The organism is Patescibacteria group bacterium (genome assembly GCA_038064855.1).
Taxonomy (GTDB): domain Bacteria; phylum Patescibacteriota; class Minisyncoccia; order Ryanbacterales; family GWA2-47-10b; genus SICQ01.
The window spans coordinates 140,471-322,440 of record JBBTSE010000007.1 but is presented as its reverse complement, the minus strand read 5'-3'; the positions used below and the strand labels follow the sequence as shown (position 1 = coordinate 322,440).

Below are 181,970 nucleotides of genomic sequence, written 5' to 3'. Positions count from 1 at the left end.
TCCAGTTCCCCCCCCACCACCGCCTGTCGTTCTTCTTCCCGCGCCTGTACCACCACCTCCGCCCGAGACACACACATCCGGAGACGGTAGTTACCGTGGCGAGCGCGTACGTGTGCATGCACCAGGATCTACGGCAAAAGTGCGCGCGACACCCGCTGGTACTACGCTTGGTACCCAGCCGCACAGTGCTATCGGCACGATTGTTGATGGTGGCGTATACGGTGCCTCCACATGGGGTTATGGCTGGTGGAAGGTTAACTTTGATTCAGGTCTTGATGGTTGGGTGGCCGCTACCCACAATACTGGCAATACTGCTTTTTTTCTTCTCCAAAAGCTTGACGGGTCTTCCTTGAACCATCCTGCGGGCGCTACAGCAAGCGTACATTGTCCGTTTGGTATCGTCTCGCTCACAGGAGCTCTCGGTGACGAGTTTGGCAATAAGGGCTTACGGGGGCAACAGCTTGCGTACAAAGAATCACATTGTTATTCGATTCGTGTGACCGAGCCAAAAGATTTTCTGGTAGTTGGTACTGACAACGAGTTGGCGGTAGGTATCCGCGTGATCGGAGATATTGGGGCCGAACTGATAGCGCCCAATCCACAGGCTGTGGCAACTGATGGTGATGTCGGTAGTCAAAGCAGTTACGGCAATTTCAATGGTGGCGAGGTAGTGGTGAGAGCCACGGGCGGTGGTAAGGTACCTGCTGGTGAATATATTTTACGCATAGAGCGAACACCGGTAGCGGCATGGGTTGAAAATGGATGCGCCTCCGGCTTCCCAAACGCATTTTACTGCAGTGAAAAGCAAAAGTTCGGCGTATACTGGCGCCAAGAAGATCGCATCACTACGCCAGTCACCGTATGTCCTATGGGATATGAAGAGTTTAGTGGATTCGGAGGAACTGACAACAATTCGTTCTATGGTAAAGGTAAGAATATGAACGGAGATGGCGAAATAAAGTTGCCTTTTGGGCAGACACAAAAATATTGCGCTAAAAATGTTGAGTCGATAAACCTAGCCAGATTTCAGATGGGTTCATATGACAATTATCAATGTAACTCTATTTTACTAAAAGTCTCGCCTCCACGGGGGTCTGGTGTTGCACGAGTAATTGATATATCCACGCAGCCAACGGTTGCCATGCTTATTCCTGATAGAGCTCTATCTTTAGGTGTGTGGCTTGTAGAGATTGCGGCCACTACAGACACATTTCATGCGTCTCCAGATTGCATAGCTTCCTATGCGGCAGTTGTAGCGTTTTCAACTAGCACTAGGCAACCTGTGCCTCCACCTCCTCCTGCGCCAGTACCACCTCCACCACCCCCAGCGCCACAAGAATACACCATGCTACGCGTACGCAGAGTCGGCGCTGATGACACATTTGCATCTGCTCCTGTAGGTACCGCCGTCACTGTACGGCCCGTACCTACAGGTGCCGCATTGATTACGGACAATACAGCAAATCCCTTGATCTTGAAAAGTGATCTTGGCGTAAACGCTTTTGAAGTTCGCGTGCAGGGTCCCACAGGATACGATGTTGATATCGGCATTTGTCGTGGCAATTTTAGCGAGACAGGCAGAGAACCATGCGCGGTACCTGATGCCGAATTTGTCGATGCAACCTGTACTGCGGGTGTTTGCTCGGCGATCGTGAGCACTCAGCAGCAAAAGCATACCAAGGTGGTATTTAGATATACGCCCATCGGAGTACAGCCTCCGCCACCCCCACCACCAGCGTCATTAACATTGGGCATCGGCGCTCCCATCCGTATCAAGGCTCTTCCCGAATCGACTGCTGGCGCAAATTATCGTAATGACCCTCTACCCGATGGTTCGTGCGGCACCCCCAAAGGCGAAGAGCTGGTAGGCGCGCGCGGCACTGTTATCGGCGCGAGAAATGTTTGTACTACTGACGGTCGCCGACGCTGGAAGATTCGATTTACGAGTGGTGCCGAGGGTTGGGTGACGCAAAATCGTCTCGAAGTCGTCTCGCCCACATCATTTGCGCCGAGCGCCTCTGATCCCGCGATTGCCAATACTCTCGATGGTCTTCGTCGGTCAATTGAGAATCTACAAAACCTTATCAACCAACATTAGAAGACGATACTAGAAAGTTCAAAAATACCGCCAAGGGGCGGTATTCTTGGTCAGTAGCGCGCTGGAAAAGGGAGTGTATTTCTGCTACAATAAAGCGTACTCAATCACTACCAGCAAACGAAAAACCACCATATCATGCATAAGCAGATAACGATTCGCGATCCCCGCGAGGCCGACTTGCTCAAAGAGCTGGAAGGTAGAAAAGACATCAAGGCGGAGAGGATAAAAAGAATGCTCAAGCTGCCCGATCTCTCTAAAAAAGATTTTTCTCCCGTAAAAATTTTGTTTGATCAGATCATTAGCTTGCCGCGCTTTGATAGTTTTGATGTGGTTGATTTTCCCAAAATTGTATCGGTACAAGATAACTTTGATCTGCTCAATACACCAAAAGATCATCCGAGCAGGAGGGAGACCGATACCTACTACATAAATGAGCAGCAACTCTTACGGACGCAAACAACCGCCTTTTGGTCGTACTATTTGCGCGATCCCGATGTTTTACAGAGGCTCAAGACTGACGGTCAGGTAGCCGCGCTCTCGCCAGGAATCGTATTTCGCAAAGATGAAATTGATCGGCACCATTTTCCCGCTTTTCATCAGATTGATGGTCTTCTGATTTGTAAAAAAGAAAAGAAAGTCATTACTCAACAAGACCTCAAAGATGTGCAGGTAGATCTGGCGCGCGGGCTTTTTGGTAAAGAGATTGAATACAAATTTCTTGATGATAATTTCCCCTATACTATCGAGAGTCTCGAGATGGATATTATGTTCAACGGTGACTGGCTTGAGGTCAACGGCGCGGGGCTTGTCAATCCTATCGTTTTGAAAAATTTTGGATTAGATCCAGAAGTATATAATGGCTGGGCTTTCGGTTTTGGCGAACGGCTTGCTATGATAAAGATGGAAATCCCCGATATCAGGATTTTGTGGTTTAATGATTCGCGTATCACAAACCAGTTCAAAGATATCAATAGCAAATATAAGGCAGTCAGCAAATTTCCGCCTATCGCGCGAGACATATCATTTGTTATTGATACATCAGTAAGCTTAAATAATTATTACGAGATTGTCCGAGATTTTGCTGAAAACTTGATCGAAGAGGTGCAGCTTATTGACGAGTACGAAGATGCGGGTAAATTTGGAGCCGATAAAAAATCATATACCTTTCGCATTGTGTACCGCTCACTCGAGCGAACGCTCACGCACGACGAAGTGAGCATAATCCAAGATCAAATAATCAAAAAGACCCAAGATGCTCTGGGTGCTGTTATCAGGTAGATAGTTTATATATGGCAAAAAATAAATCAGAAAAAAAGACTGAATCCAACGGCGACTATAGCGCCAAGGACATTCATGTACTCGAAGGATTGGATCCGGTGCGTAAGCGTCCCGGTATGTATATTGGCTCGACGGGAGTCGATGGCCTTCATCACCTTATTTGGGAGGTAGTTGATAACTCGATTGACGAGGCGATGGCGGGATACGCAAAAAATATCTCCATCGTTCTTTTGCCAAAAAATCAGGTACGCGTGGTAGATGATGGCCGCGGTATTCCCGTAGACATTCACAAGCAAACCAAAAAATCAGCGCTCGAGACGGTGCTTACCACACTGCATGCGGGAGGTAAATTTGGCGGTGATGCGTATAAAGTCGCAGGTGGGCTCCACGGTGTAGGCGTGTCAGTGGTAAACGCACTCTCGATTTGGCTCAAAGCCGAGGTATGTAAAGAAGGCTTTTTGTATACGCAAGAATACGAGCGTGGCAAGCCAAAATATAATGTAAAAAAAGTGGGTAAGTGTGACGGATCAGGCACAGCGATTACTTTTGAGCCAGACGCGGAGATCTTCAAAGAGATTGAATATAATTGGGAAAAAATTCTTGAGCGTATCCGCCAACAGGCATATCTCAACCAAGGTATTTATGTTGTTATCCATGATGAGCGCAAAAAAGGAGAAGAGAAGGCGCATGCGTTTTATTTTGAAGGCGGTATCAAATCATATATCAAACATGTCAATCGCCGGTTTGCGCCAAAGCATGATGATATTTTTTATGTAAACAAAGAAGAAAACAGTGTGATGGTGGAGGCGGCATTGCAATATGCCGATGACCTCTCAACGCGTGAGCTCGGATTTGCCAACTGTATCCATACACCCGAGGGCGGCATGCATATTACTGGTTTTCGTACGGCGCTCACGCGCGTGCTTAACGATTACGGCAAGAAAAACAATTATTTTAACAAAGATGATGACAACTTGACCGGTGAAGATGTGCGCGAGGGTATGACGGCGATTATCTCGGTCAAGATACGGGAGACACAATTTGAAGGTCAGACCAAAGCAAAGCTGGGTAATCCCGAGGCGAGAGGGGCGGTAGAAAAAGTATTTGGTGAAGCATTTTCCTCATGGCTTGAAGAGCATCCGCAGGAAGCCCGCATTATCTTAGACAAAGTATTACTTGCGGCAAAAGCGCGTAGAGCTGCCAAAGCCGTCAAGGAAACCATCATGCGCAAAGGCGCCTTGGAGGGCATGACGCTCCCGGGTAAGCTTGCCGATTGCCAATCAAAAAACGCGGAAGATTCCGAGATCTTTATCGTAGAGGGTGACTCGGCAGGTGGTTCGGCAAAGCAGGCGCGTGACCGTAGAACACAGGCAATCTTGCCACTGCGAGGTAAGATTCTCAATGTCGAGCGCGCACGCCTGGATCGGATGTTGGGTTCCGAGCAGATTAAAAATCTTGTTATTGCCCTTGGTACCGCTATCGCTGATGAATTTGATATCGAACGCCTGCGCTATCACAAAGTAGTTATTATGACTGATGCTGATGTGGACGGTGCGCATATTCGCACGCTGTTACTCACACTTTTTTATCGTTATTTTCGTCCGCTCATTGATGCCGGCTTCATCTATATAGCCCAACCACCACTCTATCGGGTACAGCAGCGGCGCGAGGTTCGCTATGCATATTCGGATAGCGAGAAAGATCGCGTGGTAAAAGAATTCCAAAAGATAAAAGCAGAAAAAGCTAGCAAGGGCGCCAAAGAGGAACCTGAAGAAATAGAAGAGGTGATGGGGGTAGAATCAGATTCAGAGGCGCCGGTAGGAGATAATAAGCTCAAGGGCATCACCATACAGCGCTACAAAGGTTTGGGCGAGATGAACCCCGAACAGCTTTGGGAAACCACCATGGATCCCGCCAAACGCATCATGAAGCAGGTGACTATCGATGATGGTGAGGCGGCTGACGAAGTATTTGATATCCTCATGGGTGATGAAGTTGCCCCTCGTAAGCACTTCATCCAAACCCACGCCAAATCCGTTAAGAATTTGGATGTATAATTACAACTTGTTGAATCTTGTTCGTGTTCTATACTAAAGCCATGGACGATAAGCAAACTCAAAAGGTAACGCTTGATGACTTGGCTAGCATGATTGAGCGCAATATTGCACACAAAGAAGATATTGATCGGCTTGAGAATCATATGGTGGGCATGGATGGTAAGATGAATAAAATGGTTGAGATGATTGCGCAGTTGCCAACACGCGATGAAATGCGTGATCTATTGAGTATTCGTCAGCGTGTTGATGAGATTGCCCGCAATATTCGTGAGAAGCTTCATGTTGAGGTTTAGTTTTATGCGGTACGAATACTTTATCCAAACCCACGCCAAATCCGTCAAAAATTTGGATGTATGAGGCGTCTCACTCCAATATTCCTAAGGTCATGTGCAATTTTTTTATTAACACTTCTTGCATTTGTCGCGGCTCTTCATGTTGTGGTTTCCTTTGATGTAAGTCGGCATAGTGCAATAGTATCCATGCCCTTCTTTTTTCCAGCAGCCATATTCATTCTTGGAATGATATTCATTGGTAGAAAAGGCGAGCGATTAATAATCATTGCTACTAGTGTCTTACTTTTTCTCATTCTCAGTATCGTTTTAGCAATGTTCAACCCCGCGCGTGCATCAAGCTTCGATTCGCGCATCAAGGAGACGTCCGCGGGCATGGGCATTTCGGTGGTAAAATAGCCCCCTTGCGCTCTTTTGTGAGGCGTGATATATTAGGCATACAAATCGTTACTTAGATAGAGGCCTCCGGGCCTTTTAAAAATCTCAAAATACTATGTTTACCCGATTTTCGAACTATATAAAGGAAACTCGCCAAGAACTCTATAAGGTTAACTGGCCTACCCGCGCGCAGGCGATTCAGTCGACCTTGATTGTCATTTTCGTCTCGATTGGTGTCGCGCTCTTTTTAGGAGCATTTGATTATATCTTCGCAGCACTTTTGCGAACAATTATTTTTTAATCTTTTAGTTTACTATTATGCCAAAACAAACCTCAGAATTTGGCAGGAACTGGTACGCGGTACATACCTATTCAGGGTATGAAGACGCGGTAGCGCGCAATCTCCGCCAGCGCGTGGAAACCATGGGCATGGAAGACAAAATCTTTGCCGTCATTGTGCCGACCGAAAAGCGCATCATGATCAAGGGTGGCAAGCGCAAGACTATTGAGGAAAAAATTTACCCCGGGTATGTATTGATCGATATGATCGTGACTGACGACTCATGGTATGTCGTACGCAACACGCCTCGTGTGACTGGTTTCGTAGGTGCGGGCGTAGTACCATCACCACTCGATCAGTCAGAAGTTGATATGTTGCTCTCGCGCATGGGTGAGGCCGAACCTCGCCACAAGATCAACATTGTACGGGGCGACCATGTACGGATCACTGACGGGCCATTTAAAGAAATGGAGGGTCGCGTCGAAGAAGTTGATGAAGAACGAGGCAAGATAAAAGTGCTCATAGCGCTTTTTGGCCGCGAAACGCCCGTAGAGATCGACCCGTTGCAGACCAAGAAATTATAAGGTAGACTTGTCCCACAAACGACTATGGCAAAAGAAGTAAAAATAAAAATAAAGCTCCAGATTCCGGCAGCCAAGGCTACTCCAGCGCCACCGGTCGGAACCGCACTCGGGCCCCATGGTATCAACCTTGGTGATTTTGTCTCGCGTTTCAATTCAGGTACCGCTGACCGCGCAGGCGAGATTGTACCCGTTGAGGTGACTATTTTCACTGACCGTTCTTTTGAGATGGTGTTCAAAACTGCGCCCGCCTCCGACATGCTCCGCAAAGCGGCAGGCGTTGAGAAAGGTTCAGGCCAACCATTGCAAACAAAAGTAGGCACCGTATCAGACACGCAACTCACCGAAATCGCCCAGAAAAAAATGGAGGATCTCAACGCAAACGATGTAGACGCAGCAAAGAAAATTGTCGCCGGTACCGCTCGCTCAATGGGTATTGAGATTAAGAAATAATTTATTTATACCGGATTTTCCCTTGTAAAATAGTCTCGCGCGCGAGACTATTTTGCTATGGGTAAGCTGATTGTATTTGAAGGAGGTGAATTTGTTGGAAAATCTACCCAGGTGAAGCTGCTTGCCAAGCGGCTCGAAGTCCTTGGTAAACAGGTTATAGTTACCCGTGAGCCAGGGGGAACTCCAGAGGGTATGGCATTACGCAAAAAACTTCTTGCCGGAGGTCTTTTACCAAAAGAAGAGCTTAACTGTTTTCTTGAGGGGCGACGGTTGCATGTCAATCAAGTGATATTGCCAGAGCTTGCGCAAGATTCATATATATTGTGCGATAGATTTTCAGGGTCAACCTACGTATATCAACATATTGGGCGAGGATTACCTCTAGATGGAATTCGTACTCTTGATGCAGAGGCGCGCAAGGGCGTAATTCCCGACGTTGAGATACTGCTTGATATGGATCCTCAGGTGGCATTTGTAAGGCATGAAACGCGCAAAGAAGAGCTGACGACTTTTGAAAAAGAAAATTTAGACTTTCATAAGAAAATTCGCCAAGGATACTTAAATCTTTTTCCTTTTCCGTTCGTGCGAGAGATTATTCGTGCCGACCAAACTATTGAACAGGTTTCCAAAGATATCTGGACTGCGCTTGAAAAGCGAAATATTTTTACATAGGATGACAAAGAGTATGAGCATAAACCAGGGCGCCTTATCTTCACAAATGATTCATGATCTTATAACAAAAGGTCATATCGTGCATGCCAATATAAAAAACATTCAGCCAGCGAGTCTTGATTTAACTTTGAGCGAAGAAGTGTATCGAGTTGACGCACTTTTTCTTCCTAAGGATGATGAGAAAGTGCGCGAAGCGATGACAAAGGTAAACCCTATACGATTTGCACGCGATGGTGTGTATGAGGTCGGTGTACCATATCTTGCACGTCTTAATGAAACTCTAAATTTACCAAGCGAAATATATGCGTACGCAAACCCAAAAAGCACTACGGGTCGCAATGATGTCAAAGTATCTTTGATCGTAGATGGTATTTCACGATTTGATTCTGCCGGCAAGCGCGGTTTTGTAGGAGAGCTCTGGGCCTTTATCGAGCCCAAATCATTTCGCGTGCAATTGCCGGTAAATGAAACTCTTGTACAGATGCGCTTTTTTAGTAAGGATACTCGTATCAGTGAAGAAGAACTCCCTTCTTTTTACGATCAACACAAGATTTTATTTGATAGCAGTAGTCGATATATTCCATATGATGCGCTCAAAATTTCTGATCGAGATGGGGGAGTGATTCTGACAGTTAACTTAAAAAATGACATTGTGGGTTATGTATGCCACGGATCCCATTCCGTTTTGGATTTTGCAAAACGAAATCATTACGACCCGGCAGATTTTTTTGAGCCCATCGTCAGGCCTTCTAAGGGAATGTTGTTTTTGCGCAAAGGTAGTTTTTATATCTTGTATACTGATGAATACGTGCGCGTTCCTACAAATTTTGCTTGCGAAATGGCGCCTGTCGACATAAGAAATGGTGAATTTCGTTCACACTATGCAGGCTTTATTGACCCAGGATGGGGGTACGGTGAGCGCGGTGATGTGAAGGGCAAGCCCCTTGTTTTAGAAGTACGGCCTTTTGATGACAATATTATGATTTATCACGGTCAGCCGATTTGTAAGTTGGTATTTGAGCGTATGAGCGAAGTGCCTCATGTCATTTACGGCGCAGGATCCGGTTCTCATTATTTTTCCCAAGAAGGTCCGCGTTTGAGTAAACATTTTAAAATATCATGATTTCAGAGGATAAAATTTTTCAGCCGGACAAATATAAGGTGTATTTGGGAGAAGGGCGAACAGTAGGTTTTTGTACTATATGGAATGAGCCAGAAGCAACTATTGGGCGTAACGCAAAATTACTTGAAACTTCAGCTATTGTCGGCACACTTTATAGTCGCCAGGGCGTTAACGCCATCATGCGCAATTTGGCGCTCAATCCTCAAATAAGACGATTATATCTATGGGGTTACGGGACGCTCTCAAATACGCCGTTTGGTCTTGCCGGTAAAGAGATACTCGAAGCTCTTTGGCATGGAGGCATCGATGAAGATCATGTAGTTCGGGGAACTAAATTTAAACTCGATAGTGAGATTCCATGTGAAGTAGTCGAATCTATCCGCGAAAATGTAGAGTTGCTTGATGTAAGCTCTTTTACATTTGATGAGGCACTCAAACAGATTCGTGACGATACCAATGCAAAACCATATATGGATTCCCAAAAGTTTCCCGACCCTGTCTTAGAAGTCGTAGAAAGCTTTCCATCAGAACGGGTGGGTTGGCTTGTGCGTGCGCCAAAAATTATTCAAGCGTGGAGCCGTGTCGTCGAGCGTATTATGCGATATGGTACTATTAAGGGTACGCAGTATGGCATGCAGCAACGTGAGCTTATTGGTGTGACCTGGGTTATTTCTGGTGAGGATCCTTTTCATCCATTCATGGAGGTAGATTGGCCTGAAGATTTACGCAAAACGATTGGGCTTACCGAGGAAGCAATTGAAAAATATCATTCCGTATTTCTTTCCAAGGAGCTTCCTTCAGGTATCTACTATACATATGGTAATAGACTTATGAATTATACTGTTGAAGGGCATGAACCAATAGATCAAATTCGTGATGTGATTATTAAACAGCTTGCATCTTCTCCCGATTCTCGCCGTGCAGTTGCGACAACAATGATCCCAACTATTGATAAAGACAGTAAGGAACCTCCTTGTATCACACAGGTACAGGCGATCCAGAGCGGAGGGGCGCTTCACTTTTTGGTGACTATACGCAGTCATGATATTTTCAAGGCGGCAATCCCAAATGCATTTGGGCTTCGTATGTTACAGAAAACAGTTTCCGAAGAGCTCGGTTTTACTCTTGGTAATCTGCAGATTACATCACAATCAGCTCACATTTATGAAGCCGATTGGTCAGATGCCAAAAAGCTTGCGGCCTGTGAATGGTGGGAGCGTGCGCCTGATATGGTATTTAAGCCCGAGACGAACGCTGATCCTCGAGGCATGGTAGTGATTAGTGTTGACGGTGATGAAATTATAGCTGTCTGCAAAGGGCCAACAGGCGAAGATCTTCTGACGGTGAGTGGTAAGATAGCAAAAGAGGTGTCTCTTAAAATTGCTCACCTAGATCTTTTGGGTAGGATAGATCATGCCATGGATATTGCTATGGAGCTTCAGAAGGCAGAGATCGCGAAACGCAAAGGTGTGACCTATGTTCAAGATCGACCTCTCATATTATAGTACCCGCTTGCCGATCTCGGGCGCATAGGATATGATAGCGTCATTGTTTTCACTCTAGATCTTTCATGAAAGTAAGATTTCTTGCGCTCGGACTTTTGATAGTTGGCATGCTTGCCGGCTATTTTGTCTATCCACGCTGGGGTATTCCTGAGAGTCTCAATGTACCGTTTCGTCTCGGCCTTGATCTCAAGGGCGGTATTCATCTTATCTATCGTGCAGATCTTTCACAGATTGAATCGGGCCAAAGAGGCGAAGCGCTTGAAGGTCTTCGTGATGTCATCGAACGGCGCGTGAATTTTTTTGGCGTCTCTGAACCCGTGGTACGCACCGAGCGCGCGGTTGATGAAGATAGATTGAGTGTCCAGCTTGCCGGTGTTTTTGATGCGGCGACCGCCATTCAGCTTATCGGCGAGACACCCTATCTTGAATTTAAAAAAATAAATCCCAATGTCTCAACAAGTACGCTCGAGTCAAATCCACTTGCTGGTTGGACTTCTACTGAACTCACGGGACGCTATCTCAAGACTGCCGCGATGGAGTTTGATCCTTTGACGAGCATTCCTTCTATTTCTATTACTTTTGACGATGAGGGTGCAAAACTTTTTGAGAATATTACTGCTGACAATATTGGCAAGCCTATCGCTATTTTTCTCGATGGAGTGCCTATAAGTGCACCTACGGTACAAGCGAAGATTACGGGAGGCAAAGCGCAAATCAGCGGCAATTTTACGCGTGAGGAAGCTTTGATGCTCGCTCGTCGTCTCAATTCAGGCGCGTTGCCGGTGCCGATTACCCTTATCTCGCAAGAGCAGGTAGAGCCAGCTAGAGGCGCAGAATCTCTTTCTCGTAGCTTCTTTGCGGGGCTCATAGGGTTTGGTATTGTGGTACTTTTTATGATCTTTTGGTATCGCTTGCCGGGGTTACTTGCAGTGTTTGCACTCGGCATCTATATCTCACTCTCACTCGCTATTTTCAAACTTATCCCCGTAACCCTTACCAATGCTGGTATTGCAGGCGTTATCTTATCTATTGGTATGGCGGTGGATGCCAATGTGCTCATTTTTGAACGCCTCAAAGAAGAATTGCGTCGAGGCCGCACGCTAGCAACGGCAATCGAGGAAGGCTTTAATCGTGCGTGGACATCGGTACGCGACTCAAACATTTCAAGCCTAATTACTTCGCTTATTCTCTGGTATTTTGGTACTGACGCGGTCAAAGGATTTGCCCTCACGCTCGGACTTGGTATCATCGTCTCGATGTTTACGGCGATTGTGGTCACGCGCACATTCTTGCGTGCCACCCATGGTCGTAAGTATGAGGCAGGTCGTGTGCCGTTCTTATATGGTAGCGGGTTTCGCTTGCACTAAATATTTATGAAAATCATTGCAAACAGAAAAATCTTTTATATCTTCTCGATCATATTGGTCGCGGCATCATTGGGTGCGCTTGTAGCAAAAGGTCTTAATTTTGGTCCCGATTTTACAGGAGATGCGGTACTCGATGGTGTATACGCAAACAGCCGTCCGGCGCTCGACGATATTCGCAAAGGTTTTGATGAGGCGCAGATTGAAGTTATCGCATTTGAGGCGCGTGGGGACAATGGTATTTTCTTGCGTACACGGTTTCTTGACGAAGCAAATCACCAAGAAGTTCTCCGCGTTCTTAAATCAAAAGGTGAGTTTACTGAGCAGGGTTTTGTCTCGCACGGCCCTACCGTCGGCAAACAACTACGCAGAAACGCCATCACCGCCATCATCGTTACTTTGTTAGCTATTGTTTGTTTTATCGCATACGCGTTTCGCCAAGTGTCACGACCCGTATCGAGTTGGATTTACGGTCTTGTTGCCGTTGTAGCGCTCGGGCACGATCTCGCGGTTCCTACGGGTCTCTTTGCCTGGTTCGGTTATCAGATTGATTCACTCTACATCTCGGCGTTGCTTACCGTGCTTGGTTTTTCGGTGCACGATACGATTGTGGTGTTTGATCGTTTGCGCGAGAACTTGCGTAAGTCATCAGGCGGTTCGTTTGCCGACATTGCTGAGCGCAGTTTACGCGAAACTATCGTGCGCTCGATCAATACTTCGATGACCACCATTTTGGCCTTGAGCGCCGTCTATTTCTTCGGTGGAGAAACCACTCAACCCTTTGCTCTCGCACTCATCGTAGGTATTGCGGTCGGTACCTATTCATCGATTTTCATCGCAACCCCACTCCTCGTCACTATTGAGGGATGGAAGAATAAAAAGGGGGGTTGACAAGGTACAAAAGCCACCTATAATAAGGAATATCAAGGTAAAAGGGCTAGAGTTATCCACAGGGATGAGTTCATGATATGAGTGGATACTAAGTCCCGCTGATTATCCATTAAAAATCGTGGTTATCCACTTATAACGCGCGACACACAGGCGAAAAGCCCCAAAAAATGAGGGAAAGGGGTTTTTGTTGTCTTGTGCGCATTTTTAATAGCAAAAAGCTTATATGCATATGCAAAAAAAGTATTTTTCGCGCTACAAAGAGCCCCTAGCCCCCCTTCCGTATCTCGCGGAGGCTCAAGTCAAGTCGTATAAATGGTTTTTGGATAAAGGTTTGCGCGAACTACTCGATGAGTTCTCGCCACTTGAAGATACAACGGGCAAGCAGCTCAAAATAGAGTTTCTCGACTATACGCTTGAAGAGTCGGCGACTTCTGTTGAGCATGCCAAACGCAACAACCTCACCTACGAGGCACCATTTCGTGTCAAAGTGCGCCTGACCAACGGCAAGACCGGTGAGATCAAAACGCAAGAGATCTTCTTTGCGGATTTTCCGCTTATGACACCGCACGGTACCTTTATCATTAACGGTATTGAGCGTGTTATTGTTTCTCAACTTGCCCGATCATTCGGCGTGTATTTCACCGCGCAGTATTTCCGTGCAAAAAAACGCTTTGGCGCAAAAATTATCCCAGGCCGTGGTGTATGGCTCGAGTTCGAGACTGATGCTGATGGCGTGATGTGGGTAAAGATTGATAGAAAGCGCAAGATTGCCGCTACCTCTATCTTGCGTATTTTCGGTTTTGCGACCGATGACGAGATTCGCGACGCATTTAAAGATGTCGATACTGGCGAGATCTCATCGATCGAGGAAACTCTCAAAAAAGATACTACCAAAACTCCTGATGAGGCATATGTCGAAATCTACAAGCGCATTCGTCCAGGAGAGATGGCGGCTATTGATAATGCCAAGCAGCTTATCGTCTCGATGTTCGCGCCCGCCAGGTACGACCTCCATGTGGTGGGTCGCTACAAGATGAATTTGCGCTTTAAACAGATGGGCGGTGGCGATGAAGATTCGCGTGTGCTCACCAAAAAAGATATGACGCTCATTTTGCGCGAGGTTATCCGTAAAAATAACACGCCCGATGAGATGGAAGACGATATTGACCACCTTGGCCACCGCCGCGTACGCGGCATTGGTGAGATGCTACAAAATCGCCTTCGCATTGGTATGGCTCGTATGGAGCGCAACATTCATGATCGTATCTCGACGCTTGATACTGATATGGTAACGCCCGCGCAGATCATCAACGCGCGTCCGTTTATGTCCGTGCTCAAAGAATTTTTTACTACCAACCAGCTCTCACAGTTCATGGATCAGATCAATGTGCTCTCACAGCTCGAGCACAAACGACGCCTGTCCGCACTTGGGCCCGGAGGTTTGACTCGTGAGCGCGCCGGTTTTGAAGTGCGCGATGTGCATCCTTCACACTATGGCCGCATTTGCCCGATCCAGACGCCGGAAGGTCCAAACATCGGTCTTGTTAGTTATTTGGCGACCTATGCGCGCGTCAATGATTTTGGTTTGATTGAAACTCCGTACCGCAAGGTGACCAAGGGCAACATCTCATCTGAAGTTATTTATATGACTGCATTTGAAGAATCGCAGTATGTTATCGCGCCTGCAGACATCAACTATGAAAAAGATGGCGCGATTGTCGATGAAGAAGTAGAAGCTCGCGTCAAAGGCCAGCCAAAACGCGTGAACCGCGTAGACATCAATTATATTGATGTCATCCCAAATCAAGCATTTAGTATTGCGACGAGCTTGATTCCATTTTTGTCTCACGACGATGCAAACCGCGCCCTTATGGGTTCAAACATGCAGAGGCAAGCCGTACCGTGTATCAAGGCGCAAAATCCCTTGGTAGCAACGGGTATGGAGGCACGAGCAGCAGCTGACTCCGGTCTTTTGGTGCTCGCAGAGGAGGACGGCAAAGTGATCTATGTTGATGCTTCCCGCATTTCGGTACGCACGGGACATCATGACAAAGAGTACGAATTGGTAACTTTTGCTCGCTCAAACCAAGATACTTCTCTTCACCATATGCCGATCGTCAAAGTAGGGGATCGCGTCGTTAAGGGGCAGGTACTTGCTGATAACTCATCGACCAAAGGGGGTGAGCTTGCGTTAGGACAAAACCTTATCGTCGCGTTTCTGTCATGGGGTGGCGCAACTTTTGAAGACGCGATCATCATCTCGGAGCGCTTGGTAAAAGACGATCGTTTTACCTCGATTCATATTGAAGAGTTTACGATAGATGTTCGTGATACCAAACTTGGTGAAGAAATCACCACGCACGATATTCCCAATGTCGGTGAAGAAAAACTCAAAGATCTCGACGAAGACGGCGTGATTCGTGTCGGTGCGGAGGTTCGCACGGGCGATATCCTCGTCGGTAAAATTTCACCAAAAGGTGAATCGGATCTTACGCCAGAAGAGCGCTTGCTCCGTGCCATTTTCGGTGAGAAAGCAAAAGAAGTAAAAGACTCATCACTGCGCCTTCCACACGGCAAACGAGGCCGTATTGTCGGCATCAAAACTTTCTCGCGCGAGAAAGGCGATCGTCTCGAGACTGGTGTTATCAAACGCATTCTTATTGAAGTAGCACAATTACGCAAAATATCAGTGGGCGACAAGCTCGCGGGCCGTCACGGCAACAAAGGCGTTATCTCAAAAGTACTTCCCGAAGAAGACATGCCATACCTTGTCGATGGCCGTCCAGTAGACATTATCCTCAACCCGCTTGGTGTTGCATCTCGTATGAATCTCGGTCAGATTTTGGAGACACACTTGGGTCTTGCCGCACGCAAGCTTGGATATCAGGCAATCTGCCCACCATTTATTTGTCCTACCGAAGATGAAATTAAAGAAGAGCTTGAGAAGGCCGGCATCCCGCGTTCAGGCAAGGTGCCTCTCTTCGACGGTCGCACCGGTGAAAAATTTGAATCCGATGTAATGGTAGGTAATGTCTATGTCTTGAAGCTTAACCATATGGTAGAAGACAAGATCCACATGCGTTCAATCGGGCCTTACTCGCTTATCACCCAGCAACCGCTTGGTGGCAAAGCACAGGGCGGGGGTCAGCGCTTTGGCGAGATGGAAGTATGGGCACTCGAAGGATACGGCGCATCACATACTTTGCAAGAAATGATCACGATTAAATCCGATGATGTTATTGGACGCGCCGCCATGTATGACGCGATCGTGCGAGGCGAGAAGCTCAAAAATCCGCGCGTACCCGCATCATTCTATGTGTTGGTAAATGAAATGAAGGGTCTCGCGCTCAATGTCATCATTAACGAGCGAGAAGTTGCTCCCGAAGAAGATATGACCGCAGAAGATTCAGAAGAGCGCCCAGCGCGCAAAGGTCGGGAACGCACGGAGCGATACGCCTAATTCTATACATTATATATGAACACAATGGATAAAAACGAACGCAAGGGCAGTAATTTTGAGTCAATCGTACTCAAGCTTGCCTCTCCCCAAGACATACTTGGGTGGTCACATGGCGAAGTTACTAAGCCTGAAACTATCAACTATCGTACCCAGCGTCCCGAACGCGATGGCCTTTTCTGCGAAAAAATATTTGGCCCGACGAAAGATTACGAATGTTACTGCGGTAAATATCGCCGTATTCGTTATAAGGGTATTGTGTGCGATAAATGTGGCGTTGAAGTTACCAAAGCGCAGGTGCGCCGTGAGCGTATGGCTCATATCGAGCTTGCCGCCCCCGTAGCGCATATTTGGTTTGTGCGTTCGGTGCCATCACGCATCGGGCTGTTACTCAATCTCTCGGTAGTAGATCTCGAGCGTATTATTTATTTTGCGGGGTACATTATCACGACTGTCAATGAAACAGCGCGCGAGGAAGTGCTTCGTGACATTGATCGTGAGTTTAAACTCAAATCAAAAAATGCCCCAAACAAAGACGCGCTCAAGCAAGCAACTGACCGCGCGAAGGCAGAGCTTAAAAACTTGGGCGAGCATCTGGTACTCTCTGAGATTGATTATCACCGGTTGTCGCTCAAATATGCGAGCGTTTTTTCAGCAGGTACGGGCGCCGAAACTCTCCGCCAGATTTGCGAGAAGATTGATTTTGGTGAGTGGGTAGCTGAGCTTGAGCTCGAGCTAGTTTCTGCAAGTCCCCTTGCTAAAAAGAAACTTTTAGCGCGTTTGCGTATGATCAAGTCAATGGAACGCGCGCGCATTCGCCCCGAATGGATGTTTTTGACCACTCTTCCAGTTATCCCTCCTGACTTGCGCCCGATGGTGCCTCTCGATGGCGGTAGACATGCGAGCTCTGATGCAAATGATTTGTATCGTCGCGTGATCAACCGTAACAATCGCCTCAAGCGCCTTTTTGAACTTAAAGCTCCCGAAGTTATCACACGCAACGAAAAGCGCATGTTGCAAGAAGCCGTCGACGCGCTTATCGATAACTCGATCAAACGAGGCGTTACTCCCGTCGCATCCCAAGCTCAGCGTCGTCCACTTCGCTCGCTCGCTGACATGCTCAAGGGCAAGCAGGGTCGTTTTCGTCAGAACCTTTTGGGTAAGCGCGTCGACTACTCGGCTCGTTCAGTGATCGTGGTAGGTCCACAACTCAAACTTCACCAGTGCGGTCTTCCAAAGCACATGGCACTCGAGCTTTTTAAACCGTTTGTCATCAACAAAATTATCGAGCGCGAGCTCGCGCACAATATTCGCGGCGCATCTCGTTTGATTGATGAGGCGACGCCAGAAATCTGGGCGATCTTGGAAGAAGTCATTGATGGCAAGTATGTGCTCCTCAACCGTGCACCGACCTTGCACCGTCTCGGTATCCAGGCATTTCAGCCGTTACTCCTCGAAGGTAATGCTATTCAGCTTCACCCACTGGTATGCGCAGCATTCAACGCTGACTTCGACGGTGACCAGATGGCAGTGCATGTACCACTCACCGAAGACGCACAACGCGAAGCTCGTGAGATTATTTCCGCATCACGCAACTTACTCAAACCGGGCTCAGGTGACGCTATCGCTATTCCTACGCAAGATATGGTGCTTGGTTGCTATTGGCTGACGAGTATTAAAGACGGTGCGAAGGGCGAGGGCAAATTGTTCGCATCAAAGAACGAAGCAATTCTTGCCCATGATATGGACGATATTGATCTTCGTGCCAAGGTGCGCGTGTTCTCTCATATGGAGGCAGGAGCAGCACAATACTTGGAAACTTCAGTTGGGCGCATGATCTTCAATATCGCAATCCCGAACGACTTCGGTTTTATCAACGAAAAGCTTGGCAAAAAACAACTTGGTAAATTAATTGGTAAATTGCTCCGTAAATATGGTCAGGCCGCTCTCCCACCTATTCTCGATAAAATCAAAGACATTGGTTTTTCATCGATCACCAAATCCGGCATGAGTTGGGGTATGGACGATTTGCGAGTACCTCCCGAGAAGGACGCGATTGTTAAGGCTGCAAACAAAGAAGTTGAAGTGATCGCTGAACAATATGCTAATGGTCTTCTGACCGAAGAAGAACGCTACAAAAAGGTTATTGAAGTATGGTCGCGTGTGAAGCACGAGGTTTCGCAATTTATTCCACAGGCGGTTGAGCCCAACGGCTCGGTGTTCTCCATGGTTGACGCGGGCGCTCGTGGTTCGTGGGACTCAGTCAGTCAGATGGCCGGTATGAAGGGCCTTTTGCGAAACCCATCAGGGCGCATCATCGAGCTCCCCGTACTCTCAAACTATAAAGAAGGATTCTCTGCTCTCGAATACTTTATCTCTACTCACGGTGCGCGTAAGGGTACCGCCGATACCGCGCTTAAGACTGCGGTCGCAGGATATCTTACGCGTCGTCTCGTCGATGTATCGCAAGATATTATTATTGCCGAATCGGATTGTGGCACCGAAGAGGGTATTACGGTTATCAAAGAAGACCTCAAAGAAATTGGCGCATCGTTTGCCCAGCGCATTTTCGGCCGCACACTCACGGTTGATATTAAACATCCTGAAACCAAAAAAGCACTTTTCAAGAAAGGACATCTTATCACGGTTGAAGAGGCAGAAATGATCGAAGGTCTTGATGTACCATCAGCCACATTTCGCTCTCCAATTACCTGCAGCATATTGCGCGGCATGTGCCAGACTTGCTACGGCTATGATCTTGGTTTAAATACCCCCGTGCGTATGGGCGAGGCAGTCGGTATTGTGGCGGCCCAAGCTATCGGTGAGCCGGGTACCCAGCTGACTATGCGTACCTTCCACCTCGGTGGTGTGGCCGGCGCGTCAGGTGACATTACGCTGGGTCTTCCTCGTGTAGAAGAAGTTTTTGAATCGCGTATACCAAAACACAAGGCGATACTCTCAACTATTGAAGGAACCGTGATGGATATCGTCGAGGAAAACCGCGAGAAAATTATCACAGTTGCTGGTCATGATAAAAAAGGAAAAGAATCAGTCGAGACCTATACCGTACCATTTGGCCGTATTCTCACTGTCAAAAAGGGTTTTGAGGTAAAACCCGGTGATAACCTCTGCGACGGTCCGGCCGATATGCAGGAACTCTACGAGATCGCAGGCAAAGAGCGCATACAACACTATATCCTCAACGAAGTAAGTCGTGTCTACGCACTGCAGGGCGCGACCATCAACGGCAAGCATATCGAGGTTGTCATACGCCAAATGTTCAGCCGCGTGAAAGTCAAAGCCTCAGGATCTACTAATCTTGCGATTGGCGAGATCATCGAGCGTACACTTCTCGAAGAAGAAAATGCAAAAGCGCGTCGAGATGGTGGCGAAGAAGCAGAAGGCACGACGCTCCTCATGGGTATCACGCGTGTAGCACTTACGACCACAAGCTTCTTGTCAGCGGCATCATTTATGGAAACCAGTCGTGTACTCATTCGCGCAGCTCTCGAAGGCCGCGAAGACAAGCTCTTGGGTCTGAAAGAAAACGTCATCATCGGCCGCCTCATTCCAGCAGGTACCGGTTTCAAACAGAAAGAAGAGTTCTAGTAAGTTTTTCGTTGCCACACGGCAAAAAACCTCTATACTAGAGTGGTGGCAAAGAAAAAACCCCGTAAAGAAAACTCCAAGAAAGACCGTGAGCCGCTCCTAGCTCCCGAGACACGAGATAGCATTGTTGCGATCGTTGCCTTAGTTGCCGCCGTTCTCTCGATTATGGCGTGGATTGGGGTGGCAGGGCGTGTAGGTGAATGGGCCTATGCGCTCTTTTCGCTCTTGCTTGGTCGCGGATATTTTTTATTGCCGGTAGCACTTTCACTCATAGCGGCAGCGCTTTTATTCTCACTCAAGCAAAAATTTGTCAGCTTGCCGCTTATCGGCGCAGGTCTCTTTTTGGTATCAAGCTTGGCTTTGGCTGACATTGGATTTGGTGAGCGCACGGGGGGTCTGATAGGCGCGTATGCGGCCAAACCCATGCTTTATTTTTTTGATTCATTTGCGAGCGGTGTTATTTTTGTCTCGCTCATTCTGATATCTATGCTCATCACATTCAACGCGTCACTTAGGCGTATGCCAAGAATGTTGCAAGGAAATGAGGAAGATGAAGAAAACGCGCCGATCAAGATGATTGCCCCCATCCTTGCCACGCCCTCATTTACTGATGACGAGCCGATAATGGCTGCATCTGAGCCGGTCCGCGAGGTAAAAAAAGATGATCGTAAAAATGTCTCCCCCGAGATTATGAAAGAGCTCAAGCGCAAGGCGGCTGATTATGTATTGCCACCACTCAATCTTTTAGATAATGATCGTGGCAAGCCATCACCAGGTGACATTAAGGCAAATAGCAATATCATCGCGCGTACACTCCAAGATTTTGGTATTCCCGTTGAGATGGGTGAGGTGAGTGTTGGCCCATCAGTCACACAGTACACGCTCAAGCCTGCGCAGGGCATGAAACTTGCCCGCATCATAGGACTTCAAAACGATCTCGCACTCGCGCTTGCCGCACATCCCATTCGCATCGAGGCGCCGATACCGGGTAAATCATTTGTCGGTATTGAGATTCCGAACCGTACGATCTCATTGGTAGGTTTGCGAAGTCTTCTTGAAAGAGAAGAATATCAGCGTGGTGGTCCGCTGACCTTTTCGCTCGGTAAAAATGTAGCAGGCGAGGCGACCTATGCGGACTTAGCAAAGATGCCACACATGCTTATCGCGGGATCCACGGGATCCGGTAAGTCAGTTGCCATCCATTCGGTGCTCATGAGTCTTTTATATAAAAATACCCCACTCTCGCTTCGTCTTTTGATGATTGACCCAAAGCGCGTAGAGCTCGCGCACTATCAAGATTTGCCGCATCTCCTTACGCCTGTTATTACCGAATCAAAAGAATCAATATCCGCGCTTCGCTGGGCAGTACGCGAGATGGAGGAGCGCTATAAAATCCTACAGATGGCAAAGGCTCGCGATATTGTTTCATATAACTCAACGGGCTCGCATGAGTTCATGCCCTATATCGTCATTGTTATCGATGAGCTTGCGGATTTGATGGCGTCATTTGGTAGGGAAGTTGAGGCGTCAATCGTGCGTATCGCGCAGATGGCACGCGCGGTTGGCATTCATTTGATCATCGCCACCCAGCGTCCATCGGTCGAGGTTATCACAGGACTCATCAAGGCAAACATCACAAGCCGTATGGCGTTTCAGGTCGCCTCACAGATCGACTCGCGTACGATTATCGATATGGCGGGTGCTGAAAAACTTTTGGGTAATGGCGACATGCTCTTTCTGTCAGGGGACGCGGGCAAGCCAAAGCGCGTACAAGGAGCGTTTGTCTCTGATGGTGAGGTAAAGAAAGTGACGGCATTTATCCATACTCAAGAAAACGAGCCCGCGTACAATGAAGAAATCCTTAATGCAAAAGCACAGGCAAACGGTCGCAGCGGCGATGGTGACGACGAAGATGATCCACTCTACGAAGAAGCATACGCGGTAGTCATGGATACCGGCAAAGCATCGACGACGCTCTTACAACGCCACTTGCGTGTTGGTTACGCACGCGCCGCGCGCATCATTGATTTACTCGAAAAGCGCGGTGTCGTAGGGCCGGGTGATGGCGCCAAGGCGCGCGAGATTTTGGCTAGCAGAAATACTGAGGATGGGCGCTATGTCTCTTAATATTCGTCAGCCCGATTATCTTTTTCGGGATGGAGTATCACGCTATCCTTTACGCCACAAGAGCGCGGCAGTCATGATCGCTTTTTTTATAGGCATTTTAGGTGTCGGATATATTCTTTTTCACTCGTCAACATTTTTTTCAGTGCCAGATTTATATGTTTTAGAACCCGCTGATGGCGCTTTGGTACGCGCAGATTCGGTGGCGATAGCGGGCGAGACTGATCCAAAATCACGCATTGAGGTAAATGGGTATGAAGTTTTTAGTGATGATGTCGGCGATTTTCGGCTCGAATTGCCAGTACAGAAAGGGATTCATATCCTTGACATCCGTGTTAAAAATCGTATTGGTCGCGAGGCCAAGGTTGTGCGTCATATAGTCGTCGAGTAGTATGTGGGTATGGTAAAAAAACAAGCAAAACCCGAAGGAGACTCACGATCTGGCGTAGTAGATATGGCAGTTAAGGCGATACAGTCAAAATTTGGCGAAGGATCGCTCATGCGACTCGGCGATGTCACCAAAGTTGCTATTAAGGCAATCCCTACCGGCTCATTTTCTCTCGATTGGGCGCTTGGCGTAGGAGGTGTACCACGAGGGCGTGTCATTGAAATTTTTGGTCCTGAATCATCAGGCAAGACAACACTCTGTTTGCATATTATCCGTGAATCTCAAAAGCAAGGAGGCGTTGCAGCGTTTATTGATGCTGAGCATGCGCTTGATCCTGATTACGCAAAGAAGATCGGCGTCAATCTCAACGAGCTTCTTATCTCGCAACCTGACACCGGTGAACAGGCGCTTGATATTGTCGAAAGTCTAGTGCGTTCGGGCGGTATGAGCGTTATTGTCATTGATTCTGTCGCAGCACTCACACCTAGAGCGGAGATAGAGGGCGATATGGGTCAGCAACATATAGGCTTGCAGGCGCGACTGATGTCGCACGCGCTTCGTAAGCTCACGGCCATTGTTTCTAAAACTGATACTACTGTTATCTTTATCAACCAAATCCGCATGCAGATTGGTATGATGTTTGGTAACCCTGAGACGACGCCAGGTGGCAAAGCACTCAAATTTTACTCATCGGTACGCATTGATGTGCGGCGCATGGCGCAGATCAAAAAAGCTGAAGAAACAATCGGTAATCGTGTAAAGGTTAAGGTGGTAAAAAACAAAGTTGCCGCTCCTTTTCGCGCAGGCGAGTTTGATATCATGTTCAATGAAGGCATCTCATATGAGGCAGATTTGCTCAACCTCGGCGTAAAGCTCGGCGTGGTCAAAAAGAATGGTGCTTCACATACCTTCGGTGATCTTAAGCTCGGGCATGGGTATGACGCCGCGCGTCTGTTTCTAAAAGAAAACAAACAAGAACGCAAAAACCTCGAGAAAGCATTACGCGATAAATTAGAGGAAGAGTAACACAAAAGCCCCCTTGCGGGGGCTTTCCGGTCAGTATTCAATTTTAGTGTTTTCCTTTCCCGGTAGATTCAATCTACTTCATCGAGACTTCAGGCGACCAGCGCTCACGGAGCACTTGGACTTTGGTCTTCTTTAAACCAAACGACTTTGCCTTTTCATATTCCGGAAACCAGATGTCCATTCGGCTTGTGTAGCGCGAATTCATCCGATCCTTCACTACGAAGACTTTGTCTCCGTAAAGATCCGGAAAGCGGAGCTGTGTACCGAAGGGATAGGCGTTTGATGCCACCATGCCCCAGTGTACGGTGTGCCCCGATGCCGCGATAAATGGTGTATCGTCTGTCTCTTCTGGTCGAGACGAGTACCCAGTAACCTCGCAGTCATATTCTTTCTCGATTTGTGGTAGTTCTACTACTACAGCAGGAGGGGGAGGCGGTGGAGGGGGTACAGAGACCACTCCAACTTTCCCCAGGAACGACCCGATAAAGGCCGCAAGGATTGTCATATCCATAAAAGGTATTTATCGCCTTGTGGGCAACAAAAAATCCCTTTGCGAGGGACATAGGCACTCTAGCATATTTGGCAACATTTTGCAATACTATGGGTAATGATGCGTCAAATCGCCATTGATTACATTAAAAAAACACGAGTCTCAGGTTTTTCTGATGCCGTATTACGAAGAGAGCTTGAAAAGTCCGGTTGGCCCGCGAGCGAGATTGATCTTGCGTTTATTGAGTCGCGCGCGACCGATCAAAAGCCAGCAGTAGAGCCGCCACCCGCGCAATCTGCGTCTCGCGCCCAACCACAATGGGAAGAAAAAAATACACAGACAGTTGCGGGACAACCAAAACCAATCGATTTTACCAAATCAAGTTTTGCCCAGCCAGTTTCCCTCGGCGTTCCCACCGGTACGATTACAGCGCCACGCATCACCCAGGTACAAAAAATAACCATTACGCCAGGCAACGAACTTGCCGAACCTACGCATCTCAAAGAGCTGCCCCGTATGGGTACTCCTGATGTCGCAAAGACGATATCGCTTGATACAAAAATTTCTGAACTAAAAAAGCCAACGCCCGAACCACTCATCATGGGTGTATCCGAGTCACAGCTTATCAAGCCACTACCTCGTGCAGAAACAGCTAAGATAGAACAACCAAAGATTGTCACGCCTCAACCTGAAATAAAGCCAGAGTCCACTCTTCCGCCCCGCTTCAAACCAATGCAAGAGGAAGTCGTATCGAATCTTATTGAGGGCGGACTTGCGTCAGCTCGCGTTAGCTCATCGGTCGCTCATTCGCCCGTCTTAGAATCTATCGGTGTACCGCCGCGCACTCGCAGCCACCGTGTACTCGCTGGTGTTCTTGTCACGATCTTTTTCCTTTCCGCATCAGGTGCGGCCGCGGGTTTTTGGTACTATCAGACCGCCTTAAAACCCCAAGCGATCGTTAAGAGTGCCCTTCTTGAGGCGCAGGGCATGAAATCATATACCTATGATGCTGAATTGAAAATGAAAATACGAGAATCCGAGGCGACGCTTGGCAGAGCGGTGCGCCCTTTCATACCTCCGCTCGCGGGCTTTGCGTTGGGCGCTATGACAGCAGGGGATACTGTCTCTGATATTGATATGAACTACTCTTTTACTATGCGTGCCAAGGGGGCGGTTGATATGCATGATTTAGAAAAACCAAAAAGTGAGACAACCTTTACCCTCGGTACCAAAGATTTTATCACGCCCGGTTTTCCAAGCTCCAATACAGAGTTTGAATCAAAACTCGTCGACGATACCTATTATTTTCAGATAACCAAATTACCTTATTTTGATTCTGCTACGGTTGATCCATCTATCCCGCGATTTACCTCTGCCGATATCACCGGTAGATGGGTCTCGATCAATTTTGATACCTTTGAAACTGATTTTAATAATTATGTCAAAGAACTCTCCGAGCTTGAGCCGTCGTTTGTCGGATATCACCTTGATTTCAATGAACGGCAAGACTTGATAACCGAGAAACAAACCAAAGATATCGAAAAACTATGGGAAGAGACGCGGCTTGTTGTCTGGAGTGACGAAATTGTGCGCGAACAGGAAAATGGTACTGATCGATATCGCATCAAGGGGTCATTCGATGAAGATTCCTTCAAGCGTTTTGTCATGCAGGCGATGCGTATGACAGGTGGCCTTACCGGTCAGGAGAATGAGGAAAATCAAAAGAGTACCGAAGAGCTTTTCTCTCAAATCGGCAATGTCGAAGTGAACGCATGGGTTGATAAAAATTCGGGCAAGCTTGTCCGGTTTGTGGTTAGTGCCACAAGCTCCTTGCCCGAAGAAGTTGGTAAAGAGGGGGTCATTGAGTTTAATCTCACGACTGAACTTTCAGATATTGATAAGCCAATTAGTATCGCGGCGCCCGCTGATCATTATGATGTACGGAAATTGCTCGAGAATCTTTTTGCCTATGCGCGCCAAGGTTTCGCCAGCGACAATGCTGATGCCAGAGACGCGCGTCGTCTCTCTGATCTCTCACGCATGCGTACCGCGCTTGAACTTTATAAAAAACGCGAAGGATCGTATCCGGTAAAACTTTCCGAACTTGTTTCCGAATATATGGCGACATTACCTGCCGATCCGCTCACCAAAAAACAATACCGTTATACGCGAAGCGCCAAAGGATATCTTTTGTCTGCAGATATTGAAGACAAGAAAAATCCCATTCTCAAACGAGACGCCAATCCTGCAAATACGCTCTACGATATAGGCCCCGCACTCTAATGAAACGCATTGGTGTGCTGTTAGGTGGGCCGTCTGTCGAGCATGATGTCTCGGTACTCTCGGGGCTCAATGTGATTCGCGCGCTCGAAGGTGCGTATGAAGCAGTGCCTATTTTTATCACGCGCACGGGCGAGTGGCTCTTTGGGGGTCAGCGCCAATGGCTCAGTCCCATCGAAGCGCTCCTACGCGTCGATGGCGTATTCAATGCACTGCATGGTGAATATGGGGAAGATGGTCATGTTCAGCATATTCTCGAACGCGCGCATATACCGTATACGGGAGCGTGCGGGCTTGCGTCAGCTATAGCCATGAATAAAGCCATGGCGCATGATATTTTGGCAAAAGCAGGGCTTCGTATACCGAAAAGCATGGTGATGAGTAAAGACAGCCTTGATCCACGCGCGGTACTCGCGTTTGGTGCGCCACCATGGATCGTAAAGCCGCGATCGCGCGGGTCATCGGTAGGCGTGTCAAAAGTACAGACGCGCGACGGGTTACCCGAGGCATTTGCAAAGGCGCTTGCTGTCGATACGCATTTGATCGTACAAGAATTTATACCAGGTAGAGAGATTACTTGCGGCGTGCTTGAAAATTTTGGTGGAAAGGCGCATGCCGCGCTCGCACCAATCGAGATCATACCTCCGGCAGACGCTCCATTTTTTAACTATCAGGTAAAATACAATGGTAAGACACAAGAAATCTGCCCTGCAGAGTTTTACGGTGCGATGTTGAAAAAGATCCAAGAGACGGCGCTCGTAGCACATCATGCGCTTGGTCTTCGTCACTATTCGCGTACTGATATGATCATCAAAACGCCTGAGTATACGCGCCGCGCCCCCGAACTCTATGTACTCGAAGTAAACACCTTGCCCGGGCTTACCACAGAGTCGCTCTTCCCACGCGCGGCGCGTCATGCAGGACTCGAGTTTCCTGGTCTTGTTCATCATTTGGTAAAATTGAGCGGCGTGGTATAGTGGGTGTATTCCATGAATGAACTTTCTCAAAAAGTAGAATCGTGGGTCGAGCGGGGGGTCATCTCGCTCCGCACGGCTCGCCGCATTTTGCAGGCAGAGGGTATCAATGCCGAGGAGGCGTTGCAGGCGCGTGCAGGCAACCGCGTAGTGACGGTTATCGCTATTTTGGGCGCCGTACTTATCGGTCTCGGCGCGCTTTTGTTTTTTGCTTCAAACTGGCAGGAGATTCCAGTCGTAGGGAAGATAGCTATTATCCTTGCGTCCACGGCGTTTGCGTACGGTGTTGGCTATTGGCTCAAGTACATCAAAGACTACGCAAAGATTGGACAAGCAGTTATTCTTATCGGCGGCATTCTGTATGGCACAGGCCTCTTTTTGGTAGCGCAGCTCTTTCATACCAATGCCAATCCAGCAACTCTCTTTTTGATGTGGGCCGGGGGACTTTTGCCACTCGTACTTCTCCTTGCTGACGAATGGCTCATGGTGCTCTCAACGGTAGTATTTGCCATATGGTCGCTTTCACGCAGTTTCTTTGATGTAGGCTTTTTCAATAATACGCAGCCGATTCCCAATTATCTTTTCATACTTTTACTGGCTGTCATCGTTTTGCCAGTTATCGTGTATTTCCGTTTTCGTGTCGCATATGTATTTGCACTCCTCGCGTTTTTAGGGTGGTTCGGTGTTGCCAATGCCGCGTGGCATTGGAATATCGAAAATCTCAATGAGGCTGTCGTCGTACAGGTCATGCTCAATTATTTCTTTTTAGGCATCGTACTTATGCTCGCAGGGCGTCTTATGCGTGCGTTGCCAAACGGAGAAGATTTCAGTTTTACTACGCGCTTTTTGGGCGGTGCGGCGTTTGCGGTGCCAACCTATATCTTAAGTTGGAATACTATGCTCTTTTTGTGGGATAAACCCTTTGCTCTTACTGGCGTTGCGCTCTATGTTTTTTGGGGGCTGGTGGTGCTGACGGGGGTTTTGCTTGCGGCATTCTTTATGATGCATGGTACGCCAGAGGAGCGTCGTCTTACTCTTCGTGAGGGCGGGTTGCTCGCGGTTTTTGCTGTGTTTGGTTTGGTATTCGCTCTTTTCCCTATAGATGCTGGCCAGTCTGCTCGGCAGGCGCTCATGGGTGGGTTTGGATATGGTGACACTTACTTTCATCCCTATGTGTTGCCGTGGAATGCGGTGCTTCTCGCGTTCAATATTATGTTGATCATTCTCGGATATTTTGAGCGCCGCAGACTTTTTGTAAATCTCGGCCTTCTCTTTTTCTTGGTACATGTTATCTCGCGCTATATTGATTTCTTCGCGCTCGAGATCCCGACTTCTCTTGCCTTTATCGCGGGTGGCTTGCTCCTCTTGGTTCTGGCGGTAGCCCTTGAACGCTTTCGCAGATCACTTATCACAAAAATGAATAGCAGTCCTGCACTATGAGCAACAAAAAACTTTTACTCTTTATCGTCTTTGTCGCTTTGCAACTCGCAGTGATCGGTGGTTTTTTCGCCCAGCGACTCTACACGCTTTCTACCGGTACTCAGGTAGTGTTGCGTACCGTACCCGTTGACCCGCGTGATTTGATTCGCGGTGAATATGTAGCATTGCGCTATGAAATATCGACGATAAGTCAGTATCTTTCAGATGAAAAGTTTTCGGTAGGAGATACAGTCTATGTGACGCTTGAGAAAAATAGTTATGATGATGTTTGGCGCGCGACTGGTGTTTCAAAAAATCAGCCGACTGATTACAGCACGGCCATCAAGGGTAAGGTGACCAGTATCCCCAAGGACACACCGAGAAATGTTTGGGATAGGGGAGTCTCTGGTCTTGGCATTGAGTATGGTATCGAGCGGTACTTTGTGGAGGCAGGTCAAGGTAAAGAGCTCGAACGCCGAGGTCGCCTGAAAGTCTTTGTGAGGGTTGATAGATCTGGTGCGTCAGTTATCGAGCGCGCGGAGCCGACTGATTCGCGTAGCGTTGACGATTGGAGACTCGAAGATGATTTTGAAGACGATGAGACTACTCCTATGATGGATCTTGAATAAGCTTATTGCGTGGGTAGTGGATATAGTTTGCCGATAAGCCAATATATGATACTATCAAAACGCTCCCTCGGGGGCGTTTTTCAAATGGGCCTGTAGCATAGTGGCAGTGCACTCGGTTTGCATCCGAGGTGTCGGAGTTCGATTCTCCGCAGGTCCACAACCGAATCATCATGTTATTATCAAGGCCTCGCCTTGCTGTCGCCACAGAAATATTTTGTCCACAAGGGGCTTTCAAAGTTGCGTTGGGGGAGGTACACTAGATGCATATGAAAAAACTCATTTTTGGGGTTGTCATAAGCCTTTTCGCCATCGCCCCCGTAGCATCTGCAGCAGGGCTCACACAGCAGCAGATTGATGCAATACTTGGTTTACTCCGCTCATTCGGCGCAGATACCACGGTAGTCGCTAATGTCGAGTCAGCATTGACGGGCAAGACGGTACCTGCTGTTCCAGCGGCATGGTGTCATACATTTAACACAAATTTGAGGATCGGTGATCAAGGTGGTGACACGGAAGCGCTCCATAAAATTTTTAATCTAGAAAATATAATTGGGGCAAATCCAATTCATCCGGACAGCGATAATTTCAGAGACACGTTCGGAGAAGACACGGCTTCCGCAGTCGTCGGTTTTCAAGAAAAATACAAAAGCGAGATTCTTACGCCAGTGGGTCTCGCGCATGGCACGGGCTATGTGGGCCCCGCCACACGCAAGAAATTGAATCAGCTGTATGGGTGTGGTATTAAGGTCGTTACTCCACCTATCGCCTGCACACAAGAAGCAAAACTCTGCCCTGATGGTTCCTATGTAAGCCGCACGGGACCTAAGTGTGAGTTTGCCGCGTGTCCCGGTCAAGGTGGCAACCAGCCGCCAGTTATTGGCGAGATAAGCGGTCCGACCGGTCTCGGCGTTGGGGAGACTGGTACGTGGACCATAAAAGCAAGCGATTCCGAAAAGGGCAACCTCGCATATGATGTTTGCTGGGGAGATAACAGTTGCGGTATGCTAGGCGGATTCGGCCAAGCATACGACGGGAGAACACGAGCACAATCTGCTACTTTTCAGCATGCCTATCAAAGTGTTGGAACATATACAGCGACGTTTACTGTTACTGATGATAGTGCGCAAACCGTTCGTTCTTCAATTACAGTAAAAGTTGGTCAGCAAAACAGTTTGCCCTCTATCAAAGTTCTTTCACCGAATGGGGGAGAGCAATACATCCAAAACTCTTCTATAAATTTAGTTTGGTCTCAGAATTACTATGGTGAATATCTCGACGCAATGTTGTATAGTCCCGTAAGTGGCAATGTATATTCAATTAAGGTCAACGGAAGTGACGGGAAAAACAGTTTCTTACTGCCGTCAAATTGGACTAATATCTTACCCGGACAGTATAAAATTACTCTTTGCGACAATAGCAAAGATAGCCCAACTGTTCCCGGAAAGCCGTTATGTGATTCTAGCGACGCGTCGTTTAGTATTGTTGTGGCGCAATAATTAGGCTTGTTTTTCAAACGCTTTGATGATGGGGTCGAGGTCGCCGGCTAGAATCTTTTCTATATTGTGCCACTTTTTGTTGATGCGATGATCCCTGCCGACAGGCAGGGGCGATGCGATCTCGGGGATGTTATTATCAAGGCCTCGCCTTGCTGTCGCTATATAATACACACATCAGCACATGTGCTGCATTTGCCCCTCATGATACACTAAAAATATCATGGAGAGTTTTTATGTATACATCTTGATTGCAGGCTTCGGCGGCGGGGTTGTGCGTGGGCTTGTCGGTTTTATTAAATACCAATTTCAGTTTAAAGACACAAAGTTCAACCTCCCGTATTTTTTGGGAACCATGTTTCTTTCAGGTGTTGTTGGCGTACTCACTGCTATTGCTATACGCGAAGCAGGCATTCCTATACTTGGCGGCATGGTGACTCCTGGCATCGCGTTTATTGTGGGGTATGCTGGCGGCGATTTCATTGAAAATGTCTACAAGATTATTGTCGGCAAGCAGGTTCTCTTCTAGATGTTTTTTGTCTTTGATGTAGGAGGCACGCATACGCGCATTGGCTTTTCGCGCGACGACATGTCTCTTGAGGGCAGTCCTGTCATCACCCAAACACCTTTGCGCTACGAAGACGGTATTGCCCTGTTGGCTGATACCGCAAAAAAATATGCCGCATCAGGTCAGTTCAAAATTGCAGCAGGCGGACTTCCTGGCGTGATCGATCAAGTTCAAGGCGCTTTGGTACGCGCGCCGCATCTTGAAGGTTGGGTAGACAAACCGTTTGTCGCTGACCTTTCTGCGGCACTCGGCGTGAGAGTACTTGTTGAAAATGATGCCGCGCTTGCGGGTCTCGGTGAGGCTGTACGCGGTGCGGGCAAGGGGAATGGCATTGTGGCGTATCTAACCGTAAGTACTGGTGTTGGCGGTGTACGCATTGTAAACGGCAAGATTGATGCTCACCGTATTGGATTTGAACCGGGACATCAAATTATTGCTCATCATGACCAAAGTTATATCACGCTCGAATCGCTTGTATCGGGTTCGGGTATCGAACGGCGATTGGGTAAAAAACCTGAGATGATATCTGATAAAGCAGTGTGGCAAGAGGTTTCAGAAAAATTTGCAATCGGCGTCGCAAACACAATTCTTTTTTGGGCACCTGATATCGTGGTGGTAGGAGGAGCACTCAAAGATAGGTTGTCGCTGACGGTACTGGCTGAACGCTTAGGACAGATTATTTTAGTATTACCAACTCTTCCCAAGATTACTCTTGCATCGCTCGAATCTACAAGCGGACTTTATGGTGCGATCGAGATTGCCCGCACAGAGGCATCAAAAGAGATAAATTAAAAAATGAAAATCCGTATTCGCCGTATTGATAAAAGTTTACCGCTTCCCGTATACCACACGGGCGGGGCGGTTGCGTTTGATCTTGCCTCACGCGAGACGGTGACCATTGAATCACACTCACTCGGATTTGTGCCACTTAATGTAGCCATCCAAATACCCGAGGGTCATATGGTTCTGCTCGCGCCGCGGTCTTCGACTCCCAAGCGCGGTATTTTTTTTGCAAACAGCGTTGGTATTGTTGATCGGGATTTTTGTGGCAACAACGACGAGTATAAAGCTTTTGTCTATAACTATACGGATTTGCCGGTGACCATCGAGCGTGGTGAACGTATCGCACAGGGTATCGTGCTCAAAGCTGATGCTATAGAATTCGAAGAAGTTGATGATCTCGGTGCGCCCGACAGGGGCGGGTTCGGTACCACGGGACTCTAGTCCATTGACTTTTAGTAGGTTTCATCTAAAACTAAAAAGACTAGGAATCTAAAAACTATGAATAAATTTCTTATAGGAATTGTCATTGTAGTACTTATTGGTATTGGTGGTTTTGTCGTATTGACTGGTAACGCTCCCGAACAGTCAAAGACCGATGACAAAGTAGCTATGGAAGCAAAGAAAGAAGTGGAAGAAGAGACGGAAAAAGTAATGGTCAAAGAGACTGTCATCAAAATTACTAAAGACGGTTTTATGCCAAAGGATATAGTTATCGAGGCAGGTGAAGCTGTTCGCTTTCAAAACGAGAGTGGTGCGGCAAGCTGGCCTGCGTCAGCCATGCACCCGACCCATACGGTGTATCCAGGGTCTGATATCAAAAAATGTAACACTGTCGATGAACCAAAACTTTTTGACGCATGTCGTGATCTTGCCGATGGCGAGTCATGGTCATTTGTGTTCACCGAAAAGGGCGCATGGAAGTATCATGATCATGTGGTATCGGGCCGATTCGGTGGCATCGCGGTTGAATAGTATTATATAGCGGTTCCTCCAAAAACCCTCTGGCAAGCAGAGGGTTTTTGAGTATAATAAAGAAATGCTCGATATCAAGTTCATCCGTGAAAATCCAAGTCTTTTGCGAGATGCTGCTCGCAAAAAGCATATTCCGTTTGATGTCGAAAAGCTCCTTGAAGCTGATCGAGTCAGGCGCGAACGCCAAGTCGAGGTAGATGCGTTGCGCACCCAGCTCAATGCGACATCCGAGGAGATCGGTCGCATGCAAGACGCGGAGGCAAAAAAGCGTCTCATTGAGGCAATGCGTGAGCTCAAAAAAGAGTTAGGCGACAAAGAAAAGTTTTTTACTGATGCTACCGCTGAATTTGAATTTTTGATGTATCAGGCGCCCAATATTCCCGATCCATCGGTACCGGATGGTGCCTCTGATGCTGATAATCGTGAGATCAAGCGATGGGGTCAGGTGCCAGAGTTTTCTTTTGTGCCAAAAGATCATATTACTATTTTGCGTGATTTGGATCTCGCTGATTTTGACAACGGTATCAAGGTAGCGGGTTTCCGTGGGTACTTTCTCAAGCGTGAAGCGGTACTACTCGAAATCGCGCTCTGGCAGTTTGCGATGCGCGAACTCTCCGGCAAAGGATATGTGCCGATCAACGCGCCGTCACTTGTGCGCGAAGAAAATTTTATCGGCACTGGTTATTTTCCGCAAGGCAAAGAAGATGTATATCAAACACAAGACGGTACCTATCTGGTGGGCACGGCCGAGGTCTCTGTCATGGGCATGCTACAAAATGAAATTCTTACCGAAGATGAGTTGCCTAAAAAATTTGTAGCGCTCTCACCTTGTTTTCGTAGGGAGGCAGGAAGTCATGGCAAGGATACCAAGGGACTTTATCGTGTGCACGAGTTTCGTAAAGTAGAACAGGTGATTGTGTGCAAGGCTGACCACATGGAATCAGTGCGCCTCCACGAAGAGGTGCTCGCAAACTCTGAAGACCTTTTGCAAAAGCTCGGACTCCATTATCGGGTAGTGCTCAATTGCGGTGCCGATACTGGTTTGGGACAAGTGAAAAAATATGACATCGAGACATGGATACCATCACAGGAAAGATTTGGCGAGACACATTCAGCATCGTACTTCCATGATTTTCAAACACGCCGTCTCAATCTCAAATACCGTGACGCTGACGGTACTACTCGTTTTGCGCACTCACTCAACAATACAGCGGTAGCTACACCGCGCATTCTTATTAGCTTGCTCGAACAAAACCAACAAGCTGACGGATCGATCCGCATACCCGAAGTACTCCAACCGTATATTGGTACCGATGTCATCAGGCGCTGATGGCCACCATCAAAAAAAACTATATTGAATCGCAGAAAAAAAGGCGGCAGCGGGCGCGCACGCGTCGTCTTACTATCACCGTGATTACAAGCGCCGTGTGTCTGGTGGGTACGGGTGCGTATTTAGCCTCGAGCCGTTTCCATATCGTTGATATTTCTCTCGAAGGAGTTGTGCGCGCATCGCGCGAAGATGTAGATCTCTATCTTGCTGAATGGCTCACGCAAAAAAAATGGGGCATTTTGCCCGTCCGCTCGTATTGGATGTTATCGCGCGGAGATTTGGCATCGGGTCTCGCGTCTGCGTTTCCTACGATTGAACACGCCAATGTTACGACTAATTTTCCTCACGCGCTCAAAGTGAGTGTCAAAGAGTACGCTGGTTGGGGTGTGTTGTGCCGTACGAACGAGGAGGGATGTTTTTGGATTGACCGAGCGGGCGTTGCATTTGAACCCGCGCCTGCAGGGTTTTCAGGTGCTATCGTGCCCAAGATCACCGATGAGCGTGAGCGGACGGTAACCCTCCGAGAGCAGCAGCTATCAGGTGAGATGATGCGGCTTATCACTTTTTTCAATGAAAAAGCGCCTTCCGATACACGCATTCAAAGTGTTGAGTTCACTATAGCGCGTACCGATGAGACGATCAGAGTTAAGACACGCGCCGGGTGGGAGCTTTTGGTGCTTGGAAAAGCCGACCCCGAATATATATGGAAAAATTTGGAGACAGCACTCGCAGGCGAGATCAAAGGCGGCATCGGGCGCCTCGAATATATCGATCTTCGCTTCGGCAACAAGATTTTTTATAAGTATCGCGAATAGCGCTCTACGGCATTCGGTAGAGGAAGATTGAGGTGCCGGCACGATCGAAGGGTTTAAGGTCACGAAGCCATGGGTAAGCGTCTCGCGCCGGACCCGGATCAAAACCATCAGTTGGGCGCGCCCATTTGCCAGCGAGTTCGTTGATTGAGATAGCAAAAACGGATCCCGATGGCGGCGCGCCAAAGCTTGAATACCACGGCGCAAATTGATTGTCGAGCCAGTAGCGTTGCGCGGCATCACCCGCCGCCGAGCCACCAAAATAGTGGAGATGAATTTTTTCATCGGGATGTTGTCGCGCGAAATCGCGTAGCCGTTTGAGGTCTTGGCCCCAATCATAGTTTGAATCAGTAGCATAATACCAACCGTTTTGCGTGCCGCCCGCGAGTTCATTGTAGTATGACAAATAATGTGGCCACGAGCCTATCATTGCTCCGCCCATCCAGACGAGCATGAGTGTTACAAAGAGTATTTTTGGTAGCGGCTTTACTAATATCTGATAGATGAGCGAAAGTTTATTTTTTGCGATCACGGTACCCGGTACAATCCAGAGTGCTAATTGTCGCGCGGTGAGCATATAGATAAAAGGAAAAGTTGGCAGTACATGTCGCACGCCGATATTGAGCGGGTTGACGACCGATGAAGTCCAATAAAATACTATAAAAAAGATGCTCGCAAATACTGCGAAGTGTTTGTGTATCCACGCGCGCATGGCACCAAAAGACTTTGATCGCGCGCGTACGACGCGTATAATCGCGAGCACCAACGCCAAGAGCGAGAGTATATGGAGCGCCAATGTTTCTTTGAGAATGTAGACAGTAGGGAAGTACGACGCCCACCCAGCCGATGAAACATCGCCCCAAAAGTACGCGCTGTTGCCGCCCGCTGTTCGTTGGGTCACCATCATCACGCCCAACAGATACTGCCCGAGCGGCCGTGTCGGTCGGTGTTCGATCAGCCAATAATCAAGCTTGGCAAATGCTTGTGGTCGAAATCCACTCACTAACACCTGTGCGTCGCGCAGCTGGCGCTCTTGTGGGTAATCCCACACATGCCAAAGATAAATCGTCCAGACGACCACAGCTCCTATGGCAAACGCACATCCGATTTTGAAGTAGAGCGCAAGCGCATTTTTGAAAAAATCTTTAACACGCCCGCGATGCGTGACTACGAGCCATGCGCCCGCGAGGATGATATAGATCGGTATTAAAAGAAAAAGAGAAAACTTGAGTGATTGTGTGATACCGAACACGATACCGAGCGTGACGATACGCCATATCGTTGGCGTTTTGACAAACCATACAAATGCCGCAATACCTACAAGAAATCCAAAGCTTGCTGCAATATCAGTAGTCACATAGCGTGAGTGAGCGATGACGGTAGGTGAGAGCGTCCAGAAAAAAGTCGCAAGGAGTGCGGCGATACTACCAAACTGGCGTTCGGTCCACCAAAAAAGAAAGATGCCTGCGAGGAGCGCCAACACCATGATAGGAAAGCGCGCGGCGCGTAGTATCAAATCAGCATCATTGCCAAATGAAAAGATAAACTCGCCACCTTGGTCCCATTGGCCATTGACCATTTGTTCCCATGCGTCGGTGGTCAGTGGAAATTTGAGATCGAGAAAAGCGAGGGGGAGGCCCGCCAAGTCTTTGACGAGCGGGGGATGTTCAGGGTTGAGGCGCATGTCGCGTTGGGTTACATATGAATATCCCGCGCCGATATGTGCCGTCTCATCAAAGATAGCTGATTCATTCCACGAGGAAGTAAACGCTAAGATAAATCCGAGGGCGAGCAATATTCCTGCGATGATACGAGGTTGGGTTTTCATTTATTATTCAAATTGAGGGCGTGCCGGCTCGGCAACAAGTACCGATCCATAGCGCGTAGCGCGCAGAGTGGGGAATCGTGCTCGCGCGGCTTCCAGTACGCGCTCTTCGTTGCCGATAGGTATAATCATACAGTCACGCGTACAGTCAATTTTTTCTATGTCACGCAGCGTATAATAAAAAATATTTCGTGCGCCGGGTGGCTCGGGTAGATAGGTTTCTGATGCAAAAAGAATTGGTTGGAGTGTCATAGGTCGGCCTGTGCGATCGATGGTATCTACCTCATCGGTAATGACATATTTGGGGATATCATCGCGCGAGTTTTTTAGAAATACGCCGATATCATAGAGGTTTCCACCAAATGCCGCGCGCACCTCGGGGCGCGGCGCCCACTCGCGAAAATACATATTATAGGTACGGATACCGCCTAAGAGTAGTATGAGGATAGCGACGAGGCGCGCATAGTCAGGGTGTATCGTGCGTGCTGTCCATCGCCAGAGCGCGTCAAAGCCAATAGCGGCAAAGATGATCACAGGTGGAATCATGATGATGGCGCGAAGCGCGTGTGGCAACCCTTCTGATGAAATAGCGACTGGGAGTAGCATAACCAAAAACCACAAAAAGAGCGCCCAGTATTTTTTACGCCAACTTTCCCAAATACCCGCTGTAAACGCGATAGCGACTGGCCACCAGAGTGATGGAGCGCCTGCAAAATTGTGTCGCCAGTTAAAATCGCCCGCAAAGTACAGCATCTGTATGGTGATGCCCGTATTTTTTATAAATCCAAAGAGCGGATTTTCACTCGAGAATACTGATATTTGTGAGGTGCGGCCAAAGAAGTCTTGTGGCCGCTCCAAAAAATACCAGCCGAGCGGCGCGCCCGCTACAAAGGTAAAGAGTAAAAAAAGCGCGGGTACGCACAAGATACAGTGTGATCGCTCCTCACGCGCACTTTTTATAAAAAGCCACAACGGCGGTATGAGGAGTAGTACCGCGGCGCGATACGCGATATACGAATGAAATCCAAGGCCGAACAAAAGCCCGCCAAGAGCGGATGCGGCGAGCACCAAATCATGCCGTTTTGAATTGCGCTTGGCCCACACCTCATATAAAAGCCCTAACCCTATGGTGAGGAAAAAGGGCGCCATAATCGCGCGAAATCCGATACGCGAAAACATGAGATGCCAAAAGCTCGTAGCCATGAGCGCCCCGCCAATCAGTGCGATACGCGTATCACGCGTATACGCGCGGATAAAAAGATATACGGCGGCGATCGTGAGAATCCCAAAAAGGGCACTCATAAGCCGCAATGCAAAGAATGTGTGGCCAAAGATACTGACCGAGATTGCTTGGAGATTAATAAAAAGTCCCTCGCGCCCGTTGTTTTCAGGATAGAAAAGCTTAAAGTTTCCCGTACCAAGGGCTTCGTGCACATTGTTACCATTCATCGCCTCATCAGGAAAGAGGCCCGGCGGAAACTGCGAGAGTTGCGATAGGCGCAAAAACGCCCCTACCAATAGAATGCCCGCGAGGATTGCCCAACGCTGTTTGAAATTCACCTTTTTATTATACAACGCACCCCCGTGTGTATGCTATACTCAATAAATGGAAGGAGAGATAAAGTTTTCCACTCCCGAAGAAGAAATCCGCTATTTAGAGGGGCGTATTGCCGAGAAAAAGCGTGAGATGGGTCCGCATGACGCGGCCACAGAAGTGCTACGCGAGCATGCTACCTTCGCGCCCGCGCCGTCAACTCTTGTGCCACAGACTACGCCCGTAGCTCCACCCCAAGACGAACTGTCGCGGAGCGTGGCACTTTTAGTTGATCAGGCGATGTCAGGGGGCGTGCTCGACGCGATTGCCCGCGTGCGCGAGACGCATAACCCCTATCTTATCGACGCATTTCATGACGCGCTCGTAGAGCGATTTGCTTCGGGCAATTCATAGTATTATGGATCCGCTTCTCCTCGGTATTATTGCGGCAACAATAGGGCTGGTACTCATCACGGCTCTGCTTTTTTATTTTTTGGTAATGCGTCCACAGCGCGAAGCAGAGGTTTCAGGCGCGCTTGGTATGGTACTCTATGCGGTGCTCATCCCGCACGATGAAAATCCAGCCGCGGGCGAAGCAAAGAAAAAAGAACCCAAAGATATTATGATAGCGATGGAGCAGCTCTACGCCGCGCTCTCGTCGCTCAAGACGAGTGGTATCCATCATATGCGTTTTGGGAGCCCGTCGATTACTTTTGAGGCGGCTCTCCCGCACATTGGCTCTGAGGTCATTTTTTATGTGGCAGTGCCACGCTTTGCGTCACAGTTTTTTGCAAATCAGCTCAGTTCATTTTTCCCATCAGCAAAGGTATCAGAATCAAAAGATTATAATATCTTTCATCCGTCAGGCGTGAGCGCGGGGTCAGTGGCGGTTACCACCAAAAATATGTTACTGTCGCTTCGCACCTACAACGATCTTGGCTTTGATCCGCTCGAGATTATCACGGGCGCGTTTGCCAAACTCAAGACCGAGGGTGATGGCGCCGCTCTCCAAGTAGTCGTGCGCCCCGCGCGCATACCACTTTATCAAAAAGGCAATGAAGTCGCGCGCAAGGTGCGTAGCGGTGTTTCATTTAAAGATGCGCTCGGCGGTTTTGGTAAAGAACTGCAAGACGCGGTTACTAGCGCCGGCTCAAAGCCCAAAGACGAGAAAAAATCAGAGGAAAAACCAAAAGCCGTAGATGAAGATCTCGCAAAACAGATCGAGACCAAGGCCTCGCAATCCGCCTTTGATGTGGTGATTCGCATCATCGCGTCAGCTGCCACTCCCGCCGAGACTACCAATATCATGGCGGGACTTGAGGCGGCCTTTGAACAGTTTAATAATCCGCAGGGCAATCAGCTCGCGTTTCGGCGCATGGGTGCGAAGCCACTCGAAGATCTTTTATATCGTTTTTCATTTCGTCTTTTTGGCGAGTCAGAAAAAATCTATCTTTCATCATCCGAGCTCGCGAGCATCTTTCATTTGCCGTACGCGGGTTTTTCGCAACCCAATATAGCGTATCTCAAGTCGCGCGAGGCGCCGCCACCTCCCAACATGCCTGCTTCAGGTATGTTGCTCGGCGATAGTGTATTTCGAGGCGAGACCCGATCTGTGTATATGGCTGATGATGATCGCAGACGCCATATGTATGTCATCGGGCAGACCGGCACTGGCAAATCAACCTTTCTCAAAGAACTCGCGCGTCAAGATATTTTAGCAGGGCGCGGTGTTTGTTTTATTGATCCGCATGGTTCTGATATCGAGTCACTTCTTGAATCAATCCCGCCCGAGCGCGCTGAAGATGTGATCTACTTTAACCCGGGCGATATCGAGCGACCCATGGGGCTTAACTTTTTGGAGTATGATACGCGCTTCCCCGAGCAAAAATCTCTCATCGTCAACGAACTCTTAGATATTTTCAATAAACTCTATGATATGAAAACCGCGGGTGGTCCGATGTTTGAGCAGTATTTTCGCAACGCCACTATGCTCGTCATGGAAGACCCGCAGTCAGGCAACACGCTCATGGAGGTGAGCCGTGTGCTTGTCGACAAAGAGTTTCGTGATTATAAACTTTCGCGATCTTCAAATATGGTGGTCAATAGTTTTTGGCAAAAAATAGCAGAGAAGGCAGGAGGCGAGTCAAGCTTGGCCAACATGGTGCCGTACATCACCTCCAAGTTCGATACCTTTTTATCCAATGATATTATGCGCCCGATTATCGCGCAGGAAAAAAGCGCTTTTAGTTTTCGTGAGGCGATGGATACCCAAAAGATTTTGCTTATCAATCTTTCAAAAGGACGCTTGGGCGAGCTCAACTCATCATTGTTGGGTCTTATTATCGTAGGGCGTATACTCATTGCCGCGCTCTCGCGCGTAGATATCGCTGACGAATCAGCGCGCAAAGACTTTTTCTGTTATATCGACGAGTTTCAAAATGTCACCACCAAGTCTATCGCCACGATTTTATCAGAGGCACGCAAGTACCGACTCTCGCTCATTGTGGCGCATCAGTTTTTAGGGCAGCTCGAAGACGATATCAAAAAGGCCGTATTTGGCAATGTGGGGAGTATGATCGCGTTTCGGGTAGGATCTGATGACGGCGAGTTCTTAGAAAAGCAGTTTAGTCCCGTGTTTGGCGCACGCGATCTGTTAAACATTGATAACCGAAATGCCTATGTTAAAATGCTCATAGGAGGTCAGACTTCACGCGCGTTCAATATGCAGATGCGCGCACCAGCAAAGGGTGATCCGGCGTTACGCGAACGCGCGGTTGGTATATCGCGCATTACCTACGGCCGACCACGCATCGAGGTGGAGGCAGAAATTAAAAAACGATACATGCATGTTTAAAAAAGATTATCTGTACGCAGCAGTCATAGGCCTTGTTACGGCTTTTTTTGGGCGTTTACTTTTGATTAACAATGAAGTGACGCTTGCGTACGGTGGTTTTTCTTTGCCGCTCTGGTCGTTATTTATCATTTTGCCGATTGCCGAATTTGTTGCTTACATCATCGCGTCAAAACTTTTTTCTCATATTTTGTTTCTCAAGCAGCTGGGGCGCTTTGGCATCGTGGGCCTGATGAATGTATGTGTTGATATTGGTATCGCCACGACTCTGCGCCGTGCGTACGAGATTGATCCCAAGAGCGCGGAGATGTTGCCGATTCTTGTTGTCGCGTCAGCTATTGCTATCATCAATAGTTATTTTTGGCAGCGTATGTGGACTTTTGCTGAGAAAGCGCCACCATCCAGTAAAGAGTTTATCGCTTTTGTAGTCGTTACTCTTGTCGGGCTTGGTCTCAATACTGTTGTTTCGGTAGCGATTATCCACGGTGTCGGTGCGCTCGATGCGCTCTCAGCAGACAGAATCTTGACGATCTCGAAGATAGCCGCAACCGCCGTCTCACTTTTCTGGAACTTCCTCGGATACAAATTTATTGTCTTCAAAGAATAAATGGGTAAGCTTGTCGTTTGGGTTTTAGCGCTCATCGCCATTGGATATGGCGGGTGGTATTGGTATAGTTTGCAACCAAAATCATTTACCGAGGTTATCGTACAAAATGATACAAACAAAGGCGCGCGGTATCCTGAAGATGTATGCCAGAGCATACTTGATACAGCAAAAAGATCGTCTTCAACTCTGTCATGCGAGATTGCCAATGCAAAACGCGTTGATGGCGATATCACCGATGTCGATATTCAATGCAAGGGCAAAAATAGTGCCGCCGGTTGCTTTATTTGCACTATCGCCTGCAAGTAGGCAAGTGGTCGAGGCCACTATTTCCTGATACGATGCTGGTATGCAAAAGCCCGATCATGTTGTTTTGTATCGCAAGTATCGTCCCCAGCGATTTTCCGATGTCGTAGGTCAAGATCATATTGTAAATGTACTCAAAAACGCTTTGCGCCTTGAGCGTGTTTCCCACGCATATATTTTTTCTGGCACGCGCGGTACGGGCAAGACTACACTCGCGCGCTTGCTCGCCAAAGCTTTCAATTGTGAGAAGCGCGGTAAGGACAGTGAGCCGTGCAATACATGCGATATATGTAAAGATTTTTCTTCGGGCAAAGCCTTTGACTTAGTTGAAATCGACGCGGCATCAAATCGCGGTATTGATGATATCCGTGAGCTCAAAGAGGCGGTGCGTTTTACGCCCATGCGCGCAAAGCGCAAAGTATATATCATCGACGAGGTACATATGCTCACCAAAGATGCGTTTAACGCACTTCTCAAAACTCTTGAAGAACCGCCCGCGCACGCTATGTTTATCATGGCCACGACCGAGCTCGATCGCGTGCCTGATACTATTTTGTCACGCTCGCAAAGTTTTGAATTTCGTCGCATCAGCGAGAGCGTGATACGCGAAGAGCTTATGCGTGTCGCAAAGAGTGAGAAATATAAGATTGATAGCGAGGGTACTGTGATGCTGGCATTTTTAGCAGATGGTTCTATGCGTGATGCAGAGACTATGCTGGGGCAGGTGATGGATGCGTATATTGAGGGCGCTGACAAAGATGCGCTTACCAATCTGTTTGGTCTGCCAAAGATTGGGCAGATCCACGAATTGCTCGATGCCGCACTCAAGCGTGAACCGGTACGAGTACTCGATGCGCTCGGCGGCATACGCAAAGACGGTATTGAGCCCAAGCTTCTCTCGCGCATGTTGGTACACGAAGCGCGTGAGCTTTTTGTATCGGCATATAATCCCAAAGATCTTGAACGCCTACAAAAAGAATTATCAGAAACCCACGCGGCATTTTTCACCTCGCACCATACGCTTCCCAAAAAAGATATCGAGCAGCTCTTGGTAAAACTGCTCGAAGCCCACAACATCGGATTTCGTGGTACTTTTCCCGATCTACCGCTCGAGCTCGCACTCTTGTCACTCTCCGAACAGGAGCCACAAAAAACACTCGAGAAACCGGCATTTCTCAAATAGCTTCTCGTTGCCAGCGAGGCCTTTTTTGGATATGATACATACGCGCCAAAAAAGCGCGTTCCCAAGTAATACTGGGGGATCGTCTAACGGCAGGACATCGCCCTTTGGAGGCGAGTATCATGGTTCGAATCCATGTCCCCCAGCCAACACTTTATGAATCTAAATCTACGAAATCTCTTAACGTTTCTCGATGACCCGAAGAAGGGAGACAACAGACATTCGTCAGCAATCACGGGTGTCATCGGCGAAGACTTGAACGCCGCCGCATTTGCGCACTACATTGGCAGAGACGGGGTGCGAGAAGCGACCGTAAGTGCAGACTCCCCGACACCCGGTACAAGAAGTGGAAAGCGTTTGGACAGATGGATACAAACACGCAACAAGCAGACGGGCGAAAAGATTTTGTACCAATGCGAAATAAAGAACTGGGCGGCATCGGCTATCGGCGGGCACAGGCTCCCAATCGACTGCAGTGAGGAGGAAGTCAAGAAAGCTGTCGCTCACTATTGGAAGGGTCAACTGAAAACATTTCAGTCTGCTGTACATCCAAATAGTGTCACGAAGGTTTTCACTGCCATGAGACTTCCAGAACAATACGCCGAGTCTAAGGTGCAACCATTAGTGATTTACTGGATGCCGATGTCCAATTCCACAGACGCCAATCCGGAGCCATTTTTCCAAGTACCTACACATGACTTGGGGTTGCCCGATACGTTTGTCCGAGCACCGTTCGAGACGCTGAATGTCTTCTCAGTTTCGCTGTATTTCCGCAGGCTCTTGAATGGTGGTACAGAGACGCTTGTCTTGGATATGCCGAACGCCGAGAGGCGCGCACAGGTGCTAGATGAGATAGGTAGAGAATAGACACTTTCCGGCCCCTTTTTATAGTGTCCATCGTGTCTATTGAGACCAGACTGAGATGCCTCAATTTGCTACACTGAAAGTACTCAAAGAACCCTTACAAGGTCTCAAGGTGTAGGGTTCACAACCGAGTCAGTCAGCCAAGAAATAAAAAAATGGATAATCTGAATAAAATTCAGGACGATATATTAAGCTATCGTGGGATGTGTGACGCTGAAAATGTTCAGACACTCCAACGCGGTATGAATTTCAGAATGAACCCGAAGTATTCTGTTATTTTAATGTCTCAAAGATCTAGCGCGCCGTATAAAGATAAGATTCATGAAGATGGGATAACGATTGAGTATGAGGGGCACGATGTCTCTAAAAAATCGCATGATCAGAGTCATAATCCGAAAGTAGAAGACCAACGTGAGAAATTGCCCAGCGGAAAGCTTGCTCAAAATGGTTATTTTATAAAAGCTGTCAAAGAATTTAAAGAGGGCGAATCTCTCCCCGAACTTGTTAAGGTGTATGAGAAAGTATTCCCTGGCGTCTGGTCTTTAAAAGGCTTTTTCGACTTAATTGATTGTAAGGTAATCCATGATGGTAGAAGGAATGTATTTCGTTATCTTTTACGGCTTTCTGATCGAAGTGGAGTGGCTAATATAACAAGTGCAATTATTGAGCATACAAGACTAATACCTTCTGAAGTAAAAAGGGAGGTTTGGAAGCGAGATCAAGGTAGGTGTGTTATGTGTGGCGATACCAAAAACTTGCATTTTGACCATGATTTGCCGTTTTCAAAAGGAGGGACGAGTCTATCCACAAAAAATGTACGTTTGCTTTGCATGAAGCATAATTTACAAAAATCAGACAAAATTGAATAGCTAGTTTGAGTATGAAAACTCTTAAGTTTCGAGATTTTAAGGCAAAGATGATTTTGGAGGGAACCAAGACTTCTTCTCTTCGGCTTTTTGATGACAAAAATTTAACAAAGGGCGACGAGCTAGAGCTTACCAATTCTGATACTGGTGAGACATTTGCTCGCGTAGACATAACCGAGGTTATAGAAAAACCGCTTTCCAAAGTAAATGCCGATGACCTCGTAGGCCACGAGCCGTTTAAAGATTACGATGATATGTATCAAACACTTAAAAAATATTATCCAAATATCAGTGACGATACTCCAGCAAAAATTGTTAGATTCAAAATTATAGGATAAAAGTCATCAGAAAGGCCGCGTAGGGCTTGATGGAGAAGTTTACGAGACCGAAAAGGTTAGTCAACTATAGATTTATAGTCCGGCGTGCTACGCTCTGTATATGAAAAATTTCACTGTTATATTTATGGCGCCTGCAGCAACTATGGCGGAGTGGATGAAGAGGCCAGAGGCAGAGCGCAAGGATGAGGAGGCAAAGATGAAAGCAGATTGGGATGCGTGGATGGCGGCACACAAAGATACCGTGCTCAACACTATTGCCTTGGGCAAGACAAAGCGCGTGAGTGCATCGGGCATCGAAGATGTAAAAAACGATATGATGCTTTCTTCGTATGTGCAGGGTGAGTCTGCAGAGGCAGTAGCTGAGCTTTTCAAGAATCATCCGCACTTCACCATTCCTGGCGCCACGATTGAGATAATGGAAGTCCGCCAAATGTAAGGCGTCTCTTTATTGATACTCCAAAATATCGCCCGGCTGACAACTCAGAGCCTTGCAAATCGCATCCAAGGTTGAGAGACGAATCGCTTTTGCTTTGCCATTTTTCAATACAGAGATATTGGCCATCGTGATGCCCACTTTGTCTGCAAGCTCGGTGACGCTCATCTTGCGCTTTGCCAACATCACATCAATGTTAATGATGATTGCCATAGGGTTAAACGGTTAAGTCATTTTCAGACTTTATATCTACAGCGTTTTGTAAAAGTTTTTCAAATACGGCTGCGGCTGTGGCAATGATGATCGAGCCAAATGTAATCATAACACCCATGGCGACACCGCCCGCGATATCATCATTACCGTGGTTGAGTATGATGATCATTTCTTCTATGGCGACAAAACCAATGATGCCCAGCGCGCAATATTTTATGGTTCGCAAACATTTTACCGCTTCTGTCGAGAATGTCTTGTCGTGTCCGATGAGTCCGAGCAACGCAAACGCCTGATATAATGCTACGAAGAAGGGAATAGACCCCATATAGACAAGTATTAAAAAGGGATCATCAAAATATATTTCAGAGAGGGAAGTTGCGTTAGCATTCACACCTTCGAGGTGAGGCTCCCAGAGCAAGAGAGCGAGCGCACCAATGCCGATGAGTACAATAATTATTTGGAGAAATATTGTTGAGCTTTTTTTCATAGCTTTATTTTATATTAGTATATATCGTTTTTCAATATATATTTATTGTTATTTATAACTATATGGTTTGTAGAAAAGTTACATGAGCTCACTCGGTCAAACCCGTCTTTGGTTAGCTAGCTCCATTGATGTTTGATGGGGAGGGGGAGGAATAGTAGTATAAGGACATGCAAATCAAGCGTGTTTTATTTGCCTGCGCGTTACTCTTTCCATTTGTCATACCGTCCGCGTACGCGAAAACTGATTATTTTAAGTATCCCGAAGTGCATAACGATTTTTGTGGGGCAAAAATCGATTATCGTATTTGTAAGTGCGCGCGGCACAATCAGATGTGTAAAGACATCGGCATGGAGCGAAACGCTGCCAGTGACAAGCTTTACGCGGCATTTGATGAATATGTAAAGGGCCAAAAAGAAATGTTTGGCAGGAGCTGCATGGCTAGCGGCGGTATTTATTCTGTATTAAATGCAGAGTGTGGGTATTGCGAGGCAAATGAAGTACGGAGTGAAGGCGTGTGTAAAAACCCAAAAGATGTTCGATCAATCGAGGAAATATATAATCTTCCAAAAGTTGAAACAGTCGGCGGTACCCAGATCGTGGGGTATGTGGTACTCGGCGAAGGCGAATTTTTTCTCTACTCACCAGGGCGCGGCAAGTGGACGGGCCCCATATCAGGGGGCGGGCTACAGATTTTTGAGGGCGATGTATTGTATACAACCATCAAGGGGCGCGCCCAGCTCCGCTTTGGCAGTTCCAACTTTTATCTTCTTGAGCGCTCCACCTTGCGCATGCCATCACCCCAGCAAGAGCGTACGCTTCTCGAGCGCGGTACGCTTTTTATATGGAGCGCACTCAAGCGCTTGGTGACCAATGACATGCTGGAAATTGAGGAAGGAGGTGCGCATTCTATCACCGGCAGAAAGGGGACGACATTTATGATCACCTCAGAAGATGGCAAAGCACAGTACGCGGTACAGGAAGGCGCGATCGATGTATGGCTCAAAGATAGCCCACAAAAGAAAAAGGTAATCACCACGGGTACCGCAGCAGTGGCGAGTGCCTCAGGTATCGCCGAGGCACCCTACGAGTGGGATGCTCTTTTGCAAAAGCACGGTCTTGAAGCGGGCGATTTTTCAGAGCCGCCCAAGATTACTCCATTTGCGTTCATTGACCCCGACGCTGTAAATCCGACCGAGGTAGCATATACGGGAGATCTCGTTGGCGACTACAAAAGCTCTCGCGGCGGCTCTTGGGGTGCTGTTATGACCTATGGTGGTATCGCGGTGGTACTCGTTGTCGGATTCTTTTTTGTACGCCGCCTTATGCGAAAACGCGTCAGCGAGGTTTGATGGGGAAAATACCAATTGATCTTCGTCGCGTACTTGTCAGTACGCCAAAAGCAAAGGTTATTTGGGAGGGTCTCACACCAGACGCGCGTAGAGATTTTGTCCGTTGGATAGACTTAGCTAAAGAATCGGAGGCGCGAGGCGTTCGTATCGCAAAAGTTTGCGTTATGCTTGCAGCCGGAAAACGGCATCCTGTAGTGGAATCCTAGATATACAGATTAAAATATTGCTATAGTATTTATATGGAAATAAACTACACATTGATATTGGGGGCTGCACTGGCGCAGTTCGTGTTGGGTGCGGTATGGTATTCACCTTTGATGTTCGGCAAATGGTGGATGCAAATCATGGGGGCTGATCGCCTATCAAAAGAAGAGTTACAGAAGATGCAAAAAGAGATGGCACCGTTTTATGGTCTTCAGTTTTTATTGACAGTCATTTTCACTTTTGTATTGGCCATGTTTGTTCACTACTTACAAATGGCCAATGTAGGCTTTCATGCGTATGGCGTTGCCGGATGGATATGGTTCGGTTTTATAGCGCCTACACAGATAGCTGGAGTTGTGTGGGCAAATACCAAAAAGCAGTTTTGGGCAAAACAAATCTTCGTGATGATTACCTATCAATTGGTGGGCTTGATGCTGGCTGCGTTTATCTTATCAATGTAAATTTCTGATCATCTCATTCGTGATGGGTGATGCCATCACCGTAAAGATTTATAAAAGCGCGCGCGCAAAGCGCATGCGTATCTCAGTACACCGAGATGGATCGGTGAGAGCTACCCAACCGGCGCGGCTCGCTACTCGTCACTTTCTTACGTTTCTCGAGAGCAATATTGCATGGGTTACAGAACGGTTGCGTTATGTAGGTACATTACCTCCCGTCACGCAACCGATACAACACTCTAGGGTAGAAAAAATCCGCTTATCTTTGGAGGCAAAAGCGCTTGCTACACGGAGATTGCAACACTTCAACCAATCGTATGGTTTTGCGTACAATAAAATAGTTATTCGCAATCAAAAAACAAAGTGGGGGAGCTGTTCGGCAAAAGGTAATCTCAATTTTAACTATCGCATTGTACTATTGCCCGCAGAGTTGGCTGATTATATTATCGTGCATGAGCTCTGTCATCTCGGAGAGCTCAATCACTCAAAAAATTTTTGGGCGTTAGTCGCGAAAACATTGCCAAATCACAAAGAATTGAGAAGGGCCGTCAAAAAAGCATGAACTAAAATACTAAAGGAAAAAACAATACATTTCATTTAAATATAATAGCAAATTTTAGGCCGCCCCACTGGTATGAGCGCTGATGACTCGATGGGTTCTGAGTCATTTAAGGGTTATAATAAAGGGGTTGGATTATTCGCTAAATAAAAGTATAAAAAATATGAAGCTATCAAAATTGATGCATGTTGTAAGCGTCGTTGTAGGTTTTGCTGGGGTCATCGCATTTGCAGGCGCGCTCCTTGGCGGTGGCGACGATCAGGTATTTGGGATTACAAAAATCGATGCATTGCTCTGCGCTGGCATTCTTGTTCTAATCGCTGTTTGGGTTCAACTCGCAACGATTCATCATATGATGCTTGAAAAGCGTGGAGAGATTATCTAATCGATGGATCAGGATCGTCACAAGCATCAACACGCCGGCCATGATATGTCCGCGATGTCTCATGCGGATCATGAGGCCGCGATGACCAACCCACAAATGGCAAAACAAATGGAGGTAGATATGCGTCGGCGTTTTTTTGTCGCGCTCGCGCTTACTATTCCTATTGTTTTTTACTCGCCCATGGGAGAGATGCTTTTTCATATTTCCCTGTGGTCACCGATACCAAAGACCCTGCTTCTTTTTTTGTTGACGACTCCAGTCGTGTTTTGGGCGGGATCTATTTTTATTACAGGCACCTACTACTCGCTCCGAGCGAAAAAACTCAATATGTCAGTCTTGATCGCTACCGGTGTGTTGGCGGCGTATCTCGGTAGCATCGCGCTTTCTTTGATCGGGGGAGGTGAAGTGTTTTACGAGGCGGCGGCGATGCTTATCACCTTCGTTCTTTTTGGGCATTGGATGGAGATGAAATCACGCCGTGGTACTTCAGATTCACTACGCGCGCTTTTTGATCTGGTGCCGCCGCAAGCCCGAGTCTTGCGTGACGGTAAAGAAGTTTTGATACCGAGCGCAGAGGTGCTACGGGACGATACGGTGGTGTTAAAGCCGGGGGATAAGGCTCCGGTTGATGGCATTGTTATAGAGGGCGAGACGGCGATCGACGAATCACTTGTCACAGGAGAATCACTACCAGTTTCAAAAAAAATAGGAGACGCGGTGATTGGTGGTTCTATCAACCAAGCCGGTTCGGTACAATTTCGCGCGACAAAAGTTGGCGCAGATACGGTACTTGCTTCTATCATCAAGATGGTAGAAACAGCACAAAATTCCAAAGCGCCCGGGCAGCGTATCGCTGATAAAGCCGCCTCATGGCTTGTAGTGCTCGCGATTGGGTCTGGCATCGCCGCATTTTTTGGCTGGTATGTCTTTGCTGGCGCGCCGTTCGTTGTGGCGCTTACATTTGCTATCTCGGCTATTGTGATTGCTTGTCCAGACGCCCTTGGCCTTGCTACGCCAACAGCAGTCACGGTGGGTACGGGGCTTGGCGCAAAACACAATATTCTTATCAAAGATGCTACAACGCTCGAAGGCGCATCAAAGATAGACGCCATCGTGCTCGATAAAACAGGTACGCTTACCGAAGGCAAGCCAAAGGTGACAGACGTTATCGCGGCCAGTGGGTTTTCTGACAAAGATGTTCTTCGGTTTGCCGCAAGCGTTGAGGCAAAATCAAGCCATCCGCTCTCAATGGCCATTATTGCCGAGGCAAAAAAACACAGCATCGATGTATCTGTGGTGGAAAATTTCCAGTCACTTTCCGGTTTAGGCCTCGAGGCAGTCGTAGATGGCAAAAAAGTTCTTATCGGCACTGAGCGTTTACTGCGCGACAAAGGTGTCGCGTTTGAGAGTATGAGAGGTGAGATCGAGAGCCTCTTAGCAAAGGGGAAGACATTGAGTATCGTAGCTGTTGATGGTGTGGTCGCGGGTATCATTGGTATTTCTGATTCTATTCGCGCATCATCAAAAAAGACCATAACCGAATTAAAAAAACTCGGCATTCAAACCGCCATGATTACCGGAGACAACAAAAAAATAGCAGAAGCAGTAGGGGCGGAGCTCGGCATTGATCGTGTATTTGCCGAAGTGTTGCCAGAAGATAAGGCGAGTTTTATAAAAAAACTTCAAAGTGAAGGAAGATTTGTCGCCATGGTAGGCGACGGCGTCAACGACGCTCCAGCGCTCGCGCAGTCAGATATTGGTATTGCGATTGGCGCTGGTACGGACGTTGCTATAGAGACGGGTAATATTGTCCTCATGAAATCCGATCCATATGATATAGTCGCTGCCATTCGTCTGAGCAAGGCAACGGTACGCAAGATGAAGCAAAATCTTTTTTGGGCAGCAATTTATAATATACTAGCGATTCCGGTGGCTGCTGGAGTGTTTTATACATCGCTCGGTTGGTCACTGCGCCCCGAGATTTCCGCGTTGCTTATGTCGGCCTCATCCATCATAGTTGCTACAAACGCGGTATTATTAAGACGAGTTGAATCAGAGCTTTTAAGCTAAACTTTATAGTATATGAATAAAATCCTTGGCATTGCGTTAGCTGTCGTCGTCGGAGTATTTGTGCTGTATAGCGCCTTATTCAATCAAAGTGCGCGCAATGTACCCTCTACGAATATCTCAGATTTATCGCTAGCAAAACCCGCCACGACTATCGAGCTCAAAGATGGCGACACGTATGACCTGACTGCAAGTTATGTCAAAAAGAATATCGGTGGGCAGGATCAGAAAATGCTCGCATATAATGGCTCCATCCCAGGACCCACCATTCGCGTACCACAGGGGGCGGAGGTGACTATCAATTTTAAAAATAATACTGACTTACCCGCATTATTGCATTCGCACGGTGTACGCATGGACAATGCTTTTGACGGATCGCAATTGCAGCAAAAAGAGATGAATCCAGGAGAATCGTTCTCGTACAAACTCAAGTTCCCTGATGCAGGCGTGTATTGGTATCATCCGCATGCAAAAGAAGTCTATGGTCAGGGGCTCGGGCTGTATGGTGCATTTATCGTCAGTCCTGCCGATTCAAACTACTTTCCCCCTGTAAACCGCGAGATGCCACTTTTTCTTTCCGACTTACCCATTGAAAACGGCGTCATTGAGCTTGATAAAGATACGCCGAGCCATTCTCTCATGGGTCACTATGGCAATATAATGCTTGTCAATGGTGAAGAGATGCCAAATATCGAAGCCAAGGCAGGTGAGGTACTGCGTTTGTATATCGTCAATGCTGCCAACGCGCGCCCTTTCAATGTCGCCATCAAGGGCTTAAAGCTTAAACTTATTGGCGCCGATAGCGGTGCGTACGAGCAAGCATCGTTGGTTGATAGTGTCATGCTTATGCCGTCAGAGCGAGCTATCATTGATGTATTAATTCCGCTTGCAGGAATATACGAGATACAGCACCAAACACCCAAAAAAATATATCCCCTTGGTACTTTGTCAGTAGCCGAAGATCGAGTAGAAGTGTCACATGGGCAAGCTTTTACCCTTTTGCAAAAAAGTCAGGCGACCATAGATAGTATCGATCGGCTCCGATCATTGTTTAATAAAGAGCCCGAAAAGCGTATCGCGCTAACGCTTGATATGGCTGGCGGCATGATGGGTGCGCAAGGTAGTCATATGATGCCAAATGGGCAAATGATGGGCGGTGGCATGATGGGAGGAAGCCCCGACGGTATTGAGTGGGATGATGCTGGTCAAATGATGAATCACATGATGGATTCCGCGATGGTCAAATGGAAAATCGTTGATCAAGATACGGGCAAGGCAAATATGGATATTGATTGGGCATTCAAGAGGGGTGAGCCAGTCAAGATAAGAATCTTCAACGATCCAAAGTCGATGCACCCGATGCAGCACCCGATTCATTTCCACGGTCAGCGATTTTTGGTCGTCGCACGCAATGGAGTTCAGCAGACTAATCTCGTATGGAAAGATACGACCTTGGTAAGATCTGGCGAAACGGTTGATATCATCCTTGATCCCTCAAATCCAGGTGAATGGATGGCTCACTGCCACATCTCCGAGCATCTTGAGAGCGGCATGATGTTTGATTTTACTGTGCGATAGTCTTTCGCGGGCGTATACTAAACGAAAGGTCCATTATCGTAGAAATAACAAACATAACAATATGATGGAATATGGATACGGAAGCGGAGGTATGATGGGTGGCATGGGATTGTTTGGTCTGGTCACATGGCTTGTGATTTTGATCGACTTGATCTTGCTCGGCATCTGGCTTTCACAAAAAATTTCAAAAAAATAAACGCATCATAAAAAGCTCGTTTTACGCGAGCTTTTTTGCTACAGTGCCTCCATGGTATGGGATGTAGTGATTATTGGCGGTGGTCCCGCTGGAATGATTGCGGCAGGTCGCGCGGGTGCGCGCGGGCGGCGTGTGTTGTTGTTTGAGAAAAATCCAACACTCGGCAAAAAACTTCTCATCACCGGAGGTGGGCGGTGCAATGTGACCAACAACAAGCCCGAGGTGCGCACCATGCTCGCGCGATACAAAAAGAGTGACAAGTTTTTATTTTCTGCCTTTACTCAATTTGGCGTGGCAGAGACGCTTGATTTTTTTCATGCACGGGGCATGCCCACAAAAGAAGAGGCCGAGGGTCGCGTATTCCCCGTATCAAATAAAGCACAGTCAGTCTACGATGTGTTGGTAAAGTATATGAAAGAAGGTGGCGTACAGATCCAGCCTAAAGCAAAGGTCACGAGTATCGCCACAGAAAAATCTACTGGCGAGATCGCCATCACGCTCGCTGACAAATCAGAAATACGCACGCAGTCATGCATCGTTGCTTCAGGCGGCACCTCGCGTCCCGAGACAGGCTCTACTGGTGATGGATTTGGTTGGCTCTCGAAGCTCGGTCATAAAGTCATCGCCAATGATATGGCGCTCGTACCCATTGCGCTCAAAGACGCATGGGTGAAAAAATGCGCGGGCGTAGCGCTCACTGATATCAAACTGACCACATTTCAAAATGGCAAAAAACAAAAAGCATACAAGGGTAAGATGCTCTTTACCCATGTCGGTATCAGCGGTCCCGCAGTGCTTAATATGAGTAGAGATGTAGGCGAGCTACTGCGTGACGAAGAAGAAGTCACTATCATGCTCGATCTGTTCCCAACACTTGATGCGGGCACATTACGCGCAAGATTGCAGGCAATCTTGGTGGCGGATAGCAATAAAAAAATAAAAAATGTTCTTTCACCATTTATCCAGCCCGCTCTTGTTTTACCACTGCTCGCAGAGGCCGGCATTGATAGCGAGACGCCAAGTCATAGCGTGCGCACAGACGAGCGCAAAACACTTGCTGCGCTTCTCAAGGCGATTCCATTGCATGTTGCAGGGTTGCTCGGTAAAGACAAAGCAATCGTATCATCGGGAGGCGTTGAGCTTAGTCAGATTGATTTCAAGACTATGCAGTCGCGTGTAGTGCTGCAGCTCTATATAGTAGGTGACATGCTCAATATTGATCGGCCATCGGGCGGATATAGTCTTCAGCTTTGCTGGACTACCGGTTATGTCGCAGGTAATAGTTGCTAAGATAAAAAAATTCCACACTATGATAGTGTGGGGTTACAGGCCTGCGGTGAGCGCGAAGCTCACGATTGAATGGCACTGCTTACGCTCGAGCAGAGATGTCTTACTGGCGCAGACCGCATAGGGGTCGGGCATAGTGCACTTCATGTGCTCGTAGCTGGCGAGTCCCGCCACTAACAATACCATGACGAGTATCAGTCGAACAATCTCCATGCTTCCTCCTTGGGGAACTTTTCGTCTCCATGCTAGTCTAAAATAGTACAAAAATCAATCATCTCTTTATGCAACATGCTCGCGAGGTAGAAGTAGCTCTCAAGTGTCTTGGCACACCCGCCAAAGCAAAATCATCAGCGTGGTTTTTTAAAACAGGCGAGGGGCACTATGGCCACGGTGATATTTTTTATGGCGTCACGGTACCCGAACAGCGACGCGTAGCAAAAGAGTTCAAAGATTTACCGCCCGCAGAAATTGTCAAGCTTTTGGCAAATCCTGTCCACGAGTGTCGGCTGATGGCACTTTTGATTTTGGTGGGGCAATATCAGCGCGCTGACGAAAAAACAAAGATGCGTATTGCCAAATTTTATGTCTCGCGCGCAAAACAAATAAATAATTGGGATTTAGTTGATGCCTCAGCGAGCTATATTTTGGGCACTGAGCTTGCTGATAAAAAACGCACTATGTTATACAAACTCGCGCGGTCAAAAAATTTGTGGGAGCGGCGCATAGCGATTGTCTCCACCCATGCATTTATCCGGCGTGATGATTTTGCAGATACCTTTAAGATCGCACAAATACTCATATCAGACGGGCATGATCTTATACACAAAGCTACGGGCTGGATGCTGCGCGAAGTAGGCAAGCGTGACCAGCGCCAGCTTGAACAATTTTTACAAAAACACGCATTTGTGATGCCACGCACGATGCTGCGCTATGCGATAGAAAAATTTTCTGAGAAAAAACGCAAAGTTTACCTATCGATGCCGAGCGAGCTCAAAAAATCTGCAAGTTCTTTGCCTTCTATCTTACGGTAGGTACCTTCGGTGAGTGGGCCGAGTTTGATATTGAGTACCCGAATGCGGCGCAAGTCAGTGACGGTATTGTGAAGTGCGGTGACCATACGGCGGATTTGGTGTTTTTTACCTTCTCCTAAAACAATGCGAAACGCATTGTCACTCACTCGCTTTACGGTACACGGCTTGGTCATGACTCCCTCACCGATATCAACACCTTCTGACATGTGTTTTTCAAAGCTTTCGCGCAGGTGTTCTTGGGTGCGTACTTCGTATTCTTTCTCATGTTCAAATTCGGGATTCAAAAGCCGATCGGTGACGCGGCCATCATTAGTCAAGATGATGAGTCCACGCGAGTCTTTATCGAGGCGCCCGAGCGGAAATATATCAGATGCCACCGGTGTATTTTTGAGCTGGGTCTTGATATCCATATCACCTAGTTGCGGCAAGCTTGTCACAATACCTTTGGGTTTATTGTAGGCAAGATATACATATTTTTTAGCAGGTCCTTTTGCTTGTACCTCCACTTCATCATTTTCGGTGACTTTATCGCCCAGCACTGCTTTGTGTCCGTTGATAAATACGAGGCCTTTGGTGATGATTTCATCAGCGCCACGCCGCGTTGCGTAGTTTTTAAGCGCAAGATATTTATTGATGCGCATTGGATAGCTATTAGCGGGCTTTGATGGCTCGGGTTTTCGAGGCGGTTTCATGAGACGGAGTATAGCGCAAAAGCAGATATAATAGAATAAAGTACAAATATGTGTTATTGTTGTCAGCATTATGTCGCGCGACGAAGTTATTGTTCGGTTTGAAGAAGTCTCGTTTGAATACGGGCACAAATACCCCATTATCAAGGAGGTCAGTTTTCCTATTCGCCGTGGCGCCAAGATCACCCTCATGGGTCAAAATGGCGCAGGCAAGAGTACGCTCTTTGGACTCATCATGGGCGCGCACAAACCCGAGTCAGGGCAGATTCATATCGCGCATGGCCTGACTATCGCTACTGCACGCCAAGTAATCCCGCGCGATCAGATGGATCTGACGGTGCGCGAATTTTTTGAAAAATGTTTTACTAAAAAAGTGTATGACATCGATCCGCGTATCGCTAAAGTACTCGAGGTCGTGCATCTGACAGCTCCGCTCGATAAGGTGATCAAGACATTTTCTGGTGGTCAGCAAGCGCGGCTTTTGCTCGCATCAGCACTCATCCAAGATCCCGATCTTTTGCTGCTCGACGAGCCGACCAACAATCTTGATAAAGCTGGCATCGAGCATCTCACGCAATTTCTTATTGATTACAAAAAGACTTGCATCGTCATCTCGCACGATGCGGATTTTCTCAACGCGTTTAGTACAGGCGTGTTGTATCTCGATGTATTCAAACGCACCATCGAGCAGTATGTAGGTAACTACTTTGATGTAGTCAAAGACATCACTGCGCGTATCGAGCGCGAAAACAAAAAGAATGCTCAGCTCGCCAAAGAGATTCAAGAAAATAAAGATAAGGCAAACTTCTTTGCACAAAAAGGTGGCAAGATGCGCAATGTCGCCAAAAAGATGCGTGACAAAACTGAGTCGTTAGAGAGCGAGATGATGGATGTCCGCCAAGAAGATAAGACCATCAGGCAGTTTGTCATCCCATCACAGCCAGAGATCGTGGGTGATATCTTGTATATTACTTCATACATCACGATCAAAAATCACAAACCCGTCACGCACAAGTCTGATATCAAGCTCAAGCGCAATACGCATCTTTTGATCAAGGGGCCAAATGGTATTGGCAAGACTACGCTGCTCGAGACGATTGCGCGCGGCGCCAAGGGCACCAAGATTATGGATGATATTATCGTAGGGTACTATCGCCAAGATTTCTCAACGCTCAATTTTGAAGACACCGTGCGTGAATCGCTCATGGAGGTGATGGATAAAAAAGTAGAAGAAAATATGCGGGGGACCGCGGCACGCTTTTTGATAACCTCTGAGATTATCGGTACCAAAATCGGCAGGTTGTCAGAAGGGCAAAAGGGTCTCGTCGCATTTGCGCGTTTGGTGCTCCAAAAACCAGGCCTTTTGATCCTTGATGAGCCTACCAACCACATCAATTTTCGTCATATCCCTGTTATTGCTGAGGCTTTAAACAAATACGATGGCGCCATGATCTTGGTCAGCCACGTACCCGAGTTTGTCAAACAAATCCGCATTGATCAGGCACTCGACCTCGAAAAGTAGGGGGTATTTGACAAAATTCTTTACATAGGTTACAATGGACATGTGCTGAGTATAGAAACTAAGTCGGGTTTTTTTAGCGTAAGCATGTAAATAAAGTTTATGATGAACGGAACAATCAAAACTCTTACGGACAAGGGATATGGATTCATCGCTCGCAATGGCGAAGAGAAGGATCTTTTCTTTCACTCCAAAGAGTTGAACGGCGTCATGTATGATGAGCTCAAAGTTGGCGACAATGTCACCTTCGAGGTATCAGACGGACCAAAGGGTCCCGCCGCGACCAACGTATCACGCGTATAAGCGTTATACCAAAAAACGCCCCGCAGTTGCGGGGCGTTTTTTGTTTGGTATGATATACTTATTCTATTAGATTCTATTTTATGCAGTCCGAATCTCTCGATACTATGAAGCGCTGGATACAGAAATTGCCGCGATCACGCATGCAATATCCGCAGTCGTTTGCAGCGCGTGTGAAGTATTTTTTTTGGCGTATTATTACGCCCGTTCATCCGTATGTGCGCGACCTTCTGCTCAAGCTTCGTATTCTGCGCCATGAGGGCAGGCAGAACTTTTTGCTGGGCAAAATTGCTCCGCATACATCTGTCAAAGAGTTTATTGCACATCTGGTAGAGCTTGGGTACGGCAACCACTTTGTGGCGTGGCGCGATGACGGCGAGCTCGTGAGTTTGCGTTTTGTAGTAAGTTTCATGCATCAGTATCATATTCGTGTGTTTGAAGATGGCGAGGTGCGGGCGCATTTTGAGTATACGCCTGAGTGTTATCCGATGTGGCATATGCATGAGGTAGATATGGAAAGTCGCCGCGAAGAGTTTCTCAAGCTCATGGGCGATCGTATCGAAGTAGTCTCGTAGACGGTTTTATAAAAAGAAAAACAGCTTGCACGACGAATCGTGCAAGCTGTAGTGCGGTGCCAGTGTTGGCCGGCGGTTACTCGGCGGCGGGGTCGAGGCGTTCCTCCACTCGGAACGCTCTGGCGATGGCGTCACTGATGAACGTGCCGAGGACGAGATAGGCTCTGTAGGTCGCGTCCCAGCCGGTGCAGAACCAGCCGAGGGCGAAGATCGGGCCGCTGAAGACGGCGACCGCGAAGGTTACGAGCTTGTTGGCCGGCCAGATGCTTTCGCGCCAGACGATGGCGCCGAGCGTGATGAGCCATGCAACCATGTCGAGCCAGTCGATCACGAGCCAGAGTGTTCTGAACATCTTCGGATTTCTCCCCTTTGTACTATGGATGCTTGCGCATCGGTCTAGTGTGATTTTTACCATATCCATCAAAAAAGTTAATCATTTACCAAAAGTAATAGTTGGCACCTTTGTAAAAAAGTAGCAGACCGCTACAATGGGTGCATCTTATGACCCAAGACACCGCACTTTCTATATTAAAAACCGGCGCCAATGTATGCATCACCGGCGAGCCGGGCTCTGGCAAGTCATATCTTATAGGTCAGTACATCGGGTATCTGCGCGAGCACGGTATTGAACCGGCTATTACCGCATCGACCGGCATTGCCGCGACCCATATCGGTGGCATGACGATTCATTCATGGAGTGGTCTTGGTATCCGCGACGCGCTCACCGACTACGATCTTGATTTTTTGACACAAAAAGAAAAACTCGTCGAGCGCGCGCGCAAAACTCATGTGCTGATTATCGACGAGATCTCAATGCTCGACGCACACACTCTCGGCATGATCGATACGATCTTGCGGGCGTTGCGACGAAACCCCGCGCCCTTCGGTGGTATGCAGGTGATTTTTGTAGGCGACTTTTTTCAGCTCCCACCCATCGCGCGCGGAGGCCGCGCATCACGCTTCGCATTCGAAGCGCCATCATGGAGTGCGGCGGGTTTACTGACTTGTTATCTATCCGAGCAGCATCGCCAAGAAGATCCGGTATTTCTCGATATGTTGCTCTCGATTCGCAAAGGTGAGGTGACCAAAAATCTTCACAAACATTTAAAAGCGCGCAACATTGTGCCTGACAATGTTGATGTCATGCCGCAACTCTTTTCGCACAATGCCGATGTCGATCATATCAACAAAGGCGAACTTTCAAAGATCCCCGGCAACGCGCGCATTTTTGATATGCATACAAAAGGTTCCAAGGCGCTCGCTGACTCACTCAAGCGCGGGTGTCTCTCGCCCGAAACGCTCTTCTTAAAAGAAGGCGCACGCGTGATGTTTACCAAAAATGATTTTGAAAACGGTTTTTTCAATGGCACGCTTGGCGTTGTCACCGGCTTTGCCGAAGACGACGGTTTACCCGAGGTTCGCATCGGCACCGGTGAGACGATCAAAGTATTTCCCATGGAGTGGGCGGTAGAAGAAGGCGGCAAGACACTCGCCAAAATCATCCAAGTCCCTTTGCGGCTTGCGTGGGCTATCACCATTCACAAAAGCCAAGGTATGTCACTCGATGCAGCACTCATGGATCTCTCAGCTACCTTTGAATATGGGCAGGGATATGTAGCGCTCTCTCGCGTACGCTCGCTCGCAGGTTTGTATCTGCGTGGATACAACGAAAAATCTTTGCAGGTACACCCCCGTATTTTGGAGCACGACGCGGCATTTCATGATTCATCAGACCAAGCGCGCGAAGTATTTACCGCCATGAGCACGCCCGACCTACAAGACATGCATCACAATTTTATCCGCGCCTGCGGCGGTACTATTGAAAAAGGCACAGCGAAGATATCAAAAAAGAAAATACCAACTCACGAGGCCACACGCGAACTTTTGATGCAAAAGCTCACTCCGCGCGAGATCGCCAAGACGCGAGGTGTCACCGTAGGCACGGTCATCGAGCATTTGGAAAAACTCTTGCGCAAAGGGTTGATTGATATCGAGGCTGACTGCGCGCATTTCAAGCCGTCAGGCGCGCGATTTGAGAAAATCTGCGAAGCATTTGAACAAATACGCAGTTATAGCGACACATTACAGCTCGCCCCCGCCCGTTCCATGCTGGGCGAGAGTTATGACTTTGAGGAGCTCCGTTTGGCGCGACTTTTCTTGGAGCGTGGCTAGCCCTTGCTATTTTTTGCCAAATAGTATATAGTTGCGTTCTACCTAATATATGGCCTATTTCAACAAAGACAACCGAGGCGGCGGCAACAAGTTCGGCAAACGAAGTTTTGGCGGACGCAATGACCGTCCCCAGATGCATGACGCTGTGTGTGGCAAGTGTGGCAAGCGCTGCCAAGTGCCGTTTCGCCCTACCGGCGAGCGTCCTGTGTACTGCAGTGACTGTTTTGATAAAGAACGCGACGGCGGGTCCGAGCGCGATGGTGGCGGACGCACTTTTGACCGCAACGATCGTGGTAACTCACGCTTTGAAGAGCGTCGTATGTATGCAGCGGTCTGCAGTAAATGTGGCAAAAAATGCGAAGTACCATTTTTGCCTACCGGTGGACGCCCAACTTTCTGCAAAGATTGTTTCGATGGTGCTGGCGGAGATCTCTCGCTCGACGGCCCAGCTCGTGATGAGCGCCCAAAGCGCAGCTTCGATGATCGCAAATTTACTGACCGAAGTGGCTCAAAGCCAGCAGATTACAAAGCAGATTTTGCTTCACTCAATGCCAAGCTCGATAAACTCATCAGTATATTGACACCAGCAGTATCTCAAAAAGAAACTGCAAAGCCCGTAGCTGAGACTCCCAAGATCGTTGAGGCAAAGAAGTCTCCAGCCAAAAAAGCAGCAGCCCCCAAAAAGGCTAAAAAGAAATAAACTCGAAACTCTGTTTGTAAAAATCGCACTTCTGTGCGATTTTTAAGTTATGACACACTATATATGTACGGGCACCTGCAAGGGGGTATCAGACAAAGAAGGAGTTTGCGGCGCCGAGATGTGCCCAAAGCACAACATGTCGCTCGAGGCATGCGATTGCACTGATGGCAAGCACAACGGTTGCCAAGACCACGACGCACCCGCACCAGAAGACAAATAATTTTTTATATGGATTACAAAGATGCCAAAAAGCGCCTTGAGGCCGCACACGCACTGTTTGTAGGCGACACTACATCACGCGAAAAGTTTAGCGCGGTGCGCGATCTTGTGGGCGGCATGCATGCGGGTATCGATGAAAAGCTCAAGGCGTGTGATGAGGCATTTTCTCATCTCGACAAGCTTGATAATGGCGAATACTCCGAACTCGCCGCTGAACACTTGCCTGATGATACCGAAGACAGGAAAGGGCGCAAAAGGGCATTGTTGCTTCTCATACAGTTTTGGAAAAATTTGCGCAGCGAGATTTCGCGCGTCGAGGCAGAACTCTATGCGAACGAGATAGGGCAAAAAGTTCCCAATCAAAAATCTGTATGGAGTAAAATATTTGGCGCCGCCAAGGGTCCATTTGGCCTGATAACTATTGTCGCCGTAGGTGCCGCCGTAGTATTACAGGCCACATCCGTGAGTATGACCATCAAAAACAACGGCTGCGGCCCCATGATACCCGGCTCACTGCCGATACCACTGCCCGGCCTCAAGTTGCCTGGCGAACCAATCGCGAGCGGGGGATCGGCAGTCGCCACACTGCCTGCCGTCACTGTCACTATTGACGGCACTCAGCCCGGCGCTATCTACCTGCGCGCACTCAAGCTCGATCTGTCATTTCAAATTCCAAACAATATCAAAGATGTGACACTCAATGGCCAGACGCTTCTCAAAAAAACTACACAGGTAGCCCTCGGCGCACAGAAAAACCACGAGATCGTGTTTGTGTGTAAATAAAGGGAGTAAAACTATCTAATCTTTTCTTTGTTTGGCAAGTCGTGCTAGGCTACTTTTTGGAGGTACTCAAAGTGAATATTGGGGGTTTATGGCAGCTCGCGAAGGCTCTCTTCAGTCAGCGTAAAGACCTCTCCTTTTCCCAGAAGCCGATGCGCTATTTCAATCGCCTTGGAGCTGGCCGTGCTGTTTCGGTCTATGTCTCGGACGACGATCTGGCTGCGCTCGTGTTTAGGTTTGAGCGTAAAGTCGAATCATCCGACATCAAGGACGGTAGACTTGTGCCACTGGCGCGCGAAGATCTCAAGCGAAGAGGTGGCAAACGCGTGATGCATTACAAGCTTTCCTACGAAAGCGCTGAAGCACTACACTCAGCGCTTGGCGCGGCACTTAGCGATATTCGCGCTCGGCGTTCAAGTCGTGAATTCCTACATCGTATGTTCTCGTTTGTTGCCGCACACGCAGAACGCCTACAGAAAGCACATCCGGCGTAACGCATGTCAAAGCCAGTCCATTATCAGGCTGGCTTTTTTCTTTTTATAAGTTTAAATATGTTATAATTTTTGCATGATTGCACATACAGGGCTCCCCGTGAGCGACTACAAAAAAGCAAAAGAGTTTTATATCAAAGCACTCGCACCACTCGGCTACGAGAACAATATGGAATACGGCGAGGCCGCAGGCTTCATAGAGGGCGGGCATACCAGCTTTTGGATAGGGAAGAACCCCAAGGGCGTGGTCCCACTACACGTTGCCTTTGAGGCAAAAAATAAAGAGCAGGTAGATGAGTTTTACAAAGTAGCACTGGCCGCGGGTGCGGCAGACAACGGCGCCCCCGGATACCGCACCGAATACTGGCCCGGTTACTACGCCGCGTTTGTACACGATGCTGACGGGCACAATATTGAAGTAGTCTGGTACGACTACAGCAAAGAAGAGAAGAAATAATTTTTACAGAGGATGGCGAAGCAAGCAAGAAACAACCTTGCGTATATAGACGGCCAAAATCTTTACATGGGTACCGCAAAGCGGGAGATTGATCCATGGAGGGTTGATTTGGCGCGCTTTCGTGTATATCTTGAGCAAAAATATAGCGTCGGCGAAGCGTATTATTTTCTAGGTTATGTGCAAGAGGCAAATCAAGATCTCTATGAGGAAATCCAAAAAGCCGGATTCATATTGATATTTCGCGAGCACAACCCGGCGATGATAGGAAAAAAGAAGGGCAATGTAGACTCAGACATCATTTTTAACATAATGAAAAAGATGTACAAGCATGAAGATTTCGGCAAGATCGTTCTGATATCAGGTGACGGTGACTACAAGCCCCTCGTCGATTTTTTGATTGAAGAAAATAAGTTTGCAAAAATCTTGTTTCCTGATCGTAGTAGGGCTTCTTCTTTGTACAAGAAAATCGGAGCAGTATATTTTGATGCTCTAAACTCCTCCGGAGTACGGAGCAAAATCGAGAGAAAAGAAAAGGGCTCCTTAGGCAGTTAACCGTTTGGAGCCCCTTTCGTCGTAATACACAGATCCTATCAAATATTCGCCAAAAGTCAAGGTAGGTTTTTACCCTTGAAAAATCGCACCAAAAGTGCGATTTTTAGGTTATGAATGAAGCATATAGCTGGTATCAGACATTGATCAGGCCATCGTGGGCGCCGCCAAGCTGGCTGTTTGGCCCCGTATGGAGCGCGCTCTATGCGATCATTGCGGTTACTTTTGGTGCGGTGTTTTACAAAGCGTTTACCGGCAAGATTTCGTGGATGGTAGCGCTACCGTTTGCGCTCAATCTTGCGTTTAATTTTATCTTTACGCCGATCCAGTTCGGGCTCAAGAATAATCTGTTGGCTTCGATAGATATTATATTGGTGCTTGGCACGCTCGTCTGGGCACTGGTGGCTATTTGGCCGTATGCCAAGTGGATCGCCCTCGCCAATATCCCGTATGTTTTATGGGTTTCGTTTGCGACAGTGTTGCAATTGACCATAACATGGTTGAATAGGTGATATATGCCAAAGAAGATCTGCAAGGCCATAAACACCAAAGGCAAAAAATGTATCGTCCCCGCGCGTGAGGGTAGCGATCATTGCTTTAGGCACGGGGAGAATAAAAAGAAGTAAAAAAGATAGCTCGGGTTTCTTGCAGTAGGAGTATAAATCTGCTATAATAGACTACAGAAGCAAAAACTGAATACGGACGCAGCACAAAATTATCGGGGGTTACGCAAATTTTTTTACGCAACCTTACATATTTCCTCCGATCACGCTCAAAGCTTAGTTTGAACAAAGACCCGAGGGGATGTATATGCGTCTGTTCGGGTTTTTGTTTTTAAAAAAGTCACTATTATTAAGGAAATTAAAGTTTGTTTATGGATGAGGCAAAGACTACGAAACAGTCATGGACTCGAGATCAAAAAATTCAATTAGGACAAGTTGTAGTAACAGGCATAGGTGTCATTATTGCAGTAGTAATCGCCATTATCGGAAATAATATCCACGTTGACTTAACCGATATCAAAGCACAAAGTGCAGAAATTGATACTATGAAAGCAAGGATAGGGAAGATTGAGGAGTTATCGGGTAATACAGCTAGATTTCAGCAGTTCGTTAACGATTACTGTTATATAAAAATGCCAGATGGTACTATCAAAGTGAAAGAGCCGCCCTGTAATTAGAAGTTCCCAAAATTTGAACTAAAATAGGTTATGAACAAGCAAGACGCAAAACAATCAATACAAAAACTCGTTGAGAAATATCAGCGCGTCTTGCAGGATGGCAAAATCAAATCGTACAACGAGGCACAGACTCGCAATGAGTTCATAGAGCCGCTGTTCGAGTTTTTGGGTTGGGATATGCGTAACCTCACCAATGACGGCGAAGTTACTACTGAGGAGAACGTATCCGGTGGCAGAGTGGATCTCGCGTTCCGTTTGAGTGGTATCCCAACATTTTTCCTTGAAGCAAAAGCGATGAAAGTTGATTTGGACGAGTGGAAATGGGCGGAACAGGCAATAAATTATGCTTGGAACAAAAGCGCGACGTGGGCAATACTCACCGACTTTGAGACCATCAAGATTTTCAACGCCGAAATCTCGCCGAAAGATGTATCGCGCAACCTGTTCATTGAAATCGGCGTCCACGAGTTCCTAGACCGCTTTGATCAGCTTTGGCTTCTCTCAAAAGAGAGTTTTGAACAGCGGCTCTTGGATAAGGAAGCCGAAAAATGGGGCAAACTCACTAAGCGCAAGCAAGTCGGCGAAAAACTGTTTGAGGATTTGATGAGTTGGCGGGTGGCGCTTTCTGCCGAGTTCAAAAAGCGCAACAACCTTTCCACTGACGAAATAGACGAGGGCGTCCAGCGTATTCTTGATCGCCTCATTTTCATCCGCACTGCCGAAGATCGCAAAATTGAGCAAGTTATTTTGCAAGCGTTGTTGCGCGAATACGAGACGAAGCGCACGAATATCTGGAAGCGAATGATACGGGGCTTCCGTTGGTTTGACGAACACTACAATTCAAAACTGTTTGCTCTCCACTACTGCGAAGAATGGGAAGCTGACGACAAAGTTTTCGCCGAAATCTTAAAAGGACTGTACGAAACAAAAGATGGCTATCGCTACGATTTTTCCGCTATCTCCGCCGACGTGCTCGGCGGCATCTACGAGCAATATCTTTCTTTCGTCCAAGTCCGCAAGGGCGAGGAGAAAGTAAAATCAAAGCGCAAATCACAAGGTATTTACTACACGCCGAAATACATCGTGGAGTTTATCGTCCGCGAAACGCTCGGCGAAGTATTGAAAAAGACAAAACCAAAAGACATGCACAAAGTCAAAGTCCTAGACCCCGCGTGCGGTTCTGGCTCGTTCCTGACCGTCGCCTACGACACGATTTTGGGAAGTGTAGACAAACGCTCGCTGTTCACCAAGTTTGATATTTTGAAAGACAACATCTATGGTATCGATTTGGACGGACAAGCTGTAGAAATCGCCCAGCTCAACCTTCTTCTGAAAGTTTTACAACAAAGGACGAAACTGCCAGTGCTTCAAAATAACCTTCGCGTCGGAAACTCGCTTCTCGCTGAAGGTGAGTTGGAACAGAAGCCGTTTGATATTGAAAAAGAGTTTGCGGGAGTTGCCGAGCAGGGCGGCTTCGATGTCATTATTGGCAACCCACCGTACATTAAGGAAGACACCAATCGTGCCGCGTTCAATGGTTTGCACGAAAGTCCCTACTACCAGGGCAAAATGGACATCTGGACGCTTTTCGCCGCCCGCGCCATTGACCAACTCAAAGATGGCGGATATTTCAGCTTTATCGCACCTTCAAGTTGGCTCGGAAGTGCCGGAGCAAGTATTTTCCGCGAGAAGATTTTGAGTAGCGGCGAAATCATCAAGTTTGTTGATTTCAATGACTTCCGAGTTTTCAAAGACGCGAGCATTCAAACAATGATTTTCGTTTTCCAAAAGAGAAAGCCGCGAAAATCATATAAGGTTCAATATGCAAAGATCACGGGCAAGAATACGACAAGTGAAGAAGTTGCCACACTTCTGTCCTCTGGTTTGCAAAAAAAGGTTGAAAACTCAGTTGTTTACGAAGCGGCTATAAAATCGGTAAACGCTGGCGGGAAATCCATCAGTTTTTCAAACGACACAGTTTCCGAGGTCTTGGAAAAGATAGAGAAAGTGGGCAACTTCAAACTATCAAAGGACGATATTGGAAACGGGATAGATGTCTTGCAAGATTTCGTCTCGGAATCACATTTGGCGAAATTGAAAGACGACACCATCAAGAAAGGAGATGGGGTGTTCGTCTTGGGGAACTCGGTGATTGCCGGAATGAACCTCAACGAAAAAGAGCGTGAGTACCTAAAACCTTACTACGGCACTTCACAGATAAACAGGTATTTAAGCGACAGAGAAAGCCAGTACAAAATCATTTACGCCGACAAGTATTTCAGGGAACATATTGGTGAGTTTCCAAATCTCAAAAATCACCTTGATCGCTTCAAGAAAATCCTAACTTCGGCGTTTGCTCCTTATGGCTTACATCGTCCGCGCGAAGAAAAGTTTTTCAAAGGACAAGCGATTTTCTTGTTGCGAAAAACAATGCATCCGGCATTCACCTATGTTGATTTTCCTTGCTATGTTACGCGAGCGTTCCTTATCTTGAAGCTTGAAAACATCAACCTGAAATACTTGACGGGCATACTAAACTCAAATCTTGCCTACTTCTGGCTCAAGCATAAAGGCAAAAAACAGGGCGAGCAGTTACAAATTGATAAAGAACCGTTGATGGACATTCCGTTGCTCAAGGTCGGCGAAAGCGAACAGAGCAAAATTGCATACCTCGTTGATACGGTTGCGGCTCGTAATGCTGAACTAAACAAGACTTCGGCAAACACTGACAAATGGCATGCACTCAAAGCCGAAGTTGAAAGACTGGAAAATGAAATAGATCAGCGGGTATATAAACTCTACACTCTCACTCCTGTGGAAATTAAGACGATTGAAGCAAAATAGTTTTATGGTTCTTTCGTATACAAATGAAGTTAATCAAGACTTTAAAGAAAGAATGTTTTGGTGGAATGCCAAGTTAAATAATGTAAAGCTTAAAATATGGCAAGATCCATGGCTTGACTTCATGCTGTGCTGGATGATATTCGATGCATATTTAACCGAGATTTCTCGGTGTGGTCGGGATCGAGATAAACTAAATTATTTTTACCAAAATAAGAGTGATTTTAAGGATTGTATTTTAACTAGGTGGAATTTGTCGGCAAACTACGCAGTTAAATTAAAAGAGTTTTCTCCAATCCAAGATATGCGACCAGGTGCAAATACACTGGTTTATCTGCAAGATGAAAGTAACTTAGAACAGGTCTTTGATTTTGTCTACCAAATTCGTTGCAATCTTTTTCACGGAGCAAAAAATATAAAAAATGTTCGAGACGCTGAATCGGTGTCTTGGGGTGCTAAATTTTTACGATCCTCCATAGATTGTTGGATGAGGGGTGATAATATAGGCCCATGAGAAAAATCATTGTAATTGAATTTGTGACGTTAGATGGCGTGATGCAGGCTTACTAGGACAACCCAACAAACTTGAGAATGTAGGGATGTTGCATACGATGAAAACTGTAGACAGAGCTATGCTCCCAGCTATTTATGATGTCAAGTTTATCAACATCAATGTTTGACTTTTTTACATATCAATATACACTGTAGATATGGTTACAAAATATGCAAAATTGGTTAAAGACGCTCGATCTAAAAAAGCGCTTTCCCAGGCTGATTTGGCTTTGAAGTTAGGCATTTCCCGGCCTTCCTATATTGCTATTGAGCAAGGTAAGCGCGAGCTTACGCTTGGAGAATTTGAGAAGCTCTCGGGAGTTTTAAACATCTCACTCGATGACTTAGAGCATGGGGAACTTCCTAACTACGAGAAATATAAACAAATGATACACGCTTTTTTGCGAATCAATAAAAATATACCAAAGACTAAATTGGCTAAGTTGCTTTATTTCGCCGATTTTGGCTGGTTTTATGTACACCTCAAGAGTATGAGTGGCATGCAGTATAGAAAAATCCAATACGGTCCAGTCGCTGATACCTATTTTCGTCTTATTGACGAGATGTTTGACGCTGGAGAGGTTTCTATAGAACAAACTGGAAATGGTGCAATGCTCGTTTCTCAAACTCGGAGTGGTGCAAGGGCAAGTCTAGCCGAAATCTCAAAAGGAGAGTTGAAGTTAATTGAAAAAATCAATGAAAAATGGAAAGGAAGGCGAACGGTTGATATCGTGGCATTCACGCATAAACAAATGCCGTACATGTTTGCAGGAGACAACGATATCGTCTCATACGATATTTTTACCCAAGAGAATCCTGATGAGATATATTAGCCATGAAGTACGATGTTGTTTTTAGGTCTTTCACTGAAAGGCATTTCATCCGAACTTTTGCTAAGAAGTATAAGGGCGCATGGGATCGAACGCTAAAAGGTTTAATGCTTGAGTTTACCTATGTTGATTTGTTGTTTGAGAAAAGTATTGCAGAGACCATATATGTTTCAGGTGACAGGAGCATAAAGATTTGTAAAACTGAATTTAAGATCGCTGGCATCCAAGAGTCTCGTCACGGCTCGGGCAATAGATGTATCATCGCGATTCATAGAGATGAAAGCAAAGTTCGTGTTCTACTCGTATATCATAAAAATGATTTAGGCGGCGGAAACGAAACCACGAATTGGAAAAGATTGATCAAAGAAAATTATTCTGAATATTCGAGTATTTTATAATGAACAAAAATATATCAAAAATCAAAGCAATAGCAAAAGATGTTTATAAGGTGCTGGGGTCGGGGTTCACCGAGTCGGTGTATGACAAGGCCATGCAGGTCGGGCTTCGTTCTGCAAAGATCAGGTATGATTCACAAAAAGTAGTAGAGCTTTTGTACAAAGGGCATTATGTAGGCGAGGGGTATTTGGATTTGATTGCGCATATCGGCAAAGAAAGGGTGCTCGTTGAATTAAAGGCGGTATCGAGCGAGCTCGGAGTCGCAGAAGATACACAGATCAGAAACTATATGAGGCGTCTCAAGATCAAGCAAGGTTTGCTCATAAACTTTCAACAACCCGGCAAAAAAGAAGGTAAGGCCCAGCTCGAATTTAAAGAAGTCAATTTATAATAAAATATCATCATGAGAAAAATAATTGTAATTGAATTTGTGACGTTAGACGGTGTGATGCAGGCGCCAGGAGGGCCGGAGGAAGATGTATCGGGCGGTTTTAAGTATGGAGGTTGGACGGTCCCATTTAATCTTTACACAACACAACAGGCCAACAAACTTGAGAATGTTGGTATATCGTTTATCATGAATGTATGGCAAAGATGAAATCACCAAAGCAGATGGAACGGCACTTGAAGGGGATCGCCAATCATTATCGTATTGCGATATTACTTTTGATCGCAAAACGCGACGGTGTGACTCTCGATGGCATCGTTGACGAACTCGAGGCAAACGGAAAGACAATCGGCGAGCACACGCGGCGTCTGCATCTGGCAGGACTCATCAACAAGACCTATCGTGGCAAATTTGTAGAACACTCACTCTCACCCTACGGCAAAACCTTTGTTCAATTTCTCAAATCATTTCAAGCTGTGCAATGACATACCAACAAACTTAAGAATGTGAGGATGTTGTGAGAGATATGCAAAACAATACATTTACTATGCGGGCCAAGGTATGGCTTTATCACGGGCCTAGTGCGTGGCATTTTATAACTCTTCCAAAAAAACAATCGAGCCAGATCAAAAAAATATTTGGCGGCGTGGCGCGCGGGTGGGGGAGTTTGCCGGTCGAGGTTGCTATCGGCAAAACAAGCTGGAGAACCTCAATATTTCCAGACAAAAAAACGGGCGCGTATCTTTTGCCGTTAAAAGCCGATATTCGTAGAAAAGAGGATATAGCAAAAGATGATATTGTTACTTTTTCGATAGAAATAAAGGTATAATAAAATATTGAGACATTATTAATTAAAAAGATTATATATATGAAAAAGTTTATAGCATTGTATATGATGCCCGCTTCAGCAATGGCAGAGATGATGAAGGGTAGAACCCATGAAGATATGAAGGCTGAGATGGATGTATGGATGACATGGGCAAAGTCACATAAAGAAATTGTTGACCTTGGTGCACCACTTGGTAAAAACAAGCGAGTGGCCGCAACTGGCACGACTGATGTTTCAAACGAAATCGGCGGATATTCACTCTTGGAAGCAGAATCACAAGATGCCGCAGCCGCAATCATGGCCGACAGTCCGCATCTCAAAATGCCGGGCGCATATGTCGAGATCATGGAGTGCATGTCGATGGGTGCGTAAATATCGCTCTAATAGTTTTTAAAAAAGCTGCCCTTGGCGGGCAGCTTTTTTTTGTGGTATGGTGCGCATATGGAACAAAAGAAATCTTACGGATGGTTGGCGGCGTTATTGTTCATTATTCTCGCGCTTGTGGTTGGTCTTTTTCTCTTTATATACCGCGGAAAGCCAAAGCAAGAAACATTTAGTTTTGATTATAAAAATAGTACCTATCTCATCGATGGTCAGTATGTCACGCTCAAAGACGGCGTATCAGAAGTATCCGCAGCTCCCGGATCTGCCACCATGATCACTACGCGATATTTTGGCAATGCGGTTGAGGCAGACTTGGACAATGACGGTGATGCTGATACGGCGTTTTTGGTCACGCACAATACCGGTGGATCAGGTACTTTTTATTACCTCGTAGGTGCTATCAAGGAGGTGAGTGGATATCGCGGTACTTCGGGTGTGTTGATCGGTGATCGCATTGCTCCGCAAACAACTGAATATCGCAATGGCAATGTGATCGTAAACTATGCTGATCGCGAGCGTGGCGAGCCCATGACCGCTGAACCTACCGTGGGTGAAAGCTTGCACCTTAGGTATGATGTAGCGTCAAACAGTTTTGGCGAGATTGTACCCGAGTTTGAAGGTGAGGCTGACCCAAGTGTGATGAAGCTCAATATGAAAGTTTGGGTGTGGGTTGAGGCGCTGTACAATGATGAGCGCGTAGTAAAACCAAAACAGAAAGAAGCCTTTACTCTCGAGTTTCTTGAGTTTGGGCGTTTTGCCGCTACCACTGACTGCAATCAAGTGGGGGGCGACTATGCGGTGGGCGCCGATGGTGCGATTACTTTTAACGCGCTCATTTCTACAAAAAGAGCTTGCCAAGGCTCGCAAGAAAGCGAATTTATCAAGCTTCTCAGAGATACTTCGCACTATAAGTTTACCTCTCGCGGCGAGCTTATCTTGGATCTCAAGTTTGATAGCGGTACGGTAACTTTTCGCTAAATAGATTTCTTGACTTTTTCATTTGAGCGTGGTAGTTTGCGTTTGAACTTGTAACTGCTACTCGCCAAAGAGTGGAGGAGTAATGCGTCCAATACTTTCTTGGACAAGGATGTTTGCAGCGATCAACTTGGGGCGCTACATCGCAGAAAACTTCGATGAGGATGACGCGGCTAGAAAGCACCGCAGGAAAAAGTGGTACCAGATGCGCGACCCCCAAAACACTATAGCGGATGCTATTCCAACGCCTGAAGGTAGGCATGATTCCGCCGACTTCTATCTGCGGCGGGTGCTCTGTGCGCTCTCGATTGCACGCGAGATGGAAAGGCGCCTTGCGCGAGATGCCGCTCGCCCTAAACCGCCCGAGACCCTAGCCGTATAGGGTCTCATTTTTTTTAAAAAGCGAATTGCTATCTAGAGCTTTTGAATTTCTTTTAGATCGCGGTCAGGAAGATAGAGAATGAGTAGACCTAATATGATGCCGCCTATTGCCGTATAGGCGTGGCCGCCACCGAAAAAGAGTATATCGAGTTCGTCAAGTACATACCAGACGCCACGCCAAATAAGCACAAGGCCGACCACAATAGAGAGGTTGTGCGCAAAATAGCGCAGGGTGAGAGTATTTCGCATAGTCATAGTGGTAGTATACTGTGGATGTATGAAGGGATACAAAATAAATATTGAGAAGGCGACGCTGGAAAATACTGATTACAGGCGCGTACTGTACACAGCACATCATAGCCAGTTGGTACTCATGTGCTTGCAGGCAGGCGAGGAGATCGGCGAAGAAGTACACGAGCTCGATCAGTTTATACGCTTTGAAGAGGGTAGTGGTAAGGTGATTTTGGACGGTGTCGAGCATGCGGTAGAGGGAGATGACGCTGTAATCATCCCCAAGGGTACACGGCACAATGTTATCAATACAGGCATGGGTTCGCTCAAACTTTACTCGATCTATTCACCACCTGAGCACAAAGATGGCACAGTGCATCACACTAAAGCAGATGAGCGCGAAGAACACTTTGACGGTAAGACAACAGAATAAAAAAGCCCCTTTGAGGGGCTTTTTTTATTTTAACGCGCTTTATTTCTTTGCTAAATAATAAAGGGCAAGTGGCGCGCCCCAATTTGCCCAGCGTTCGATAAAGTCCCATACGGGTTGGCCCACGATTGGTCGCAAGAGTGCCGTCCAAAAGCCCCAAAATACCATCCACAAAAGAAGTGGTTTGATGGGTCGGATGAGCACCACGATGCCGAGTGCAATATCCATAAGTCCGATAAGAAAGAGGAGTTGCGTGGCGACACTTGCGTCAGCTACGCCAAAAACTTTAAACCAAGCAATCCAGTCCTTTTTGCCTTGGAGCGCAAATACGCCATGGCCGATAAATTCGCCAGCGACGCCGATGCGGAGAGCCCATTCCGCGCGTTGTATATTTGTCATAGAGGTATATAAAAGATTGATAATATTGGAGAAGTAAAGAGACCTTTTATATTTAGTATACAGCTTGCAGGTGCTGGGCGCGTGTGCATAAAGAAAAATAATCATTGCCCCGAGACTTTTTTTCATGTATAATGCGTTGTACTAATGTCGCTCGGTATTTTATAAGCTATCAAAAAAAATATGGCAGAAATCACACCAAAAACACCAACACGCGTACCACAGGTAATCTTTAAAACTCGCGTACGCGACGAGTCAGTAGGCGGTGACAATCCATACCGCTGGCAAGATGTCACCTCTGACGAATTGTTCAAGGGCAAAAAGATAGTAGTCTTTTCATTGCCGGGCGCGTTTACGCCAACTTGTTCCGCGACCCACTTGCCCGGGTATGAAAAATCATATGATGAATTTCGCCAACTTGGCGTTGATGAAGTTTATTGCGTGAGCGTCAATGATGCTTTTGTCATGAACCAATGGGGTAAGCATCAGAAAGCAGAAAAGGTAAGACTGATCCCCGATGGTTCGGGTGAGTTTACCCGACAGATGGGTATGCTTGTCAAAAAAGATGATCTTGGCTTTGGCGAACGCTCATGGAGGTATAGTATGTATGTCGAAGACGGCGAGATCAAAGAAATCTTTGCCGAAGCCGGTTTTACCGACAACTGTCCTACCGATCCATTTGAGGTCAGTGACGCAGAGACGATGCTCAAGTACTTACGCGGACGCAAATAATCTCAAAATAGAGGTAAAACAAAAATCCCACAAGAAGAAAGGATAATGGTTTATTCTACGGATTTTTGTGCTGGCGGCAAGGGACGAATCTGTATCGACTCGGCACTCAAGCTACCATCCTGGTTTGGTTTGCCATTAATCATGACGTTGGTGCCGACAGTGATGTCCGTGCGTGCGCTAGCAGTGCTCTTCATGATCGGTGTTTGGTCGGTCAAGAAGATGATTTTTGAGCCGCCAGTAGGAAGTTTGATGGTGATACTCTTATCGTCGGAGGCAATAATCTCTCCTGTAGCGAAGTCGCCACCCATCATGCGCCCACCGCTTCCATCGCGAAGGCGCATTGTGCGCACTTGTCCGTCAGAAAATGCTCCCCGGTTGCTACCCGGAATGCCAAAGTGTGCGCCCGCCCAGTATGCTCCTGTGACAAGTACTATGCCTCCAATAACTGTTCCTGAAATGATTTTATTCATATAATGATTTCTTTTAATAATAAATGACTTTTTAATAATTACTCATATCGCAACGCGTCGATTGGGTTCAAATGAGATGCTCGACGCGCTGGATAATAGCCAAAGACAATACCAATACCCGCAGACACCCCAAATGCCAGAAGAACTGACGATACAGAAACTTTTGTCTGCAGGATGCCAAAATAACTGATGCCGTAGGATATACTCCATCCAAGCGCTACGCCTATCAGTCCACCGATGAATGTGAGAGCTACGGCTTCTGCGAGAAATTGGCGGTTGATGTCATGGCGTTTGGCGCCGATTGCTTTGCGCAGCCCAATCTCACGCGTACGCTCCGTGACAGTGGTGAGCATCATATTCATAATGCCAATACCGCCGACGACAAGCGAAATACCCGCAACCGCACCCAAGAGAATCGTAAACGTTTGTGTCACGCTTGATGCCGCCGATACAATATCAGCTTGATTAAGTGTTGAGAAATCCGCGAGTTGCGGGTCATCAATATGATGGCGATCGAGCAGTAGTGTAGTAATTTGCGTTTGTATCTCCGTCATTGATTCGGGATCGGCCGCTTGTACGCTGATGGTTGATATATAAGTATCTCCAGCCAAGAAACGCTGGGCACTTGAGAGGGGGACAAAAATCATATCATCTTGGCTGCCAAATCCCGACCCGCCCTTTGTTTTAGTGACACCAATGATTTTAAACTCGATATTTTTAATGCGAATGGTTTGCCCAAGAGGGTCTACTCCTTCGCCAAAAAGATCGTCACGCGCGGTAGGCCCCAGCGCCGCAACCTTTGAGAGACTACGAACGTGCTGGTCGGATATAAACGAGCCGGTATCAATTTGTATATTGCGTACGTCGGGATATGCGGCTGTAGTGCCAACAACGGATGTATTTGTATTTTTACCCTTTGCGGTTACTTGGTAGCGACCCGAGAGTTCGGGTGCGACACGCTGTGCCAAGCTTACCTGCTCGCGTATCGCGTCAGCATCTTCTTGGGTGAGTGTACGCGCAGCTCCTCTACCAGTACTGACTTGAGATCCAAGGCCACGTTGTGCACCGGGCATGATCATGATGAGGTTCGATCCGATCGATTGGATACTCGATTGGATTGAATTTTGTGCGCCCGCGCCGATAGATACCATAGCGATCACCGAGCTGATGCCGATAACAATACCCAAAACCGTAAGGCCGGAGCGCGCCTTGTTTGCTGATAGCGCTATATATGTTTCTTTGAGAATGTCGCCCGATTTCATGATTTTTTTTATGATACGCGCGTTTTGCTATCGCTCACCAGCATTCCGTCTTTCATAAATAAAATTCTGTCAGTATATTCGGCGACCTCTTGTTCGTGAGTGATAATAACGACGGTGCAGTGTTTTTCGCGATTGAGTTTTTGAAACGCATTCAAGACGATTTCGCCTGTCTTTGAATCAAGATTGCCAGTCGGTTCATCGGCCAAGATGAGCGAAGGATTGTTAACAAGCGCGCGTGCGATAGCAACACGTTGAATCTGTCCGCCCGAGAGCTGATTTGAGAGATGGTGGAAATGTTCGGTATCAAGGCCCGAGGCAATGAGTGCTTGGTTTGCGCGCAGGTTGCGCTCATCGGGCGCAACACCTGCGTAAACCAGGGGGAGCTCGACATTGCGCAGCACTGACGCGCGAGGCAGGAGATTGAACGATTGGAAGACGAAGCCAATTTTATTTCTACGAATATCCGCGAGCTCATCATCAGAAAGAGTTGAGACATCTTTGTCATCAAGGCGGTAGGTTCCCGAGGTGGGTGTGTCGAGCGCGCCCAAAATATGCATGAGTGTCGATTTACCCGAACCCGACGGGCCCATAATGGCGACAAATTCACCGTCCTGAATATCAAAACTTACACCTCTGAGCGCTTGAAAATCGATGGCGCCGGTGCTGTAGGTTTTTGAAATATTACGGACTTCAATCATAGGTTTAGCGGGGGATGCGTACACCGCCACTGCCGCCACCAATCAAGCTTGGTGCTTGCTGGGTAGTAGCGGTTGTGTCGGTGACCATGCGCGTGACGACCTTGATACCTACATCGATACCAGAACGTATCTCTGTCATGGTGTCGCTCGAGATGCCTACTTCCACCTGTTGTTGGCGCGGCGCTACTGATGAAGTAATCCCCGCGATAATCTCTTCAGCTGATGCTGTACTCTCGAGAATCTCTACATAAGAAACGTTGCCTTGTGATTTAACGGCAGCTGACGGTACTGCGATTACGTCTTGGCGTACGTCGGTGATAATGGATGCGCTCGTACTCATACCAGGTTTAATACGATCATCTTGGGTATCAAAGCCAATTTTGATGTTGTAGGTGACTACACCCTGTGTGACGGTTCCAACAGTATCAATCTCGACTACCGAGCCAGAAATTTCCAATCCTTCAATAGCGTCAAATGTGAGAGTCGCCTTTTGTCCTATTTTAATTTTTGCCACGTCGACTTCGTTGAGTGAAAGTTCGGCAAGCTGCTGTTTGGTGATAAATGTCGCAACAGCAGTGCCGCTGGTAACCGAATCTGCCTTTTTGATATTGAGCTTTGCAACCGTGCCATCGAACGGCGCGCGTATAAAATAATCAGCAAGTTTTTCTTTGGCATCGACGAGCGCATTCTGGCGCTGTTGCACGGTGAGTTCGGCTGATTTGAGATCGAGCGCATCGGCGCCGGCTCGGAGTTTTGCGAGCGACTCGGTATTTTCCTGGATTGAGCGGTCAGCATTGAGAATAGTATCGCGGCTGTCAGTGATAGCCTTTTTCGCAGCCAGCAAGCCCGAAAGGTGAGTATTTATTTTGCCAGTATAGGTGTTGAGGTTTGCGAGATGGGTGGTGGAGACTGATGCGGGGACGACATTGCGTATTGTGAGCTCATCTCGATAGAGTTGGATGAGGTTGTTGCCGCTTTTGGTAGCTTCCGCGATAGTTTTCGCCGTCTCATAGGTCTCCGCAATTATTTTTTCTATGGCTTCTTTGTCTGATGAGCGCGTGACTAGCTTATAATTTTGGAAGTTGGCATCGTATGCTTCGCGTGCTATTTGGAATTTTGTTTCTAGATCTGTTTTAAAGTCTATCGCTTTTTCATTGTACTGCTTTGTCTTATCAGTATAGTAGGAGATGTTGTTTTGCCCGCTGTTGCCGAGGCCCGCTGTTTGATTATAGAATATTTCTTGTAGGCCCGTCATAATGTCAGGAAGATCAAGAAATGCGTCAGCGACATCATTAAACCCGTCTTCAAAGGCTTTTACCAGATCATCTTCAGCCTGCTGTCTCGACTCCTTGGCGCGTGCAAGTGTATTTTCTGCTTGTATGGTAGAAAGCGTATCAGCTGGTTTTTGTAGTTTTTCAAGCGAGAGTTTTGCACTCTCAAGATTCACTTCTGCGTCGCGCACCGCTTTTTGTGCATCACGCGCGTCGAGTTGCGCTATGAGTGCACCCGTTTTTACCTGTGCTCCTGCGGTAACTCCCATATAGACCACGTTGCCCGACGCTTTCGGCTTGAGATCGATTTGGTTTGATGCAGATACCTGTCCGCTACCCGTGACGGTTGAGATGATTGTTTGCTTTTCTGCGGATGCAAGGATATAGTGCGTTGCTTCATCGCCAGAGGTGAGCGAGGAGTATATCCAATACCCACCAAGTACAAGAAAAGCTGAAAGCGCGATACTGATTTTTTTGTGTGTCTTGGCAAGGACACATAGTTTGCGCACAACATATTTGATGCGATTGAGCATATGATTATTGTTCTTTTAGCTTAATAAGAAAAGGTGGTGGCATATCACCGGGCATGACGCGTATGAGTCGGGCGTTGATAGTGCCCGTGTCATAAGGCTCACCGATTACGATAATATGATCTTCAAGTTTGAGGTCGTTTACTGTGATGGTGTCGCGAAAGCGTTTGATGATTGTTTGGTCGCCGATTGTGATAATCTTCTCGATGTTGTCAGGACCCTCCACAACGATAGTGGGTGGTTCGAGTTTAATAATGCGTCCTACCGCTCCATGGCCGCCCGCAAGTTCGCCTGGAAATGCATCGCGCACGGCATCTCCTGATCTACCGAAGGTGCGGTAGTAAGTTTCACCAAAGTGGTATGAGTAAGCTGCCTTGCGGTGTCCGACCATGATGCCTGCCTGGAAAATAAGAAGCGCTACGATCGTGATAGCGATACCAGAGAGGATGCCAGTAAATATTTTTGACTGAACGATTTCTTCGATGTTCATAGATTAAATAGTTTTTATGCGCATTTTGCCGCGTGATGTGCGCGCGATCATGCGGAGCGACGCCAAAAGTGTCAACGCAAGAGTAAGGATCACCACCATGCCGACGATGGGGAGCGATTCAAGAATAGTAAAAACCATTTCTTGCCAGTTGATTATGACGAGTGTGCTATCTGAATACATAAGATAGAGAAACTCAGAAAAACCTGTGCGTGCTATCTCTGAGCTCATATATGAATATGCAGGAATGAAGGCGCCAAGTGCGCCAAGTGCGACCGTACTATACAAACTCATGGTGAGAGCGGCTTTACGTCGCGCCTCACGCTTGATGTTTTTGACGATGGAGCCCGAAAGATGTGGCGGGGGACTTGCGTGCCAAGGGTTTTGGTCCATATCTCCTTATACGTAAAAGACGCGCATTAGGGTGCACGTCTTTGGTATCTCTTTATATCTTCTATATATGGAGCAGTTTACGAAGAGCTATGAGCGCTCGGCGATGCTGGCTTTTGATAGTGTTGGCGGGCTTTTCAAGTCGCATACTAATCTCTTCGAGGGAAAGGCCGTCATCGTAGTGAAGTGAGATAATCTCGCGATAGGGATCGGAGAGATTTTCTGCGGCCGCGCGAACCTCGATACCTTCAGCCTCGGCGAGTGGCGAGCGGGAATCGGCAGCGAGCATATCGATAAGACGGTTGGCCCCGTCATCATCTTGGAAATCTGCAAACGAAAGCCCACGCTTTTTGCGAAGCATATCAATCGCCGTTCGTTTGGCGATAGTGAGAAGCCATGTAGTAAAGTTTTTATGTTGGTCAAAAGTTTTGAGTGCACGCCATGCTTTGATAAATGTCTCTTGGGTGATATCTTCGGCGTCTTGTGCGTTGCCGGTCATTTTATAGACAAAGCGATAGGTGAGTGTAAGATGACGCGCGACAAGTACTTCGAGCGCGGCATCATCGCCCACGATATATTCACTAACCAATTGTGAATCTGTCTTGTGCATCACTGATAGTATAACAGATGTCGTGCTCAATAGTATCATTTGACTTCCCGGCACTTTTCGTGTATTTTATATACACGTCTCGCGGGGCGAGATTTTTTTTATGGACATCAGAAATATTGCAATTATCGCGCATGTGGACCACGGCAAGACTACCTTGACCGATGCTTTGATGCGTCAAACAGGTGTTGTCGCCGAAGGCATCTCGATGGATTCAAACGCGCTGGAGCTTGAGCGCGGTATTACCATCTATGCTAAAAACACGGCTATTTTTTGGAATGATACGAAGATCAATATAGTAGACACGCCTGGTCACGCAGATTTTGGTTCTGAAGTAGAGCGCGTGCTTCGCTCGATTGACTCGGTATTGCTGGTTGTCGACGCGCAAGAAGGCCCTATGCCTCAAACTCGTTTTGTACTCAAAAAATCACTCGAACTCGGTCTCAAGCCGATTGTCATCATCAACAAGATTGATAAACCCGCCGCTGATCCTGATAGATGCGAAGAGCAGGTACTCGAACTCTTTTTGGAGCTTGGCGCGTCAGATGCGCAGGCAGATTTCCCCGTAGTGTACGCGATCGGCAGAGAGGGTATCGCCAAGAAAAAACTCACTGACGAATCAAAAGATCTCACGCCACTGCTCGAGACTATCATCTCGCATGTAGCTGTTGCGTCATCTGCCGAGCGCGCAGCATTGCCGCTTCGCCTCCAGCCGTTTAACCTCGCGTACGATAATTTTTTGGGGCGTCTTGCTGTCACTCGTATTTACGAAGGCACCGTGTCAGTAGGCAAGCAGGTATTTATCAAAAAACCTACTGGCGAGACACGCGCAGGCAAGGTAACCAAACTTTTTACATTCAAAGGACTTGACCGCGTTGAGGCCGAGAGTGTTTCTGCAGGAGATATCGCGTTGGTCGCCGGATTTGCTGATATTGATATCGGTGAGACGGTCGCCGAGAGCGCTGATGCCGAACCCTTGCCGGCAATCGCGGTTGACGAGCCAACTATCGCGCTCAACTTTTTGGTAAATAGTTCACCGCTCGCGGGTCGCGAAGGTAAGTTTGTGACTTCACGACAAATCCGTGAGTATCTTGAGCGTGAGCTTGAGGTCAATGTGGGTTTGCGTATTGATTTTTCTGCTGCTGATAGTTATCGCGTGTTTGGCCGAGGTGAATTGCATGTAGCAATCTTGCTCGAAAATATGCGTCGCGCAGGCTACGAGCTTCAGGTATCACAACCACAAGTTATCATCCGCGAGCAGGGTGGTAAAAAATTCGAACCATTTGAGGAAGTAGTAGCAGATGTACCTACTGAATTTCAGGGCTCTGTCATCGAAAAGCTCGGGCTTCGCAAATTTGTCATGAAAGATTTGCGCATGGAAGGCGAGACGGTTCGTATGATTTTTGAAGGACCTACGCGCGGTCTTTTGGGATATCGCAGCTCGTTTGTCGTCGATACCAAGGGTGAAGGTATTTTGGCTTCGCGCTTTGTAGAATTTCGTGAACATGCCGGCGAGATCAAAAAACGCGCTGTCGGCTCTATGATCTCGATGACTACGGGCAAGGCGCTGGGGTTTGCGCTTTGGAATTTGCAGGACCGAGGCACGCTCTATATTGGTCCGAGCACCGAAGTATATGAAGGTATGGTTATCGGTAACACCGCTAAGGGTGAAGAGATGATGGTGAATCCTACCAAAGGCAAGCAATTGACCAACATGCGATCAAAATCGTCTGACGATGCGATTGATCTAACTCCTCCACAAGAGATTACCATCGAGCGCGGTTTGGAAGTGATGGCCGAAGACGAATATCTTGAGATCACGCCTATTAGCACACGCATCCGCAAGATGTATTTGACGGAAGCCGACCGTATCCGCGCACGCAAGAAATAAGCGTGCTAGACTATATATAAATGACACAACAAAATTCTTCCGAAGGTTTTTACGGTCTTGGCATTGCGCCAGGGCTTTTGCAGATTTTAGAAAAATTAAAATTTATCACTCCTACGCCGATCCAGCGCCAAGCAATTCCTGTGGGCGTTGAAGGTAAAGATGTCGTCGGTATCGCACAGACGGGTACCGGTAAAACGCTTGCGTTTGGTATTCCAATGGTGCAACGACTTGCGCAGTCAAAGGGTAGAGGGTTGGTGCTCCTTCCCACGCGTGAACTCGCATTGCAGGTAGATGAGGTTTTGCATACCGTTGGCAAATCGCTCGGGCTTCGTACAGCCGTACTTATCGGTGGCGCGTCAATCGGTCCGCAGATCCAAGCCATTAGGCGCAATCCGCATGTGATTGTAGCAACTCCCGGACGCCTCAATGATCATTTGGAGCAAAAAACACTTTCACTCTCCAATGTACATATGCTGGTACTCGACGAGGCAGATCGTATGCTCGATATGGGCTTTTTGCCGCAGATTCAGCGCATCCTCAAAATGTTGCCCCAAGAAAAACAAACCATGCTTTTTTCAGCCACACTCTCGCCAGAAATCATGAAGATCGCGTCATCTACGATGAAGTTGCCTGTGCGTATTGAGATTGCCCCACAAGGCACGACCTCCGAGCGCGTGATGCAAGAATTGTTTATCGTCAGAAAAGATTCCAAAAACCGTTTGCTCGAGAAAATTTTGACCGAGTATCATACCTCAACGCTGGTCTTTACGCGCACCAAACATGGCGCATCACGCGTGATGCGTGCGGTGCGTACCATGGGTCATAGCGCCGCGGAGATTCATTCAAACCGTACGCTCGGTCAGCGCCGAGAAGCGCTCGAAGGTTTCAAATCGGGAAAATACAAAGTACTGGTCGCGACTGATATCGCCGCGCGTGGCATTGATGTCACTGGTATTGAACTTGTCATCAACTATGATCTTCCATCAACCGCCGCTGATTATGTGCACCGTATTGGTCGCACCGCGCGCGCTGGCGCATCAGGCAGAGCTATCTCATTTGCGTTGCCCGAGGAACAGCGCGATATCCGTGATATCGAGCGCTTGATCCGCAAAAATTTGGATCGCTTGCCACTACCCGAACTTCCACCTGACCGACCTCGTGCGGACAACAAGCCAAACTATGACGAGAGCAAACCATTCCCACCACGCGGTAATGTGCGTAGGCGCACACCTCGCTCGCCGAGTCCGTTTGCAAACAGAAGTCGCCCAAGTTCCCAAAGCCGTTTTCGTAGACGAGATAGTGGAGGTGGCGAAGGTTTCGGTGGCCGCTAGCAGGCGAGTGCTGTCTTACATTGTGTCTTCGCCGGTTCTTGCAGACCATCGCATGATTTGCATTGCATCGCTTTGATGTCTGCGCCGCCAGTAGGCGCGCCTCCAGTCGGTTGCTTGTCCATCATGCCACCTTGCATCATACCATCACCCATCATGGCTTTGAGATCTACAAACTCCACATTGGCGGGGCGCTGGAATACGCCCTCATCGGGTGACCACGCGCTACACGAGTAATCAACTTCTTTGTTTACATCAGTAGTACCTTGTTGCTTGTTTTCCGGTTTATCGAAATCTGCGAAGTTCATCATCATACCTTGTGCCATTGATTCGGACCAGACATAGCTCTTGTCATTTTCGACAATCATATGGCTGTTTTCAATCTTGCCTGCGGCCACTGATGTAAAGTCACCACGCATACGACCACGCATAACATATACGGTACCAGACGAATCCGAGTTTTCTACTTTGTTGGTAAAGGTACATTTTTGTGGCGAGTTGACTGCCAAGAGCGCCTTGAGTGATGTTTTTTGGCTCATCATATGATCACCTCCGCCTGGCATATTGCCGCCGGGGCCTTTAAAAAGAAAGATTACAGCACCCACTACCACGACCCCTCCGATAACCGCAAAAAGAGTTTTTGTATTCATAATGCTAGTATAGAAAGTATATGCCGCGTGACAAGGGATTTCATGAGTATGTGATGCGTGAGGTGTTTGCGGGCATCGCGGGCATTTCATCACGCGGAATGTTCGGCGGGTGGGGAATTTATAAAGATGGTGTTTTCTTTGCGTTGATTGCCGATGGCCGTTTGTATTTTAAAGTAAATGATACTAATCGCGCAGACTTTGAAAAGGCGAGCTCACAGCCGTTTCGGTATTCGACTAAAGACAAAAAAGATGTCACGATGTCGTACTGGGAATTACCTGCAGAGGTGATGGATGACCGAGACGAGCTTGAACGGTGGATTGCTAAATCACTTTGCGCAAAAGGCAAAAAGTAGTAGAGTAAAGTCATGACTACTCATCGTAAACTCTATAGGTCGGCAGATGACCGCATTTTGGCGGGCGTTTGTGGCGGTATCGCAGAATATTTTGATGTCGATCCTGTGCTCGTCCGTATCGCGTTTGTGGTATTTAGTATGGGCGGTATGGGCGTTTTTGCCTATATCATTTTGGCGCTTATTATCCCATCAAAAGAAGGTGGTGCTCATGCTCGTGTTGATACGGGCGAGAAGGCGAGCGAGTTTGTAGAAGAAGCCGCTGAAAAAGTAAAAGAAGCTTTTCATGATATTGGTACGCACACTCCACGCTCGCGCGGACGAAATATGATCGGTGCCGTTTTGATCGGTATTGGGTTGGTCGCATTGTTGCATCAAGTATTTCCGTCCGTTTGGTTCAGGTGGCATATGGTGTGGCCCCTCGGACTTGTACTCGTTGGTTTTTGGATTATCAAATCACGCGACTAGTATGGAAGGTCAGGATCATCACAAAAGTATTAATCTCGGAAAGATTTTTTTGGGGCTTCTGCTGGTTTTCGCCGGATTGGTATATTTTGCGCGGGCGGCAGGTTTTTTGCCTGCATATGGTGGTATACATTGGACGCAACTATGGCCAGTTGTGTTTATTTTTCTCGGGCTTTCATTGGTTAAAACTCGTGGTGCGGCGGGCGTTATGGCAGGTCTTGCTCTCACCATTGTTGTACTTGGCATTACGGCGTACGCGATGTTTCGCGGCCAGTATCAGCCGATGCATCGCATGATGTTTGATATCGAGCATGATATCAAAAAAGAAATCCCATGGTTTTCTGATAGACCCTGTGGGCAAGATGGAATCTCAAACGATGACGATTGGCGGATGTTTCGCTACCAGCAGTAAATTTTGATTCTCTATGGATAATCCCTCGACGCTTTGGGCTTTTGTCGCTGGCGTGTTGATGTTTTTGGCTCCGTGTACGCTACCGCTCTTACCCGCGTATCTTGGGTTTATCAGTGGTGCGTCAGCGAGTGATTTTGCAGATCCAAAACTGCGTAAATCCATTCGCCTTCGTGTACTCTGGAATGGTTTTTTGTATGGACTCGGCTTTGCGGTAGTGTTTATCACGCTCGGGCTTTTGGTGGGCGTGGTGGGTGGGGCACTGGTGCCGTGGCGCAAGGTGCTCATACGGTTGGGTGGAGCGTTTGTGATTTTTTTCGGGCTTTCGATGGTCATCCCCAGTGCTCCGTTTTTTCGCGGCCTGCAAAGTGAGAGACGGTTTCGATTTGCCTCACTCCGGCCAGGGGGCGCTCTCGCTTCGTTTTTGTTTGGCGCATCGTTTGCGCTCGGCTGGACACCTTGCGTGGGACCCATCTTGGGTGGAGTTCTCACCTTTGCCGCAACTACTGCGAATCCGCTTGAGGGCGCATATTATCTAGCAATATTTTCTCTAGGGCTCGGGTTGCCATTTATGATTGTCGCTTTCTTTTTTGGATCAGCTGCCCAGTATATTGCGCACTTTGAAAAATACTTGCGTCGGGTCTCATATGCGGGCGGAGTGTTGTTGATAGTGCTCGGTATCTTGATGCTGTCTGATAACCTTGCGCGTTTTACTATTTTAATGTATCAGCTTTTTGGTACGGTACCGTATGAGGGCTTGCTCGAATATATGTAGAGTGATTGAATAGCAGTATGAAGAAGCAATCTACAATCATAAGTGTCGCTGTCGCTCTTATTGCTATTGGCGGTATTTGGTATGTGATGCAGGGGAGCCCCGCGCCGATCTCTTCGGCTCCGTCCATGCTCGATGGGTTTACTCAATGTCTCAAAGACAAGGGCGCAGTGTTTTACGGCGCGTTTTGGTGTCCGCATTGTCAGAATCAAAAAGCGATGTTTGGCTCATCGGAAAAACTATTGCCGTATGTTGAGTGCTCGACCGCGGACGGCAAGGGTCAGCTTGATGTCTGTCGCGAAAAGGATATCACAGGATATCCTACATGGACATTTGCTGACGGCTCGCGTGAATCAGGCGAGCTTGATTTGGTAGTACTCGGGCGAAAGACCGGTTGCGAACTTCCCAAGACTCAATGACCCAAACAACGCTGATGATGACCAACGCGCTTGCGCTCGCAACCGTGGGTATGCAGATTTTTATTGTGGTGGTAGTCGCCGCCCTGTTTTCTCAGCGTGCGCCGTGGCCACGAGCATTGCTTGGATTTTTGAAGCATCATGCATTGGCGTTTGGTTTTTTGGTCGCTGTAGGCGCGTTTGCGGGGAGTATATATTATTCTGATATTGTAGGATACGAGCCATGTTCTCTATGCTGGTGGCAGCGCGTTTTTATTTACCCGCAGATGATTTTGTTTGCTATCGCGCTTTGGCGCAAAGATAAAAATATTTTTGACTATACGCTGGCGCTCTCAATCATCGGTGGCGTGATCGCGCTTTATCATTCGTATATTCAATACGGAGGCAGTCCGTTTTTTGAATGTGGCGTAGATGCGGTATCGTGTGCAAAGCGTTTTGTTTTTGCGTTTGACTATATCACTATCCCGCTTATGTCGCTGACTACTCTCGTGACTCTCGGGCTTATCTCGGTCGTGGGGAGAAAAAAGTGAGCCCTCTTTTTGTTATCACGGGTCCGTCAGCGACCGGCAAAACTGCCGTTGTATCTGCATTGGTCAAGCTTTTTCCCGAGGCAGGCCATATGATCACGACCACCACACGCCCCATGCGTCAGGGTGAAGAGCACGGTAAAGACTATTGGTTTATGGAAAGAAGCGAGTTTGAGCGCGCAGCAAAAGCTGACGAATTTATCGAATGGGTGGAAACCTACGGCAATTTATATGGATCGAGCAAAGTACGCCTTGAGGATTTGCGCGCTAAGCATCCATTTGTATTTGTATTGCTCGATGTGCGTGGCGCCCATACTTATTTTGAAAAAGTGTCTGGCATGCAAGTGATCTTTATCAAGCCGGGGAATATTAATGATCTTAAAAAGCGTCTTGCGGAACGAAAATCATCCACTTCACCCGAAGAGCTCGAGCGACGCGCCAAAGAAATCAAGCGTGAGATTGAATTGGCTCATGAGTTTAGTACGGTCGTTACCAATATTGACGGCCAGCTCGATCAAACAGTGAGTGAAGTCGCACGCATTGTGCGCGAAACGCTTGCGAAGCGTGGATAATATTGGGATTATAGAGAAAATATGATTTTAGTAACTCATGCGGTAGTTGGTAGCGCGCTCGTGCATACGGCGGCGAGTGTTGGTGGCGCGCTTGCGGTGGGCGTGTTGAGTCATTATCTTTTTGATATGATCCCGCATTGGCATTATCATGTGCCAAAGGTAAAAGAAATATCATTGCGTGTGCCGGGCAGTGCGCCTATACAATTTTCACGAGCCCTGTTGAATGATGTCAGATGGATCGTGCTTGACCTGACAGCGGGCATAGTACTCTCTTTTTTATTTTTTAGCGGTTCATGGTTGGTGATTGGCGCGGGTGCGTTTGGTGCGGTGCTACCCGACTTACTGGTGGGCGCTTCAAAATTTTGGCCGCAAAAATTACTTGTTTGGCATGACAGATTTCACCGATGGATCCATACCGATATCCGGCTTGATGATCGTCCGATGCTCGGTATCACTTCGCAGGCAGGGATCGCGATACTTTTTGTTTTGCTTTTTCGGTGATAAGCTAGCGATATGCGAAAATATCTTGTCATTGCCTTTTTGGGTGCGTGGGTAGCGCTCGTACCCTTTTTACCCGTTCGCCCCGGCTCTACTCAAAAGCTTTTGTTGGGTACACTTGGCGGGCTTATCGTAGTATTGGCACTTTGGTCACTTCGCGAAACGAAAGAACAATAATATGCCGAAAAATCCGGCATATGACTATGTAATCATCGGCGGCGGTATCGCGGGTACGACTGCCGCGGAGACGATCCGTTCGCGTGATTCACAGGGTACGATAGCACTCATCTCACTCGAAACTGACCATCTCTATTCACGCGTACTCTTGCCTGGTTATATTCGTGACAAAATTCCGCGCGAGAAAGTTTTTTTGCGTACACTCGCGGACTATACCAAACACGGCATTGATTTTTTTGGTGGCCTTTCTGTTATAGGGTTTGAAGCGGCAAAGCGTGAGATTCATACGAGCGACGGTGCCATAATTTCGGGTATCAAAATTTTGATCGCTACTGGCGGTACGCCGCGGCGCGCACCATTTGCCGTAGGTATTGAGGATTATACCTTTCGTCTCCAGACTATTGAGGATGCTGATCGTTTTCATACATTTATAGCGGCTGATCCTGCGCCAAAGGGTAAGAACGCCATGATTGTGGGCGGCGGGTTTATCGGGCTTGAGTTTATCGAGACGGCGTTTGCGCGCGGATACAAAGCACATGTGCTTTTACGCGACAAGCAATGTTTTGGCAATCAGCTTGATTCACAGGGGTGGGGGGTACTGGAATCAAATTTTGGCAGGCACGGTATCATGCTCTATCCCGAGACTGAAATTCATAAGGCAGGATTTACCGACAAAGGCTTTACCGTCAGCCTTTCGGGTGGGTTCGATATCCCTACTGCGTGGATTGGATACGGAGTGGGAGTTGAACGCAATACACTATCATTTCAAGGTACCGGTGTGCATACTAATCGTGGCATTGTGGTCAATGAATTCTTAGAATCATCTATTGCGAGTATTTGGGCGGCGGGTGATGTGGCCGAATATCGCGATATTCGGTTTGGCGAGGATCGGTTGGTAGGTAATTGGACGAATGCGTTTTTGCAGGGCAAATGCGTGGGCCTCAATATGACCGCGCATACATCTACTGAACGCACTGCGTTTGATGCGGTGCCGACCTATTCAATAACCAATCTTGGGCTGCAGATCACTTTTGTCGGTATCACGGAGCCGCGTGAGGGTTGGGAGACTATTTCGCGCGTATGGGATGACGGCATGAGCTACGAACGGCTTTTTATAGGTAACAATGTGCTCAAAGGGGCTATCCTTATTAATCGTTTTCAGGATAAGATGGTAGTATCAAAACTTATCGAGACACAAAAAAATATTTCAGCACAAAAAGAAGCGCTGCATGATCCACAAACTCCGCTCTCATCGCTTTTCCCAGCCTAAATACACGGTGCCTACGCTGGGCGTCGCGGCACTAGTGGCCGCTGGTTTTTTTATTAGTACCCAGTCAAGTATTAGTTCAGTGTATGACCGCGATATCGTCGCCGCATCGGTAGAAAATATTTCAATAGGCGAGGCGCTTGCCCCCAAACATGAGCCGCCCGTGCACATCAAGCCGCCCGAGGCGGTGCGTGCTATCTATATGTCGAGTTGGGTGGCGGGTACGCCGTCGATTCGTAACGATATCATACATTTTGTGACCAATGGTTCTGAGATCAATAGCATTATAATTGATATCAAGGATGCCACCGGTAAAATTGCTTTTGAAGTCTCTGACAAAGAATTAAAACGCCTCGAATGGGCAGAAAAACGCATACCTGACATTCGCGCACTGATTCGCGAGCTCCACGGATACAATATCTATGTCATCGGACGCGTTGCGGTATTTCAAGACCCACATATCGTCAAAAAAATGCCGGAAATAGCTGTCGGCGATATCGGCGGTGGTATTTGGAAGGACCGCAAGGGGTTGCCATTTGTCGATGTGGGCGCCAAGTCCTATTGGGATTTGGTGGTGCGTATCGCGCGCGAGTCAGAACAAGTGGGCTTTGACGAGATTAATTTTGATTATATCCGCTATCCGTCAGACGGCGCGCTCTCGCGCGCGGTATTTTCGCACTCAGGTACGCGCGAGAAGTCAGATGTACTTGAAGATTTCTTTAAATATTTGCGCAGTGAGCTCAAAGACTTGCCCGTGCCTATATCAGCCGATGTCTTCGGGCTCACCACATGGTCCGAAGATGATCTCGGTATTGGGCAAATACTTGAAAAAATAGCGCCACATTTTGATTATATAGCTCCTATGGTGTATCCATCGCACTATGATGCGGGTTTTCAAGACTTTAAGAATCCGTCACTGCATCCATACGAGGTTATCTTCGCGTCAATGGAGCGAGCAAAGTTTCGCCTTGAGAAAATGGGTGAAGATCCCAAAAAACTTCGCCCATGGATACAAGATTTTGATTTACATGGGGTCCAGTACGGCGTTGCTGAGATCCAAGCGCAGAAAAAAGCTATCTATGATTCGGGTTTGAAGTCGTGGATGAGTTGGGATCCATCAAACAAGTATACGCGTCCGGCATATCGGCCTGCACAATAAAGATTTTTTGATACTTATACACAAGCGTTTAGCTTTTATAGTTCTATACTAAGACTATATGCTTTCTGGCAAAAGACAGCACTGGGTTGGGCTTAGTAAAAAAAGCCGTAAGGCGCTTGAACGATTTCCGTTCAAAGATTTTGCCATTCTCGTGCTTATCGCGATTATCGTCACGATGGCATGGACTTGGTATGACAGTACCCCGCGCCTTGTGCACGACTTTATGCGCGGAAACTTGCCCGATCTATCAGAGGAGATGCGTATCCGCAAAGAGCGGGGGCTTGTCGATCTCCCCGATGAGATCTTGCAAGAGCAGATGCGTGATATGCAGTCATTGCGTGAAGAAAAAGATATGGTTCAGCCATCAACATCAAAGCTTGATGTTGATATGCGCACATCGCAAAGACTCTATGAGAGGACTTTATCAAAACCCTAAAGGTTGCTTATTTTTTATTTTATTTTTAACAATTCTATGATTACAAAAGATTTTTTCAACAACATATCAGGAGTCGCAAAGAAAATAGCATGGTATTCTGCCGGTTTTGTCATCGGCGGGGTTGCGATAGCTGGGCTTACCACGCTTGCTGCATGGTCTGATCCAACAGCGGCACCCACAGGTGGCAATCCAGAAGCTCCACTCAATGTCGGCCCAAGCGCACAGGTCAAAGAAGGCTCGTTCGATGTTAATAGCAATCTTACAACGCATGGCTACCTCACAGTTTCTCGTACAGGCGCCGGTGCATTTTCGTTTGCTCAGCTCAATACCAAGGGGCCTACGGGCGGGTGTGCGGGCTGTGTTTCCACGCTCGGATATACATGGCGTCTTTTCACCACTGCAAATGATGTGAATACCGCGACCTATCCAGGGGTAAATGCTAACGCTTTTGAGGTTTGGGAGTATCCAGATAGCGGCGGATCATATGCTCGCCTTCAGATAGAAGATAAAGCAGCCGCCGTAACTCCCGGTATAGTTCGTATCAATAGTAATGGTACATTGCAGGTCAATAAAGATACCGCAACACAGTATAACGGTCTCCAAGAGCCAACTCTTTCTCTCGCCGAATGGACTGCAGGCCCTCTCAATAAACAAGCTTGGATCCAGTTTCATAATTCTGGAGATAATGAGGCATATATGCGTCTCGGAAAGGGGTCGGGTGGTCGCAGATTTGAATTCGGCGATAGCCAAGGAGCTGGCGCTGCAATTATGGTAGCAGCACCGTCTGAAGGTGACTCGTCGCAACTCAACAAGCATTTTGGTCGCATTTGGCATTCAGGTGCCGTGAATGGAAACCTACATATCGACGCCATGAAATTCAATGCGGCCGGTAATCTTGTTACTGCTGGGACAAGGGGTACTTATTTGAACTGGTTTGGCGGCGGTGCGGGCGTGCATATTGGTAGCGGGGTTCCTGGCGTCTATGGCAATTTGACCGCTGCTGTTGTGACACAGACGAGTAATCGCGCAAGTAAAGAGGACATTGCTCCAACTACATACGGTATCAATGAAATACTCCAACTCCAGCCAATTAGTTTCCGCTATATCAAGGATCCGGCGCGCATCAAGCATCTCGGTCTTGTGGCTGAAGATGTAGCACCTGTTATTCCCGAGGTAGTGACATTCAATGCGGATGGTACGGTTCTTGGCATTGATTACAGTAAGCTCACCGTACCACTCATAAATGCTGTAAAAACCTTAGACGCGAGAGTCGATGCACTTGAAGCGCATGCAGAAAGTACAATATTGAAATCACCAAACGGTACTTGCTTTGAAGTGAGTGTTGGTGATGACGGCGCACTCGCAACGCGCAAGGTAGAGTGCCGCAGAGAATAGTCATTACAATCCAAACTCATTTTTGAGTGATTGGTGCAATGCCCAGCAATATTTCTACAAGATTCCTACAAAAAAGATTTATAGCTCTCGCGTTTGGATTCGCGCTCTTTTTAGCGCCATCGTACGCATTTGCTGCAATCAGTGCAGGGGGGCCATACAACATTAATGGCACCTCCGGCCAATTGAGTGGGTCTACAAATAATAATGTTGCCGGCACCTATTGGGAGCAGGTAAGTGGTCCCGGAACATTGTCATTTACCCCGTCTACCGGTTCTTCGGGTCCGCAAGCCGTTGCATCTGCGCCGGGGCAATATTCTGTAAAATATTGCGCTGTGTTCGTTGAATGTTCTTCTCCCACCACGGTTTATTTTCTTGAGACGACAGTTAATGGGAGCACGATCACGGTAGAACAGGGAAGCTCAGCGAGTGGTTCCATCTCAGTATCAGCTGCTCCCAGTGGTTACGGTGGCGCTAATTTGGTTGTGACAAATTATTTGAACACACAAGGTGGCGTATCGGGTACTTCCGCGACACTTAATAGTTACAGTTGCGCGGTACCTTGTAGTAAAACATTGACTGTGAGTGTTCCTTCAAATATGCCGGTCGGTACCTACAATTCAGGGGTTCTCATAGATGTCTTCGGACCTACCTATCAGCGTGGCGCCGATTATATTACTGTACAAGTTGTTCCGCCGGCAGTTGCGGCACCCCCAACACCTACAGGTCTGACCGTAACGCCGCAGTGTTCGGGTACCAGCTCGCGCGTGCGACTCAACTGGGGCGCTTCATCAGGGGCTGACGAGTATGAAGTATCCAGGTGCGCAAATGCCGGATGTTCGCCATCATACTACGCTACTGTATCAAGTAATACTTATCTTAATACGAGTGTGACCTCAGGTACGCTTTACCGTTATCGTGTTCGCGCGTGTAATGCTGGCGGGTGTAGCGCTAATACTGCGCCTATTTTAGAGGCAACCGCGCTCAATTGTGCCGCATCCCCTCCACCAGCACCATCATGCAATACCGCGGTATTCAATTCGGCAACCAGTGGTTTTTATCCAAATAGTTTATCCAATGCTACAAAAATTTCTTATCCGACCCCGTGGTGTAATACGCTTGGGTACAAAGTGCGTTGTGATTTTGGTGTAGGGTCCGATACTATTCCCGCGCCCTCAGGCTGTGTTTGGGGCAGATGGGTGAACACTACGCAGGCGGAATTTGATTGCAACGGATATTCGGTTGTTACCCCAGATACCGTGATCAGTAAGACATGTAGTATTAGCGCTGGCGGTAGCGGTAATATTTGTTCTGCTGTAACAGGTCCCGCCATGCAGCTTTACGGCGACGAATGTCCAAATTGTTCGGCGAATTTTTCCCCATCTTCAATATCATCAGGTGGATCTGCGACACTTAACGCCACTGCCGAGTGGGATGTAAATTCGTTTTCTGTATGGAGTTGTACGGGCGGCATCAACCAGTCTGGTAGCTTTCAGGCTGTCTTCGGGCAAACGTTTACCAATATTCTTTCCTCTGCCAGTTGTAATGTGAGTGTTGATGCCCCCAGCGGTGTTTCAAGAAGTTGCGTAGCGAATTTGGGCGTAGGCAGTTCATGTGGCGCCACCGGACAAGCATGCTGTAGCGGGAATACATGCCCCATCTCAGGTGTATGTAGTGGTGGCACCTGTGTACCACCAGGACCTCCGCCACCCCCACCTCCTCCAGCGCCAGTTCCCCCGCCAATCGGTCTCGGGTGTAGTGGTGTCTCCGTTTCCGCCTCAACGGTATATGGTCCTACGGCAACATATGACGTCATCATTTCCGGTGTCACAGGGGCTTCGGATGTGCGCGTGCCACATTGGACAAATCTTAATGGGCAAAATGATATTGGTGGTTCGCCGTGGCCTGCGGCGACCAATCAAGATGGTGGTACTTGGCGCTATACCGTACAGCTCAACCATCATCTTACTGGAACTCCTGAATATGGGGCGGTGCTCAACCATGTATATCTCAATGGTTCTGCGCAGTATTGTGGCGAGGCGACCGTGCAATGGGATGCCGCGCCTCCAGTCGTCAACCAAAATCCCATCGGTTTCAATGACGGAGTTGCAAGTTGTGACAAGTTAAAGGGTTGGACTTGTGATCCCGACGCATGGAGTACGGGACTGCAGGTTCATATTTATGAGGGTTCGACATACTTAGATGCTGTTACGGCAAATATTACATCGGAAGCAGGTGTGAACACTGCGTGCGGTAGTACGCCAAATCATAGATTTGAATGGACTATTCCGGTCTCACTCAAAGATGGCGTGTCACATACACTCTCCGCTCGTCCCATCAACACTCCACCGGGTACCAACCTAACTCTTCCACTGTCGGGCTTAGCAAGTAATATTATTAACTGTTCACCTCCTCCTCCACCCCCGCCAACAAACAATTCTCAATGTGTCAGCATAAGTGCCCCGACTCCTGTAGAGGCCGGCACTACTTTTTGGACGACAGTGCAAATGAAAAATACTGGTACCAAGACTTGGACATCAGCGGAAAATTATAGCCTTGTCGCGTATGATGCGTCTATTGCACCATTGCCACCAAGCAAATGGTCTCCTGAACGGCTTGTGTTGCCGACTAGTCCAGTGTCTGCCGAGCAAACGGCCACTTGGGCATTTAATGTAACTGCTCCATTTGCCGCAGGTAATTACAATAATATATCAGGTACGCCATTTCCTATGTATGGCTGGACGATGGTAGATATGGTTGGCGCTACCCCTAGCGCCCCAGACGACTGGTTTGGTCAGGCATGTACACAGTCAGTAACAGTCACTCAAACGCCAGAACCGCCAACTGTAGCTGAGGCTTCATGCGCTACTTCGTGGGGTCCTGATATATCAATTGGCGGTACGCCAAATATTGGTAGAAATCCTGCGGTTGCAAAGCTTCCGTTTGGTGATGAGCGTCTCATAGTCGCTATGTGGGGTAGTGATAGTAGGGTTTATGTAAAAGAATGGGAAAATAATACGCTCGTTGATTGGTATCAAGTCAACAATGGTATGACGGCTGGACGGCCAAAACTTGTTACGATTAGTGGAGAGCTGTGGCTCTTTATTAGCGGTCTCGACGGATATTTACACAAGGCAAAGTATATAAGTGAAGGTACATGGAGTCCGTGGATACATACTAGTTTGCTATGTAATGCTACATGCGCCAGTTTGGGATCGGGTAGCCCATTTAATGGTTTTGGTCCAAGGACTGTTGACACCTCATGGGGTACTTGGCGCGCAAGCGTGGTTGGCGGTCAGGATGTGCTCCAAAAATGTGTGGAGGTGATAACGCCGCCTCCTCCGCCAGTAGGCCCACCACCACCCCCGCCACCACCAGCTGGACCACCGCCTCCTGTTGCTCCGCCCCCTCCACCAGCATCTTCGATACTTTTTGATTTACATGGCCATGGTTGGTCTCCCAATATTGGTTGGCTCGCGATGAACTGCGAAGATCAAGGAACCTGTGGCACGAGCAATTATAAAGTACAGGTTGATAGCGATACGGGATACTTACAAGGAGAAGCATGGTCTGCAAATATTGGTTGGGTTCAGTTTGATCCTATAAATATTTCTGACGCGCCAGAAGCTCCATTTACTCCTGCGCGACTTGCAAATGGCACCATGACTGGCTGGGCGCGCGCGTGCTCGGGCACCTACTATAAAGACTGCGTGAGCGCCACGCGCACTGATAACTGGGACGGTTGGATCAAGATGTCAGACAGCAATCCTATTGTCTATGGCGTATCGCAAATCGCCCAAAGACTTCTTGGGCACATCTGGGGTGGGGGAAGTCCTACTGCGGCAGTCCCTACCGATAGAGAGAATGGTTTGGGTTGGATTAAATTTTGCGACCTCACTGCAGCCGCGGGGTCACCGCTTTACTGCGGACACCCATCCGTCTGTGATCCAAATGAGGCCCCCGGTTCTCCTGAATACTGTGGTGTGACCATTGAAACCCAAGCGCCGCAGATTTCAGGCCTGTTGCCTGATGGGCCTCAAGCTATTGGAACTACGGATGCGATACTCCAGGCCGATACTAATATGAGTGCCACCTGCCGTTTCTCGACTGTGGCAAATACTGATTATGATGATATGACGAGGACATTTAACTCGTCCCCTGATGGTTTACATCATACAGCCCCTGTGTCGGGGCTGACTGATGGTAGCTCGTATATATATTATGTCAGGTGTGAAAACGAATTTGGTGATGAGAGTAGTGAAGCGGTCATTGATTTCTCTGTAGATGAGCCTCTTCCACCCCCCAACTTTAGTTTTAGTCACAATCCTTTCTGGCCAGAAGAAGGCGTACATGACGACCATTTTGGGCCTGATATCACGATGGGAAATGCCGATCTCTCAAGTCTTACAAGGCTTAAATTTACGGGTACCGAGGGATTGGAAAATGCTCAAGTTACAGTTACAGTAACAGGTCTTTATGAAGACAGAGTGCCGTATATAAGCGAAACACAATATGGTGACGGCAGCATAACCAACGAGACTTCTTTACCGCTTTCGACGAAGATTACCCCTGTCTTGGATGGCGTTAACAGATTTTCTAGGATTGTCGTCATAACAAACGGTTCTGGTGAGGCCGACTTTAAAGTGCGAAGGCGCAATATTCAGCCCGGGCGATATATCATCACATTGCAGTACAGTATGCCAGGCGTGCCAAATAAAGAAGATACGCTCGTGCTCATCATTGGTGAAGGGACGCCTGGGTATATTGAAATCTAAATACACTATGGATATAGAAACTACTCAAATAGAATCAAGTCGCAAACCACTGCCTATCATTGTAGGTATTGTAGTCATCGCTCTCGTGGTGGGCGTTTTTTTTCTCCTCATGCGTGGGGCAGATAAAGAAAAGACTCAAGATCGCAATCCGGATGTCTCGGGTCTCCTCGATAGATGGCAAGTCGATAAATCTAAGGCATATGCCATAATCATGCCGGGAGATAAAAAATCAATAAAACAAGCAATGACACTCGACGCGTCCACAAAGTATGTATATCGTAGGGGCAAGAAACGCGACGCAGAGCGTCCAGAAGAAACAGGTGCACTCGCCAATATTTCCGAAGGTTTATATATTGGTGTTTATTTTAAGCAAGGCACGCAAATTGCCGATACTATCATCTATGCTGACTGGCCGCTCTAATATATTTATACAGATCTCACTAATTGTTTTTGGGCTTTTTATGTTGCCGAGTTTTGCGTTTGCGGCCCCTTTGCTCAGTATTAGTGGTCAATCAGGCACTCTCCCGCCACACTTTGTGTGTGGCGACCGTATTGTCGCGAGTATAAGCGGTGGAGCGCCCAATGCGAAAGTAGAATTAAGCTGGGATACAGCCCAACAGGCGCCCGTAGGATGGACAGAATTTCCCGGTACAACTAATGGCAGCGGTAGTTGGAGTTTTACAGGATCCAGCATTGATACCTTGTGGGCGGATAGCGGGAACAACGGGAGCTGGTTTAAAGCTCGCGTAGGTGGTGTTGAGTCAAATCAAGTACATTTCCCAGTCAATTGTGGGAAGCTCTCTCTCGATAGATCGTCATATACTTGCGGTCAGACTATTAATGTATCGGGTAGGCTATTTCTTGTAGCTCAACAAGGCCGGTTCAGATGGAGTAATGGTAATAATACATGGGAAGGAGTGCCTCTATGGACAAGCGTTGGCGGCAATTTTTCAAATTCATATCCTCCCGGAGGTATCGTTTCAACTTCAGATAATTTTTGGCCGATTCGCACCAATTATTGGATCGAGGCTCTAAATAATAATGGCGATCTTGTTTCCGATAGGATTTCTTTCGGTGTGAATTGCCCTATAGCAGGCCCTCCACCTCCACCACCAAACTGTCCCGGTGGCGCGTCAAAAAATTGTAGCGGTACACAGCAAAATCAATTTCGTTGTACGACTGGTTTGAGCAGAGAGCAGTGTCGTAGTACTACGGGTAGATGGTGTTGGGAGGCCGCCTCCAGTTGTAGCGCTGGGCAATCGTGTAGTGGTGGATCTTGCGTTACTCCACCACCCCCACTCCCGCCTCCACCAGGACCTTCATGCAATGCGCGCACTTTTGCGCGTCCGCCGAGCGGTTTTTACAATACTGCTGGTGCAAGTATCACTTCGATCGCGCGCAACACTACGTTTGATATCCTTTGTAACTATACCGTTGGCACTAATGATACGGGTATTATTCCTGTCACGGCCGGCGCGCCTAATTGTGGTTGGATCGATTTTGTCGGCACCTCAGCACGTTTTCGATGCAATGGCGGCATTGCCACAGCCGGTACCTATACGTATGAATGTAAGGTCGGACCGTCAGCTCTCCCGCTTGATAACTCGTGTTTCCAAGACAACCCAATCGGTTCTATTACTATTACTGGAGGTGCCACACCTCCGCCTCCACCCCCACCTCCGCCGCCAGCACCAGGATGTTCTAATACATGGAATTCAACGAGTGGTGGCACCTACGATAAAGATGGCTTGGGGACTCAGTGCGGGTGTGATTCATGGGATCGATGTGGTAATTACAATGGACCATTTAGTCCTTCGCCAGATCCATGGTGTTCGCCTCGTCCGGGGGGATGTCCACTACCTCCACCACTCCCACCTCCACCTCCGCCTCCACCCCCGTCAGCAGGGCGGTCAGATTTGGAGGTGACAAATTATTGGACTGACCCGGCGACGATACTTTCTGGTAATTTGGTTGATTTCGCGGCGATTGTACGCAATCAGCCAAGCGCTACTGCCGCGCCGGGGGTAATCACGCAAACTTCGCTTTGTCTTGATGTGGGAAGTTCCACAATTGGTGTCTGTGATGTAAATATCAATCGCAATACCAGCAGTCTTTCTCCTGGCACATCAGAACAGGAATCTTGGGTTGATGTATGGACGGCTGTCGCGGGTACTCATACCTATCGTATTTGCGCTGATGCCGGTTCAGCCGTGACGGAATTAAACGAATCAAACAACTGTGTTACGAGCACATTTACTGTAGGCACAGTACCTCCACCTCCACCGCCTTCGGCATGCACGCACAGTGTCTACCCATCAAACAAATTCCATGTTTGCTATTTTGATACGACCGCGGCACCTACAGGCGCTGATCCAATATTGCGTCAAGAAGACGAGTCTCTGATAGCTGCAACGCCCACGACGCTAGTAGGCGCGCTTCCTTCGGTTATTGATCATGATTGGGGTACGGGCGCGGTAGGCGGTACGACAGAAATCAATACCGTATCAGGCGTGTGGAGAGGAGAGATCAATCTTAGGCCGGGCATTTATACATTTCATGTGACTTCAGATGATGGTGTAAAGTTTGCAGTTGGTATCGGAGGCACCATGACTAATGTCATTAATGAGTGGCAAGATCAAAATTTGGTTGATCGCGCCAGTGAACCTGTCACATTGCCAGGCGGTCCTACACGTATGCGTTTGCGTTGGTACGAAGACGGAGGAGGTGCACGTATTAAACTTTGGTGGACATTTACCCCAGGTGGCGACCCACCACCTCCGCCCCCACCTCCACCCTGCGATACAGTCGGTGCTGCTTGTTGCGGCAATACCTGCGGAGGCGGGCTTGTATGCGATGAAGATTTAAATATTTGTATCAATCCTGAAGGCGATTTACCGACGGTAACTCTCGAAGCTCCTGATGAGAATGAAATAGTAAATACTGCACGAAGCACCGTTCCCTTCGATGGCAGCTCCGCCAGTGTTATGCCCGTTACTTTCCGTTGGGAGTTCGCCGACGATGCGGGCGGGACACAATCACACTATCGTTTGTATGTTGGCGATATTACCGATGAGTTTGACAGCAATGGTGATGATCTCGATTCTGATAGCGGTTGTGTTGTAGACGGCGATTACAGCCTCAGTATCGAGTGTGCTAAGTATACGGCCGATTTTAGTAGCAGTCTTGGTGGAGAACCTTTTAACGGAAAGGCTATCGCATCACCGGCCGATGATCGTAGTCGCACGGTAAATCTCCGCGTCAACCGCAAATATGTATGGACGGTGGCCGGTCGCTCAAGTCAAGGCGATCCATTACAGCCACCCGCGTTTGACGAAAGACGATCAGATATATTGGTGACCGGATATCGTGTGTTTGACACAGGCGCTGGCATTATTAGCGGGGGAGATATCTATATTAAGCGCATTGATAGAAACGGTAATCTTTTTACTGAAATAACTGATGCTTTCATAGGTACTGACACAGAAGGACAGCAAAGAAACCCAGCGCGGTTTGAAGGGTTAAATCCAGGCAATAGCGATTTCCCTACAGCCGCGTTTACAACGCCGGTCAACGGATATACTTTGTTCGCTGGAGTCTGCCGGTATGCTCGATTAACGATACCTTGTGATCCGGCGACATTTACACGCATGACGTATTCCGTGCCATGGCTCGCGTATTTTATTGACGGCATTGATATTGTCAATAATGAAATTACGCATGTGGTTATTAAGTATCTCCCGCAATGTTCTGACGGTCTTGACAATGATGATCCTGATGGCGATGTCGACGAAGATGACGCGGGGTGTCATGTCGATGGTGATCCGACAAAACCCTATGATCCAAACGACACTAACGAAGGTGATGAGCCCGTAGGCCCGGGCGGAGATTTTACCATTACTCATATCCCGTTACAGTGCGATCATATTTCGAGCGATGATTTAACTTGTATATCAGGTAAGCCGTGGCACCCTCATCATTTTGCGGATCTCCGGTTTGGTACATTTCAGCTTTCCAATGAAATTGTCGTCAAAATACAAAGTGTCGCGGGTTTTGCAGGCATCGTAACACTCAATATCGGTGGTATGTCGCTCGATCATTCACCAGTTTATGATCCTGGCGACGCAAATGCGGACGGTCTCCCTGATAATATGGGGGATGGTGAGGCTGATGATCTTTCATATCCTTTGTCGACAGGGTCCAAAGTAACTCCCGTGCTCGATGGTACAAATAGGTTTTCTCTTCCGGTTATCATCAGCGCAGATGGTGTGTCTGAGGTACGACTTAAATTGCGGCGCGTTAACATCCCGCCAAATCGCTATGTAATGAAAGTAACCGGTTCGGCAACAATAAATGGCGTGACGGTCACAAAACCTGACCCACTTTTGGTGGTTGTAGGTGAGGGGACTTCAGGCTACCAAGAGCGATAAACTAATGATTCTCGAATTTTACGGTCTTGAATGCTCGCATTGCGAGGCTATGAAGCCACTCGTCGAGCGACTGCGCAAAGAAGGTGTTGCGGTAGAATCTCTGGAGGTCTGGCATCAAAAAGAAAATATCGAAAAGCTTCATACCTACGACAAGGGTCATTGTGGTGGTGTACCATTTTTCATCAATCCAGCGACAAGCAAGTGGATTTGCGGCGAGGCCTCCTACGAGGAGCTCAAAAGTCTTGTAGAGTAGGCGTTTTTCCTTTGACCGTTCATATACGCGTGATACAATGCGCACATGTATGATCTTGTTATAATTGGTGGTGGACCGGCCGGCGTTGCGGCAGGGGTCTACGCTGCTCGAAAAAAACTTTCAATCTTACTTATCACAGAAACATTCGGGGGGCAATCCGAAGTATCGGCTGATGTTCAAAATTGGATTGGCACAAAAAATATTTCCGGTTACGATTTAGCACAAAATCTTGAAGGGCATGTGCGCGCCCAAGAATCTGTCACGATTGTGACGGGTGATCGTGCGAAACTTGTCACGCAAGAGCCCGATAAGACCTTTGCGGTACTCACCGACGGTGGTATCACTCATAAGGCAAAAGCTGTTGTTCTTGGTTCTGGCTCACGCAGGCGCAAGCTCGGCATTCCTGGGGAAGAAGAATTTAACGGTAAAGGTGTCGCGTATTGTTCTACCTGCGACGCGCCGCTCTTTGGTGGTAAGGATGTGGCAGTTGTCGGCGGTGGCAACGCAGGGTTGGAAGCCGCTCTAGATTTGGTGCCCTATGCAAAAAAGATTTACTTACTCGAGTACGGCACCGTGCTCAAGGGCGATCCGGTCACCCAAGAAAAAGTACATAAAGCAGGTGTCGAGGTTATTTTCAACGCGCAAACCATTGCTGTTCATGGTGATCGTGATGGCAAATTTGTAGCCGAGCTTGAATATCAAGACAAAGTATCGAGCGAGAAACGGCGCTTGCCCGTTGGCGGCGTCTTTGTTGAAATTGGCGCGGTGCCGAATTCGGAGATGGTTAAAGATTTACTGACACTCAACAAATTTGGTGAAGTCATCATCGATCATCGTACGGCGGCTACCTCACGCGAAGGTATTTGGGCGGCAGGCGATGTGACTGATGCATTATATAAACAAAACAATGTTTCTGCCGGTGACGCAGTCAAGGCCGCACTCTCAGCACATGCGTATCTTCAGCGTACTGGGGAAACAAAATAAATCTATGAGAATTGCAATCAATGGTTTTGGTAGAATCGGGCGTCTCTTTTTGCGTCAGGCATTTGGCGTCAAAAATATTGATATTGTCGCGATCAATGATTTGGGTGATGTCGACAATCTCGCCTATTTGCTCGCTCATGATACGGTTTATGGCAAATGGCATCATGAAGTAAGGGCGGATACCGTCAAGAAAACAATCACGATTGATGGTATCGTCATCCAGTTTGTCCAAGAGCGCGAGATAGCGCATTTGCCGTGGAAAGCTATCGGTGTTGATGTGGTAGTTGAATCGACGGGGCTTTTCGAATCATTTGAAAAAGTGCGGCCACATCTAGCGGCTGGTGCAAAACGCGTAGTTATTACGGCACCTGCAAAGGACAATGATAGCGCTGATGCCAAAACAGTATTGAGTGGTATCAATGAGATCGATCTTAAATCAATCACTATCTCATCAAATGGATCATGTACGACCAATTCCGTATCGCCTGTGATGGCGATACTTTCCGAAAATCCTGGGATTGAACACGCCATGCTGTCTACCGTACACGCTTATACCGCTACTCAGCGCATCGTTGACGGCCCTGACGGTAAGGATTGGCGCAGGGGGCGTGCGGCCGCACAAAATATCGTACCCTCGACGACGGGTGCCGCGATTGCGATTACTCGCGTTGTGCCGAGTCTCACAGGTAAGTTTGATGGCATCGCGCTTCGTGTGCCGGTACCCGCCGGTTCTGTCTCTGACATCACTTTTGTGGCAAAGCGTGCGGTGACTGTAGATGAAATCAATAATATTTTACGCAAAGCCGCAACAGAGCCTCGTTGGGAAGGTATCTTAAAAGTCAGTGACGACGAGCTTGTGTCTTCAGATATTATCGGCGAGTCGTATGGCGCTATCATTGATACAAAGTTTACGCGTGTTGTCGATGGCAAACTCGTCAAAGTTTTGTCGTGGTATGACAACGAGTGGGGGTATGTACACACCCTCGTGCGTCATGTACAGCGTGCCGGTGAATCACTCTCATAATATATGAAAATTTATCTCGCATCAGATCACGCGGGCTTTAGTCATAAAGAAGCTATCGCGCACATGCTTGTCGTAGCTGGTCATGAGATAATCGACTGCGGAGCTGTTTCATACGACGCAGCTGATGACTATCCTGCGTTTATGCATAAAGCCGCGCTCGCGGTGAGCAAAGACTCCGCATCGAGAGCAGTTTTATTTGGTGGCTCGGGGCAGGGTGAGGCGATTGTGGCAAATCGCCGTACTGGTGTACGCGCGGTAGTGTACTATGGTGGTTCACTCGATATCATCAAACTCTCACGCGAGCACAACGACGCCAATGTATTGTCACTCGGTGCTCGTTTTCTCTCTATAGATGATGCGAAGGCCGCAGTATCGTTGTGGCTTGGGACTCCCTTTTCTGCCGATGAGCGTCATGTACGACGCATCGGCGATATTGATAGCAAACACATATGACGGAGATTGTCCCTGCAATCAATGTGCGGACATTTGCCGAAGTTAAAGAGCGAATCCGTACGGCAGAAAAATATGCTCGCTGGGTTCATATTGATGTAGCTGACGGCACATGGACGCCAGATACCGTGTGGCATGATGCAAAAGAGTTTTTTGGTTTTACTTCACCCGTGTCTATCGAGATTCATCTCATGGTTACCAATCCCATGGCTAAGATGGTCGAGTGGCTCAAGACACCTATGGCGCGTCTTATCTTTCATATAGAAGAGGCAGAAGACCCGCGGCGCATGATCCGCATGATTCGTGACGCGGGCAAAGAGGCAGGACTTGCAGTCGCCCCACCCACCGCACCTGATCTTTTATTGCCGTATGCCGATGATGTGCAGCTTTTTCAGATACTCGCAGTATCCCCTGGTCCTTCGGGGCAGGGTTTTGATCAAAAGACATTAGAGAAAATCGCTTTTTTGCGTGAGCGCGCTCCTCACCTACCTATCGAAGTTGATGGAGGTATCAAGATTGGTATCGCAAAGACTTGCGCACATGCAGGAGCATCATATCTCGTCGCGGGTTCAGCGCTTTTTGCGGGCGACTTGCCTTTTGTCGAATCTTTTGAAAGACTGAGAGGCGATGTTATATAGCCTTTATTCTAAAATGTTTTTTCGCGTTAGCACGGCGGTGCTCTTGGGCGTGCTCATCGGCATGCTCGGTTTTGTGGCAGCCGATTATTTTGAAGGGAGTCTTTTTGCTCGCGAACTGGCAAATAATAAACTGGTAAGCAGTCTCGATCCGCTTCGCGCCTCTACGGGCGAGGAGTTTTTTTACCAACCCCTATCTGCGCGCAAACCGCGTATTCCCGAGACGGGGAGAGCGGTGCATGCGGATCTTGCTTCGATGACGCTCGCGCTCTATGAAAATGGTTTAAAAATTACTGAGGTGCCGATTATTTCAAAAGGCAAACCGGGATCTTTCTGGGAAACTCCTACGGGAGAATACCGTGCGCTTACCAAAGAAGAAAATCATTTTTCATCGATTGGACAAGTGTGGATGCCGCATAGTATAAGTTTTTTTGGGAACTTTTTTATTCACGGTTGGCCTACCTACGCATCGGGGGATCCGGTGCCAGAAGGTTTTTCAGGCGGGTGTATTCGTCTGAAGACTGAAGATTCTAAAACAGTCTATGATTTTGTAAGTCACCAAACGCCAATTATCGTCAGCGAAGATACACCGTCGGTTGTAGGTGAACGCGGATATATTGCGCTTCGCAATACGCGCCCACCTTCGTTGTCGGCTGCGGCATATGTCGTAGCGGATATCGATAGCAATTATGTATTTCTTGAGAAAAATAGATCCGAACGGCGTTCGATCGCGTCGATCACAAAACTGATGACAGCAGTCGTTTCGCTCGAAGCTATCAATCAAGAGAGAGATATTGTCATTAATAAAAAAGATGTTGATATCCATGGCGATTCTGGCAGCTTGACTGTCGGGGAGGTGTTCACGGCAAAACAACTTTTAGCTCCTCTCCTTCTTTCTTCTTCAAATGATGCGGCCTATGCGCTTGCCGATATCACCGGCAGAGGACACTTCGTTGAGTTGATGAATAAGAAAGCTGAGGCGCTACAACTTACCAATACCCATTTTTCTGACCCATCAGGTCTCGAGCTCACCAATCAATCAACAGCTGAAGAGCTCGCGTATCTTATCAAATATATACGTGACGAACGATCACCACTGCTCACACTTTCTCGTCAGCGTACGGCAAAACTTGAGACCAATAAAAAAGAACATATCTGGTACAATTTTAACTGGCATAGTGTTGATGATGAATTTTTGGGTGGCAAAGTAGGCTATACGAGTGCGGCAGGTAAAACGATGGTTGCACTCTTTCGCTTGCCGGTATCAGAATTTGCCACGCGCGATATCGCGGTAGTAGTACTCGGATCAAACGATCAAGAGCAAGATGTGCGCAAACTCGTCACATGGGTAAAAGCAAACTTTGTGTACGGTAGTTTGTCTGACGAGAAGCCAGCTGCCGCAGCTCCCATCGTCTCCGATATACGCAAAGATGAGTCCATCAAGCTTCTTTTTACTGGCGATATTATGATGGATAGAGGCATCCGCGCGACTGTTGAGAAACATCGTGGCGACTATCTTTTCCCGTTTGAACACATCACTGAAAAATTGCGCAGTGCCGATCTCGCGTTTGGCAATCTTGAAGGTCCGATATCGGATGTGGGTAGCAAGCAGGGCTCGATTTACTCGTTTCGCATGGACCCCGCGGTGACGAAGGCGCTCTATGATGTAGGGTTTGATATCGTATCGCTCGCTAACAATCATATGGGGGATTATGGTCGTGGGGCGATGGAAGATACCATGCGTCGTTTGCGCCGTGCAGGTATTGAATACACAGGAGCCGGATGGAATAAAAAAGAAGCATATGATGTGACGGTTATTGAACGAGGCGGTACTAAGCTTGGTTTCTTGGGTTTTTCCGATGTGGGGCCGACTTGGATGCAGGCGGGCGACACACTCTCTGGTATCGCGATTGCTGATGTTGAGGTTGTAAAGACGGCTGTTCGACAGGTGCGAGAGAAGGTTGATATACTAATAGTATCGTTTCATTTTGGCGAAGAGTACGAGACTCACTCGCGTCGTGTCCAACAAGATTTGGCGCGCGCTGCGATAGATGCTGGCGCGTCAGTCATTATCGGGCATCATCCGCATGTCGCCCAAGAGATCGAACAGTATCGCAATGGCGTTATCGCCTACAGTCTTGGCAACTTTGTTTTTGATCAGGCGTTTTCATCCGAAACAAAAGAGGCTTTGATGTTTGAGGTGACCATCAAGAATAAGCGTATCGATGATTTTGAAGCAATACCCATCAAGTTCAATGCAGATTTTCAACCAATAATTGCACAATGAATTATGTAGATGATAAAAAAGTAGCCGAACTCGAGATCAAGGCGAATGACATTCGTCAGTCGATCATCGAGATGCTCGTCGCTGCTGGCTCGGGTCACTCAGCGGGGCCTTTGGGTATGGCTGATGTTTTTACCGCTCTTTACTTTCATCTCCTCCGTCACGACCCTAAAAATCCAGCGCTTCCCGAGCGTGATTTTGTCATACTTTCCAATGGTCATATTTGTCCCGTACAGTACGCGACAATGGCGCACGCGGGATATTTTCCGGTAGAAGAATTAAAAACCTTGCGTAAATTTGGCTCACGACTGCAAGGTCATCCGCATCGCACAAAATTGCCCGGCATCGAGGCGAGTTCCGGACCACTGGGTACGGGTATCTCACAAGCAGTCGGCATGGCGCTCGCACTTCGTATGGATAAAAAGACTAACTTTGTATACGCGCTGATGGGTGATGGCGAGCAAGATTGCGGTATTGTGTGGGAAGCTATCATGCTCGCGGGTCGCGAACAGCTTTGGAATCTGATTGGTATTATTGATCGCAACAATATTCAGATAGACGGTTTTACCGAAGATATTATGCCGCTTGAACCGTTGCGTGAAAAATACGAATCATTTGGTTGGCATGTCATCGATGTCGATGGGCATAACATAGAAGAGATTGTAAACGCGGTTAGCGAGGCAAAAGCTATTTATGAAAAGCCAAAGATGATTATCGCGCATACTATTCCGGGTAAGGGAGTTGATTTTATGGAGCGGCGTTTTGAATGGCACGGTAACCCTCCCGGTAAAGGTCCTACCGATACAGTGCCCGCCGATAAACAGGCGGCTGAAGCCCTTCATGAGCTTCGTACACTCAGAGGTCGGATCAAAGGCGAGCATGAGTAGCCAAGATGTTACCACACGCAAGAGCGAGTATCGATTGGCCGCAGTAGGCATTCTCGCAGTAATCGTCGCGATAGCGACTGTCGTACAGATGAATCACATTATTGGCGATATTGATCGCATCACAGCAAGACAGCAAGAACAGCAAGATTTATTACTTAAAAGTCTTCAAGAGCATAACGCAGTAGAAGCACAAGAAACCCAATGATATTTTCAGGCGCACAATTGCATACCGACACTCTCGATATTAAAAAACTCGAGCAAAAGCCCACGCGCGCTGGTTTTGGCGAAGGCCTGGTAGAAGCGGGTGACAAAGATCCGAGTATCGTAGCGCTTTGCGCCGACCTTACTGAATCAACCATGATCTTGCCATTCAAGAAAAAATATCCCACGCGCTTTATCGAGATTGGTGTAGCAGAGCAAAATTTAGCGGGGGTCGCCGCTGGCATGGCTGCTCTTGGTAAGCTTCCCGTCATCTCTTCGTATGCGATGTTTAGTCCCGGGCGCAATTGGGAGCAGATTCGTACTACTATTTGCTACAACGAACAGTCGGTTATCATCGTCGGCTCGCACGCAGGGGTTTCGGTAGGCCCTGATGGCGCCACACACCAAGCCGTTGAAGATATGGCGATCATGCGTGTGTTGCCGGGCATGACGGTTGTATCACCTTGCGATATGATCGAGGCAAAAAAAGCAATATTAGCGGCAGCAGTATTGCGCAAACCTCTTTATTTACGCCTCCATCGAGAAAAAAGTCCTATTTTTACTACCGCCGCGACTCCCTTTGCCATTGGCAAAGCAGAAATATTTTTTGATTCTGATCCAACGGCGTGCGATGTTCTCATCATTGCTACAGGACCGCTTGCGCACAATGCGCTGTTGGCTGCGGGCGAGCTTGAAAAATCCGGAAAAAAAGTGCGCGTGATTAATTGTCATACGATAAAACCACTCGATGAAAAAACTATTTTAGATGCTATCCGTGCGGCGCGCCGCGTAGTCACGGTAGAAGAGCATCAAGTGGCAGGAGGGTTGGGGTCAGTGGTCGCGGAGCTCGCCGCGCGCGAATGCCCTGTGCCTATAGAATTTATTGGTGTACAAAATCGCTTTGGTGAGTCCGGAGAGAAGAACGAGCTCATCGAGCACTTTGGTATGGGTGTCTCACATATTGTCGCCGCGGCCCAAAAAGTTATGAATCGATCTAGCATATAATGATGAGGTATGATTTTGTAGCGATAGGCGATGTTGTCACCGATGCGTTTATTCGTATTGCTGATGCCAACGCCGAAGTGAGAGATGGCAAGCTGTCGCTCGGCTACGGTGACAAGATCCCTTTTGAACGGGCGCATATTATTCCTGCGGTTGGCAACAGTGCCAATGCTGCGGTTGCGGCCGCACGCCTCGGTCTTTCAACTACATTTGTAAGTAATATCGGTGATGATCGCGCTGGTGATGATATTATCACCCAACTTAAAAAAGAAGATGTCGATGCGTCATTTGTGCATCGCAATCAAGGAGTCGCGTCAAACTATCATTATGTACTTTGGTACAAAGATGATCGTACGATTTTGATAAAACACGAACGATACACCTATCATCTGCCAGTTATGGGCGATCCAAAATGGATTTACTTTAGCTCGGTAGGTGAGCACGCAGATCAGTTTCATGATGATGTCTCTACTTATATGCGCCAACATCCTGATGTAAAGCTCGCGTTTCAGCCGGGTACCTTTCAGATAAAGCTTGGCACACACCGATTGCGCGATCTGTATAAGCGCACCGAACTTTTTTTCTGTAATCGAGAGGAAGCAATGCGTATTTTAGAGACAACGGATAATGACATCACCAATCTTGTGCGTGGCATGCATCACCTAGGTCCCAAGCTTGTCGTGATCACTGATGGTCCGAAGGGCGCGTACACTTCTGACGGCACAACGATTTGGTATATGCGCCCCTATCCCGATCCCAAGCCACCCTTTGAGCGCACGGGGGCGGGGGACGCGTTCTCTTCTACTTTTACATCCGCGCTTACACTCGGTCTTACGCTCGAAGACGCCATGCGATGGGGGCCTATCAATTCGATGTCCGTTGTTCAGTATGTAGGTGCACAGGAAGGACTGTTGCGCCGGTCACAGCTTGAAAAGTATCTAGTAGAGGCGCCGGCTGATTATAAACCCAAAGAATTTGCAAAACTTTCATGATTCCACCACTCAAAGAAATATTGGCGCGCGCAACGCACGAACACTGGGCAGTGCCGCATTTCAATGTGCCAAATCTCGAAATGCTCAAAGCAATCATTGAGGCGTGTGTGGAAAAACGCTCACCCGTCATGATAGGTACCTCTGAGGGCGAGCGCGAGTTTATCGGGCTTGAGCAAGCTGTCGCACTCATCAAGAGTTATCGCGATGAATATCAGATGCCATTTTATCTCAACGCGGATCATACAAAATCTGTCGAGAAGGCAAAGGCGGCGATTGACGCTGGATATGATTCTATTCATATCGACCTGTCAAAAGAGTCGCTTGAAGATAATCTTCGCAAAACAAAAGAAGTGGTAGATCACGCGCGGGCAAAAAATGAAGCCATATCGGTCGAGGGCGAGATTGGCTATCTTATGACGGATTCTTCAAAGGTGTATAAAAGCGCCATTGAGGTACCGCCCGAGAGTCTTGCAAATCCTGATGATGCCGCGCGATTTGTCCGCGAGACGGGGGTAAATCGTTTGGCTCCCGCGGTTGGCAGTATCCACGGTATTGCCCTCAATGAGCCACATTTGGATATCCCACGCATCGCGCGTATCCGCGCACTTTTGCCTGACACAGCGTTTGTACTTCACGGTGGCTCGGGTGTGCCGCACGATCAAATCAAGGAGGCGATTACAGTGGGCATTTCAAATATTCATATTTCGACCGACTTGCGTGTAGCGTTTGTTGATACGCTTCGAAAAGAACTTGAAGAAGAAAAAGACGAATACGCGCTTTATAAGATTATGGCGCCGGAAATTGCCGAGGTAAAAAAAGTGGTATTACTGCATATTGACCTTTTCGGAAGTGGCGGAAGAGTGTAAGATATATTTATTATGGCTACAAAAGTATTTATTACAGAAAAGATACCTGACAGGGGGATTCTTAATCTTCAAAAGCAGGGTTATGAGGTGACGGTGAGTGAAAAAGATGGACCGCTCACCAAAGAAGAATTGGTAGCGGCACTCACTGGCAAAGAATATAACGCCGTTTTGTCGCTCTTAACTAATAAGATAGATGAGGAAGTATTTAATGCGGCCGGCAAGCAATGTAAGATCTTCGCAAACTTTGCGGTTGGCTTTGACAATATTAACTTACAGGCGGCACGCGATCGGAGCATGTATATCACCAATACTCCCGATGTACTTACCGAAACAGTTGCCGAGCATACCTTTGGTCTCATCGTTGCGCTTGCGCACCGTATGAGTGAGGGCGATCGCTTTATGCGCAAGGGACTCTATAAAGCGTGGGGGCCAATGTTGCTCTTGGGCACTGATGTCTTTGGTAAAACCTTGGGCATTGTGGGGCTGGGGCGCATCGGCGCGCGCGTTGCTCATCATGCCGTCCGTGGCTTTGAGATGAAGATTATTTACTATGATGTAAAGCGCAACGAACAGTTTGAAAAAGACTATGGCGCCACTTTTGCGCCAACGGTTGAAGAGCTTCTTCCCAAGGCTGATTTTGTCAGCATTCATGTGCCACTTCTCGAATCCACCCAACATCTCATGAACGATGCTCGGTTTAAAATGATGAAAAAAACTGCGTTTCTCATCAATACGGCGCGCGGGCCCATCGTCGAAGAAGAAGCTCTCTATCGGGCGCTTCGTGAGAAAACGATTGCAGGCGCAGCACTCGATGTCTATGAAAAAGAACCAAAGATTGATCCACTGTTCTTTGAGCTCGAAAATGTCCTACTGACCCCGCACATCGCGTCAGCTACTATCGAGACGCGTCAAAAAATGGCTGAGACAGCCGCAAACAACATCATCGAGGCGCTTGCAGGACGCGTACCGCCAAATATCATTGTTGTAAAATAAGATCTTCCCAAAAGTGCTTACTCTCAAAGGGTATCTGGTATTTTTTTAGGGTTTCTGGTATTATAGGGGAATGCAAAAAATACTTGCTAATAAGCGTATCGTTTTCGGTAAAAAAGTAAAAGACCTTCGTGCGCAAGGCCTTGTTCCTGCGATTGTCTATGGTGGCGTAGGTGAGCCATCTTCACTTTCTGTAGGCGCTCAAGAGTTACTCAAGGCATACCGGTATGCCGGTGAGTCAGGCATGATCGAGCTCGATATCAAAGATGGTGGCAAAAAGAGCGTGTTGATCCACGAGATTACTTTTGATCCAGTAAAATCTTTACCGCTCCATGTTGATTTTCATGAAGTGGCAGCTGACAAAACCATTAAGGTTCATGTGCCGATTGCATTTACCGGTGAATCAGAAGCTGTCAAATCTTTGGGCGGCGTTTTAGTGAAAGTGATGCATGAGATAGAAGTTGAAGCATTGCCAAAAGATTTGCCCCACGAGATTTCAGTTGATCTTGGCCTGCTCCAAACATTCGCAGATACTATATCATTAGAAGATATTAAACCTCCTCGCGGCGTACAGATTATAGCTAATAACGATGCTTTGATCGTTAAGGTTGTTCCTCCACGATCAGAAGAAGAGCTCGCATCTCTTGAAAATCAGGTAAGTATAAACCTTGAAGATATTGCAGTAGAAAAGAAGGGCAAGAAAGAAGAGGAGGGGGCAGAAGATGCTTCAGGTGAAGAATAAATATTTATTCGGTGTTCTCCTCATAATTACCGGCATCATTTCAGCCGGATGGTTTGCGCGAGCCCAAGAACTTTCAGGCGCTGTTATCGATCATCGTGCCAAGCTGTTACGCGAACTCGAAGGCATCGAGGGAGAAATCAAACAGTTTGAGGTGCAGATAGAGGGCAAGCGCCAAGAGGCCGCGAGTTTTCAACGCGATATTGATATTTTAGATGCCAAAATAACCAAAACAAAGCTTCAGATCAAGGCTTTTAATCTTACCGTTCAGACACTACAGGGTAAGATTAGTGAAAAAGAAAAAAATATTACAGAAATTATCCAAAAAGTAGATCGTGAGAAGTTGTCGCTTGCCGAAAGTTTGCGTACGCTCGCTGAATACGACGAAGTTTCTTTACTGGAATCGATGCTCGCGTATGAGAAAATGTCAGACTTTTTGGGTGATATTGAGTCGCTTGATACGGTACAAGAGTCATTGCAGGATTCTTTTAATATTCTCCGCACTACCAAAAAAGAGGAAGAGGTCGCCCGCGACGAGTTTGTCGACAAAAAACAAGAACAATCCGAGCTTCGCGCCCTGCAAGAGCTTGAGCGCAAGCAGCTAGAGGCGCAAGAGCGTGAGCGCAAAGATCTTTTGAAAGCTACGAAAGGCAAGGAGTCAGAATACAAAAAACTTGTTACCGACAGGCAAAAGAATGCCGCGAGCATTCGTACTCAACTCTTTTTGTTGCAGGGCTCCCCCTCGATCCCTTTTGAAAAGGCGGTCGAATATGCAGAAAAGGCCTCAAAGAAAACAGGTGTACGCCCGGCCTTTATTCTTGGTGTTATTGGGCAGGAATCAGCACTGGGGAGCAATGTGGGCCAGTGTAATTTGCCTACAAGCTCTGATGCTAAAAAATGGCGCGCCATCATGAAACCTGCGCGCGATCACGCCCCCTACTTGCGTATTACCGCGGCCCTCGGCCTCAATCCTGACACCATGCCACTCTCGTGCCCGATGTCTGTCGGATGGGGAGGTGCGATGGGGCCCGCACAATTTATCCCATCGACATGGGAACTTTATATATCAAAAATTGCGGCGGCAACCGGCCATAACCCGCCCAATCCATGGGTCCCTGAAGACGCGTTTATGGCGTCAGCTATTTATTTGGGCGAGCTTGGCGCGAACACGCGCGCGGGCGAGCATACGGCGGCCGCAAAATATTTTGCTGGTGGCAATTGGAAGTCATCACTGGGTCGTGCGTACGGCAATCAAGTACTTGCCAAAGTTGAGAAATATCAAAGTCAGATCGATCTTATCCAAGGTATCGCGGGACGCTAACAACCTCTCTTTATGAAAAAAAACCTTTTAGTACAAGGCATTGGTATTCGTATACAGAAAACAAAAGATCGCGGGCGGGGGATTATTGCCGAACGCAATTTCAAAAAAGGCGATGTGATTGAGGTTGCTCCTGTGATTGTGATGTCAGCGGCTGAGAAAGAATATATCAAAAAAACCGAGCTCTTTAATCATTATTTTGATTGGGGTACTGACTCAAAAAAAGCGGCTATATGCCTCGGGCTTGGGTCTATCTACAACCACAGTTGGACGCCAAATGCCAAGTATGTGTATCGCGAAAAAGACGAAGTGTTGATATTTACTGCTATCAAACCCATCAAAAAAGGTGAGGAGATTTGTACGAGCTACAATGGTGACGCCGCTGACAAAAGCCCCTATCGTTTCCGTAAAAACGGAAAGATGGTTGATGCGCAATAGCTGTGGATAACCCCCCCATTTTTTTTTGGAAGAGTTATACTAAAACCAATATGAAAAAAATCATTTTCGGGACAATTATTGGATTGTTTGCGATGGCATCTACCGCGTCTGCGGCAGGACTTACTCAGCAGCAGATTGATGCGATACTCGGACTTCTGCGCTCGTTTGGTGCAGAAGCTAGCGTTGTCGCTAACGCCGAGTCTTCACTCACGGGCGGAGCTCCCACGACATCACCGACAGCATGGTGCCATACCTTTAATATAAATCTTAAAGTAGGAGATAAGGGTTTAGAGACAGGTCACTTAATAAGAGCTCTGGCAAAAGAAGGAAATAGCTTTTCTGATTACTCAACTGGAGAAAATTTTGGAATAGCAGTTTTTGAAGATGAGGTCGCCTCAGCAGTCGTCGGTTTCCAAGAAAAATATCGCAGCGAAATTTTGACACCAAACGGTCTTTCACACGGTACTGGCTATGTTGGCTCCGCAACACGCAAGAAATTAAATCAGCTCTATGGGTGTGCAAGCAATAATCAAAATAGCGAACTTACGGGGATTATTATAAACGTTCCTCAGCCAAATGATTCGGTGGCATTGCCAGTTAGTGTAAAGGGATCCATCAATGGCAATGGATGGTTTGGGAATGAAGGCGAGGTAGGCACGGTACGGGTATATGATGCAAATAATAAACCGATTAGTAACACAGAAATTTTAGTGGCGACAAGTGACTGGTTGAAGCTTCCTACCTCCTTTGAGGCTATGGTTGGAGACAGAGAGACGATGAGTTATTTAGAAACTCCCACCGGTTATCTAAAATTTAGTAGCGAAGGAGAGAAGGATGACGATGTCGGAAAAAAATTTATCGTTCCCATTCGATTCAAGTAATTATATAGGCCCTTGATTAGACCGCTGGATGGTGGAGAATGTTGGGATGTGGATAGCGGTATCATTCTTCAGGTAATATCAAGACATTGTTTCGCAAACGCTTTGACGATCTGGTCAAAGTCGCCACTCAAGATCTTTTCGATGTTGTGCCACTTTTTGCCGATGCGGTGATCGGTGATGCGGTCTTGAGGAAAGTTGTAGGTGCGGATTTTCTCTGATCGGTCTGCGGTGCCGATCTGGTCTCGGCGCTCTGATTGCCTTTCTCCTGCCGCACCCACATGTTGTGCCTCATAGAGTTTTGCACGCAAGACATCCATCGCTCGTTCACGGTTGGCAAGCTGTGAGCGTTCTTCTCGTGATGAGACGACGATGCCGGTAGGCTTATGGGTAAGGCGCACAGCGGTCTCTACTTTGTTTACATTTTGTCCGCCGGGGCCTCCCGCGCGTGAGAAACTTACTTCAATATCCCCATTGTTGATGACGACCTCGCGTGCTTCTACCATTTTGAGTATGGCGACAGAGATGGTGGATGTATGAATACGCCCTGCCTTTTCGGTCTTGGGGATACGCTGTACGCGGTGTACGCCTGACTCGTTTTTGAAAGCGGCATGTGCGCCGGTACCTTTGATTTCATAGATAGCTTCTTTGATGCCGCCTACTTCAGCTTTTGATTCGCTAATCAAAACTACGCGCCAGCCTTGTCGCTGGGCGTATTTGGTATACATCGAGGCAAGTTCTCCCGCAAAAAGCGCGGCCTCATTGCCCCCGACGCCTGCGCGTACTTCGAGGATGACTCCGTCCATAGATGATGTTATTTACGAGATTTACCTCGGCGAGTGGGTTTGTCAGATACCTTGGTAAGGCGCTTCTTGAACTTGTCTACACGACCGGCAGTGTCGATAAGCTTTTCTTTACCGGTGTAGTAGGGGTGGCATTGTGAGCAAATTTCAACTTCAATCGACTGTTTGGTCGATCCAAATTTCATCTTATTTCCGCACGCGCAAGCGATGATTGCATCGGCGAAGTATGGTGGGTGAATATCTGCTTTCATATAAAAGGTTTTGCCAATACCAGCTAGGATATCAGGAAAGTCCTTTCCGTGCAAGGGGCTTGCCAAACCGATACTCTTTTCGTATACTGGAGAACATTATGCAACCGACGCCAGCCGCAGAACGCGAAGGATACGACGCAAAATTTGACCCACTCCTCAAGGCAGGGGTTCATTTTGGCTATGCACGCACACGCCGTCATCCTCGTATGCGCCCCTTTATCGCGGGCGTAAAGAGCAATATGGAAATTTTCCAGCTCGACAAGGTATGGGATCATCTCGAGCTTGCACTCGCGTATGTAGAGCAGCTCGGTCGCGACAAGCATCCTATGTTGTGGGTAGGTAGCAAGCCGGCAGCAGCTCCTTTGGTAAGGGCAGCGGCGCTCGCGCTTGGTCATCCCTATGTCACGACTCGTTGGCTTGGCGGCATGCTTACCAATCACAAGATCATTCGTGATCGTATCAACTACTGGCAAGATTTACTCTCAAAACAAAAATCAGGCGAACTCCAAAAATATACCAAGCACGAACAGCTTCGCATCCAGCGCGAGATTGATCGCCTTACGCGCGACTTCGAGGGCGTGGCGAATCTCAATGGTATGCCCAAGGCAATGTTTGTCATCGACGCGGGCGAGGAAGGTATCGCGGTCGCAGAGGCAAAGGTAAAAAAAGTTCCTATTATCGCGCTCATCAACAGTGACTGTGATCCGGCATCAGTGACCTATCCGATTCTCGGCAACGACAACGCCACAAAGAGCATCAATTTTGTCATCAACAAGATAACCGAGGCATATCGCAAAGGACTCGCCGAGGCGCATGAATAACGATCTTCTCAAAAAACTTCGCGAAGAAACTGGAGTATCGGTAGCGCTTATTCGCAAAGCGCTTATTGAGGCAGGTGACGACGAGGTAAAAGCTCGCGAAGCGCTTACAAAGCTTGGAGCTGACGCCGCCGCCAAAAAAGAATCACGCGAGACCAATGCGGGTCGCATCGAGGCGTATATCCACAGTGGTTCGCGCGTAGGCGTATTGCTCGAGATCCGATCAGAGACTGATTTTGTCTCACGCAACGAGGAGTTTGTAAAACTTGCGCATGAAATAGCTATGCATATCGCGGCTACAAATCCGGCATCAGTGGCAGAGCTTTTAGCTCAACCTTTTGTTAAAAATCCTACACTGACTATTGCTGATCTCATCAGCGCGTCGTCAGCATCTTTTGGCGAACGCATTATAGTCGGGCAGTTTGTCCGCTACGAGCTCTAGAGGTACACTATGGGCATGGTGATACTTGTCGCCGCATTTCTTGTTGGAATCGTAGGTATGCTTGCCGTGCCACTACGGCACTTGCACGAGATTCGTGTGTCTACCCAGACGGAAGGCATGGCTCCCGAACAGTCTCCTGAAAACGCCGTAGTGCGTTCATATGTGGTGAATCAGCTCGATCGTCTTGATCGCTGGTACCGTGTGAGTGCAAAAGAATTGTTTCTCAAGCTCATTGACCGCGTTCTCAAATTATTTGAGCGACTCGCGGGTCATATGGCGGGGCAGACCAAAGAGATGCGCATGATGATTCAAGAGCGTTTTCGCGTGATTCCACGCGAATCAAGCTATTGGAAACAGATGCATACATGGAAAAAAGTAAGTAATGTATCTCGAAGCCGTATCTTGGGTGATACCGATCCGCACGGCAAAGATATTTCCAACCACGCCCGTTAAAAAATAATAACGCCACCTTAGCTCAGTGGTAGAGCAACGCTTTTGTAAAGCGAAGGTCCTCGGTTCAAATCCGAGAGGTGGCTCCAATATTAGACTTTCTGATTTTTGATTAATAATTTGTCGGATAATATGCAGGAGGAGCATACGGCTAATTTTTTCCCAATTGAAAAACACCTCTTTACAATAACTATTTTTTGTGTTAGTTATAGAACGAATTATAAAATTGTTTTGAGGTGTTCATTGAAAACCTAAAACGGAGGACAGCCATGATTTCCAGAGTATGTGTGCTGGGAAGTATCAACATGGACGTGGTTGTCCGTGTTGAAAAATTCCCGATAGTAGGAGAAACGATCACGGGTCTTTCTTGCGACCTTATGCCAGGTGGTAAAGGCGCGAATCAGGCCATTGCAGTTGCCAATATGGATGTTCCGGTAGACTTAATCGGAGCACTAGGAGGCGACGAGTTCGGAAAACTGCTACGCAGTCATTTGATTAGCGCCGATGTGGATGTCGACGCTATTGAGCAAACAGGATCATCATCTGGTACGGCGATTGTCGCTGTGGACGACGGGGGCAACAATCAAATTATTGTCATTCCTGGGAGCAATTCATTACTTCAACGGAAGACGATTGAGCGATACTTGGAGCGACAGAGTTCTGCCGTCAGGTATCTCATCTCACAATTTGAAGTCCCTCTCGATCACATTCGTTACGCCTTCAGTAAGGTGAAAAGTTGGGGAGCAGTAACAATCCTCAATCCCTCACCTATGCAACCGATTCCACATGAGCTTATTGAGCAAACAGACATGTTTGTACTCAATGAGTTGGAGTTGGCGCAAGCCGCAGGTATGGCGGGGACGATCTCGTCGCCAGACGAAGTCGCGCAAGTGGCTCTCGAATGGGCGCGAAGAATAGGTAACAAAATCGTCGTGGTCACACTTGGCGAAAACGGTCTTGTCGCGATACAAAACGGACGAGTGATCAAACAGACAGCGCAAAAGGTTTCTCGCGTGGTTGATACCACCGGAGCTGGTGACTGTTTCTGCGGATCGCTTGTCGCATTCTTGCATAAAGGCTACTCACTTAATGAGAGTTTGATCTTCGCTCAAAAAGCAGCGGCATACAGCGTCCAACGAAAGGGCGCAAGTCCATCGTTTCCAAAGCTGGACACGTTTAACCTCGACAAGATGAAAGGAGAAACGAAATGAAGACGACAGTTTGGAATCAGGAAATCGGCGACCACACAGCACAGCTTCTGTTTGAGACGGAATCATATCTCGTTGACTTCCAGAGGAAGCGCGAGGACTGGTTCGTCTGGAAGAGTGGTATTCGGGCTCCCTGCTATTGCAATTGCAGATACCTCAACCGCTCGTACCTCGCCTACGAGGCGTGCACAGCGTACATTGAGACGATCATTCGTCTCAAGTTTCCGGAAACGCAGATCGTCGTCGGCTTGGCTTCGGCCGGGGTATCCTGGGCAGCGCGGATTGCGACTCGCATGACGCTCCCCATGGCCTTCATCCGAGGTACGCCGAAGGGCTATGGCGTTGGGCAGTTGGTTGAGGGGAACCCCGAACATAACCTTAAGGCCGTGATCATCGACGATCTCTGTGGTAGCGGTGACACCATCCTCAAGGGAATCGAGGCGCTTGACTGGGAATTCCATATCAAGACGCTCGGGTTCATCACCATCACCAACTGGTGCTTCGAGAGCATGTGGAAGAAGTTTGAGTCGCTCAACTTGGGCGGTATCTACTCTCTCACGAGCTATCCGAACGTCCTCAAGGTTGGTGTGCGGTTGGGCTATCTCACGCAGGAACAGGCCGAAATGCTCGAGGAGTTCTACAAGGCTCCCAGGGCATACGACTGGCCGCTTCTGAAGGAAGCGTAGGAGGAGGGTGATAAATGAAAAAGTATCGCCTGCTCTTTCTCGATTTTGACGGCGTAATCTCCAATAGCTTGCAGATTTGCATGGAGGAGATTAACCGTCTGCGGGAGAAATTCCCGACAATTCCCGAAGTCAGAACTCGCGAGGATATGACACGGGTGTACGGCGTTGAGCTACGATACTCGCTCTATCCTTTCGGTTTAAATGAGGAGGAAACAGGGATATTCTTTGATCGCCATTCAGGTGCGATGAATCAGCGTGCCACCGAAGTGGAACCGTTCCACCAGGTGGTGCGTGCTCTATCGTGCTGCTCTTTGCCAAAAATCATCATCACTTCAAGCTATTCGGAGGCGGTGTACGCCATTCTCCGCAAGTGTGAAGAGTTCGATGAAAATTTCGTGCAAGGAGTCTACGGCAGAGAACATCGCAAAACAAAGACGGAGAAAATTCGTAGCGCGCTCGCTCTGTACAATGCCGACGTTACGGAAACATTGTATATCGGCGATCTCGCGAGCGACGTACTCTACTGTCGCGATGTTCCGGTGGACATCGCTTGTGTCGGTTACGGATATCATCCGCCGAGTTACTTGAAAAAGTTCTCACCAAAGTGCATCCTAGAGACAGCGGAAGACTTCGCGGAGTTTCTGCAAGGTCTTTCTCCAAAAACACAACCATGAAAGGAGAAAATATGAATACAGCACTCATCCTTATCGACTTCATCAATGAGATCGTTGATGAAAAAGGAAGGTTCGCGGGCAAGGGCTATCCGGCGTTTGTAAAAGCGCACGGAACGCTCGAGAACGTAAACACCGCCATTACGAGGGCGAGAGCAAAGAACATGCCCATCGTCTTCGTGCGGGTCGGCTTCTCAAGCGACTATCGCGAATGGCCCGAGTCCTCCCCGCTTTTTGGAGTCGCCAAAAAGTTTGGTGCGCTCCAGCTCGGTACTTGGGCGACGGAGATCCATCAGTCTCTGAAAAAGACCGATGCAGATTTCCTCGTCACCAAGCACCGCGTGAGCGCTTTCTACGCGACCTCTCTTGAGGTAATTCTTCGGACGCTCAAGACGGATACCCTCCTGTTGGGCGGTGTCGCAACGGACTTGGCCGTTCAGTCGGCCGCCCGAGAAGCGCATGATCGCGACTTCCGAGTCGTGGTGCTCGAAGATCTTTGCGGTGCTGGCAACGAAGAAGATCACGCACAAGCGCTCCATTCTCTTGCCAAGGTCGCAACGGTTGCAAAAAGCACCGATGTTCCCGAGCTGAACTAATCTCAGTTCATACAAACCTAATGGGCTCTGTGGATACCATCCGCAGAGCCTTTTTTCTTTCCGCAAAAATCTGAGGAATATTTCTCCTGTATCCGCTTGTGAGGCAAACTTGTAGTGCGTTGCTTTGCAGTGGGCTTCCGCAGTTTAGAAATTTTTAATAAAGCGAAGGTCCTCGGTTCAAATCCGAGAGGTGGCTCCATCAACAGCTCGCTTCACTAATCTCGTGATATACTCACCGCATGCATCATAAACCGTTGGTTGTGATTTTGGGTGGTGGGTATGGCGGCATTCGTGTTGCGCGCGATTTGGCAAAGAAAAAAGTTGCGCAAGTTATCGTTGTCGATCGCAATCCGTATCACATGCTCTACGCACAGTTTTATGAGATGGCGACACTCTTTCGTCCTGAACAGTTGCCCGAGACCAAAAAACAACAGCGCACTGAAAACCGTGAATTACTCACATCGGCCGCAATTCCTCTGCGTGATATCTTCGCGCACATGCCAGCGGTAAAGATTGAGCAAGGCGAGATAACTTCAGTAGATCCCGAAACGCGCTCTATTATTTTTGATACGGGGCGCAAGCTACACTATGACTATTTGGTGGTAGGACTTGGTAGCAAGACAAATTATTTTTCTATACCGCATCTTGAGCAAAACTCTATTGGTCTAAAATCAGTCAATGAGGCTGGCAATATTCGTAATCGCATCGATGAGCTTTTTCTAACAACGCCAAAACATAAAAAAATCACCGTGGTCATCGGCGGCGGGGGATTTACAGGCGTTGAGCTTGCAGGCGAGCTCGTAGGATATATGAAAAAACTCTCGCACCTCCATGGCCGCCCTACGGGCAACTGGGCATGTGTCGTAGTGGAGGCGGGTGCAGGCGTGCTTGGCACATCGGCACCGTGGGCGCGCGCGCGCGCGGCTCGTCGTCTCAAAGATTTGGGCGTGACAGTGCTCGCAGGTAGTGCCATCGTCGATGTGTGGCCAAACCTTTTATATCTGGGCAAAGAAAAGCGGCCGTTTGGTTTTGATCTTTTGATATGGACGGCAGGTGTGAAAGGCGCGTGTGAAGGCTCGATCGTCAAAGGAGTGGGCGTTGATAAAAAAATGTGTCTGACCGCTGATCCTAATCTGCGCGTAAGCCCGTATCAAAATATTTTTACGGTGGGGGATACAGCATCAACCTTTGATAAGAAAACGGGTGCACCCATGCCTATGACCGCGCAAAAAGCACTTCATGAAGGCGCATATGTGTCGCGTGCTATTCGTGTGCTTATAAAAAATCCCAAGGCGACGCCGGCACCTTACAAGCCAAAGCCGTCCAAGTTTATCATCCCTATTGGTGGTAAATTCGCGCTTTTGGAAGCTGGTAGTTTTCGCTGGACTGGTTTTTTTGCGTGGGTGCTCAAGTATGTCGTACTCATCAAGTATCTTGTGACCATTTTGCCTTTGGGTACCGCGCTCCGCTACGCAGTGCACGAACTGCGCCTTTTTGTACGAAACGACGCGTAACACCGCGCGCTTGACTTTTAGCTAGAAATATAGATACTTGTCTATATGTCCGATGCGCCCGCACACTCGTGCACAAATTGCTTTCGGGTACTCTCTGATAGTACCCGTCTTCGTATTTTGCGTGAGATCAAGACAAAACAAGTCAATGTCGCTCACATAACCGAGGTTATGAGCGTCACGCAACCCACCGTCTCCTATCACCTCAAAATGCTCGATGATATGGGGCTTATCACAAAAGAACGCAAGGGCCGCGAGATCTACTATTCATTCAATGAAAATTTTCCATGCAAAGGATGCGGCGTATTTTCAGCGGAGATCAAAGTCTAAAAATCCAAATGAATACTGACAACATCAAACGAATCTATATGGATCACGCAGCCGCGACTCCGCTCGACGGGCGTGTTTTGGCTGCCATGACACCATATATGACCGAAGAGTTTGGCAACGCGGGCTCACTCTATCGCGAGGGGCGACGCGCCAAAGATGCTGTTGATACTGCGCGCACGACTATCGCAAATATTTTAGGCGCGCACGCCGATGAGGTTATTTTTACATCGGGCGGTACTGAGGGTGATACGATGGCACTCGCAGGTGTCGCACGAGCATACGCTGATAAGGGTCGCCACATCATCTCGACTACTATTGAACACCATGCCGTACTCCACACACTCGACGCACTCAAAAAAGAGGGTTTTGAGATCACACTCGTGCCGGTAGGACAAGATGGCATTGTCGATCCACAAGATATCGAGCGCGCGCTCCGCGCCGATACGATTTTGGTATCAGTCATGTACGCCAACAACGAGATTGGTACTATCCAGCCCGTAGCGGAGATCGGCAAGATTGTACGCAAGTATCGCGCAGCAAAAGCTGACTTGTCGAGTGGTCCTTTTTTTCATACTGACGCGTGTCAGGCGGCAGGATATCTCGATTTAAATATCACAAAACTTAACACTGATATGCTCGTACTCAACGGATCAAAAATTTATGGGCCCAAGGGATCGGGCGTTTTGTATCTCCGCCGTGGCACGCGTATGCGCCCCATTATTTTTGGTGGTGCACAAGAAGGCAAGCGCCGAGCTGGTACTGAAAATGTCGCAGGTATCATAGGTCTCGCAGCCGCTCTCCAGATCGCGTCAGACGCGCGAGAGGCAGAATCAACGCGCCTTGAAGATTTGCGTCATTACTTTACTTCACGCCTCACGCGCGAGATTCACCGCACCGTACTCAATGGAGATGCCACGCGCCGCCTGCCAAACAATATCAATGTCTCTATTCTTGATATAGAAGGCGAGGCGACCCTTTTGTATCTTGATGTACACGGTATCGCATGTTCTACCGGATCAGCGTGCACTTCTGAATCGCTCGATCCTTCGCATGTGATCTTGGCACTTGGCCGCCCCTATGAGTATGCTCATGCTTCCATTCGATTTACGCTCGGTAGAAACACAACTAAAGAAGAAATCGATAAAGTGATGGAGGTACTCCCTGATGTGGTGAAAACACTCCGGCGCATCTCTCCGATAACGGTCTCGGAAGACGCTACAGGCATGTCGCATCCAGAAGCGTTCGCAGGAGAGGGATTACGAGTGAAGGCAACTTCAAAAAACTATAAATAATATGGATACACAAGACAACAAACAACTAACAGGGGCAAAGATCGATGTCATCAACCACTACACGGGTGAGAAGTGGTATTACTCCGACATCGTCAAAGAACATTTTTTCAAACCCCGCAATATTTTACTCGACGCGCCCGTCGAGGATGAGTATGACGCATCGGGCATGGTAGGTAGCCCCGCGTGCGGCGATATGATGAACATGTGGATCAAAGTCGATCCCGAGACGGGTCGCATCAAAGATCTCAAATGGAAAACATTTGGCTGTGGTTCGGCGATTGCCGCAACCTCAATGTATTCAGTGATGCTCACCGAAAATGATGGTCTGACGGTTGACCAAGCACTCAAAGTAAAACCCCAGCATATCATGCAGCGGTTGGGCGGCCTTCCAAATCGTAAGATTCACTGCTCGGTGTTGGCCGACAAAGCATTTCAAAAAACGGCAAATGATTATTACCGCAAGACAGGCCAGAACGAAAAAATCGTGGTTGAAGGCGCGCGCGTGATTGATGACAGGCTTAATATCACCGATAAAGATATCGAAGAAGCGGTGCTCGAGGGTGCGCAAACCTTGGAAGAAGTACAGAAAAAGCTTAAAGTGGGTGTAGGGCTCAGTGAAGAAGCTATCACGGATATTGAGCAACTTATTCGCTTTTACGCTGAAAAATATTATGGCTAATATACCAAAAATCGCCCGCATTCATGTTGATCGCGATCTTTGCATTGGGGCGGCATCATGCGTGGCAATCGCACCGGGCGTTTTTTCACTCGACGAAGAAAACAAGGCAATCGTCACCAACCCAAAAGGCGCTGATGATGAGACGATATTGCTCGCGGCACAATCATGCCCTACGCGCGCCATTCTTTTATTTGATGAACAAGGCAATCAAATCTATCCATAAAATATTATGCACACACCAAAACCATTAAAATACACAAAACTCGAAGGCATCTCTGAGCGTCAGCTCAAAGAACATCACGATGTGCTGTATGCCGGCTATGTAAAGAAAGTTGACGAGATAGATGAAAAGCTCAAGTCAGCTGATCTTGCGTCAGCCAACGCTACTTTTTCCGACCTTCGTGCGTTAAAGATAGAAGAGACCTTTGCATTAAACGGCGTGAAGCTCCATGAGGGCTATTTCGACAATATGTTCGAAGGTACTTCTGCGCCAGCAGGTATCATTGCTGATCTTATTATTCGTGACTTTGGTTCGGTAGAGCATTGGGCAGCCGAGTTCAAAGCCCTCGGGCTTTGTGCGCGCGGTTGGGTAGTGCTCGCCTATGACCTTGATGACAAGCGTTTGCGCAATGTCGTGTGTGATACGCACAACCAAGGTGGCGTATGGAATTCGGTGGCGCTTCTGGTCATGGATGTCTATGAGCACGCGTATTTCATTGACTACGCTACCGCACGCAAAGCGTATATCGAAGCATTCTTCAAAAATATCGATTGGTCGCATGTATCCGGCTTGATAGAAAAATATGGAATCAGAAATTAAAAAAGTACTCAAAGAGCAGGTAAGCCCTATGCTGGCATTCCACCGCGGAGATGCGGAGTTTGTTTCCTATCAAGATGGTGTTGTAAACTTACGCCTCAAAGGTACTTGCAAGGGTTGTCCGCTCGCAGCTCTCACCCTCAAAGAAGGCATCGAGATGATCCTCAAAGAAAACTTCAATGGCATCGAGAGAGTCGAAGCCGTCGAATAACCTTTGCAGACAGGCAATTTTATTGTATAATCACCTTAGTCAGATAAGCTGGTTTTTCTATGGAAGACCTCACTAAAACACAACTTGTACTACTCTTTTTACTGATGAGTATCGTCGTATCATTTACCACGGCGATAGTTACGGCTGCGCTCTATGATCAATCACCGCAAACGGTCACGCAGACTATCCAGCGCGTTGTTGAAAGGACTGTTGAGGCGGTGAGCAACAATGATGATTCAAATTCAGATGACAAGGGTAAGACCATAAATGTCATCACCGAAGAACAGCGAGTGGTTGATGTGGTACGCCGCGTCTCACCAGCTGTCGTGAGTATTATCGCCACCAAAGATTTACCCAAGGTTGAGCAGTGTATGGTTTCGCCGTTTGGCGAGGATGACGCGCTGAGCCAATTTTTCCCTGATTTTCGTGTACCCGCGCTTTGTCAAAAAGGCACTCAAAAGCAACAAATATCTGCGGGATCTGGTTTTATCGTGCGCGATGATGGCCTTGTTGTAACAAATCGCCATGTGGTACAAGATCGCGACGCTGAATACACGGCACTTATGAATGATGGTAAAAAATACATTGCCAAGGTACTTGCCCGCGATCCGCTTCAAGATGTAGCCATTCTTAAAATTGATGCCAAGGGTCTTCCTACTATCGCGCTTGGTGACTCTGCATCAGCACAGCTTGGTCAAAAAGTAATCGCCATTGGTAACGCACTTGGCGAGTTTCAAAATACTATTTCGGTAGGTATCGTCTCAGGGTTGAGCCGCACCGTGGTTGCATCAGGATTTGAATTGCGTCAGCTTATCCAAACCGATGCCGCTATCAACCCGGGTAATTCAGGTGGTCCACTCATCAATCTTTCAGGCGAGGTGATAGGTGTCAATACGGCAGTCGCCTCAGGCGCAGAAAATATTGGCTTCGCGCTACCTATCAATATCATCAAAAAAGATATCAGTGATGTTGAGAAGTTTGGCAGGATATCTTATCCGTTTCTCGGTATACGATATATCATGCTCGACGGCGATATTGCGAAAGAACGCAAGCTATCAATTACCGAGGGCGCCTTGTGTGCGAGTGATGATGGTAGTCCCGCAGTGACCGCAGGTTCTCCTGCAGACAAGGCAGGGATCAAGACTGGTGATGTGATCACCGAATTCGGTGGTGAGAAACCAACCGTTACCAATCCCTTGGCCGAGCTCATCCAAAAGCATAAAGTAGGCGAGACTATATCAGTAAAGTTTATCCGTGACGGCAAAGAGCAAGCGATTCAGTTAGCACTCGTAGAGCGTAAATTCTAAACATATGCCTCCATTCAATAACCCGTTCAACAATTTTACGATCAAAGCGCAAGAAGCTCTCAAGCGCGCGCATGACCTGGCGGTTGAGCGCGGGCAAAACTCGCTCGGCGCCATGCATTTGCTCGGTTCACTTTTGCTTCAAGAAGAAGGAGTTATCTCTGCGATCCTTGAACGCCTCGAGATCGACTATATGCAATTTTCTGATGTGGTTTTTGATATTCTCGACGAACGCCGAGGCACTTTTGTGCTCGCGCCCAATCAGCAGTTTTATCTGACCCCCGAGCTCGCGCGTGTCATTGAGGCCGCGCACAAGGTAGCAGCAATGCTCAAAGATGAATATATTTCAACTGAGCATTTGTTTTTGGGTCTTTTGGAAGTGCCATCAAAGGCAAAAGAAGTCATTGATCGTTTCAAACTTGATAAAGAAGATGTACTTAAAGCACTCGCGTCTATTCGCGGTTCGCAACGCGTGACCGATGAGACGCCTGAAGCAAAGTATCAGGTGCTCGAAAAATACGCGCGCAATCTTACGCGTATGGCGCGCGAAGAAAAGCTCGATCCGGTCATTGGACGCGAAGAAGAAATTCGCCGCGTGGTTCAAATTCTCTCGCGCCGCACAAAAAATAATCCCGTACTCATTGGTGAGGCGGGTGTTGGCAAGACTGCTATCGTTGACGGTCTTGCGCAACGCATTGCGTCAGGCGATATCCCCGAGAGCTTGCGTGGTAAGGAAGTTATCGCGCTTGATTTGGGCGCGCTGGTTGCCGGCACCAAATACCGTGGCGAGTTCGAAGAGCGTCTGAAAGCGGTCATCAAAGAAATTCAGCGATCAGAAGGCAATGTGCTTTTGTTTATTGACGAGCTTCATACTTTGGTAGGCGCAGGAGCAGCCGAGGGCGCCATGGACGCATCAAATATGCTCAAGCCCGCCCTTGCTCGTGGCGAGCTTCATGTGATCGGCGCTACAACTCTCAAAGAATATCAAAAATATATTGAAAAAGATCCCGCACTCTCGCGTCGTTTCCAGCCCGTCTATGTAGAAGAACCATCACCCGAAGATGCTATCAGTATTTTGCGAGGGCTTCGTGACCGGTACGAGCTCCATCATGGCGTACGCATCACTGACGCGGCGATCAGGCAGGCGGTAGATCTTTCGCGTCGCTATATCACGGATCGTTTTTTGCCTGACAAAGCTGTCGATCTTATGGACGAGGCGGGATCAAGTTTGCGTCTCGACATGGAATCAACGCCGCTTGATTTAGAAACTCTCAAACGCGAAGTGATGCGTCTTGAGATTGAGCGTGAAGCAATGAAAAACGACGGCAAATCAAAGCGCCAGATGTCAGTACTTGAAAAAGAACTTGCGGGTCTCAAAGAGAAATATGGCGCGCTCGAAGAAAAATGGAAAAGTGAGAAAGAAACTATCGCGCGCATTCGCGAGCTTGGTAAAGACATGGAGCAATTGCGTCAAGAGTCGGACGCAGCCGAACGATCCGCCGACTACGCCAAAGTAGCCGAGATTCGCTATGGACGCATTCCTTCGGTCACTCAAGCACTCGCTGAAGAAGAGCAACGATTACGCAAGCTCCAAAGCTCTCGCCAAATGCTCAAAGAAGAAGTAGGACCTGAAGATATCGCCCGTGTCGTTCAGCGTTGGACAGGTATTCCAGTCGAGCGCATGCTCGAAGAAGAGGCGGCAAAGCTCGCGACCATGGAAGCTGGTCTCAAGCAGCGCGTTATCGGTCAAGATCAAGCGATCACCGAGGTTGCCAATGCGGTGCGAAGGTCACGCGCGGGTATCAGCGAAGAAGACCGACCAATCGGTTCGTTTATTTTCTTGGGTCCAACAGGTGTTGGTAAGACCGAACTTGCGCGAGCCCTGGCTGCGTTTTTATTCAACGATGAGAAATCATTGATACGCGTCGATATGTCCGAATACATGGAAAAGCATGCGATCTCAAAATTTATAGGTTCACCACCCGGTTATGTCGGATACGAGGAGGGAGGTCAGCTCACTGAGCTTGTGCGTCATCGTCCGTATTCGGTGTTGTTGTTTGATGAAATTGAAAAAGCTCACCCTGAGGTATTCAATATCATGCTTCAGATTCTTGATAATGGGCGTCTGACTGACGCGAAGGGGAGACATGTAAACTTCAAAAATACGCTGATCATCATGACTTCAAATATTGGCTCCGAGTTTGTCTTTGAGATGGGCAAGGTAGGATTTCAGCTCGATGGCACCGTGCGCGAGGAAGATCGTCATCATGAAGAGCTCGAACGCCGCATCCGTAAAACACTCGAGCAGCGTTTTCGCCCTGAGTTTCTCAATCGTCTTGATGGTACGATTATCTTCAACACGCTCAACAAAGAAGACCTCATGCGCATTGTCGACGTACAGCTTGATTTGGTATCAATGCGTCTCGCCAAAAAAGGCATTGAGTTTACGGTATCCAAATCTGCTAAAGAGGCGCTCATCGAAGAAGGGTATGACAAGCACTATGGTGCGCGTCCGCTCAAGCGTGTGATTCAAAATAAGATTCTTAATCCGCTCGCCGAGATGCTGGTAGGAGGCAAGATTGCTGACGGCACCAAAGTACAAATCGACCATAAAGGTGGCGCATATCGCTTTGATAGCGGGGTAAAGAGCCTGCCACCAAAGCGTAAAGTACAGCCCTCAAAAGCCGCCGCCCGCTAAGGGTAGTTGAGCTTTTGGCAAAATCTTGGTATTCTTTTGCCTACGGGCAGGTGGCGGAGCGGTCAATGCATCCCGCTAAAGCGGGACGCCCATGTGGAATTATGTGGTACATTTATGTTTTAAAGAGTCAAAAAGATGGTAGGCATTATATAGGGTTTACCTCTGACCTTGAAAAACGCCTCTTGCGCCACAACTCTGGTGGCAATATTTCTACAAAACATCGTCGTCCTCTAGAGCTCATTTACAGCGAGCAGTATGAGGACAGAATTACTGCTTTGAGACGCGAAAAAGAGATAAAGTCATGGAAGGGTGGCGAGATGTTCAAAAAGTTGTTACAAATAAGCTAGCTAGTGAATGGGCAGGTGGCGGAGCGGTCAATGCATCCCGCTAAAGCGGGACGCCCATCCTAGTTGACTAACTCAACGGGCAGGTGGCGGAGCGGTCAATCGCACCAGACTGTAAATCTGGCGCCCATGTGGCTACGGGGGTTCGAATCCCTCCCTGCCCACCAATGCAGAATGCATATTTATAATAAGAGGATTCGAACCGGATATGAGCGCCACCGGTTCGAGCGAATATCCGTGGGCTGCGCTGAGGAGGCGCTGCGAATCCCTCCCTGCCCACACAAAAAATATATGAAAATTTTTAGAAAACTTGTTCGGGACAATGTTCCCGAGATTATGATCAAAGATGGTTCAAAGCCCACTACGCGTGTGTTGGCCGAGCCCGAATACCTCAAAGCGCTCGATGATAAGCTTTTAGAAGAAGTACAAGAGTTGCGTCACGGAGACGAAGATCGTAAAGAAGAGATGGCCGATATCTACGAGGTGCTTGATGCTATGGCGAAAGTTCATGGCTTTTCAAAAGAAGATATTTTGCGCATCCAGGAAGAAAAGCGCACGAGGCGTGGAGGGTTTGAAAAGCGCATTTTTCTTGAAAGTGCCGAATAAAAAAGATATAGTATTCTGACGGTATTTTAGTGCCAATGTAGCTCAGTCGGTAGAGCAACTCCATGGTAAGGAGTAGGTCGTCGGTTCAATTCCGTCCATTGGCTCCAATACTTTACAAACTATCCGATATCGTATATTCTATTAGCTATGCCGCAACCAAACCTAATCCGACTCCGTTGCTCTGTCTGTAAGCGTTACAACTACTATACGCATAAAAATGTTCGCAAAGTTGAGAAAAAAATCGAGACCAGCAAACATTGTGAGTGGTGCCGTAAACATACAAAGCACAAGGAATCGAAGAAATAAACATCAAAGCTCCCCCTCGGGGTGCTTTTTTGTTAGGTTGACTTTTGGGTATTTTCGGGTAAGTATACAAATAAGCAGTACCATCATAACCAAGGAGGAGCGTAGTGCAGAAGCAGCACCAGCCATTCGATTCGGAGTTCGTGGTAGATCGTATCAACATGCTCGTGGCAGGCGAGCCCAAGGAGTTTGCGTGGCGCGTAGGCATCAGTCTGTCAGCCGTGTACAACTACCTCGGCGGCCGCACGCCCACGATTGCGATCATCATCAAGATCGCTCGCGCCTACGGCGAGGACCTCAACTGGTTCTTCCGCGAGTTCCAGTCTGAGATCGCACAGGTGACGGCATCGCCCGCAGATGATTTCGTCGAGCGCCGACTCACACTCGTTCGCAGGCCCAAGGTGGCGGCTACCGCCTAGACTGGCATCCAAAACCCGCTCCGCGTTCATCGCGGCGCGGGACTTTTCATAGAGAGGTGTTCCCTCTATACTTGGTGTCGAGTGGGGGCAATACAAATTTGGGAGTGTCGTCCAATGGCAGGACTCTGGTCTCCAAAACCAGCTATCTAGGTTCGAATCCTAGCACTCCCGCAATGACAGATATCATAGAGATGCAGCGCGCAATAAAGAAAAAGCAGCGACGCACGCTCGCACTTTTTTCTCTCGGCGTTTTCTTCTTTTGGCTTGCCCAGTTTTTGTTTCAATACTATTGGGCATCAGCAGGACAAATAGTCGAGTCTCTCGTTCGTAGTTTTTCATTTGCGGGAGCGACACTTATCAGCGCCGCACTTTTCTCAAGCGCGCTTTTTCGTTGGGTACCACGCCTCGCACAGTATTGGCGATATCGTCGGTATTTGGGAGTGAGTGGATTTGTGCTGATTTTTTTACATGTGCAGGTGGCGATGAAGCTGTATTTTAACTACGATCTCGCGCTTGTTTATTTTTCACTCAATCCACTCGTAAACCCCATTATTTTTGGATCTATTGCGTATGTTATTTTATTTTTGATGGCGATAACCTCGACCGATTGGGCGATGCAAAAGCTGACACCTAAGGTGTGGAAGACACTCCACAGGTTTGTATATATTGCGTATGTATCTGCTATTTTTCATTTTCTATTGATGGCGCCAGAAGATATACTTAATAATCTTGCAGGGTATCTTTTGATTGGCCTTACTGCAGCCGCTTTATTTGGTCAGGTTTTTTGGTTTTTCAAAGTAGTGAGCAAAAAACGATTTCGATCATTCGGCACGCTTGTAGGTTTTGTGATTATCGTTAGTACGCTTGCGCTTGCGTATGTGATTTGGGGGTAGCATTGACAAATACTATATAGTGTAGTACTTTGTTTTCAGCGTACAACGAGTTTGGCATATATATGCCAAGCCTCAACAAGACAGGAGACAGGAAGGTGAGCAAGATGGACATCATCGGTCTCGCAGTCGCCGTCATCGGCATCATGATCGCTTTGGCGATCGCTTGTCACATCGCGCGTGAGGAGCTCGACGAGCCGGACCTTGGCGATCACCAGTCCAACACCGATCACGATCCCGACGGTGACGGCAAGCGTGGCGAGGATCCTCGCCGCAACATCGCACTCGACATGATTGACGGGCGTTCCACGCGTATGCGCGGTGAGCCCATGCCGGCATGTGCGGCCTTCCCACGCGGTGCTACGACCAGCTTCCGTCATGGCCAGCGCGAGATTATGGGCACCGTGACCGGAGGTGCCGGCCGGCGTCTCCGCCTGCTCGGCGAGTTGCCGGGCGATCGAGAGTTCCTAACCCGCCGCAAGACCTACGAGGTCACGCGACACTGACGCTGCATCACGCAGCACAACACATGAGGCGCCTTCGGATTCACCGAAGGCGCCTCAAATACTTTTTGGACGAAAATCAAAAAATTTGATACGCTAGCATTCACAACCAAACAAGGAGAGGTGGCTGAGTGGTTGAAAGCACCGGTCTTGAAAACCGGAATACGGGCAACCGTATCGTGAGTTCGAATCTCACCCTCTCCGCATTAAAACAAAACCCACAGCTTTGTGGGTTTTCTTTTTGCAGGTGTAGTATACTAAAAATATGAAAAATCCACTCGTTATCATCGGCATCGTGGTCGTTTTGATTATTGGGTTTGTTGTGCTGCGCGAGCAGGGCATTTTTGCCCCCGCTGAAAAAATATATGTAGCGGCAGAAGGCGATGGCAAGATTGTCGTCATCAATCCCGCAAAAAAATCTGTCATAAAATCTATCGATCTGACGATCGAGCATGATGGCGGTACGGTCAAATTTTTCCCGCACAACATACAAGTTGCACCCAATGGCAAAAGTGTTTGGGTGACTGCAAACAGTGGCAAGCACGAGGGTCATAGTGGCGGCATGATACCTGCAGCTCTTGCCCACGGCGAAGCCGGGGAAGGTTCTAATCCTGATGAAGTTATTGTCATCAATCCGCTCACCGATCGTATCCTCAAACGCATCCCGCTCGACAAGGGTGTACAGGGCGCGCATGTAGTTATTACCGCTGATGGATCATACGCGTATGCAACAGCACAAAAAGTTGGCATTATCTACAAGATAAACGCCAAGACCTACGAGATAGAAAAGAAAATCCCTGCACCCTCCGCAAGCCAGCCACACGGCATGCGCATTTCTCCGGACGGCCAGACGCTCTATATAGCACTTTTGACAGGCAAGGCGCTTGGTATGCTTGATCTTGCGACCAATACTTTGACGCAAGTAGCTTTGTCCGGTCAGGCAGTGCAAGTAGGCGTGACACCTGACGGCAAGACGGTGTTCGTCTCACTCTACGATAGTAAACAGCTCGCCATGTATCGCCCCGACACCAAATTAACAGTGATGGTGGATCTTCCCCCGAGTGCTAAAGGGCCAATCCAGATGTACCCAACGCCCGACTCACGCTTTGTATATCTTGCTGATCAAGGATATTACTTTGGCCAGCCGCAAAATAATATTGTCTATAAAATTGATGTATCAACAGGGCAAATAGTAAAAGAAATTAAAACAGGCGATGCGCCACATGGCGTAGTAGTTTCTAAAGACAGCAGGTTTGTATATATCACCAACCTCAAGAGTGACGATGTCAGCATCATTGATACGGCGACCGATGCCGAAGTAGGCAGAATCCCCGCAGGAAAAGAACCAAACGGTATCAGCATCTGGTCAAAGAAGCTAGGAGGTACACCCTAATATGGCCAACGGATTTAACAAATACGCGGGGCATTACTATGGCGATGTGGTGCGACAGCTCTTTATCGCAGGAGGCGTGATCATGGTGCTTACATTGCCGTTTTACAAATACATTTTGTCGGTGCCAAGTTTTATAATGGTACTTGCCATCGTCATCATCGATGTTGCCGCCGGTCTGACCAATCCACGCCAAGCATGGGTTATGAAACTTGATCTCGGTATCTCTCTGATAGCCGCGACTGTTTTTGAATATCATGCGGTGACGGGCTACGAGACACAAACCGAACCACTCTTTTGGATCACGCAGGGGCTTGCGGTCATTTTTTTCTTCGCGCTTTATTTTAGCATCAAGTCGGTGCGCGGAGCGTTTTTACAAGGTAAATAATAAAACACTATGGATACACTTTTTTCAAAGCTCACACTGACCCTGACGCGAGTATCGCTCGGTTGGTTGATGTTCTACGCGGGTATCACTAAGGTCATGAATCCTGATTGGTCGGCGGCTTTTTATCTGAAGGACGCTAAAACCTTTGGCGGATTTTACGAATGGATTTTAAATTCATCCGCCTTGCCTGTAGTCAATTTCATCAACGCGTGGGGCCTGACGCTACTCGGTATCTCGCTCATTGTAGGGCTTGGCGTGCGCTTGAGCTCGATACTTGGCGCGGTACTGATGTTGCTCTACTATTTTCCCATCCTATCGTTTCCGATGGTGGGCGAATATTCCTATATTGTAGACGATCATATTATCTATGCGCTCGTGCTTGTCTTTTTTGCCGCAGTTCGTGCGGGGCGTGTGTGGGGGCTTGATAGTGTTCACAAGATCAAATGGTTTGGATAATTTTTGACTTCATATTGACGCTGGAGTAGCCTGACCTTAGGAGTTCATCACTCAACCAAGGAGGTTCGAAGATGCATCGCATCATTATGGTAGCGCTCTTCTTGTGCGTGTCTGCCGGCATCGCCCGTGCCGATCCCAAACCACTCATCCTTGCGGTAGATCAGCTTACGCCGACCGAGCACGAAGCGCTCTCGGCCATGCTGACTCGTGTGCTCACTGATGTGCTCGGCACGCACTCGACAAAGTTCGTTACCACCAAGGTGCGCTATCACTACGGCAATGACGAAGACCATACGGCGATCATGTGCCAGGAGCGCGACACCGATCTGTCGCTGCCGGGCGCTATCTACCAGCACCAATGGCACGGAGTCGAGGATCTGTTTCGAGAGGATCTCGAACAGAAAACTGTCGTCGCGCTCTTCGTTGGGCATGCCTTGCCCAGCTATACGCCGATTGTCGTGCGGATTGTGGGTCCACCGATAATCTCATTTCACCCCGTTGAGGGTGGTACACTCATCACTATCGCGCCGTTGCAGGTTCTCGTATACCGCGAGTATACAGAAGCCTGACGGCGCTTTTTTCTTTTCAAATACTGGATGTACAGGGTATACTGCAACTAATGTATGATGCCATAGCAAATGCAGCTGAACAGCTTTTGTGGAAGCCAGAGATCGAGCGACCCGCTGATTTTTCTAAGCTTCACTATACGATCGTGGCGGGCATGGGCGGTTCCGCGCTTGCGGCAGATCTCATACCAGCTATTTGGCCCGAGATAAAGGTAGTCGCGCATCGTGACTATGGCTTGCCATTTAATACACAAGGCGCGCTTGTCATCGCGAGCTCGTATTCGGGAAATACCGAAGAGGTGATCGACGCGTTTCGCATAGCGCGAAAAGAAAAGTTGCCAGCAGCGGCGGTTGCTACTGGTGGCGAGCTTGCGCGTTTGGCTGAAGCTGAAGAGACGCCTCTGGTGCGAATACCCGCGACAAACATCCAACCCCGCGCTGCGCGAGGATATAGCATACAGGCACTCTTGGCACTCATGGGGCGTGATCGCGAGGCCGCAGAGCTTACTGCGTTTGCAAAAAAATGGGATCCGAGAAGTATTGAGGAAGCGGGCAAACGCCTTGCATCCCGTGTACACGGCAAGGTACCGATCATCTATACATCAGAGCGCAATCGCGCGATCGGATACAATTGGAAAATTGTTTTCAATGAAACAGCAAAAATACCCGCGTTTGCCAATACTATTCCCGAGCAAAATCACAATGAAATAAACGCTTTTGATAATGTATTTGCCGGTAACGCATTTGCGTTTGTTATTTTGCGAGACGCCGAAGACCATCCGCGCGTCGCGCGTCGCATGGAAGTGCTCGAAAAAATATTATTGAGCAAAGGGTGGCCGGTAGAGGTCGTGACACTCGAAGGCACTTCACGCGTTGCTATCACGCAAAGCGCGCTCACCCTTGGTGATTGGACTGGATATCATACGGCCATACTTATGAATCACGATCCTGACGCGGTGCCTGCAGTAGAGGCTTTTAAGAAAATGTTATAGAAGCGACATATTATGCAAAGCTTTTTTGAGTCATGGCAGGGGAGGGTCGTTCTACTTTTGTTGCTGGTAGGCGGGGCTTTTTTGATTTTTTCCTATTCCTCACAATCGTCATCAGAAAAAGATCATAAACTCTCGCGCGATTTTACCCAGCCAAAATCTTACGGATCGCTCGATGATTTGATGCATGCCAAAGACACTGATTGCATCGATCTTAATTGCTTTGATGATTATTTTTCTGATATTACGCAGGAATATGGGCCCGAGCCCGCGCTCTTATTGCTCGCGCGTTATCAGGAGACGGGTAAAATTACGCGTTCACTCGACGATCACCAGCTTGCGCACCGTATTGGTCGCAAGACCGCAGAGATGTTTGGTGTGAATCCGCAGGCGTTTGATCTGTGTGGTACGAGCTTTAACTATGGTTGCCAACACGGTTTTTTTGAGTACGTCCTCGGTCATACGGATACCACCAAAGATGCCGCGACACTTATCTGTGAATCTATCGACGGGTCCAAGCCACCCAAGTCTCGTTTTTATTGCTATCATGGTGTAGGTCACGGTGTGATGATGGCTCGTGCCAACGATATTTTTGAATCAGTCAGAGAGTGCGACACGCTGGTGGACGCAACCGCGCAAGATGGTTGTTGGCAAGGTGCGTTTATGGAAAATGTAAACGCCGGCATGAAAGGTGAGTCAAAATCTAATGTGTTTTCAGAGACCGATCCACTCGCTCCATGTAATAAAGTTGAAGAAAAATATCGCCACGAATGTTTTATCAATCATGCAGGTTGGCTCATGCGCTTCTTCTCAAATGATACTGCCAAGGCGTCAGCGGCATGCCTCAAAGCGCCCGAGGCAAATCAAAGCGCGTGTGCGCAGAGTATCGGTCTGATGGTGACCAATCCATCGTGGCAACCAGCGCTCCTCTCGAATGCTGGCGCAAAAAGTTTTGAAGATGCCAGCTGGGCAATTTGCAAGATGTTCCCCATACAGCTGCGTCGTGAATGCATGATTGGTGCCGTTGATAATATCGTGAACTTCGATGAGCTCAAAGGCGCGCGTGCGGGCGCGTTTTGCAAACGCGCACCCGCTGATCTTGCCGATGACTGCTGGCGTGTGTTTGGGCGCAACCTAACACAGCAAACGACCGATCAAGACATTATTCGTACTATTTGTTTGAATACGGCCCCACCGGCATACCAACAAATATGCTTGAATGGCGCAGGAATACACCAATGAGTAAAAAAGAAAAAAATACATCGTCGGGAGATCAGAGGTGGCGCGCAGCATTTTTTATTGTGACTGCGGCAATTGTCGGATATTTTGCCGCCACCTACTGGAAAGGGGCTTCGAGTGATATCAATGTACCTGTTTCAAAGAAAAAAGTTGAGTACACATACAACGAAGCTATTGCGGAGGCGGACGAAGCTATATGGAATGATGACGCCGCGCTCTATTCGTATGTGAAAAAATTTGGTCCCAAGCGCACTATAACGCACCTCCATGAGCTTTCAGCAAAGTTTGGCGATTGTCATCAGACAGCGCACGAGGCGGGGCGTTTTTCGTACGATCTTTTAGATGCTAAAGCATTTAAAGAATGTAGCTCTGAGTGCCATTCGGGCTGTTATCACGGTGCGACCGAGGCATATTTTCGCGATCATGGTACTGCGAATCTTCAAAAAGACTTGCAGACTATCTGTTCGTCAGAACTCAATTCGTTTTTCAGTCATCAGTGTTTGCACGGTATCGGGCACGGTTTGTTGGCATGGTCAAACTACGAGGTTCTCGACGCGGTAAAAAATTGCGATCTTCTTGACCGCGGTCAATCGTCATGCTGGACAGGCGTGTTTATGGAAAATATCGTAGGCGGGCTCGGTGCTATCGAGGGACATACATCGAAGTTTTTAAGTGATGATCCGCTGTACCCATGCAATGATCCAAATCTCGGCGAACAATACAAATCATCTTGTTACTTTTTGCAGACGAGCCGCATGATGCAACTGTTCATGGGTGATTTTAAAAAGATAGCTGACGCATGCAGTAAGGCGCCCCAAACATATCAGCGATCGTGCTTTGAGAGTATGGGGCGCGATGTAGGCGGTGTGCATCGTGGGAGTGCTGCGTCAGCCATCGCACAATGCAGTCATGCACCCAAGGGTGATATGCGCATCGGCTGTCTGATTGGTGCGGCGCAAGATACATTTTGGGATCCATCAGGGCAAGACATCGCGCTCGGTTTTTGTAAGCTGTTGAGTGACAAAGGGGAGAAAGATGCTTGTTATAATGTTATTTTGGGTCGCGCGCCGGAAGTGCTCGGATCGAAAGAGGCGATAGGCACTTTTTGTCAAAAAGCCGAACCGGCATATCGTGAGCAGTGCATGGCCTATGCTCGTTAGTCTGATACGCAACCGGTTTGCATTAGCTCTCGTAGTATTGGTGGGAGCTATACTCGCCAATACGCAAGCACTCTCTAGTTATAATGAGAGCGGATATCACTCAGGCACGTTGATGTGGTGGATAGCGTCGCTTGTTTTAGGGGCGGGGACCTTTTTGTTTCTGACAAACAAAAAAACTAGTTGGCAGTTAGGGCTAACGCGCTATGACGTATACGCCATTTTTGCATTGTTGCTTGTTTTTATTCCCGTCTATTTTTCAGCGCTTTACTATATTCCATTTCAACTCAACACGGACGAGCCGACGATCATGCATTTTGTCAAAGAGTCGACACATGATCCCGCATATAATCCTTTTGGGATTACAAACTACTTTCGCTATCCAGCGCTGATTTTTACTGTTTTCGGAGGACTTGCTGATAGTCTGGGTGGGATCGATCTCTATCACTCGCGCGTCGTGCACGCCTCTTTCGCGCTTGTTATCATTGTTTTTAGCTATTTTCTTCTACGACTCGCTGCTCTTTCGATCGATGCTTCACGTTCCGCCATGGCGTATCTTCTACCGTTTTCGGGCGCCATCATCGTAGGGTTTAATCACGCGCTTATGGCGGTCAGCAGGATGGCAATGCGTGACAATTCAGCGCTCTGTGTTGAGGTTGTCGCCTTCACATTCTTGGGGTTCGGCCTCATGCGCAAAAATTGGTTTTTACTCTTTATAGGCGCCCTGGCAGCGGGATTTTCATTTTATGTATATTTGCCAGCACGTATTATTATCCCGCTCTGGATGATGTTTCTTGTCGGTCTCGGTATCTTTCTCGAAAAGAAATACCACTGGCTTGATATATGTTCGGCGATTGCTATTACTATCTTGGGCGCCTTTCTTGTTGTCTCTCCACTCGTTCTCTCTCTACTCGCTACCCAAGAGACTGAACTGACCGATGTCAGTAACAAATTTCTATTTTCTCAACAAGCTCAATTGGAGCAACAAGCATGGGTGGGTGCAGCGAGTATCGCCGACGGCCTACGGATCAACACGATGCAAGGCCTCACGATGTTTAACAACAATCTCCACGATCATAATTATGTGTATCCAAACTACGGACACGGATTTGTCGATCCACTCACTGGTATTTTAATTTGGATAGGACTTATCGCAGTTTTGATGCGCTGGGCGCGCAGGGGTGAGCAGATGGAGTTCCATTTGTTTTTAGCTGGATCCTTTATCGTTTTATGGCTCGTGCTTAGTTTCTTTTTCAATAAAAATCCACACTACAATCGTTTACTCTCCACCTTACCATTTGTCGCTTTTCTTGCGGTCGAGGCACTCTACGCACTAGGCAGTATTGCAAATAGTATTATAAAAAAGTTTACGCGGTTTTCTTTACCGCTTTCCAGTGCACTCGTCATAGTCGGTACTATCAGTATTGTTGTTTGGAACCTTTCTATTTTTTCTGATTTTGTGACGAAGGGTTTGCGTGATGGTGATGCGCTCGGTGCTACTGCGCGATATACCGAAGCTCGAGCAAAAATGCCCGGATACGCTTTTTATCTCGCAGCAGATTCTCAAAATCCGTATTACACTTGGGGTGTCGAGAGCCAGTGGCAAGGGTGGCTCAAGACTTTTGTACGCGATGACCAGCATTCAGGGCTTATCTCGCCCGATACGCTTCCCTATGAGCAGCTGCAGGCACCCTTTACTCTTTTTATGAATAAAAATATTTGGGATAAGCACGAATATGTATTGCGGGCGCGCTATCCGGGTGGTATTTTTATCTCCATGGTGCCCAATGGTACGCGCGTAGCTTATGAGGTTTCGGGCGGTATGCTGGTACTTCAAGAATAATATGGATCAAAATACAAAAATTATGATAGTGGCGATCGCGGTAGGTCTTGCGGTATTCGGCGCTGTTGTTTACTGGCCGGCAGGCAGTAGTATATCGATCGGTGGCGGTACCGAAATTGTTATGAAAGATAAAATCTATACGCCTAAAAATTTACGCGTCCCCGTGGGTGAGCGCGTGACATTTATCAATAAAGATTCAAAAGAAGCATATTGGCCCGCGTCCAATATTCATCCTACCCATGAGATTTATAGTGAGTTTGATCCCAAAAAATCAGTACGCCCAGGGGAATCATGGTCGTTTGTCTTCAAGAAGCAAGGTGAATGGAAATATCATGATCATCTTTTCCCTGAAATAGGGGGGACCATTGTGGTAGAATAAATATATGATCAAGATTGTAGAGGTAACATCTCCGGGCTGTACGCATTGCGCGGCCGCCAAAAAAATCTTTGAGGGTGAGATTCGCCCACAATTTCCTGATGTCGATATCCAATATATTGATGTGCTCACGCCCGAAGGGCAAAAGCTTGTGGGAGAGTATGGCATCATGTCGTCACCCGGCATCATCGTCAACGGTGAATTGTTTGCGGTAGGGGGACTTGATAAGAACAAGCTCATCGCTAAAATCAAAGAGCTCAAAGGTTAGGTTATAGATACGACCGTACTGATCTCCGTATGCTTTTGATTAAAGACTTTGAAGTTCGTACGCTGCCTGATAAGGGCAAGGGTGTTTTTGCTACGCGTGATATTCCCGCCGGTACTATCATTGGCGACTATCTCGGTATGATTGTCCCTAACGAAGATGTTCACGAAGAAGAACAGGGGCTCTACGCCATGCTCTTAAATGATCAACTTTCAATCCTCGCCAATCCAACAGAAAGTGGTATTCATCTTATCAATCACTCGTGCGAGCCAAATTGCGGTATGTATCCATTGGGCGATCATACGGTATATTTTGCCCGTCGTAAGATTTTTCGAGGCGAGGAGCTCGCCGTCTCATACACTATTGGTCAGCCCGACGAAGAATGTAATCCGTGTAGGCATATTTGTATGTGCGGGTTTCCGTCATGCAGGGGGTCACTTCACTGTTCAGACCCAGAACTCAACGCCTTTTTTGCTTTTGAGCGCGCCGCACTCGCCAAGCAAAAAGGCCGCTACGGGAGATACATTTTTGAAGTTGGTAAAAAACTTGAACCACTCGCTTCGTATCCAAAAAATATCAATGATCATGAGATTTATCAGCTTTTTGCCGTTCGAGGCAAACCTGCGTATAAGCTAACCGGCAAACCAACGCTTGCTGCTATCCGCGCTTGTATTCGCCAAGAGGGCAGGCCGTGCAAGATACCAGCACGCGGTATTACCGTGCTCGCTATCGTTGGCAAAGAATTGCGTGTTATAGTTTCCTCATGAAAGAGTCAGCGCCCTATTTGCCAGACGAGTCTCATGGCCACCCTCCCGCGGTCACCGAGCGGCCAAAAGTATTCGAGGGGGAGACCGAAGAAGAATCGTTACGCGCGTGGGATCCAGTTTTTCAATTTGCGCGTGAATATTATCGAAAACTGAGAAAAGATATCCCTTTGGCTGACCACCCAGAGACCGTCAATGAACTTGTGCGAAGCGTGCAAGACGAGGTGTATGACCGTACTGCTATGTATATCCCTGAGGTTTTAAAAGATACGGCGTGGAGTGGCTCTGAAGAAAAGTTTACAGAAGCGGTGACTGGGCGCAACTATTCGAGTATTGATCTTAAAGACGCAGCTATGACCAAGACTACTTTGGGGCTTAGTCTGGTATCCGAGCGCGCGTGTGCCGCGACGATGAGCGAGGCACTCAAAGGTCTCGCGCCTGAAGACTTGGAGCGCTTTGGTATGGATACTGATGTGCGTGATATTATCGCGGACGCGATACCAAGATTGACGGCATCCAACGCGGAATATGTACGCCTCTGGGCTCGAGCGCTTGGCGGTGAAGGCAGAGAGAACCGACCTATAGACGCGGTACGCGAACACGCGCGTATGAATAGCGCTCTTGAAGATATGAAGACTCGTTTTGCCGAATCAGCGTGGCTCAAAGACTTCGGAGATACGGGAGAAGAATTTTTGGGATACCTCGATACGCTTCAGGGCGCTTATCGTCCGTTTAATAAGGAAGGCGAGGCATATTCTGCCGTGTATCGAGATCGTCTTGTAAAAGAGACCTACGATTTATTTCTCGATTTTTATAAAGCCCACCCAGAATTTCCTTTGATACTCATGCCACAAAGCGGTTCTATGCTCAGTGACGATGTTGAGGTAAAAAATCTTGGCTTTGATCCTGAAATACGCATTGTATGGCAAACGGCTCGCGAGCGCGGTATTTCCGCAACCGTAGAAGGTCTTCGTGGCGACTTTTCCGATGCTCTGGGCAAATCGTTCCCCGATCTTATTAAAAAAGAGGATCTCGCTGTTATCGCGGAAAGTCGTGCTATCGTTGGCAACGATCTTGCAGCACTTGGTATCAATATGAAGTTTCGCGGCGTTGCCCAAGATGGAGAGGATCGTAACTGGAACTTGTTGATCGAAAATGCTCAATGGCGTGAATATACCAAGCCGGCGATGGAAAAAATTAAAAAGTTAGTACCAGCAGAGCTCCGCGAAGTGGTCGAGGATCGATCGTTTGGTGATTTGATGAATATGTTGTCATTTTTTCATGAGTTTGTTCATAGGATTTATTCTGACGAAAGCAAATCGGCAAAACGCCTCGGTGATCTCAACGATACATTTGCCGAATCAAAGTCTGATACGCTCGCGCGCATCGTTTTTACCAAAGTCATGCAAAAAGAAGCCCGGCAGCGTTTTGGCGATCAAGCTCAAGAAGCCATGAACCTCGCCATGCTGGGTGATGATTTGGTTAATTACTATGACGGGAATCCCGACGGTGAGGATTATCCATATTGGTTAGGAGCGTCAGCGCGTCTCGGTGTTCTTGCGGAAAAGAATGTTTTTATAAAGACCGGCGATGCCGTCTCTATTGATGAGTTTAAACTTCGCGAAGATTGGGGGGCATATATGATGCCATTAGGACGCGAGTTACTGCAGATGTACGCAAGCGCCGAGTCAGATCTCAAAGAAGCAAAAAATATCGCGGCCCGTCTTGACACACCTAGCGATGCGCTGATGCTTAAAGATCTTGGTGAGCACCTTGCTCGTCGCGGATAGTACAGATTTGAAATGGCTCAGCCCGCAAAACAGTTTGACCGCAAGTATTTTTCTTCGGGTAGTTACGATTCATATAAAGAGGATGTTTTGAGCTGGACGCGCCCCACGGCGCGCAAAATTTTTTCGTATATCAAAAACAGTAAAAAACCACAGATACTCGATGTCGGATGCGCTGAAGGATATTTGATGGACGAGTTGCATAGATCTCACAAGATTGCGGTCGAGGGGATTGAGTTTTCTCACTACGCGCTTACTCGCGCGTTGCCATCAGTCAAAAAATATATCACTAAAGGAAGCCTTCTTGACGTACCAATTGCTCCTCGTGCGTACGACGCTATTATCTGTTTTGATGTTTTTGAGTATTTAACGCTGGAAGAAAACAAAAAAGCGGCGCGTATACTCGTACGCGCGTCACGAGATTATATTTTCTTTGCCAATCCATATAAGCACTCGTTTCAAGGATCTCAAAAACTCAACCCAGATTCATTGCGCATCACTGCGTTTACACAAAAAGAGTATCAAAAGATATTTAGAGATGCGGGCGCGCGATTCGTAGGCAAGTTCAACGCGGGATCAGGTAGCGATATATTAATTTTTCGCATAAAAAAATAATTACGCACCAAAAATGCTTTACATTTTTTTCGTACCTTCTACAATAAAAATGTAATGGATGCCAAAACGAATGGGAATGGGAATGGCAACGGAAATGGAAACAGTAACGGTGCTGCTGAAAAAATTTCCAGAAAATTCCTTTTTATCTCGTGGGAAAGTTTGTCGGGAGATTTAGCATGGCAGGTTGCCAAAGAAGGCAATGAAGTCAAATGTTATATTGATCGTCAAGATGATCGTGATGTCTATGATGGATTTCTCGAGAAAGTGGATGATTGGAAAGCTCATAAAGATTGGGCGGATGTTATTATTTGTGATGACACCGGCTTTGGCAAAATAGCAGATTCCTTGCGTAAGGAAGGTAAATATGTCGTTGGCGGCAGTATCTATACTGACATGCTCGAAGAAGATCGCGAATTCGGTCAAAACGAGATGAAATCAGTAGGTATGAACATTTTGCCCCACTGGGATTTTACTGAATTTGACGCAGCTATTGAGCATATCAAACAAAATCCTGGCAGATATGTCTTCAAGCCATCAGGCAGCGTGCCGTCTGATCAGAAAGGTATTTTGTTTATTGGTCACGAAGAAGATGGTAAAGATATCATCGAAGTCCTCGAACACAATAAAAAAACATGGGGCAAGCGTATCAAGCGTTTTCAGCTTCAAAAAGTTGCCGAGGGCGTGGAAATTGCAGTGGGAGCATTTTTCAATGGCAACGACTTTCTCTATCCCATCAATGTAAATTTTGAACACAAAAAACTTTTTCCCGGCGATATTGGTCCGTATACCGGTGAGATGGGCACCCTGATGTTTTGGTCTGCGCCGAACAACGCGTTTCGCGTCACACTTGAGAAGATGCGCGACAAGCTCAAAGAGAGTGGCTATTGTGGTTATATTGATATCAATTGTATTGCAAACGCGCGTGGCATTTATCCCCTTGAGTTTACCTGTCGCTTTGGTTATCCTACTATCAGTATCCAGATGGAGGGTATCATGAGTCCCATGGGCGAATTTCTGTACATGATGGCGAAGGGCGAACCCTATGACATTAAAACCAAAAAAGGCTTTCAGATAGGTGTGATCATCGCAGTACCGCCGTTTCCCTATGATGACAAGCGCGAAGCAGCTATCTATAAGGACATTTCGATACTTTTCAAAAAGCCGAACCTCGAAGGTGTGCGTCTTGGTGATGTAAAGCTGGTTGACGGTGACTGGCACTTGGCGGGCGATTCAGGTTATGCGTTGGTGGTGACGGCTGCGAGCAACACGGTAGAGGAAGCTCGCCAGCTTGCATACAAGCGTATCAAAAATGTGCGTCTTCAAAATATGTTTTATCGCACCGATATTGGGGTCAAGTGGTATCACGAATCTGACCAGCTACAAACTTGGGGTATTTTATGATGACGAAATTGCGCATCACGCAGATTGTAGGAGGGGTGCTCTTGGCGCTTTTTTTGGTTATAGGATGGGGTTTTGGAGTAATATTTCCGCCAACACCAAGTCAACCCGTCGTTCGTATTGAGCGTGGTATGAACGCCGAGCAGATCGGCGCGCGCCTCAAAGGAGCGGGCGTTATTCGTTCGCGTATCTTTTTTGTGTGGGCAGCGTATGTATCAGGCAGACAAAACCGTTTGGGCGCGGGATCATTTGAATTTATTGGAGCAAATTCCACATTTACGGTACTTGAGAATTTGCTTGCGCAAAAAAGTGAGCGTGCTGTCCTCGTCACCGAAGGGTCAACGGTGCGTGATATCGCGTCTACTCTTTCGTCGGCTGGTATGCCGGCAGGATTACGCTTTGAAGTGATCGCCATGGCGCGCGAAGGTTTTTTGTTCCCCGATACGTATCGGTTCTTTGAGTCCGCGTCAGCAGAAGAGATTGTTGACGTGATGTACAAAGAATTTCAGGAAAAAATAAAACCATTTGAAGCGGATATCAGGGCGAATGGCCATTCGCAGCAAGACATCATTACTATGGCATCGATCATCGAGCGGGAGGTGCGTACGCCGCGTGATAAGGTGCTCGTAGCAGGCATTTTGTGGAAGCGCATGCGTGAAGGTATGCCATTGCAGGTTGATGCGACGCTTTTTTATGTGACCGGTAAAGCAAGCCATGAACTCGATAAAAAAGATCTCGAGAACGCATCGCCTTACAATACCTATGAGCACAAAGGGTTGCCGCCCACACCCATCTCAAATCCCGGCATCGAATCTATCAAGGCAGCAATTCATCCGGTAGAATCTCCATACTTTTTTTACTTGTCAGGGAGTGACGGCACAACCCATTACGCTCGCACATTCGATGAGCATAAGAAAAACAAAGCTCTCTATCTCAAATAGCGATTCCGTGGTATAGTACGCGCGCTATGGAGAAAAAGAAAAAGATCTTTGTAGGCATGTCGGGCGGCGTTGATTCTTCGGTAGCAGCAGCCCTCCTCAAAGAACAGGGTTATGATGTACATGGTGTTTTTATGCAGGGTTGGCAAAACCCGCATTTTGAGTGTACCTGGAAAGAAGACCGCCAAGATGCCGCGCGTGTCGCGGGTATGTTAGATATTCCGTTTCGTGTTTTAGATTTCTCACGCAAATATTATGAAAAAGTAGTAGCGTATCTTATTGCCGAATACAAAGCTGGTCGCACGCCAAATCCTGATGTGATGTGCAATCGCGAGATCAAGTTCGGATTGTTCTATGACTGGGCGCGCGAACAAGGCGCTGACTACATCGCGACTGGTCACTACATTCGCCGTGATGGCGATAGACTTTTGGTAGCAAAAGATACCAATAAAGATCAAACATATTTTTTGTGGGCGCTCACACCAGAGATTGTCACGCACTCACTCTTTCCGGTAGGCGAATATACCAAGCCCGAAGTACGCAAAATCGCCGAGAAATACAATTTGCCCACCGCGTCTAAAAAAGATTCGCAGGGCATTTGCTTTGTAGGTAAAGGGAGTATCGCTGATTTTTTGCGCGAGCATATCGAGACCACCCGAGGTGAGATTCGTACGGCTGACGGCAAAAAAATAGGCGAGCATGATGGCTTGGAGCTTTTTACAATCGGTCAGCGTCACGGTATTGGCACCCCTGGCGGATCGGGCGAGCCGTACTACGTGGCCGCAAAAGACGCCGCTACGGGTACGCTTACCGTTGCGCAAAGTGATACCGATCCCGCGCTCTACAAAAAAGAGATTATGTATCAGGGCGCCAATTGGCTCAAGGCGCCGGCAGTTTTTCCGTTTGAATGCGAAGCCCGCATTCGTTATCGAGCGCCTTTGGCGCGATGCCTCGTCGAAGACGGGCGTGTTATTTTTGATAGTCCACAGCGGGCAATTGCCCCCGGCCAGTCAGTTGTTTTTTATAGCAAAGGTGAGCTTTTAGGTGGCGGGGTTATAAATTGATAAATATAAAAAGAAAAGGGGTTGCCTTGTAGGCAACCCCTAGTGTTAGATCGTCGCTGGCACAACGATTTTTTCCAGTTCATCGATTCGGTCAAGTTCCTCAAGCAAGTGATTGTGATCCATGTCACCGCCTTGATCATCAACTTTCTGCCAGATTGCGTTGATGATTTGACGGACACGCTCACGGGTGATTCCGAAATGTTGCCCAGAGGCTTCTAGGGTGCGATGTCCTCCGGAACCGTCAAAGCCATAGAAAATGTTGAAGAGCCTGACATCGCGTTCTGAGAGTGACAACTTATCAGTAATTTGTCGGAGAGTCTCATTGATCTTTTTACGGGCAGTTTCGAGTTCTTCGGATGCCTCGATGTAGAGCTCGTGGTTCAGGATTTGCTCGTCGGGAAGGCTTTCACCCAATGTTGGTTCGTTATCCTCGTTCTTACCGCGATGACCATCCATATTGATTACATCATCAAGCGAGATTGTTTCGATGCGCATTCTGATGAGCGCTCGACTGACTTTGTCCACCGGTAGCTCGGCAGCACATGAGATCTCTTCCGCGGTTGGGATACGACCCATTTCTTCGGCGATCCGCTGTGAGACTTCGCGGATCTGATGATCCAGCTCTTGAATATGAATAGGGAGGCGTATGGTTCTCGACTGATCTTGGATCGCACGGGAAATTGATTGTCGGATCCACCATACCGCGTAGGTGGTGAAGCGTCCGCGGCGATAGTCGAACTTTCCCGCTGCAATGATAAGACCAGCGTTGCCTTCTTGAATGAGATCCTCAAGCGACAAGTTACTCCACATGTAGCGAGAGGCAACCCATCTGACGAGCCGCAGGTTGTGCTCAACAAGCCCATTGCGTGCATCAAGATCGCTTTCCTCAAAAATGCGCCTACCAAGTTCCCGCTCCTCTTCGAAAGAGAGCAAAGGATAGCGACGCATTTCGGAGTAGTATTGACCGAGAACATCATAATACTCGTCCAGACTGGATTCTTCATTAAGGTGTTCCGGTGCGATTGGCAACCCCTTATAAGTACCAGGGAGTTCCGTACCATCTTGAACTTTGCGGAACTTTTTAGGCTCTTTTTTTCGAGTCGGATATTGATCATGGTACGCGGGCGCGTCTTTATCAGTGACTAGCTGTACTCCATTTGACCGAAGGAGCTGGCCAAGCCAGCTGATAGTTTCGGTAAGGCGTTCGCGGTCGCGTTCGGTTTCCTTTGGAATGAGCTGTGCAATCTCATGAGTCGAGATTTTACCACGCAAAAATGCTGCTTGCAGCAGCTCGATGCCTACCAGTTTGAGCCCCCGTGACCGAAGATCGGCAGGGAGCGTTTGGTTGATACCCTCTATTGTTTCTTCCATGACATCTCCCTCCCTTTTTAAGGTTGGACAAAAATAAGAACTCCCAGTAAGGACTCTAGAGCATTGACAATACATTGTCAATATGTTTTGCTTGCGCATAGACGATCCTCGAAAAATTACTGTCGCAAAAGACAGAAAGGAGATACGACGGATGTATAAGCCCTATTCCTACCAGCTCAAGTGCCTCAATGTATTAGAGAGCGTACGGGCTACTGGTCTTACAAGAGCCCTTGTGGTTATGGCAAGTGGCCTTGGCAAGACAGTGACCATGGCTTTTGACGCAAAAGCATTCCGGGAACGGCAGGGAGGGGGTCGCGTACTCTTTCTTTGTCACAACAATGACATCCTCTACCAAGCAAAGACCACTTTTCATGCCGTCAATGGTCCCGAACGAACCTATGGCTACTTTCATGGCGAGGAAAAGCATCTACATCATGTTGACTTTCTCTTTGCTTCATTCCAGACCATGGAGCGCTCGAGAGAACTGTTTGATCCAACAGAGTTTGCCTATATTGTAGTTGATGAAAGCCATCACTCTCAAGCGGACACCTATCGCTCGACAGTCGAGTACTTTAGGCCGCAATTTCTTCTCGGTGCCACTGCAACCCCCAATCGGCTCGACCAGCTCGATATCCGCGAACTCTTCGGGCACGAAGTGTATTACCTTCCGCTCGAAGAAGCGATAGTACGAGGACTCGTGACCCCCGTTGACTACCGGTTACTGACGGATGAAATAGTACTATCTGAAGAACTCAAGGCAGAAGACGGGAGTCGGGTCTCACTCGCGGAGCTTAACCGCAAGGTTTTTATTCCACGACGTGATGGGGAGATTGCAAAGATCATTGCGCGACACACTGCGGGATTTCAGAATCCTCGTACAATGATTTTTTGCAATTCAATCCGACATTGTGAGCACCTTGCCAAGTTCATACCGGACAGTTTCGCGATTCACTCGAAGGTCCCCGACAGGGAGCGTGCGGTAAAACTCGAAATGTTCCGGCAAGGTATCATCAGTACCGTGCTGACGGTCAACGCTTTCAATGAGGGCATCGACATCCCACAGGCAAACATGGTTGTCTTCCTGCGCTCTACAACCTCGAACACTATTTTTCTTCAGCAGCTTGGCCGTGGGCTTCGCAAGAGTGATGGCAAAGACAAGGTCATTGCCCTCGACTTTGTCGCTAACTGCGAACGGATCAAGATGGTCCATACGTTGTGGCGGCAAATTGAAGATGCGGCGTTGCAGCGTAGGGGAGGGGGTGATTTGAACCAAGCAACCTCTTCGCCGATGATGCTCAACGTCAATTCCGTGAACTTCACGGAGACGATTGTTCCTCTCTTGAGGCTGATGGACCGGGTCCGACCAGCTCGTGTGTCAGAAGTGGAGTATCTTCTAAAGAAATACTCGTCATGTAATCCCATTCCCGCCGATCGTGCTGTTGCAGGATCGGCTATGAAGTATCTATGGATATGTTCCATATGTAGCTACGAATGGCAATCGCAGGGATCAAGACGGATGCAGGGTCGCGGGTGCCCCTCTTGTGCCAACAAGGTTGTAACAGAAAAAAATAATCTCGCGATCACACATTCAGAGCTTGCTAAGGAATATTCAATCCGTAATATTCTTCCTGTAACAGCGGTGACTGCGGGGACAAATAAAAAACTTTGGTGGAGATGTGCATCGTGCACTTATGAGTGGGAAACGAGAGGAGCCGACCGCGTTGCAGGTAAGGGCTGTCCCTCTTGTGCGCGCCAACGAGTAACTCACCTCAATAACTTGACTATTACAAACCCAGAACTTGTCAAAGAATACTCCTCGCGAAACTTGATCCCTGCCACTCAAGTCATTGCCAGTACAAGCAAAAAACTCTGGTGGATTTGCCAAATGTGTATGCATGAATGGCAAGCTGTAGGGGCTAGTCGTTCACGAGGTGTTGGTTGTCCCTCGTGTACCCACCGAATTGTAACCACAACCAACAATCTTGCAGTTACATACCCAAAACTTTCCAAAGAATACTCGACTCGTAATGCACTCCCCGCTACTGAAGTAGTCGCTGGTAGTTATGCAAAGTACTGGTGGATATGCGGGACATGTCATCATGAATGGCAGGTGTCGGGCAGCCATCGTATACAAGGAAGTCATTGCCCTCGATGCGCCGTTAAAAAACGGATATCCTCTCGTAATGCGACAGTGATGAAAGAATGAAACCTAACAGCCCCGCAAAGTCGTTCAGACGATGCGGGGTCTTTTTTATACTAGAATAGAGACATGATAGGTTCCACTCTTTTTATTGCCGAGGTGAAAACACAGTCACCGTTTGGGTATCGGGCACAAAAATCGTGGGAGGAGCTTTTTGATATTGCCAATACGCACGGCGATTGGCTTTCGATTCATACCGATCCGCGCTGGGGAGGCTCGTTTGAGCTACTGGCAAAGGCGCGCAAACTTACCCAAAAACCGATACTTGCCAAAGGTATTCATGCGACTGATGATGATGTGCGCCGCGCAGCTCTTTTAGGAGCCGACTTTGTGCTGGTGGTGGGGCGTACACCAAGCATATATTCTGAAAAAATTATTGTTGAGCCATTAGATATGGATGCGCTCAAAAAAATACCGCAAGAATATCGCGTACTTTGGAATAGTCGCGATCTTGCGACGGGAGAGCTTAAAAAAGAATCGTTTGCCGACGCGCGCGCATTGCGTGACGGCTGGCTTTGTCAGGCGAGTAATATTCATGCACTTACTGATATCCAAAAGGGCGCTGACGCGATACTCGTTGGCGAGCATCTCGAAGAGTTTATCAAATCAATCAAATAAGCTATACTGCCCATTATGAAAGGCTCGGAAATACGGCAGAAATTTCTCCATTTTTTTGCAAAAAATGGCCACACGGTGGTGCCATCAAGCTCGCTGTTGCCCGACGACCCGTCGGTATTGCTGACAACCGCGGGCATGCAGCAGTTCAAGCCCTATTATACCGGTGCGGCAGACGCTATGCGTGACTTCAAATCACTCAATACCGCATCATCACAAAAATGTTTTCGTACCTCTGACATCGACGAGGTGGGCGATGATACACACCTGACATTTTTTGAAATGCTCGGGAACTTTTCATTTGGCGGGTATCTCAAAGAAGGTGCTATCAAGTTTGCTTATGAATTTATAACCCGCGAGCTTGGTCTTGAGATTTCGTATGTCACAATCTTCGAAGGTTCTCACGGCGTACCCAAAGACGAAGAGTCTCGTGCGGCGTGGCAAGCACTCGGTATTAAAGATATTCGTGAAGAGGGTATTAACGATGTATTTTGGGGCCCTACAGGCACCTCAGGCCCGTGTGGCCCTACAACAGAGATTTACTGTACCAATGCTAGTGGTAAAGATGTGGAGGTATGGAACCTCGTGTTTAACCAGTTTTTCTACGCAGGTTCACGCGAAGAGCTTTTAGCTCAAACTTCCGGCAAGGCGCTCGAACCACTCAAAACTCCCGGCGTTGATACTGGTATGGGTCTCGAGCGCCTAGTGATGATCGCGCAGAAAAAGCGCAATTTATTTGAGACGGATCTATTTGCACCATTTTTAGAGCTTGTCCCAAACGCGTTTGATGAGCGTGTGCGCCGAGTGATCGTTGATCATATCCGTGGCAGTGCTTTTTTGATCGCTGACGGTGTGCGCCCTTCAAATAAAGAGGCGGGATATGTTTTGCGTCGTCTGTTGCGCCGGGTGTTTGCCTACGAAGAGCTTTATAAAATGCCCGTACATATTGTCGATGCACTGGTGCACGATATTGTGCATGAATACGGCGAGACCTACAAAGATCTTGGCACTAAAGCTGACACGGTGCGCGTCGAGGTGACGGTCGAGCGCGAGCGTTTTATGCGTACGCTTAAAAAAGGCCTTGGCGAGCTTGAAAAAATACAAACGCTTGATGCGCAGTCAGCATTTCGTTTGTATGAGACATTCGGGTTGCCCTACGAGATCATTAAAGAGCTTGGCGGTGAGCGCGCCTCGGTACTCAAACGCGAGGCATTTGACGAAGAATTTAAAAAACACCAAGAAAAATCTCGCCAAGGTGCTGAGAAAAAATTTGGCGGCCACGGCTTGATACTCGATACAGGCGAGCTCAAAGCAAAAGACGCTACCGAGCTCCAAAAAGTGACTCGTCTTCACTCAGCTACACACTTACTTCAGGCTTCGCTCCGCAAAGTACTCGGTACCGAGGTACATCAGATGGGTTCCGATATCACGGTAGAACGCACGCGCTTTGACTTTGCATTTGGCCGTAAAGTGACTCCCGATGAGCTCAAGGCGGTAGAAGATCTTATCAATGGCGCTATCGAGAAAGATTATAGTGTCACTAAAAAGCTTTTGCCGTTTGATGAGGCAGTCAAAACCGGCGCTCTCTATTTTTTCAAAGAAAAGTATCCTGCTGAGGTCAATGTCTACACATTTGGTACTTCCGACGAGTCCGAGGTCTTTTCGCGCGAGTTTTGTGGCGGGCCACATGTTACCCACACGCGCGAAATCGGAAAGTTGCGTATACTAAAAGAAGAAGCGTCTTCATCGGGCGTTCGTCGCATTCGTGCTACAATAGAGCCATAATGTTTTTCCACAAATCGCAAAAGAAGGTTGGTCTTGCTTTTGATATTGGCACGGCATCAGTGAGTGCCGCGCTCTTTGAGCTTCGCGGTGATGATCCGCGTCCTCATGTACTTAAGATTTTTCGTAAGTTTTATACGGCTTCGCTCAAGCGCGACGCCTCGCACTTTAGTAAATCAACCGTGGGCCAATTTTCCGCCATTCTCAAAGATGCAGGTACCGAGCTCAAAGGTATTATGCCTGAGATCTATGTGGTCGGGCTCTCATCTATCTTTTATCTTGGCAAAACAGAACGGGTCTATGAAAAGCGTCCCAAGCCGCGCGTGGTCACACAGGCAGATACGGCAAGCTTTATCAATCAGGGTCAGCAAAAATTTTTGGCTGATATCGGCCATGGCGATGTGGTTATCATCGAAGAAGTATTGATGCGTTCACTGCTCAATGGGTATCGGGTAGATCAGCCGACTGGTAAAAGCGCTGAAGAAATCGAGTCATGGATTCATTTTGCGGGTACCTCACGCGAACTCTATGACACCTTTACCTCGGTCATCAAAAGCTCGCGTCCTGACGCTCATATCAGATTTTCAACTTTTCCTATTACTACTTGGCTCTTGATGCAAGAGGCACTTGCGCCCGAACACTCAGTGATCATTGTTGATATCGGAGGCGAGCTCACCGAAGTTACTTTTTTAGTAGATGGCGTTATCACCGAGATTGTGTCGCTTCCTTTTGGAGTACTCAATATTTTGTTGCGCATTTCAGAATCACAGCGGGTTGATCTGGACAATGCGCTCACGCTTCTCAAAGCATACACAGGCAATACACTAACCGCAGATGCATCGGCAAAGCTTCGTGCTACTATAAAAAAAGAGATGAAATCATGGGAAGAAGTTTTTGAACGCATTTGGCAGCGCGCCTCTAGAGACATCATGAGCGATGTCAAAATGCTTTTTTTGGGTGGCGGTGCGCTTGTGAGTGATATGAAAAATGCCGTTGCTCCACCGCTCTTGCATCCCGATCTCGCGCGTGGACTTCATGTCTCGGTCATACAACCCGAAGCGTTTCAAGACAAATTTGGTACCTTTGGCGCATTCGACGGTCCCGGAGATTTTGGTCTCATGTCGCTTATCGCGAGTACACGCTATTATACTAAATGAGTATGTTTTCTTCTGGCAACAACCAAAAACGCGTTATTTCGGATATCCGTCCTGCGGGTGGCACCAAAAAGTCGCCCATGCTTGTTCCTAAAAAACATTCATCCGATCCACTTCCTCCGCGTCATGAAAAAATAGTAAATCATACGACGGGTGAAAAAACACGCCGTTTTGGTTTACGGCAAACAGCTATCATTGTTGGCGCTATTGTTGTTGTTTGCGCTTCTATCTGGTGGTCGTCAACGCTTACGCTTGTCATCCGAAAACAAGAACGAAATTTCAATATGGGCGAGGGTGTCCCACTCACAGTCACCGCTAAGGAGTTTAAGACTGAAATCGTTGAGCGAGGTGAGGGTGTGAGCACCAATGTCGAGGCGTTTAGCAAGCGCGCGTCCGGCGTAGTGCTGGTATATAATAACTATTCTTCCGAGCCGCAGGTTTTGGTCCAGAATACACGCTTTCAGACTAGCAAAGGCCTGGTATTCCGCGCCAAGAGTCGTGTGGTGGTACCGGGTAAAAAAGGAGACAAGCCAGGATCTGTCGAGGTTGAGATAACCGCCGATGCGCCAGGCGAAAAATATAATGTAGGTTTTTCTGATTTTAAAATCCCCGGATTTTCCGGCACCCCAAAGTATGACAAGTTTTATGCTCGTTCGCGCGCTGATGGGCCGGGCGACATCAAAGGAGGAGCTGCCGGGCAGGGTAAGGTTGTAGGTAAAGCCGAGGCAGAAGCGCTTCTCAAGAGTCTTGAGGAAAAGGTAAAGGCGAACTTGGCGACAAAACTCGCAGATGAAATGAAAGATCCGTATGTTATATTTCCTGATACCATTGAGGCAAACATCACATTGCGCGTGACTGATCCGCCCATTGGCGCTCCCGGAGATAAGTTTTTTGGCGAGGTACGGGGAGAGGCAAAAGTTTTGGCGGTTGACAGGGCCGCCTATCAGGCCGCGCTCGCTAATATCCTATTTGAAGATAAGGCGTTGATCGCCAGTTTTACTTTGCCAGTGGGCACAAAACTCTCTTGTGAGAAGCCAAAGCTTGATTATGCAAAGAGCGCTATCTCTTGTACGGTACAGGGTAAGATTGTCTTTGAGGGGGCGGTGCCTGTTGATGAATTTCGCAAGAAAGTGCTCGCCGCCAAAAAAGTAAGTGATATCAAGGGCCTCCTCACTCTGTACCCAGGAATCAAGAATATAGAAGAGACTTTTAGACCCTCATTTCTCAAGCGCATACCCTCTCGCTCCAGTCAGCTTATCGTCCAAGTGCGCTAGTATTGACATCAAATCAACTCTCGGATATGATGGAGAACATATTCCTATGCTAGATGAAAAGACTCTGCGCGAAGGCGTTGTACTAGAAGCGTTCAAGGGCGGTCTTTTTAGGGTGAAACTCGACAATTCCGAGGATGAGGTATCGGCTCATCTCGCGGGAAAAATGCGTTTCCATTATATCAAAGTTCTTGTCGGCGACCGGGTGAGGATCGCATTCTCGCCTTATGACAAGGAAAAGGGTCGTATTGTCCAGCGTCTCTAGCCTGGAATCTAAGACGTAAGACAAATGAAAGTACGCGCATCAGTAAAGAAAATTTGTAATAACTGCAAACTGGTCAAGCGTCAGAGACGCCTTTTTATTGTTTGTAAGACTCCAAAACATAAGCAACGACAAGGATAATATATGGCACGCATCGCAGGGGTTAACATCCCCGACAACAAAAAAATAGAAATCTCCCTTTCATACATCTACGGCATCGGCCGTCCTTTGGCGCGCGTCATTTTAGAGAAAGCAAAGATTTCAGACACCAAGCGAGCCAAAGATTTGACCCCTGATGAGACTGCTCGTCTCCGCGCTATCATCGAAAAAGAATACGCGGTTGAGGGCGCGTTGCGTCGTGAGATCTTGCTCAACATCAAGCGTCTCAAAGACACGGGCGCGTATCGCGGTACACGCCATATGCGTAACTTGCCATTGCGTGGTCAGCGCACCAAGACAAACTCTCGCACTCGCCGAGGTAACAAGCGTGTGACGATGGGTTCAGGTAAGCGTAAGGTTGATAAGAAATAAAATCCTATGGGCAAAAAGCGTATCATCAGAAAATCAGGGGAAGGCGAGGCATCATCGCCGCGTCAAGCCGCAAGCTCGCGCCGCAAACTCGCGCATGGGCTTGTGCATATTTCGGCAACCTACAATAACACACTCATCTCTCTTACTGATGCGCGAGGTAATCTTTTTGCTCAAAACTCGAGCGGACGCATGGGCTTTTCCGGTTCAAAGAAGGGCACGCCGTATGCCGCTACGAAAGCTGCCGAAGTCATAGCTGATCAGGCGCGCGACATGGGTGTCACTGACCTTGATATTCGTATCAAGGGGCTCGGTTCGGGTAGAGAGTCGGCACTTCGTGTATTCGGTCAGAAAGGTTTTGCTATCAGCTCTATTCGAGATATGACGCCAATCCCGCACGGCATCCCGCGTCTCAAAAAACCTCGTCGCGTATAGCATCCACCCTATCAATAAACATATATGATACAAGATTCAAAATGTAAAAAATGTCGGAGACAAGGCGAAAAGCTCTTTTTAAAGGGTGAGCGTTGTTATTCACAAAAATGCGCGATGATCCGCAAGCCGTATGCTCCCGGTATTCATGGTAAGGGTGGTACCAAGCGCAGAAAAGAAGTGTCTGAGTTTTCTCGCCAACTTCATGAAAAGCAGCGTGTCCGTTTGCTCTACAGTGTTTCCGAGCGCCAGTTTTCTAACTATGTCGCGAAAGCGCTCGCGGGTCATGGTGGTGATGTAGTCCAAAAATTTGTCTCCGCACTCGAATTGCGTCTTGACAATACTGTATTTCGTCTCGGCTTTGCCGTTTCTCGTTCTGTCGCGCGCCAAATCATTTCGCATGGTCACATCACCGTTGATGGTAAAAAAGTATTTGTGCCTTCATATCGTCTGAGTGTAGGTCAGCGTATTGGTATGGCACAAAGTTCTGCTGCCAAGGGTGTATTCCGCGACATCGAATTGTTACTTAAAAAACACGAGACTTCTTCGTGGCTCTCGTTTGTACCCGAGAAGCACGAAGGCACTGTGAGCTCTTTACCAAAAGTCGAAGATATGGTACGATTATACGATGTAAAGTCTATTATGGAGTACTATTCCCGCTAATAGGGGGTAGTCTCATTTTTAATATTTTATGAATACTACAATACTTCTTCCTTCACGGCCCTATGTCGAAAACGAAACTCCGACCAAGGCTGATATTATCATCGAGAGTTTGCACCCAGGATACGGTGTGACGATTGGCAACGCGATGCGCCGCGTCCTTTTTTCGTCTCTGCCAGGCGCTGCCGTAACCCGCGTTAAAATCCAAGGTATCAATCATGAGTTTTCGACCATTCCTGGCGTGCTCGAAGATGTGCTTTTGATTGTCCTCAATCTCAAACAGCTTCGTTTCAAGATGTATAGTGAAGAGTCCGAGACTATTTTGTTTGAAGCCAAGGGCGAGTGTGAGATAAAAGCTGGTGATATCAAGACTTCTTCAAATCTTGAGATCATCAACAAAGATTTGCATATTGCGACTCTTACCAAAAAAAGCGCGACATTCTCTATCGAACTGACGGTAGAGCGTGGCGTAGGATATCGTCCCAAAGAAGTAATCGAAAGCCAGCGGTTAGAAGCAGGTGCTATCGTACTTGATGCTATTTTTACTCCCATTCGTAAGGTTAGCTACCATGTAGAAAATATGCGTGTCGGTACTGAGACTGATTACAACAAGCTCATCATGTCGATCGACACCGATGGCACGATCACCCCGCGAGACGCATTTACTTCTGCTCTCGAGATTCTTATCGGGCAATTGGGTGAACTTCGCGCATTCGGTGAGAAGGGCGAAGTACTTTCTATTCTACCGGAGCGCAAACAAGAAATCGCAGCACCCGCCAGCGACGACACCGATTACGGCAGTATATTACTTGAAGATGTAAAGCTTTCGAGCCATACGCTCAATGCGCTTGCCCGTGCCGGATTCACTAAGCTTGGTGATGTCGCACGCAAGACCGAGACCGAGCTTCGCGAGCTTGATGGCGTTGGCGAAAAAGCCATGCAGGAAATACATCGTGAGCTTGGCAATTTTGGCTTAACACTTAATCAAGAAGACTAAACAACTCCTATGCAACATCGTCGTGTCGGTAAAGTTTTAAAACGAGAAAAGGGGCCACGCGAGGCGCTCTTGCGTTCGCTTGCCCGTTCTATTGTTTTGAAGAGCGCCATCACCACGACCCAGGCCAAGGCAAAAGCTGTCCGCCCCGTACTCGAACGCTTGATCACGACCGAGAAGAAGGGTACGCTTGCCGGACATCGCACCGTTGTAGCAGCCCTCGGCAAAGATGCAGCTACTCATCTCAAAAAAGAAATTGTCCCCAAGATGACCACGCGCAACGGCGGGTATCTCCGTATCACCAACATTGGTATACGCAAGTCAGACGCCGCGCCCATGGCTCATATCAGTATCGTCCAATAATATGACACAGAAAACAGCAAAAAAGACTGATATCACAATCGACGCTCGCGGTATGGCGCTTGGTCGACTTGCCTCGCAAGTCGCTGTTTTGATTCGTGGTAAAGGTACGACTGATTGGGAAAGCCATGTGGCACCAAATCAAAAGGTTATCGTAAAGAATGTGGGTCAAATTCGCCTTTCTGGTCGCAAATGGGATCAGGGTGGCAACGAGCGTTATTCGGGTTTCCACGGTGGTCTCCGTATTCCTACCTACCGCGATATCTTTACCAAAGATCCGGCACGGTTGCTTCGCGAGGCGGTCACTGGTATGATTCCACGCAATCGATTACGCAAGGATATTTTAAAAAATCTCATCATTTATGTCACAGACGAAAAGTAAAACTGCTGCCTTTACGGGCAAATATATCGAAGCTGTCGGACGCCGCAAGACCTCTATTGCGCGCGTGCGTATTTTTGCTAATCAAGAGGGCATCGTTGTCAACGGTATCGACTACAAGAAATATTTTGTTACCGTAGACATGCAAAAGATTGTTGAAGACGCTTTTCGTAAAGCGCGTCCCGAGACTCATTTTGGTGTATCAGTCAAAGTAGAGGGTGGTGGTATTCACTCACAGTCAGAGGCAGTACGCCACGGCATTTCTCGTACACTCAACACCTTTGATATCGCATTGCGCCACAGTCTCAAAAAAGCAGGCTTTCTCAAGCGTGATCCTCGCGTCAAAGAGCGCCGTAAGTTCGGCCTCAAAAAAGCTCGCCGCGCCCCTCAGTGGTCAAAGCGTTAATCTCAAAAATCCCTCCCGCGATTGCGGGAGGGATTTTTGTTTAGCAGGAGAACAAATTAGCACTCTTGACCCACGAGTGCTAATTGTCTATAATGCTCCTATGCTCAAAGAGCGCGAAAAAAATATCCTTGAACTTTTGGTCAGGGACTATATTCGTACCGCAGAGCCTGTATCATCCGAGCGCATTGCGCGGCATTTCCGTGGCAACTTGAGTCCCGCATCGATCCGCAATGTATTTGGTGTTTTGACCGATGAGGGTTTTATCGTCCAGCCCCATGTCTCGGGAGGGCGCGTGCCATCCGTGCGTGGGTACCGTTTTTTTGTAGACGAAGTATTGGCCGATGAAGTGGAAACAGCGGTGACGCAACGCGTAACCCAAGTATTGGGTGGCATGCGCGCGTTGCAGGAAAAGATGGCTCAACACTTTCGTGTACTCTCAGCATTTGGTGAAGGTATGCCTATAGGTTTTGATGAGGTATTTCGTGAACCTGAATTTGCTGAGCGCGATGTCGTCAAAGAGATGGGCATATTCCTCGATCATCTTGAACGCCAGCGTGACGCGTATAGAGAGTCACTCGAAGATGATCCATTTCGCGTGTATATTGGCGAGGAGAACCCCGTCGAGCGCATGCGTGCGATCAGTGTAGTAGTCGGTCGGCGCGGGAGAGACGATGTCTTTTTCGTAGCAGGGCCTACGCGCATGAATTACGAAGGTATTATTGGTACCATACGCATATGGATGAAGAACGATTAGACGATATCGAGCTTGAGGCGGAAGACGATGCGAATCCCAAGCTGACAAAACTCAAACACGCGCTCGAAATCTGTAAAAAGGAAAAAGACGAGTATCTTCAGGGTTGGCAGCGAGCAAAAGCAGACTATTCAAACGCTGAGCGCGAATCACGCAAAGGCCAAGAGTCAGCAGTACAGTACGCAGAGATTCGTATGGTACGCGAGATCCTTGATGTTGTAGACACCTTTGAAGGCGCCTTTGCCTCACCACCGCCCGATTCTCCGTGGGTGCAAGGTATGCGCAACACACTCGAGAAGCTCAGAGGTCTCCTCAAGCGTTATGATATTGAGTCCATCGATGCTCTCGGCAAAATATTTGATCCCGTATGGCATGAAGCAATTGAAGTCAAAGAAGTCGCGAGCGAGGCAGATGACAACAAAGTGATGACAGAATTTCAAAAAGGGTATCGGATAGGTGATCGAGTCATCCGCCCCGCAAAAGTGAGTGTCGGTGAATTTAAAAAAGAATAATAAATAAAAAAATATTATGGCAAAAATACTTGGAATTGACTTAGGCACTACCAACTCAGCGATAGCAATCATCGAGGGCGGTGCTCCAAAAATAATCGAAAACAAAGAAGGTAATCGCACCACGCCGTCTATTGTCGCACTCTCAAAATCAAACGAGCGTTTGGCAGGGTTAATTGCGAAGCGCCAAGCAGTCACCAATCCACGCGGTACTATTTATTCTGCCAAACGCCTTATCGGTCGCAAGTTTTCTGATGCAGAGGTACAGCGCGACAAAACACTCTTGCCGTACACCATCAAAGAGTCAGCCAATAGCGGCGTTGAGATTGAAATGGGGGGCAAAGGATATCGTCCCGAAGAAATCTCGGCGATGATTTTGCAAAAGCTCAAAGCAGACGCTGAAGAAAAGCTTGGTGAGAAAATCACCGAGGCGATTATCACGGTACCGGCCTACTTTAGCGATTCACAGCGCAAGGCGACCAAAGACGCAGGCGAGATCGCGGGGCTCACGGTGCGCCGCATTCTCAACGAACCGACGGCAGCTGCGCTCGCATATGGTTTCAATAAAAAGAAAGATGAAAAAGTGGTTGTCTATGACTTTGGCGGCGGTACTTTTGATGTTTCAGTGCTTGATATTGCCGAAGACACCATCGAGGTGAAGGCAACCGGTGGCGACACACACTTGGGGGGTGATGACTTTGATCAAAAAATTATTGAGTGGATCATCAGCGAGTTCAAAAAACAATCAGGCATCGATGTATCCAAAGATGCGATAGCTCTCCAGCGCCTCAAAGAAGCGGCGGAAAAAGCAAAGCATGAGCTTTCGGGTACCATGGAGACCGAGGTCAATATTCCATTCATTACATCAAACGAATCAGGCCCCCAGCACTTGCTTCTCAAACTCAAGCGCGCAGATTTTGAGCAGCTCGTAGGTGATTACATCACCAAATCAATCAATATCACGAGTCAGGTTGTCAAAGACGCCGGACTTGCGATCGGCGATATTAATGAAGTTATCTTGGTAGGTGGTCAGACGCGCATGCCGGCAATCGTAGAGGCCGTTAAAAAACTCTTTGGCAAAGAGCCGAATCGCACCATCAACCCTGACGAAGTAGTGGCACTTGGCGCGGCCGTACAGGCAGGTATCTTGCAGGGCGATGTTAAAGATGTGCTCTTGCTCGATGTCACGCCACTCTCCGTTGGTCTCGAAACTTTTGGCGGAGTATTTACCCGTATCATTGAAAAAAATACCACCGTGCCGACTGCAAAGACACAGGTGTTTTCAACCGCGGCGGATTCCCAGCCGTCAGTCGAGATCCATATCTTGCAGGGTGAGCGTGAGATGGCCACAGACAACAAAACACTCGGCCGATTTATTCTTGATGGCATCCCACCAGCACCCCGAGGCATGCCCCAGATTGAAGTCTCATTTGATATCGATGCCAATGGTATTTTGTCGGTGAAGGCAAAAGACAAGGGTACCGGCAAAGAGCAGTCAGTACGCATCGAGGCATCGAGCGGGCTTACCAAAGATGATATCGAGCGTATGAAGCAAGATGCCGCCGTACACGCAGATGAAGACAAGAAAAAGCGTGATTTGGTAGAAGCCCGCAATATCGCAGACACCATGGTATACACGACTGAAAAGGCAGTGCACGATGCGGGTGACAAAGTACCCGAAGCACTTAAAAAAGAAATAGAAGACAAAAAGAAAGAGCTCGACGAGGTCATGAAGGGCGAGGACGCGGCAAAAATCCGTGACAAGGCAACGGCCTATTCGGTAGCGGCTCAAAAGATAGGGGAGTTGATCTATAAAAAAGATGCAGAAGCCACGCCGGGTGCAACACCAGTTGAACATGAGGAAGTAAAAGACGATAATAAGGGTAATGAAAGCACCGGCTAAAGAAGCCACGCTCCTTACCCTCCTCGTACTCTCGTCAGGCCTCCTGTGGCTCTCAATCTCGACACTGCTCCCGCGTCTTTCGTGGGACAATATGAATTTGATCTGGAGCACGATTGCCGCCACCATCGCGTTTCTTGCGATGTGGGGGCTTTCGGTTATCTTGGTAGATAAAATTTATTTGATGCTCGTTGGCTGGGCGCTCGCGTCCTACATGGGTGTCATTTGGTACCAGACACATTTTTTTATAGTGATGGCTACTGCTCTTTTCTGTTTTGGTATTTTGGGTATGTTTCGCACCAAATATCAGATGGAACGCACGCTCGAGGGCGGTGTCGCCAAAAGTCTTCGCAAGTGTTTACCACTTACTGTTACCTTTCTTGCTGCCGCCATTGCCACTGCTGCGTTTGCCGTCACACCCAAGCAAAATTTGGAGGTAGAGGCATTGATCCCACGCTGGCTTTTTGACCCTATCCTTGAGACGATTGATCCTGTGATCCGCGGTGTTGATGGCGCGTTTGATTCAAAAATTTTATACGGAGATTATGTAGCCAAAAAAGCAGCAGCTGAGACAGGTCGTGAACTGACGACCAACGAGCGCGCACTCGCCACCCGCGAGTCCGCCAAAATGCTCAATGAGCGCATTGGGGTTGAACCACGAGCAGACCAAAAGATGGGTGATATTATCTATATGGTGGGTATCAATTTTATGCGCGCGCAGGCAGGCCGTTTTCAGGGAGTATTCCCTATTGCATATGCAATTGGATTTTTTGTAACGCTCCGATTTTTCGGTATTTTTCTCTATTGGATCGCCATTATGATCGTGAGTATGGTTTTGCGCATTTTGCGTAGATTTGGTATAATCGGCGTAAGAACGATACCTGCAAACGTCTTTGTCTACTCGTTCTTTTAAGGAAACCCACCCATGAAAGACTACTATGATATTTTAGGCGTTCCGCGCAACGCGACCAAAGAAGATGTAAAAAAGGCGTACCGCAAGCTTGCGCACCAATACCATCCTGACAAAAAAGGTGGTGATGAACGCCGCTTCAAAGAGATCAACGAGGCCTACCAAATACTCTCAAACGATGACAAACGATCACAATATGATCGTTTTGGTTCCGCTGGCGCCGGAGGACAGGAGGGCGCTGGTTTCGGTGGTTTTGATTTCGGCAATTTTGGTTTTGATCAGATGGATGTCGGTGATATTTTTGAGACTGTTTTTGGCAGAGGTGGTTTTCCTGGTGGAGGTAACAAGCGTCGAGGCCGTGATATTTCTATTGATATCGAGATTCCATTTGCAGAAAGTGCTTTTGGTACGGAGCGTCGCGTACTGATCCGCAAACGAGCATTGTGCGACGAGTGTGGCGGTACGGGTGCCGAAAAAGGCTCAGCGCTTTCTACCTGCGCTACCTGTCATGGCGCGGGCACCTTGCGTGACACGCGCAAATCTCTTTTTGGTACCTTTACCAAAATGGTTGAGTGCGGCACTTGTAGTGGCAAAGGCAAAGTGCCAGAGAAACAATGCAAAGTCTGCCACGGCGAGACAATCATCGTAAAGAGTGAGGAAGTACACATTATTGTTCCCTCAGGCATTGAAGATGGTGAGGTGATTAGGATCTCAGGTAAGGGTGAGGCGGCCCCTCATGCTGACATGGGTGACCTCTACGCCAAGATTCATGTATTACCTCATGCGACATTCAAGCGTTTGCGCCATGATTTGGTCATGCGTTTTGAAGTGCCACTCTCTACTGCTCTTGTGGGCTCTTCCGAAGAGATCGAAACACTTGATGGCAAGATTAAAGTAAAAATTCCACAGGGTGTGGCTGACGGCGAAGTACTCAAAGTGGCCGGTAAAGGCATTGGCCGCGACGATGGTGGTAGGGGAGACTTGCTGATTGAAATTAAAATCCACATGCCAAAGAAGATCACACCCGCACTCAAATCTCTCATTGAAGAACTCAAACGCGAAGGCTTCTAGATGACCGCCTATCTCGCGTACGCAGAAGGACTCGCAGCTTACATGCGCCATCCGGCGGTAGATATATTGGTTATCACTTTTTTTCTCGGCGCAGGATTTTTGTGGGGCATGATGGGTGGCAAGGCAAAGCTTTTGGCGTTCTTGCTCTCAACCTATTTGGCACTTTTTATCTCACCTTTGATCTTCGAGCTTCTCGATAGTCACAAGCTCGGCGTACATTTGTATCGCAACCTGCTTGTGTATGGTGTGGTGCTCGCATTGTTATTTGTTTTTACCGAGCGCATTTTTTTGCGTGGCATCGGCAAATCGTCATATCGGTGGTTGCCCGCTCTTTTTATTAGCTTTCTCTCAACTGGTCTTTTTGTGGCCGGTACCTTGAATATCATCTCATTTCGGGGTATTATAAAATTATCACCGATCACCAAAACGCTCTTTGCAGGACCCGATGCGTATGTTATTTGGGCGATTGTGCCCATCATCGGTCTTGCTCTTTTGAGTAGGCGATCGTAAATATCCGCTCGTAGCTCAGTCGGTAGAGCAGCTCCCTTTTAAGGAGATGGTCGTAGGTTCGATTCCTACCGAGCGGACAATGAAGCGTATTTATCTTATCCGCCACGGAGAATCCGAGGCAAACATAGCTCATGCATTCCAAGGGTCTACAGGCCCACTCTCATCGCATGGCAAGGACCAAGCTGTCTTTTTAGCACACCGTATTGAGCGTTTGCCTATCGATATAATCTTGGCTAGTCCATATGAGCGTACACGCGAAACTACCGAGGTGATCTTAAAGCATCTCGAGCGGCCCGTTGAATGGCGCGATGACATCGTAGAGAAGCGTCATCCAAGCGTTATGGTTGGTATGCAAGGCGACGATCCGCGTGCGTTGGCGATTCGTGCAGAAATTATGGCTCATGGCGACGATGAATCATATCGTCATTCAGACGAAGAAGTATTTTCTGAGTTTCGTGATCGTGCATTGGGTTTTCTCGCATATCTTGAAAGTCGTTCTGAAGAACATATCTTGGTAGTTTCCCATGGCGGATTTATGCGTATGTTGTTGGCGACTATTATTTTTGGCGAAAAGGTGACTCATGCGGAATTCAATCATATCTTTAAAGTTTTTCGTATAAAAAATACGGGGATTACGGCGCTTGACTACATGCCCGAGTACGGATGGCTACTACAAACATGGAACGACCACGCGCATCTAAACTAAAAAATCTCGTATAAAAAATGATAGCCCCGACCGTCTGGTTGACGGTCGGGGCCTTTTGATCTAGTTGCCGTTGAGCGCACGCTCGGCCTCGGCAGTAATCTCGGCATTGCGCGACTGGACGACGCCGGTCACCGCGTTGCTCTGCGGGAGAGAGAACGAGAGAACAGCGACGATGCCGAGGAGCCCGATGACGATGATCACGAGATCGATGCTTCGCAGTTTCATTATGAACCTCCTAGATGCGATTATACTATATTTATAACTACTTGTCAAATAAGCAAAAACCCCTTATTTTGCCGTTGGCGGCGGGCTTTTTCTCTGCTATTTTAGGTATATGAAGAAAAAAGAAAGTCTTAGGACTTGGATCGAGATAGATACCAAAAAACTCAAAGCCAACTATACGGCATTTCGCAAGCTTGCCGGTAAAGGCAATATGCTGATGGCTATCACCAAATCAAACGCGTACGGTCATGGTCTTCTCGATTTCTCGCGTACTATGAAAAAACTGGGCGCCGATTGGCTCGGTGTTGATTCGATAGTAGAGGCGCTTGCTATTCGCAAAGCTGGTATTCGTATGCCTATTTTGGTCCTCGGCTATACCATGCCTGAGCGCTACGCTGAGGCCGCTCGTGCGGGTATCAGCGTGACGATCTCAAACTTTGCCGCACTCAAATCAGCCGTAGGTGAGGCCACGCGCAGCAAACCACTTCGCGTGCATATTAAGATTGATACGGGCATGCATCGCCAAGGTTTTTTGCCTGACGATATCGCCAAAGTATTCCCGTATTTCAAAAAGAAAAACGCCAACCTGCGCTTTGAAGGTATCTACACACATTTTGCCGCTGCTAAAAATCCCGCATTTCCCAAAGACACTAAGGCGCAAATAGCACTCTTTGAAAAAGTTCTTGACGCGGCGCATGAGGCGGGGTTCAGGCCCATCAGACACGCGACCGCAACGTCGGGCGCGATACTATTCCCCGAGGCGCATTACGATATGATCCGTATTGGTATCGGCATGTATGGCCTTTGGCCATCAAAAGAAGCAGAGGCAGCGTTTCATCACCAGTTTCGCCTCAAGCCGATACTTTCGTGGAAGACTATTATCAGTGAGGTTAAAGAGCTCGCTACTGGTAGCCGCGTGGGGTATGATTTTACCGAAGAGCTTGGGCGTCATTCAGTAGTAGCTATTTGTCCTGTAGGTTACTGGCACGGCTATCCGCGCGCGCTCTCGAGCGTTGGATATTTTATCGTGCGTGGCAAGCAGGCAAAGATTTTGGGGCGCATCTCGATGGATATGATTATTATCGATATCACTGATATTAAGGGGGTTGTGGTGGGTGACGAGGCGACGATCATTGGTGAAGGTATCACCGCCGATGCGCTTGCGTATCTTGCTGATACTTCAAACTACGAGATCGTCACACGGATCAACCCGCTCATCAAAAGAATTTACAAATAATGGATACCCCAAAATTTCAGCGCAAGATCGAAGACTTTGTGTGCGAGCGATGCGGCACGCGTGTGGAGGGCAATGGCTATACCAATCACTGCCCCAAGTGCCTTTGGTCAAAGCATGTAGATGTAAACCCGGGCGATCGGAGCGCTGTTTGTAAGGGTCTTATGAAGCCAGTGGGCGTTGAAGAAAAGAGCGGTAAGTACAATATCGTATACCACTGCCGCGTATGCGCCAAAACTATCAAAAACAAAGTCGCCCCTGAAGACGACATGGAAATGATCGCACGACTGGGTGGTAAGGCAACGAAATAATGTCATGAATATCGAAACACTCTTACAGAAAAAATCCGAAGACGCCGTAAAACCGCAGATTTTTGATTTGTCGGTTGATGCGGATTGTGCGGCGGTGGAGGATTTACTCAAATCAGGCAAGATCCAACAGGTGAGTGACAGCTTTGAAGTACAGCTCGAAGAATATTTTCAGGTATCAAATCCATCGGCAGTATATACGCCTGAGTTCAAAGCTCTTTTTGCCGAATACTTAGCGAGCGTGCAGGCCAAGGCACCACTCTGGCAGCAGGGGAGATGGGTATACTATCCGTGGCGAGCACTCATCGTACACATCTTAGAAGAAAAAGAATTTTTTGAAGTACGCACCGCGCGCAACAAAAACCTCATCAACCGCGACGAGCAAGAAAAGTATTATAATTCGACTATTGGCCTTGCGGGTCTGAGTGTGGGCAATAGCGTGGTACTCGCAACGGTTTTGCAGGGTGGTGGGCGGCATTGGAAGATCGCTGATCATGATACGCTCGAGCTTTCAAATACCAATCGCATTCGCACCGGCATTGATGGTCTTAGTGTGAAAAAGACGACCGTGACCGCACGACAGATGTATGAGATCAATCCATATCTTGAGATTGAGATTTTTGATGGTCTGACTCCCGAAAACATTGATCAGTTTTTTGGTGGGCTTTCGGTAGTCGTCGATGAGATTGATAATTTGGCAATCAAATACCTTATCCGCGAGCGAGCGCGCAAAAACAAAATCGCCGTGGTGATGGCAGCAGACAATGGTGATAATGGCGTGGTAGATATCGAGCGCTATGACCTTGATCAAAATACGCAGTTTTTCCATGGCCGCATGGGTGATGTCTCATATGAGATGCTGGCAGGTCTTGATAAGTTTGGTATTGGCAAGATGATCACCAAACATGTAGGTCCTGAAAATGTGACTGAACGCATGCAAAACTCACTCCTTGAGATGGGTAAAACGGTAGTCTCATGGCCACAGTTGGGTGGGGCCGCACTTCTCAATGGATCTGCCGTGGCATACGCGATACGCAAGATTTTAAATAATCAGCCACTCGAGAACAATCGCGCTATTGTATCACTCGATGCGCCGCTAGAACCCAACTACAACACACCCGAGGCAACAGAAAAACGAGTTGAAGTAGCTGACGGATTTCGTAAAATCTTCGGGCTGTAGACCTTTTTGGGCTTATTGATGATTTTTGTAAAAAAATCAGGGGCTACTTTTCGTATGGTTTCGGCTTTTCTCTTGAGATACGCAAGCTCTGCGTCCCAATGCTTTGATAATCGAAAGTTTAGAAATTTTAACTCGTCTTTTCGCAAGATACTTGTAGGCAAATCCTCCAAACGCAATGATGTGCCGTTTGCAAAGGCTCTCACCGCCGTTACAGGGTAGCCGAGCAATGCGCCAAGTTTAAGGCGTCTTACTTTTATATTTTTTTCAGAATATGCGGCGAGGAGCTCGTTGAGTTTTTTCTCACTTCTTGCTACGCAACTATAACGTGTAATCTCTTTTTTATTCTTTGGGTGGTTAATATATAATTGATAATGAAAACCTATTTTTTTAAAGATTTTTTCAAGCTCGCCAGTTTTTTCCAGAAAGTCCTTTCGAGAGAATTTCGAGCGCGGGTAATATGATAGTTCAATCATTGCCGTAGGCTTGAACGCGCACCAAACCAAAAGAAGATCAACTATTTCTTGATCAGTGATAAGCCCTTCCATCTTGAGCAATTTTTCTATCAAGTGTCTTTCTTTAATTTTCTTGTGTAGGGTGGTAACTGCCATAGCTATCGATAAGCATATAGTAAGATATCCATTTTTCAAAAGTCTATAGAGTCTTTGGGCTATAAGCGTTGTGGTACAATAGATATAGGCAAAAATATGGCGCAGGTGCCGTATTTCTTTGTGAACGGGCATACTAGACAAAATAGCAAAAATAGTGTATAGTAAAGCCCATTAATATATACGGCCAAAAAGGCCTCGCAGATAAGCATTTTAACCCTATGTCTGGACGACGCATCGTACTCACTGGTGAAAATCTGACGATTGACGATATCAACGCAGTCCTCGCTAACTCCGAGGTGACTATTGAGATTGCTGACCAAGCGTTCGCTAAAATCGAGCGTTCAAAGGCATTTGTCGATAGCTCGCTTGATAAGAAAGTCATCTACGGCATCAATACCGGCTTTGGGCCTATGGCTTCGTATATCATTGGCGCGACCGAACTCGAAGAACTCCAGTATAATCTCGTGCGCAGTCATGCGGTAGGCATTGGCCGCCCTATTCGTGACGAGTATGTGCTCGCCTCGATGATCGTGCGCCTCAATACGCTCATCAAAGGATACTCGGGTATTTCTCGTGCGCTTGCCGAACGCCTCCTCATGATGATCAACAAGCGCATCATCCCGATAGTACCCGAGCACGGCGCTGTCGGTACCAGTGGTGACTTGGTACAGCTCGCACATATCGCACTCGCACTCATTGGTGAGGGCGAAGCGATGTATGAAGGCAAGCGCGAAAAGTCTGCTGATATATTTGCGCGCCTGGGTATTGGTGAATATAAGCTCCAACCAAAAGAAGGTCTTGCGCTCATCAATGGTACCTCGGTCATGGCCGGTATCTCTGCGGTACTTTGCCGCGAGGCCGAACAGCTTATGGCGCTCGCCATCAAAAACGGTGCATTCGCACTCGAGCTTGTACACGGTTTTAGCGACGCTATTTCAGAAAAACTTCACGACCTCCGCCCACACGCGGGGCAGGTGATGGTAGCAAAACTCATGCGTGATATTTTGCGCTCATCAAAACTTTTGCGTGACCGCCACGAGTTTCAAGAAAAGTTTGAGGTCAATCATAGCGTCTATCAGATCCCCGAAGAAGTACAGCAAGTATATTCTATCCGGTGCATCCCACAGGTACTCGGGCCCATCTTCGATACTCTCGCGCGCGTAAAGCGCGATGTTGAGGTTGAGATGAACGCGGTGACTGACAACCCAATCGTAGATGTTGAGCGCGGTGCCTTTTTACACGGCGGTAACTTTCATGGTGATTATGTTGCTGTAGCTATTGACCAGCTCAAAGCCGGTATTGCCAAGCTCACGATGCTCGCTGAGCGTCGTACCAATTTTTTCCTCAATGACAAGATCAACAAGACCTTCCCACCATTTATGAATCTTAAAAAGCCGGGGCTTACGCTTGGCCTCCAAGGTTTACAGTTTGTCGCTACCTCGACTACCGCGCAAAATCAGACACTCGCATATCCGCACAATGTGCATTCAATCTCGACCAATGGCGACAACCAAGATATAGTGAGTATGGGTACCGATGCCGCGCTCATGGCTGCAAAAGTCATCGACAACGCATTTGTGGTATTGGCTATCGAGATGATTACGCTCGCTCAAACTGTTGATTTTATGAAAATTCAAGACGATCTTGCGACCACCTCACGCAGTCTGTATGACGCGGTGCGTACACAAATGCCCGTGATTATTGAAGATCGCGTACTGACCGCAGAGCTACCTCGTATCGTGCGCCTGGCGCGCTCAACTGCTCCACTTCGTACTATCGTCTAATTTTGTATGATACGCGGGTCTGACATTCTCAAAAAGCTCGACTTTCGCAAAAAGAAAAATTGGATTTCGGAATTTTCCTCGTTTGATACGAGTGCTTTTGCGCGCTTACTCGAGACCGCACCTGAATCATTTTGGGTGCGCGCAGGGGAGCGCCGCGCCTTGCAGATATTTCATGAGGCGGCAAAGCGTGTACCTGCCTACAAAGACTTTTTGAAAAAACACAAAATCAATCCAGCCAAAATCCGCACGATCAAAGACTTTGCGCGCGTACCTACTACTGACAAGCGCAACTATATCAACGCCTACTCGCTCAAAGATCGTAGTTGGGACGGCAAAGTAGAAGGCGCCAAGATTGCCGCTGTCAGCTCGGGTACTACCGGTGAGCCAACTTTTTGGCCGCGCGGGTCATACCAAGAATACGAGGCGGCTATCATCCATGAGCTTATTTATCGCTACTCATTTGATATCGACCGGCATCGCACGCTACTGGTGATTGGGTTTCCTATGGGTGTGTATGTATCAGGCATCGCCACTTTTATGCCGAGCATGATGGTAGCTGACAAACCCCAGTACAATATGACGGTGGTGAGCGCGGGTAACAACAAAGCTGAGATCTTGCGTACTGTTAAAAATTTGCAAAGCGAATATGATCAAATAGTGCTCGTAGGCCATCCATTTTTTATCAAAGATGTCGTTGAGACCGGTAGACGCGAGGGGATTCGCTGGGCAAAGACCAAATTGCGCTTTATGTTTTGCAGCGAAGGGTTCAATGAAATCTGGCGCAAATATGTCATCAAAGAATCAGGTCAAGATTTTGGCCTGCGTACGGCTGTCAGTACCTACGGCTCATCAGAGCTTTTGTTGATGGCGTGGGAGACACCACTCTCGGTATATGTACGCAACTTCATGCAAAAGAGCGTTGATTTCAAAAAAAAGCTTACCGACACGCGTTGGGTGCCGAGTATTTTCCAATACAACCCACTGATGCGCTGGATTGAATCAGAAGAGGGAAGTTTGGTATTTACATCAGCCAGCGGTTTGCCGCTCATCCGCTACAACCTACATGATGGGGGAGCAGTAGTGCCGTTTGGTAAGGCGACAGAAGCACTCGATACATCACACAAAAACTGGCGCGGTGAATTTGTGCGAGAAGACGCGCGCAATTTTATGTGGCAATTGCCGTTTGTAAAGCTGGGCGGCCGCACTGACCAGACGATGATTTTTTATGCCGCCAATATTTACCCCGAGCATATTCACCTCGCACTCAACCATAAACCGTTTTTGGAGAAAATCACGGGCAAATTTGTGATGCACAAGCACTATCTGAAAAATATGGACGAATATTTTGAGATCAATATTGAGCTTCGCGTAGGCGTACATCCGAGCAAGATTTTTGCAAAAGAGCTAGAAAATGCTGTTGTGCAAATGTTGAAACGCATCAATTTAGAATATCTCGACATGTCTTCAAAAAATACCAAGAAACGCACTCGACCCGTCATTGTTTTACGCACCTACCAAGACGAAAAATACTTCAAAGTAGGCATGAAACCCAAATATATCGCCGCCGATTCTCAGGCAAAGGCGTCTGTGTTGGTAAAGTAAATCAATATGGTTTTCATTAAAGGATTATGTTAGGGTATAGCTATGCAAAATGAAATTGAGGCAAAATTTCTTTCAATTAATAAAGATTTAGTTCGCGCTAAGTTAAAAGAGATAGGCTTTGAATTGAAAATACCGGAGTATGTGATGCGCAGAAAAACCTTTGACTTTTCGCACGTTGCACCTGGGAAAAATAAATGGGGGCGGGTTCGACAAGAATCCAATAAAATTACCATGACCGTCAAAGAGGTTCGCGGATCGGGCATTGATGACACTTTTGAAGTCGAACTTATTGTGAATGATTTTGAGACTGCCTCAGCTTTTTTTGAGGCATGTAATATTCCTGCAAAAGCATCTCAAGAAAATAAGCGCGAAGTATGGATGCGTGAGAGATCAGAGGTTACCATTGATACGTGGCCAGGTCTTAACCCGTTTGTGGAGATAGAAGCAGGGACGGAAGGAATAGTACGAGGAGTTTCGAAAGAGCTTGGTTTTGATTTTGAAAAGGCTATTTTCGGAAGCATCGATCTTGTATACGAAAAAGAATTAGGTATTCCTGCTACCACGATAATCAAATTACCGGAAATTACGTTTGCAAATCCACCAAAGAAAAAGGCCGCATAAGTTTGAAACTTACACGGCATCGAGACTTTCTTACTACAGGAGAGAAGGGCGGATTTTCGGATAAGCATATTCACCCGGTTCCTCCATGCACCACCCCCGCTCTTCTCCAGGCGATCTGCAGTTGAAGTTGCAGAACGGTGTCACAGTGAGACGTAAAGGTGCAGTCGCAAGGAGATTCTTGACATTCGTATCCCCAAGCACCTCTTGCAACTTCTGCTTCAGATTCTCCGGTCTTCCGAAATACTCGGGTATTTGGAAACCGATATCCCTACGCATGTAGCAGAAGTAGAGATGTAGTCGTGGGTCAACCCGAATATAGTCACCGAACCCCTCTTCACATTCATCTTTAAATGAACACGACGAGCAGGGGTTAATACTACGATCCAGCGCGTCTCCCAACTTTACCTCAACAGATCCGCCGGCAGCCAAATGGAACCGAAGACGACCGCGCCCGAGTTGCTTTTTCACTCTGACAATCTGAATGGTGCGTGGCAATACCGATGTTCGCACCACTGGACGCCAGTCTTGATAGAACTTCTTGTGTGTAGACGCGCTTTGCGGTGTCCACATGAGGGTATATAGCTTGAGTCGGCTTTTGTAGCGTTCGACAAACGTCAGTTGTTCCGAGATATCATCCGTATACCCTCTGAAGAGGACTCGGTTGAAAGCGACCTTGATGCCTGATTCAAGCGCGAGTGTTACTCCACGCATAAACCGAGCATAATCGCCATAACCTCCGGAGATTTCTTTGAACATCAATGGATCGGTTGAGTGCCAACTTGTCCGTATGAGCGACAGACCAGCACGGCTCAAGTTTTCTGCGAAGACGTCTAGCAGTTGACCGTTGGTGGTCATCGAGACCTTGAAACCACGTTCTGTAAGTATGCCGATGACGTCGTGGATACGGTATTGCCCATCCCGCCACAAAAGCGGTTCAAGCGCACCGATTTCCACTTCGGCATTACCCCCCATATCACGCCACGCGTCAGCGATAGATATGATATGAGCATATGAGAGAGGTTTAATATTCATGTTCGTCCTCCCCGCGAAACAATGCGTTTGATTTCTATGGCTACCTTCTCCGCGGTGATGTCGCTGGTATCAATGTAGATCAGACCAAACGACATGAAGATTTGAGCGACCCGATCAAGCAGTGCGCTGTCTCCTTCAAGTTTTGCGTCACTCAATAGTTCCGCACGTTCAAGTATCCGTTTGTCGCGGACTTCGGAACGGGCACCGAGCAAAAACGCGAAGTGTGGCTTGAGTAGCCCCTCATCGTTATGAACGACTCGAATCCTTGCGTCCATAGCGATATGGTAGGCAGCTGTGGATGTGATGTAGCGGTCACACACTACCGAAGTTCTCTCCAGTAGCTGGCCGATCTTGGTTGAGTCATACTGTGTCGCTGTTCGATAGAAGCAGTACCGCTCAATTGGTGTTGCGTGGTTGTCAACTTCTTTCCTAAGCTGAGCGAATGGCCCAGCCGGCGACTTATAGTAGTGGAATATACCATCGGAGGCCAAAAGATGCGCCACCGTGGTCTTTCCGACACCATCGACTCCGTCGATGGTGATGAAGACACTAGTGTTTTTCACTTTAGCTTCCTTCAGGATACAGAGACGATAAGCAGGCGCTTTGTCGTCCCCTGGATTATAATTTCTACCTCGTCTCCTTCGGTCTTGCCAAACAGGGCGCGCGCGAGCGGCGCTCGGATTGTCAGTGTTGAGTAGGGCTTCCCATTCACCTCGTAGATATTCCCACCTCCCACGGGAAGCAGGAAATATTTCGTTCTCACGCCCGTATCGACATCTTCGATTTCGACGATTGCGCCGCTCGAAACTTTATTGTTTACAGCAAGCCGCATTTGCATGGATTTCAACGCGGCAAGCTGTAAGGACAGTTCTTGGATTCTGGCGGCAAAACCACCAGCCAAGTACTGAGCTTCTTCTTTGAAGGTGTCATATCGGGAAGCCATCGCGCCTTTGTGAGCCTTGGACTCCTCGATAGCTCCCTGTTGACCGCGCTCCATGTTCTCAGTTTGCTTGGCGATCTCCTTGATAACGCAACCGAGAATCTGCTTCTTCGTATTTTCCACAACATTCTCTCCCTTGAGTTATAAAAGAACGGATGAATTTGTTTTTTACGTTTGTCATATAAATAACATATTTTATTGATTTAGTAAAGACGCCTTATTGGCGAAACAAGTCTGTGGATAGATAACAGCAAAAGGGGCGACAGTGCGCCTTTTTTTCTTTAGAATAGAGGTAATGGATCGGGCTGTGTTGCTTAAGATAATAGAGGCGGGTATTCATGCGCCGTCTGGTGAAAATTGCCAGCCGTGGCGTTTTGAAGTGCGCGGTGATGGCGAACTGGCACTCTACAATATACCTGAGCGTGATGATTCTCTGTATAGCTGGGGTCAGCGTGCATCATACTTTGCGCATGGGGCACTGCTAGAAAATATACGCATCGCCGCATCACACCATGGCTTTGATATGCGCTTTCAACTGTTTCCAGAAGGTCACGAGTCAAATCTTGTGGCTTTAATACAGTTTACCGGGCGCGAACCCAAGACAGAACCGCTCTTTGAAGGTATTTTTAAACGCACCACAAACCGCAAGCCATACAAAAAAGTAGATATCACTGACGAGACGAAAAAATGGCTCACTGACGGCGTGGCTGATGATGGAGTAAAAATAATACTTACTACTGACAAGGGCGCTATCAAAATCGTAGCCAACGCCGCGACATCAAACGAGCGAGTGATATTTGAAAACAAACTCATGCACGGCTTTTTCTTTAGCCATATCAATTGGACCAAACAAGAAGATGACAAAAAAAGCATCGGCTTCTATATAGATACGCTCGAGTTGCCGCCACCCGTAAAAGTGCTTTTTAAATTATTTCGCAGGTGGCCGGTCATGCGCGTGTTGGGTATGGTCGGCTTTCCGCGTTTTGTAGCTTTGGGCAACGGTCAGCTCTACGCGTCAGGCTCGCTGGTGGGCGCGGTGGTTATTGATGACGAAACGCCCGAGCATTTTGTGCAGGCGGGTATGGCGGCAGAGCGCATTTGGCTCAATACCACAAAGCTTGGTTTGAGCTTTCAGCCGCTCGCAGGGCTCATCTATCTTTTCTTGCGCGTACAGCACGGTGATCTTGCGGCGTTTGAACACAGACATATTCATCTCATGCAGCGGGGATATACAAGTATTCAAAAAGCATTGGGCGCAGAAAACAAAACAATTGCTTTTATGTTTCGCATTGGTGATGGGGGAGAGCCGACGGCGAGGGCTACGAGGTTAGATATTAGTAGATTTATCACCATATAATATTCTTTATGGCGAGTAATTTTAATCTTGTTGCTATCAGCTTAGTTAGTATAGCTATCGCCATACTTGGGATTGTTGTGTTTGTGAATAATCGGAAAAGTATTACGAACAGAATATTTCTTTTATTCACACTACTAACAATTGTCTACGCAACTTTTAATTTTATGAGCAACCAAGATGGTTGGTCTTCATTGTATATACTATGGTTTTTACGATTAACTCTCTTTTTCGCGGTTTGGCACGCCTTTTCTATTTTCTACTTGTTTCTTGTGTTTCCAAACGAAGCACAGAAAATTCCTCCTATCTATAAATATATTTTTTGGCCCATAACCATTATAGCTGCGGGACTGACTCTTACTCCTTATGTATTTGAAGGATTAGAACATTTACCATCTATTGATCAAGTAGCAAAGGGAGTGCAGGGACCTGCTTTCCCAGTTTTTGGCTTTGTATCTTTAGGGTTGGTTCTTGCCGCCTTGGTAGTATTATTTAAAAAAGCTCGTCGAGCGGTGGGTCTTGAACGCACTCAATATAAACTTATCTTCTTCGGTACAGTCATCACTTTTTCTTTGGTGCTGACTTTTAATCTTATACTGCCGACAGTATATGAAATTTTAGTTTTTATTCCGTTTGTACCACTTTTCTTTTTCCCATTTATCATCTTTACCAGCTATGCAATTATTAAATACCGATTACTTGATGTAAAAGTTATTGCTACAGAATTATTAACCTTTGCACTTTGGGTCTTACTTCTAGTACGGCTACTTGCGGCGCGAGATGCATATGATGTTGTATTAGGTTCTATTCTATTCACCGGATCTCTCGCTCTCGGTATCCTCCTCATACGCTCCGTACTTCAAGAAGTAAAACTTCGTGAGCGGATGGAGAAGTTGGCGGTAGATCTTGAAGTTGCAAACGCTGATCTCAAACGGCTTGATGAAGCCAAGTCTGACTTTATCTCTATCGCATCACACCAGCTACGCACGCCACTCTCGATCATCAAAGGATATATCTCCATGATGCGCGAGGGCACCTACGGCAAGCTTGAGACAAAGATTCATGATCCTCTGGAAAAAGTATATGTATCAAATGAGCGCCTGATCACCTTGGTCAATGACTTGCTCGATCTCTCACGCATGGAGCGTGGGCGCATGCAGTTTGATATGAAGCCCGTACATCTCAATGAGATCCTTGACCCCATCGTCACTGATTTTCAGATCGTGGCAAAAAATAAAAAGATGAAACTGGTATGGGAAAAAGATTTTAAGACTGATGCCATGAGTGGTGATAGCAACAAGCTTCGCCAAGTGGCACTCAATCTTGTAGACAATGCGTTTAAATATACGCCGTCAGGAACCGTAGTAGTAAAGCTCGTGCAAGAAGGTGATGCTATCAGATTTTCAGTGACTGACACGGGGCCGGGTTTGAGTTTAGAGGAATCACGCAAGCTTTTCCAAAAATTTGTACGCGGCAAAGAACAGAAGGCGACTCATACCGAAGGTCTCGGCCTCGGTTTGTATGTCGCTAAACTCATCGCAGAAGCTCACGGCGGATCTATTGGCGCGACTTCACCCGGCAAAGGCAAAGGCAGCACCTTCTTTATGCTCTTACCGCTTGATATAGAGAAAAAGAATTAATAATTAGTAAGGTTTACAAACCTTTAAGCTGGTACGGATTTTTCTGGGTAAAAGATGGTTTTTCTATAAAAATCATCTTTTTTCTTTATACACAAGCAAGCTTGAGCGCAATTACCATATAATAAACAGCAATAGGTCGCACTATTCATTTTTATTTTTTATTTACAAAACTCTTACAGATATGAGTACACGATTGTTCACGAGATGGGGTTTGGTCGGTATTGTTGCCGTAGCCATGTTGGCGCCGCAACTCGCATGGGCGGGCACTCCACGCCTTCAACTTAATGCGGATAGATACAGCACAGGCGATTCGATCACGCTCACTGTCACGGGCGCGGACACAACCGCTGACGTGATCGTCGTCGCATCAAATTGGGAAGGAAATTATTCAAACCCTCAGATGAGTCTTGGTCGCACCAACGCTGATGGCCGATGGGTCTCTGATGTATTTACTGTCACGCGCGATTTTCGCTCGAGCTGCGGATACCGCGTGTATGTCATGGTCAACGGTAAACAAAGCTTGGAAGAAACATACTGCGTCACCCGTACCACAGAAAATCCAGCAGGTGTGCATGGCTATGTGGTACAAACACAAAACTCATTTCAATATGTAGAAGCCGCGCTTGATGTCGACTCGCGTACGCGCATCACCACGAGCGGTGGGTTTTACGAAACGCGTGATCTCGAACCCGGACAACACACAATCACCGCGCTGACTCCGCGCACGCAAGGTGATGTAGAATATCGCGACCCCGAATACAATGTATGTAGTGGTGGCGCTGACTGTGGACGCTCTGGTAGTTGGACGCGTGGCGATACCGCGACCTTTACTGTAACGGAAGGAAACATTGCGACCATATATTTTCGATTTTTGGCAACCAATCGCCAAGGAGTTCCCTTGCCTGGTGGAGGCACTGAACCAGAAACTTGTAACGCGACCTACGGCTCATGCTCAGCAGGTCAGGTAAATACCTATCGCTGTAGAAACGCAATTAACTATCAAAAGTGTGAAAGAAAAGATACCAACGGTGATGGCTTCGCTATCTACTGTTGGAACGCACCGGCTCAATGTCCGGTAGCAGCACCTATCTGTAATGGTGGCACTGGTGACAGTATTGTCGACGATGTTAACAATGCCAACGATACTCCCGTATGTACTACGGCACTCGCCGGTCCTACACCATCGACTAGTTTCTCAAATGGTCAGAGTGTTGAGACAACAGAAAACGGCGTCAATGTACGCGGCGCGCCCGGCGGCTCCTGGACAGCGACGCGCAATGCAGGGGCACAAGGGACTATCGCTGCGAGTCCCGCAATACCGGCAAAGCTTGGAGGAGTTTGGTATCAATGGTGGAAGGTAAATTTTGGTAGCTTACTCGGCTGGGTAGCTGAAGACTTTTTGCGTCCCGGTGGTAGCGCGGCAAACACCTATGTGAACGCTGGTGGCAATGTCTCGGGTACCTTCTCGCGCGACGATGGCAAACTCTATGCGTATCTCAATGGTT

The 181,970-nt window shown here is 47.7% G+C and carries 197 protein-coding genes, 8 tRNA genes and 1 pseudogene (1 of these 206 cut by a window edge); 181 read left to right on the top strand and 25 right to left on the bottom strand.

Annotated features, from left to right (window positions below; translation table 11 throughout):
- The 18 genes from AAB417_03855 to recA all read left to right on the top strand — a co-directional run.
- Positions 1-2,098: hypothetical protein (locus tag AAB417_03855; GenBank protein MEK7631133.1), on the top strand; the 2,098-nt coding region annotated here is incomplete at its 5' end.
- A 135-nt stretch (positions 2,099-2,233) separates the two neighbouring features.
- Positions 2,234-3,376 (top strand): hypothetical protein, encoded by a 1,143-nt coding sequence (locus tag AAB417_03850; protein ID MEK7631132.1) that lies wholly within the window; start codon positions 2,234-2,236, stop codon positions 3,374-3,376.
- Between the two features lie 11 nt (positions 3,377-3,387).
- Positions 3,388-5,433, top strand: coding sequence for a DNA topoisomerase (ATP-hydrolyzing) subunit B (gyrB, locus tag AAB417_03845; GenBank protein MEK7631131.1), 2,046 nt, complete (start codon positions 3,388-3,390; stop codon positions 5,431-5,433).
- A gap of 41 nt (positions 5,434-5,474) precedes the next feature.
- Positions 5,475-5,726: a hypothetical protein gene (locus AAB417_03840; protein ID MEK7631130.1), complete on the top strand. Its 252-nt coding sequence runs from the start codon at positions 5,475-5,477 to the stop codon at positions 5,724-5,726.
- 225 nt (positions 5,727-5,951) lie between these two features.
- On the top strand, positions 5,952-6,122 hold the full coding sequence (locus tag AAB417_03835; protein MEK7631129.1) for a hypothetical protein: 171 nt from the start codon (positions 5,952-5,954) through the stop codon (positions 6,120-6,122).
- A 94-nt stretch (positions 6,123-6,216) separates the two neighbouring features.
- On the top strand, positions 6,217-6,402 hold the full coding sequence (gene secE, locus AAB417_03830; protein MEK7631128.1) for a preprotein translocase subunit SecE: 186 nt from the start codon (positions 6,217-6,219) through the stop codon (positions 6,400-6,402).
- 17 nt (positions 6,403-6,419) lie between these two features.
- Entirely contained in the window at positions 6,420-6,965 is a 546-nt protein-coding gene (gene nusG, locus AAB417_03825; protein ID MEK7631127.1) for a transcription termination/antitermination protein NusG, read from the top strand.
- A 24-nt stretch (positions 6,966-6,989) separates the two neighbouring features.
- Positions 6,990-7,415, top strand: a complete 426-nt coding sequence (gene rplK, locus AAB417_03820; GenBank protein MEK7631126.1) for a 50S ribosomal protein L11 — start codon at positions 6,990-6,992, stop codon at positions 7,413-7,415.
- A gap of 57 nt (positions 7,416-7,472) precedes the next feature.
- Complete coding sequence (gene tmk / locus AAB417_03815; protein ID MEK7631125.1) at positions 7,473-8,087, top strand: dTMP kinase; 615 nt, start codon at positions 7,473-7,475, stop codon at positions 8,085-8,087.
- A 13-nt stretch (positions 8,088-8,100) separates the two neighbouring features.
- Positions 8,101-9,210: a 2'-deoxycytidine 5'-triphosphate deaminase gene (locus tag AAB417_03810; GenBank protein ID MEK7631124.1), complete on the top strand. Its 1,110-nt coding sequence runs from the start codon at positions 8,101-8,103 to the stop codon at positions 9,208-9,210.
- A complete protein-coding gene (locus AAB417_03805; protein ID MEK7631123.1) occupies positions 9,207-10,715 on the top strand; it encodes a thymidylate synthase in 1,509 nt (502 codons plus the stop codon). The genes AAB417_03810 and AAB417_03805 overlap by 4 nt, the downstream gene beginning before the upstream one ends.
- A 65-nt stretch (positions 10,716-10,780) precedes the next feature.
- The gene (gene secD, locus AAB417_03800) at positions 10,781-12,082 is read left to right on the top strand and encodes a protein translocase subunit SecD (GenBank protein ID MEK7631122.1); all 1,302 of its coding nucleotides are present in this window, start codon (positions 10,781-10,783) and stop codon (positions 12,080-12,082) included.
- A 6-nt stretch (positions 12,083-12,088) separates the two neighbouring features.
- On the top strand, positions 12,089-12,970 hold the full coding sequence (secF, locus tag AAB417_03795) for a protein translocase subunit SecF (protein ID MEK7631121.1): 882 nt from the start codon (positions 12,089-12,091) through the stop codon (positions 12,968-12,970).
- Positions 12,971-13,193: 223 nt separating this feature from the next.
- A complete protein-coding gene (locus tag AAB417_03790) occupies positions 13,194-16,430 on the top strand; it encodes a DNA-directed RNA polymerase subunit beta (protein MEK7631120.1) in 3,237 nt (1,078 codons plus the stop codon).
- Positions 16,431-16,445: 15 nt separating this feature from the next.
- Entirely contained in the window at positions 16,446-20,036 is a 3,591-nt protein-coding gene (gene rpoC / locus AAB417_03785) for a DNA-directed RNA polymerase subunit beta' (protein MEK7631119.1), read from the top strand.
- A gap of 45 nt (positions 20,037-20,081) precedes the next feature.
- Positions 20,082-22,163 (top strand): DNA translocase FtsK, encoded by a 2,082-nt coding sequence (locus AAB417_03780; GenBank protein ID MEK7631118.1) that lies wholly within the window; start codon positions 20,082-20,084, stop codon positions 22,161-22,163.
- Entirely contained in the window at positions 22,153-22,551 is a 399-nt protein-coding gene (locus AAB417_03775; protein MEK7631117.1) for a hypothetical protein, read from the top strand. The genes AAB417_03780 and AAB417_03775 overlap by 11 nt, the downstream gene beginning before the upstream one ends.
- A gap of 9 nt (positions 22,552-22,560) precedes the next feature.
- Positions 22,561-23,574, top strand: coding sequence for a recombinase RecA (gene recA, locus AAB417_03770; GenBank protein ID MEK7631116.1), 1,014 nt, complete (start codon positions 22,561-22,563; stop codon positions 23,572-23,574).
- A 73-nt stretch (positions 23,575-23,647) separates the two neighbouring features.
- Here the strand turns inward: recA and AAB417_03765 are convergent, their stop codons facing one another.
- Positions 23,648-24,085 (bottom strand): hypothetical protein, encoded by a 438-nt coding sequence (locus tag AAB417_03765; protein MEK7631115.1) that lies wholly within the window; start codon positions 24,083-24,085, stop codon positions 23,648-23,650.
- Positions 24,086-24,181: 96 nt separating this feature from the next.
- Between AAB417_03765 and AAB417_03760 the strand changes: the two genes are divergently transcribed.
- The 12 genes from AAB417_03760 (at position 24,182) to AAB417_03705 (ending at position 35,327) form a co-directional block, all read left to right on the top strand.
- Positions 24,182-26,347 carry a hypothetical protein gene (locus AAB417_03760; GenBank protein ID MEK7631114.1) on the top strand — a complete coding sequence of 722 codons (2,166 nt, stop codon included), beginning with the start codon at positions 24,182-24,184 and terminating at the stop codon, positions 26,345-26,347.
- Complete coding sequence (locus AAB417_03755) at positions 26,347-27,321, top strand: D-alanine--D-alanine ligase (GenBank protein MEK7631113.1); 975 nt, start codon at positions 26,347-26,349, stop codon at positions 27,319-27,321. The genes AAB417_03760 and AAB417_03755 overlap by 1 nt, the downstream gene beginning before the upstream one ends.
- Positions 27,322-27,333: 12 nt before the next feature.
- The gene (locus AAB417_03750; protein MEK7631112.1) at positions 27,334-28,758 is read left to right on the top strand and encodes a DUF2157 domain-containing protein; all 1,425 of its coding nucleotides are present in this window, start codon (positions 27,334-27,336) and stop codon (positions 28,756-28,758) included.
- Positions 28,755-29,366, top strand: a complete 612-nt coding sequence (locus tag AAB417_03745) for a GDYXXLXY domain-containing protein (GenBank protein ID MEK7631111.1) — start codon at positions 28,755-28,757, stop codon at positions 29,364-29,366. Before AAB417_03750 ends, AAB417_03745 begins: the two co-directional genes overlap by 4 nt.
- A gap of 86 nt (positions 29,367-29,452) precedes the next feature.
- Positions 29,453-29,523: transfer RNA gene (locus tag AAB417_03740), tRNA-Ala, on the top strand.
- Positions 29,524-29,632: 109 nt separating this feature from the next.
- Positions 29,633-30,862, top strand: coding sequence for a PKD domain-containing protein (locus tag AAB417_03735; protein ID MEK7631110.1), 1,230 nt, complete (start codon positions 29,633-29,635; stop codon positions 30,860-30,862).
- 220 nt (positions 30,863-31,082) lie between these two features.
- Positions 31,083-31,388, top strand: a complete 306-nt coding sequence (locus AAB417_03730) for a hypothetical protein (protein ID MEK7631109.1) — start codon at positions 31,083-31,085, stop codon at positions 31,386-31,388.
- Complete coding sequence (locus AAB417_03725; GenBank protein MEK7631108.1) at positions 31,389-32,219, top strand: ROK family protein; 831 nt, start codon at positions 31,389-31,391, stop codon at positions 32,217-32,219.
- Positions 32,220-32,222: 3 nt separating this feature from the next.
- On the top strand, positions 32,223-32,651 hold the full coding sequence (locus AAB417_03720) for a dUTP diphosphatase (GenBank protein MEK7631107.1): 429 nt from the start codon (positions 32,223-32,225) through the stop codon (positions 32,649-32,651).
- 57 nt (positions 32,652-32,708) lie between these two features.
- On the top strand, positions 32,709-33,182 hold the full coding sequence (locus tag AAB417_03715) for a hypothetical protein (protein ID MEK7631106.1): 474 nt from the start codon (positions 32,709-32,711) through the stop codon (positions 33,180-33,182).
- 64 nt (positions 33,183-33,246) lie between these two features.
- Positions 33,247-34,512, top strand: coding sequence for a serine--tRNA ligase (serS, locus tag AAB417_03710; GenBank protein MEK7631105.1), 1,266 nt, complete (start codon positions 33,247-33,249; stop codon positions 34,510-34,512).
- The gene (locus tag AAB417_03705; protein ID MEK7631104.1) at positions 34,512-35,327 is read left to right on the top strand and encodes an FtsQ-type POTRA domain-containing protein; all 816 of its coding nucleotides are present in this window, start codon (positions 34,512-34,514) and stop codon (positions 35,325-35,327) included. Before serS ends, AAB417_03705 begins: the two co-directional genes overlap by 1 nt.
- A gap of 4 nt (positions 35,328-35,331) precedes the next feature.
- Here AAB417_03705 and AAB417_03700 read toward each other — a convergent pair whose 3' ends face one another.
- On the bottom strand, positions 35,332-37,152 hold the full coding sequence (locus AAB417_03700) for a phospholipid carrier-dependent glycosyltransferase (protein MEK7631103.1): 1,821 nt from the start codon (positions 37,150-37,152) through the stop codon (positions 35,332-35,334).
- 3 nt (positions 37,153-37,155) lie between these two features.
- Positions 37,156-38,709, bottom strand: a complete 1,554-nt coding sequence (locus tag AAB417_03695) for a glycosyltransferase family 39 protein (GenBank protein ID MEK7631102.1) — start codon at positions 38,707-38,709, stop codon at positions 37,156-37,158.
- 46 nt (positions 38,710-38,755) lie between these two features.
- Here AAB417_03695 and AAB417_03690 point away from each other — a divergent pair, with 46 nt between their 5' ends.
- From AAB417_03690 to AAB417_03645, 10 genes are all read left to right on the top strand, one after another.
- Positions 38,756-39,097: a hypothetical protein gene (locus AAB417_03690; GenBank protein MEK7631101.1), complete on the top strand. Its 342-nt coding sequence runs from the start codon at positions 38,756-38,758 to the stop codon at positions 39,095-39,097.
- A gap of 4 nt (positions 39,098-39,101) precedes the next feature.
- On the top strand, positions 39,102-41,537 hold the full coding sequence (locus AAB417_03685) for a type IV secretion system DNA-binding domain-containing protein (GenBank protein ID MEK7631100.1): 2,436 nt from the start codon (positions 39,102-39,104) through the stop codon (positions 41,535-41,537).
- Positions 41,530-42,141 (top strand): GtrA family protein, encoded by a 612-nt coding sequence (locus AAB417_03680; protein ID MEK7631099.1) that lies wholly within the window; start codon positions 41,530-41,532, stop codon positions 42,139-42,141. Before AAB417_03685 ends, AAB417_03680 begins: the two co-directional genes overlap by 8 nt.
- The gene (locus AAB417_03675; GenBank protein ID MEK7631098.1) at positions 42,142-42,447 is read left to right on the top strand and encodes a hypothetical protein; all 306 of its coding nucleotides are present in this window, start codon (positions 42,142-42,144) and stop codon (positions 42,445-42,447) included. It abuts the gene before it with no gap.
- 40 nt (positions 42,448-42,487) lie between these two features.
- Complete coding sequence (gene dnaX / locus AAB417_03670; protein MEK7631097.1) at positions 42,488-43,627, top strand: DNA polymerase III subunit gamma/tau; 1,140 nt, start codon at positions 42,488-42,490, stop codon at positions 43,625-43,627.
- A gap of 72 nt (positions 43,628-43,699) precedes the next feature.
- Positions 43,700-43,773 (top strand) — tRNA-Gln (locus AAB417_03665).
- 7 nt (positions 43,774-43,780) lie between these two features.
- On the top strand, positions 43,781-44,491 hold the full coding sequence (locus AAB417_03660) for a hypothetical protein (GenBank protein MEK7631096.1): 711 nt from the start codon (positions 43,781-43,783) through the stop codon (positions 44,489-44,491).
- A gap of 152 nt (positions 44,492-44,643) precedes the next feature.
- Positions 44,644-45,357 carry an HNH endonuclease signature motif containing protein gene (locus AAB417_03655; protein MEK7631095.1) on the top strand — a complete coding sequence of 238 codons (714 nt, stop codon included), beginning with the start codon at positions 44,644-44,646 and terminating at the stop codon, positions 45,355-45,357.
- Between the two features lie 11 nt (positions 45,358-45,368).
- Positions 45,369-45,692 carry an ASCH domain-containing protein gene (locus tag AAB417_03650; GenBank protein ID MEK7631094.1) on the top strand — a complete coding sequence of 108 codons (324 nt, stop codon included), beginning with the start codon at positions 45,369-45,371 and terminating at the stop codon, positions 45,690-45,692.
- Positions 45,693-45,792: 100 nt separating this feature from the next.
- Positions 45,793-46,128, top strand: coding sequence for a hypothetical protein (locus tag AAB417_03645; GenBank protein MEK7631093.1), 336 nt, complete (start codon positions 45,793-45,795; stop codon positions 46,126-46,128).
- A gap of 9 nt (positions 46,129-46,137) precedes the next feature.
- On the opposite strand, the gene AAB417_03640 is transcribed toward AAB417_03645, so the two are convergent.
- On the bottom strand, positions 46,138-46,338 hold the full coding sequence (locus tag AAB417_03640; GenBank protein MEK7631092.1) for a helix-turn-helix transcriptional regulator: 201 nt from the start codon (positions 46,336-46,338) through the stop codon (positions 46,138-46,140).
- A 4-nt stretch (positions 46,339-46,342) separates the two neighbouring features.
- The gene (locus tag AAB417_03635) at positions 46,343-46,825 is read right to left on the bottom strand and encodes a DUF2975 domain-containing protein (GenBank protein ID MEK7631091.1); all 483 of its coding nucleotides are present in this window, start codon (positions 46,823-46,825) and stop codon (positions 46,343-46,345) included.
- A 167-nt stretch (positions 46,826-46,992) separates the two neighbouring features.
- Between AAB417_03635 and AAB417_03630 the strand changes: the two genes are divergently transcribed.
- The 9 genes from AAB417_03630 (at position 46,993) to AAB417_03590 (ending at position 55,939) form a co-directional block, all read left to right on the top strand.
- Positions 46,993-48,174, top strand: a complete 1,182-nt coding sequence (locus AAB417_03630) for a hypothetical protein (GenBank protein MEK7631090.1) — start codon at positions 46,993-46,995, stop codon at positions 48,172-48,174.
- 239 nt (positions 48,175-48,413) lie between these two features.
- On the top strand, positions 48,414-48,839 hold the full coding sequence (locus AAB417_03625) for a DUF1761 domain-containing protein (protein MEK7631089.1): 426 nt from the start codon (positions 48,414-48,416) through the stop codon (positions 48,837-48,839).
- 22 nt (positions 48,840-48,861) lie between these two features.
- Positions 48,862-49,398, top strand: coding sequence for a M48 family metallopeptidase (locus tag AAB417_03620; GenBank protein ID MEK7631088.1), 537 nt, complete (start codon positions 48,862-48,864; stop codon positions 49,396-49,398).
- Between the two features lie 160 nt (positions 49,399-49,558).
- Positions 49,559-49,780 carry a hypothetical protein gene (locus tag AAB417_03615; protein ID MEK7631087.1) on the top strand — a complete coding sequence of 74 codons (222 nt, stop codon included), beginning with the start codon at positions 49,559-49,561 and terminating at the stop codon, positions 49,778-49,780.
- Between the two features lie 3 nt (positions 49,781-49,783).
- Positions 49,784-51,850 carry a copper-translocating P-type ATPase gene (locus AAB417_03610; protein MEK7631086.1) on the top strand — a complete coding sequence of 689 codons (2,067 nt, stop codon included), beginning with the start codon at positions 49,784-49,786 and terminating at the stop codon, positions 51,848-51,850.
- A gap of 12 nt (positions 51,851-51,862) precedes the next feature.
- A complete protein-coding gene (locus tag AAB417_03605) occupies positions 51,863-53,425 on the top strand; it encodes a multicopper oxidase family protein (GenBank protein ID MEK7631085.1) in 1,563 nt (520 codons plus the stop codon).
- Between the two features lie 61 nt (positions 53,426-53,486).
- Positions 53,487-53,621 carry a hypothetical protein gene (locus AAB417_03600; GenBank protein MEK7631084.1) on the top strand — a complete coding sequence of 45 codons (135 nt, stop codon included), beginning with the start codon at positions 53,487-53,489 and terminating at the stop codon, positions 53,619-53,621.
- Positions 53,622-53,672: 51 nt separating this feature from the next.
- Complete coding sequence (locus tag AAB417_03595) at positions 53,673-54,911, top strand: aminoacetone oxidase family FAD-binding enzyme (protein ID MEK7631083.1); 1,239 nt, start codon at positions 53,673-53,675, stop codon at positions 54,909-54,911.
- 278 nt (positions 54,912-55,189) lie between these two features.
- A complete protein-coding gene (locus tag AAB417_03590; protein MEK7631082.1) occupies positions 55,190-55,939 on the top strand; it encodes a DNA alkylation repair protein in 750 nt (249 codons plus the stop codon).
- Here the strand turns inward: AAB417_03590 and AAB417_03585 are convergent.
- Entirely contained in the window at positions 55,876-56,631 is a 756-nt protein-coding gene (locus tag AAB417_03585; protein MEK7631081.1) for a pseudouridine synthase, read from the bottom strand. The genes AAB417_03590 and AAB417_03585 overlap by 64 nt on opposite strands.
- A gap of 70 nt (positions 56,632-56,701) precedes the next feature.
- On the opposite strand from AAB417_03585, the gene AAB417_03580 reads away from it, so the two are divergent.
- From AAB417_03580 to AAB417_03570, 3 genes are all read left to right on the top strand, one after another.
- Entirely contained in the window at positions 56,702-58,150 is a 1,449-nt protein-coding gene (locus AAB417_03580; protein MEK7631080.1) for an ATP-binding cassette domain-containing protein, read from the top strand.
- Positions 58,151-58,249: 99 nt separating this feature from the next.
- Entirely contained in the window at positions 58,250-58,450 is a 201-nt protein-coding gene (locus AAB417_03575; GenBank protein ID MEK7631079.1) for a cold shock domain-containing protein, read from the top strand.
- A 104-nt stretch (positions 58,451-58,554) separates the two neighbouring features.
- Positions 58,555-59,022: a hypothetical protein gene (locus AAB417_03570; GenBank protein MEK7631078.1), complete on the top strand. Its 468-nt coding sequence runs from the start codon at positions 58,555-58,557 to the stop codon at positions 59,020-59,022.
- A gap of 76 nt (positions 59,023-59,098) precedes the next feature.
- Here the strand turns inward: AAB417_03570 and AAB417_03565 are convergent, their stop codons facing one another.
- On the bottom strand, positions 59,099-59,374 hold the full coding sequence (locus tag AAB417_03565; GenBank protein ID MEK7631077.1) for a hypothetical protein: 276 nt from the start codon (positions 59,372-59,374) through the stop codon (positions 59,099-59,101).
- A 149-nt stretch (positions 59,375-59,523) separates the two neighbouring features.
- Between AAB417_03565 and AAB417_03560 the strand changes: the two genes are divergently transcribed.
- The 19 genes and pseudogenes from AAB417_03560 to AAB417_03470 all read left to right on the top strand — a co-directional run bounded on the left by AAB417_03560 (position 59,524) and on the right by AAB417_03470 (position 72,768).
- Positions 59,524-61,194: an AAA family ATPase gene (locus AAB417_03560; GenBank protein MEK7631076.1), complete on the top strand. Its 1,671-nt coding sequence runs from the start codon at positions 59,524-59,526 to the stop codon at positions 61,192-61,194.
- A gap of 49 nt (positions 61,195-61,243) precedes the next feature.
- The gene (locus AAB417_03555; protein MEK7631075.1) at positions 61,244-61,894 is read left to right on the top strand and encodes a CxxC-x17-CxxC domain-containing protein; all 651 of its coding nucleotides are present in this window, start codon (positions 61,244-61,246) and stop codon (positions 61,892-61,894) included.
- 49 nt (positions 61,895-61,943) lie between these two features.
- Complete coding sequence (locus tag AAB417_03550) at positions 61,944-62,114, top strand: hypothetical protein (GenBank protein MEK7631074.1); 171 nt, start codon at positions 61,944-61,946, stop codon at positions 62,112-62,114.
- An 8-nt stretch (positions 62,115-62,122) separates the two neighbouring features.
- Complete coding sequence (locus AAB417_03545; GenBank protein ID MEK7631073.1) at positions 62,123-62,896, top strand: hypothetical protein; 774 nt, start codon at positions 62,123-62,125, stop codon at positions 62,894-62,896.
- A 41-nt stretch (positions 62,897-62,937) separates the two neighbouring features.
- Positions 62,938-63,387 (top strand): hypothetical protein, encoded by a 450-nt coding sequence (locus tag AAB417_03540; protein MEK7631072.1) that lies wholly within the window; start codon positions 62,938-62,940, stop codon positions 63,385-63,387.
- 73 nt (positions 63,388-63,460) lie between these two features.
- Positions 63,461-63,841 carry a VOC family protein gene (locus AAB417_03535; GenBank protein MEK7631071.1) on the top strand — a complete coding sequence of 127 codons (381 nt, stop codon included), beginning with the start codon at positions 63,461-63,463 and terminating at the stop codon, positions 63,839-63,841.
- 12 nt (positions 63,842-63,853) lie between these two features.
- On the top strand, positions 63,854-64,393 hold the full coding sequence (locus AAB417_03530) for an NYN domain-containing protein (protein ID MEK7631070.1): 540 nt from the start codon (positions 63,854-63,856) through the stop codon (positions 64,391-64,393).
- A 110-nt stretch (positions 64,394-64,503) separates the two neighbouring features.
- Positions 64,504-64,902, top strand: coding sequence for a TspO/MBR family protein (locus AAB417_03525; GenBank protein ID MEK7631069.1), 399 nt, complete (start codon positions 64,504-64,506; stop codon positions 64,900-64,902).
- 362 nt (positions 64,903-65,264) lie between these two features.
- Positions 65,265-65,570: a hypothetical protein gene (locus AAB417_03520; GenBank protein ID MEK7631068.1), complete on the top strand. Its 306-nt coding sequence runs from the start codon at positions 65,265-65,267 to the stop codon at positions 65,568-65,570.
- Between the two features lie 90 nt (positions 65,571-65,660).
- Entirely contained in the window at positions 65,661-68,414 is a 2,754-nt protein-coding gene (locus AAB417_03515; protein ID MEK7631067.1) for an N-6 DNA methylase, read from the top strand.
- A gap of 4 nt (positions 68,415-68,418) precedes the next feature.
- The gene (locus tag AAB417_03510) at positions 68,419-68,925 is read left to right on the top strand and encodes a hypothetical protein (GenBank protein MEK7631066.1); all 507 of its coding nucleotides are present in this window, start codon (positions 68,419-68,421) and stop codon (positions 68,923-68,925) included.
- A gap of 196 nt (positions 68,926-69,121) precedes the next feature.
- Positions 69,122-69,796, top strand: coding sequence for a helix-turn-helix domain-containing protein (locus AAB417_03505; protein ID MEK7631065.1), 675 nt, complete (start codon positions 69,122-69,124; stop codon positions 69,794-69,796).
- A gap of 2 nt (positions 69,797-69,798) precedes the next feature.
- Positions 69,799-70,191 (top strand): hypothetical protein, encoded by a 393-nt coding sequence (locus tag AAB417_03500; GenBank protein ID MEK7631064.1) that lies wholly within the window; start codon positions 69,799-69,801, stop codon positions 70,189-70,191.
- A complete protein-coding gene (locus tag AAB417_03495) occupies positions 70,191-70,580 on the top strand; it encodes a GxxExxY protein (GenBank protein ID MEK7631063.1) in 390 nt (129 codons plus the stop codon). Before AAB417_03500 ends, AAB417_03495 begins: the two co-directional genes overlap by 1 nt.
- A gap of 12 nt (positions 70,581-70,592) precedes the next feature.
- Positions 70,593-70,709: pseudogene (locus AAB417_03490) on the top strand (dihydrofolate reductase).
- Positions 70,710-70,774: 65 nt separating this feature from the next.
- Positions 70,775-71,062 (top strand): hypothetical protein, encoded by a 288-nt coding sequence (locus AAB417_03485; GenBank protein MEK7631062.1) that lies wholly within the window; start codon positions 70,775-70,777, stop codon positions 71,060-71,062.
- A gap of 41 nt (positions 71,063-71,103) precedes the next feature.
- Positions 71,104-71,406 (top strand): DUF1905 domain-containing protein, encoded by a 303-nt coding sequence (locus AAB417_03480; protein MEK7631061.1) that lies wholly within the window; start codon positions 71,104-71,106, stop codon positions 71,404-71,406.
- Between the two features lie 39 nt (positions 71,407-71,445).
- Positions 71,446-71,778: a hypothetical protein gene (locus AAB417_03475; GenBank protein ID MEK7631060.1), complete on the top strand. Its 333-nt coding sequence runs from the start codon at positions 71,446-71,448 to the stop codon at positions 71,776-71,778.
- Positions 71,779-71,847: 69 nt separating this feature from the next.
- Positions 71,848-72,768 carry an META domain-containing protein gene (locus AAB417_03470; GenBank protein ID MEK7631059.1) on the top strand — a complete coding sequence of 307 codons (921 nt, stop codon included), beginning with the start codon at positions 71,848-71,850 and terminating at the stop codon, positions 72,766-72,768.
- A 411-nt stretch (positions 72,769-73,179) separates the two neighbouring features.
- Here AAB417_03470 and AAB417_03465 read toward each other — a convergent pair whose 3' ends face one another.
- Positions 73,180-73,401, bottom strand: a complete 222-nt coding sequence (locus tag AAB417_03465) for a hypothetical protein (protein MEK7631058.1) — start codon at positions 73,399-73,401, stop codon at positions 73,180-73,182.
- A gap of 22 nt (positions 73,402-73,423) precedes the next feature.
- Here AAB417_03465 and AAB417_03460 point away from each other — a divergent pair, with 22 nt between their 5' ends.
- On the top strand, positions 73,424-73,810 hold the full coding sequence (locus AAB417_03460) for a cupin domain-containing protein (protein ID MEK7631057.1): 387 nt from the start codon (positions 73,424-73,426) through the stop codon (positions 73,808-73,810).
- A 39-nt stretch (positions 73,811-73,849) separates the two neighbouring features.
- On the opposite strand, the gene AAB417_03455 is transcribed toward AAB417_03460, so the two are convergent.
- A complete protein-coding gene (locus AAB417_03455) occupies positions 73,850-74,206 on the bottom strand; it encodes a hypothetical protein (GenBank protein ID MEK7631056.1) in 357 nt (118 codons plus the stop codon).
- A gap of 180 nt (positions 74,207-74,386) precedes the next feature.
- Between AAB417_03455 and AAB417_03450 the strand changes: the two genes are divergently transcribed.
- Complete coding sequence (locus AAB417_03450) at positions 74,387-74,935, top strand: peroxiredoxin (GenBank protein MEK7631055.1); 549 nt, start codon at positions 74,387-74,389, stop codon at positions 74,933-74,935.
- 50 nt (positions 74,936-74,985) lie between these two features.
- Here AAB417_03450 and AAB417_03445 read toward each other — a convergent pair whose 3' ends face one another.
- From AAB417_03445 to AAB417_03415, 7 genes are all read right to left on the bottom strand, one after another.
- Positions 74,986-75,405, bottom strand: coding sequence for a DUF5666 domain-containing protein (locus tag AAB417_03445; protein MEK7631054.1), 420 nt, complete (start codon positions 75,403-75,405; stop codon positions 74,986-74,988).
- A 38-nt stretch (positions 75,406-75,443) separates the two neighbouring features.
- Positions 75,444-76,667: an ABC transporter permease gene (locus AAB417_03440; GenBank protein MEK7631053.1), complete on the bottom strand. Its 1,224-nt coding sequence runs from the start codon at positions 76,665-76,667 to the stop codon at positions 75,444-75,446.
- 8 nt (positions 76,668-76,675) lie between these two features.
- Positions 76,676-77,365 carry an ABC transporter ATP-binding protein gene (locus AAB417_03435; GenBank protein ID MEK7631052.1) on the bottom strand — a complete coding sequence of 230 codons (690 nt, stop codon included), beginning with the start codon at positions 77,363-77,365 and terminating at the stop codon, positions 76,676-76,678.
- A 4-nt stretch (positions 77,366-77,369) separates the two neighbouring features.
- On the bottom strand, positions 77,370-79,169 hold the full coding sequence (locus AAB417_03430; GenBank protein ID MEK7631051.1) for an efflux RND transporter periplasmic adaptor subunit: 1,800 nt from the start codon (positions 79,167-79,169) through the stop codon (positions 77,370-77,372).
- A gap of 4 nt (positions 79,170-79,173) precedes the next feature.
- On the bottom strand, positions 79,174-79,656 hold the full coding sequence (locus AAB417_03425) for a hypothetical protein (protein ID MEK7631050.1): 483 nt from the start codon (positions 79,654-79,656) through the stop codon (positions 79,174-79,176).
- 3 nt (positions 79,657-79,659) lie between these two features.
- A complete protein-coding gene (locus AAB417_03420; GenBank protein ID MEK7631049.1) occupies positions 79,660-80,046 on the bottom strand; it encodes a hypothetical protein in 387 nt (128 codons plus the stop codon).
- A gap of 61 nt (positions 80,047-80,107) precedes the next feature.
- Positions 80,108-80,653 carry an RNA polymerase sigma factor gene (locus AAB417_03415; GenBank protein MEK7631048.1) on the bottom strand — a complete coding sequence of 182 codons (546 nt, stop codon included), beginning with the start codon at positions 80,651-80,653 and terminating at the stop codon, positions 80,108-80,110.
- Positions 80,654-80,753: 100 nt separating this feature from the next.
- Here AAB417_03415 and typA point away from each other — a divergent pair, with 100 nt between their 5' ends.
- Both typA and AAB417_03405 read left to right on the top strand, forming a co-directional pair.
- Positions 80,754-82,541 carry a translational GTPase TypA gene (gene typA / locus AAB417_03410; GenBank protein MEK7631047.1) on the top strand — a complete coding sequence of 596 codons (1,788 nt, stop codon included), beginning with the start codon at positions 80,754-80,756 and terminating at the stop codon, positions 82,539-82,541.
- A gap of 20 nt (positions 82,542-82,561) precedes the next feature.
- Positions 82,562-83,872, top strand: a complete 1,311-nt coding sequence (locus AAB417_03405; GenBank protein ID MEK7631046.1) for a DEAD/DEAH box helicase — start codon at positions 82,562-82,564, stop codon at positions 83,870-83,872.
- Here the strand turns inward: AAB417_03405 and AAB417_03400 are convergent.
- Positions 83,869-84,519, bottom strand: a complete 651-nt coding sequence (locus AAB417_03400) for a hypothetical protein (GenBank protein MEK7631045.1) — start codon at positions 84,517-84,519, stop codon at positions 83,869-83,871. The two genes, AAB417_03405 and AAB417_03400, sit on opposite strands and share 4 nt — an antisense overlap.
- Before the next feature lie 20 nt (positions 84,520-84,539).
- Between AAB417_03400 and AAB417_03395 the strand changes: the two genes are divergently transcribed.
- From AAB417_03395 to AAB417_03240, 32 genes are all read left to right on the top strand, one after another.
- Positions 84,540-84,872, top strand: coding sequence for a TfoX/Sxy family protein (locus tag AAB417_03395; GenBank protein ID MEK7631044.1), 333 nt, complete (start codon positions 84,540-84,542; stop codon positions 84,870-84,872).
- A gap of 12 nt (positions 84,873-84,884) precedes the next feature.
- On the top strand, positions 84,885-85,337 hold the full coding sequence (locus AAB417_03390; protein ID MEK7631043.1) for a PspC domain-containing protein: 453 nt from the start codon (positions 84,885-84,887) through the stop codon (positions 85,335-85,337).
- Position 85,338: 1 nt separating this feature from the next.
- Positions 85,339-85,746 carry a DUF5668 domain-containing protein gene (locus tag AAB417_03385; GenBank protein MEK7631042.1) on the top strand — a complete coding sequence of 136 codons (408 nt, stop codon included), beginning with the start codon at positions 85,339-85,341 and terminating at the stop codon, positions 85,744-85,746.
- A gap of 13 nt (positions 85,747-85,759) precedes the next feature.
- Complete coding sequence (locus AAB417_03380) at positions 85,760-86,518, top strand: cytochrome c biogenesis protein CcdA (GenBank protein MEK7631041.1); 759 nt, start codon at positions 85,760-85,762, stop codon at positions 86,516-86,518.
- Between the two features lie 17 nt (positions 86,519-86,535).
- On the top strand, positions 86,536-86,934 hold the full coding sequence (locus AAB417_03375; GenBank protein MEK7631040.1) for a thioredoxin domain-containing protein: 399 nt from the start codon (positions 86,536-86,538) through the stop codon (positions 86,932-86,934).
- Positions 86,931-87,461, top strand: a complete 531-nt coding sequence (locus tag AAB417_03370; protein ID MEK7631039.1) for a disulfide bond formation protein B — start codon at positions 86,931-86,933, stop codon at positions 87,459-87,461. Before AAB417_03375 ends, AAB417_03370 begins: the two co-directional genes overlap by 4 nt.
- Positions 87,458-88,030: a hypothetical protein gene (locus tag AAB417_03365; GenBank protein MEK7631038.1), complete on the top strand. Its 573-nt coding sequence runs from the start codon at positions 87,458-87,460 to the stop codon at positions 88,028-88,030. Before AAB417_03370 ends, AAB417_03365 begins: the two co-directional genes overlap by 4 nt.
- Before the next feature lie 21 nt (positions 88,031-88,051).
- Positions 88,052-88,531 carry a hypothetical protein gene (locus AAB417_03360; GenBank protein ID MEK7631037.1) on the top strand — a complete coding sequence of 160 codons (480 nt, stop codon included), beginning with the start codon at positions 88,052-88,054 and terminating at the stop codon, positions 88,529-88,531.
- Between the two features lie 12 nt (positions 88,532-88,543).
- Positions 88,544-88,705: a hypothetical protein gene (locus AAB417_03355; GenBank protein ID MEK7631036.1), complete on the top strand. Its 162-nt coding sequence runs from the start codon at positions 88,544-88,546 to the stop codon at positions 88,703-88,705.
- A 1-nt stretch (position 88,706) separates the two neighbouring features.
- The gene (locus AAB417_03350) at positions 88,707-89,975 is read left to right on the top strand and encodes an FAD-dependent oxidoreductase (protein MEK7631035.1); all 1,269 of its coding nucleotides are present in this window, start codon (positions 88,707-88,709) and stop codon (positions 89,973-89,975) included.
- Complete coding sequence (locus AAB417_03345; protein ID MEK7631034.1) at positions 89,935-91,131, top strand: putative glycoside hydrolase; 1,197 nt, start codon at positions 89,935-89,937, stop codon at positions 91,129-91,131. Before AAB417_03350 ends, AAB417_03345 begins: the two co-directional genes overlap by 41 nt.
- Before the next feature lie 58 nt (positions 91,132-91,189).
- A complete protein-coding gene (locus AAB417_03340; protein MEK7631033.1) occupies positions 91,190-91,567 on the top strand; it encodes a hypothetical protein in 378 nt (125 codons plus the stop codon).
- A 36-nt stretch (positions 91,568-91,603) separates the two neighbouring features.
- Positions 91,604-92,962, top strand: coding sequence for a tail fiber domain-containing protein (locus AAB417_03335; protein MEK7631032.1), 1,359 nt, complete (start codon positions 91,604-91,606; stop codon positions 92,960-92,962).
- Between the two features lie 38 nt (positions 92,963-93,000).
- The gene (locus AAB417_03330) at positions 93,001-97,734 is read left to right on the top strand and encodes a GBS Bsp-like repeat-containing protein (GenBank protein MEK7631031.1); all 4,734 of its coding nucleotides are present in this window, start codon (positions 93,001-93,003) and stop codon (positions 97,732-97,734) included.
- A 7-nt stretch (positions 97,735-97,741) separates the two neighbouring features.
- Positions 97,742-98,155, top strand: coding sequence for a hypothetical protein (locus AAB417_03325; GenBank protein ID MEK7631030.1), 414 nt, complete (start codon positions 97,742-97,744; stop codon positions 98,153-98,155).
- A 496-nt stretch (positions 98,156-98,651) separates the two neighbouring features.
- Positions 98,652-102,161 (top strand): CARDB domain-containing protein, encoded by a 3,510-nt coding sequence (locus tag AAB417_03320; GenBank protein MEK7631029.1) that lies wholly within the window; start codon positions 98,652-98,654, stop codon positions 102,159-102,161.
- A 4-nt stretch (positions 102,162-102,165) separates the two neighbouring features.
- Positions 102,166-102,414, top strand: coding sequence for a hypothetical protein (locus tag AAB417_03315; protein MEK7631028.1), 249 nt, complete (start codon positions 102,166-102,168; stop codon positions 102,412-102,414).
- A gap of 45 nt (positions 102,415-102,459) precedes the next feature.
- Positions 102,460-103,398: an FAD-dependent oxidoreductase gene (locus AAB417_03310; GenBank protein ID MEK7631027.1), complete on the top strand. Its 939-nt coding sequence runs from the start codon at positions 102,460-102,462 to the stop codon at positions 103,396-103,398.
- Positions 103,399-103,402: 4 nt separating this feature from the next.
- Positions 103,403-104,422: a type I glyceraldehyde-3-phosphate dehydrogenase gene (gap, locus tag AAB417_03305; GenBank protein MEK7631026.1), complete on the top strand. Its 1,020-nt coding sequence runs from the start codon at positions 103,403-103,405 to the stop codon at positions 104,420-104,422.
- Positions 104,423-104,425: 3 nt separating this feature from the next.
- The gene (locus AAB417_03300) at positions 104,426-104,875 is read left to right on the top strand and encodes an RpiB/LacA/LacB family sugar-phosphate isomerase (GenBank protein ID MEK7631025.1); all 450 of its coding nucleotides are present in this window, start codon (positions 104,426-104,428) and stop codon (positions 104,873-104,875) included.
- Positions 104,872-105,510 (top strand): hypothetical protein, encoded by a 639-nt coding sequence (locus AAB417_03295; protein MEK7631024.1) that lies wholly within the window; start codon positions 104,872-104,874, stop codon positions 105,508-105,510. The genes AAB417_03300 and AAB417_03295 overlap by 4 nt, the downstream gene beginning before the upstream one ends.
- 13 nt (positions 105,511-105,523) lie before the next feature.
- Positions 105,524-107,794 (top strand): CapA family protein, encoded by a 2,271-nt coding sequence (locus tag AAB417_03290; GenBank protein MEK7631023.1) that lies wholly within the window; start codon positions 105,524-105,526, stop codon positions 107,792-107,794.
- A complete protein-coding gene (locus tag AAB417_03285) occupies positions 107,791-108,678 on the top strand; it encodes a transketolase (protein ID MEK7631022.1) in 888 nt (295 codons plus the stop codon). Before AAB417_03290 ends, AAB417_03285 begins: the two co-directional genes overlap by 4 nt.
- On the top strand, positions 108,671-108,883 hold the full coding sequence (locus AAB417_03280; GenBank protein ID MEK7631021.1) for a hypothetical protein: 213 nt from the start codon (positions 108,671-108,673) through the stop codon (positions 108,881-108,883). The genes AAB417_03285 and AAB417_03280 overlap by 8 nt, the downstream gene beginning before the upstream one ends.
- On the top strand, positions 108,880-109,884 hold the full coding sequence (locus AAB417_03275) for a transketolase C-terminal domain-containing protein (protein ID MEK7631020.1): 1,005 nt from the start codon (positions 108,880-108,882) through the stop codon (positions 109,882-109,884). Before AAB417_03280 ends, AAB417_03275 begins: the two co-directional genes overlap by 4 nt.
- Complete coding sequence (locus tag AAB417_03270; GenBank protein MEK7631019.1) at positions 109,884-110,873, top strand: carbohydrate kinase family protein; 990 nt, start codon at positions 109,884-109,886, stop codon at positions 110,871-110,873. Before AAB417_03275 ends, AAB417_03270 begins: the two co-directional genes overlap by 1 nt.
- A complete protein-coding gene (locus AAB417_03265; protein MEK7631018.1) occupies positions 110,870-111,739 on the top strand; it encodes a class II fructose-bisphosphate aldolase in 870 nt (289 codons plus the stop codon). Before AAB417_03270 ends, AAB417_03265 begins: the two co-directional genes overlap by 4 nt.
- 12 nt (positions 111,740-111,751) lie before the next feature.
- Positions 111,752-112,732 carry a D-glycerate dehydrogenase gene (locus AAB417_03260; GenBank protein MEK7631017.1) on the top strand — a complete coding sequence of 327 codons (981 nt, stop codon included), beginning with the start codon at positions 111,752-111,754 and terminating at the stop codon, positions 112,730-112,732.
- Positions 112,733-112,802: 70 nt separating this feature from the next.
- On the top strand, positions 112,803-113,471 hold the full coding sequence (locus tag AAB417_03255; protein MEK7631016.1) for a 50S ribosomal protein L25: 669 nt from the start codon (positions 112,803-112,805) through the stop codon (positions 113,469-113,471).
- Positions 113,452-114,789: a lytic murein transglycosylase gene (locus AAB417_03250; protein ID MEK7631015.1), complete on the top strand. Its 1,338-nt coding sequence runs from the start codon at positions 113,452-113,454 to the stop codon at positions 114,787-114,789. Before AAB417_03255 ends, AAB417_03250 begins: the two co-directional genes overlap by 20 nt.
- Before the next feature lie 12 nt (positions 114,790-114,801).
- The gene (locus tag AAB417_03245) at positions 114,802-115,224 is read left to right on the top strand and encodes an SET domain-containing protein (protein ID MEK7631014.1); all 423 of its coding nucleotides are present in this window, start codon (positions 114,802-114,804) and stop codon (positions 115,222-115,224) included.
- A gap of 50 nt (positions 115,225-115,274) precedes the next feature.
- On the top strand, positions 115,275-116,105 hold the full coding sequence (locus AAB417_03240) for a hypothetical protein (protein MEK7631013.1): 831 nt from the start codon (positions 115,275-115,277) through the stop codon (positions 116,103-116,105).
- Positions 116,106-116,173: 68 nt separating this feature from the next.
- Here the strand turns inward: AAB417_03240 and AAB417_03235 are convergent, their stop codons facing one another.
- On the bottom strand, positions 116,174-116,908 hold the full coding sequence (locus tag AAB417_03235) for a PCRF domain-containing protein (GenBank protein MEK7631012.1): 735 nt from the start codon (positions 116,906-116,908) through the stop codon (positions 116,174-116,176).
- An 8-nt stretch (positions 116,909-116,916) separates the two neighbouring features.
- Positions 116,917-117,156 (bottom strand): 50S ribosomal protein L31, encoded by a 240-nt coding sequence (gene rpmE, locus AAB417_03230; protein MEK7631011.1) that lies wholly within the window; start codon positions 117,154-117,156, stop codon positions 116,917-116,919.
- 98 nt (positions 117,157-117,254) lie between these two features.
- Here rpmE and rpsB point away from each other — a divergent pair, with 98 nt between their 5' ends.
- The 43 genes from rpsB to mnmA all read left to right on the top strand — a co-directional run bounded on the left by rpsB (position 117,255) and on the right by mnmA (position 149,169).
- Positions 117,255-117,977, top strand: coding sequence for a 30S ribosomal protein S2 (gene rpsB / locus AAB417_03225; protein ID MEK7631010.1), 723 nt, complete (start codon positions 117,255-117,257; stop codon positions 117,975-117,977).
- On the top strand, positions 117,970-118,416 hold the full coding sequence (locus AAB417_03220) for an elongation factor Ts (protein MEK7631009.1): 447 nt from the start codon (positions 117,970-117,972) through the stop codon (positions 118,414-118,416). Before rpsB ends, AAB417_03220 begins: the two co-directional genes overlap by 8 nt.
- A gap of 15 nt (positions 118,417-118,431) precedes the next feature.
- Positions 118,432-118,869, top strand: coding sequence for a hypothetical protein (locus AAB417_03215; protein MEK7631008.1), 438 nt, complete (start codon positions 118,432-118,434; stop codon positions 118,867-118,869).
- An 11-nt stretch (positions 118,870-118,880) separates the two neighbouring features.
- Positions 118,881-118,955: transfer RNA gene (locus AAB417_03210), tRNA-Thr, on the top strand.
- Between the two features lie 180 nt (positions 118,956-119,135).
- Positions 119,136-120,077 carry a ribokinase gene (locus tag AAB417_03205; protein MEK7631007.1) on the top strand — a complete coding sequence of 314 codons (942 nt, stop codon included), beginning with the start codon at positions 119,136-119,138 and terminating at the stop codon, positions 120,075-120,077.
- The gene (locus AAB417_03200) at positions 120,074-120,760 is read left to right on the top strand and encodes a phosphoribosyltransferase family protein (GenBank protein ID MEK7631006.1); all 687 of its coding nucleotides are present in this window, start codon (positions 120,074-120,076) and stop codon (positions 120,758-120,760) included. The genes AAB417_03205 and AAB417_03200 overlap by 4 nt, the downstream gene beginning before the upstream one ends.
- Before the next feature lie 14 nt (positions 120,761-120,774).
- Positions 120,775-121,434, top strand: coding sequence for an HAD hydrolase-like protein (locus tag AAB417_03195; protein ID MEK7631005.1), 660 nt, complete (start codon positions 120,775-120,777; stop codon positions 121,432-121,434).
- Entirely contained in the window at positions 121,431-122,027 is a 597-nt protein-coding gene (locus AAB417_03190) for an isochorismatase family cysteine hydrolase (protein MEK7631004.1), read from the top strand. Before AAB417_03195 ends, AAB417_03190 begins: the two co-directional genes overlap by 4 nt.
- 239 nt (positions 122,028-122,266) lie before the next feature.
- Positions 122,267-123,541 (top strand): FAD-dependent oxidoreductase, encoded by a 1,275-nt coding sequence (locus tag AAB417_03185; protein ID MEK7631003.1) that lies wholly within the window; start codon positions 122,267-122,269, stop codon positions 123,539-123,541.
- Positions 123,542-123,586: 45 nt separating this feature from the next.
- On the top strand, positions 123,587-123,868 hold the full coding sequence (locus tag AAB417_03180) for a metalloregulator ArsR/SmtB family transcription factor (GenBank protein ID MEK7631002.1): 282 nt from the start codon (positions 123,587-123,589) through the stop codon (positions 123,866-123,868).
- A gap of 8 nt (positions 123,869-123,876) precedes the next feature.
- Positions 123,877-125,160, top strand: coding sequence for a cysteine desulfurase family protein (locus tag AAB417_03175; protein MEK7631001.1), 1,284 nt, complete (start codon positions 123,877-123,879; stop codon positions 125,158-125,160).
- 1 nt (position 125,161) lies between these two features.
- Positions 125,162-125,839, top strand: a complete 678-nt coding sequence (locus AAB417_03170; protein ID MEK7631000.1) for an iron-sulfur cluster assembly scaffold protein — start codon at positions 125,162-125,164, stop codon at positions 125,837-125,839.
- Positions 125,832-126,062 (top strand): ferredoxin, encoded by a 231-nt coding sequence (locus tag AAB417_03165; GenBank protein ID MEK7630999.1) that lies wholly within the window; start codon positions 125,832-125,834, stop codon positions 126,060-126,062. The genes AAB417_03170 and AAB417_03165 overlap by 8 nt, the downstream gene beginning before the upstream one ends.
- 6 nt (positions 126,063-126,068) lie before the next feature.
- The gene (locus AAB417_03160) at positions 126,069-126,659 is read left to right on the top strand and encodes a Fe-Mn family superoxide dismutase (GenBank protein ID MEK7630998.1); all 591 of its coding nucleotides are present in this window, start codon (positions 126,069-126,071) and stop codon (positions 126,657-126,659) included.
- Positions 126,643-126,867, top strand: a complete 225-nt coding sequence (locus tag AAB417_03155; GenBank protein MEK7630997.1) for a NifU family protein — start codon at positions 126,643-126,645, stop codon at positions 126,865-126,867. The genes AAB417_03160 and AAB417_03155 overlap by 17 nt, the downstream gene beginning before the upstream one ends.
- A 59-nt stretch (positions 126,868-126,926) precedes the next feature.
- On the top strand, positions 126,927-128,174 hold the full coding sequence (locus tag AAB417_03150) for a trypsin-like peptidase domain-containing protein (protein ID MEK7630996.1): 1,248 nt from the start codon (positions 126,927-126,929) through the stop codon (positions 128,172-128,174).
- 4 nt (positions 128,175-128,178) lie between these two features.
- On the top strand, positions 128,179-130,869 hold the full coding sequence (locus tag AAB417_03145; GenBank protein ID MEK7630995.1) for an AAA family ATPase: 2,691 nt from the start codon (positions 128,179-128,181) through the stop codon (positions 130,867-130,869).
- 101 nt (positions 130,870-130,970) lie between these two features.
- On the top strand, positions 130,971-131,216 hold the full coding sequence (locus AAB417_03140; GenBank protein MEK7630994.1) for a GIY-YIG nuclease family protein: 246 nt from the start codon (positions 130,971-130,973) through the stop codon (positions 131,214-131,216).
- Between the two features lie 77 nt (positions 131,217-131,293).
- A tRNA-Tyr gene (locus AAB417_03135) sits at positions 131,294-131,380 on the top strand.
- A gap of 124 nt (positions 131,381-131,504) precedes the next feature.
- Positions 131,505-131,819 carry a nucleoside triphosphate pyrophosphohydrolase gene (locus tag AAB417_03130; protein MEK7630993.1) on the top strand — a complete coding sequence of 105 codons (315 nt, stop codon included), beginning with the start codon at positions 131,505-131,507 and terminating at the stop codon, positions 131,817-131,819.
- A 31-nt stretch (positions 131,820-131,850) separates the two neighbouring features.
- Positions 131,851-131,926 (top strand) — tRNA-Thr (locus AAB417_03125).
- Positions 131,927-131,966: 40 nt separating this feature from the next.
- Positions 131,967-132,125, top strand: a complete 159-nt coding sequence (gene rpmG, locus AAB417_03120) for a 50S ribosomal protein L33 (protein MEK7630992.1) — start codon at positions 131,967-131,969, stop codon at positions 132,123-132,125.
- 140 nt (positions 132,126-132,265) lie between these two features.
- The gene (locus AAB417_03115; GenBank protein MEK7630991.1) at positions 132,266-132,541 is read left to right on the top strand and encodes a helix-turn-helix domain-containing protein; all 276 of its coding nucleotides are present in this window, start codon (positions 132,266-132,268) and stop codon (positions 132,539-132,541) included.
- Between the two features lie 100 nt (positions 132,542-132,641).
- Positions 132,642-132,712, top strand: a tRNA-Trp gene (locus tag AAB417_03110).
- A 2-nt stretch (positions 132,713-132,714) separates the two neighbouring features.
- Positions 132,715-133,434: a ferric reductase-like transmembrane domain-containing protein gene (locus AAB417_03105; GenBank protein ID MEK7630990.1), complete on the top strand. Its 720-nt coding sequence runs from the start codon at positions 132,715-132,717 to the stop codon at positions 133,432-133,434.
- Positions 133,435-133,463: 29 nt separating this feature from the next.
- Complete coding sequence (locus tag AAB417_03100) at positions 133,464-133,937, top strand: hypothetical protein (protein ID MEK7630989.1); 474 nt, start codon at positions 133,464-133,466, stop codon at positions 133,935-133,937.
- A 114-nt stretch (positions 133,938-134,051) separates the two neighbouring features.
- Positions 134,052-134,138, top strand: a tRNA-Ser gene (locus AAB417_03095).
- Between the two features lie 61 nt (positions 134,139-134,199).
- Positions 134,200-135,327, top strand: coding sequence for a YncE family protein (locus AAB417_03090; GenBank protein ID MEK7630988.1), 1,128 nt, complete (start codon positions 134,200-134,202; stop codon positions 135,325-135,327).
- 1 nt (position 135,328) lies between these two features.
- Complete coding sequence (locus tag AAB417_03085) at positions 135,329-135,712, top strand: hypothetical protein (protein MEK7630987.1); 384 nt, start codon at positions 135,329-135,331, stop codon at positions 135,710-135,712.
- Positions 135,713-135,721: 9 nt separating this feature from the next.
- Positions 135,722-136,168, top strand: coding sequence for a DoxX family membrane protein (locus AAB417_03080; protein MEK7630986.1), 447 nt, complete (start codon positions 135,722-135,724; stop codon positions 136,166-136,168).
- Positions 136,169-136,239: 71 nt separating this feature from the next.
- A complete protein-coding gene (locus tag AAB417_03075; protein MEK7630985.1) occupies positions 136,240-136,737 on the top strand; it encodes a hypothetical protein in 498 nt (165 codons plus the stop codon).
- Positions 136,738-136,787: 50 nt separating this feature from the next.
- Complete coding sequence (locus AAB417_03070) at positions 136,788-137,726, top strand: SIS domain-containing protein (protein ID MEK7630984.1); 939 nt, start codon at positions 136,788-136,790, stop codon at positions 137,724-137,726.
- Positions 137,727-137,738: 12 nt separating this feature from the next.
- Positions 137,739-138,965, top strand: a complete 1,227-nt coding sequence (locus tag AAB417_03065; protein ID MEK7630983.1) for a hypothetical protein — start codon at positions 137,739-137,741, stop codon at positions 138,963-138,965.
- Positions 138,962-140,122 carry a hypothetical protein gene (locus AAB417_03060; GenBank protein ID MEK7630982.1) on the top strand — a complete coding sequence of 387 codons (1,161 nt, stop codon included), beginning with the start codon at positions 138,962-138,964 and terminating at the stop codon, positions 140,120-140,122. The genes AAB417_03065 and AAB417_03060 overlap by 4 nt, the downstream gene beginning before the upstream one ends.
- Before the next feature lie 229 nt (positions 140,123-140,351).
- The gene (locus tag AAB417_03055; protein ID MEK7630981.1) at positions 140,352-141,962 is read left to right on the top strand and encodes a hypothetical protein; all 1,611 of its coding nucleotides are present in this window, start codon (positions 140,352-140,354) and stop codon (positions 141,960-141,962) included.
- Position 141,963: 1 nt separating this feature from the next.
- On the top strand, positions 141,964-142,341 hold the full coding sequence (locus AAB417_03050) for a cupredoxin domain-containing protein (protein MEK7630980.1): 378 nt from the start codon (positions 141,964-141,966) through the stop codon (positions 142,339-142,341).
- Positions 142,342-142,345: 4 nt separating this feature from the next.
- Positions 142,346-142,606 (top strand): thioredoxin family protein, encoded by a 261-nt coding sequence (locus AAB417_03045; GenBank protein MEK7630979.1) that lies wholly within the window; start codon positions 142,346-142,348, stop codon positions 142,604-142,606.
- A gap of 29 nt (positions 142,607-142,635) precedes the next feature.
- Positions 142,636-143,370 carry an SET domain-containing protein gene (locus tag AAB417_03040; GenBank protein MEK7630978.1) on the top strand — a complete coding sequence of 245 codons (735 nt, stop codon included), beginning with the start codon at positions 142,636-142,638 and terminating at the stop codon, positions 143,368-143,370.
- Positions 143,367-145,157: a hypothetical protein gene (locus AAB417_03035; GenBank protein ID MEK7630977.1), complete on the top strand. Its 1,791-nt coding sequence runs from the start codon at positions 143,367-143,369 to the stop codon at positions 145,155-145,157. Before AAB417_03040 ends, AAB417_03035 begins: the two co-directional genes overlap by 4 nt.
- Positions 145,158-145,169: 12 nt before the next feature.
- Positions 145,170-145,769, top strand: coding sequence for a class I SAM-dependent methyltransferase (locus AAB417_03030; protein MEK7630976.1), 600 nt, complete (start codon positions 145,170-145,172; stop codon positions 145,767-145,769).
- 54 nt (positions 145,770-145,823) lie between these two features.
- Positions 145,824-147,170 carry a phosphoribosylglycinamide synthetase C domain-containing protein gene (locus AAB417_03025; GenBank protein ID MEK7630975.1) on the top strand — a complete coding sequence of 449 codons (1,347 nt, stop codon included), beginning with the start codon at positions 145,824-145,826 and terminating at the stop codon, positions 147,168-147,170.
- A complete protein-coding gene (gene mltG, locus AAB417_03020) occupies positions 147,167-148,108 on the top strand; it encodes an endolytic transglycosylase MltG (GenBank protein MEK7630974.1) in 942 nt (313 codons plus the stop codon). Before AAB417_03025 ends, mltG begins: the two co-directional genes overlap by 4 nt.
- Positions 148,109-148,134: 26 nt before the next feature.
- A complete protein-coding gene (mnmA, locus tag AAB417_03015; protein MEK7630973.1) occupies positions 148,135-149,169 on the top strand; it encodes a tRNA 2-thiouridine(34) synthase MnmA in 1,035 nt (344 codons plus the stop codon).
- A gap of 45 nt (positions 149,170-149,214) precedes the next feature.
- Here mnmA and AAB417_03010 read toward each other — a convergent pair whose 3' ends face one another.
- Positions 149,215-150,540 (bottom strand): RNA polymerase sigma factor RpoD/SigA, encoded by a 1,326-nt coding sequence (locus tag AAB417_03010; protein ID MEK7630972.1) that lies wholly within the window; start codon positions 150,538-150,540, stop codon positions 149,215-149,217.
- 82 nt (positions 150,541-150,622) lie between these two features.
- Between AAB417_03010 and AAB417_03005 the strand changes: the two genes are divergently transcribed.
- From AAB417_03005 to AAB417_02900, 22 genes are all read left to right on the top strand, one after another.
- Positions 150,623-152,746, top strand: a complete 2,124-nt coding sequence (locus AAB417_03005) for a zinc-ribbon domain-containing protein (protein ID MEK7630971.1) — start codon at positions 150,623-150,625, stop codon at positions 152,744-152,746.
- A gap of 63 nt (positions 152,747-152,809) precedes the next feature.
- On the top strand, positions 152,810-153,358 hold the full coding sequence (locus AAB417_03000; protein ID MEK7630970.1) for a hypothetical protein: 549 nt from the start codon (positions 152,810-152,812) through the stop codon (positions 153,356-153,358).
- A gap of 15 nt (positions 153,359-153,373) precedes the next feature.
- Positions 153,374-155,140 (top strand): alanine--tRNA ligase, encoded by a 1,767-nt coding sequence (locus AAB417_02995; protein ID MEK7630969.1) that lies wholly within the window; start codon positions 153,374-153,376, stop codon positions 155,138-155,140.
- Complete coding sequence (locus tag AAB417_02990; GenBank protein ID MEK7630968.1) at positions 155,140-156,294, top strand: hypothetical protein; 1,155 nt, start codon at positions 155,140-155,142, stop codon at positions 156,292-156,294. The genes AAB417_02995 and AAB417_02990 overlap by 1 nt, the downstream gene beginning before the upstream one ends.
- 2 nt (positions 156,295-156,296) lie before the next feature.
- Positions 156,297-157,565 (top strand): hypothetical protein, encoded by a 1,269-nt coding sequence (locus AAB417_02985; protein MEK7630967.1) that lies wholly within the window; start codon positions 156,297-156,299, stop codon positions 157,563-157,565.
- A 46-nt stretch (positions 157,566-157,611) separates the two neighbouring features.
- The gene (gene infA / locus AAB417_02980; protein MEK7630966.1) at positions 157,612-157,827 is read left to right on the top strand and encodes a translation initiation factor IF-1; all 216 of its coding nucleotides are present in this window, start codon (positions 157,612-157,614) and stop codon (positions 157,825-157,827) included.
- A 24-nt stretch (positions 157,828-157,851) separates the two neighbouring features.
- Positions 157,852-157,965, top strand: coding sequence for a 50S ribosomal protein L36 (rpmJ, locus tag AAB417_02975; GenBank protein MEK7630965.1), 114 nt, complete (start codon positions 157,852-157,854; stop codon positions 157,963-157,965).
- Between the two features lie 3 nt (positions 157,966-157,968).
- Positions 157,969-158,355: a 30S ribosomal protein S13 gene (gene rpsM, locus AAB417_02970; GenBank protein ID MEK7630964.1), complete on the top strand. Its 387-nt coding sequence runs from the start codon at positions 157,969-157,971 to the stop codon at positions 158,353-158,355.
- A gap of 6 nt (positions 158,356-158,361) precedes the next feature.
- Positions 158,362-158,787 carry a 30S ribosomal protein S11 gene (gene rpsK / locus AAB417_02965; protein MEK7630963.1) on the top strand — a complete coding sequence of 142 codons (426 nt, stop codon included), beginning with the start codon at positions 158,362-158,364 and terminating at the stop codon, positions 158,785-158,787.
- Positions 158,788-158,811: 24 nt separating this feature from the next.
- The gene (gene rpsD / locus AAB417_02960; protein ID MEK7630962.1) at positions 158,812-159,447 is read left to right on the top strand and encodes a 30S ribosomal protein S4; all 636 of its coding nucleotides are present in this window, start codon (positions 158,812-158,814) and stop codon (positions 159,445-159,447) included.
- Between the two features lie 28 nt (positions 159,448-159,475).
- Positions 159,476-160,441, top strand: coding sequence for a DNA-directed RNA polymerase subunit alpha (locus AAB417_02955; GenBank protein MEK7630961.1), 966 nt, complete (start codon positions 159,476-159,478; stop codon positions 160,439-160,441).
- 9 nt (positions 160,442-160,450) lie between these two features.
- Positions 160,451-160,801: a 50S ribosomal protein L17 gene (gene rplQ / locus AAB417_02950; protein MEK7630960.1), complete on the top strand. Its 351-nt coding sequence runs from the start codon at positions 160,451-160,453 to the stop codon at positions 160,799-160,801.
- Position 160,802: 1 nt separating this feature from the next.
- Positions 160,803-161,180: a 50S ribosomal protein L13 gene (rplM, locus tag AAB417_02945; GenBank protein MEK7630959.1), complete on the top strand. Its 378-nt coding sequence runs from the start codon at positions 160,803-160,805 to the stop codon at positions 161,178-161,180.
- Entirely contained in the window at positions 161,161-161,583 is a 423-nt protein-coding gene (gene rpsI / locus AAB417_02940; GenBank protein MEK7630958.1) for a 30S ribosomal protein S9, read from the top strand. Before rplM ends, rpsI begins: the two co-directional genes overlap by 20 nt.
- Before the next feature lie 100 nt (positions 161,584-161,683).
- Positions 161,684-162,337, top strand: coding sequence for a hypothetical protein (locus tag AAB417_02935; protein MEK7630957.1), 654 nt, complete (start codon positions 161,684-161,686; stop codon positions 162,335-162,337).
- The gene (locus AAB417_02930) at positions 162,319-162,846 is read left to right on the top strand and encodes a nucleotide exchange factor GrpE (GenBank protein MEK7630956.1); all 528 of its coding nucleotides are present in this window, start codon (positions 162,319-162,321) and stop codon (positions 162,844-162,846) included. The genes AAB417_02935 and AAB417_02930 overlap by 19 nt, the downstream gene beginning before the upstream one ends.
- 16 nt (positions 162,847-162,862) lie before the next feature.
- Positions 162,863-164,746: a molecular chaperone DnaK gene (gene dnaK, locus AAB417_02925; protein ID MEK7630955.1), complete on the top strand. Its 1,884-nt coding sequence runs from the start codon at positions 162,863-162,865 to the stop codon at positions 164,744-164,746.
- Complete coding sequence (locus AAB417_02920) at positions 164,730-165,656, top strand: hypothetical protein (GenBank protein MEK7630954.1); 927 nt, start codon at positions 164,730-164,732, stop codon at positions 165,654-165,656. The genes dnaK and AAB417_02920 overlap by 17 nt, the downstream gene beginning before the upstream one ends.
- A 12-nt stretch (positions 165,657-165,668) precedes the next feature.
- Positions 165,669-166,724, top strand: a complete 1,056-nt coding sequence (locus AAB417_02915; protein ID MEK7630953.1) for a J domain-containing protein — start codon at positions 165,669-165,671, stop codon at positions 166,722-166,724.
- Positions 166,725-167,234: a hypothetical protein gene (locus AAB417_02910; GenBank protein ID MEK7630952.1), complete on the top strand. Its 510-nt coding sequence runs from the start codon at positions 166,725-166,727 to the stop codon at positions 167,232-167,234.
- 4 nt (positions 167,235-167,238) lie between these two features.
- Positions 167,239-167,311: transfer RNA gene (locus AAB417_02905), tRNA-Lys, on the top strand.
- Positions 167,312-167,313: 2 nt separating this feature from the next.
- Positions 167,314-167,940, top strand: a complete 627-nt coding sequence (locus tag AAB417_02900; protein ID MEK7630951.1) for a histidine phosphatase family protein — start codon at positions 167,314-167,316, stop codon at positions 167,938-167,940.
- A 60-nt stretch (positions 167,941-168,000) separates the two neighbouring features.
- On the opposite strand, the gene AAB417_02895 is transcribed toward AAB417_02900, so the two are convergent.
- The gene (locus AAB417_02895; GenBank protein MEK7630950.1) at positions 168,001-168,165 is read right to left on the bottom strand and encodes a hypothetical protein; all 165 of its coding nucleotides are present in this window, start codon (positions 168,163-168,165) and stop codon (positions 168,001-168,003) included.
- A 109-nt stretch (positions 168,166-168,274) separates the two neighbouring features.
- Between AAB417_02895 and alr the strand changes: the two genes are divergently transcribed.
- Genes alr through AAB417_02880 form a run of 3 tightly spaced genes read left to right on the top strand, consistent with a single transcriptional unit; the run spans position 168,275 to position 170,884 of the window.
- Positions 168,275-169,399: an alanine racemase gene (gene alr, locus AAB417_02890; GenBank protein MEK7630949.1), complete on the top strand. Its 1,125-nt coding sequence runs from the start codon at positions 168,275-168,277 to the stop codon at positions 169,397-169,399.
- The gene (locus AAB417_02885; GenBank protein MEK7630948.1) at positions 169,399-169,707 is read left to right on the top strand and encodes an RNHCP domain-containing protein; all 309 of its coding nucleotides are present in this window, start codon (positions 169,399-169,401) and stop codon (positions 169,705-169,707) included. Before alr ends, AAB417_02885 begins: the two co-directional genes overlap by 1 nt.
- A gap of 4 nt (positions 169,708-169,711) precedes the next feature.
- Positions 169,712-170,884 carry a ThiF family adenylyltransferase gene (locus AAB417_02880; GenBank protein ID MEK7630947.1) on the top strand — a complete coding sequence of 391 codons (1,173 nt, stop codon included), beginning with the start codon at positions 169,712-169,714 and terminating at the stop codon, positions 170,882-170,884.
- On the opposite strand, the gene AAB417_02875 is transcribed toward AAB417_02880, so the two are convergent.
- Positions 170,812-171,492: a hypothetical protein gene (locus AAB417_02875; protein ID MEK7630946.1), complete on the bottom strand. Its 681-nt coding sequence runs from the start codon at positions 171,490-171,492 to the stop codon at positions 170,812-170,814. The genes AAB417_02880 and AAB417_02875 overlap by 73 nt on opposite strands.
- A gap of 218 nt (positions 171,493-171,710) precedes the next feature.
- Between AAB417_02875 and AAB417_02870 the strand changes: the two genes are divergently transcribed.
- The 3 genes from AAB417_02870 to AAB417_02860 are packed head-to-tail and all read left to right on the top strand — an operon-like array spanning position 171,711 to position 175,499.
- Positions 171,711-173,276: an aromatic amino acid ammonia-lyase gene (locus AAB417_02870; protein MEK7630945.1), complete on the top strand. Its 1,566-nt coding sequence runs from the start codon at positions 171,711-171,713 to the stop codon at positions 173,274-173,276.
- A gap of 6 nt (positions 173,277-173,282) precedes the next feature.
- Positions 173,283-174,878: a hypothetical protein gene (locus tag AAB417_02865; protein ID MEK7630944.1), complete on the top strand. Its 1,596-nt coding sequence runs from the start codon at positions 173,283-173,285 to the stop codon at positions 174,876-174,878.
- Between the two features lie 42 nt (positions 174,879-174,920).
- Complete coding sequence (locus AAB417_02860) at positions 174,921-175,499, top strand: hypothetical protein (GenBank protein MEK7630943.1); 579 nt, start codon at positions 174,921-174,923, stop codon at positions 175,497-175,499.
- Between the two features lie 33 nt (positions 175,500-175,532).
- On the opposite strand, the gene AAB417_02855 is transcribed toward AAB417_02860, so the two are convergent.
- The 3 genes from AAB417_02855 to AAB417_02845 are packed head-to-tail and all read right to left on the bottom strand — an operon-like array spanning position 175,533 to position 177,528.
- Entirely contained in the window at positions 175,533-176,531 is a 999-nt protein-coding gene (locus AAB417_02855) for a radical SAM protein (GenBank protein MEK7630942.1), read from the bottom strand.
- Positions 176,528-177,094 carry a hypothetical protein gene (locus AAB417_02850; protein MEK7630941.1) on the bottom strand — a complete coding sequence of 189 codons (567 nt, stop codon included), beginning with the start codon at positions 177,092-177,094 and terminating at the stop codon, positions 176,528-176,530. The genes AAB417_02855 and AAB417_02850 overlap by 4 nt, the downstream gene beginning before the upstream one ends.
- A gap of 11 nt (positions 177,095-177,105) precedes the next feature.
- On the bottom strand, positions 177,106-177,528 hold the full coding sequence (locus AAB417_02845; GenBank protein MEK7630940.1) for a GreA/GreB family elongation factor: 423 nt from the start codon (positions 177,526-177,528) through the stop codon (positions 177,106-177,108).
- A 238-nt stretch (positions 177,529-177,766) separates the two neighbouring features.
- Between AAB417_02845 and AAB417_02840 the strand changes: the two genes are divergently transcribed.
- The 3 genes from AAB417_02840 to AAB417_02830 all read left to right on the top strand — a co-directional run.
- Complete coding sequence (locus tag AAB417_02840; protein MEK7630939.1) at positions 177,767-178,828, top strand: hypothetical protein; 1,062 nt, start codon at positions 177,767-177,769, stop codon at positions 178,826-178,828.
- A gap of 8 nt (positions 178,829-178,836) precedes the next feature.
- Positions 178,837-180,465, top strand: coding sequence for an ATP-binding protein (locus tag AAB417_02835; GenBank protein ID MEK7630938.1), 1,629 nt, complete (start codon positions 178,837-178,839; stop codon positions 180,463-180,465).
- A 181-nt stretch (positions 180,466-180,646) separates the two neighbouring features.
- Positions 180,647-181,970, top strand: partial view of a hypothetical protein gene (locus AAB417_02830; GenBank protein MEK7630937.1) — the beginning only. The gene runs 3,188 nt beyond the window's last position; the window shows 1,324 of its 4,512 coding nt (coding positions 1-1,324); the start codon lies at positions 180,647-180,649; the stop codon falls past the right edge of the window.

Coding starts and splice junctions, on each gene's coding strand:
- AAB417_03440 (MEK7631053.1), bottom strand. CDS start 76,667: ATGAAATCGGGCGACATTCTCAAAGAAACATATATAGCGCTATCAGCA.
- AAB417_03340 (MEK7631033.1), top strand. CDS start 91,190: ATGCTTTCTGGCAAAAGACAGCACTGGGTTGGGCTTAGTAAAAAAAGC.
- AAB417_03580 (MEK7631080.1), top strand. CDS start 56,702: ATGTCGCGCGACGAAGTTATTGTTCGGTTTGAAGAAGTCTCGTTTGAA.
- secE (MEK7631128.1), top strand. CDS start 6,217: ATGTTTACCCGATTTTCGAACTATATAAAGGAAACTCGCCAAGAACTC.
- AAB417_03840 (MEK7631130.1), top strand. CDS start 5,475: ATGGACGATAAGCAAACTCAAAAGGTAACGCTTGATGACTTGGCTAGC.
- AAB417_03555 (MEK7631075.1), top strand. CDS start 61,244: ATGGCCTATTTCAACAAAGACAACCGAGGCGGCGGCAACAAGTTCGGC.
- AAB417_03425 (MEK7631050.1), bottom strand. CDS start 79,656: ATGAACATCGAAGAAATCGTTCAGTCAAAAATATTTACTGGCATCCTC.
- AAB417_02855 (MEK7630942.1), bottom strand. CDS start 176,531: ATGAATATTAAACCTCTCTCATATGCTCATATCATATCTATCGCTGAC.
- AAB417_03720 (MEK7631107.1), top strand. CDS start 32,223: ATGAAAATCCGTATTCGCCGTATTGATAAAAGTTTACCGCTTCCCGTA.
- rpsM (MEK7630964.1), top strand. CDS start 157,969: ATGGCACGCATCGCAGGGGTTAACATCCCCGACAACAAAAAAATAGAA.
- AAB417_03560 (MEK7631076.1), top strand. CDS start 59,524: ATGACCCAAGACACCGCACTTTCTATATTAAAAACCGGCGCCAATGTA.
- rpmG (MEK7630992.1), top strand. CDS start 131,967: ATGCCGCAACCAAACCTAATCCGACTCCGTTGCTCTGTCTGTAAGCGT.
- AAB417_03470 (MEK7631059.1), top strand. CDS start 71,848: ATGGAACAAAAGAAATCTTACGGATGGTTGGCGGCGTTATTGTTCATT.
- AAB417_03835 (MEK7631129.1), top strand. CDS start 5,952: ATGATATTCATTGGTAGAAAAGGCGAGCGATTAATAATCATTGCTACT.
- AAB417_03725 (MEK7631108.1), top strand. CDS start 31,389: ATGTTTTTTGTCTTTGATGTAGGAGGCACGCATACGCGCATTGGCTTT.
- rplM (MEK7630959.1), top strand. CDS start 160,803: ATGACACAGAAAACAGCAAAAAAGACTGATATCACAATCGACGCTCGC.
- secD (MEK7631122.1), top strand. CDS start 10,781: ATGAAAGTAAGATTTCTTGCGCTCGGACTTTTGATAGTTGGCATGCTT.
- AAB417_02955 (MEK7630961.1), top strand. CDS start 159,476: ATGAATACTACAATACTTCTTCCTTCACGGCCCTATGTCGAAAACGAA.
- AAB417_03175 (MEK7631001.1), top strand. CDS start 123,877: ATGAATACTGACAACATCAAACGAATCTATATGGATCACGCAGCCGCG.
- AAB417_03430 (MEK7631051.1), bottom strand. CDS start 79,169: ATGCTCAATCGCATCAAATATGTTGTGCGCAAACTATGTGTCCTTGCC.
- AAB417_03270 (MEK7631019.1), top strand. CDS start 109,884: ATGATGAGGTATGATTTTGTAGCGATAGGCGATGTTGTCACCGATGCG.
- rpsB (MEK7631010.1), top strand. CDS start 117,255: ATGCAACCGACGCCAGCCGCAGAACGCGAAGGATACGACGCAAAATTT.
- AAB417_03625 (MEK7631089.1), top strand. CDS start 48,414: ATGGAAATAAACTACACATTGATATTGGGGGCTGCACTGGCGCAGTTC.
- AAB417_03500 (MEK7631064.1), top strand. CDS start 69,799: ATGAAGTACGATGTTGTTTTTAGGTCTTTCACTGAAAGGCATTTCATC.
- AAB417_03315 (MEK7631028.1), top strand. CDS start 102,166: ATGATTCTCGAATTTTACGGTCTTGAATGCTCGCATTGCGAGGCTATG.
- AAB417_03535 (MEK7631071.1), top strand. CDS start 63,461: ATGATTGCACATACAGGGCTCCCCGTGAGCGACTACAAAAAAGCAAAA.
- AAB417_03180 (MEK7631002.1), top strand. CDS start 123,587: ATGTCCGATGCGCCCGCACACTCGTGCACAAATTGCTTTCGGGTACTC.
- AAB417_03025 (MEK7630975.1), top strand. CDS start 145,824: ATGGATGCCAAAACGAATGGGAATGGGAATGGCAACGGAAATGGAAAC.
- AAB417_03450 (MEK7631055.1), top strand. CDS start 74,387: ATGGCAGAAATCACACCAAAAACACCAACACGCGTACCACAGGTAATC.
- AAB417_03760 (MEK7631114.1), top strand. CDS start 24,182: ATGATGCGTCAAATCGCCATTGATTACATTAAAAAAACACGAGTCTCA.
- AAB417_03480 (MEK7631061.1), top strand. CDS start 71,104: ATGCAAAACAATACATTTACTATGCGGGCCAAGGTATGGCTTTATCAC.
- AAB417_02930 (MEK7630956.1), top strand. CDS start 162,319: ATGGATGAAGAACGATTAGACGATATCGAGCTTGAGGCGGAAGACGAT.
- AAB417_03465 (MEK7631058.1), bottom strand. CDS start 73,401: ATGACTATGCGAAATACTCTCACCCTGCGCTATTTTGCGCACAACCTC.
- AAB417_02895 (MEK7630950.1), bottom strand. CDS start 168,165: ATGAAACTGCGAAGCATCGATCTCGTGATCATCGTCATCGGGCTCCTC.
- AAB417_03460 (MEK7631057.1), top strand. CDS start 73,424: ATGAAGGGATACAAAATAAATATTGAGAAGGCGACGCTGGAAAATACT.
- AAB417_03350 (MEK7631035.1), top strand. CDS start 88,707: ATGCCGAAAAATCCGGCATATGACTATGTAATCATCGGCGGCGGTATC.
- AAB417_03565 (MEK7631077.1), bottom strand. CDS start 59,374: ATGTTCAGAACACTCTGGCTCGTGATCGACTGGCTCGACATGGTTGCA.
- AAB417_03705 (MEK7631104.1), top strand. CDS start 34,512: ATGGCCACCATCAAAAAAAACTATATTGAATCGCAGAAAAAAAGGCGG.
- AAB417_03765 (MEK7631115.1), bottom strand. CDS start 24,085: ATGGATATGACAATCCTTGCGGCCTTTATCGGGTCGTTCCTGGGGAAA.
- rpsD (MEK7630962.1), top strand. CDS start 158,812: ATGATACAAGATTCAAAATGTAAAAAATGTCGGAGACAAGGCGAAAAG.
- AAB417_02875 (MEK7630946.1), bottom strand. CDS start 171,492: ATGGCAGTTACCACCCTACACAAGAAAATTAAAGAAAGACACTTGATA.
- AAB417_03635 (MEK7631091.1), bottom strand. CDS start 46,825: ATGAAAAAAAGCTCAACAATATTTCTCCAAATAATTATTGTACTCATC.
- AAB417_03420 (MEK7631049.1), bottom strand. CDS start 80,046: ATGGACCAAAACCCTTGGCACGCAAGTCCCCCGCCACATCTTTCGGGC.
- AAB417_03530 (MEK7631070.1), top strand. CDS start 63,854: ATGGCGAAGCAAGCAAGAAACAACCTTGCGTATATAGACGGCCAAAAT.
- AAB417_03405 (MEK7631046.1), top strand. CDS start 82,562: ATGACACAACAAAATTCTTCCGAAGGTTTTTACGGTCTTGGCATTGCG.
- AAB417_03655 (MEK7631095.1), top strand. CDS start 44,644: ATGGATAATCTGAATAAAATTCAGGACGATATATTAAGCTATCGTGGG.
- recA (MEK7631116.1), top strand. CDS start 22,561: ATGGTAAAAAAACAAGCAAAACCCGAAGGAGACTCACGATCTGGCGTA.
- AAB417_03160 (MEK7630998.1), top strand. CDS start 126,069: ATGCACACACCAAAACCATTAAAATACACAAAACTCGAAGGCATCTCT.
- AAB417_03390 (MEK7631043.1), top strand. CDS start 84,885: ATGACTACTCATCGTAAACTCTATAGGTCGGCAGATGACCGCATTTTG.
- AAB417_03660 (MEK7631096.1), top strand. CDS start 43,781: ATGAATCTAAATCTACGAAATCTCTTAACGTTTCTCGATGACCCGAAG.
- AAB417_03220 (MEK7631009.1), top strand. CDS start 117,970: ATGAATAACGATCTTCTCAAAAAACTTCGCGAAGAAACTGGAGTATCG.
- AAB417_03330 (MEK7631031.1), top strand. CDS start 93,001: ATGCCCAGCAATATTTCTACAAGATTCCTACAAAAAAGATTTATAGCT.
- AAB417_03380 (MEK7631041.1), top strand. CDS start 85,760: ATGGATAATCCCTCGACGCTTTGGGCTTTTGTCGCTGGCGTGTTGATG.
- AAB417_03600 (MEK7631084.1), top strand. CDS start 53,487: ATGATGGAATATGGATACGGAAGCGGAGGTATGATGGGTGGCATGGGA.
- AAB417_03290 (MEK7631023.1), top strand. CDS start 105,524: ATGTTTTTTCGCGTTAGCACGGCGGTGCTCTTGGGCGTGCTCATCGGC.
- AAB417_03750 (MEK7631112.1), top strand. CDS start 27,334: ATGAATGAACTTTCTCAAAAAGTAGAATCGTGGGTCGAGCGGGGGGTC.
- AAB417_03700 (MEK7631103.1), bottom strand. CDS start 37,152: ATGAAAACCCAACCTCGTATCATCGCAGGAATATTGCTCGCCCTCGGA.
- AAB417_03675 (MEK7631098.1), top strand. CDS start 42,142: ATGGGTAAGCTTGTCGTTTGGGTTTTAGCGCTCATCGCCATTGGATAT.
- AAB417_03085 (MEK7630987.1), top strand. CDS start 135,329: ATGGCCAACGGATTTAACAAATACGCGGGGCATTACTATGGCGATGTG.
- AAB417_02880 (MEK7630947.1), top strand. CDS start 169,712: ATGAATATCGAAACACTCTTACAGAAAAAATCCGAAGACGCCGTAAAA.
- mltG (MEK7630974.1), top strand. CDS start 147,167: ATGATGACGAAATTGCGCATCACGCAGATTGTAGGAGGGGTGCTCTTG.
- AAB417_03730 (MEK7631109.1), top strand. CDS start 31,083: ATGGAGAGTTTTTATGTATACATCTTGATTGCAGGCTTCGGCGGCGGG.
- AAB417_03145 (MEK7630995.1), top strand. CDS start 128,179: ATGCCTCCATTCAATAACCCGTTCAACAATTTTACGATCAAAGCGCAA.
- AAB417_03445 (MEK7631054.1), bottom strand. CDS start 75,405: ATGAATAAAATCATTTCAGGAACAGTTATTGGAGGCATAGTACTTGTC.
- AAB417_03495 (MEK7631063.1), top strand. CDS start 70,191: ATGAACAAAAATATATCAAAAATCAAAGCAATAGCAAAAGATGTTTAT.
- AAB417_03575 (MEK7631079.1), top strand. CDS start 58,250: ATGATGAACGGAACAATCAAAACTCTTACGGACAAGGGATATGGATTC.
- AAB417_02840 (MEK7630939.1), top strand. CDS start 177,767: ATGGATCGGGCTGTGTTGCTTAAGATAATAGAGGCGGGTATTCATGCG.
- AAB417_03415 (MEK7631048.1), bottom strand. CDS start 80,653: ATGCACAAGACAGATTCACAATTGGTTAGTGAATATATCGTGGGCGAT.
- AAB417_03195 (MEK7631005.1), top strand. CDS start 120,775: ATGAAAAAGTATCGCCTGCTCTTTCTCGATTTTGACGGCGTAATCTCC.
- AAB417_03810 (MEK7631124.1), top strand. CDS start 8,101: ATGAGCATAAACCAGGGCGCCTTATCTTCACAAATGATTCATGATCTT.
- AAB417_03645 (MEK7631093.1), top strand. CDS start 45,793: ATGAAAAATTTCACTGTTATATTTATGGCGCCTGCAGCAACTATGGCG.
- AAB417_03065 (MEK7630983.1), top strand. CDS start 137,739: ATGCAAAGCTTTTTTGAGTCATGGCAGGGGAGGGTCGTTCTACTTTTG.
- AAB417_03080 (MEK7630986.1), top strand. CDS start 135,722: ATGGATACACTTTTTTCAAAGCTCACACTGACCCTGACGCGAGTATCG.
- AAB417_02860 (MEK7630943.1), top strand. CDS start 174,921: ATGCAAAATGAAATTGAGGCAAAATTTCTTTCAATTAATAAAGATTTA.
- AAB417_03690 (MEK7631101.1), top strand. CDS start 38,756: ATGGAAGGAGAGATAAAGTTTTCCACTCCCGAAGAAGAAATCCGCTAT.
- AAB417_03235 (MEK7631012.1), bottom strand. CDS start 116,908: ATGGACGGAGTCATCCTCGAAGTACGCGCAGGCGTCGGGGGCAATGAG.
- AAB417_03805 (MEK7631123.1), top strand. CDS start 9,207: ATGATTTCAGAGGATAAAATTTTTCAGCCGGACAAATATAAGGTGTAT.
- dnaX (MEK7631097.1), top strand. CDS start 42,488: ATGCAAAAGCCCGATCATGTTGTTTTGTATCGCAAGTATCGTCCCCAG.
- AAB417_03285 (MEK7631022.1), top strand. CDS start 107,791: ATGAATTATGTAGATGATAAAAAAGTAGCCGAACTCGAGATCAAGGCG.
- AAB417_03130 (MEK7630993.1), top strand. CDS start 131,505: ATGAAAATTTTTAGAAAACTTGTTCGGGACAATGTTCCCGAGATTATG.
- AAB417_03045 (MEK7630979.1), top strand. CDS start 142,346: ATGATCAAGATTGTAGAGGTAACATCTCCGGGCTGTACGCATTGCGCG.
- gap (MEK7631026.1), top strand. CDS start 103,403: ATGAGAATTGCAATCAATGGTTTTGGTAGAATCGGGCGTCTCTTTTTG.
- AAB417_03215 (MEK7631008.1), top strand. CDS start 118,432: ATGGTGATACTTGTCGCCGCATTTCTTGTTGGAATCGTAGGTATGCTT.
- AAB417_03755 (MEK7631113.1), top strand. CDS start 26,347: ATGAAACGCATTGGTGTGCTGTTAGGTGGGCCGTCTGTCGAGCATGAT.
- AAB417_03355 (MEK7631036.1), top strand. CDS start 88,544: ATGCGAAAATATCTTGTCATTGCCTTTTTGGGTGCGTGGGTAGCGCTC.
- AAB417_03640 (MEK7631092.1), bottom strand. CDS start 46,338: ATGGCAATCATCATTAACATTGATGTGATGTTGGCAAAGCGCAAGATG.
- AAB417_03455 (MEK7631056.1), bottom strand. CDS start 74,206: ATGACAAATATACAACGCGCGGAATGGGCTCTCCGCATCGGCGTCGCT.
- AAB417_03150 (MEK7630996.1), top strand. CDS start 126,927: ATGGAAGACCTCACTAAAACACAACTTGTACTACTCTTTTTACTGATG.
- AAB417_02990 (MEK7630968.1), top strand. CDS start 155,140: ATGTTTTTCCACAAATCGCAAAAGAAGGTTGGTCTTGCTTTTGATATT.
- AAB417_03545 (MEK7631073.1), top strand. CDS start 62,123: ATGGATTACAAAGATGCCAAAAAGCGCCTTGAGGCCGCACACGCACTG.
- AAB417_03255 (MEK7631016.1), top strand. CDS start 112,803: ATGCAAAAAATACTTGCTAATAAGCGTATCGTTTTCGGTAAAAAAGTA.
- rpoC (MEK7631119.1), top strand. CDS start 16,446: ATGAACACAATGGATAAAAACGAACGCAAGGGCAGTAATTTTGAGTCA.
- AAB417_03615 (MEK7631087.1), top strand. CDS start 49,559: ATGAAGCTATCAAAATTGATGCATGTTGTAAGCGTCGTTGTAGGTTTT.
- tmk (MEK7631125.1), top strand. CDS start 7,473: ATGGGTAAGCTGATTGTATTTGAAGGAGGTGAATTTGTTGGAAAATCT.
- mnmA (MEK7630973.1), top strand. CDS start 148,135: ATGGAGAAAAAGAAAAAGATCTTTGTAGGCATGTCGGGCGGCGTTGAT.
- AAB417_03630 (MEK7631090.1), top strand. CDS start 46,993: ATGCAAATCAAGCGTGTTTTATTTGCCTGCGCGTTACTCTTTCCATTT.
- rpmJ (MEK7630965.1), top strand. CDS start 157,852: ATGAAAGTACGCGCATCAGTAAAGAAAATTTGTAATAACTGCAAACTG.
- AAB417_03040 (MEK7630978.1), top strand. CDS start 142,636: ATGCTTTTGATTAAAGACTTTGAAGTTCGTACGCTGCCTGATAAGGGC.
- AAB417_03325 (MEK7631030.1), top strand. CDS start 97,742: ATGGATATAGAAACTACTCAAATAGAATCAAGTCGCAAACCACTGCCT.
- AAB417_02885 (MEK7630948.1), top strand. CDS start 169,399: ATGGATACCCCAAAATTTCAGCGCAAGATCGAAGACTTTGTGTGCGAG.
- AAB417_02900 (MEK7630951.1), top strand. CDS start 167,314: ATGAAGCGTATTTATCTTATCCGCCACGGAGAATCCGAGGCAAACATA.
- AAB417_03685 (MEK7631100.1), top strand. CDS start 39,102: ATGGATCCGCTTCTCCTCGGTATTATTGCGGCAACAATAGGGCTGGTA.
- infA (MEK7630966.1), top strand. CDS start 157,612: ATGCTAGATGAAAAGACTCTGCGCGAAGGCGTTGTACTAGAAGCGTTC.
- AAB417_02865 (MEK7630944.1), top strand. CDS start 173,283: ATGATACGCGGGTCTGACATTCTCAAAAAGCTCGACTTTCGCAAAAAG.
- AAB417_03435 (MEK7631052.1), bottom strand. CDS start 77,365: ATGATTGAAGTCCGTAATATTTCAAAAACCTACAGCACCGGCGCCATC.
- AAB417_03300 (MEK7631025.1), top strand. CDS start 104,426: ATGAAAATTTATCTCGCATCAGATCACGCGGGCTTTAGTCATAAAGAA.
- AAB417_03050 (MEK7630980.1), top strand. CDS start 141,964: ATGGATCAAAATACAAAAATTATGATAGTGGCGATCGCGGTAGGTCTT.
- AAB417_03525 (MEK7631069.1), top strand. CDS start 64,504: ATGAATGAAGCATATAGCTGGTATCAGACATTGATCAGGCCATCGTGG.
- AAB417_03475 (MEK7631060.1), top strand. CDS start 71,446: ATGAAAAAGTTTATAGCATTGTATATGATGCCCGCTTCAGCAATGGCA.
- AAB417_03715 (MEK7631106.1), top strand. CDS start 32,709: ATGAATAAATTTCTTATAGGAATTGTCATTGTAGTACTTATTGGTATT.
- AAB417_03035 (MEK7630977.1), top strand. CDS start 143,367: ATGAAAGAGTCAGCGCCCTATTTGCCAGACGAGTCTCATGGCCACCCT.
- alr (MEK7630949.1), top strand. CDS start 168,275: ATGAAGAAAAAAGAAAGTCTTAGGACTTGGATCGAGATAGATACCAAA.
- AAB417_03105 (MEK7630990.1), top strand. CDS start 132,715: ATGACAGATATCATAGAGATGCAGCGCGCAATAAAGAAAAAGCAGCGA.
- nusG (MEK7631127.1), top strand. CDS start 6,420: ATGCCAAAACAAACCTCAGAATTTGGCAGGAACTGGTACGCGGTACAT.
- gyrB (MEK7631131.1), top strand. CDS start 3,388: ATGGCAAAAAATAAATCAGAAAAAAAGACTGAATCCAACGGCGACTAT.
- AAB417_03245 (MEK7631014.1), top strand. CDS start 114,802: ATGAAAAAAAACCTTTTAGTACAAGGCATTGGTATTCGTATACAGAAA.
- AAB417_03605 (MEK7631085.1), top strand. CDS start 51,863: ATGAATAAAATCCTTGGCATTGCGTTAGCTGTCGTCGTCGGAGTATTT.
- AAB417_03200 (MEK7631006.1), top strand. CDS start 120,074: ATGAAGACGACAGTTTGGAATCAGGAAATCGGCGACCACACAGCACAG.
- AAB417_03005 (MEK7630971.1), top strand. CDS start 150,623: ATGTTTTGCTTGCGCATAGACGATCCTCGAAAAATTACTGTCGCAAAA.
- AAB417_03505 (MEK7631065.1), top strand. CDS start 69,122: ATGGTTACAAAATATGCAAAATTGGTTAAAGACGCTCGATCTAAAAAA.
- AAB417_03510 (MEK7631066.1), top strand. CDS start 68,419: ATGGTTCTTTCGTATACAAATGAAGTTAATCAAGACTTTAAAGAAAGA.
- AAB417_02845 (MEK7630940.1), bottom strand. CDS start 177,528: ATGGAGCGCGGTCAACAGGGAGCTATCGAGGAGTCCAAGGCTCACAAA.
- AAB417_03360 (MEK7631037.1), top strand. CDS start 88,052: ATGATTTTAGTAACTCATGCGGTAGTTGGTAGCGCGCTCGTGCATACG.
- AAB417_03375 (MEK7631040.1), top strand. CDS start 86,536: ATGAAGAAGCAATCTACAATCATAAGTGTCGCTGTCGCTCTTATTGCT.
- AAB417_03775 (MEK7631117.1), top strand. CDS start 22,153: ATGTCTCTTAATATTCGTCAGCCCGATTATCTTTTTCGGGATGGAGTA.
- AAB417_02920 (MEK7630954.1), top strand. CDS start 164,730: ATGAAAGCACCGGCTAAAGAAGCCACGCTCCTTACCCTCCTCGTACTC.
- AAB417_03520 (MEK7631068.1), top strand. CDS start 65,265: ATGGATGAGGCAAAGACTACGAAACAGTCATGGACTCGAGATCAAAAA.
- AAB417_03335 (MEK7631032.1), top strand. CDS start 91,604: ATGATTACAAAAGATTTTTTCAACAACATATCAGGAGTCGCAAAGAAA.
- AAB417_02835 (MEK7630938.1), top strand. CDS start 178,837: ATGGCGAGTAATTTTAATCTTGTTGCTATCAGCTTAGTTAGTATAGCT.
- AAB417_03485 (MEK7631062.1), top strand. CDS start 70,775: ATGGCAAAGATGAAATCACCAAAGCAGATGGAACGGCACTTGAAGGGG.
- AAB417_03680 (MEK7631099.1), top strand. CDS start 41,530: ATGTTTAAAAAAGATTATCTGTACGCAGCAGTCATAGGCCTTGTTACG.
- AAB417_03070 (MEK7630984.1), top strand. CDS start 136,788: ATGTATGATGCCATAGCAAATGCAGCTGAACAGCTTTTGTGGAAGCCA.
- rplK (MEK7631126.1), top strand. CDS start 6,990: ATGGCAAAAGAAGTAAAAATAAAAATAAAGCTCCAGATTCCGGCAGCC.
- AAB417_02995 (MEK7630969.1), top strand. CDS start 153,374: ATGAAAGGCTCGGAAATACGGCAGAAATTTCTCCATTTTTTTGCAAAA.
- AAB417_03395 (MEK7631044.1), top strand. CDS start 84,540: ATGCCGCGTGACAAGGGATTTCATGAGTATGTGATGCGTGAGGTGTTT.
- AAB417_03090 (MEK7630988.1), top strand. CDS start 134,200: ATGAAAAATCCACTCGTTATCATCGGCATCGTGGTCGTTTTGATTATT.
- AAB417_03790 (MEK7631120.1), top strand. CDS start 13,194: ATGCATATGCAAAAAAAGTATTTTTCGCGCTACAAAGAGCCCCTAGCC.
- AAB417_03140 (MEK7630994.1), top strand. CDS start 130,971: ATGTGGTACATTTATGTTTTAAAGAGTCAAAAAGATGGTAGGCATTAT.
- AAB417_03385 (MEK7631042.1), top strand. CDS start 85,339: ATGGAAGGTCAGGATCATCACAAAAGTATTAATCTCGGAAAGATTTTT.
- AAB417_03570 (MEK7631078.1), top strand. CDS start 58,555: ATGAAGCGCTGGATACAGAAATTGCCGCGATCACGCATGCAATATCCG.
- AAB417_02985 (MEK7630967.1), top strand. CDS start 156,297: ATGTTTTCTTCTGGCAACAACCAAAAACGCGTTATTTCGGATATCCGT.
- AAB417_03585 (MEK7631081.1), bottom strand. CDS start 56,631: ATGAAACCGCCTCGAAAACCCGAGCCATCAAAGCCCGCTAATAGCTAT.
- dnaK (MEK7630955.1), top strand. CDS start 162,863: ATGGCAAAAATACTTGGAATTGACTTAGGCACTACCAACTCAGCGATA.
- rpmE (MEK7631011.1), bottom strand. CDS start 117,156: ATGAAAGCAGATATTCACCCACCATACTTCGCCGATGCAATCATCGCT.
- AAB417_03170 (MEK7631000.1), top strand. CDS start 125,162: ATGGATACACAAGACAACAAACAACTAACAGGGGCAAAGATCGATGTC.
- AAB417_03260 (MEK7631017.1), top strand. CDS start 111,752: ATGGCTACAAAAGTATTTATTACAGAAAAGATACCTGACAGGGGGATT.
- AAB417_03010 (MEK7630972.1), bottom strand. CDS start 150,540: ATGGAAGAAACAATAGAGGGTATCAACCAAACGCTCCCTGCCGATCTT.
- AAB417_03550 (MEK7631074.1), top strand. CDS start 61,944: ATGACACACTATATATGTACGGGCACCTGCAAGGGGGTATCAGACAAA.
- typA (MEK7631047.1), top strand. CDS start 80,754: ATGGACATCAGAAATATTGCAATTATCGCGCATGTGGACCACGGCAAG.
- AAB417_03250 (MEK7631015.1), top strand. CDS start 113,452: ATGCTTCAGGTGAAGAATAAATATTTATTCGGTGTTCTCCTCATAATT.
- AAB417_03595 (MEK7631083.1), top strand. CDS start 53,673: ATGGTATGGGATGTAGTGATTATTGGCGGTGGTCCCGCTGGAATGATT.
- AAB417_03370 (MEK7631039.1), top strand. CDS start 86,931: ATGACCCAAACAACGCTGATGATGACCAACGCGCTTGCGCTCGCAACC.
- AAB417_03205 (MEK7631007.1), top strand. CDS start 119,136: ATGATTTCCAGAGTATGTGTGCTGGGAAGTATCAACATGGACGTGGTT.
- AAB417_02935 (MEK7630957.1), top strand. CDS start 161,684: ATGCTCAAAGAGCGCGAAAAAAATATCCTTGAACTTTTGGTCAGGGAC.
- AAB417_03310 (MEK7631027.1), top strand. CDS start 102,460: ATGTATGATCTTGTTATAATTGGTGGTGGACCGGCCGGCGTTGCGGCA.
- AAB417_03735 (MEK7631110.1), top strand. CDS start 29,633: ATGAAAAAACTCATTTTTGGGGTTGTCATAAGCCTTTTCGCCATCGCC.
- AAB417_03650 (MEK7631094.1), top strand. CDS start 45,369: ATGAAAACTCTTAAGTTTCGAGATTTTAAGGCAAAGATGATTTTGGAG.
- AAB417_03850 (MEK7631132.1), top strand. CDS start 2,234: ATGCATAAGCAGATAACGATTCGCGATCCCCGCGAGGCCGACTTGCTC.
- serS (MEK7631105.1), top strand. CDS start 33,247: ATGCTCGATATCAAGTTCATCCGTGAAAATCCAAGTCTTTTGCGAGAT.
- AAB417_03060 (MEK7630982.1), top strand. CDS start 138,962: ATGAGTAAAAAAGAAAAAAATACATCGTCGGGAGATCAGAGGTGGCGC.
- AAB417_03185 (MEK7631003.1), top strand. CDS start 122,267: ATGCATCATAAACCGTTGGTTGTGATTTTGGGTGGTGGGTATGGCGGC.
- AAB417_03620 (MEK7631088.1), top strand. CDS start 48,862: ATGGGTGATGCCATCACCGTAAAGATTTATAAAAGCGCGCGCGCAAAG.
- AAB417_03590 (MEK7631082.1), top strand. CDS start 55,190: ATGCAACATGCTCGCGAGGTAGAAGTAGCTCTCAAGTGTCTTGGCACA.
- AAB417_03295 (MEK7631024.1), top strand. CDS start 104,872: ATGACGGAGATTGTCCCTGCAATCAATGTGCGGACATTTGCCGAAGTT.
- AAB417_03075 (MEK7630985.1), top strand. CDS start 136,240: ATGCATCGCATCATTATGGTAGCGCTCTTCTTGTGCGTGTCTGCCGGC.
- rpsK (MEK7630963.1), top strand. CDS start 158,362: ATGGGCAAAAAGCGTATCATCAGAAAATCAGGGGAAGGCGAGGCATCA.
- AAB417_03280 (MEK7631021.1), top strand. CDS start 108,671: ATGAGTAGCCAAGATGTTACCACACGCAAGAGCGAGTATCGATTGGCC.
- AAB417_03030 (MEK7630976.1), top strand. CDS start 145,170: ATGGCTCAGCCCGCAAAACAGTTTGACCGCAAGTATTTTTCTTCGGGT.
- rplQ (MEK7630960.1), top strand. CDS start 160,451: ATGCAACATCGTCGTGTCGGTAAAGTTTTAAAACGAGAAAAGGGGCCA.
- AAB417_03190 (MEK7631004.1), top strand. CDS start 121,431: ATGAAAGGAGAAAATATGAATACAGCACTCATCCTTATCGACTTCATC.
- AAB417_03240 (MEK7631013.1), top strand. CDS start 115,275: ATGAAAAAAATCATTTTCGGGACAATTATTGGATTGTTTGCGATGGCA.
- AAB417_03155 (MEK7630997.1), top strand. CDS start 126,643: ATGGAATCAGAAATTAAAAAAGTACTCAAAGAGCAGGTAAGCCCTATG.
- AAB417_02915 (MEK7630953.1), top strand. CDS start 165,669: ATGAAAGACTACTATGATATTTTAGGCGTTCCGCGCAACGCGACCAAA.
- AAB417_03345 (MEK7631034.1), top strand. CDS start 89,935: ATGATCCACAAACTCCGCTCTCATCGCTTTTCCCAGCCTAAATACACG.
- AAB417_03400 (MEK7631045.1), bottom strand. CDS start 84,519: ATGAATACAAAAACTCTTTTTGCGGTTATCGGAGGGGTCGTGGTAGTG.
- AAB417_03265 (MEK7631018.1), top strand. CDS start 110,870: ATGATTCCACCACTCAAAGAAATATTGGCGCGCGCAACGCACGAACAC.
- AAB417_03275 (MEK7631020.1), top strand. CDS start 108,880: ATGATATTTTCAGGCGCACAATTGCATACCGACACTCTCGATATTAAA.
- secF (MEK7631121.1), top strand. CDS start 12,089: ATGAAAATCATTGCAAACAGAAAAATCTTTTATATCTTCTCGATCATA.
- AAB417_02910 (MEK7630952.1), top strand. CDS start 166,725: ATGACCGCCTATCTCGCGTACGCAGAAGGACTCGCAGCTTACATGCGC.
- AAB417_03165 (MEK7630999.1), top strand. CDS start 125,832: ATGGCTAATATACCAAAAATCGCCCGCATTCATGTTGATCGCGATCTT.
- AAB417_03745 (MEK7631111.1), top strand. CDS start 28,755: ATGAGCAACAAAAAACTTTTACTCTTTATCGTCTTTGTCGCTTTGCAA.
- rpsI (MEK7630958.1), top strand. CDS start 161,161: ATGTCACAGACGAAAAGTAAAACTGCTGCCTTTACGGGCAAATATATC.
- AAB417_02870 (MEK7630945.1), top strand. CDS start 171,711: ATGTCTGGACGACGCATCGTACTCACTGGTGAAAATCTGACGATTGAC.
- AAB417_03000 (MEK7630970.1), top strand. CDS start 152,810: ATGATAGGTTCCACTCTTTTTATTGCCGAGGTGAAAACACAGTCACCG.
- AAB417_03610 (MEK7631086.1), top strand. CDS start 49,784: ATGGATCAGGATCGTCACAAGCATCAACACGCCGGCCATGATATGTCC.